The 230,686-nt window shown below is 64.1% G+C and carries 159 protein-coding genes and 1 pseudogene (2 of these 160 only partly in view); 90 read left to right on the top strand and 70 right to left on the bottom strand.

Features of this window, described 5'->3' with window-relative positions; genetic code table 11:
- Positions 1–1,902, top strand: the 3' portion of a protein-coding gene (locus IFSED24_RS17025) for a T9SS type A sorting domain-containing protein (RefSeq protein ID WP_491332679.1). 279 nt of this gene lie to the left of the window's left edge; only the last 1,902 of its 2,181 coding nucleotides appear in the window; the start codon falls outside the window, past its left edge; it ends in the stop codon at positions 1,900–1,902.
- A gap of 309 nt (positions 1,903–2,211) precedes the next feature.
- On the opposite strand, the gene IFSED24_RS17020 is transcribed toward IFSED24_RS17025, so the two are convergent.
- The 7 genes from IFSED24_RS17020 to IFSED24_RS16990 all read right to left on the bottom strand — a co-directional run bounded on the left by IFSED24_RS17020 (position 2,212) and on the right by IFSED24_RS16990 (position 7,630).
- Positions 2,212–2,487 (bottom strand): hypothetical protein, encoded by a 276-nt coding sequence (locus tag IFSED24_RS17020; protein WP_491332678.1) that lies wholly within the window; start codon positions 2,485–2,487, stop codon positions 2,212–2,214.
- A gap of 169 nt (positions 2,488–2,656) precedes the next feature.
- Positions 2,657–2,887 (bottom strand): hypothetical protein, encoded by a 231-nt coding sequence (locus tag IFSED24_RS17015; RefSeq protein ID WP_491332677.1) that lies wholly within the window; start codon positions 2,885–2,887, stop codon positions 2,657–2,659.
- A complete protein-coding gene (locus IFSED24_RS17010) occupies positions 2,872–4,443 on the bottom strand; it encodes a recombinase family protein (RefSeq protein ID WP_491332676.1) in 1,572 nt (523 codons plus the stop codon). The genes IFSED24_RS17015 and IFSED24_RS17010 overlap by 16 nt, the downstream gene beginning before the upstream one ends.
- Positions 4,443–4,937, bottom strand: coding sequence for a DUF2924 domain-containing protein (locus tag IFSED24_RS17005; protein WP_491332675.1), 495 nt, complete (start codon positions 4,935–4,937; stop codon positions 4,443–4,445). The genes IFSED24_RS17010 and IFSED24_RS17005 overlap by 1 nt, the downstream gene beginning before the upstream one ends.
- A 237-nt stretch (positions 4,938–5,174) precedes the next feature.
- Positions 5,175–5,489, bottom strand: coding sequence for a septation protein SpoVG family protein (locus tag IFSED24_RS17000; protein ID WP_491332674.1), 315 nt, complete (start codon positions 5,487–5,489; stop codon positions 5,175–5,177).
- A gap of 286 nt (positions 5,490–5,775) precedes the next feature.
- Complete coding sequence (locus tag IFSED24_RS16995; protein ID WP_491332673.1) at positions 5,776–6,867, bottom strand: AAA family ATPase; 1,092 nt, start codon at positions 6,865–6,867, stop codon at positions 5,776–5,778.
- A 142-nt stretch (positions 6,868–7,009) separates the two neighbouring features.
- Complete coding sequence (locus IFSED24_RS16990) at positions 7,010–7,630, bottom strand: hypothetical protein (RefSeq protein WP_491332672.1); 621 nt, start codon at positions 7,628–7,630, stop codon at positions 7,010–7,012.
- 189 nt (positions 7,631–7,819) lie between these two features.
- On the opposite strand from IFSED24_RS16990, the pseudogene IFSED24_RS16985 reads away from it, so the two are divergent.
- Positions 7,820–8,074 (top strand): annotated as a pseudogene (locus IFSED24_RS16985) (ParB N-terminal domain-containing protein); the annotation flags it as partial.
- 307 nt (positions 8,075–8,381) lie between these two features.
- Here the strand turns inward: IFSED24_RS16985 and IFSED24_RS16980 are convergent.
- Positions 8,382–8,675: a hypothetical protein gene (locus IFSED24_RS16980; RefSeq protein ID WP_491335075.1), complete on the bottom strand. Its 294-nt coding sequence runs from the start codon at positions 8,673–8,675 to the stop codon at positions 8,382–8,384.
- Between the two features lie 875 nt (positions 8,676–9,550).
- On the opposite strand from IFSED24_RS16980, the gene IFSED24_RS16975 reads away from it, so the two are divergent.
- The 3 genes from IFSED24_RS16975 (at position 9,551) to IFSED24_RS16965 (ending at position 14,025) form a co-directional block, all read left to right on the top strand.
- Positions 9,551–10,459, top strand: coding sequence for a hypothetical protein (locus IFSED24_RS16975; protein WP_491332671.1), 909 nt, complete (start codon positions 9,551–9,553; stop codon positions 10,457–10,459).
- 427 nt (positions 10,460–10,886) lie between these two features.
- Positions 10,887–11,318 (top strand): hypothetical protein, encoded by a 432-nt coding sequence (locus IFSED24_RS16970; protein WP_491332670.1) that lies wholly within the window; start codon positions 10,887–10,889, stop codon positions 11,316–11,318.
- 844 nt (positions 11,319–12,162) lie between these two features.
- Positions 12,163–14,025: a T9SS type A sorting domain-containing protein gene (locus IFSED24_RS16965; protein ID WP_491332669.1), complete on the top strand. Its 1,863-nt coding sequence runs from the start codon at positions 12,163–12,165 to the stop codon at positions 14,023–14,025.
- 323 nt (positions 14,026–14,348) lie between these two features.
- Here the strand turns inward: IFSED24_RS16965 and IFSED24_RS16960 are convergent, their stop codons facing one another.
- Positions 14,349–15,368, bottom strand: a complete 1,020-nt coding sequence (locus IFSED24_RS16960; RefSeq protein ID WP_491332668.1) for a transposase — start codon at positions 15,366–15,368, stop codon at positions 14,349–14,351.
- Between the two features lie 386 nt (positions 15,369–15,754).
- On the opposite strand from IFSED24_RS16960, the gene IFSED24_RS16955 reads away from it, so the two are divergent.
- Positions 15,755–16,360 carry a hypothetical protein gene (locus tag IFSED24_RS16955; RefSeq protein ID WP_491332667.1) on the top strand — a complete coding sequence of 202 codons (606 nt, stop codon included), beginning with the start codon at positions 15,755–15,757 and terminating at the stop codon, positions 16,358–16,360.
- A gap of 765 nt (positions 16,361–17,125) precedes the next feature.
- On the opposite strand, the gene IFSED24_RS16950 is transcribed toward IFSED24_RS16955, so the two are convergent.
- Complete coding sequence (locus IFSED24_RS16950) at positions 17,126–17,692, bottom strand: hypothetical protein (protein ID WP_491332666.1); 567 nt, start codon at positions 17,690–17,692, stop codon at positions 17,126–17,128.
- A gap of 314 nt (positions 17,693–18,006) precedes the next feature.
- On the opposite strand from IFSED24_RS16950, the gene IFSED24_RS16945 reads away from it, so the two are divergent.
- The 4 genes from IFSED24_RS16945 (at position 18,007) to IFSED24_RS16930 (ending at position 26,514) form a co-directional block, all read left to right on the top strand.
- Positions 18,007–19,245, top strand: coding sequence for a hypothetical protein (locus IFSED24_RS16945; protein WP_491332665.1), 1,239 nt, complete (start codon positions 18,007–18,009; stop codon positions 19,243–19,245).
- 1,326 nt (positions 19,246–20,571) lie between these two features.
- Positions 20,572–22,713, top strand: coding sequence for a T9SS type A sorting domain-containing protein (locus tag IFSED24_RS16940; protein ID WP_491332664.1), 2,142 nt, complete (start codon positions 20,572–20,574; stop codon positions 22,711–22,713).
- A 130-nt stretch (positions 22,714–22,843) separates the two neighbouring features.
- Positions 22,844–25,009 (top strand): FlgD immunoglobulin-like domain containing protein, encoded by a 2,166-nt coding sequence (locus tag IFSED24_RS16935; RefSeq protein WP_491332663.1) that lies wholly within the window; start codon positions 22,844–22,846, stop codon positions 25,007–25,009.
- 194 nt (positions 25,010–25,203) lie between these two features.
- On the top strand, positions 25,204–26,514 hold the full coding sequence (locus IFSED24_RS16930) for a DDE-type integrase/transposase/recombinase (protein ID WP_491332662.1): 1,311 nt from the start codon (positions 25,204–25,206) through the stop codon (positions 26,512–26,514).
- Between the two features lie 93 nt (positions 26,515–26,607).
- On the opposite strand, the gene IFSED24_RS16925 is transcribed toward IFSED24_RS16930, so the two are convergent.
- Positions 26,608–26,829 (bottom strand): hypothetical protein, encoded by a 222-nt coding sequence (locus tag IFSED24_RS16925; RefSeq protein WP_491332661.1) that lies wholly within the window; start codon positions 26,827–26,829, stop codon positions 26,608–26,610.
- Between the two features lie 116 nt (positions 26,830–26,945).
- Here IFSED24_RS16925 and IFSED24_RS16920 point away from each other — a divergent pair, with 116 nt between their 5' ends.
- The 8 genes from IFSED24_RS16920 (at position 26,946) to IFSED24_RS16885 (ending at position 43,966) form a co-directional block, all read left to right on the top strand.
- A complete protein-coding gene (locus IFSED24_RS16920) occupies positions 26,946–27,236 on the top strand; it encodes a nucleotidyltransferase family protein (RefSeq protein ID WP_491332660.1) in 291 nt (96 codons plus the stop codon).
- Positions 27,229–27,564, top strand: a complete 336-nt coding sequence (locus IFSED24_RS16915) for a HepT-like ribonuclease domain-containing protein (RefSeq protein WP_491332659.1) — start codon at positions 27,229–27,231, stop codon at positions 27,562–27,564. Before IFSED24_RS16920 ends, IFSED24_RS16915 begins: the two co-directional genes overlap by 8 nt.
- A 545-nt stretch (positions 27,565–28,109) precedes the next feature.
- The gene (locus tag IFSED24_RS16910) at positions 28,110–30,380 is read left to right on the top strand and encodes a T9SS type A sorting domain-containing protein (RefSeq protein ID WP_491332658.1); all 2,271 of its coding nucleotides are present in this window, start codon (positions 28,110–28,112) and stop codon (positions 30,378–30,380) included.
- 91 nt (positions 30,381–30,471) lie between these two features.
- Positions 30,472–32,961, top strand: coding sequence for a trypsin-like peptidase domain-containing protein (locus IFSED24_RS16905; RefSeq protein WP_491332657.1), 2,490 nt, complete (start codon positions 30,472–30,474; stop codon positions 32,959–32,961).
- 287 nt (positions 32,962–33,248) lie between these two features.
- The gene (locus IFSED24_RS16900; RefSeq protein ID WP_491332656.1) at positions 33,249–37,808 is read left to right on the top strand and encodes a FlgD immunoglobulin-like domain containing protein; all 4,560 of its coding nucleotides are present in this window, start codon (positions 33,249–33,251) and stop codon (positions 37,806–37,808) included.
- Between the two features lie 347 nt (positions 37,809–38,155).
- Complete coding sequence (locus IFSED24_RS16895) at positions 38,156–40,642, top strand: FlgD immunoglobulin-like domain containing protein (protein WP_491332655.1); 2,487 nt, start codon at positions 38,156–38,158, stop codon at positions 40,640–40,642.
- Between the two features lie 427 nt (positions 40,643–41,069).
- Complete coding sequence (locus tag IFSED24_RS16890; protein WP_491332654.1) at positions 41,070–42,497, top strand: FlgD immunoglobulin-like domain containing protein; 1,428 nt, start codon at positions 41,070–41,072, stop codon at positions 42,495–42,497.
- 65 nt (positions 42,498–42,562) lie between these two features.
- The gene (locus tag IFSED24_RS16885; protein WP_491332653.1) at positions 42,563–43,966 is read left to right on the top strand and encodes a FlgD immunoglobulin-like domain containing protein; all 1,404 of its coding nucleotides are present in this window, start codon (positions 42,563–42,565) and stop codon (positions 43,964–43,966) included.
- 62 nt (positions 43,967–44,028) lie between these two features.
- Here IFSED24_RS16885 and IFSED24_RS16880 read toward each other — a convergent pair whose 3' ends face one another.
- Both IFSED24_RS16880 and IFSED24_RS16875 read right to left on the bottom strand, forming a co-directional pair.
- Entirely contained in the window at positions 44,029–44,289 is a 261-nt protein-coding gene (locus IFSED24_RS16880) for a hypothetical protein (protein ID WP_491332652.1), read from the bottom strand.
- A 275-nt stretch (positions 44,290–44,564) separates the two neighbouring features.
- Positions 44,565–45,584 (bottom strand): integrase core domain-containing protein, encoded by a 1,020-nt coding sequence (locus IFSED24_RS16875; protein WP_491332651.1) that lies wholly within the window; start codon positions 45,582–45,584, stop codon positions 44,565–44,567.
- Between the two features lie 74 nt (positions 45,585–45,658).
- Between IFSED24_RS16875 and IFSED24_RS16870 the strand changes: the two genes are divergently transcribed.
- The 4 genes from IFSED24_RS16870 (at position 45,659) to lnt (ending at position 51,040) form a co-directional block, all read left to right on the top strand.
- Positions 45,659–46,147, top strand: coding sequence for a T9SS type A sorting domain-containing protein (locus tag IFSED24_RS16870; protein ID WP_491332650.1), 489 nt, complete (start codon positions 45,659–45,661; stop codon positions 46,145–46,147).
- Positions 46,148–46,543: 396 nt separating this feature from the next.
- Complete coding sequence (locus tag IFSED24_RS16865; protein ID WP_491332649.1) at positions 46,544–47,191, top strand: hypothetical protein; 648 nt, start codon at positions 46,544–46,546, stop codon at positions 47,189–47,191.
- 29 nt (positions 47,192–47,220) lie between these two features.
- On the top strand, positions 47,221–49,410 hold the full coding sequence (locus IFSED24_RS16860) for an LVIVD repeat-containing protein (RefSeq protein ID WP_491332648.1): 2,190 nt from the start codon (positions 47,221–47,223) through the stop codon (positions 49,408–49,410).
- 25 nt (positions 49,411–49,435) lie between these two features.
- On the top strand, positions 49,436–51,040 hold the full coding sequence (lnt, locus tag IFSED24_RS16855) for an apolipoprotein N-acyltransferase (RefSeq protein ID WP_491332647.1): 1,605 nt from the start codon (positions 49,436–49,438) through the stop codon (positions 51,038–51,040).
- Between the two features lie 152 nt (positions 51,041–51,192).
- Here lnt and IFSED24_RS16850 read toward each other — a convergent pair whose 3' ends face one another.
- Entirely contained in the window at positions 51,193–52,212 is a 1,020-nt protein-coding gene (locus IFSED24_RS16850; protein ID WP_491332646.1) for an integrase core domain-containing protein, read from the bottom strand.
- A 407-nt stretch (positions 52,213–52,619) separates the two neighbouring features.
- Between IFSED24_RS16850 and IFSED24_RS16845 the strand changes: the two genes are divergently transcribed.
- The 5 genes from IFSED24_RS16845 (at position 52,620) to IFSED24_RS16825 (ending at position 59,370) form a co-directional block, all read left to right on the top strand.
- Positions 52,620–53,156 carry a hypothetical protein gene (locus IFSED24_RS16845; RefSeq protein WP_491332645.1) on the top strand — a complete coding sequence of 179 codons (537 nt, stop codon included), beginning with the start codon at positions 52,620–52,622 and terminating at the stop codon, positions 53,154–53,156.
- Positions 53,157–53,391: 235 nt separating this feature from the next.
- The gene (locus tag IFSED24_RS16840; protein ID WP_491332644.1) at positions 53,392–55,257 is read left to right on the top strand and encodes a T9SS type A sorting domain-containing protein; all 1,866 of its coding nucleotides are present in this window, start codon (positions 53,392–53,394) and stop codon (positions 55,255–55,257) included.
- 510 nt (positions 55,258–55,767) lie between these two features.
- Positions 55,768–56,541 carry an SAM-dependent methyltransferase gene (locus tag IFSED24_RS16835; protein ID WP_491332643.1) on the top strand — a complete coding sequence of 258 codons (774 nt, stop codon included), beginning with the start codon at positions 55,768–55,770 and terminating at the stop codon, positions 56,539–56,541.
- Positions 56,542–57,106: 565 nt separating this feature from the next.
- Positions 57,107–58,354 carry an ATP-binding protein gene (locus IFSED24_RS16830; protein WP_491332642.1) on the top strand — a complete coding sequence of 416 codons (1,248 nt, stop codon included), beginning with the start codon at positions 57,107–57,109 and terminating at the stop codon, positions 58,352–58,354.
- Between the two features lie 158 nt (positions 58,355–58,512).
- Entirely contained in the window at positions 58,513–59,370 is an 858-nt protein-coding gene (locus tag IFSED24_RS16825; RefSeq protein WP_491332641.1) for a formylglycine-generating enzyme family protein, read from the top strand.
- 168 nt (positions 59,371–59,538) lie between these two features.
- On the opposite strand, the gene IFSED24_RS16820 is transcribed toward IFSED24_RS16825, so the two are convergent.
- A complete protein-coding gene (locus tag IFSED24_RS16820) occupies positions 59,539–62,391 on the bottom strand; it encodes a tetratricopeptide repeat protein (RefSeq protein WP_491332640.1) in 2,853 nt (950 codons plus the stop codon).
- A 522-nt stretch (positions 62,392–62,913) separates the two neighbouring features.
- Between IFSED24_RS16820 and IFSED24_RS16815 the strand changes: the two genes are divergently transcribed.
- From IFSED24_RS16815 to IFSED24_RS16785, 7 genes are all read left to right on the top strand, one after another.
- Complete coding sequence (locus tag IFSED24_RS16815; protein ID WP_491332639.1) at positions 62,914–65,604, top strand: protein kinase domain-containing protein; 2,691 nt, start codon at positions 62,914–62,916, stop codon at positions 65,602–65,604.
- Positions 65,605–66,549: 945 nt separating this feature from the next.
- Positions 66,550–69,240, top strand: a complete 2,691-nt coding sequence (locus IFSED24_RS16810; protein WP_491332638.1) for a protein kinase domain-containing protein — start codon at positions 66,550–66,552, stop codon at positions 69,238–69,240.
- 585 nt (positions 69,241–69,825) lie between these two features.
- Positions 69,826–70,791 (top strand): T9SS type A sorting domain-containing protein, encoded by a 966-nt coding sequence (locus IFSED24_RS16805; protein WP_491332637.1) that lies wholly within the window; start codon positions 69,826–69,828, stop codon positions 70,789–70,791.
- 381 nt (positions 70,792–71,172) lie between these two features.
- Positions 71,173–72,606 (top strand): hypothetical protein, encoded by a 1,434-nt coding sequence (locus IFSED24_RS16800; protein ID WP_491332636.1) that lies wholly within the window; start codon positions 71,173–71,175, stop codon positions 72,604–72,606.
- Positions 72,607–72,702: 96 nt separating this feature from the next.
- Entirely contained in the window at positions 72,703–74,145 is a 1,443-nt protein-coding gene (locus tag IFSED24_RS16795) for a hypothetical protein (RefSeq protein WP_491332635.1), read from the top strand.
- Between the two features lie 380 nt (positions 74,146–74,525).
- Entirely contained in the window at positions 74,526–75,410 is an 885-nt protein-coding gene (locus IFSED24_RS16790) for an SDR family oxidoreductase (RefSeq protein WP_491332634.1), read from the top strand.
- Between the two features lie 191 nt (positions 75,411–75,601).
- Positions 75,602–75,814 (top strand): TPR end-of-group domain-containing protein, encoded by a 213-nt coding sequence (locus tag IFSED24_RS16785; RefSeq protein ID WP_491332633.1) that lies wholly within the window; start codon positions 75,602–75,604, stop codon positions 75,812–75,814.
- A gap of 101 nt (positions 75,815–75,915) precedes the next feature.
- Here IFSED24_RS16785 and IFSED24_RS16780 read toward each other — a convergent pair whose 3' ends face one another.
- Positions 75,916–79,404 (bottom strand): reprolysin-like metallopeptidase, encoded by a 3,489-nt coding sequence (locus tag IFSED24_RS16780; RefSeq protein WP_491332632.1) that lies wholly within the window; start codon positions 79,402–79,404, stop codon positions 75,916–75,918.
- Between the two features lie 1,486 nt (positions 79,405–80,890).
- Here IFSED24_RS16780 and IFSED24_RS16775 point away from each other — a divergent pair.
- The 4 genes from IFSED24_RS16775 (at position 80,891) to IFSED24_RS16760 (ending at position 84,546) form a co-directional block, all read left to right on the top strand.
- Positions 80,891–82,360 (top strand): DUF1214 domain-containing protein, encoded by a 1,470-nt coding sequence (locus IFSED24_RS16775; RefSeq protein WP_491332631.1) that lies wholly within the window; start codon positions 80,891–80,893, stop codon positions 82,358–82,360.
- A 72-nt stretch (positions 82,361–82,432) separates the two neighbouring features.
- Positions 82,433–83,143 carry a DUF1254 domain-containing protein gene (locus tag IFSED24_RS16770; RefSeq protein ID WP_491335074.1) on the top strand — a complete coding sequence of 237 codons (711 nt, stop codon included), beginning with the start codon at positions 82,433–82,435 and terminating at the stop codon, positions 83,141–83,143.
- Positions 83,140–83,331, top strand: a complete 192-nt coding sequence (locus IFSED24_RS16765; RefSeq protein WP_491332630.1) for a hypothetical protein — start codon at positions 83,140–83,142, stop codon at positions 83,329–83,331. The genes IFSED24_RS16770 and IFSED24_RS16765 overlap by 4 nt, the downstream gene beginning before the upstream one ends.
- Positions 83,332–83,394: 63 nt before the next feature.
- Positions 83,395–84,546, top strand: a complete 1,152-nt coding sequence (locus IFSED24_RS16760; protein WP_491332629.1) for a DUF1214 domain-containing protein — start codon at positions 83,395–83,397, stop codon at positions 84,544–84,546.
- 305 nt (positions 84,547–84,851) lie between these two features.
- Here IFSED24_RS16760 and IFSED24_RS16755 read toward each other — a convergent pair whose 3' ends face one another.
- Positions 84,852–87,575, bottom strand: coding sequence for a protein kinase domain-containing protein (locus IFSED24_RS16755; protein WP_491332628.1), 2,724 nt, complete (start codon positions 87,573–87,575; stop codon positions 84,852–84,854).
- 291 nt (positions 87,576–87,866) lie between these two features.
- Here IFSED24_RS16755 and IFSED24_RS16750 point away from each other — a divergent pair, with 291 nt between their 5' ends.
- Positions 87,867–90,572, top strand: coding sequence for a serine/threonine protein kinase (locus tag IFSED24_RS16750; RefSeq protein ID WP_491332627.1), 2,706 nt, complete (start codon positions 87,867–87,869; stop codon positions 90,570–90,572).
- A gap of 78 nt (positions 90,573–90,650) precedes the next feature.
- On the opposite strand, the gene IFSED24_RS16745 is transcribed toward IFSED24_RS16750, so the two are convergent.
- Positions 90,651–91,757 carry a hypothetical protein gene (locus IFSED24_RS16745; protein WP_491332626.1) on the bottom strand — a complete coding sequence of 369 codons (1,107 nt, stop codon included), beginning with the start codon at positions 91,755–91,757 and terminating at the stop codon, positions 90,651–90,653.
- 118 nt (positions 91,758–91,875) lie between these two features.
- Between IFSED24_RS16745 and IFSED24_RS16740 the strand changes: the two genes are divergently transcribed.
- A complete protein-coding gene (locus tag IFSED24_RS16740) occupies positions 91,876–92,892 on the top strand; it encodes a FlgD immunoglobulin-like domain containing protein (RefSeq protein WP_491332625.1) in 1,017 nt (338 codons plus the stop codon).
- Between the two features lie 30 nt (positions 92,893–92,922).
- Here IFSED24_RS16740 and IFSED24_RS16735 read toward each other — a convergent pair whose 3' ends face one another.
- Positions 92,923–94,179: an NHL repeat-containing protein gene (locus IFSED24_RS16735; RefSeq protein WP_491332624.1), complete on the bottom strand. Its 1,257-nt coding sequence runs from the start codon at positions 94,177–94,179 to the stop codon at positions 92,923–92,925.
- A 411-nt stretch (positions 94,180–94,590) separates the two neighbouring features.
- Here IFSED24_RS16735 and IFSED24_RS16730 point away from each other — a divergent pair, with 411 nt between their 5' ends.
- The gene (locus IFSED24_RS16730) at positions 94,591–95,196 is read left to right on the top strand and encodes a nitroreductase family protein (RefSeq protein ID WP_491332623.1); all 606 of its coding nucleotides are present in this window, start codon (positions 94,591–94,593) and stop codon (positions 95,194–95,196) included.
- Positions 95,197–95,324: 128 nt separating this feature from the next.
- On the opposite strand, the gene IFSED24_RS16725 is transcribed toward IFSED24_RS16730, so the two are convergent.
- Positions 95,325–95,987, bottom strand: coding sequence for a hypothetical protein (locus IFSED24_RS16725; protein WP_491332622.1), 663 nt, complete (start codon positions 95,985–95,987; stop codon positions 95,325–95,327).
- A gap of 425 nt (positions 95,988–96,412) precedes the next feature.
- Between IFSED24_RS16725 and IFSED24_RS16720 the strand changes: the two genes are divergently transcribed.
- From IFSED24_RS16720 to IFSED24_RS16705, 4 genes are all read left to right on the top strand, one after another.
- Positions 96,413–97,549, top strand: coding sequence for a hypothetical protein (locus IFSED24_RS16720; RefSeq protein ID WP_491332621.1), 1,137 nt, complete (start codon positions 96,413–96,415; stop codon positions 97,547–97,549).
- Between the two features lie 193 nt (positions 97,550–97,742).
- On the top strand, positions 97,743–99,899 hold the full coding sequence (locus IFSED24_RS16715; RefSeq protein WP_491332620.1) for a FlgD immunoglobulin-like domain containing protein: 2,157 nt from the start codon (positions 97,743–97,745) through the stop codon (positions 99,897–99,899).
- Between the two features lie 172 nt (positions 99,900–100,071).
- The gene (locus IFSED24_RS16710) at positions 100,072–103,326 is read left to right on the top strand and encodes a two-component regulator propeller domain-containing protein (RefSeq protein ID WP_491332619.1); all 3,255 of its coding nucleotides are present in this window, start codon (positions 100,072–100,074) and stop codon (positions 103,324–103,326) included.
- Positions 103,327–103,657: 331 nt separating this feature from the next.
- Positions 103,658–104,641: a fibro-slime domain-containing protein gene (locus tag IFSED24_RS16705; RefSeq protein WP_491332618.1), complete on the top strand. Its 984-nt coding sequence runs from the start codon at positions 103,658–103,660 to the stop codon at positions 104,639–104,641.
- Positions 104,642–104,848: 207 nt separating this feature from the next.
- Here IFSED24_RS16705 and IFSED24_RS16700 read toward each other — a convergent pair whose 3' ends face one another.
- The 3 genes from IFSED24_RS16700 to IFSED24_RS16690 all read right to left on the bottom strand — a co-directional run bounded on the left by IFSED24_RS16700 (position 104,849) and on the right by IFSED24_RS16690 (position 107,086).
- Positions 104,849–106,054 (bottom strand): poly(ethylene terephthalate) hydrolase family protein, encoded by a 1,206-nt coding sequence (locus IFSED24_RS16700; protein WP_491332617.1) that lies wholly within the window; start codon positions 106,052–106,054, stop codon positions 104,849–104,851.
- A 145-nt stretch (positions 106,055–106,199) separates the two neighbouring features.
- A complete protein-coding gene (locus tag IFSED24_RS16695) occupies positions 106,200–106,628 on the bottom strand; it encodes a cupin domain-containing protein (protein ID WP_491332616.1) in 429 nt (142 codons plus the stop codon).
- Between the two features lie 74 nt (positions 106,629–106,702).
- Positions 106,703–107,086 carry a cupin domain-containing protein gene (locus tag IFSED24_RS16690; RefSeq protein WP_491332615.1) on the bottom strand — a complete coding sequence of 128 codons (384 nt, stop codon included), beginning with the start codon at positions 107,084–107,086 and terminating at the stop codon, positions 106,703–106,705.
- A gap of 196 nt (positions 107,087–107,282) precedes the next feature.
- On the opposite strand from IFSED24_RS16690, the gene IFSED24_RS16685 reads away from it, so the two are divergent.
- Together IFSED24_RS16685 and IFSED24_RS16680 are read left to right on the top strand one after the other, a co-directional pair.
- Positions 107,283–107,882 carry a hypothetical protein gene (locus IFSED24_RS16685; RefSeq protein WP_491332614.1) on the top strand — a complete coding sequence of 200 codons (600 nt, stop codon included), beginning with the start codon at positions 107,283–107,285 and terminating at the stop codon, positions 107,880–107,882.
- Between the two features lie 206 nt (positions 107,883–108,088).
- The gene (locus tag IFSED24_RS16680) at positions 108,089–108,544 is read left to right on the top strand and encodes a nuclear transport factor 2 family protein (RefSeq protein ID WP_491332613.1); all 456 of its coding nucleotides are present in this window, start codon (positions 108,089–108,091) and stop codon (positions 108,542–108,544) included.
- A 43-nt stretch (positions 108,545–108,587) separates the two neighbouring features.
- Here the strand turns inward: IFSED24_RS16680 and IFSED24_RS16675 are convergent, their stop codons facing one another.
- Positions 108,588–108,782, bottom strand: coding sequence for an aldo/keto reductase (locus tag IFSED24_RS16675; RefSeq protein ID WP_491335073.1), 195 nt, complete (start codon positions 108,780–108,782; stop codon positions 108,588–108,590).
- A gap of 106 nt (positions 108,783–108,888) precedes the next feature.
- A complete protein-coding gene (locus IFSED24_RS16670) occupies positions 108,889–111,852 on the bottom strand; it encodes a protein kinase domain-containing protein (RefSeq protein ID WP_491332612.1) in 2,964 nt (987 codons plus the stop codon).
- A gap of 258 nt (positions 111,853–112,110) precedes the next feature.
- Between IFSED24_RS16670 and IFSED24_RS16665 the strand changes: the two genes are divergently transcribed.
- On the top strand, positions 112,111–112,950 hold the full coding sequence (locus IFSED24_RS16665) for a sulfite exporter TauE/SafE family protein (RefSeq protein WP_491335072.1): 840 nt from the start codon (positions 112,111–112,113) through the stop codon (positions 112,948–112,950).
- 81 nt (positions 112,951–113,031) lie between these two features.
- On the top strand, positions 113,032–113,697 hold the full coding sequence (locus tag IFSED24_RS16660; RefSeq protein ID WP_491332611.1) for a T9SS type A sorting domain-containing protein: 666 nt from the start codon (positions 113,032–113,034) through the stop codon (positions 113,695–113,697).
- Between the two features lie 335 nt (positions 113,698–114,032).
- Here the strand turns inward: IFSED24_RS16660 and IFSED24_RS16655 are convergent, their stop codons facing one another.
- From IFSED24_RS16655 to IFSED24_RS16645, 3 genes are all read right to left on the bottom strand, one after another.
- Positions 114,033–117,071, bottom strand: a complete 3,039-nt coding sequence (locus IFSED24_RS16655; RefSeq protein ID WP_491332610.1) for a right-handed parallel beta-helix repeat-containing protein — start codon at positions 117,069–117,071, stop codon at positions 114,033–114,035.
- A 552-nt stretch (positions 117,072–117,623) separates the two neighbouring features.
- Complete coding sequence (locus tag IFSED24_RS16650; RefSeq protein WP_491332609.1) at positions 117,624–118,586, bottom strand: FlgD immunoglobulin-like domain containing protein; 963 nt, start codon at positions 118,584–118,586, stop codon at positions 117,624–117,626.
- A gap of 171 nt (positions 118,587–118,757) precedes the next feature.
- Positions 118,758–119,816, bottom strand: a complete 1,059-nt coding sequence (locus IFSED24_RS16645) for an NAD(P)-dependent alcohol dehydrogenase (RefSeq protein WP_491332608.1) — start codon at positions 119,814–119,816, stop codon at positions 118,758–118,760.
- A gap of 230 nt (positions 119,817–120,046) precedes the next feature.
- On the opposite strand from IFSED24_RS16645, the gene IFSED24_RS16640 reads away from it, so the two are divergent.
- The gene (locus IFSED24_RS16640) at positions 120,047–120,985 is read left to right on the top strand and encodes a hypothetical protein (protein WP_491332607.1); all 939 of its coding nucleotides are present in this window, start codon (positions 120,047–120,049) and stop codon (positions 120,983–120,985) included.
- A gap of 48 nt (positions 120,986–121,033) precedes the next feature.
- On the opposite strand, the gene IFSED24_RS16635 is transcribed toward IFSED24_RS16640, so the two are convergent.
- Complete coding sequence (locus tag IFSED24_RS16635; protein WP_491332606.1) at positions 121,034–123,679, bottom strand: protein kinase domain-containing protein; 2,646 nt, start codon at positions 123,677–123,679, stop codon at positions 121,034–121,036.
- 167 nt (positions 123,680–123,846) lie between these two features.
- Between IFSED24_RS16635 and IFSED24_RS16630 the strand changes: the two genes are divergently transcribed.
- The 5 genes from IFSED24_RS16630 (at position 123,847) to IFSED24_RS16610 (ending at position 128,581) form a co-directional block, all read left to right on the top strand.
- Positions 123,847–124,731: a FlgD immunoglobulin-like domain containing protein gene (locus IFSED24_RS16630; protein ID WP_491332605.1), complete on the top strand. Its 885-nt coding sequence runs from the start codon at positions 123,847–123,849 to the stop codon at positions 124,729–124,731.
- 236 nt (positions 124,732–124,967) lie between these two features.
- Positions 124,968–125,441, top strand: coding sequence for a Fur family transcriptional regulator (locus tag IFSED24_RS16625; RefSeq protein WP_491332604.1), 474 nt, complete (start codon positions 124,968–124,970; stop codon positions 125,439–125,441).
- Between the two features lie 34 nt (positions 125,442–125,475).
- Positions 125,476–127,650 carry a catalase/peroxidase HPI gene (gene katG, locus IFSED24_RS16620; protein ID WP_491332603.1) on the top strand — a complete coding sequence of 725 codons (2,175 nt, stop codon included), beginning with the start codon at positions 125,476–125,478 and terminating at the stop codon, positions 127,648–127,650.
- Positions 127,651–127,901: 251 nt separating this feature from the next.
- Entirely contained in the window at positions 127,902–128,273 is a 372-nt protein-coding gene (locus tag IFSED24_RS16615; RefSeq protein WP_491332602.1) for a hypothetical protein, read from the top strand.
- A gap of 173 nt (positions 128,274–128,446) precedes the next feature.
- Positions 128,447–128,581, top strand: a complete 135-nt coding sequence (locus tag IFSED24_RS16610) for a hypothetical protein (RefSeq protein ID WP_491332601.1) — start codon at positions 128,447–128,449, stop codon at positions 128,579–128,581.
- A gap of 72 nt (positions 128,582–128,653) precedes the next feature.
- Here IFSED24_RS16610 and IFSED24_RS16605 read toward each other — a convergent pair whose 3' ends face one another.
- Entirely contained in the window at positions 128,654–129,400 is a 747-nt protein-coding gene (locus IFSED24_RS16605) for a hypothetical protein (RefSeq protein WP_491332600.1), read from the bottom strand.
- Between the two features lie 121 nt (positions 129,401–129,521).
- Between IFSED24_RS16605 and IFSED24_RS16600 the strand changes: the two genes are divergently transcribed.
- Positions 129,522–130,037 (top strand): pyridoxamine 5'-phosphate oxidase family protein, encoded by a 516-nt coding sequence (locus tag IFSED24_RS16600; RefSeq protein WP_491332599.1) that lies wholly within the window; start codon positions 129,522–129,524, stop codon positions 130,035–130,037.
- The gene (locus IFSED24_RS16595; protein WP_491332598.1) at positions 130,016–132,280 is read left to right on the top strand and encodes a PEP/pyruvate-binding domain-containing protein; all 2,265 of its coding nucleotides are present in this window, start codon (positions 130,016–130,018) and stop codon (positions 132,278–132,280) included. The genes IFSED24_RS16600 and IFSED24_RS16595 overlap by 22 nt, the downstream gene beginning before the upstream one ends.
- Before the next feature lie 50 nt (positions 132,281–132,330).
- On the opposite strand, the gene IFSED24_RS16590 is transcribed toward IFSED24_RS16595, so the two are convergent.
- From IFSED24_RS16590 to IFSED24_RS16580, 3 genes are all read right to left on the bottom strand, one after another.
- The gene (locus tag IFSED24_RS16590) at positions 132,331–132,741 is read right to left on the bottom strand and encodes a DUF2177 family protein (protein ID WP_491332597.1); all 411 of its coding nucleotides are present in this window, start codon (positions 132,739–132,741) and stop codon (positions 132,331–132,333) included.
- A 3-nt stretch (positions 132,742–132,744) separates the two neighbouring features.
- Positions 132,745–132,933, bottom strand: a complete 189-nt coding sequence (locus IFSED24_RS16585; RefSeq protein ID WP_491335071.1) for a zinc ribbon domain-containing protein — start codon at positions 132,931–132,933, stop codon at positions 132,745–132,747.
- A 115-nt stretch (positions 132,934–133,048) separates the two neighbouring features.
- Entirely contained in the window at positions 133,049–135,628 is a 2,580-nt protein-coding gene (locus IFSED24_RS16580; RefSeq protein WP_491332596.1) for a tetratricopeptide repeat protein, read from the bottom strand.
- A 259-nt stretch (positions 135,629–135,887) separates the two neighbouring features.
- Between IFSED24_RS16580 and IFSED24_RS16575 the strand changes: the two genes are divergently transcribed.
- The 3 genes from IFSED24_RS16575 (at position 135,888) to IFSED24_RS16565 (ending at position 138,171) form a co-directional block, all read left to right on the top strand.
- Positions 135,888–136,253 (top strand): PadR family transcriptional regulator, encoded by a 366-nt coding sequence (locus tag IFSED24_RS16575; protein WP_491332595.1) that lies wholly within the window; start codon positions 135,888–135,890, stop codon positions 136,251–136,253.
- 3 nt (positions 136,254–136,256) lie between these two features.
- Positions 136,257–137,627: a permease prefix domain 1-containing protein gene (locus tag IFSED24_RS16570; protein WP_491332594.1), complete on the top strand. Its 1,371-nt coding sequence runs from the start codon at positions 136,257–136,259 to the stop codon at positions 137,625–137,627.
- A 115-nt stretch (positions 137,628–137,742) separates the two neighbouring features.
- Complete coding sequence (locus IFSED24_RS16565; protein ID WP_491332593.1) at positions 137,743–138,171, top strand: hypothetical protein; 429 nt, start codon at positions 137,743–137,745, stop codon at positions 138,169–138,171.
- Positions 138,172–138,246: 75 nt separating this feature from the next.
- On the opposite strand, the gene IFSED24_RS16560 is transcribed toward IFSED24_RS16565, so the two are convergent.
- The 4 genes from IFSED24_RS16560 to IFSED24_RS16545 all read right to left on the bottom strand — a co-directional run bounded on the left by IFSED24_RS16560 (position 138,247) and on the right by IFSED24_RS16545 (position 141,064).
- Entirely contained in the window at positions 138,247–139,032 is a 786-nt protein-coding gene (locus IFSED24_RS16560; protein WP_491332592.1) for a hypothetical protein, read from the bottom strand.
- Complete coding sequence (locus IFSED24_RS16555; protein WP_491332591.1) at positions 139,029–139,526, bottom strand: anti-sigma factor family protein; 498 nt, start codon at positions 139,524–139,526, stop codon at positions 139,029–139,031. The genes IFSED24_RS16560 and IFSED24_RS16555 overlap by 4 nt, the downstream gene beginning before the upstream one ends.
- Positions 139,516–140,028, bottom strand: coding sequence for an RNA polymerase sigma factor (locus IFSED24_RS16550; protein WP_491332590.1), 513 nt, complete (start codon positions 140,026–140,028; stop codon positions 139,516–139,518). The genes IFSED24_RS16555 and IFSED24_RS16550 overlap by 11 nt, the downstream gene beginning before the upstream one ends.
- Before the next feature lie 193 nt (positions 140,029–140,221).
- Entirely contained in the window at positions 140,222–141,064 is an 843-nt protein-coding gene (locus IFSED24_RS16545; protein ID WP_491332589.1) for an NAD(P)H-binding protein, read from the bottom strand.
- Positions 141,065–141,236: 172 nt separating this feature from the next.
- Between IFSED24_RS16545 and IFSED24_RS16540 the strand changes: the two genes are divergently transcribed.
- From IFSED24_RS16540 to IFSED24_RS16525, 4 genes are all read left to right on the top strand, one after another.
- Complete coding sequence (locus tag IFSED24_RS16540) at positions 141,237–142,232, top strand: AraC family transcriptional regulator (protein ID WP_491332588.1); 996 nt, start codon at positions 141,237–141,239, stop codon at positions 142,230–142,232.
- Positions 142,233–142,472: 240 nt separating this feature from the next.
- A complete protein-coding gene (locus IFSED24_RS16535; RefSeq protein ID WP_491332587.1) occupies positions 142,473–142,832 on the top strand; it encodes a hypothetical protein in 360 nt (119 codons plus the stop codon).
- Between the two features lie 225 nt (positions 142,833–143,057).
- On the top strand, positions 143,058–145,295 hold the full coding sequence (locus tag IFSED24_RS16530; RefSeq protein WP_491332586.1) for a patatin-like phospholipase family protein: 2,238 nt from the start codon (positions 143,058–143,060) through the stop codon (positions 145,293–145,295).
- 177 nt (positions 145,296–145,472) lie between these two features.
- Positions 145,473–147,797 (top strand): FlgD immunoglobulin-like domain containing protein, encoded by a 2,325-nt coding sequence (locus IFSED24_RS16525; protein ID WP_491332585.1) that lies wholly within the window; start codon positions 145,473–145,475, stop codon positions 147,795–147,797.
- Positions 147,798–147,812: 15 nt separating this feature from the next.
- Here IFSED24_RS16525 and IFSED24_RS16520 read toward each other — a convergent pair whose 3' ends face one another.
- Complete coding sequence (locus IFSED24_RS16520; protein ID WP_491332584.1) at positions 147,813–150,632, bottom strand: tetratricopeptide repeat protein; 2,820 nt, start codon at positions 150,630–150,632, stop codon at positions 147,813–147,815.
- Between the two features lie 247 nt (positions 150,633–150,879).
- On the opposite strand from IFSED24_RS16520, the gene IFSED24_RS16515 reads away from it, so the two are divergent.
- The 4 genes from IFSED24_RS16515 to IFSED24_RS16500 all read left to right on the top strand — a co-directional run bounded on the left by IFSED24_RS16515 (position 150,880) and on the right by IFSED24_RS16500 (position 160,862).
- Positions 150,880–153,540: a protein kinase domain-containing protein gene (locus IFSED24_RS16515; protein WP_491332583.1), complete on the top strand. Its 2,661-nt coding sequence runs from the start codon at positions 150,880–150,882 to the stop codon at positions 153,538–153,540.
- Between the two features lie 305 nt (positions 153,541–153,845).
- Positions 153,846–156,038 (top strand): FlgD immunoglobulin-like domain containing protein, encoded by a 2,193-nt coding sequence (locus IFSED24_RS16510; protein WP_491332582.1) that lies wholly within the window; start codon positions 153,846–153,848, stop codon positions 156,036–156,038.
- 271 nt (positions 156,039–156,309) lie between these two features.
- The gene (locus IFSED24_RS16505) at positions 156,310–160,044 is read left to right on the top strand and encodes a S8 family serine peptidase (RefSeq protein WP_491332581.1); all 3,735 of its coding nucleotides are present in this window, start codon (positions 156,310–156,312) and stop codon (positions 160,042–160,044) included.
- A 299-nt stretch (positions 160,045–160,343) separates the two neighbouring features.
- Positions 160,344–160,862 carry a hypothetical protein gene (locus tag IFSED24_RS16500; RefSeq protein ID WP_491332580.1) on the top strand — a complete coding sequence of 173 codons (519 nt, stop codon included), beginning with the start codon at positions 160,344–160,346 and terminating at the stop codon, positions 160,860–160,862.
- Between the two features lie 52 nt (positions 160,863–160,914).
- On the opposite strand, the gene IFSED24_RS16495 is transcribed toward IFSED24_RS16500, so the two are convergent.
- Positions 160,915–162,627, bottom strand: coding sequence for an aminotransferase class V-fold PLP-dependent enzyme (locus IFSED24_RS16495; RefSeq protein ID WP_491332579.1), 1,713 nt, complete (start codon positions 162,625–162,627; stop codon positions 160,915–160,917).
- Between the two features lie 159 nt (positions 162,628–162,786).
- Positions 162,787–164,583: a T9SS type A sorting domain-containing protein gene (locus tag IFSED24_RS16490; RefSeq protein ID WP_491332578.1), complete on the bottom strand. Its 1,797-nt coding sequence runs from the start codon at positions 164,581–164,583 to the stop codon at positions 162,787–162,789.
- 336 nt (positions 164,584–164,919) lie between these two features.
- On the opposite strand from IFSED24_RS16490, the gene IFSED24_RS16485 reads away from it, so the two are divergent.
- A complete protein-coding gene (locus tag IFSED24_RS16485; protein WP_491332577.1) occupies positions 164,920–165,477 on the top strand; it encodes a hypothetical protein in 558 nt (185 codons plus the stop codon).
- Between the two features lie 150 nt (positions 165,478–165,627).
- Positions 165,628–166,776, top strand: coding sequence for an adenine nucleotide alpha hydrolase family protein (locus IFSED24_RS16480; protein WP_491332576.1), 1,149 nt, complete (start codon positions 165,628–165,630; stop codon positions 166,774–166,776).
- An 80-nt stretch (positions 166,777–166,856) separates the two neighbouring features.
- Here IFSED24_RS16480 and IFSED24_RS16475 read toward each other — a convergent pair whose 3' ends face one another.
- The 9 genes from IFSED24_RS16475 to IFSED24_RS16435 form a co-directional block, all read right to left on the bottom strand.
- On the bottom strand, positions 166,857–168,227 hold the full coding sequence (locus IFSED24_RS16475) for a transglutaminase-like domain-containing protein (RefSeq protein ID WP_491332575.1): 1,371 nt from the start codon (positions 168,225–168,227) through the stop codon (positions 166,857–166,859).
- Between the two features lie 100 nt (positions 168,228–168,327).
- Positions 168,328–168,870, bottom strand: coding sequence for a fasciclin domain-containing protein (locus IFSED24_RS16470; protein WP_491335070.1), 543 nt, complete (start codon positions 168,868–168,870; stop codon positions 168,328–168,330).
- 226 nt (positions 168,871–169,096) lie between these two features.
- A complete protein-coding gene (locus tag IFSED24_RS16465; protein ID WP_491332574.1) occupies positions 169,097–169,306 on the bottom strand; it encodes a zinc ribbon domain-containing protein in 210 nt (69 codons plus the stop codon).
- Positions 169,307–169,391: 85 nt separating this feature from the next.
- The gene (locus IFSED24_RS16460) at positions 169,392–170,894 is read right to left on the bottom strand and encodes a T9SS type A sorting domain-containing protein (protein ID WP_491332573.1); all 1,503 of its coding nucleotides are present in this window, start codon (positions 170,892–170,894) and stop codon (positions 169,392–169,394) included.
- An 81-nt stretch (positions 170,895–170,975) separates the two neighbouring features.
- Complete coding sequence (locus tag IFSED24_RS16455; RefSeq protein ID WP_491332572.1) at positions 170,976–173,792, bottom strand: C13 family peptidase; 2,817 nt, start codon at positions 173,790–173,792, stop codon at positions 170,976–170,978.
- Positions 173,793–174,022: 230 nt separating this feature from the next.
- Positions 174,023–175,111, bottom strand: coding sequence for a hypothetical protein (locus tag IFSED24_RS16450; protein ID WP_491332571.1), 1,089 nt, complete (start codon positions 175,109–175,111; stop codon positions 174,023–174,025).
- 73 nt (positions 175,112–175,184) lie between these two features.
- Positions 175,185–176,549: a right-handed parallel beta-helix repeat-containing protein gene (locus IFSED24_RS16445; RefSeq protein ID WP_491332570.1), complete on the bottom strand. Its 1,365-nt coding sequence runs from the start codon at positions 176,547–176,549 to the stop codon at positions 175,185–175,187.
- 126 nt (positions 176,550–176,675) lie between these two features.
- The gene (locus tag IFSED24_RS16440; RefSeq protein WP_491332569.1) at positions 176,676–177,770 is read right to left on the bottom strand and encodes a hypothetical protein; all 1,095 of its coding nucleotides are present in this window, start codon (positions 177,768–177,770) and stop codon (positions 176,676–176,678) included.
- Positions 177,771–177,835: 65 nt separating this feature from the next.
- Positions 177,836–178,315 (bottom strand): hypothetical protein, encoded by a 480-nt coding sequence (locus IFSED24_RS16435; RefSeq protein WP_491332568.1) that lies wholly within the window; start codon positions 178,313–178,315, stop codon positions 177,836–177,838.
- A gap of 321 nt (positions 178,316–178,636) precedes the next feature.
- On the opposite strand from IFSED24_RS16435, the gene IFSED24_RS16430 reads away from it, so the two are divergent.
- From IFSED24_RS16430 to IFSED24_RS16420, 3 genes are all read left to right on the top strand, one after another.
- A complete protein-coding gene (locus IFSED24_RS16430; RefSeq protein WP_491332567.1) occupies positions 178,637–179,413 on the top strand; it encodes a carboxypeptidase-like regulatory domain-containing protein in 777 nt (258 codons plus the stop codon).
- A 181-nt stretch (positions 179,414–179,594) separates the two neighbouring features.
- Positions 179,595–180,122, top strand: coding sequence for a hypothetical protein (locus tag IFSED24_RS16425; protein ID WP_491332566.1), 528 nt, complete (start codon positions 179,595–179,597; stop codon positions 180,120–180,122).
- Positions 180,123–180,161: 39 nt separating this feature from the next.
- A complete protein-coding gene (locus IFSED24_RS16420) occupies positions 180,162–180,878 on the top strand; it encodes a T9SS type A sorting domain-containing protein (protein WP_491332565.1) in 717 nt (238 codons plus the stop codon).
- Between the two features lie 194 nt (positions 180,879–181,072).
- On the opposite strand, the gene IFSED24_RS16415 is transcribed toward IFSED24_RS16420, so the two are convergent.
- Positions 181,073–181,543 (bottom strand): TspO/MBR family protein, encoded by a 471-nt coding sequence (locus IFSED24_RS16415; protein ID WP_491332564.1) that lies wholly within the window; start codon positions 181,541–181,543, stop codon positions 181,073–181,075.
- Positions 181,544–181,911: 368 nt separating this feature from the next.
- On the opposite strand from IFSED24_RS16415, the gene IFSED24_RS16410 reads away from it, so the two are divergent.
- Entirely contained in the window at positions 181,912–183,402 is a 1,491-nt protein-coding gene (locus IFSED24_RS16410) for a serine hydrolase (RefSeq protein ID WP_491332563.1), read from the top strand.
- A 13-nt stretch (positions 183,403–183,415) separates the two neighbouring features.
- Here the strand turns inward: IFSED24_RS16410 and IFSED24_RS16405 are convergent, their stop codons facing one another.
- Both IFSED24_RS16405 and IFSED24_RS16400 read right to left on the bottom strand, forming a co-directional pair.
- A complete protein-coding gene (locus tag IFSED24_RS16405; protein ID WP_491332562.1) occupies positions 183,416–184,042 on the bottom strand; it encodes a metallophosphoesterase family protein in 627 nt (208 codons plus the stop codon).
- Positions 184,043–184,222: 180 nt separating this feature from the next.
- Positions 184,223–184,915 carry a hypothetical protein gene (locus IFSED24_RS16400; RefSeq protein WP_491332561.1) on the bottom strand — a complete coding sequence of 231 codons (693 nt, stop codon included), beginning with the start codon at positions 184,913–184,915 and terminating at the stop codon, positions 184,223–184,225.
- 496 nt (positions 184,916–185,411) lie between these two features.
- Here IFSED24_RS16400 and IFSED24_RS16395 point away from each other — a divergent pair, with 496 nt between their 5' ends.
- Positions 185,412–185,933 carry a group I truncated hemoglobin gene (locus tag IFSED24_RS16395; protein WP_491332560.1) on the top strand — a complete coding sequence of 174 codons (522 nt, stop codon included), beginning with the start codon at positions 185,412–185,414 and terminating at the stop codon, positions 185,931–185,933.
- A 111-nt stretch (positions 185,934–186,044) separates the two neighbouring features.
- Here IFSED24_RS16395 and IFSED24_RS16390 read toward each other — a convergent pair whose 3' ends face one another.
- From IFSED24_RS16390 to IFSED24_RS16375, 4 genes are all read right to left on the bottom strand, one after another.
- On the bottom strand, positions 186,045–187,007 hold the full coding sequence (locus tag IFSED24_RS16390) for a hypothetical protein (RefSeq protein WP_491332559.1): 963 nt from the start codon (positions 187,005–187,007) through the stop codon (positions 186,045–186,047).
- A 108-nt stretch (positions 187,008–187,115) separates the two neighbouring features.
- Entirely contained in the window at positions 187,116–187,802 is a 687-nt protein-coding gene (locus IFSED24_RS16385; RefSeq protein ID WP_491332558.1) for a FlgD immunoglobulin-like domain containing protein, read from the bottom strand.
- Positions 187,803–188,417, bottom strand: a complete 615-nt coding sequence (locus IFSED24_RS16380; RefSeq protein WP_491332557.1) for a right-handed parallel beta-helix repeat-containing protein — start codon at positions 188,415–188,417, stop codon at positions 187,803–187,805.
- A 158-nt stretch (positions 188,418–188,575) separates the two neighbouring features.
- Positions 188,576–190,141, bottom strand: coding sequence for a FlgD immunoglobulin-like domain containing protein (locus tag IFSED24_RS16375; RefSeq protein WP_491332556.1), 1,566 nt, complete (start codon positions 190,139–190,141; stop codon positions 188,576–188,578).
- A gap of 167 nt (positions 190,142–190,308) precedes the next feature.
- Between IFSED24_RS16375 and IFSED24_RS16370 the strand changes: the two genes are divergently transcribed.
- The 3 genes from IFSED24_RS16370 (at position 190,309) to IFSED24_RS16360 (ending at position 194,212) form a co-directional block, all read left to right on the top strand.
- Complete coding sequence (locus IFSED24_RS16370; RefSeq protein WP_491332555.1) at positions 190,309–192,993, top strand: protein kinase domain-containing protein; 2,685 nt, start codon at positions 190,309–190,311, stop codon at positions 192,991–192,993.
- A gap of 304 nt (positions 192,994–193,297) precedes the next feature.
- Complete coding sequence (locus IFSED24_RS16365; RefSeq protein ID WP_491332554.1) at positions 193,298–193,612, top strand: RNA recognition motif domain-containing protein; 315 nt, start codon at positions 193,298–193,300, stop codon at positions 193,610–193,612.
- A 177-nt stretch (positions 193,613–193,789) separates the two neighbouring features.
- The gene (locus IFSED24_RS16360; protein ID WP_491332553.1) at positions 193,790–194,212 is read left to right on the top strand and encodes an FKBP-type peptidyl-prolyl cis-trans isomerase; all 423 of its coding nucleotides are present in this window, start codon (positions 193,790–193,792) and stop codon (positions 194,210–194,212) included.
- A gap of 75 nt (positions 194,213–194,287) precedes the next feature.
- On the opposite strand, the gene IFSED24_RS16355 is transcribed toward IFSED24_RS16360, so the two are convergent.
- From IFSED24_RS16355 to IFSED24_RS16345, 3 genes are read right to left on the bottom strand one after another with little or no spacing between them, the layout of a single operon-like run.
- Positions 194,288–197,395: an efflux RND transporter permease subunit gene (locus IFSED24_RS16355; RefSeq protein WP_491332552.1), complete on the bottom strand. Its 3,108-nt coding sequence runs from the start codon at positions 197,393–197,395 to the stop codon at positions 194,288–194,290.
- The gene (locus IFSED24_RS16350) at positions 197,392–198,489 is read right to left on the bottom strand and encodes an efflux RND transporter periplasmic adaptor subunit (protein ID WP_491332551.1); all 1,098 of its coding nucleotides are present in this window, start codon (positions 198,487–198,489) and stop codon (positions 197,392–197,394) included. Before IFSED24_RS16350 ends, IFSED24_RS16355 begins: the two co-directional genes overlap by 4 nt.
- Positions 198,489–200,135 carry a TolC family protein gene (locus IFSED24_RS16345; protein WP_491332550.1) on the bottom strand — a complete coding sequence of 549 codons (1,647 nt, stop codon included), beginning with the start codon at positions 200,133–200,135 and terminating at the stop codon, positions 198,489–198,491. The genes IFSED24_RS16350 and IFSED24_RS16345 overlap by 1 nt, the downstream gene beginning before the upstream one ends.
- 216 nt (positions 200,136–200,351) lie before the next feature.
- Here IFSED24_RS16345 and IFSED24_RS16340 point away from each other — a divergent pair, with 216 nt between their 5' ends.
- From IFSED24_RS16340 to IFSED24_RS16330, 3 genes are all read left to right on the top strand, one after another.
- Positions 200,352–201,890 (top strand): AbgT family transporter, encoded by a 1,539-nt coding sequence (locus tag IFSED24_RS16340; protein ID WP_491332549.1) that lies wholly within the window; start codon positions 200,352–200,354, stop codon positions 201,888–201,890.
- A 20-nt stretch (positions 201,891–201,910) separates the two neighbouring features.
- Positions 201,911–202,939, top strand: coding sequence for an ADP-ribosylglycohydrolase family protein (locus tag IFSED24_RS16335; protein ID WP_491332548.1), 1,029 nt, complete (start codon positions 201,911–201,913; stop codon positions 202,937–202,939).
- Between the two features lie 101 nt (positions 202,940–203,040).
- Positions 203,041–203,730, top strand: coding sequence for a hypothetical protein (locus tag IFSED24_RS16330; RefSeq protein ID WP_491332547.1), 690 nt, complete (start codon positions 203,041–203,043; stop codon positions 203,728–203,730).
- A gap of 57 nt (positions 203,731–203,787) precedes the next feature.
- On the opposite strand, the gene IFSED24_RS16325 is transcribed toward IFSED24_RS16330, so the two are convergent.
- The 3 genes from IFSED24_RS16325 to IFSED24_RS16315 are packed head-to-tail and all read right to left on the bottom strand — an operon-like array spanning position 203,788 to position 209,273.
- On the bottom strand, positions 203,788–205,116 hold the full coding sequence (locus tag IFSED24_RS16325; protein WP_491332546.1) for an MFS transporter: 1,329 nt from the start codon (positions 205,114–205,116) through the stop codon (positions 203,788–203,790).
- Between the two features lie 58 nt (positions 205,117–205,174).
- Entirely contained in the window at positions 205,175–207,646 is a 2,472-nt protein-coding gene (locus IFSED24_RS16320) for a CotH kinase family protein (RefSeq protein WP_491332545.1), read from the bottom strand.
- A gap of 46 nt (positions 207,647–207,692) precedes the next feature.
- The gene (locus IFSED24_RS16315) at positions 207,693–209,273 is read right to left on the bottom strand and encodes an Lcl domain-containing protein (protein WP_491332544.1); all 1,581 of its coding nucleotides are present in this window, start codon (positions 209,271–209,273) and stop codon (positions 207,693–207,695) included.
- A 172-nt stretch (positions 209,274–209,445) separates the two neighbouring features.
- Here IFSED24_RS16315 and IFSED24_RS16310 point away from each other — a divergent pair, with 172 nt between their 5' ends.
- Genes IFSED24_RS16310 through IFSED24_RS16300 form a run of 3 tightly spaced genes read left to right on the top strand, consistent with a single transcriptional unit; the run spans position 209,446 to position 210,976 of the window.
- Positions 209,446–210,000 carry an RNA polymerase sigma factor gene (locus tag IFSED24_RS16310; protein WP_491332543.1) on the top strand — a complete coding sequence of 185 codons (555 nt, stop codon included), beginning with the start codon at positions 209,446–209,448 and terminating at the stop codon, positions 209,998–210,000.
- Positions 209,997–210,443, top strand: coding sequence for an anti-sigma factor family protein (locus tag IFSED24_RS16305; protein ID WP_491332542.1), 447 nt, complete (start codon positions 209,997–209,999; stop codon positions 210,441–210,443). Before IFSED24_RS16310 ends, IFSED24_RS16305 begins: the two co-directional genes overlap by 4 nt.
- Positions 210,443–210,976, top strand: a complete 534-nt coding sequence (locus IFSED24_RS16300; RefSeq protein ID WP_491332541.1) for a Spy/CpxP family protein refolding chaperone — start codon at positions 210,443–210,445, stop codon at positions 210,974–210,976. Before IFSED24_RS16305 ends, IFSED24_RS16300 begins: the two co-directional genes overlap by 1 nt.
- 52 nt (positions 210,977–211,028) lie before the next feature.
- On the opposite strand, the gene IFSED24_RS16295 is transcribed toward IFSED24_RS16300, so the two are convergent.
- The 3 genes from IFSED24_RS16295 to IFSED24_RS16285 all read right to left on the bottom strand — a co-directional run bounded on the left by IFSED24_RS16295 (position 211,029) and on the right by IFSED24_RS16285 (position 213,113).
- Positions 211,029–211,673, bottom strand: coding sequence for a hypothetical protein (locus tag IFSED24_RS16295; protein WP_491332540.1), 645 nt, complete (start codon positions 211,671–211,673; stop codon positions 211,029–211,031).
- A 208-nt stretch (positions 211,674–211,881) separates the two neighbouring features.
- The gene (locus IFSED24_RS16290; RefSeq protein ID WP_491332539.1) at positions 211,882–212,445 is read right to left on the bottom strand and encodes a LemA family protein; all 564 of its coding nucleotides are present in this window, start codon (positions 212,443–212,445) and stop codon (positions 211,882–211,884) included.
- A complete protein-coding gene (locus IFSED24_RS16285) occupies positions 212,442–213,113 on the bottom strand; it encodes a hypothetical protein (protein WP_491332538.1) in 672 nt (223 codons plus the stop codon). The genes IFSED24_RS16290 and IFSED24_RS16285 overlap by 4 nt, the downstream gene beginning before the upstream one ends.
- 266 nt (positions 213,114–213,379) lie before the next feature.
- On the opposite strand from IFSED24_RS16285, the gene IFSED24_RS16280 reads away from it, so the two are divergent.
- Entirely contained in the window at positions 213,380–216,913 is a 3,534-nt protein-coding gene (locus IFSED24_RS16280) for a C25 family cysteine peptidase (protein WP_491332537.1), read from the top strand.
- A gap of 374 nt (positions 216,914–217,287) precedes the next feature.
- On the top strand, positions 217,288–219,465 hold the full coding sequence (locus tag IFSED24_RS16275) for a FlgD immunoglobulin-like domain containing protein (protein WP_491332536.1): 2,178 nt from the start codon (positions 217,288–217,290) through the stop codon (positions 219,463–219,465).
- 66 nt (positions 219,466–219,531) lie between these two features.
- On the opposite strand, the gene IFSED24_RS16270 is transcribed toward IFSED24_RS16275, so the two are convergent.
- The 4 genes from IFSED24_RS16270 to IFSED24_RS16255 form a co-directional block, all read right to left on the bottom strand.
- Positions 219,532–221,118 carry a hypothetical protein gene (locus tag IFSED24_RS16270; RefSeq protein WP_491332535.1) on the bottom strand — a complete coding sequence of 529 codons (1,587 nt, stop codon included), beginning with the start codon at positions 221,116–221,118 and terminating at the stop codon, positions 219,532–219,534.
- Positions 221,119–221,194: 76 nt separating this feature from the next.
- On the bottom strand, positions 221,195–222,097 hold the full coding sequence (locus IFSED24_RS16265; RefSeq protein ID WP_491332534.1) for an ATP-binding protein: 903 nt from the start codon (positions 222,095–222,097) through the stop codon (positions 221,195–221,197).
- The gene (locus IFSED24_RS16260) at positions 222,094–222,945 is read right to left on the bottom strand and encodes an ATP-binding protein (RefSeq protein WP_491332533.1); all 852 of its coding nucleotides are present in this window, start codon (positions 222,943–222,945) and stop codon (positions 222,094–222,096) included. Before IFSED24_RS16260 ends, IFSED24_RS16265 begins: the two co-directional genes overlap by 4 nt.
- Positions 222,946–222,960: 15 nt before the next feature.
- Positions 222,961–223,320, bottom strand: a complete 360-nt coding sequence (locus IFSED24_RS16255; RefSeq protein ID WP_491332532.1) for a NifB/NifX family molybdenum-iron cluster-binding protein — start codon at positions 223,318–223,320, stop codon at positions 222,961–222,963.
- 86 nt (positions 223,321–223,406) lie between these two features.
- Here IFSED24_RS16255 and IFSED24_RS16250 point away from each other — a divergent pair, with 86 nt between their 5' ends.
- The 3 genes from IFSED24_RS16250 to IFSED24_RS16240 all read left to right on the top strand — a co-directional run bounded on the left by IFSED24_RS16250 (position 223,407) and on the right by IFSED24_RS16240 (position 227,679).
- Positions 223,407–223,772 carry a DUF134 domain-containing protein gene (locus IFSED24_RS16250; protein ID WP_491332531.1) on the top strand — a complete coding sequence of 122 codons (366 nt, stop codon included), beginning with the start codon at positions 223,407–223,409 and terminating at the stop codon, positions 223,770–223,772.
- 452 nt (positions 223,773–224,224) lie between these two features.
- A complete protein-coding gene (locus IFSED24_RS16245; RefSeq protein ID WP_491332530.1) occupies positions 224,225–226,465 on the top strand; it encodes a carbohydrate binding family 9 domain-containing protein in 2,241 nt (746 codons plus the stop codon).
- A 281-nt stretch (positions 226,466–226,746) separates the two neighbouring features.
- Positions 226,747–227,679 (top strand): hypothetical protein, encoded by a 933-nt coding sequence (locus IFSED24_RS16240; protein WP_491332529.1) that lies wholly within the window; start codon positions 226,747–226,749, stop codon positions 227,677–227,679.
- 100 nt (positions 227,680–227,779) lie between these two features.
- Here the strand turns inward: IFSED24_RS16240 and IFSED24_RS16235 are convergent, their stop codons facing one another.
- Complete coding sequence (locus IFSED24_RS16235; protein ID WP_491332528.1) at positions 227,780–229,852, bottom strand: prolyl oligopeptidase family serine peptidase; 2,073 nt, start codon at positions 229,850–229,852, stop codon at positions 227,780–227,782.
- A 219-nt stretch (positions 229,853–230,071) separates the two neighbouring features.
- On the opposite strand from IFSED24_RS16235, the gene IFSED24_RS16230 reads away from it, so the two are divergent.
- On the top strand, positions 230,072–230,686 hold the 5' end (the start) of the coding sequence (locus IFSED24_RS16230) for a FlgD immunoglobulin-like domain containing protein (RefSeq protein WP_491332527.1). It continues 1,050 nt past the right edge of the window; 615 of the gene's 1,665 nt are visible here — the first part of the coding sequence; the start codon lies at positions 230,072–230,074; the stop codon falls past the right edge of the window.

Below are 230,686 nucleotides of genomic sequence, written 5' to 3'. Positions count from 1 at the left end.
GTCGCGGCTCGGTATTCTGGTCTTCAGGTGATCGACATCACGAATCCCGGGAGTCCTCAGTTCATGGGAAGTGTGGACACGCCTTACTCTGCCACTGGTGTGGCGGTCGCTGGCAACTATGCTTACGTCACAGAATTGTATTCCAGTCTTCTTGTGATCGACCTCACGAATCCGGCGAATCCTCAGATCGTGGGCACTGTGGACATTCCGGGCAGTCTTCGGGGCGTTGCAATCTCGGGCACGCATGCTTACGTGGCGGCCTCTAGTTCCGGTCTTCAAGTTGTTGACATCTCCAATCCGGAGATTCCCCAGCTCGTGGGGAGCGTCGAAACACCGGGGCTTGCCCTGGGTGTCGCAGCATCCAGCACCCATGCCTACGTCGCGGATGGTGGGTCTGGTCTTCAGGTCGTCGACATATCCAATCCGGAGAGTCTTCTGATCGTGGGGAGTGTGGACACACCCGATGCCGCACAGGGCGTGACGATCTCCGGCAACCATGCCTACGTCGCTAACGGTGAATCCGGTCTCCAGGTGATTGACGTCACCGATCCGCAGAGTCCTCAAATTATGGGGAGCGTGGAATTTGGCGGTGACGCTTCGGACGTAGCCGTCACGGCCACTCATGCTTACGTCGCGACCGAATCGTTCGGCCTCCAAGTGATCGATATCACAAGTCTGGTGATTCCCCAAACAATAGGGAGTGTGGTCACGCCTGACGTCGCGCGTGACGTAGCGATCTCGGGCATCCATGCCTACGTCGCGGATTGGGAGTCCGGTCTCCAGGTGATTGACATCACCGATTCGCAAAGCCCTCATATTGTGGGGAGTGTGGATATGCCGGGCGGTGCCTTTGGCTTAGCGATCTCGGGCACTCATGCTTACGTCGCGACCGCAGGTTACGGACTCCACGTGATTGACGTTACCGATTCACAAAGTCCTCATATTGTGGGGAGTGTTGATACACCGGACTTTGCCTTGGTCGTAGCGATCTCAGGCACCCATGCCTACGTCGCGGATGGTGAGTCTGGTCTTCAAGTGATTGATATCACCGATCCCGAAGACCCCCAGATCGTGGGGAGTGTTGATACACCAGGCTATGCCGAAGACGTGGCGGTCTCGGGCGACTACGCCTACGTCGCAGATTGGATGTTCGGTCTTCAAGTGATCGACATCACGAATCCGGAAAATCCCCAGATCGCGGGGAGCGTGGACACGCCGAGCAGCGCGTTAGACGTGGCGGTCTCGGGTGCCCTAGCCTACGTCGCGGATTCCGGTCTCGGTCTTCTAGTAATCGACATCACAATTCCCGAGAATCCTCAGATTGTAGAGAGTGTCGAAACGCCGGGCTCTGCCTATGGCGTGGCGGTCTCGGGCAGTTACGCCTACGTCGCGGATTGGGCGTCCGGTCTTCAAGTGATCGATATTACAATCACCGGCCCGAGTAGCCACCCGATCATAGGCGGTGTAAACACTCCGGACTATGCCAGGAGAGTGGCGATCTCGGGCACCCATGTCTATGTCGCTGACGGCGAATCCGGCCTTCAGATCCTGCCGATCCAGTGCGAAGATATTGTTGCTTTAGAGGGTGATCCTGACGATCCCGACTCCGACGTGGACGTCCCGAACGCCGGTGTAAGGCTCGCAGTCCATCCGAACCCCTTCAATCCCCAGACGACGGTGTCGTTCTCGTTGCCTCGAGCGGGTTGGGCTGAAGTCAGTGTCTACGACCTCACGGGTCGGCAGGTGACCTCGCTTGCATCGAGGCAATTCGACGCTGGGCAGCACACGGTCAATTGGACCGGCCGCGATTCAGGTGACCGAGCCGTGCCTTCAGGGACGTACATCGTCCGGCTGGAGACGGATGAGCGGATCGAGTCGAAGAAGGTCATGCTGGTGAGGTGAGCGACCTAGTTGTTGATACCAAGCCCGCTGGCTCAGCTGCTGGCGGGCTTACTCTTTATACAGCGTCCTGTTCACCAGCTGGCTCACCCTCGCCCTAGACACGCCGCAGGTGCTGGAGATGTCGGCTAAGCCCGTGAAAGCACCCGTTTCGACACTGGCCTCGATGACCCGCGCCAGCGCGATTCGGCGCAGCAAGCGGTCTTCCCGGTCGCGGATTAGCTCCAAGATTTGGGCTAAGGTTGTAGCCGGCCTTAAAAAAGTAGGGAGACGACATCACTGCCGCCTCCCCGAACCGCCGCAGTATCCCGATTAAGCCTCTGGAATTACATCTTCGGCATAACCGGGAAAGTGCTCCATCACCACGTTTGCGAATCCGTGATCGAACAGAGTCTGGCAAAACTCGACCGAACTGGCGTCGGATTCATCGTCAATGAGCGCAGCGACAATCTCATCGTCACACCCGTCGCAAATGAACCAAGTTCCCGCCTTCGTCCTGCCGACCCAGCAATCGCGTTCGTCGTCGGCGATATACTTCGCCTGATCGAGATCGAACCGGTGATCACCAAACATCGTGACTCTAGACATGGGGATTCCTCCTCGGAACGGTTTCGTAGCTTTTCGTTACTGAACCCGTGCCATGCCATGCCTTGCCACGCCGTGCCGTGCCACGAAAACTGCGGCGGAATCGACGGCGAGCATAGTTCACCCGTTTATGGATGTCAACAGGCTCGGGTCACCGCGATTTCACAATCGGTCAGCCAACTACCTTGCTGACCCGTGCCCTCGACACGCCGCAGGTGCGTGCAACGTCGGCCAGGTCGGTGAAGTCGCCCGCTGCGATCTTGGCTTCCATGGTTCGGGCCAACGCGATCCTTCGTAGCCTGCGATCTTCTCTCGTGCGGCTCGGCTCCGCGGTCTTGGTCGGCGGGGTGGTCGGTCGTCTGTCATCCGGCGACTTCAGGTCGACATCTAGTTCGACACGCATGTGGTTTCCTTTGCTACGCCGATTTCTCCGGCCAGTGTCCGGATACCGGAGCAACCGAACTCGATCCCCAGCTTCCCTGTGCGACCATCATGGTCTATCCGATCGATCAGCAGGCGAATGATCCGTTCCCTCTCCATGGGAAACAGGACGTCCCATATGGGGTCGAATAAGGAGAGCGCCTTACGGAGGTCGGCCTCGTTGACGGTGTCACGGGCCAGGGCGGCAAGGTCCTTGGTGATCTCAGCCAACCGCCGCTCCAGTCCGCTGGCCACGTCTTCCAGCCGTGCGATCTCCTCGCCCACAGACGCCCCACCTTCGCCTGTGGCGAGCGCATCCAGTAGGCAGCGAATGTCGCCTCGGACCTTCTCCAGCCGCCGACGTAGGCGCTTCTGTTCGCCCAGTAGCACGGGACGTTTGGTTTCCCTATTGGACCTCGCCTGCGCCAGCGTCTCCCGCTGAAGGTCGCGATCCTGGCCGATGACTCGGATCTGGTCGACCACCACGTCCTCCAACTTCTTAGCAGGGATTGACGGGCACGGGCAGGTCCCATAGCCCTTCTTCATCGCACCGGTACACACGTAGTATCGGTACGACCGGGAGCCCTTCCTCGTGGTCGACGGCGACATGGCTGCATCGCAGGCAGAGCAACGGACCAGCCCCTTCAGCAGATACCCGTACCGGTTGTAGTTCGGCCCACCGCGACTCCTGCGGTTCTTGTCCAGCAGGTCTTGCGCCCGCGTCCACGTGACCTCGTCGACGATCGCCTCATGCTCGCCGTCGAAGACCTGGCCTTTGAGGCGGACCTTCCCAATGTAAACCGGGTTGGCAAGCAGGTGGGCAACGCTCGACTTCGAAAACGGCAGCCCCCCCATTCGACGACCGGCCTTGGTCACGTGCTCCTTGGTCACCCACCCGCGACAATTGATCTCCTCGACGACCTCAAGAATGGACTGGTCGGTCAGATAGAGGGAGAAGATCGCCCGGACCATATCGGCCTCGTCGGGATCGATCTCCAGCTTGCCGCCCTCTGGAGCTATCCGATAGCCGAGGACGGGAATGCCGCCCGTGAACTTCCCCCTACGGCGCGCCGCGTGGACTTTGTCCTTCGTTCTGGCAGCGATCGTCTCCCGCTCGAACTGGGCGAAGGTCGCCAGCAGTCCCATCGTCAGCCGACCAATTGAGGTTTCTGTGGAGAAGTTCTCGGTGACGGAGACGAAGGCAACGCCGGCAGCTGTGAACCGATCCATAAGCTTCATGAAGTCGGATAGGGACCGAGATAGTCGATCGAGCTTGTATGCCACAACCACATCTACCTTACCCGCCTCGATGGCCGCAAGCAGTCCCTGCAACGCTGGCCGCTCGACGGTGCTAGCAGAGTAGCCTAGGTCGTCGAAATCTTCGTCGACGGCGACCCAACTCTTGCCGGCCTGCGACTTAATATACGCCTCGGCCATCTCTCGCTGGTTGTCAATGGAGGTGAACTCACCGTGCGCCTGGTCGACGGTACTGACACGCGTGTAGACAGCACACCGGACCTGTTGGACCTTGCTGATCATCACGTGTGTCCGTCGAGCCCGAAGAACTTCCAGCCGTTCCAGCTGGTGCCGGTGACCTCGCGGGCCACGCCTGACAGCGATCTGAAGACCCGGTCCTCGAACTCGAAGCGTCCACCGTCGAGGACTTTCACGGCTACCTGGCGGCCCTTCCAGTCGCGGGTGAGCATGGAGCCGACCGGGGGCAGCCGCCGCTCTTGCGAGCCGCGAGCTGGCTTCTGAGGGGCCTTGGTGCGACGCCCACCCCCGGCGTTGGGGAACCACTTCTCCGGTGGCATGGCTTCGTACTCCCGCATGTACTCCTGGACCCGAGCCTCCTGGTCTGCAGTCAGTCTCGGCAGTTGGTCCTCCTGCAGCTTCCACGCGAGCCGCTTGATCAGATACCGGCGGTGCCGCTGCTTGGTCTCCTCGCCGAAAACCTCCTTCCACCGCTCACGCAGCTGCGCCACATTCATGTCTTCCAGGGCCCGAACCTGGGCTGCAATGCTCACGGACATACCTAGCTCGCATTCTGCTTCTGAGTTGAGCGTTCTGGGCTGTCCGATACATCCCTCTGGTGGCCGGACACATCAAGGCGGTCAATGCAGGCACTCTCAGAAAGACTAGGCATATCGTCGTCACGCTTGGCTTCTGCGTTGATTTGTGCGAGAAGACGTTGGTAACCCGCGGCCAAGATCGTCGCTACTTCGCTGAGGATGACTTCGTCTCCGATGTTTCGCCGAGCGATCATCTGGTCAGCAAATCCCGTTGTGTTGACGGGTACCGGATGTGAGATCCTCCAACCGCACCAGGATAACCCGCTCCACAGCTTCCGCAGCTTCCCGGCTGATCGGGTTGAAGTAGTGGTACTTCGCGCCCCCGGTCGTCTTCTTGGCCGGGTAGGTCAGGAAGAGTCGACCGTCCTGGCCCTGACGAATGGCGATGTTGTTCAGAAAGATGCTGCCGCCGACGACACAAGAGGCCCAGGCCAGCAGGCCGTCCTTCCCGCCTTCGGCAAAGCGGAGTTTGATGTCGGTGATGGCAAGGTCTTGCGATTGAAGGTTCATCATTGGCTCCTTCCGATGAACACAGAGTGGCGGCTGGAATCCGGAAATGAATCCGGAAGCCGGTAACGCGGATTTCGGCATTGGCGGACGAAAGCTGTTGAAATGAATGGGGTTGATGACAATCCGGAAATGCTTCCGGATTCGCGGATTTCCGGATTTCCGGATAGACTGGAAGGCGTTGAACTATAGGCAGTTGCGGCTATCCGGAAATCGGGAAGCCCCCATATACTCTCTAAGAGATATGGGTAGGATTGGGGGTGGGGATTCGGGATTGCGAGGAGGTGCCGGCTCATCCGTACCACCTCCACCTCACGCTGGGGCCATTGCCTTCTCTGGTAGCTAGCCCCTCAGCTTCGAGGGCATTCAGGTGGGTGGTGACCGTCCGCGACTCGACCCCAATCTCCGTGGCGATCTCCGACGTTTTGATCCAAGAACTGGAATGCTGCTCTAGATAGTGGCGCACCTTATCTTTGGTTGTGGGCGCAGGTGCCTCGAACTCAGCATCGTAGTCTGGGCATTCACGCGGCCATGCTCTCTGCCAATCGCCGGCCGGCTTGTAGCCGAGCTCGGGCGTAAACTGAAGCCGCACCTTGCTGCTCTGCTGAATCCAGAATGACCGGCGGGATTTGCGGTGGGTGAGTTCAATGCCGGGAATGCCATCAACCCTGGTCCGATGGATCATGATCTGGGCGTCAGCCTGGCCTTCTTGAAAGGACGTGCCGATCGGTCCGCCAGTGGGAGCGTCCTTTGACTTGGCGGTATGGGTCAGCATGATGCCGCTGATGCCATACTTCTGGCAGGCGGCTCGAAACGGCGCGTAGCCTCGCTGGACCCACGCGGCGGAGTTGATGTCCTCGGGCGCCCAGATGCGTGCGAGCGTGTCGCCGATGACTAGCTTGACGCCGTAGTAGTCAAGCGCCTCGACGAGATCCTCGGTGGCCTGCGACCATCGCGATGGGTCCTGGAGGCCGATGCGGTGTGGCTGGAGGTAGACGATCCGCGAATGGACGCTGGGCTGCATGAACCCCTCTCTGATCATCTTCTGTCGGAGCACCGACTGCCAACGGAAGCGATTATTCTCCGCGTCGATGATCGCAATGTTGGCGTCCTCTAGGCGCTCCAGGTCGAACTGCAGGAGACCTCCAAGCGCACGACCTTCGCGGTGCTCTGCCACGGCGCCGAGAATGAGATCCGCAGCCAGCCTGGTCTTGCCGCATCCGGGTGGACCGGAGAAATTCGCGAAGTCGCCCGGAGCAAGGAACGGGGACAAGAGAGCGGGCTCAACCTCGGAGGCATCCGCCAGGTCGATGCACTCGAACTCCTCGATCAGGTAGCTGATGTTGTGCTGTTGGCTGGAGGGTTCGGAACTGGTCTCGTACATGGGCCGCGTCCTTCAAAGGCTTGTCGAGCAGCGGGTTTCCAGTTTGGCGGTCCATCGCCGATCCGCTCTCGATCGCGTTTGAAGGGATTATCGCAGGCCTGTTAAGGACGCTATTTAGTCAGGAAGGATGAATAGCGTCCCCCTAGTCGTGGTCGGCCTTCACGAGCTTGACCGCATTCTTAATCAGGCGGGAGTAATCGAACTGGTCGTGGCCGAGATATCCGAACAGCTGCGTGATGAAGCTGGAGAAATTACTGTCTTCATGCGTTGGCGGGTACTTGCCAAATACGTTGTGGTAGGCGGCTACGATCCCGGCGATCAGCCCTGTTTCTCTCGGCTTTCCGGGGTTGCCGCGCTTAGGGTCAGGAAGTTTTGCTCTCGCGTGGACGAGAGCGAGTCGTATCTTCTGGAGATCTTCGGCAAGTCGATCCGTGAATCCGGCGGCATCTTCGACATGCAGTAGGTCGAGGCCCCACCACAGATAACTAGCCCACGTAGCTGGATCGATATCCTCCAATGCAGTTGCTGTGGCGGCGGCCAGCTGGTCCAACCGGTCCATCTCTTTGTATTGTTCTGCACGTGTCGCAGGCGGATCGGCTTCGAGCACATTGTGCAGATTAACATCCCAAATCACTTGGCGTTCAACAAGAGACCAGAACTTAACTTTTTCGTCGAAATCTCCCTCGATGTCCTTCAGCAGAAAATCACGTTGCTTCTTATTGAATGGCGATTCGTCTGAACCCCACCCGTCTCGCATACGCATTGCAGCCCCTCCGTATGATCGAGTTCTCGTTGACAAGAATGGAATAAAGTAATATTATTTGTCAGGCTGCAACCCGCCTTGGACTTCTCCCCGTGACACGTCTTTTACCTCTGCTGAAGCCGATCTGTTGTGCGTCCAGCCGCATGCGGACAAGGAGTAGCGTCCGCGGCAATCCACGGAGGTAAACTCATGCCATCAACTGATCTCATCATCCAACGCAGAGCCATCGTAGACCTCCTGCCCGCGCTCTACAACCCCCGCCAGATCACTGATGAAGCCTTGGCTGGTCTCTCAGCGAGCCTTGAACGCTTCGGCCTTGTCGAGCCCATCGTCTGGAACCGCCGCACCGGCCGCGTCGTGGGTGGCCATCAGCGCCTCAATGTCCTGCAGAATATGGGTGAGACCGAAACCCAGGTCGTGGTCGTCGACCTCGACGAAGCCGAGGAGAAGGCCCTCAACGTCGCCTTGAACAACCCGGCCATCGCCGGCGACTTCACCCCGGACCTGCATCTGCTCTTGGCCGAGATCAACGAGGCCATGCCCGAGCTCGCAGACCAGCTGCGCTTCGGCGACCTGGCCGATCAGACCAGGAAGCTGCTCGCCGAGCTCGAGCCCGACGCAGGCCTCACCGACTTGGACGACGTCCCCGAACCCCCTGATGATCCCATCACCCGCGAGGGCGACCTGATCATCTTAGGCCGGCACCGGCTGATCTGCGGCGATAGCAGCGATCCTGCGGTACTCGCCCGCCTCATGATCGGCAAGCAGGCCACCCTCTATGCGACCGACCCGCCCTACGGCGTGGGCTACGATGGCACCAATCACCCCCAGAACCAGCGCGACAAGGAGCGCGGCCGTGAGGCCGGCGCACAGCTCCTCTATCTGGAGGCTCTACCTCTCGAGGCTCCGGACAGTCCTTCGCTAGCCCCAGGTGAGTCCGGTCTCGATGGTAGTAGTCGAGGTACTCGCCGAGGACCCGTCGAAGGTGCCGCTCGTTGACGATGACCACGTGATCCAGGCACTCCCGCCGAATGGACCCGATCACCCGCTCGACGTATGGGTTTTGCCACGGAGAATGTTGGTGATGTCAGGACCTGCTCGATATCCAAGGCGGGGACTCTTCGAGTGAAGTCCTCCCCGTATTTCCCGTCTCGGTCTCGTAGCAGATACCTCGGTGCAGTGTCCCAGGGAAACGCTTCGACGATCTGCTGTCCGGTCCAAGCCGCAGTCGGTGACTCGGTCACGTTGAAGTGGATGATTCGTCGGCGGGCGTTGTCCAGGACGAAGAAGACATACAGCACCCGAAACGTCGCCGTCAGCACGGTAAAGAAGTCGATGGAGGCGATGTCCTTGGCATGGTTCGCCAGGAACGATCGCCAGGTCTGCGACGGCGGCCTCGTTGGCTTCACCATGTAGTTCGAGACCGTGTCCTGGTGAAGATCGATCCCGAGCTTGAGTAGCTCGCCATGAATCCGCGGCGCTCCCCAGGTTGGGTTGCCGAGTGACATCTCGCGTATCAGATCGCGGATCTCGCGGGAGATGCGTGGACGCCCCGGCCGTCGGGGCCTGCTCTTCCATCTCCAGTAGTAGCGGAATCCCTGGCGGTGCCAGCGGATGACGGTCTCGGGCTGGACGATGTAGAGCGATCGCTGCCAGTCCGGCCAGAGGCAGCTGAGGAGGTCCCAGAACGCGCGGTCTCGCCAGCGGAGGTCTGGTCTGATAGAATTTCGCGGTAGGACCTCGATCTGGTGACGGAGGGCGAGGTTTTCGGCGATCAGCGCATCACGGGATCGGAGGGCCGAAACGAGGGTCTGAAGCAGTAGTTTGAGCATGATCTGAGCTTATCGGCTGGATGCCGTAAGTCCTTGAATCGCAGGACGGACGAATATTCCGAAGCAACAAGGGAAAGGAAAGTGAGCCATGTTTCCAACCGAAAATCGTGCCCACCTGGCAGCACACGCAGTGAAATGGGCAACAACTCCCATGATACTGCTTACTCTTATTGCCTGCGGTACATCGAGATCAAACAATTATGAGATCGCCAGAATACCGGATACTCCACTTGAGACATTGGTATCTCTTTCCGGCTCCTCTTCCAAATATTGGCGCAGTTCCGTTTGCTATAATCCAGCGACTCCGGAGTCCATACTCGTCAAGCTCTCGAAGGACCCTGAATGGGATGTGGCGTTGGGTGTCGTGGGGAATCCCCATACTCCGAAACAGACCATCGATGCACTGATGCAAACGTTGGAACCTGCGTCTACAGTGCCGGCCTCTCGGGGTGGCCCTGTGAAAATGCAGCCTGCGGACGGAATAGTAACGACTATGGTATTTGACTATTCAGAAGATTGGCGAAGAATGCGAGAGTATGAGGGCTTTTTCCAGATCAGGGATGCGATCTTGCGAATAATGACGAAGGAGCCAGACTACTTCCTGTCGTTCAGTTACAGCGTGAGACTCGAATCCGTCTCATTTCCCCCATGGTACTACGAGGTCCCCTTGAATCCCCTAACGGTGCCGTGGAGCTGGCTGGAGGTGCATGTTTATCATCGGCGACCCGATGGGTATGACTATCTCGGTTGGCAGTCTTTCGGTGACATCCCATCGTTGGACAACGTTGGGACGGTCCAATGGGTGAAGGATGATCAGCAGTCGAGTAGTTCCGTCATGGATCTTTTTTACCTGTCAACTCCATTTATGTTCGACGTTAGTTGGGCAACAAGCGAGCTTGAGGCATTCATTGGGTTACTGGACCCAAAGGCTCAGCAGTTGCCGAAGCGAGGCGCGCTGCACCCGGGTGAATCCTGGGAGACCTCAACCGCCGAATGAACTTATGCCCTGTCCCTTCGGAATATTCCATCCGAGTGATTTCTTGAGCATCTGATGCCGGCGATCGGATAGCGGGAAGGACTGATAGCGGGTGGAGGCGGACGGTGGAGCCGCCGAAGCGGACTCTCCCTGTATCGGACGGCGCTTCCGAGCAGTCCCCACCCCCGGTAACTGACCCGACCCACCAGTCAGATTGCCCCTAAGCAGCGTCGCGGTAGTAGCGGTGATGCAGGCCGCCGAGGATCGGGCGGCTATGCTAACTCGTTAGTTTGCGGCGCGGACGGGATATTCCGGAGGCCCAGCAGATCCGTGCGTTGCTGCGGGTCCACGGAACTCGGTGGACCAATACACCTTAAGGCCTTAAAATCATAGGGCGGACGAATATTCCGAAGGGACAAGGGGAATTCCATGGAGAAGTGCCGGGTGCATGCAGAAGGAGAAGCCAATGGTTAAGATTAATCTTGTCGTATGTGCAGTCTCTTTATTGCTGGCTGGCTCGACAATGGCTATTCCGGTCAACCCGAATGCGTCTGATGGTATCGCCGCTATGCAAGGTGAGCGCATGCTCTTAACAGATGGACGCTTTGTAGAGTTGAGATGGGAGTACGAGAAATGGCGGTATGTGGATTACTTTACATCTTCTGGTTCATCAAGTTACGCGTCTCCGCCGAAGGCTCCTGTACCAGTAGCTGAAATTGCTGATGTATATCTTGGGACATCGTCTATTTCGATTACAACCGTTTCCGGAGAACATTGGATTTTTTACACATGTCCATTTCTGGTCGAGGGGACAGAATGTGAAACAACTTGGCATAAAATCGGGGAAGGCATTCCAACGCGCATGGACGCTCTGAGGTAGACTGACCTCAGCCAAGGAGTTGTTCCTTCGAAATACTCCTGTCCCTTCGGAATATCCCATCCGCCCGGTATCCTGAGGATTTTAGGCTGTTGCGGCCATTCTCAGAATCTTCCACATCTACGTCCAACCAGGCGAGCCAGTTCTTTTAGTAGCGGAAAACTGAGGTGGCACAGGCAGGCTTGACGGCCTGCTTTTTTGATGGCCATAAGTTGCTGGGACCAAACGGTTACGGGGATGGGTCCGCGTAGGCTGCTCTACTATCGAATCATTATTATTAACTCAGATAGACCGCAGACCCACGGCTATTCTCTGTGATTCTTAGTTTCTGTGCTCGCCTTCATTTTGGTTAACACAGACCTACCCCATTCTCCTCCTATTTGATGACATCTGTATTTCAGTATCTGATAGACTCCTGCCACAATAGACGACAAGGAAGTGATAACCATAACGGCATGATGCCAATGCAGATAGCAAGCCTATTAAGTGGAGGAGAGCACAGCCGCACGAGGGTCCCGCCGCGCGCCTCTCTCGTCCAACAACAAGAGGAGCCCCTATGTTCGCCCAAATGCTCGATACATGGACTCGAGGTTTCCTAGTGCTTGCCGCCGTATGTTGCCTTGCCCTGGGAGCCGCCGCCGAACAGTCGGTTTACTTCGCGGAAGACTGGGAAGATGGGATCGGGTTGTGGTCGGCCAGTAACGGGGTGTGGCAGGTAGGCAGCCCCGTCGGAAGTTGCGAAGCATATAGTGGAACCCAAGTGGCAGCAACCAACCTGACAGGCGACTACGCTCGGTACACGAACTCACGGTTCGAAAGCCCCGAAATCCAACTGCCCGAGTTCCCTATGGACGGGCAGCTCTGGCTTCAGTTCTGGCATTGGTTCGCCCTGCACCCGCAAGGTGATTACGGTCGTGTCGAAGTCTCGGTAGATGGAGGCGATTGGAATCCGGTCGGCGAAACGTTCTACAACTACGGTGGTAGCTGGTCGCCCTACTTGATCGACCTTTCCGAATACGCAGGTCACATGATACAGATCGGCTTCCACATGGTTGATTCCGTGCCAAGCATCCCATACGAACATCCAGGTTGGTATATCGACGACGTGGCTATCTTTGACGGTAGGTTCGAATGGTTGTCTCCTGAAACCTTCGATACCGATTGCCATGCTCCGGCCTACGGAGGTTGGTACGCGGATCGTGGAGTGTGGCAGATCGGAGCACCAAGTCACGGAATCACTGAGCCACGATCAGGCCTATTCTGCGCGGGAACCAGTCTTACGGCTGACTATCCACGGTATACAAACAGCCGCCTGATCAGCCCGTTGATCGAGATTCCGCCCGCACCGTTGGCGGGCCAGGTGTGGTTGAGCTTCATGCACTGGTACCAGCTCCACCCGCAAGGGGACTATGGTCGCGTGGAAATACTGGTTGATGGCGCCTGGGAGGTACTGTCGGCTAACTTGGATGATATATCCGGTACCTGGACGGAATGCATTATCGATCTGGCTCCATATATTGGACAGACAGTTCGAATCGGATTTCATATCGTCGATAGTGTTCCAAGCATTCCGTATGAATGGCCTGGATGGTTCATCGATGACGTTGCAATCGTTGAAGGTCCCATGATCTTCAACAATCCCGATAGCTTCGAGGGCGGATCGAGAGGTTGGTCTGCAACGAACGGTGTTTGGGAGGTCGGAGCTCCGACATCCGGACCGGGAGCCGCCTTCACAGGCGATCACTGCTGGGCCACCAGCTTGAGCGGGTATTATCCGCGGTACGCGAACTCCGAACTCCTCACTCCGTGGATTGACATCCCCAGTTCCCCTGATGGCCCGGTACAACTAAAGTTCCAACACTGGCGGCAATTCCATCCGCAAGGTGATTGGGGAGTTGTCAGGCTTCATACCTCTACGGGCGAAACCGTCGACATCTCTGAGATCTTTACCAACTCGAGCGACTGGTCACAGTACGTTTCGGATAATCTCGCGCCTGACTATGCCGGCCAGCAGGTCCGTTTCGGATTCTACTTCCAAGATCTGGTCCCCAGTATCCCATACGAGTGGCCGGGCTGGTTCCTCGACGACGTCGAGGTCCTCGGCCTTCCTCAGAGCACCCCGGAAACCTGGCCAGAAGCCGGCATCCAGTTTCCCACTGTAACCTACTCACCCGATCCACCGCTTCTCGAGTGGTTCTATCTCCCCTTCGACCCACAGTACGTGGCCGTATATGCAAGCCGAACCCCGGATTTCATTCCGAATCTTGGTAACCGCATAGCGCTGCTAGGCGACGATCCTGTCTCGTTCCTGGATGAGGATCGGCCGGGCTGGGGCTATTTCTACAAGGTTGCGCTCATCGATGATCTGTGGCACGAATCCCAGCCGGGTCCATCCGATCCTCCATACACTGCCGTCCCGGACGGGAGCGAAGTGCCGCTGGCCAACGTCGCCGAGCTGCAGCAAAATTTCCCGAATCCGTTCAATCCGAGTACCACCTTGCATTTCAAACTCGCGCGCGCGACGAGTGTCACCCTCGAGGTCTTCGATGTGGCTGGCCGCAAAGTGAGTACGTTACTACATGACAAGCCGCTTGAAGCGGGCATTCACGGTGTGTCGTTCGCGCCGCGAGACCTAGCCTCTGGCTTGTACCTGTGCCGTCTCGTAGCCGGCGGCGAGGTGCAAACGCGTAAGATGTTGCTGACCAAGTAATTACCACTCTCGTCATGCTAGCCCGCCGGCCTCCCCGCTGGCGGGCTTTTCGTATATGGCGATTTCGGTGCCTCTTGGACCGATTCACGGCCTATTTGAAAACACCACTCCATCTATGCTATGCTCCCCGCCCTTGTCCCTTCGGAATATTCCATCCGAGTGGTTTCTTGAGCATCTGATGCCGGCGATCGGATAGCGGGAAGGACTGATAGCGGGTGGAGGCGGACGGTGGAGCCGCCGAATCGGACCTTCCCCCTTTCGGACGGCGCCTCCGAGCAGTCCTCACCGCCCAAATCTGACCAGATAAGTCAGTCAGATAGCCCCTAAGCAGCGTCGCGGTAGTACCGATGATGCAGCCCGCCGAGGATCGCCCGCGACCTGATCGGCCCGGCCTCCAGCGGCTCGACATCCCGAGGCTCGGGGCAGTCCTTCTCAAGCCCAAGGTGAGTACGGTCTCGGTGGTAGTAGTCGAAGTACTCGTTCAGGACCCGCCGAAGGTGCTGCTCGTTCACGATGATCACACGATCCAGACACTCCCGCCGGATCGACCCGATCACCCGCTCGACGTACGGGTTCTGCCACGGTGAATGCGGAGACGTCAGCACCTGCTCGATGCCCAGAGCGGTGACTCGACGCGCGAAGTCCTCGCCGTACTTCCCGTCGCGGTCTCGTAGCAGATAACTCGGAGCGGTATCCCATGGAAACGCCTCGGCGATCTGCTGGCCCGTCCACGTTGCGGTCGGCGACTCGGTTACGTTGAAGTGCAAGATGCGCCGCCCCGCGTTGTCCAGAACGAGGAATACGTAGAGTACCCGAAACGTCGCGGTCGGCACCGTGAAGAAGTCGATTGAGGCGATGTCCTTGGCATGGTTTGCCAGGAACGTTCGCCAGGTCTGCGACGGAGGTTTCGATGGCTTCACCATGTAGTTCGAGACCGTGTCCTGGTGAAGATCGATCCCGAGCTTGAGTAACTCGCCATGAATCCGCGGCGCTCCCCAGGTCGGGTTGGCCAGGGACATCTCGCGTATCAGATCGCGGATCTCGCGGGAAATGCGTGGACGTCCCGTGCGTAGTGGCCTGCTTTTCCATCTCCAGTAGTGGCGGAAGCCCTGGCGATGCCAGCGGATGACGGTCTCCGGTTGGACGATGTACAGCGACCGTCGCCAGCCGGGCCAGAGGCAGCTGAGGAGATCCCAGAATGCGCGGTCGCGCCATCGGAGACGTGGGCGGCTGCCGCTTCGCTTCAGCACCTCGATCTGGTGACGGAGGGCGAGGTTTTCGGCGATCAGCGCATCACGGGATCGGAGGGCCGAAACGAGGGTCTGAAGCAGTAGTTTGAGCATGATCTAGGCTTATCGGCTGGGTGCCGTAAGTCCTTGAACGGCATAGCGGACGAATATTCCGAAGCAACAAGGGATATTCCGAAGGCACAGGTTAATATATATGTTGTTTTAAAAATGTCTTTTAGGCATTGACGCAGGCAATCCAGCCATGGTATGCTCCCCTGGCCCATGCGGAAGTTGCTCGTCGCTACATCAATCGGGCGCACGATGTCGGGACGAAGACAGGTACTTCAGTTACTGCGGTACTATCAGCATCGAGTCCACGGATTGGAGTTCCGTCAAGGGTCTGTTCCGTTGGTTAGGGGCAAACGAACCGATCCTGACTGATGGGATCCAAATTAACGACGGCGGTATCAAAAAGACACCCTGGATATGGAGGAAATCGCATGCGATCGAATCACAACCTTTTCATTGCTGCTGTGTGCACATTGGTCATCGTAAGCGCCGGAATTGCCTCGGCCGATACTTACGGGAACGTCGAACCGTTCGAGGCATACAGTTATATGACGCCGAATTTTTGCTATGGAGTTCAAGTAGAGATCCCGGTGACTCTACAGCTCCAGAGCTTCGGCCTGATGTATGGGAACGAGAACGGCGCGCCGGAACCCGCGCCTGCAAATGGCCGTTTTGGGCTGTACTCTAGTGGAACAGATGGTATGCCAGAGACTTTGGTGGCGCAGACTGATGGGATCTTCGTCGACGCTCAGGCGACCTACGACAATATCGCCTTCACGACGATGCCGGTCATCCCCGCCGGGACATACTGGATGACGGGGGTTTATGACGTCTTGGCCAACCCGCGAATGACCATAGAGGATAGCACCTCTCAGTATGTATTGTGGTCTGGGAACTTCGCTGACGGGATGCCCGAAGTGGTGCCAGGGTCCCTCTCTTCCTACTTCGGCCAGGACTTAAACTACTGGATCAACGGCGTATCCTCAGTGGCAGTAGAGCAATCCACCTTGAGCGGCGTCAAGTCGCTGTTCCGCTAAGGAATTAGCGAAACGATTCCACGTATCGAAGAGGCCACCGAATTCGTCGAGAGTTCGGTGGCCTTGCCTGTCCCTTCGGAATATTCCGTCCGCGTTGTCGACAAATGAGTTACGCGACCCGGTGAATTCGGCCAATCTCGTCGATCTCTGGCTATCAAGCGAGTTGGCGGCTGGATCGATGCGCTGAGATGAGCGCGTGGAGGATGATTTTGAGCATCATGGCCTGATATCGGCCGGATTAGCTAACTCGTTAGGATGCAGCACGGACGGGATATTCTGAAGGCACAGCCATCGGATGACGGTCGCGGGCTGGACGACGTAGAGAGCGCTACGCCAACCCGGCCAGATGCAGCTGAGGATGTCCCAGAAGGCGCGGTCTCGCCAGCGGAGGTCTGGTCTGATAGAATTTCTCTGTAGGACCTCGATCTGGTGACGGAGGGCAAGGTTTTCGGCGATCAGCGCATCACGGGATCGGAGGGCCGAAACGAGGGTCTGAAGCAGTAGTTTGAGAATGATCTGGGCTTATCGGCTGGATGCCGTAAGTCCTTGAATCATAGGGCGGACGAATATTCCGAAGGGACAGGTCTGAAGCAGTAGTTTGAGCATGATCTGAGCTTATCGGCTGGATGCCGTAAGTCCTTGAATCGCAGGACGGACGAATATTCCGAAGCAACAGGGGTTTTGAAATGAGTTCTAGTTGGGGGATTGATCACAAATGCGAGGATCGGAGCCTCCCCGGCCTAGCCGGGAAGGCTCCCGTTGACGTTAGTTTTTGAAGAGGGATTTGACCTCGCCCCAGCTCGTGTTCTCGGCTGCGACCGAACCATAGAACTCGGCGTGGAATCGAGTAAGCCAGCCATAGCCATAATATTGCCAAACACCATCCCATAACCATGCCACGTCGCCATCGGGGTAGCAGTCGTTGTTCTGCATCCAGTGGACGCTGTCACCGTCGTACCACTCTGAGTGGAAATAGACGATGGCGGCATAGACAACGCCTTCGGTCAAAACAACGTTGATGTTGTCGATGAGGACGTCGCCTCCGGCATCAGGCCAGTCTACCGTTACCGAGAAAAGCTCCGGGCCCATGGGCCGGTCGTTCCACTCAAAGATGCTAAAAGTAAGTTCGGTTATGGTGCCCTCCGGCGCAACGCTGAAGGTATAGTTGCTGAGTACGGGATTGCCCGCGGGCACAACAAAGACCTGAGCGATTTGTTCCCATCCATTGGTAACGGTGCCATCCCAGCACGGATAGGTGTCGATGACTTCATAGGCCATAGCGCCCGTTGCCAAAAAAACCAGAAGCACTGTGATTACTGTAGCGGGTTTCATCGTTGCTCCTTTGCGTTTGATGCTACTCGTGGTATCGCGACCGCTGAAGATCGATCACGATAGTGTGAGACCTATCGACTGAACCTCCCCGGGATTGACGGACTCATATGAAACTGTCTCCGGAATATCCTGGGCGATTCAACTTATGATTCCCTCATATTCTCAGTTAGAGTACCATTTTCGAGTACTTTGAGTCAATGACAAAGAGACGTCTTTAGGACATCTGCCGGACGGTGTCGAGCATTGCACACTCAGCTCATTCGTGCCATATTCTACCGTCAATAACGGACTCGAAGTCACATGAGCGGAAGAAAATGAACGACTACTTCCTCAATCCAACCGACACCGCCAAAGCTTTCAGTTTTCCGGAAGACATCTTGACCGTCCTGCTGGAGCTGCGATCATCGCTCAATGGGTTGCTTGTCGCCGCGGGCGTCGACCCCACCTTGACTCGCGCCACGGCCCGTGAGCTGAATCTCGACCGCAATCTCGTCTGGCGTATGACCCGTCTGGCCAGCACCCAAGACGTCCTTTCGGTCGCCCGGGACATCCCTTCCTCCAAACATTTCGCCATGCTGTGCGAGGTCTGTCGCGACCGCGGCGTGGAGCCCGAGGCTGTGGGCCTTCTCGAGGCCGCCGTCGCTCAGTTCGAGGAGATGATTGCCACGAGCCTGGGCGATCGCGAAACCCTGGAGGCCCTGGCCGCCAGCCTCGAGTACATGGATGTCACGCAACGCCAGGAATCAGGGCGCAAGCTTGCATTCTTGGGCAGCAGCTCCATCTGGGGAGTGCAGGCCCGCCTCAACTTCAAGACCTCCATTCTTGCCCCCTCGCTCAAGCGCGACGACAAACTCAGAACGGCCCGTCTCAACGGCCTGGTGCAGTTCCGACGTCTGCGACAGGTGGATTGGCCCATCATAACCACGCATTACTACAAAGATGATGGCTCGGTCGTCCCGCCCACGTATCATCCCCTGGAGACCAACATCGGGGTGGAGCATGATTTGCCTCTGCTCCCACAGTTCTGCTCGCACCCTTTACCAATAATCCGCACCACGAAGACCGATACCGGCTACCGCTACGAGATGCCTGCCGGCGCCATCGGCAACGCCGGGGCCTTGACCTGCGTTTTAGGTGATACCATCATCCCAGAGCTCAATCGATTCCGCACCGGGACCGATCATTATCTGGCCGCGATGATAGATCTGGTGACCCCGTCGGAGGCCGTAAACCTGGACCTGTTTCTGCACCGCGACCTGGAGTTTGCCACTTCGCCCGAGGCCCTCCTTCTGGACCGCCTTTCTGTCGATCGTGGCTTCCAGGTCGGATTCGACGAAAAACATATGCTTCCTTTATCGATCCGCCCCCAGCCCCTGGGCACCGGTTTGGCCGGTGCTTCCATCTCCGAATTTCCCGACTACGTCGATTTGCTGCAGCACGTGATAGGCAATCTTGACCACGATCCACGCGAGTTCCGTGGATACCGCCTGTATCTGAAGTATCCGCCCGTGCCTTCGGCGCTTGTGATGCGGATGATGATGCGGGAGGCTTAGTTTTGCGTGGCACGGGTTGCCGGCGTGTAGGAGACTCAAAGCGCCTCACCTGTCCCTTCGGAATATCCCATCCGCGTTGCTGCACTTGCAGTTACGTTGAAAGCGATGGCTGGATCGATCTGCCTCAGATTCTCAGAATCCTTCCGCTTCTTCGTCCAACCCGGGGAGCCAGATCTTATAGTAGCGGAAAACTGAGGTGGCATCGGCAGGCTTGAGGGCCTGCTTTTTTGATGGTCATAAGTTACTGGAATCAAACGGTTAGTGGATGGGTCCGCATAGGCTGCCCTACTATCGAATCATTTTGATTAACTCAGATAGACCGCTGACCCACGGCTATTCTCTGTGATTCTTAAGTTTCTGTGCTCGCCGTCATTTTGGTTAACACAGACCCACCCCATTTTCCTCCTATTTGATGACACCTTTATTCCAATTGGTGCTAGGCTACTTCGGCAGCCCACACCTCGCTCGTCTCCGTGGGCCGACACCTGCCTGACATCCTCGCGGCTGTGCCTACGCCGCACTTTACCTGACTCAAGATAGATCAACCGATTGATAGAAATCCGATCTCGCCTGTTCGAGGTTGGACGGTTCTGCGATTCCTACAGTGCAGGACGACTTGGCAGTTCTCCAGACACGATCTGAGCCTGCCGCATACGAGATGGAGGGAACACCATGTCGAAACGAATTGTCGCGGTCCGAGGGATCACTCTGATACTTGCGACACTGATAGCGGGAACGGTGGCGGCTGTCCCTTCGGTTTATTCCGTCCGCGTTGTCTTATAAGCAATTAGGGATTTGATCACGGTATTCAAAAAGAAGGGCCGATCACCTATATCTGGCACTCCACCTCGGATTCTCAGAATCTTTCCGCTTCTATCTCCAAGGCGGGGAGCCAGTTCTTTTAGTAGCGGAAAACTGAGGTGACACAGGCAGGCTTGACGGCCTGCTATTTTGATAGCCATAAGTTGCTGGAATCAAACGGTTACGGGGATGGGTCCGCGTAGGCTACTCTACTATCGAATCATTTTGGTTAACTCAGATAGACCGCAGACCCACGGCTATTCTCTGTGATTCTTAGTTTCTGTGCTCGCCGCCATTTTGGTTAACACAGACCTACCCTATTTCCCTCCAATTTGATGACATCTGTATTTCAACGCATGATAATGTCCAACTGGAAGTCCCTATTGATTAGGTATGTAGGTGCAATTCTGACTTCCCGGCGAATATCTAGACGACCAGATGATGAAATCGGGTCTGCCGGTTCGTTCCTGATATATGTCGACCTTATCGCGTCGTTCTACCAAACGGGATACAGGGAGGATCGCCATGAAGCAACTGATATCGCTACTGGTCGCGATGGCTGTGATTGCGCCGTCCGGATGGGGGCAGGACTGCATCGACTACAGTAACTACCTGCCAACGGTTGGGGGTGTGGAACTGGTATCCGCCTGGGATGTGTCGGTCTCAGGCACCCACGCCTACGTCGTCAGCCCAGTTTCGGGTCTGCAGGTAATCGACATCACGATTCCTACAAGCCCCCAGATTGTGGGTGGTGTGGACGCGCCGGGCTCCTACGGAGTAGCCATCTCAGGCAGCTACGCCTACGTAGCAGGCTCTGCCCAAGGTTTGCAGGTGATCGACATCACGAATCCAGAGGACCCACAGATCATCGGTAGTGTTTTCTCGCCAAATCTCCTTAGTGTTGCGGTCTCTGGTAACTACGCTTACGTCGTCGGCACAACTTCTAGTCTGCGGATAATCGATGTCACGAATCCCGCTAGCCCCCAGATTGTGGGCAGCGTGGATTTGCCGGACAGCGCTTGGGATGTAGCTGTCTCGGGTAACCACGCCTACGTCGCAAACAGGTATTCCGGTCTACAGGTGATCGACATTACGAATCCTGAGAATCCACAGATCGCTGGTTTCGTTAACACACAAGACTCTGCCTTAGGAGTGGCCACCTTGAGCGGCTACGCCTACGTTACAGACGCGTCTTCTGGTCTTCACGTAATCGACATAACGAATCCTGCGGACCCCCAGATCACCGGAAGCGTGGACACTCCAGGCAATTCCATAGGCGTGGTCGTCTCCGGTAGCTACGCATACGTAGCAGACTCATCGAGTCTGCAGGTGATAGACGTCACGAATTCTGCTGACCCCCAGATCACATGCAGCGCCGATACGCCGGGTAGCTTTAGTGTTGCTGTCTCGGGTAGCTACGCCTATGTAGCAGAAATAGGATCGGGTCTGCAGGTGATCGACATCACCAATTCTGAGGGTCCACAGATTATTGGCAGCGTGGATACGCCGGACGTTGCTTTAAATGTTGCTGCCTCGGGCAGCGTTGTTTACGTAGCCGACCGGAATTCCGGTCTGCAGGTTATTGATATTATGAATCCTGCAGATCCCCAGATCATTGGCAGCGTGGCCACGGGGAGCCAGGCCACAGATGTGGCCGTCTCTGCTAACCACGTCTACGTGGCGGCCCTAGAAGCCGGCCTGCGAGTTATCGACGTTTCCAATCCCGAGCAACCCTACATCGCAGGTAGCGTGTCTGATTTAGTACTAGCTGTTGGTGTTGCCGTCTCGGGCAACTACTCGTATGTCGCGGACCAGTTAGGGTTGAAAGTTATCGATATCGCGAATCCAGTTGCTCCCCAGATCTCGGGCAGCGTGTTCTCCTTTCTGTCCCGTGGTGTTGCGGTCTCTGGCGACTACGCCTACGTCGCCTGCGAAAATTTTGGTCTTCAGGTAATCGACATTATGAATCCTGCGAGCCCCCAGATTGTGGGCAGCTTGGAAACGCCAGAAAGTGCTTGGGATGTGGCGGTCTCGGGTAACCACGCCTACGTCGTAGACGAGTATTCTGGTTTGCTCGTAATCGACATCACGAATCCTGCTAGCCCAGTGATCGTCGGAAGCGTCGGTACGCCGAGTATCGAGCCCAGTGTTGCCGTATTCGGCGACTACGCCTACGTGACAGGGAACAGCGGTCTGCAGGTGATCGACATCACGAATCCTGAAAGCCCCCACGTAATCGCAGGCATGGACACGCCGGGCGGATCTAACGGCGTGGCGGTCTCCGGCACTCTAGTATATGTCGCGGACGGAAGTTTTGGGCTGCAGGTACTGCCGATACAGTGCAGTGATTTTGTCGCGGTAGAAGACGACCACGTCCATGAAACGCCAAGCGCAGGTCAGGTCTTAAGGGTTTATCCAAATCCATTCAATCCCCAGACAACGGTGTCGTTCTCGTTGCCTCGAGCCAGTTGGGTAGACGTCAGCGTCTATGACCTCACCGGACGCCAGACGATCTCGCTAGCATCGAGGCTATTCGACGCCGGACAGCACACGGTCAACTGGACTGGGCGCGACTCAGGTGGCCGTGCCGTGCCTTCAGGGACGTACATCGTTCGCCTGGATTCTGTGGAGAAAGTTGAGTCGAGGAAGGTGGTGCTGGTTCGTTGATCACCCCACACATTCCCTCCCTGCCTGCTGTTAGCTGAGGCGTGGGGTGGGGGTCAGGTAGCACGAGGGGAAGCACATCGAGCCGATCCCACCGCTTTAATTTGTTTTCCAGACCGGAGGGGAGCCTACCATGAATATTCCATCGCTCAGGCGTACACCAACTCTTCTGGTCGGCTTCACGATGCTAATCGCCGCCACGGTCCAGGCCCAGCCCGAGCGCGAAAACGTGACGTTACTCGGACGCATTGCGGATACAACGCCCAGTTGCCTCGAGCAATATCAGGGTTACGTCCTCGCCGCCCAGGACGATGTGCTGCGCGTCTACGTCGCCAACCCGAGCGGCACGCCCGAGGAAATATCCCAAATGGTGTTACCGCTGGCGGTGAGTCTTTCCATTCGTGACGGCGATCGACTTTACCTCCGGGGCGGTAGCGACATTCTAGAAGTCGACATCTCCGCCCTGCCCACACTGTCCGTTGTGGGCCAGTATTCCATTGCCCACGCGGGTTACATCCGATCCTGGAAGTCGGCCGCCGGAAAAATCTACGCTCTATTTAGTGACGGCTTGGCGGTCATTGACACCAATGAGCTGGGAGCGCCGGAGTCGTTTGTGACCTGCGAGTATTCGCTCGATTCAGGCATAGCCGTGCACGGCGATTATTTGTACATCGGTGGTGGTCCTGGATTCTTGGCTGCTCAGATCACGGCCGAAGGCACGCTGCAGGTGCACAGTCTGAACGAGATCGGTGGTTCTGTGACCGAGATGGCCATCCAGGACGACCACCTCTACTTCCAAGATCGCAACAGCCAATTCTGGGCCTGGAACTTGGATGATCCAGCAGCGCCGGTGGTTACGCATACCTTTAACTTCCCGCTCTATGCCGATGACCTGGACCTTGACGGCGGCTGGGCCGTGGCCATTGGCATCCATTCGAGTTTCGAGAACGGTTACTGGGTTATGGTGGTCGATCTCTCGACGCCAGGCCAGCCGAATCTGCTGACGGGCTACCGCCTCGCGGGGACCGGCAACCGTGCTGTGACTGACGGCGTCAGTTGGACTTACGTCATCCCGGCCCTCGGTCTGATTCGAGAGGTGCTCGCAGGCGACGGCCACGAGATCAGCGGTATCTTACCAACCAACGGAATGGGCAACTCCGTAGTCGCCGACGGCGGCCTGGCGGCCACGTCCCTTAGCTCGGTTCTAAAGCTCTTCGACGTCACCGATCCCGCCGCCCCCTTGACGGTAAGTTCAACGCCACTGGCTGGCTTTACGGCTGACTTCGATCTGGTGGGCGACCTAGCCGTCGTCACGAGTTGGGACTACCTGCATGTGCTCGAGATAGCGGACCCTGCGGCCCCAACGATCCTGGTAGAGATGATTGACCCCCGAGGCCGGAGCGTATTGCTGGACCCGCCGCACTTGTACCAGGGCGTTGGAAGTGGCACCGTCGAGGTGCTGGATATGAGCGACCCGGCCGTTCCCGTACTGCTCGGCTCGGTGTTCGCCGGCGGCTTTTTAAAGGAGCTGGCCCTAGATAAATCTAGGAACATCCTATACGCAGGGCGGCGGGGTGGCAGTCCTGGGGAGGGGTTGGTCGCGATCTCGTTGGCCGATCCTTCGGAGCCGGTGATTCTAAACGAACTGGACTGCGGCCCTGTACAACAGATTTCAGTGGACTCCCATCGTATAGCCATCACTCAAGAAGACGGCACGCTACTGCTATACGACTACCTCGATCCCGGCGCGCCTCAGCTACTATGGAGCCACATTGGACCACCGAATTGTCGGAGCGCCGTCTGGAGCGAGGAGTTCGTGATGGCGTCCTACGATGACGGAATGGTGCAGATCCTTCTGGTGGAAGACCCCACTGCACCCTTAGTAGTCGGTTACAGCCTGGCTCCAGGCGATCCGTATAGCAACCTCGCCTGGCACGAGAACGTGCTTTATGCCATCGCCCCTGGCAGCGGACTGGACCTGCTGCAGAACGACTTCGCGACGCCAACCATGGTGAGTTCGCTCAAGAGGACGCGGCTGCAGTGTCACCCCAACCCGTTCAATCCTCAAACGACGATCACGTACTCGTTGCCGAAGTCGGGTCACGTCTCACTGAAGGTCTTCGACCTTCGTGGTCGGTTGGTCAAGACTCTGGTGGAGGAGACCCTCGCTGCGGGCCACCACGAGGTCACCTGGAAAGGCCGCGACAGTCAGGGCCGCGAGGTTCCCAGCGGCGTCTACCTCTCCCGCCTTGAGGCCAACGGCCAGGTGGCATATGGGAGGATGACGCTGGTCAGGTAGACCGCCAACACGCTGAACACTTGCCCGCCGGCCTCCCCGCTGGCGGGCAACCTGTTTCCGGCCCTAATCGCGGCTTAAACCGCTCCTGTATTGGTCCACCGATTTTATATAGCTCCATCATCTTTATAATCCGTTGTCGAAAAACGTATTATAACCGACATGCTCCTCCCCCGCAGACATCTTAGGAGCAAGCCATGTCGTCCTATCCCCTTCCATCAGGCTGGCCCAAGTACGCCAAGACCGCGCTTCTGAATGCCATCGCGATGGCAAGCACGGCGCTTGCCGTAGCGCGCGGCCGAACTGCGACCCGCTGGCTTCAGATCGAGCTGGATCGCGCCATGCAAGAGATCTCACTCCTGCGGGAAGAACTCGACCTGAAGGACGCGCGCTGGATCAAGCTCTCACCGCGGCGGCGACCGCACTACTCGGCCGTCCAGCGGCTGCGCATCCTGCAGTTGAAGGCCGCCAGAGCGTGGTCCTGCGAGCAAGCTGCCGATGCCCTGATGATCGACGAGCAGACGCTCAAGTCGTGGCTGAGACGAGTTGACGAGAAGGGAGAGAGCGCCCTCGTCCAGACGGCAGAGCCCGTCAACCGCTTTCCGGACTTCGTCCGCTATCTCGTCCGCCAACTGAAGGTGCTGTGTCCGGAGATGGGGAAAGTCCGTATCGCTCAGGTCCTGGCTCGAGCAGGGCTGCACTTGGGCGCGACGACCGTGGGGAGAATGCTGAGGGAAACGCAGCGGCCCTCCGATGACGTGGCGTGTGCTGTGGCGACCAAGACGCGGCGGGTGACGGCCCGCTACCCCGGCGAGCTATGGCATCTCGACCTGACCGCTGTTCCCATCGGGGCCGGCTTCTGGGTTCCCTGGCTGCCATTCTCCCTGCCTCAGTCGTGGCCATTCTGCTGGTGGATCGCGGTCATCGTGGATCACGTCTCGCGTGCCGTGGTGGGTTTCTCCGTCCATTTCGGTCCGCCGACGAGTGAGCAGGTCCAGGCGACGATCAGCCGGGCGATCGAACGAAGCGGCGGTCTTCCACGGTCCATCGTCACGGACAAGGGTCCGCAGTTCTGGTGCCGATCCTACAGGCGATTCTGCCGGGACCTCGGCATCGGGCCGAGATTCGGGGCCGTCGGCAAGCAGGGCAGCATCGCTGTCGTCGAGCGTTTCATTCGGGGGATGAAGACAGAGTGTACCTCCCGGCTGCTTGTTCCCCTGAACATCGACACGATGCGACGCGAGGTAGGACTCTATGTGCTTTGGTACAATCTCCACCGCCCGAGTCAGGCACTTCGCGGAAGGACGCCGCAGGAGGTCTATGAGAGGAGGCAGCCGGCCAATGTCAGGCCACGTTATGAGCCACGTCGACGATGGCCGGCCGGCGCGCCGAGTGCGTTACCGAGGACGGACACCAAGGCAGATCCTGGGGCGCGCTTTTCGCTGGTCGTGAGCTACATGGGCGGAAGGAAGCACCTGCCGGTGGTCGAACTGCGGGAGGCTGCGTGACACCAAACGAAGAGCGATCGTAGAGTCTAGCCAAGCAGGGGGCGGTTTGCTTGGTATCTACTCGAGCTGACTGATCCACTAGCGCGCGCCGACTCATACGGCTACTGGAGCAGATCCGTGCGTTGCTGCGGGTCCACGGAACTCGGTGGACCAATACAGCAGGACCCAGAACAGTCGATCCCGGTATCGGAACACGGGGTTCGGTTTCTCCCGCTCGAGCACGAGGAGCTGCTGGCGCAGGGCCAGGTTCTCGAGGAGGAGGTCGCGACGGGGGCGGAGGAGGTCGCGCAGGGAAGCGAGTATGAGGTTGAGCATGAAGTCTCTATCGGCACGGCACCGACCGCAATGAGTCGCAATCCGTTGACAAGTAGCCGTTTACGATCTAGAGTCAGGAGTCGAGCGGGGTTTGTCTTGAACATGGAGTCCTGGTCGTGAGTCCCGACGGCATCAACACCGAGACCATCGTGCGCATCTGCCGGGCCAAAGGTGCGATCCGGGTCGCCATGTTCGGCTCGATGGCGCGAGGCGACGCAGGACCGGACAGCGATGTCGACTTGCTGGTGCGTTTCGGCAAACCCATCGGTCTGCTGGCCCTGGTGCGCCTGGAACGTGAGTTGTCCGAGGCCCTGGGGCGGGATGTCGACCTGCTCACCGAGGGAGCCGTCAGCCCCTACCTTCGCGAGCGCATCGAACGCGAACAACGGGTCCTGTACGATGCGTGAGGACACGGTCTACATCCACCACATGGTCGATGCCATCCACACCATCGCGCGATACCTCGACGGAGTGTCGGACGAGGAATTCCGGTCGGTCACCATGTTGCAGGACGCGGTGATCCGGCAGGTCCAGATCATCGGCGAGGCGGCGAAGCGGGTCCTGCCCGAGACTCGTGATGCACATCCTGGTATTCCATGGCGGGACATGGCCGGGATGCGCGATAAGCTGGTTCATGACTATCTCGGTGTGGATGTCGAGATGGTGTGGGCGACGGCCAGAGGAGATCTTCCTGCCTTGTTGCGGGAGTTGGAGGCGGTCTTGGCTGAGCGATGATCCGGTAGTGACAAGCCGGATTGATCTACCGTAGATTCTGAGATTCCTTTCGCTTCTTCGTCCAACCGGAGGAGCCAGTTCTTTTTGTAGCGGAAAACTGAGGTGGCATTGGCAGGCTTGAGGGCCTGCTTTTTTGACGGCCATAAGTTGCTGGAATCAAACGGTTACGGAGATGGGTCCGCGTAGGCTGCTCTACTATCGAATCATTATGGTTAACTCAGATAGACCGCTGACCCACGGCTATTCTCTGTGATTCTTAGTTTCTGTGCTTACCGCCATTTTAGTTAACACAGACCCACCCTATTTTTCCTCCTATTTGCAGACACCTGTACTCCTCTTTCTGCTACGCTCCCCCCGCAGCCCACACCCTGCTCCTCCCCGTGGGCGAACTCCTGCCTGGCATCTCCGCGGCTGTATCCGGGCCACCTCGAACGATGTTCCCTCATGATTTTCTATGTCCTCTTCGGCCTTCGGCCACGTTTTCAATTATGAGGGCGCGATGGGTCACCGCTGTTGCCCAGGTCCCGGAATGAGAGGAGAGAGAGATGAGAGGGAAAGCCATTCCTGCCATGGCAGTGGCCATATCCGCGCTATGGACGATTGGAGCTTGGGCCCAGGACTGCATCGAATACGAGGAGTATTTGCACTTCGCCGGTCAATGCTATGTGCCTGACAATGCGAATGGCATCGCACTGAACGGGGACCAGGTCTACGTCGCGTGCGATCTCTATCACCAGTCTCAGTTTGGCTCAATCCAGGTCATCGACATCTCGGAGCCGGAGGTCCCCAGCGTCATCGGCTCGGTGGATACGCCCGGCGCCGCGATGGATGTGGTTCTCTCTGGAAGCTACCTCTACGTGGCTAATGCCGATACTGGGCTTACGATTGTCGATGTATCAAACTCTGCCGCGCCCGTCATCGTTGGATCAGTAGACACCCCGGGATTGGCCGTGGGCGTCGCCGTCGTGGGTGCATACGCTTACGTTGCCGATACGGAAGCGGGACTCCAGATCATCGATACGTCGGATCCCCAATGGCCATCAATCGTCGGCACGGCAGTCATCCCGGACGCCGCGTTTGACGTCGTCGTGGAAGGCAACGTCGCCTTCGTGGCAGCCGGTTTGGCAGGTCTTCAGGTAATCGAAATCACGGATCCCAATGCACCGGTGATCATCGGAACGATCGACACGCCGGGTGTGGCGCTTGGCGTCACGATTGCGGAGGGTTACGCGTACGTGGCGGACGGGGAACAGGGTCTCCAGGTGATCGATATCACGAATCCCGTGGCTCCGTTCAGTATCGGATCAGCGGACACCCCAGGCGTTGCGCGTCGTGTGGCCCTGCAAGGAAATCTTGCCTGTATAGCAGACGGGCCATTGTCAGGTGTTCAGTTGGTCGACGTTACCGATCCCGCTGCCCCGGTATTGACGGGTTCCGTTCAAACCTCGCACTACGTCTCAGACGGTGCCTCCGACGTGGCAATACAGGGCGAGTACGCCTTCGTGGCAGAACGAAATGGGAGTCTGGAGGTGATCGATATATCGGCCCCATTCTTGCCCCCGTTACGTGGTTCATGGGCAGATCCACCGACGGCAGCAGACATAACCCTGTTCGGTGAATATGCCTATGTGAACTGTGCCGAGGGATTGGCTATTGTCGACATTACGGAGCCGCTTTCACCTCTCACTGTAGGATTGCTGGAAGACTTCCATTACACGGGGTTGGCAGTTTCTGGGGGGTATGCTTATGCGACAGTGCAGACATCTGTGTTACCTGACGACTGTCATTTCACCGTCATTGACGTCACGGACCCATCTACGCCGAGCATTGTCTACGATCAATACATGGGCGAGGGTCATGCAGGAGATGTTGTTGAATATGATGCGTGGGTCGTCGTAAGTGGCGGGGAGTTCGGTATCAAAATATTTGACGTCACCGATCCAGCAACGCCTGTAGAGATCAGTTCGCTGGGGACTGGAGGGGGTGATGTCGTTGTTTCGAATGGCTACCTATATGTGCTGAACGGGGGTAATCTCGATGTCGTCGATGTTTCTGATCCCTACAATCCATTCATCGCCGGATCAATGGAAAGCCCCGGGGGGATGGACTTGGCGGTGGTTGGCGACCTCGCTTACCTGCTGCGTGGAGTTTGCGCATTAGGGTTTCAGCTGGTGGTCGTCGACGTCTCGAATCCCGCCGCCCCCCTTACCTTGAACGAAATCGGTTTTCCGTGCTTGGAAGGAGGTGGTATGGACTTTTTGAGATCCATGGTCACTAACCTTGTTCAAGTTTCGTCTGAGCATGTCTACGTCGCCAATGGGGGGGGCTTGCAAGTATTCGACATCACGAATCCGTTCTCGCCATCGATCGTCGGCATGGTGCCAACTCAAGGAGATGCCCGAGCCTTGGCCGTGACGGACGACTGCGTGCTCGTTGCGGATGGTGGAGGCGGTGTTCAGGTCGCCTGGCCCCAGTGCGGAGGTCTTGTTGCCATTGAAGACGACCCCGAAGGAACAAGTCCGGATGAGGAGGTCCCAAGCGCCGGTATGCACCTTGCGGTCCACCCGAACCCCTTCAATCCCCAGACGGCGGTGTCGTTCTCGCTGCTTCAAGCGGGCTGGGCTGAAGTCAGTGTCTACGATCTCACAGGTTGGCAGGTGACTTCGCTTGCATCGAGGTTATTCGACGCCGGACAGCACACGGTTAACTGGAACGGGAGCGATTCTCGTGGCCGCGCGGTGCCGTCAGGGACGTATATCGTCCGGCTGGAGACGGATGAGCGAGTCGAGTCGAGAAAGGTGATGCTTATACGCTAGGCCGTCGAAACGCGTTGACATGCCTGAAGGATCGCCCCCCGCCATTCCATTACCTCAGGTATTTCCGACGATATAAAACGGGAGGTATAGTATGAAGTGGTCGCAATTATTCGCCGCCGTATCAATGGTCGCGCTCGCTGCCTCCGTTGCCGCATCTGATGTCGTGCCCACCGCCGAGATGAAAGGCGGCGCACCATTGACGACCGTCGAACGCCTGGAGTTGGCGGCAGTCGACCTCGCCGCCGCAGCCCTCGAAGACGCCGCTCGCGACGCCAATGGCCTCCCGCCCCGCTTCGCCGAGCCTGAAGACGTTACTTTGTCGCCGGAGGTGATCGGTACCTGGGAGACGGTGGCCGGCGGGAAACTCGTGCTCTGGCGGCTGCGGATTGTCGTCCCCGACGCTCTATCACTGAACCTTGGCTTCGATCATTATCGCTTACCCAGAGGCGGCCGCCTCGTTCTCCATCCGGCCGACGGCCGGCAGACGACGTGGGAGTTCACCGACCAAGACAACCGTGAATACGGCCAACTCTGGACCCCGGTCGTGCTGACGGACGATCTCGTGGTCGAGCTGACGCTGCCCGCAACAGCTCGCCACGATTACGCCCTTCACCTCGCGCGGATCGGCAAGGGATATCGCTTCTTCGGCGAGCCCGACCGCGAGAAGTCCGCGCCATGCAACAACGACGTGATTTGTCCAGAAGGTGACCCGTGGCGCACGGAAATCCGGTCGGTGGCGATGTTTCACGTTCAGGGTTCCTGGACCGGTTCCGGTGCGATGATCAACAACGTGGCGCAAGATGGCACGCCATACTTCCTGACCGCCCGCCACGCCGTCCCCTATCCTGTGGACGCCCCCACGATGGTCCTCTACTGGAACTACGAGAGTCCGACCTGTGATCAGCACGGCGGCGGTTCCTACGCCGACCACCAGGTCGGCGCAACCCTGCTCGCAAAATATCTGGACACCGACTTCGGTCTGGTCGAGCTCTGGGACATGCCCGATCCCGCGTGGAAGGTCGCCTACGCCGGCTGGGACCGCAGCGGCGACGACGCACAGTGGGCGGTCGGCATCCACCATCCCTGGGCCCACGAGAAATCCATCACCTTCGAGAACGACCCTACCACGGTCACCAGTCACTGGGGCGACGAGGTGCCGGGCGATGGCACGCACGTCCGCGTCGCTGACTGGGATGATGGCATCGTCGAGCCCGGCAGCAGCGGTTCGCCTCTCTTCAACGAGAATCATCATATCATCGGCCAGTGTCATGGCACCTATGTAGACACAAACTGCGAGACCGATCCTTTCCCGACCTGGTACGGAAGATTCGCGATGAGCTGGACCGGTGGCGGGACGCCAGAAACCCGCTTGGCCGATTGGCTGGGAGATCCTCTGGGGCCGAATCCGATGACGCTGGATGCTTACGATCCGTATTTCGCCGAACTGGAGGTCGTGCCGGATCTTGGGCTGGAATCGCGGGGCCCCACGGGCGGACCCTTCATGCCCTCGAGTCAGAGCTACTCGCTGGAGAATCGCGGCGGTTCGTCGTTCAGCTACCAGATCGTCGCCGACGTCTCGTGGCTGGAGCTTGCCGGCAGTACGAGCGGTAGCCTGGAGCCGGGCGGGAGTGTCACGGTCGACGTCAGCATCGGTGCCGGGGCCAACGACCTTCCGATCGGCATCTACGACGGCCAGGTCGGCTTCGAGAACCTGACCACCGGCAGCGGTGACACGACGCGGCCGATTCGTCTGGTAGTCGGTATGTCGGAATCCGAGTACAGCTGGAACATGGACGTCGATCCCGGCTGGTCTCGCGAGGGCCAATGGGAGTGGGGCGAGCCTCTCGGCCAGGGCGGCGACGATGCACCTTACGGCTATCCGGATCCCGACGCTGCCCACACCGGCACGAACGTGCTCGGATACAACCTGGACGGCAACTACGAGAACAACATGCCCGAATGGCACCTGACGACGGACGCCATCGATTGCTCTGACTTGATCGGCGTGTCGCTTCGTTTCAGCCGCTGGCTGAACGTCGAGACGTTCCCCTACGATCGCGCGGCGATCTCGGTCAGTTCCGACAGTCTGGACTGGACTGCGGTGTGGGACCACTATTGGTCCGTGAATGATAGTACCTGGCAGATCGTCGAGTACGATATCAGCGAGATCGCCGACGATCAGGAAACCGTCTACATCCGGTGGACCATGGGGCCCACGGACTATGGCTTTACGTTCAGTGGCTGGAACATCGACGATGTCGAGATTCTGAGCCTGATCACGTCCGTCGGTGAGACCGCGCCTCGGCGAACGGTCATCGGGAATGCCGTGCCGAACCCCTTCAATCCGCGCACCGAGATCCGCTTCGAACTGGCGCAGGCCGGACCCACTCGGCTGCGAATCTTCGATCTTCGAGGGCGATTGATTTCGGTGCTCGTGGATGAATCGATGCAGGCCGGTCAACACGAAGTCACCTGGAGCGGTCGTAACGATTTAGGACAAGACATGCCCAGCGGCGTCTACCTCTCCCGCCTCGAGTCCAACGGCCAGGTGGCGCATGGGAGGATGACGCTGGTTAGATAGGACGCAGTCACGCTGAACACTTGCCCGCCGGCCTCCCCGCTGGCGAGAGGTGAGCGGGGTAGGGCTGGAGATTTGTCCCTATCCGACTTCGGCGAACCCGACCTCGGTGCGCAGTCGAATAGGAGTGAAATTGACTACCAGGTTCCCGCTATTTGCGGACACCTGTACTCCCCTATCTGCTAAGCTCCCCCCGCAGCCCACACCCTGATCCTCCCCGTGGGCCCACCCCTGCCTGGCATCCTCGCGGCTGTGTTCGTCGCTCGACGCGCTCAAAGAAGGAGGATGCCATGAAAGTGATACCAAGCCATACCTTGACGTTGGCTCAAGCGATTCTCGTCACTATTATTCCGATTCTTATAAGCGTTATTCTAATCACGTACGCAGTCACAACCTATGCCCAATGTACATCCCCCCAGGTCATGGTACCCGGATCTCCTTATTCTATGTATTACCAGAATGGAGATGAACGTTATTTTTCTTTCGAACAACAATCGGAATCATGGGCAGTCATTGGACTGAAATCCGATTATGGATGGAACATGAATGTGTATGCCGACGGTGCCGGAGGTACATGGCCTGCATGTTTCGACAATCTGCTTGTTTCTGCCTCTATTGGTGCACAGGGCCTCAGTTTTGTAGTTGGCGATTTTCATAACAACCCTCTAGGGCAGTACTATGCGCATATTTCACCTCTCGATAGTTGGAATCCCTCCTTTCTGCAATGGGAAACGTCATCAGGAGTTTTGGAAACTGATGGGAGTATCTCGACGATCACAATTCCTTATGGAAATCTACTAGATGTCTGGGACATTTACTTCGAGAGCGGTCAGACATATTACTTTAGCGCAACACTCCCTATGTGGATCTTCCACAATGCCGACGCTTCAGATTACTGGGGTGATGGTCAAGTCGATGGGGTTCGTATTGAGTGGCCGACATACAGCTACACTGCACCAACATCGGGGTGGTACGGCATTGTAGTACAAACCGAACCGAGCTCATTTTCGTATTATAAAATTGGCGTCAGTGCAGAAGGATGCACGCCGCCGGTAACGTTGTCACCAGGTGTCGCTGATGTCTCTGCACCTCCTGCCTACAGTTATTACAAATTCAACAAGAGTAGCGATACATATATGGCGGTAGGGATAGATGGTGCTTCCCGGTACAATACTTGGGTCAGTATATTCGATAGAAACAACAACGTATGGTGGCCTGAGTGCTTTTATGGCTACCCACTAGAATATGGAAGTGTTGTTGTTGGTGACTTTCACAACATTACACCCGGAACCTACTATGTGAGTACTGGAAGCAATGACTCTGAGGGTGCGAAATTGGAGTATGAACCTGGAAGCGGAGTTGTTGATGTTGGTGGCATGCCTATCGAAAATACCATGGACGACGGCAATCTCTTCGATGTCTACGATGTTTATCTGGAAGGAGGAAGGCAATACGAATTCACATTTGATTATGGTGGGAACGCAAATTCACAGCTTAGTTTGTACCATAGTTCTGGAGAGTTTTCGTCGACACCAGAATGGGTGACAACTCTTCAGTCAACGTTGTACACCGCGCCAACTGACGATTGGTTTGGGCTACTTGTCTGGAAGTTGGACGATGGGTATTGCAGTTACAGTGTCGACGTAACGCTATATGACTGTGGAAGTATTCCATTGAACGGCTGCGCTGAAGTATTAGTGCCGAGGCTGCCATGGTATACCGACCAATGGAAGCACTATAGTGCTGAACAAACAGAAAGTACGTGGGTAGCATTTGCTATACGAGATTCAGCCTGGGCACAGCCGGCTCCACCGCTGCGAACAGAAAATTGGGACATACAGGTATTCGGTGAATTAGATGATCCATTGAACCCACCAAGCTGTTTTGGCCCTCTACTTGCAAGCTCGACAGAAGATTTCGGGGTGGACATTGTAGTCGGGGATTACCACCATATCCCATTAGGAACAGACTATATTAAGGTGTACCCGGTAGCATTGCCCCCGCAGTGGCCAGGGCACTACGGAGCATATCTTCAGTGGGATAACGCCGGGGAACATCTGACAGTGGGAGACCCGGCAACAGAGGTGTCGCTATCTCCGGGCGACGTTGTGAATGTTTGGAACATTGAGCTGCAGGCAGGTTACGAGTATGAAATATACTTCAATCGGTGGGGTGGGGTTGCCACCAATATTGAACTGCTAATGTATCGGAGTCAGACCGGGGCTTATTGGTTCAATAAAAGTCAAACGCTGGTCGAGACGTCCGGGTACCCGACAACGACATTCTCCTATACTGCGCCGGCTACAGACACATACGCGTTAGTAATAGTTAAAAACAGCGAGGTGCCGGGGGGCTATGCAATCGGTGTAAACCGATTGCCAGCGATGAGCCCTATTTCCGTCACAAGTGATCTTGTATTGGAATCAGACATGTTGTTTGAGGGTGACGGGTTAATAGTGCAGGTCGATGACATCTCTATAGACGGTAACGGTTTTAGGATCACCGGTAGTGGAGCAGGCTATGGAATAACCGCTGGCTCCGTCAGCGGCGTGACAATCAAGAATCTCTACATCACCGGATTCAGCAACGGGATTCGTGTGGATGGTGGCGGTAGTGCGCTGATCTTCGACAACGTGATCCACGCGAACACTGTTGGTATCGGGCTACACGGAGACAGCCAGAACCTCGTCACCCGCAATCTTGTCAGAGATAATGGCGTTGGTATGTCGTTGGGGATGACCAACAGCTGGATTTACAACAATGTGATCCTGGACATTTGCCTCGAAATGGAACAGACCAACATCTGGGTGAACACCGACGAGGGTGTCGGCAACTACTGGATCGACTACTGGGGCCAGGACGATGGCAGCGGTGATGGTACGGCCGGGGATTTCATTGGAGACACCGATATTCCGTATGACGGGAAAGACGATCTACCCCTCCTTGCGCCTGAACTGCCGGCCATGCCCGGTGGGTATATCCGTGACGGGTGGTGGATACAAAATCCATACCTCATGTGGCGCGGAGGCTGGTCCCCCGTCGAGATCCAGGTAACGGACAATCAGGGGCGGGTTCTCTCCGCCACAACCAATGAAATGGGCCTGGGTGGCTACTTCAAGGAGAACGAGACAGTCGAGCCTGGCTCGAAGCTGGTTCAAGCGATAGTGATTCCCAGCCCGGAGCAGGGCGCAGAGAACGGTATCTATACCTTCGAAATGACGGCCATTGAGGACCTGGACTACTGGATGGAGTGGTACGTAGTCTCTCCCGATGGGGTGGTCATGTACCAGAACGCCGTCGAGATACCGCTCGCGGCTGGAGAGACACGACGTGTCGCCACCGACTTTGAGGTGGTCCTAGATCCGGAAACGGGCGACTACATCACGACCATTGCCCGGCGAGTCGTAGCCCTTGACGTACTGCCTGGCACCTGTCCGAACGCTCTTGATCCGTTCATTCCGGATGTGCTGCCTGTGGCAATCCTGGGAACGCCGGATTTCGATCCGAGTCTAATTGACCAGCTCACGATCAACCTGCTGGGCGAGACTCCGCTGGCCGTTAGTCTCGCAGATGTCGGCAAGCCGGCGAACGAGCCTCAGGATATGTGTGACTGCACGACCGGCACTGACGGTGTATTGGATCTCTCTCTGGAGTTTGACCGACAGGCCATTGCGGACGCGATGGTCGGACTCGTCAGCGGCGGCCAGATAATCCTGGAGCTAAACGCGGACCTGACAGACGGCACCAAGATCGTCGGCTGGGACTGCCTGCTGATCCCGCAAACTGGCTCGATTGTCGGAAGTGTGCTGGCGGACTGCCCCGCACCGGGAACCGCACTCAACGGTGTAGTCGTCGACGCCTATGACTCGGTGACGGGTGACTTGGCGGCAAGCAACGAGACCGACGACTCGGGCAGCTACTCTATTCCGGATCTACTCATCGGCGACTACGTCGTTTCGGCGATGACGCCGTTGGGTTACGCCGCAACGGTGCAGGACATTCCCGCGACAGTCTTTGGCACCCACGTTGCGTCAGCAGACTTTGTCTTGACCTGCACCGAGCCAACGGGCAACCCACGCGGAACGGGATTCTGGAAGCACCAGGTCGGCGTGGCGACCGTAAGCAACGGGAACGCGCAGCTATCCGGCGGTGAACTCTGCGCACTCCTGGATAACATCGAGGCCCACTTCAACAGCAACTCGGTCAACCAGGTTGTCGTGTACGAACCGCCTGATTCCGACGAGTGCGCGGACAAGCTCGAGGTCGCCAAAAGCCTCCTGAACCTGCGCGGCCAACAAGAGCCGATCGCGCGGGCGCGGCAGCATTTCATGGCATTGCTGCTGAACGCTTCCGCCGGATACCTGTCGTTGCCGGCTGAAGTGAGTGAGGACGGCGCGACACTGTCACAGGCCATCACGTACTGCGATCTGATCATCGACGATTCGGGCGGTGACTATGAGCTGGCCAAGGACATTGCCGAGACGATAAATCGAGGTCAGTTGGTGGATGGCGACGTAATCCCGCTGGATATTGAGCAGATCGCGTACCGGAGGCCCGAGGGGGCAGTGCCGAACGCCTATGCGCTCGAGCAGAATGCGCCCAATCCATTCAATCCGGCGACGCGGATAGCATTCGCTGTACCTCAGGAATGTCGGGTGCAGATCTGTGTCTATGACGTCTCTGGGAGGCGCGTGGCGGTGCTCGTGGATGAGTTCAAGCCTGCCGGTAGACATGAAGTTTTATGGAATGGGACGGACGGCTCAGGTAGGCGAATGGCTTCTGGAGCGTACTTCTGCCGGATGCAGGCGAGTGGGTACGTCGAGACGACGAGGATGACGTTGGTGAAGTAGGAATTGCTGCAACTCAACACTTGCCCGCCGGCCTCCCCGCTGGCGGGAGGTGAGTGGGGTAGGGCTGGAGATTTGTCCCTATCCGACTTCGGCGAACCCGACCTCGGTGCGAAGTCGAATAGGAGTGAAATTGACTACCAGGTTCCCGTTATTTGCGGACACCTGTACTCCCCTATCTGCTAAGCTCCTCCCGCAGCCCACCCCCTGCTCCTCCCCGTGGGCGTACACCTGCCTGACATCGCAGCGGCTGTCTGGTTCGACTCTACTTACGTAGGCCGGTGCGCCTGCTGACGTCCTTCGGTTTTGCTCTGCGACCACAAGCTGAATCCGTGCAGGAGGTTGTTCCGATGTTTAGCCGGTACTACCTACCCATTTTGACGATTCTCGTATTCGCTGTCCCCTTTGCCCGAGCTGATGTCGTACCCACCGCCGATCGCATGAATGCCGCCCCGCTGAAGACGGTCGAGCGCCTGGAGTTAGCGCCGGTCGACCTGGCTGCGGCCGCGCTCGAGGACTCCGCCCGCGATGAGGAGGGGCTGCCGCCCCGGTTCGCCGAGCCTGAGGATGTCTCCCTGTCGCCGGAGATGATGGGCACCTGGGAGACCCTACCCGGCGGACAGCTGGTATTGTGGCGTCTGCGTATCGTCGTTCCCGGCGTGCGGTCGCTGAACCTCGGCTTCGATCGCTACCGTCTACCCAGAGGCGGGCGCCTCGTCCTCCACCCGGCCGAGGGCCGTCAAACCACCCGGGAGTTCACCGAGCGAGATAATCAGCCCCACGGCCAGCTCTGGACCCCCGTGGTGTTGACCGACGACCTCATCGTCGAGTTGACGCTGCCCGCGGACGTGAGGAACGACTACGAATTGCGCCTGATGCAGGTTGGCAAGGGCTACCGGTTCTTTGGCGAGACGGTACGTGACGACCAACCGATCTGGTGCATGAACGACGTGGTCTGTCCGGAGGGCGATCCCTGGCGGGACGAGATCAACTCGGTGGCCGTCTACATGATCTGGGGGACCTGGGTAGGCTCCGGCGTCATGGTCAACAACACCGCTGAGGACGGCACGCCCTACTTCCTGACCGCCTACCATTGCGGCATCAATCTCAACAACGACGAATCGATGGTCGTCTACTGGAACTTCCAGAGTCCGGTTTGCGGTCAGCGAGGTGGGGGTTCGCTCGACAACTACCAGATCGGCGCCATCTATCGAGCGAGCTACTATCCGAGCGATTTCTGCCTCATCGAGCTGGAAGAGTTGCCCAACCCCTCCTGGAACGTGACCTACTCCGGCTGGAACCGCAGCGATGACGATGCGCTCTGGGCTGTCGGGATCCACCATCCCTGGGCTCAAGAGAAGGCCATCAGCTTCGAGGACCATCCGACGACGACCACGAGCAATCTCGGTTACGAGGTGCCCGGCGACGGGACGCACATACGCGTGGCCGACTGGGACAGCGGCGCCACGTGGTTCGGCAGCAGCGGCTCGCCGCTCTACGATCACAACCACCAAATCATCGGTCAGCTCCACAGCGGTTACTCAGCCTGCGGCAACGACGAGAGCGACTGGTACGGCCGCTTCTCGGTAAGCTGGGAGGGAGACGGTATTCCGTCCCATCAGCTGCGCTATTGGCTCGATCCCCTGGGCCTGAATCCGATGACTCTGGATCTCTATGCTCCGAACGTCTCGGATTTGTACGTCACACCGTATGCCGGGCTGGAGTCTCAGGGAGAACTGGGCGGCCCCTTCACGCCTGGCGAGCGGATCTACACGCTGGCGAACCACGGAGTCTCGACGATCGACTACCTGGTCGAGACCGATGAACTCTGGCTGGAGCTCGCCGGTGATACAGGGGGCACTCTCCTGTCCGGAGCCACGGCCACGGTCACCGTCACGATCGGGACCGCCGCGGACGACTCCACCTTCGGCCGCTACGAAGGCACGGTCAGTTTCCTGAATCTGACCAGCGGAAGTGGCGACACTCAGCGGCCAGTACGTCTGTGGGTGGGCGGTCCGGTCGTCGCCTACAGATGGGACCTAGACACCGATCCGGGCTGGACCGGCGAAGGCGAGTGGGAACATGGCCAGCCGCTAGGGGCGGGTGGCCTGGAGGGCGGGTATCAGGACCCCAGTAGCGGGCATACCGGTGACAACGTGCTGGGATACAATCTGGGGGGAGACTATCCCGACAACTTGCCGCCGATGCATCTGACGACCGACGCAATAGACTGCTCGGCCCTGCAGGTCGTCACGCTTCGCTTCTGGCGCTGGCTGAATGTGGGGACCAACCCCTACGACCAGGCTTTGATCCACGTCAGCAATGACAGTGTCAACTGGACCAACATCTGGGCCAACAGCGTTGATCTCAATGACGTCCTCTGGGAGCCGGTCGAGTACGATCTCAGCGCAATCGCCGATGGGCAGTCCACCGTCTACGTGCGCTGGACCATGGGGCCGACTAACGGGATCTGGACCTTCAGCGGCTGGAACATCGATGACATTGAGATTCTCGGCCTGCCGATCGACGATGTGTCGGCAGTCGACAACCGCGCACCGGACCTGACCACGCTCGGCCGACCGGTACCCAACCCATTCAATCCGCGGACGACGATCTCCTTTTCGATCGCGGATGCTGGCCAAGCGACTCTTAAGGTCTTCGATCTTCGGGGTCGGCTGGTCGCGACCCTGGTCGATGGGATGGTCCCCGCCGGGCGACACGAAGCGGTGTGGAAGGGGCGCGACTCGTCGGGAACCGAGATGCCCAGCGGCGTCTACCTCTCCCGCCTGGAGGCCAACGGCCAGGTGGCGCATGGGAGGATGACGCTGGTCAGGTAAGTCGTCTCTACCCGACTACGAGCCCGCCGGCCTCCCCGCTGGCGGGCAATCTGTTGGGGGAGGGACATGAGTACGGGCTACGCTTTCTCCCTATTGGACCTCGAGGAACCGAACGCGGTGCGAGGTCGAATAGGAGGGAAACCGACTACCAGATCCTACTAGTTTGCAGACACCTGTACTCCCCTTTCTGCTACGCTCCCCCCGCAGCCCACACCCTGTTCCTCCCCGTGGGCCGACACCTGCCTGGCATCTCTGCGGCTGTGCCTACGCCGCTCTGAACTCAATTCTGGATAGATGGCCCGACTGATAGAGATCCAAGCTCGCCTGTTCGAGGTTGGACGGTTCTGCGTCTTCCAAGAGTGCAGGACTGGTTGGGAGATCTCCTCTCGAGTGAGGAGTCCGCAATCGACGAGTGGGAGGGATAGCCATGTGGAAACGAATCGCGGCGGTCGGAGCGATTGCTACGTTGCTCGCCATGATGTTTGTAGGAGCTACCATAGCCCAGGATATGGACTGCTGGCACTATGAAGTCGGCGATGGGCCAATTGTTGGCAACGAGGAAACGCCGGGTGAAGCTCAAGGCGTGGCGGTCTCGGATAGCTGCGCCTATGTCGCTGACGGGGAATCCGGACTGCAGGTGATAGTTGTATCCGATCCGGAGAATCCCTGGACAATCGGCAGCGTGGATACGCCCGGCGACGCAAAAAATGTTGCCATTTCAGGTCACTATGCCTTCGTCGCAGATGGGGACTCGGGACTGCGAATCATTGACATATCCGATCCAACCAGTCCTCAGCTCGGCACCGGTGTGAATACGGGCAATACACGGGATGTGGCTGTCGTAGGAGATTATGCCTACGTCACGGGCTATGGCCCAGATCTGCAGGTGGTTGACATATCTGATCCTCAGAATCCCTGGATCGCTGCGGAGGCAGACTCGGATGCTCCTGAATGGTGCGATGGAGTGGCTGTCTCGGGCGGTTTTGCTTACGTGGCAGGCACGAGTGACAATACTGGACCCGCACACGGGCCGGGCTTTCTGGTGGTATTTAAAGTCACCGACCCACTTAGCCCTCAGTTAGCAAGTGTTGTGGAGGTTTTTAGTGATGTAATGACTGGTTCTGCTTCGGATATAGCGATATCGGGCGACTACGCCTATGTCACTGGATTTGCAGAACATGAATACTGGCCCATCCATTATGACTACGATTACTTGGGAGTGGTAAACATTACGAACCCCGAAAACCCGGTGTTCGTCGGTGGCTTGACTCACTCGACAGTCGGTTGGAGAGGCCGTGGCATAGCGGTCGCAGGGGACTACGCCTATCTATCGGTGTGGAAACTTGGTTCGAGTCTGAGAAGTATGCAGGTCGTGGATATTTCCACGCCATCATACCCTTCCATTTTTGGTTCCCTTGATTTTAGCGCCTATGGCACCCCTAGCGGTGTCGCTGCCCGAAATAACTTCGTGTATCTAACTGATGTCGTCGGCCTTCAAATCGCTTGGCAGCAATGCGAAATCCCCGTAGCCATCGAAGTCGATCCCGAAGAAATCAATCCAGATGATGAAGTCCCAAGCGCCGGTTTGCACCTCGCAGTCCACCCAAACCCATTCAACCCCCAAACGACAATCACCTTCTCATTGGCGCGCGACGTACGGGCAGAGATCGGCGTGTACGACCTGACTGGGCGGCTGGTGAACGTCTTGGCAGGCCAAACCTATATCGCAGGCGACCACTCGGTTGTTTGGAATGGCAGGGACACGGCTGGTCGAGAAGTGCCCTCGGGTAGCTACATCGTTCGTTTGGAGACCGAGGCTAGCGTGAAGTCGGGTAAGGTGATGCTGATTCGGTAGTAGCCCGCCTAGTAGTGTTGTTACCTCGACTTCCGATGGAGGCGTGTTCTATGAGGGAGAGATTCTTGAAACGCTCAATTACTTCACTCGCACTCTTCTCGTTATTCGTTTTCAACCCAGCATCGACTGCTGCACAAGATGTGGATTGCTGGCGATATGAAGTTAGCGATGGGCCAATTGTTGGTAGCGAGGAAACGCCGGGTGCGGCTCAAGGCGTGGCGGTCTCGGATAGCTGCGCCTATGTCGCTGACGGGGAATCCGGCTTGCAGGTGATCGACATTACCGATCCCCGTAATCCCGGACTAGTCGGTAGCGTAGACACGCCCGGTGACGCCAAGAAAGTCGCGATTTCCGGAGACTATGCCTTCGTCGCAGATGGGGCCTCGGGATTGCAAGTCATCGACATCTCAGAACCGACCAATCCTCATCTCGTCGATGCTGTGGACACCGGTGATGCGCAGGATGTCGCCGTCTCGGGCTCCTATGCCTATGTAGCGGTCGGTATTGAAACCCCCCTTAATGATGGCCGGCTGGTGGTAGTTGAGATTTCCAATCCTCAGAATCCCACGATCGTTGGTAGCGTGAACACACCTCCGATTCCCCCAAACGCAATCGCCGTCTCAGGTAGCCATGCCTATGTATCAGGCAATCAGACCGGTGTTGGTGGCAGCTCGGGCTGGCTGGTGGTATTCGACATTTCCAACCCACAGAGTCCCCAAATCTCGGCCAGCTTGCAGTATGAGGGGGGAGCATGGGGTGTGTCTAATGCCTATGATGTGGCGATCTCGGGCGACCATGCATACGTCGCTGGCCGTGGTTTGGAAGACATCGGCGGATTCCCCCACCCTATTTGGATTTCTCACATCTTACTGGAGGTAGATATATCGGATCCTGAGAATTCTGTAGTTGGCGGTTCATTGTCTGTGGAAGAATATGGCCGTGGTTATTCCGTCTTAGTCGCAGGGGACTACAGATACTTGACCACTAATTATTGGGGTCTATGCGTTGTCAGAGGTACGGGTATTATCGGCGAAATCGAAAACTCGGGCTACATGGAAGCTGGCGCTTTCGACGAGAGCTTCGTGTATATAACGAACGGTGCAGGACTCCATATCGCTTGGCGCCAGTGTGAAGATATCGTCGCTATCGATGATGATCCCGAAGAGACAACTCCAGATGAGGAAGTTCCGAGCGCGGGCGTGCAACTTGCGGTCCACCCCAACCCCTTCAACCCGCAAACGACGATTTCGTTTGCGTTGGAGCGCGATGGATGGGCGTCGGTAGGCATCTACGAATTGACGGGGAAGCGGGTGGCGGTCCTGACCAATCGGACCTTCGATGCTGGCGCGCACTCACTCTCATGGAGTGGGCGTGATGCGCAGGGCCGCGCCATGCCCAGCGGCACCTACATCGTCCGCTTGGAAATGGACTCGGGCGTGGAGGCGAGGAAGGTGATGCTGCTGAGGTGACGAACCAACCAACTCCCTTGCAACGCCCGGCTTCACAGGAGGCTGGGCGTTGGCCATGTATCCTAGCAGGGACGGGGCGTCGTTTGTTCAATCAAGCCCATCAGCTGGCTCACCCTCGCCCTCGACACGCCGCATGTGCGGGCAATGTCGGCCAGGTCGGTGAAGTCACCCGCTGCGATCTTGGCTTCGATGATTCGGGCCAACGCAATGCTTCGTAGCACGCGATCTTCCCTCGTGCGTCTTGGCTGCGCGGTCTCGGTCGGCGGGGTGGTCGGTCGTCGGTCATCCGGCGACTTCAGGTCGACATCTAGTTCGACACGCATGTGGTTTCCTTCGCTACGTCGATCTCTCCGGCCAGTGTCCGGATACCGGAGCAGGCGAACTCGATCCCCAGTTTCCCGGTTCGCCCTGTCCCTTCGGAATATTCCATCCGGCCGGATTATTGAGGATCTGATAACGGCGATCGGATAGCGGGAGCGAGTGATTGCATTCGGAGACTGACGGTAAAGCCGCCGAAACGGACTCCCTCCCTATCCGACGACGCTCCCAGACAGACTTCGCCGCCCAAGGCTGACCCAACTCACCAGTCAGATAGCCCCTAAGCAGCGTCGCGGGAGTACCGGTGATGCAGGCCGCCGAGGATCGCCCGCGACCTGATCGGCCCGATCTCCGGCGGCTCGATATCCCGGGGCTCGGGGCAGTCCTTCCCGAGCCCGAGGTGCGTCCGATCCCGGTGGTAGTAGTCGATGTACTCCCGCAGGATGCGGCGCAGATGCCGCTCGCCGAAGACAATCACATGATCGAGGCATTCCCGCCGGATCGACCCGATCACCCGCTCGACGTAGGGGTTCTGCCACGGGGAATGTGGAGACGTCAGCACCTGCTCGATGTCCAGAGCGGTGACACGCCGCGCGAAGTCCTCACCGTATTTGCCGTCCCGGTCGCGCAGCAGATATCGCGGAGCGGTTTCCCACGGGAATGCTTCGACTATCTGCTGTCCCGTCCAAGCCGCAGTCGGTGACTCCGTCACGTTGAAGTGGATGATCCGACGCCTGGCGTTGTCCAGAACGAGGAAGACGTACAGCACCCGAAACGTGGCCGAAGGCACGGTGAAGAAGTCGATCGAGGCGATATCTTTGGCGTGGTTTGCCAAAAAGGTGCGCCACGTCTGAGACGACGGTCGCGGCGGCCGCACCATGTAGGTCGAGATTGTCGACTGATGGATGTCGATCCCGAGCTTGAGCAGCTCGCCGTGAATGCGGGGTGCGCCCCAAGTCGGATTCGTTGACGACATTTGGCGGATTAGATCGCGGACCTCGCTGGTGACTCGCGGCCTACCTGGCCGTCGGGGACGGCTCTTCCATCTCCAGTAGTAGCGGAATCCCTGGCGGTGCCAGCGGATGACGGTTTCGGGCTGGACGATATAGAGAGCGCTTCGCCAGCCCGGCCAGAGGCAGCTGTGGATGTCCCAGAAGGCGCGGTCTCGCCAGCGGAAGTCTGGTCTGGTGCAATTGCGCTGGAGAACCGCGATCTGGTGACGGAGGGCGAGGTTTTCGGCGATCAGCGCATCACGGAATCGGAGGGCCGAAACGAGGGTCTGAAGCAGTAGTTTGAGCATGATCTGAGCTTATCGGCTGGATGCCGTAAGTCCTTGAATCGCAGGACGGACGAATATTCCGAAGCAACAGGGGCTTGCAAGTATTCGACATCACGAATCCGTTCTCACCATCGATCGTCGGCATGGTGCCAACTCAAGGAGATGCCCGAGCCTTGGCCGTGACGGACGACTGCGTGCTCGTTGCGGATGGTGGAGGCGGTGTTCAGGTCGCCTGGCCCCAGTGCGGAGGTCTTGTTGCCATTGAAGACGACCCCGAAGGAACAAGTCCGGATGAGGAGGTCCCAAGCGCCGGTATGCACCTTGCGGTCCACCCGAACCCCTTCAATCCCCAGACGGCGGTGTCGTTCTCGCTGCTTCAAGCGGGCTGGGCTGAAGTCAGTGTCTACGATCTCACAGGTTGGCAGGTGACTTCGCTTGCATCGAGGTTATTCGACGCCGGACAGCACACGGTTAACTGGAACGGGAGCGATTCTCGTGGCCGCGCGGTGCCGTCAGGGACGTATATCGTCCGGCTGGAGACGGATGAGCGAGTCGAGTCGAGAAAGGTCATGCTGGTGAGGTGATTGCCGCACCGCTCCCCTCCCCGCCCGCCGGCCTCCCCGCTGGCGGGCAATTTCTTGGCGGCGAGAGGTGAGTGGGGGCGGGAGATGCTTCCCTATCCGATCTCGAGGAACCCAACTCGGTGTGAAGTCTAGTAGGAGGGAAACCGAGAAGCATATTTGCCATCTTCCGCTCTATTTGCAGACACCTGTACTCCTCTTTCTGCTACGCTCCCCCCGCAGCCCACACCCTGCTCCTTCCCGTGGGCGGACTCCTGCCTAATATCATGTTGGCTGCGTACGTGTCGATTGCGTCCGTTATCCGAGCCACCTCATGTCCGATTTGATCGAACCCAGCGTTGTAGAATATGGAGTAGGAACCGTGCCCAACCGTCTCCTTACGCAAACGAGGGTCGCGAAATGAAGCCGTTTTTGACCGCAATGCTGCTGGCCCTGATGCCCGCCGGGACAGCGCAGGCCTTCATCACCGTCTACTACGACTGGGAGGACGACGGCACCGTGCTGGGCGTCTATCCCGATCCCGAACTGCCGAGCCTCTACGCAACCAACGTCCCGGCGTCTGCAAGCGATCCGGTCTTTGCGGGAGCCCAAAGTCTCCGTCTCGAGCAGAACGATCCGGGCGGGGTGGCGATCGCCTATCTGGCGTACCTCTGGAACCTGCACGACGGAGACCTGATCACTGCCGGCTTCTACCGCTTCGACGACACGCCGGGCGCGCCCCCGTACGTGCGGATCGCGGCCCACTGGAACGACACTCTGCCCGACGACCCGGACGCTCACCACGGGACCGCCGGTGGAAACGAGGACTACGGACCCGGTCAGGGCTGGGACTTCACCGAGCACTTCTGGACCGTGACCGGTGGTCACACGGGTCTGGTTATCGAGGCCCGGGTGGATGGCGAAATCGGCGATCGTGTTTGGCTGGATCAGATGAGCATCCAGGTGCCCGGCGAAGAGGAGACTCACGTCTACGTCGTCGTGCCCGGCGCGGGGCTCGTCGCTACGAAGCGAAGCACCTGGAGCGACATAAAGGCACTGTATCGATGAACGGTCGGACCAGCCGGGGAGCATCTATCATGAAAACAATCATACCGCTGCTGCTCGTCGCCGCGGTGGCTCTCGTTCCGTCCGTACGCGCCCAGGATTGCCTCGACTATGCGGATTATCTCCACATCGTGACTAGCGAACCGACCTCGACGTTCGCCAGATATCTCGTCGTTGTGGACGACCTCGCCTACATCGTACGCGATGACGACGGTCTTCAGATCGTCAACATCGCGAACCCGGAAGACCCGCAGGTCACCGGTGGTCTGGCGACGCGAGAAGACGCTCGCGGCGTGGCGATCGCCGGCGCGTACGCCTACGTCGCGGACGGTTTCTCCGGTCTGACGATCGTCGATGTCGTGGATCCGGAGAATCCCCAGATCACGGGCTTCGTGGACACGCCGGACTACGCCCGGCGGGTCGCCGTGGCCGGCGATCACGCGGTCGTCGCGGATCGGGCGGGGGTCCAGGTGATCAACGTCGCGGACCCCGCGAATCCCTGGATCGTGGGCAGCGTAGTCACGCCCGGCGTCGCAGCTGATGTCGTGAACTCCGGTGTGTTCGCCTTCGTGGCGGATTGGAGCTCCGGACTCCAGGTGATCAACATTGCCGATCCGGCCCATCCCGTGATCGTGGGCGGCGTCAACTTCGGGGGGACCTCGGCGGTGGGCCTGGCGCTCGAGGACGATTTCCTGTACCTGGCGACCTTCGACGGTCTGCGTGTCGTTGACATTTCCGACCCCCTGAATCCCTTCGTCGTCGGCAGCGCGAGCGCGGCCCTACACGTCAAGGGCGTTCTTGTCGAGGGCACCTACGCGTACCTGGCGATCGGGGAGAACGGACTCCAGGTTTTCGATGTCTCCGATCCGGAAAATCCGGAGCTGTTGGGCAGCGTCGACACGCCGGGATTCGCCCAGGGGATCGGGATATCGGGCGACCATGCTATCGTGGCCGACGGGGAAACCGGACTGCTGGTGATCGACATCTCGCGTCCTCAGGGCCCCCCGCCGCTCACGGGCAGCGTGGTCACGCCAGGAGTCGTGGAGAGGCTGGCGGTTGGCAGCGAATACGTCTACGCGCTCGGCTATGGCGATCTATTCGTAATCGATGCCTCCGAGATCACCGCCCCGATCGTTCGAGGCACCCTGGGGCCGCCGGACTACGGCGACTATAGAGATCTTGCAATCAGCGGCAACAACGTGTGTCTGACCCAGGGCTGGCCCAGTACGGTGCTCGTCGTCAGTACGGCGTCGCCGGATTCGCCTCTGGTCGTCGGCGAACTGGTGCTGCCGGGAGAAGCCCACGGCATCGCGGCTCAAGGTGATCTCGTTTACGTCGCGGGGGGATCGGCCGGAGTGCAAGTCGTCGACGTCGGGGTCCCCGAAGAGCCGACTCCATTGAGCTCGTTCGAGACCATGGCGGCAGCGCGACAGATCGCGATCGCCGGTGACTTCGCGTACGCGGCGCTCGGAGACGGATACGGGGACAGCGGACTGGAGGTGATCGATCTTTCCGATCCGCTCATGCCGGTGCACCTCGGCTACGCACCGACACCCGGTGTGACCGGCGATATCGCCGTCGCCGGAAATCATGTCTACACGGTCCAGGGAGAACATGGTCTGCGCATCGTCGACGTCTCCGATCCGACCGAGCCAGTGATCGTCGGCACGGTCGAGACGGCAAGCGAGGCGACCGGCGTCACGGTCCTTGGCAGTCACGCATACGTGAGCATGACGACGGGTTTCGCCGTGATCGACATCTCGGTTCCTTCCGCACCGGGGATGGTGGCGTGTTACAGCCTGTCGCCATTTCAGGCAGACATCGTGGTGGGAATCGAGTGCGACGGCGACTGGTTCTATCTGGCGCGACGTGGGGGATTGCAGATTGCACCGCTGCAATGCGACGAAGTTGTTTCTGCCGGCGACCACCGCGTCACGGACGCCGGCTGGTCGTCGTCGCTCGCGGTCCATCCCAATCCCTTCAATCCATTGACCACGATCAGCTTCGAGCTGCCAGTTGCGACACTGGCACGGATCGAGGTCCTCGAGTTGACCGGTCGGCGCGTGGCAGTCCTTGCCGACCGATTCATCGCCGCGGGCGTCCACTCGTTCTCCTGGACCGGCCGCGACGATCACGGCCGCGCCCTGGCGTCCGGCCCCTACTTCGTCCGCCTGCAGACGAAGTTTGGAGCGGTGGTGAAGAAGGTCATGCTCTTGCGCTAGCGCCCGCCCTTCGCAGGAGGTATCCGTGAGCAACCGCTCCGTATCGGCCTCACCTCGTGCGACCCGGCACGTCCCGCCGGGCGCAACGACCTGGCTCTGGTGGCCGCTCGGCGGTGTCGTGCTTGCCGCGAGTTTCACTTTCGACGGATTGTGGCCGCTGGCGATTTTTGGGGTTATGGCGTGGCTGCACGGCCTCGAGATCGCGCCCGGAAATCTCTTTCTGCGGGGCTACCTGGGCGGCTTCTGCTTCGTGTTCGGATCGCTAACTTGGCTGTGGATCCTCAGCCCGGTCATCCACGCACTCACAGCGCTCGTGTTCGGGGCCTACTTCGGCGTCTTCGCGCTGGTCACGCACCGGATCCGGAGGCGGTTCGCCGCACCGCTCTGGCTCGTCGCGCCCGCCGGCATCGTCCTCACCGAGACGCTGGTCGAGGTCGTCACCATTTTCCCGGTCACGTGGCTGCATCTCGGCTATCTGCTATGGGAGCATCCGCGCGTCATGCAGCTTTCGGAAGTCGGGGGCGTCCAGATCCTCTCAGCCCTGCTTGTGCTGGTGGCTGCGGCGGTCTACGGCGCGTTGTGGACGGTCTCACATGATAGCCGACGTGCACTTCAGCGCGGTTCGTTCTGGCTCCCCATCGTCGTGGCGACGATCGCGGTCCTGACCGCAATCGCTTACGGCACGATCAGGCTGCAGCATCTCGACCTGCAGCCGTCGTTAGGAGTCGCTCTGATACAGGCCAACATTCCCCAGGCCCAGCGCAGTCAGGATGCAGATTCGGGGCCGACGATCATCAAGCACGCCACCATGAGCCTCGAGGTACAGGACCACGAGGTGGATCTGGTCGTGTGGCCCGAGAGCGCCGTGCGCAACTTCATCGAGACCAGTATGACGATCCCGCCGTACCTGGCGGAACTCACGCAGGCCATCGACGCTCCGATTTTGTTCGGCTCGATCGGACTTAATCCGGCGCCGGCGCCACCATCGAACTCGGCCTTCGTTGTCGCCGCCTCGGGTGAAATCGTCGACCGAGCAGACAAACACGTACTGGTACCCTTCGCGGAGACCTTGCCGGTTATACGTCTTATCCCGTTTCTGCGCCGCCAGGTCACTGACCTTCTCACTCGGACGTTTCACTTCCGGCCTCACCTGGCTCCGGCATCCGAGCCTGGTCTAGTACGTGTGGGCGGTCACGAGATAGGCGTCTTGATATGCTACGACGACGCGGTAGTTGATCCCGCGGCGGACCTGCTAAAGGCGGGTGCGGAGGCGCTCGTCACGATCTCGAACGAAGCTTACTTCGCAGACAGGGAGCTTTGGCAACATGTGGCGATGGCTACCGCCCGCTGCATCGAGACGCGCGTGCCGATGGCGCGAACTACCCATACCGGACAAACCTGTATCATCGATCCCGCCGGCCGGATCACGGCGCGGTTGACGCATAATCAAGAAGGAATCCTCTATGGAACCCTTCAAGTGGCAAATACTGGTAGAGTGTCGGCGAGTGTCCGCAGAGCGATCTCGATCGTCGTTAGTGTCGTCACGCTTGTGTTGTATTTACTCTCATTCTCGGAGCGAGCCGTGGCACGGGTTGTCCCTTCGGAATATTCCATCCGAGTGATTTCTTGAGCATCTGATGCCGGCGATCGGATAGCGGGAAGGACTGATAGCGGGTGGAGGCGGACGGTGGAGCCGCCGAATCAGACCTTCCCCCTATCGGACGGCGCTCCCGAACAGTCCTCACCCCCGGTAACTGACCCGACCCACCAGTCAGATAGCCCCTAAGCAGCGTCGCGGAAGTACCGGTGATGCAGGCCGCCGAGGATCGCCCGCGACCTGATCGGCCCGATCTCCGGCGGCTCGATATCCCGGGGCTCGGGGCAGTCCTTCCCGAGCCCGAGGTGCGTCCGATCCCGGTGGTAGTAGTCGATGTATTCCCGCAGGATGCGGCGCAGATGCCGCTCGTCGAAGACAATCACATGATCGAGGCATTCCCGCCGGATCGACCCGATCACCCGCTCGACGTAGGGGTTCTGCCACGGGGAATGTGGAGACGTCAGCACCTGCTCGATGTCCAGAGCGGTGACACGCCGCGCGAAGTCCTCACCGTACTTGCCGTCCCGGTCGTGCAGCAGATATCGCGGAGCGGTTTCCCACGGGAATGCTTCGACTATCTGCTGGCCCGTCCAAGCCGCAGTCGGTGACTCCGTCACGTTGAAGTGGATGATCCGACGCCTGGCGTTGTCCAGAACGAGGAAGACGTACAGCACCCGAAACGTGGCCGAAGGCACGGTGAAGAAGTCGATCGAGGCGATATCTTTGGCGTGGTTTGCCAAAAAGGTGCGCCACGTCTGAGACGACGGTCGCGGCGGCCGCACCATGTAGGTCGAGATTGTCGACTGATGGATGTCGATCCCGAGCTTGAGCAGCTCGCCGTGAATGCGGGGTGCGCCCCAAGTCGGATTCGTTGACGACATTTGGCGGATTAGATCGCGGACCTCGCTGGTGACTCGCGGCCTACCTGGCCGTCGGGGACGGCTCTTCCATCTCCAGTAGTAGCGGAATCCCTGGCGGTGCCAGCGGATGACGGTTTCGGGCTGGACGATATAGAGAGCGCTTCGCCAGCCCGGCCAGAGGCAGCTGAGGATGTCCCAGAAGGCGCGGTCTCGCCAGCGTAGGTCTGGTCTGATAGAATTTCGCTGTAGGACCTCGATCTGGTGACGGAGGGCGAGGTTTTCGGCGATCAGCGCATCACGGAATCGGAGGGCCGAAACGAGGGTCTGAAGCAGTAGTTTGAGCATGATCTGAGCTTATCGGCTGGATGCCGTAAGTCCTTGAATCGCAGGACGGACGAATATTCCGAAGCAACAGCGGTTTGCTTGGTATCTGCTCGAACTGACTGATCCACTAGCGCGCGCCGACTCACACGGCTACTGGAGTAGATCCGTGCGTTGCTGCGGGTCCACGGAACTCGGTGGACCAATACATAGAATGGCATGGCGGACGAATATTCCGAAGGCACACCGGGCTAAACGGGCACAAGATCCCTCGCCGGATCGCTTCACGCAGATCGAATTCCACAATTTCAGGATAATAGCACGATCGACGTCGCGGGCCCATTGGACCAAGGTCCAATGGACCAGGGGTTATCAGTACTCTAGGGTCCGTCCTCCAATCATGCGTGGACATTCAATCCATGAGGTGTGCTATGAAGACCTTGTCAAGGCTACTCGTCGCTTGCTTCCTACTGACCGGGCTTGCCTCCGTCGCCATGGCGGAGACGGTTGTCGTGGACTTCGACGACTACATCGGGCCATTGGCACCTATTCCCCCTGGCTACGCGGGCTTTACCAACTGGGGCAACTGGGCCTACTCGTCCATTGTGAGTAGTGGCTATTTCCCCCTGTCGGGAACGACCTATACCGTTCCCGTCGGTGCGCCGGCACCCATCGTGTTCCCCGTGCCCTACGTCTTTCTGGGTGCCTGGTTCCAGGCTACCGCTCCGGTTCAGATTGCTTACGAGTTGTACGTCGGCGGTGCCGTGGTGCACACCAGCGATACATTTACCATGACGCCCGACGAGTACACCTACTATGCCGCGGACTACGCCGGCGCGGTGGAATCCGTGAAGGTGTTATACATCTCCTTGGGCAATGCCTTCAGCATGGACGACTTCACCTACGATGACGGCACGGTGGCTGCCGAGGCCATGACCCTGTCTGACGTTAAGCAACTCTATCGCTGATTGACGTTCGACTCTCGCGCCGACCGTACAATACGCCAGTGCCTATCGTACGGTCGGCGCTTGTTATTCGATGAACTCGGGGAGGCTGACCATGAGATCCTTGGCGCTGTTGATGGCCGCGTGCGTCCTGCTGGGCACCACGGCGTCGGTTGCTCAGGTCCCGCGCACTGTCCTGGCCGAGCTTGGTTCAGCGACCTGGTGAACCTACTGCTTCGTCGCCGAGGCGGGCCTCGCCGTGTGCGAGAATACTTATGAGCCGAACCAGTTCGGCTTCGTGGTCTACATGGATGACTCGGGCGAATTCGGCAACCCCGATGCAGGCGCCCGGCTGGACTACTATGGGATCAGCAACCTCCCCGACCTGTACTTCGACGGCAGCACCCGCGTGTCAGGTGTCGGTCCGGACTACGAGGATGGCCACGCCTACGTCCCCATCATCGAAGATCACTTCAACGATGTCACGCCGGTCGCCGTGCGCGTGGTGTCTTACAACTACGTGTCGGGCAATGCCGAGGTCACGGTGGAGGTTGAGATCATAGGTGACGACCTGGCCAGCATCGACGATACCTACCTCCGCGTGGCGGTGATGGAGGACGGCCTCCAGCATTGGAGCTACACCTTCGACCACGTGGTTCGCACCATGATTCCCGACGCGCAGGGCACGCCGCTCATGGTCCAGCACGACGGCGAGGTGCAGCGGGTCACCCTACCCTTTGCGCTCGCGGACATGGATCCTGACGAGTTGCATGTGGTGGCCTGGGTGCAACGCGACACCGACCGCTACGTGTACAACAGCGCCAACACCCGTGACTTCCCTTACTCGGCCCGCCTCACGGTCACCGGTCAGCGCCAGGTACTGACCGCCGGCGGGACCGTGGCCTTCGGCGTGACCACAATTACCAACAGCGGCCTCGAGGACGATGTCTTCGACCTCGAGCTGGACACGGCAGGGCTTCCGGCGAGTTGGAACGCGTACTTCGTGCACGACGGCATCGAAGGTACTAGTACCACGGTCACGCTCGCCAGCCTGGAGGAAACCCAGCTGGATGTGATCATGGAGGTCGCGAGTGCAGACCATGGCCGCGTGACGTTGACCGTGTATAGCCAGGCGGCGGGCGTCGAGGTCGGGGCCGTGGATTTCGTGGCGTTGCCGACAGGTCGGGCCGTCCTTCTGGTGGCCGACGACGGTATCGACGACGAGATCGGCGATCTGCTGGGCGCGGCCATCTCCGCTTCGGGCCGAACCATGGCGACATGGGACCGCGAAGTGTCGGCCATAGACGCCGTGACCTTGGGCGACTTCGACGGCGTTGTCTGGGCCTGCGGCAATACCAACCCCGGCTTGGCCGAGATCGACCGCACCGCGCTCGACGCCTATCTCGAAGACGGCGGCAGGCTCCTGGTCTCGGGCCAGGACGTGGCCGAGGACCTCGTCGCGCAGGGTCCCTCAGGGGATCTCTGGTTGCTGATGCGATCACGGTGCGATCTCGCGGCGGATAGTACCAACGAGCGCACGCTCGCCGGAGTCGCAGGGGATCCCGTGGGCGACGGACTCTCCTTTGTCCTCAACGGCGGGGACGGCGCTGATAACCAGACCGATCCTGACATCCTCGAAGCGGCCACGGCCGACGCGATCCCGGCACTCCAGTATGGTGATGGTTCGCTGGCTGGTGTACATGTCGAAGTGTCGAATTGGAAGGTTGTGTTCCTGGCCTTCGGCATCGAGGGGATTGCGGATGCCGCCGACCGGAACGAGGTGATGGATCGGTGCTTGGACTGGTTGATCGGTGAAGGCACGACCGCTGTCGGTGAGGCACCTCCCCGCGCCGCCACGATGACTCCGAACTGTCCCAACCCCTTCAATCCCTCCACTACCCTCGAATACGAGGTGTCCACTCCGGGACCGATTCGCCTGCAGGTTTACGATCTCCGTGGCCGACTCGTCGCCACCCTCGTGGACGGTCACGTGACCGCGGGCAGGCACGCGGCGAGATGGAACGGACGCGACGGCAATGGACGGGATGTGCCGAGTGGGGTCTACGTTGCTCGCTTGTTGTCGGGAGAGCGGATCGCGCGGCAGAGCATGGTGCTGGCCAGGTAATTGGGCTGTCCCTTCGGTTTATTCCGTCCGCGTTGTCGACAAACGAGTTACGCGACCCGGTGAATTCGACCAATCTCGTCGACCTCTGGCTATCAAGCGAGTTGGCGGCTGGATCGATGCGCAGAGATGAGCGCGTGGAGGATGATTTTGAGCATCATGGCCTGGTATCGGCCAGATGAGCTAACTCGTTAGGTTGCAGCGCGGACGGAATATTCCGAAGCACACTGGGTGTCCACCCCCGTTGACGGCCCCACCAGTTGATGGCCCTATTTGCACCTGGCCCCACTTGCCCTGGGCCTTCTGACCGAGTATCTTTGTCCGCGCATGACGACTGTATTCTAGGCAACCGCACGTCCCGACCTTGATCGGGTTTGCGCTCTCCAGGGAGCGTCCTTCCACGTGCCGTTGCTCCTCCCCGTGACATGAAATCGATTCGAGAAACGTGCCGCGAGCGTGGTGATTCTCCGTGTCTCCATGCCGGCCTACTTGTGCAACGGGAGAGAACCCACCATGAACCACGACAAGATGATGAACGCCATTCACGAGATCTTCGACCCCGCGCTGCCGCGCCTGGCCCCCGGCGATGACGCCGTCACCCGCCGCGCCCTGGACCTGCTCTTCAACGGCGGCCTGGGGCGCCTGTCCAGCGACTTCCGCGTGCTGGACGTGGGCTGCGGCAACGGCTCCCAGACCCTGTGTCTGGCGCGGGAACTGGGTTGCCGGGTGACGGCGCTGGACAACCACCAGCCCTACCTGGACGAACTGCAACGACGCGCCCAGGCTGCGGAGCTGAGTCACCTGATTCAGCTCCTCTGCGCCGATATGAACACCTTGGGCGACGGCGAGGGTGAGTATGACCTGGTCTGGGCCGAGGGCTCGGCCTTCGTCATGGGCATTTCCCAGGCCTTGCGCGCCTGGCGGACGCAGCTGGTCCCCGGTGGCGCCCTGGGCTTCACCGACCTGGTCTGGCTGCAGGACGATGCACCCGCCGCGTGCCGCGACTTCTTCGCGGGCATCTGCCCGGACATGCCCCACGCCGACGCGGTGAAGCAGACCGTGGCCGACTGCGGGTACGAGCTGGTGGATACCTTCACCCTGCCCGGACACGCCTGGTGGGAGAACTTCTACGTGCACCTGAAGGAACGCCTGGTGGGGTTCCAGCCGGCCGAAGACTGCGAAGAGTCGCGCGCCATGCTGGAGATGGCCCACGGCGAGATCGAAAACTACCGCAAGCACTCGGACTGGTTCGGCTACGTCTTCTACCTGATGCGCAGGACGGACTGATCGAGTCATCATCTTCAATAGAAGCGCCGGGACCTGCGGTGGTCCCGGCGCTTCCTTCAATCATCAATCCTTTCGAACTTGTCGGTGTAGGTTGGTCTCCAATTTGCCGACAAATCTCGGGTTGTCCCTCCTCAAAACCCCTGTCCCGTCGGAATATTTCATTCGAGTGATTTCTTGAGCATCTGATGCCGGCGATCAGGTTGTGGGGAGAGCCGACAGCGGCCCGAGTAGGAGAGTGAGGATTGGAAGGCCGCCAGTAGTGCGCGCAGGAAGAGTTTGAGCATCATGGCCTGATATCGGCCGGGTGAGCCAACTCGTTAGGGTGCAGCGCGGACGGGATATTCCGAAGGCACAGCAACCCAAGTTGACTCTACTTGCATGAATAACAACAAGAAAGATCGTTTACGGTCTTCGTGACGCCGAAGGCGAAAGCGGCAAAACCTTTCAATTGGCGCCAAGTAAACTTTCAAATGGACGAAACAAAATCTTGCAAATAGCCGATACCTAACCCTACAATCAGTCGACAACAACCATTCAGTCGGCCGCGATTCTCCGTGGAGCTACAATGGGCGCACACGGCTACATTTCTCGCTTCGTTCAGGATCGGTTCGAAGCTGCTCTCGCCGACTCTCCGGTCGTCTTGATCCATGGACCTCGCCAGAGTGGAAAGACGACTCTGGCCCGCCATGTCGGAGATGAGAGGGGATACCGCTACTACAGCTTCGATGATGAGGCCGTGCGGTCGGCCGCCGAGGACGATCCAGCCGGATTCGTGGCCGGGCTGCCCGATCGGGTCATCCTCGACGAAGTGCAACTGGTCCCACGACTCTTTTCCGCAATCAAGCTGTCCGTCGACCGTGATCGAGGCGCCGGACGTTTCATCATGACTGGTTCGGCGAATGTCCTGCTGGTCCCGAGGGTTTCCGACTCCTTGGCGGGACGGATTGAGATCATCCGACTGCATCCGCTCTCACGCTGCGAAATACTCGGACAGAAGGCGGACTTCATCGACGCCCTTTTTTCGGCGACCAGCTTGACGTGCCAGGCCGAGCGGCTAGGCGACGAGATCGCCGATCTGGTCGTTGCTGGTGGCTATCCTGCGGCGCTTGCGCGTTCGAGTGCAGCCCGACGTTCAGGCTGGTACCGGAACTACGTCGAGACCATTGCCAAGCGGGATATCAGGGAACTCGCGCGCATCCGCGAGGTCGAGGCTCTGCCTCAGCTCATGGAACTGGCTGCCGGACAAACGGCCCAGTTGTTCAACCTCTCCGATCTTGCCGGACCGTTTCGGCTCAGCAGACCGACGATCGGCGACTATGTGACCTTGCTGGAGAACGTGTTCCTGATCTACCGCATGCCGCCGTGGCATAGCAATCGGCTCAGCCGACTGATCAAGACACCCAAGATTCATGTCGGTGACTCGGGGGTTGCCAGCGCGGTTCTTGGCCACACGGCGAATTCACTGCGAGAAGATCGTACGACCCTCGGGCATCTTCTTGAGACCTATGTCGTCCAGGAGCTTCGCCGTCAGGCGAGCTGGAGCGATCATCACGTGCGATTTCATCACTTCCGCGACAAGGATCGAGCCGAGATTGACGTCGTCATGGAAGGAGCCGGACGCAAGATCGCCGGTGTCGAGGTCAAACTATCGGGGACCGTGACGCCCAGGGATTTTCGTGGTCTCAGAAAACTGCGCGAGGCCGTTGGCGATCGTTTTACTGGCGGGGTCGTGCTATACGACGGCGAGATGACCGTTCCATTCGGCGACGGCCTAGCCGCCGTGCCCTTGAGTCGCTTGTGGACTCCTGGGTGAGGGTTTGATCGATGGTGGGAGTGTGAGGTTCCCGGCTAGCACGAGGTCACGGGCAACACGATCGGGAGATCGAATCGATGCGATCCCCATGCGCATGGTCTGGAAAGGTTGAGGCTTCGTGTCGGTCAGCCGACGGTCACACTCGAAGGAATTCCGCTATGATCCACATCGTATGGTGTTTGATTCTCGTCGTGTTCGTGCTGCTTGACGAACCGGCGGCCCATGCGGACGAGGCGGAAAGAGCCATTCCCATGGTCACCATCGAAGCCGGTACGTTCTTCATGGGCAGCCCCACCCACGAACCGGAACGCCATCGCGACGAGACCCGGCACCGCGTCAAGCTCACCACCCGTTTCGAAATCGCCCCGACCGAAGTGACACAGGCGCTTTACGAACAGATCATCGGCGCGAACCCCAGCCGTTTTGTCGATCCGTCACGGCCGGTGGAGAATGTGAGTTGGTTTGATTGCGTCCATTTCTGCAACCTGCTCAGCGAAGCGCAGGGTCTGAGACCGGCCTATACGATCACCGAACAGGTCGTCGAGTGGGATCGCAGCGCTGACGGTTACCGCCTACCCACCGAGGCGGAGTGGGAGTTCGCCTGCCGCGCCGGAACGACGACGGCTTATAATTTCGGTGACGATCCAGCGGAACTCCACCGCTTCGCCAACTATTGCGACCGGAGCTGCGAACGCGCCTGGAGCGACCCGATCCACATCGACAACTTCGCCTGGACGGCCCCTGTGGGCAGCTTCGAGCCCAACGCGTGGGGCCTGTACGACATGCATGGCAACGTCTGGGAGTGGTGCTGGGACTGGTACGAGCCGTTCGACGCGTCTTCGGTGGTCGATCCCACAGGAGCGGCAGCGGGCACCGTCAAGGCGGAACGCGGCGGGTGCTGGGAATGCGGGCCCGGAATGTGTCGGCAGGCATACCGGCACTACGTGGAGCCGGATCAGAAGCGGAGTTATCTGGGAATGCGGGTGGTGCGGTCGGTCGGTGTGAACTGGCGGTGAGACACCCGGCCACTGAAAATATCCAAGGATGCCCACTTCCGGAGCATGAAGCGGCTGTCCCTGTCCCTTCTGAATATTCCATCCGAGTGGTTTCTTGAGCATCTGATGCCGGGGATCCGGTCGACGGATATTCCGAAGGGACAGGTTTCGCCTGGCTCGCTGGTCTCATCACGGACGTGGACGGACGGCCTCGAGCTCGGCCCGGGTGTTGTTCAGGCTGACCAGGACCTGGTCCGGCACCTCCTTGAGTCCTGAGATGGCGGCCTGGGCCCTGTCCAGTGTGTCCTCAGATTCGGTAAGACGACCCAGCCCCAGCTGAGCCCGCGCCAGAAAGAGCAGGGCAGAATGGCGTCGGTAGTTGTCCTCGGGCAGATTCTCGGTGCGCCAGGCGACGATCAGCTGGGCCTGCTCCTCGGCCTCGGCCCACTTGCCCTGCTTGGTGAGGTTTTCGAAGTAGCGGGTGCGGGCGTCGGTCTGGCCGGGGCCCTGAGGGCCCTCCAGGTCGCCCGCCAGGGCGATGTATTCCCGATGCAGGGGTTCGGCTTCGGCAAAACGTCCGGCATCGTCCAGCAGGAAGGCGGCGTTGCCCACGGCCTGCAACAGGCCCCGGCCCTGCACTTCCATATCCCGGAACATGTCCAGCGCCTGGACCAGGAAGTCCGCGGCCTCGCTCTTGCGACCCTGACGGAAAAGGGACCCACCCACGTTGCCCAGGCTGTAGGCGATTTTCATGTGAGGGGGTGTGAAATGGGTGGAGGTCCATTCCAGTTCGCGCCGGAAGTGCACCTCGGCCTCTTCATGCTGTCCCAGCCCCTGGTAGCACATGGCAACGAAGAAGGCGTTGTTGGCCGGCATGCTCCCGGTGGCTTCGGGAATCTGGTCCAGCAGCTCCTCGGCCTGGCGGTAATAGACCAGGGCCGCTTCGAAATCCTTGCGGGCCCTTTCCATGTTCCCGAGGTCATGCAGGGTGGCCGCCACCGATGAATGCACCTCACCAAAGATCTCCCGTCTCATTTCCAGGGCCTCGAGAAAATACTCCTCGGCCTGTTCCATCTGCCCTCGATCTTGAGCAAGGCTACCCAGGGAAACCAGGACCAGAGCGATATCCCGGTGCACCGGACCCAATACCAGACGCCGGATGCGCAGCGCCTCGTTATAGGATTCCTCGGCTCCATCCAGATCCCGAACACCGCGCTGGGCATCCCCCATGCGCCACAGGACGTCGGCCCGGGTGATATGGTCCGGGGCAAACACCGAGTCGGCGATGGCCATGGCCTGCTGGTGGTACTCCAGAGCCGCGGGCAAGAGCCCGAGCCCCTTGGCGATGTCGCCCTGCTTGTTGCGCAGCTTGATCAGGCGGGGATCGGACGGGCCGTATTCCTCGAGGTAGATGGCCATGGCGCGGTTGGTCAGGGCCTCGGCCCGCGTGTAGTCGTTGCCCTGTTCGGCCAGGAAGGCCCGGTCGATCAGGATGGAGGCCAGGCGCAGGGAATCATCGGGGGCCTGCCTGAGGACCATGGCCTGAAGGGTGGCATGGATGCTGTCGGCCTCGGCCCAGTGGCCCTGGGTGTAGCGGATGTCCGCCAGTCTGACCAGGGCATCTCCAGCCAGTTCGCTTTCCGGGAGCGCGGCAGCTCGCACCTGTTGCACCAGATCTTCACCGCGGGTGATGTCACCCCGCTGGACGATGGTGGTGGCCAGGTCGAGCATCAGCCTCAAGCGCGCCGGATCATCCGGTGCCAGAACCGAATCGGCCAGAGCCAGCCCACGGGTCAGCTGCTTCTCGCTTTCCTCGAGTTCGGCCAGGCTGCGGAAGGTGGTCCCCAGGGTGTGGCGCAGGGCCGACTCGACCGCCGGCTGGTCCGCGAGGGAACCGTCATCCAGGTCCTCGGCGGCCCGGTCCAGTACCTCGCGCACGGTCACCTCATGGCCCCTGGCCTCGAAGGGTTGGACCGAGGCCAGCATGTCCTGCAGGAACTCGGTGACGGTTTCAGCCTGGGCCAGACGATTCTCGGCCAGTCCTTCGGCGCGGGTGGCGCGCACGGCCTGCCAGGTGCTGCCCACCACACCGAGGATCAGGGCGGCGGCCACTCCGGCGGCCGCGATGACCAGGGGTCGGTGCCGCCGGGCGAACTTGCGCACCAGGTACATGGTGCCCGGAGGACGGGCCGCAATCGGCTGATCGTCCAGGTGGCGCCTGAGATCCATGGCCAGCCCGTTGGCCGAGGGGTAACGCTGGTTGCGGTCCTTGGCCATGGCCGTGGCGGCGATGATGGTCAGATCGCCTTCCAGACGGGAATCATGCCGGGACAGGGGTGGGGGTTCCTCCTCGCGAATGGCCCGCAGCGCCTCTTCGAGGGGGCGGCCAACCAGCTCCAGCGGAGGCTTGCCAGCGAGCATCTGGTACAGGATCACGCCCAGGGCGAACACATCGCTGCGGGTGTCCAGATCGTCGGGATCGCCGGCCAGCTGTTCGGGGCTCATGTAGGCCACGGTGCCCACCAGCTGTCCGTGGGTGGTCAGCAGGGTCGACATGAAATCGGTGTCTGCGGGCCGGGCCACGCCGAAGTCCAGCACCTTGGGACGATCGTCCCTGGTGACCAGCACGTTGCCGGGCTTCAGATCGCGGTGGATGATGCCGCGCTGGTGCGCATGCTGCACGGCGTCACACAGCTTGATCATCAGTTCCAGGCGCGCCTTCAAATCGGACGCGTGGTCCTGGACCCAGTAGTGAAGCGGTTGACCTTCCACCAGCTCCATGGCCATGAAGGGCAACGGGCCCTGAGGAGTCTCGGCGGTGCCGGCCTCGTAAACCTGGGCGATACCCGGATGCTGCAGACGGCCCAGGAAGTCCGACTCGTGGGCAAAGCGGCGGCGCAGGGCCTCGGTGGCCATCTCGGGCCGGATCACCTTCAAGGCCACCCGGCGGCGGGGCTTTTCCTGCTCGGCTTCGTACACCACGCCCATGCCGCCCTGGCCGATGATGCGCAGGGGACGGTAGTGCCCCACGTGGTCAGGCAAGGAGGAAGCCGTCGGTGCTTGATCACTGGGGTCGGCAGAGATGGTCGCGTCAGGATCTGTGGGTAAAGTGTGCTCGGAGTCGGGACGTGTTTGGTCGGAATCGGACATCGAAACCCCCCGGTTATATCCGAGCAGAATAGTGTGAGCTGGCCTCGACAGCAAGTCCGGTCGCCCCGGGAAAGTTGTCCCTTCGGACTATTCCATCCGGGTGATGTCTTGAGCATCTGACGCCGGCGCTCCGGTAGCGGGTGGGACCGGCTGCGGCCCGAGTAGGCGGGTGAGGATTGGAAGACCGCCAGCAGTGCGCGCTGGAAGATTTTGAGCTTCATGGCCTGATACCGGCCGGATGAGCTAACTCGTTAGATTGCAGCACGGACGGAATTTTCCGAAGGCACACGTTTGCTCAGTGACCTGCCCCCGGTCTACGTACCCCACCGAAAACGCTGTCTGATCCAGGATAACCATGGTATGAGATATCGATATTCTGAATCCTCGGACCATGCCTGACCCCACGGAGCAACGATGGAACCTGGTCAAACACTGAAAAACTACACGATTGTCGAAAAGATCGGTGTCGGTGGCATGGGCGAAGTCTACCGCGCCCGCGACAATACGCTGGGCCGCGAAGTCGCCCTGAAGATATTGCCCAGGGCCTTTACGGCCGATGCCGACCGTGTGGCCCGCTTCCAGCGCGAGGCCAAGCTGCTCGCCTCGCTGAATCATCCGCACATCGCGGCCATCCACTCCGTGGTCCAGGACGGCGACGTTATGGGCCTGGCGCTGGAACTGGTGGATGGCGACGATCTGAAGGTCCATCTGGAAAACGGTACCTTGTCCCTGGACCGAGCCTTGACCTATGCCGAACAGATTGCCGCCGCGGTCGAGGCCGCCCACGAACAAGGCGTGGTGCACCGCGACCTGAAGCCGGCCAACATCAAGATCGCGCACGACGGCGCGGTCAAGGTGCTCGACTTCGGCCTGGCCAAGGCCACGGATGCGGCCGGCGACTCGGCCAGCGGTCTGCATACCACCGTTTCGCCCTCGCTGGCCAGCGCGCCGCTCACGCTCGATGGCGTCATTCTGGGCACGGCGGCCTACATGTCGCCCGAACAGGCCCGCGGTTCGAAGCTCGATCGGCGCACGGACATCTTTTCGTTCGGGGTGATCCTGTTTGAAATGCTGGTTGGGCAGCGTCCGTTCGGCGGGCCGACGGTCTCGGACATGATGGCCTCCATTCTCAAGGAAGATCCCGACCTCGATACGCTGCCGGCCGATACGCCGCCGGCGATCCGATTGCTTCTGAATCGCTGCCTGGCCAAGGACCCCAGGCAAAGACTGCGCGACATGGGCGAGGCCCGCCTGATCATCGCGGCCGTACGCGCGGGCGACCCCACGGCCTCGACGGTGCTCGGGGTACAAAAATCAGTCTCCGTCGGGCGGCGCCCGGCCAAACGGGAAATCGTAGCCTGGGCCTTGGCCGTGGTCGCCATCGTCGCCCTTGGCGTGACGGCCTGGACTTCCACCACGCGAGGCATGATGACGGCGAAGGCCCCGGAGATTCGCGCGACGATCAACGCCCCCGAAGGATATGACTTCGAGGTCAACGGCAACCATTCAGGCGCACTCTCCTTGTCGCCCGATGGAACCAAGATGACCTTCACGGCCTCGATAGGATCAGGCCGCCCATCGTTGTACCTGCGTTCACTTGGCTCCTCGACGGCCCAGAAACTCGCGAACACCGAGGGCGCGACGTATCCATTCTGGTCTCCCGATAGCAAGCAGATCGCGTTCTTTGCCGATGGTAAGCTGAAGAAACTCGATCTCAACGGCGGTGCGCCGATGACGGTGACCAGCGCCCTCGATGGTCGGGGCGGGACCTGGAACGCCGACGGGACGATCCTGTTCGCCCCTGAAACGCAAGCCGCGATCCAACGCGTTTCGACCGGTGGGGTGCTCGGCGATCCGGTGACCACGATCGACAATGCGCGCATGTCCGAGACCACACACCGCTTCCCGCACTTCCTGCCGGACGGACGGCACTTCCTCTACTTGCGCGGTAGTCACGCCGCGAACAACCAGGATGCCGTGAACTCGATCTGGATCGGCGACCTGGAATCGGACGAGACGTTCGAGTTGATGCAGTCGGGTACGCATGCGTGCTACGCCCAAGGGCATATTTTCTGGGTCCAGGACCAGTTCCTGATGGCACGTCCGTTTTCGGTCCGGGACCTCGAGTTCACTGGCGAAGCGTTCGCGGTTGGGGAGGGCGTCGTCGTCCAACTCGGCACCTGGCGTGCCGCCTATTCTGTCTCGGAGGCCGGCCCACTCGCTTTTCAGGGTGGGTTGGCCGCTGAGAAAATCCTGACCCTGTTCGATCGAGAGGGTAAGGAGCTCGGCACGATCGGCGAAGCCGCGATGTACAGTGAGATCCGACTTTCTCGCGACAATCGTTACCTGGCGGCCGGGATCGACGCTGAAGGTGGGGGTCAATCGGACATCTGGGTCTACGATCTTTCGCGCAACGTCGGGAGCCGACTGACGTTTGACGATGCGCGGGACACCAAACCCGTCTGGTCTCCCGATGGGAAACGAATCGCGTTCACGTCGAATCGGACCGGGAAGTCCGGTGTCTTCGTTCGAAGCGCCGACGGCCGAGGGGAAGCCGATTCTCTGTTTATCGTCGGTGGCCAATGTGAGGTGCAGGACTGGTCGCTTGACGGACGGTACCTCGCGATCGACTCCGGTGTCGGCAAGAACGACCTCTGGATCCTGAACCTCGAAGATGGAGAATCGTTCGCACTGGTTTCGACCGACTTCGACGAGGGCTACTCTCGGTTTTCTCCCGACGGCAACTGGATCGGTTACATCTCGAACGAAGCCGGGAGATACGAGCTCTACCTGACCCGCTTCCCCAGCGGCGAGGGCAAATGGCAGCTTTCAAAAGACGGCGCCGACTGGTTGCTGGGCTGGAACGACGCCGGCACCGAGTTGTACTACCTGGACCTCGAAGGCAACCTCACCTACGTGAAGGTCGAATTCGACGACCAGGTCGTCGCAGACCTGCCCATCGTGCTGTATCCCACACGCGCCGGTAGCACCTGGGACAACAAGTCCGACGGCAGCACCTTCGTTCTCGGCGTCCCGGACGACGCCGGAAACGATTTCCCGATCACGCTGATCGTCAACTGGGACGGCGGGGAGCAGACGAACTGACGCCGTAGCGTGCTGTGCCCTGTTGTCCCTTCAGTCTATTCCGTCCGCTTTGTTGATATTGCAGCTACGTGGATGGCGAGAGGCGGTGCGACCCGCCTCGGATTCTCAGAATCATTCCGCTGCTGCGTCCAACCGGAGGAGCCAGTTGTTTTTGTAGGGAAATCCAGGGCAAAATCAAGATCATTTCTTTCTAAGTGTTAGAGGCTCCCAATACGTTGTCCCTTCGGAATATTCCATCCGAATGATTTCTTGAGCATCTGGTGTCGGCAATCAGGTAGTGGGGAGTGTCGACCGCAGCCCAAGGCGGACGACGACATTGCCGAAACCGACTTCCGCCCTATCCGACGACGCTTCCAGACAGACCTCGCCGCCCCAAACGGCCCCGACACGCCGGTCAGATTGCCCCTAAGCAGCGGCACGGTAGTACCGGTGATGCAGACCGCCGAGGATCGGGCAGCTATGCTAACTCGTTAGATTGCAGCGCGGACGGGATACTCCGAAGGCACACCCTTCTATCTATTCATCCACCCTGTTTTATAAGCACTTAGCAAGTTGCACAATTCTGGCAAGACTTCTCGATTTGCATCCCTCAATGAGATATGGGGAGCCAGTATCAACGACTCAAGACGCCTGAGGGCTTGCTAGCAGGCTAACTGGCCCGATCATGTAAATTCTTTGATTTCAGGGTGAACGAATTAATCCAAAGCACAATGGCAGCCGTCCCAGCCACTGATCCGTCCGCACTGTCGGACGGACACATGGCAAGGTGCGTGGGCCTGGCCAGATTTCTCGACATGCAGACACCACCTCTATTCGTTACCATATTGATCTAATTAATCTGATATGGTTCATTACAGGGCTCGGACCGCGAATGCCCATCGGAGACCATCCCCCTGGCAACGTCTGGCCATCTGGGCCTTGACCTTGGAATTCGAAGAGGAAGCAATGGCGGATCAAAGGCGTGAAGACCAGAACCGTCCGATCGACCGCTCGGACGAGGACGCGACGATGAACGTATCGCCTCCCCCAGACGATGTGCCCGAAGGAATCGCTCCCCTCCGCGAGGGACCCGGCACGAAGATCGGCCCTTATGAGATCGTCGAGTTGATCGGCGAAGGCGGATTCGGTTCGGTCTTCATGGCCGAACAGACCGAACCGGTGAAGCGGAGAGTCGCCCTTAAGATCATCAAGCTGGGCATGGATACCCGCCAGGTCGTGGCACGCTTCGAACAGGAGCGCCAGGCGCTGGCAATGATGGACCACCCCAACATCGCACGGGTTCTCGACGCCGGTTCCACCGAGACCGGCCGACCATTCTTCGTGATGGAACTGGTCAAGGGCGACACGATCCTCCACTTCTGCGACCAGCACAACCTCTGCATCGCGGATCGGCTCGACCTGTTCGCCGACGTATGCACAGCCGTCCAGCACGCGCACACCAAGGGAATCATTCATCGCGACATCAAGCCGTCCAACGTCCTGGTCAGCATGCAGGACGGACGACCCCACGCCAAGGTGATCGACTTCGGCATCGCCAAGGCGACCAGCGCGGAGCTGACCGAGAAGACACTGTTCACGGCGCAAGGTCAGCTCATCGGCACGCCGGCGTACATGAGCCCAGAGCAAGCCGAAGGTTCGCTCGACATCGACGCGCGGACGGACGTGTACTCGCTGGGGGTGCTGCTCTACGAGTTACTGACCGGCTCGACCCCCTTCGACTCGACGAGCCTGCACTCGGCTGCTTACGCCGAGATCCAGCGGATCATTCGCGAGGTGGATCCACCGCGTCCGAGCACGCGCATCTCCGATAGCACCGACACGATCGTCACCGTGGCAGCGCACCGCCGCACCGAACCCCGCAAGCTGGGCACGGACGTCCGCGGCGAGCTGGACTGGATCGTGATGAAGGCCCTGGAGAAGGACCGCCAGCGCCGCTACGAGACCGCCAATGGGCTGGCGATGGATATCCGCCGATATCTGTCGGGCGAGGTGATCGTCGCCGCCCCGCCGAGCAAGATCTACCGCGCGCGGAAGTTCGTCCGCCGCAACCGGACCAGCGTGGTCACGGCCAGCCTGCTCGCGGCGGCCTTGGTCCTGGGACTCGCCGGCACCGGCATCGGCCTGGTGAAGGCCGAGCGCGCGCGCGACGAGGAAATGAAGCAGCGGGCCATCGCGGAACAAAAGGAGCAAGCCGCGGTCAAGCAGGCCAATCTGGCGCTGACCACGATGCAGTTCGTCATCACGGACATCGATAAGACCCTGCGCGACCAGCCCGGGACCACCGACCTGAGGATCGACATCCTGGAGTCGGTCTCCGCGAAGTGGGACGAGCTCGACGTCGAGATGACCGGCGGTGTTCGCGGTGAAGCGATCCCGACCCTGATGGCGTTGCGTGCCTTGATCGCGTCATCGTTCTATCAGCTGGATAGTCTGGAAGAAGCCGATCGGGAGTACGAGAAACTTTACCGGATGGGTCAGGAGCGGATCGAGATCAATGGCCGTACGGATTCTGCCCGTTCCAACCTGGCCAAGATCTGCACCGCCTGGGCCCCCATCAGGGGCCGCCTGACTGGAGATCCCGCGACGACCGAGGAGTTGCTGAACACGTCCATCGGCCTCGTCCGCGAGATCATCAACGACCCGCACCCCCAACCCGGCAGCCCCTCGTCCCTCGACATCAAGGAACTGCTGGCCGCAAACCTCCAGAATCTGGGAGTGCAGCACCTGAAACAGGGACGGATTGCGGAAGCAGAAGCGGTCTTCCAGGAAGGCCTCGATCTCATGGCCGGAGTCCTGGCGGAAATCCGCAGCGAACCGGGATTCGAGGAACTGGACGATGATCAGAAGGATACGAAGACCGCCGGACGGCAGATCTCTCACGACAAGGCGGCCGTGGCGCTCGCCTACGTCGCGTTACGGCTCGGGAAGACCGATGAATCGCTGGCCCTGTACAATCGCGCCATCCAGGGTCGACGCGAGATCTTCGAACGCCGCCCTACCATGCCGATCTTCAAGCGCGAACTCGCCGGTTACCTCACCAACTACGGCAACTCGTTGCTGTGGATCGATCGACTCGACGAGGCGGCCCCTGCGCTCCGTGAATCGATCGTGCTGAACGAAGAGCTCGTGGCCGCCGACCCCCAGAACGTCTACGACAAGAGGCAACTGGCGCTGGCCTATTACCGCACCGGGACGCTTCGAGACGTGCAAGGCGATCCGCAAGAGGCCAGGCGGTTCTTCGAAAGATCGCGAGAGATCACGGAACGGCTGCACGCGGCGTCGCCGGATCAGAAGAACAAGATCAGCCTGATGCTGGTTGAAGCACGAATCGGCAATCGTCCGGCAACGCTCGATCTGATCGACGAACTCGGCGCGACCGAGGTGATCAGCGGCGAAGTACATCTGGATCGAGCTCGCGCCCTGGCCCAGTTGTCGCGGAACGCCGCCGGTAGCCAGCAATCCAGGCTGCGAGAGGGCGCACTGGTAGCTCTAGATCGTGCGATCCGTGAAGGCTATAGTGATCCGTTTCTTTTGAGTCATGAGCAGGATCTCGTTCCACTGCGTGGGACGGCCCGGTTCAGCGAACTCGTGACGGATCTCGAATCCGCACATGGCGGCAGCGGGAGCGGGAGATAGCGGCTCGAACGCAACGACTTCCCGTTGTCCCTCCTGATCCTTCCATTCATTCGTCCGCCCTGTCGAATAATCAGTTAGCAGATTCCGAAATTCTGGCAGCGATATTCAGGAAGGTCCTCGCGACAAGACACTGCGAGTCAGATTTAGTAATATCACGAGCCAGGAGACGTGGATGGTGGCAAGTTTGCCCGATCATGTAAGTTACCGGGCTGCAAGGCAGACGAGATTTTTGAAGGCTCAGGACTACTGATCAGGAATCCGATTAGCAAACCTTACTTTCCCCTTCCCAATTTGCGGACACCTGTACTCCCCTTTCTGCTACGCTCCCCCCGCAGCCCACACCCTGCTCCTCCCCGTGGGCGTACTCCTGCCTGCCATCGCAGCGGCTGTGTCCGTCATGTTCTACGAAAGACCCTCGCATCCGGCGACAACTCCGACCGGTCGAGTCACGATACACGCAGAGCGATCCGCTGACGAAAATCCGGGACCCTTACCGGTATCGCGACTGCCCGCTGCCTGTTCGGGGAAAGGTTCTGTGCTGGTTAGACTGCTTTGGCCTGGCCGTCATCGCGAAGGGAGATACCCATGTCGCACCACTACCTGATCCTGCTGCTCGCCCTGTGCATCCCTGCCACGGTACACGCAGAAACCATCGTATACGATCATTTCGGCGACGGCGTGCTCGACCCAGCCTGGGAAGTGACATTCAACGAATTCGCCTGCGGCTGGACTTACGCCGAGGAAGTGAGCGACTTACATGTCACCGAAATCTGCCACGATGGCAACGCTGGCGACTGGGCGATCGTATCCCTTTCCCAACCATGTCCGGCTCCGTCAGATTATTATGTGGCCTGGAGGTTTGCTTGGCTCTCACCTTACGGCCAACCGGATACCAGGCAATGCGTTTATTTGATGTTGCTTGACGAAGCCGACGCCGCGATCGCCTATGTTGGCCACAGTGACGCATGGGTTGCCTATAGCGGTGCAAAGGTCGCTTGGGTGCGCGGCGCCGAGGCATATGTTTCGGGTCAAGGCACTCTACCGTATATAGGTTCGGCAACAGTGATTATGAACCGAGTCGGGGGCGTCATCACTTTCAAGTGGGATGACGAAGTAATATTCGAGGCGCCTGAATCGACACCGGTCGCCTCGATCGAAATACGTTTCTACTATATGGTACATAGTTCTACCATTACCACTATAGACGAATCCGTCGACTTCATTAGGGTGGCCGATTCGATAGTAATCGGCGCCCCTGACGCCACACCTTACCCTGGCCCTATGCTGGCTGGAATCCACCCCAATCCCTTCAACCCCCTGACGACCGTGTCGTTCTCATTACCACAGCCGGGGTGGACGAACGTCGGCGTCTACGATCTCACTGGTCGCCAGGTGACCACGCTTGCTTCGAGATCGTTTAGTGCCGGACTTCATACGCTCAACTGGAGCGGACGCGACTCCGGTGATCGGGCGGTGCCTTCAGGGACGTACATCGTCCGGCTAGAGACCGAAGAGCGAGTAGAGTCTCGGAAAGTGATGCTCGTCAGGTAGGAGCCCGCGGGAGAGGATGCGGTGGCGGCCGCGTCCTCTCCCCTCTTGCCCCTTCGGAATATTCCATCCGAGTGATTTCTTGAGCATCTGATGCCGGCGATCCGGTAGCGGGTAGGTCCGGCTGCGGCCCGAGTAGGAGGGTGAGGACTGGAAGGCCGCCAGCAGTGCGCGCAGCAAGAATTTGAGCTTCATGGCCTGATATCGGCCGGATGAGCTAACTCGTTAGGATGCAGCACGGACGGAGTTTCCCGAAGGCACAGGCTCTCGGATTCCCCCGCCTGATTCAGGATTCCGCTTCACATTCTGGTCTCCGACGTCGCTTCAAGGGGTGAGGGAGCCTGGGTGCCCCATTGCTCTGTCTCGTCCGAATGGAGGTCTGTTATGTCCACCCGTGTCCTAATTACATTCCTCTTGGCGCTGAGCTTTCTGGTGGTCGGCTGCCAGCACGATCCTGTGGCGGAGCCGGAGATCCCCACCACTTCGGCCCTCGCGCCGACCGGAGTCGACGCCGAGTTGCTCGCCGGCGCGATTGCACAGGCCAGCGGCTGGGAATTCGATCCCGAAGTCGAGCTCCCGGCGCAACTGGCCGCGCTCGGAGACAAGTCGTCTCGCTACTGCGGCTTGCTCGATTTCGAGCGCGAGGTCCTCACCGACGATATCGTACACTACAGTTTCCGGATCCAGGTGGGACCCGAGCCTTACGGCGTGATCGGATTGCACCGCGTCGTCAAGGAGTCCCGACCGAATCGTCCCATCCGGGCCCGCAACTCGCTCTTCATGCTCCACGGCAGCGGTATGGGTTTCGTCAACTCGTTCATGGCGAGCACACAGATCGACTACATGCCTCTTGAGAACAACCTACCGATCTTCCTCGCACAGAACGATGTGGACGTCTGGGGCATCGACATGGCCTGGACCTTCATCCCCAGCGAGGAAGAGGACTTCTCCTTCGCCATCGACTGGGGGCTTCAGCGCGAGATCGATGATCTGCATGCCGGCATCGCGGTCGCACGCTTCGTGCGATTGTTCACCGGTAATGGCTCGCGCAAGCTGGACCTCCTGGGCTGGAGCCTGGGCGAGGGCAAGGGCTACGCCTATCTCAACGAGGAATCGCAGCGGCCGCCTGGCCATCGCCACATCAAAGGATTCATTCCGGTCGACTACGCCCTCCGGACAGGCACCCCCGAAGGGATCGAGGCGGCCTGCAGCGGATACCAGGCGGTTGAGGACGCCCGAGCTGACGGCATCTACGTCAACACCGATGGTGCGTTGGCGAACTTCGCCGCCTACCTGGCCGCCAGCGATCCAGACGGTGATTCACCGATCTTCCCCGGCTTCACCAACCTGCAGGTCGTTCTCGGGGCGTTGACCCAGACGAACCTCCTGCTCGGCGGCTATCCGCCGACCTTCCACCTGGTGGCGGGCCAGTTCGACGAGAATTTCATGCCCGTCGGCTACCAGTTCGTGGATCTCCAGTTCGGGATCGACTTCTACGCGAGCTGGGAGCCGTACCAGCCCAACCTGATCTTCCAGGAACTCGACGGGATGGGCTGCGACGACCACGATGTCGCCTTCGACGACCACTTCGACGACATCACCGTCCCGGTTCTCTACGTCGCGCCAGGTGGCGGTTCCGGCACCCTGGGAGAATACATGGCGTCGCAGATCGGCAGTACCGACTTCCAGTCGCTCATCATCTCGACGAATGCCGAACCCCTGCTCGATATCGGCCATGTCGACATCTTCGCGGGATACATCGGTATCGATCTGCCGAGCCTCGTCTGGCAACCCATCCTGAATTGGATCCTGGAATAGCGTCACCACGCAACCAATCTGCTTCGTCGAAATATCGATCACGCAAGCCTAACTCGATGTCTGATTGAATAACTGTATTTGCAAAGGAGCCTGCTCATGAAAGCACACGTGGTCTGGATTGCCTGCCTCCTCCTTCTCTTGCCGCTCATGGCCTGTCAAGAAGAGACGCCGAACTCACCGCCGAGCGTACAGTCGAGCGCCGCGGTCAACGATGTCGATGTCGAGCAGATCGCCCTGGCGATCATGGAACGCACTGGCTGGCCGGCAGTCGATGAGGATGGCGATCCCGTTGACCCTGCTGGCGGACAGATCTCCGGCGCCGACAAGTGTGAGGTGATCTCCGCTGACCGGCAGATGCTCACCAACGACATCGCTCATTATACGTTTCTGGTCCAGGTGGGAGTTGGTCAATACGATCACATCGGAATTCACCGGGTCGTGAGGGAAAGGGCACCGTTCCGGCCAATCAGAACCAAGAAAGCGGTGTTCATGCAACACGGGGCGTCGACTGATTTCACGTATTGTTTCCTTCCGGGGCTATATTCCGATTCCACGCCAGACGACTTCGGAATCGCGCTATTCCTGGCGGCGAACAACGTCGACGTTTGGGGTATAGATCAACGCTGGACCCTGGTTCCCCCCGAGGAGACGAACTTTGATTTCATGGCGACCTGGGACATGCAGATGCACATCGACGACATCGGCGTGGGCGTTGACCTGGCTCGGGTCATGCGGCGCATGACCGGCAACGGCTGGGATCAGATGCACCTGCTCGGCTTCAGCGCGGGTGCCGAGTTCAGCTTCGGTCTCGTCGACGGCGATTCGCAGTTGCCGCCGGGCCGACGACGGATCAAGGGTTTCATTCCGGTAGACATGGTGATCCAGGTACCGGAGGACTCGCCTTGGCGCGAGTTGATGTGCTCGTTCATCCCCTATTTCGAGGAACAGATCGCCAACGGGGTCTACGGCGAAGGTGCGGCCTTCAGGACCGTAGGCATTTTGGCCCGAGACGATGCGGATGGCGATTCACCCGTCTTCCCCGGCATGACGAATTACGAGGCCGCCATCGCCTTCGGAACCACGCTCATCTACGGAGTGCCGCCCTTCCATCTGCTCTCGGGAGTATTCGATGGCGAGATGCCCGTCGGCATGCAGTTCATCTCCAACGAGGCGTGGATCGAATACCTCTGCACGATGTCAGCGGTGGAATCGAACGTGGCTGGCCTGGGTCAAGCTCATGAAATCTGTGGCAACGATGTGCCGTGGAACCAGCACTGGGGCGACATCCGAGTCCCAGTGTTCTTCGTGACCGGGGCCGGCGGGTTCGGTGAGGCCGGCCTTTGGCAGCTGGATCTTCTCGGGAGCGATGACGTTTCGTCGCTGGTCGTCAGCACGGATCCCAATGAGCTGCTCGACTATGGACATCTCGATCTCTTCCTTGCTAACAACGCGGAGACGCTGGTGTGGCAGCCTATTCTCGAGTGGATTGTTGATCACTCGCAGGGTGGACACGGCCGTGAAGATCGGGGGCTTTTCTAGCGGCCTGACCCTGGTAATTTTTCAGATCGACTCCGGCCCGCCGGCCTCCACGCTGGCGGGCTAACTGTTGGGGGCGGGAGTTGCGTGGGGGCCGGGGTCTCTCCGTAATCGATCTCGGGGAATCCGAATTCAGTGTGGAGTCGTTTAGGCGCGAACCGACTACCAAATAGACCGAATTCCGCCTGTTTGATGACATCTGTATTTCGACTTCTGCTACGCTCATTTGGCAGCCCACTCCTCGCTCCTCTCCCTGGGCCGACACCTGCCTGACATCTCGGCGGCTGTGCCGACGCCGCATTTTGGATCAGCCTGAAATAGACTGCCCGACCTTCAACGAGCCAATCGCGCCTGTTCGAGGTTGGGCGAATGAAGGAGGAAGCATGAAGGTACTGATCGCGGGTGCCACGGGAATGGTCGGCGGGGAGGCGGCTCGGATCTTATCAAGCGGGGGCGACGCCGTACGTGCCCTGGTCCGGTCTACATCCAACGCCGAAAAGATCGCCGCACTGAAGGACGCCGGTATCGAGGTGGTCGAGGGAGATCTCCGAGATCGCGCTTCTCTTGACGCAGCGTGCGACGGAGTCGATGCGGTGATCAGCACGGTCTCGGCGATGCCGTTTAGTTGGCAGGAGGGAAACACAATCGGAGACGTAGACCGGATCGGGACCATAGGCCTCATTGACGCCGCAACTGCGGCTGGCGCCAAGAGGTTCGTCTACACGTCGTTTCCGCATCCTCCCGAGCCTGGTTTCGCATTGGGCGACGCCAAAGCCGCGGTGGAGAATCATCTCAGGTCCAGCGGCATCGAGTACGCCATTCTGGCGGCGAATTTCTTCATGGAAGTGTGGCTCAGCCCCGCATTCGGGTTCGACTACCTGAACGACTCGGCGACCATCTACGGGGACGGTACCAACCGCATGAGCTGGGTCAGTCACAAGGATGTGGCCCGCACGGCAGCCGAGGCAGTTTCGAATCCGAAGGCAAAGAACGCCGTCCTGCCTGTTGGCGGGCCTTCGATCCACACGCCGCTCGAAGTTGTCAGGATTTTCGAAAGGACCAGTGGAAAGACGTGGAGCGTCACCCACGTATCGGTGGAAACGCTCCAGGAACAGAAGTCCGCAGCAGCGGACGAGGTGCAGGAGGCCGTGGCAGCGCTGCAACTGGGCTACGCGATTGCACCCGGGTGGGACATGAACCCAGCGGACTACCTGGTCTCCTCGAACCTCCGGAGCGTGGAGCAGTACGCCCAAGAAGTCATGAAGTAGACTAGCACGACGGCATTCGAACCGGCTGGCGACGACCCGCTGTGTGGGACCCGGAAATCTTGTCAAGAAGACGAGCTTTAGCATCATGGCCTGATATCGGCCAGACGAGCTAACTCGTCAGGGCACAGCCCGGACGGGATATTCCGAAGGCACAGCGGGATCTCCGTCTCCAGGCGCACGGGCACGCAGACATGCGAAGACTCAAGACCCAGGTCAGGCTGGCCGCACTGACGGACCTGCGCGGAGACCGTGACGAGGCGGTGGACCTTCTCGAACAGGCGTTGGCGAACAGGTACTGGAAGAAGAGCCATCTGGAGACGGACGATGGTTTCGTGGGTCTGCGGACCGACCCGCGGCTTCACGCCATCCTGGCGAGAGCGGAAGCCAACCGACCGATACGTTGAGGGGTGCCCCTGTCCCTCAGACCGGTGCCGACAGATGACCGACGGCCCCGGGCTCCGTGCCCGGGGCCGTCCCATGCGTTGGCCGACCGCGCCGGGTCGGATCACTTGATCAGGGTCATCCGCTTCGTCTCGACCAGCGACCCCGCGGTCAGCTGGTAGAAATAGACGCCGGTGGACACCCTGCCGCCGCTGGTGTTGGTGCCGCGCCACTGGACCGCATGCTCGCCGGCCTCGACCGTTCCGCTGAGCAGGCGGTTGACCAGCCGGCCTCTCAGGTCGAAGACGGCCAGCTCGACGTGCCGCGAATCGGGCAGGTAGAACGAGATCATCGTGCTCGGGTTGAATGGGTTCGGCGCGGCGCCGATCAATCCGGCTTTCCGAGCGATAATCGGTTCGTCGGCCTGGGCCTGATCATCAGCGCCGGCGCGGTCTCCGTCACCATCGCCGGCCTTGTTCAGCGCCAGTTCCTGGCTTGTCGCGGCTTCCTGCAGGCGGGCGATGATCACGTCGACGTCAACACCGCTGATCTTAATGTCAGTCATCGGAAGGATGCGGAAGGCGCCGCCACCCATGTCCAGCACCATCACCGGGTTGCCGTCCTCCTCGATGGAGGCCTCGGCCAGGTCTGCGAGCGCACTGCTGTCGAATGACATCAGTGCGTCCGGAATCTGATCGTCGTCGACATCATCGAGGAAGAAGGCGTCCGGCGATACCCAGCCGGCCGTGTTGCCGATGACCGCCGAGCTGGGGCAAATGGCCAACAGCATGTCCCCTTCGAGTGTGACCGGGATCTCCCGGTCCCAGAGCGAGGCCCCGGTGACCAGATAATAGACCAGCTCGCGCGCGAGGCTCTGATCTCCGTCCTCGACCATGATCTCGCCAATCATGCTCGGGCTGTGCGGCACGTATACGTTGGCCATGGCCTGGGCGCTGTTACCCGAGCAGTCGGTCGCCTCGAAGGTCGCCGTGTAGACGCGACCATCGCCCAGGCCCGAACGCTCGGCCCGCAGCCTGATCGAGGTGTCCGGGGTGCCGAACTCGGCGTCCTGGATGTCGTTCGGCATGTCGCCGTCGCCCAGGCCGTTGTCCAGCTCGTTGCTCACCACGTCGAGCAGCACCCAGGTCACGGCGTCATCGCAGACATCGCTGACGGTCACCGTGAACTCCACCGGGACCAGCTTGTGGTTGGGTGGCCATAACACCTGCGGGGCGACGGTGGCCGCGATCTCGGGCGGAGTCGTGTCGACGACCGTGACCGTGGCCGAGCACTGGGCGGCATTGCCCGAGGCGTCGGTGGCGGTCCAGGTCACCAGGGTCACGCCGCCGGTGGCGTCGCAGGGGCCGGCAAAGATGGCAGGAGCGTCATGGGCGATCTCGGGATCGGGATCGCAGTTGTCTTCGGCCATGAAGGCGGCGAAGAAGGGCACGAGCTGTGAGTCGTCGGCGGGTACGCCCCCGGCGATCGAGCACTCGACGACGATGTCGGCCGGGCAGGTCACCACCGGCGGTGTCGTGTCAGACACATCCACCTCCGCCTGCTCCGACGCCATGGAGCCGCAGGCATCCACCGCGTCGACCTCTACGCGCACCGTCGCCGGGGAGCCGGTCAGGTTGGACACCAGAACGCTGCCGGTCACCGTGACCGTGCTGGCGTCCGTCTGGACCGTGTTGATCGTCGGTGTGCCCAGGTTGGCGTTGCCTGTGGTCAGGGAGACGGTCACGTCGACATCATCGGCTGCGACGTCACCGTCATCGGTCACCGTCGCGTCGAACTCCACCAGGTACTCGCAGGCGTCGTCCACTACGCCACCGGTGGCGTTGACTGCGATCACGGGCGGGACGTCGGCCACGACGAAGGTCAGGTCCGAGATATCGAAGAAGATGTTGCCGACCGCCTCGATCATGATCCGACCCTGGCCGGTGTTGTCACAGGGCAGCACGACCTGGTGGCTCCCGTCGTTGGTGACGGCGCTGGCCAGGGTGATCCAGTTCGTGCCGCCGTCGGTCGCGTAGAGAATGTTCACCGTCGGCGCCACCGAGCCGCCGCCCACCGTCCACGTCACGTCCACTGGCGCCCCGGCGCCCACCGTCTCGCCGCCGTTGGGGAAGGTCACGGCGAAGGGAGCGCCCGACACCGTGACGAACATCTGGGCGTCGGCGGTGCCGCCGCCACCGAGGCGACCGTCGCGCGCGCTCGTGCGGAAGGTCAGCGTCCGCTCGGTGCTCGGGAGCTGCTCGCCCAGCTTGTTGGGGAAGAGGTTGGCCGGGCCGGCGAGCAGGTCTGCGTAGGCGGGGAAGGTCCGCACCGGGTCGCTCGACGGCGGGAAGGAGCGGAACAGCGGGATCAGACCATCGTCGACCGCATTCAGCGGTGCGGAGGCGTCGGTCTGGTCGAACTGCTCCCAGGTGTAGGTGAGCGCGTCGCCATCGGGGTCGCTGCCGACCGCGGTCAGCCGAAAGGCGGTACCCTGCGGGATCGTCCAGTCCGGGCCGGCGTCCACCGTGGGCGCAGAGTTGCCCGTGCTCGACGTGGTCGCGCAGGTCCCGCCGCCCAACTGGGTGTAGTCCGTGATCTGGTCGCGGCTGCCGACGTGGAAGTAGAGATCGCCGACCTGGTTGCCGATCACGTTGTCCACGCCGCAAATGCTCGAATACGACATAATCGTGGTGCCGCTGCCCGGCTCCCAGGAGCTGCTAGCGGTGTACTGGCCGGCGCTGCAACTCGAGCCGTTGAACGTGTGGGTGGCACCGTACTGGTGGCCCATCTCGTGGGAGACCACGAAGAGGTAGTTGCCGTTCGTCGGGTCGGGACCCTGGCTCCAGGCGCTGCCCTTGCTGCCAGTAGTGCAGACGCAGCCAATGCAGCCTGCGTTCCCGGAGATACTTGCCCCCTCGCAATGGAAGAGGTGGCCGATGTCGTAGTTCGCGTCGCCGATCTCTGCGTCGATGGCGGCCTGGACCTCGGCGTTCTTGTTAGCGAGCGGGAAGGGGTCGGTGGCGGGATCGTCGTACACGATGTCGGCGTTGTCGCCGATGAGGATCATGCGCACGGCGAGCTCGGCCTCGTAAATGAGGTTCAGCTGGTTGACCGTGGTCACGATGTTGGCCAGCGCTGCGTCCGCGTCCGTGAAGAACTGGGTGTATTCGCCAGTGGCCGCGACCGCCAGCCGGTATTGCCGGAGCGTGTCGCCCGTGGGCAGGGCCGTGATGACCGACCCGCCGGCCACGAATTCGCCATCGAGCACCCCGCACTCGAAGGCGACTTCCTGGTACCGGGTCGACCAGTAGCTCTCGTACTCCACGGTGACACCGAGCGCGACCGGCCGTACGAAGGCCGCTCCTGCCGGCGTCAGGATGATGGCGTGGAAACCGAGCTGAGTCCGATCGAGTCGCGTGCGAATGGTTGGGTCGTCCACGGCGATGCCGTGGAAGGTCTGGACGCCGGGAAGCGCGTCGGCCAACTTCGGCTCCATGACCGGCGATTCCTCGATCGCGAAAGTCCGGTACGAGCCGTCGGGCATGGGGATGGTGAGCGTCACCTCGGCGCCGGGCGGCAGCCGGTCGCCCTCCATGGGCGTGCGTGCGATCACAGCCTCGAGGGAGGCCATATCGAGGCTGAAGCGGTGCGACTCATCGCTTGGCCCGCCGACACCTCCAGGGGATGTCATTCCTGGCCCAAGATCCAGCCAGAGTCCATCCTGGGAGACCTCGCCCGCCGCCGCTCTGGCGGTCGGGATCGCTCCCGGTGCGATCACGATGGTGATGAGGAGAAATAAGGCAGTAAGTGTGCGATACATCGATGGACCTCCCAGGGCGAAGAAGATGGAGGTTTAACGCCTTCGGGGATGATAGAGGCTGAGATTATCTCATTTCCGAACGAATAATCAAGATTATTCCTATCATTTTGGAAGTATATGCGATGAATCGGGAGTTCATGCGGTTGCTGCCGGTTTCGTACGCGCTTCAATGCGCGATGACCCTGTCCCTTCCATTCATTCCGTCCGCATTGAATCTTTGTGCTTCTGCATATGACCGGAGGAGCCAGTTTTTCTAGTAGGGTAATTCTGGGGTGGCCTTGACAGGCGTGAGGGCCTGCTTTTTTGATGCCTATAAGTTGCTGGTTTATAAAAGTTAGCGCGGTCGGTCGATACTGTTAACCGGAGCCTGAAACTGCTCCCGCTACCGTCCAACCCGCTCCCCGATCTGAGAACCTCTGAAAGCCTGGGACTCTGTGCTGCCGGGGCAAAGAAGTGAACAGCCGAAACTGGCTGTGGCTGCCGCGCTCGCGGCTTCGTCTCCAGGATGGCTCGGCAGCAGAGACCAGGCGGGTGGATGTAACGCGTTATCGTATTCCCTCACCAGGATCACAGGGTGGGGATAACCGGCTGACGGAACTAACGACATTTGGGCTTCCTGCTTGCAGCCCCAAATGGGCGGACACCCTGAAACGGCTATTCGGGCACGTAAGCGCTGACCAGAAGCTTCATGTTCGCGACCATTGACTCGCCCTTATTGGCGTCGACTTCCTTCATGTTCACCCGTCCGGTATTGATCCCGAGGCGGGCGCTCTGTTCGATGAAGTAGACCTTGCCGGCCTCCACCTGGAGAGCGACGGTGGCCGATGCTTCGCCGGTGATGGAATAGAAGGTGTAGGTATCCGGCTTGAGCTCCCACCGAAAGAAGGTGCTCGGACCAGTGCCACCGGCGGCCTGACCGTTGACTTTGACCTCGATGGTGCCAGCCGCTGTGCCTTCTATATATTCGCTCGTGCTGATATTTATCGACTTACGCGGTCAGACAAATGTACCTGCCTCAACGTCCCCGGGCTCTCGGTTTTCCAATATTGAATCGCAATATCTGGTCGCGATTGAGTTATGGAACGGCCCCAGCAGAATCATGAAGCCTGCTAACTGCTTATTCGACAGCGCGGACGAATACAAGGAAGGGACAGGGTTGAAAAAGTACATTCCCAGCAGTTAGATGATCAAGTGACATGCACGTAGGAAACCCGAACGCATTTGAGTCAACGGAAGATCCCAGCTGAAATCATAATCGACTGGAATAGGAGATGATACCATGTCCATGAAAACAACCCTGATCCTTGCGGCATCATTCGTCGCAGTCCTTCTCTCGCCGCCGCCGGCAACGGGCGCCGATGAGGAACTCACGCCCACCGAGGCGAAGGAAATCGGCAAGGAATCGTTTCTGTGGGGCATGCATCCGGTGGCCATCTACCACCTGCGCTTCAACTTCGCACAGAATGAACTGAACCCGCGCGCTGCGGGCATCAACCGCTTGCACTGGGACCGCACACCGCTGAAAGCTTTGCCGCGCGTCGCGACGACACCCAATGCCACCACGCTCTATGGCGTTGGCATGTTTGATCTGTCACAGGAACCTGCGGTCATCGTGGTCCCCGAGATCGAGGATCACTACTGGAGTATCCAGCTTTACGACAACTACGCGCGCTGGTGGCACATGATCGGCAGCCAGTTCAATGCGCCCGGCTCCGTCCGGCGGTTGTTGATCGGCCCGAACTGGAGCGGCGAGCTCCCCGACGGGTTCGTCGGGGCCGACATCGTGCAGTCCCAGTCCGACTTTGCCGGGGTACTGGCACGCGTCGCTCTCACCGACAATACGGAGGAAGAGGTCCGGACCGTCAACGCCATTCAGGACCGCATCACGGCCATGTCCCTCAGCCAGTGGATTGCGGCTGGACGCAAGGAGGTGAGGGCCGAGGATGTGCCGCTGACCAAAGCCGATTATCCCACCTATCCTGGCATGGAAACGGTCCGTGAACCGGGCAAGCTCACCGGCGTGGACTTCCTGCGCTGGGTCAGCCTGGTGCTGAACGATCCCAGTTTCACCAAACAGTCCGACAGCCATCGTGAAGTCACCGCCTTTGCGCGTTTCGAGCGCCTTGGACTCAAGGCCGGCACGCCCTTCGATCCCGCCGGATTGACCCCCGAGATCGCGGCTGCGGTGGAGGCGGGAATCGAGGAGGGAAAGACAGAAGTGCTGGAGGGGATGACCGCGAACTTTACCGAAGGCCAAAACGGCTGGAAGTTCGACACCGATCTCGGCTACAAGGACACCAACTGGCAATGGCGCGCATGGTCCGGGTTGCAGGCTGTTCTCGCCCCCGTTCCCTCCCGGTCGCATACGGCCGCGAACTGCTGGGACGATTCGGATGGCCGGCCGCTCTCGGGCGAGCACCGCTACACGATCACCTTCGACCTGGACGACATGCCGCCGGTCACCGAGTTCTGGGAAATGCCGCTCTACGATTCCGAGGGCTATTTCTACGACAACCCGATCGACCGCTACTCGCTCAACAGCTTCATGCTCGAGCGCGGCAAGCTGCACACCGAGGACGGCAAGCTGGTGATCTACGTCCAGCACGATGAGCCGACCGACCCGAAACAGCGCCAGAACTGGCTGCCCGCACCAAAGGACGGCTTCCGCTTCACCGCGCGTTTCTACGGCGCCGCCACACCTCTGATCGACGCCCGCTACGACATGCCCGGCGTGGAGCGCGTGGATTGAGACGACAAGGACTCTTGCTTGTGGTGCAGAGGAGCCCCGAACACCCACGAGCCCGATAACCAGGTGAGCAAGATGCGAATCCCAAAGACTCTGGCCGTCACAGCACTGATCGCCGCAATGGGCATCGTTCCCAGTTTGCCTGTCCTGTCCATCGCTCTGGCTTCGAACGAATCGGCCGAAGCAGAACCCGTGATCGTCAACGTGGAAAACTTCGTCAGGGCGGAAACCGCCGCCCAGTTCGACCGGATCGTGGCGAACGCCGGCGGGGTCAACCAGTTTTTCCACCTGCGCGAACCGGCGCCGCTGGACCAGCAGACCGTCATCTGCATGAACCGGGATACGATCTACAGCTCGGCGCTGGTGGACATCAGCAAAGGTGCGACCCTCACCGTTCCTGATGCGGGAGACCGCTACATGTCGATCATGGTGGTCAACGAGGACCACTACCTGAACAAAGTCATCCACGAACCGGGCGAGCATGAGCTGACTGTCGAGGAGTTCGATACGCCCTACGTGTGCCTGGCCGTTCGCACCCTGGTCGACGAGTCCGATCCCGCCGACATCCAGGAGGCGAACGCCTTGCAGGACCAGTTGAAGATCGAAGCGGCGTCCGCGAAGCCCTATACCCACCCGGACTGCGACCAGGAAAGCTACAAGACCACCTACGACGCCCTGCTTGTTCTGAGTCGCGGCAACATAGACATAGGTTCCACCTTTGGGCGCAAGGAGGATGTCGATCCGGTTCGCCATCTGCTCGCAACGACCAGGATGCTTACAGCGTGAACAGCCTGATCGGGACGCCCAACGACGACGGGTCCTATACCATCCACTTCGGTGGAGAGCCCGGCAGCGTGAACCATTTGCCGATTGCCGAGGGCTGGAACTACATGGTGCGCTTTTACCAGCCGCGAGAAGAAATTCTCGATGGAACCTGGAAGTTCCCCGAGGTGAAACCAGTGGCATCAAAGTAACAGATCATCGGGTGAAAACGACAGAACCGGAAAATGAAGATTTGGAGGATCAAGATGCCAACAATGAAGAACCTCTACCGAGCCCTCGTGATGACGACTTGCTGCATCATGATCACCGCCTGTTCCCCGGGAAATTCCACCTCGAACAGTGACTTCGAGAAACAGGTGGAAGACTACATTCAAAAGTTTCCCTACCAGGACACTTTTGAATACGCCATGCGGCTCACGGGAGGAGATCCCGGAAAGCTGAATCAATGGGGCCAGGCGTCACGGGACCTGCTCAAGGCCGGTGAGGACAAGGTCGTCCGGAGCAACAACGACACCCTCTACAAGACGGCGTTCGTCTACCTCGGGGACGGGCCTGTGGTGCTGCGCTCGGATGCACCCTCGCAGGAGCGATTCAGCTCGTTTCAGCTGCAGGATGACCGGAACGCGAATTACCGCAACATCATCGGTCCGGCCGGCAGCTATACGCTCTACCATGGCGAGAAGCCCGAGACCATCACAGGTGAGGCTGTTGAAGTGCCGTCGCTCCTGTCCGCGGTCGTCACGCGGATCGAAGTGAAGGATCCGAAGGACCCTGCCGACATGGCGGGCGCCCAAGCCGTTTTCGATGGCATCACCATCGAGGGACCGACCATCCGCGAGATGCCCAAAGTCGATCTCCTGGGTGGTTTCGACGAGCAGGTGGCGCAGGAAGCCCAAAAGCGCATGGATGAGACGGCGAGGTCCGTGCCGTTCAGCGAGATGATCGTCGGGCCAGGCCAGGAACCCGGCAAGGATGTTCCCTATCTCTACCACTCTGCCGGCACCAAGGTGGGTTGGGGTGGACCAGCAACCACTCACAGTGCCTACGAGTCGATGTATACCGACGCGTCCGGTGAGACCCTTGAAGGCTCGAAGGGCGAATACGTGCTGGTGACGGAGGCGCCACCGGTCAACGCCTTCTGGTCGATCACCGTTTACGACTCCACCACCGGTCGCCTCCACCCCAACGATGCCAACCGCTACCACTTCAACGATACGACAGCCGTCATGAATGAGGACGGCACCTACACCTTCCGCTTCAAGGTCAAGTGCGAGGATGGCGACGTGAACTGCCTGGAAGTCCCCGCCGGGCCGTTCGACGTGGCCGCACGCTACTACCTTCCGGAGCCGGAGATCATGAATGGCGAGTGGACGATTCCGAGGCCTGCCAAGGTCGCGAACGATTGACAGGAGCCAATATCAGCGCTCTCAGGTGCTGGCGATCGTTGACGAGTCCGCGGTCCAACCGCCCACGTAGATCGTTGACATCCACCGAGACACGCGTCGCCTCGCGAATCGTGTGCTCGATGAGTGTCGTCGGGTCGGATATTTGAAAGATATGGAGTCCATGGTCGGCAGTTCCCACGTACAGACATGGTCCGGCGATGTCGAACGAGTGCGCACGGGCTGACTGAATGGTGGATTCGTCGAGCTTCAGGCCTCTTTGGCGTTCCGGCACCGCGATCTGATGGCGAAAAGCCATGTCCACGGTCTCAGGGCCGCGCTTCGGTCCGGTCGGCGATCCGCGTCCACCCCTGGATCAGCCGCACCGGCCGGCTGTCGTCCGAACCCCCGGCATCGCTCACGAGGAAGCGCTGCCCGTCCGGGGTGACGGCGATGTCGTGCAGCGCGGTCAGCGGCGTCGGGAAGTCGTCGAAATGCACCTGCGTGTTGCCGATGCGCGGGGTGGCCCCGGTGAGGTCCACGGCGATGGCCAGCAGTTCGCTGCCCGCCCACTGGAAATACAGCTCGTGACCGTCGGGGTGCCAGGCGAACCAGAAGGCGTCGCGATCGGTGAGCTGCCACTTGCGGTCGGTGACCGGGAAGGTCTTCAGGTAGATCGACCAGCCGCCGGCCTCACGCAACGCGTAGGCGATCCAGCGGCCGTCGGGGGAGAACTTCGGACGCATGGTGATGCCGGCCGTCTCGTCGATGTAGGTCGGCTCCGAGGATCCGTCGACCGGCATGACCACGGATCGGTCCACGTTCGAGACCGAATCGCGGAGCATGAAGGCGAGGGTCTGACCGTCGGGCGAGATGTCCGAGAGGAGCAGCTCGGCATTGCCTTGATAGATCGGCTGGCCCGGTTCCCGGCTATCGGGCTGGAAGGCGATGATCTCGTTGTGGCTCGCATCGGTGCGCACGTAGTACAGGGTCTTCCCATCGGGCGCCCACACCGGATACGACTCGTCCGCGGTCTCGAACGTCACTCGCGTCCGCACGTCCGGCTCGAGGTCGTGGATCCAGATGTCGCCGTCGCCGAGCCGGTTGTCGTACGTCGTGAAGGCGACCCGCTGGCCGTCCGGGGAGATGGAGAAGAGTCCGTAGCCCGCCGATTCGCCCAGCTCGCCGAGGCGCTGGCCGTCGGTGTCGTACCAGGCGAGCCGGATGGTCATGGTCTCCCGGTGGCCCGGGTGGTAGACGAGCTGGCCCGTCCTCGAGGCCGAGAACAGGGCCAGGGCGGCTCCCGGCACCGAACCGACATCGTCGGCCAAGAGCACGGGCGATCCGCTGAACTCCAGCCGGTCCGGATCGAAGGGCCGGGCGTAGAGGCTGCTGCCGGTGAGGTAGAGCAGATGGCCGGCCGCGAACTGGGCCTGCCCATCGGCATGCAGCAGGAGCCGCGGCGGTTCACCGGCGAGGTTGCCGACCATGACCGCCACCGGCTCCTCGGTGCCTCGCTGGGTGGCGCGCGCGGCGTACAGGAAATGCGTCCCACCGGGCAAGGAGGCGGGCAGGCGGTGCGAGTTCGAACGCGGCTCGGCTTGCAGATCGGTGACCTGCACCGGCGCGGCGCTGCCATCGGCTCTGACCCGAAAGAGCTCGCCCGTGGCGCTCGGCGTGAAGATGATCTGGCCATCCGGCAGCCAGCAGCCGCCCTTGCCGTCGGGCGCGGGAGCCACCGTGCGGTTGGTGCGGGCGAGAAGGTCGACCACGCGCAGCGAGCCATCGGCGAAGTACGCCACCGCGTTGCCGTCGGCCGACCAGAACGGGTACTGGGCGTTGTCGGTGCCGGTGATGGGCTCGGCTTGCGGCAGGGACAGATCCTGCAGCCAGAGCTGGTGCGTCCCGTGATCGTCGCGCGCGCCGTAGACGACCCGGGTGCCGTCGGGAGAGATCACCATCGAGGCCGGGTTGGCGCCGGTGAGGTGGTAGCCCGTGCCGGGTGGCGATTCGAGGGAGCTGCGCACCACACGCGTCGCGGTCGGGCGACCACCGGTGCCGCGGTCGGCCTGCGTCCACGCCAGCAAGCAGACCAGACACGCCACGACCAGCAGCGCCCACGGCAACACGATGCGCCAGCGACCACCGCGCTCCACGACCGGTGCCGCACCGGAGACCGCGCTGGGGGCGATGAGGATCGAGCTCGCGTCGGGATCCTGCAGGTGGATGCGGGCCTCACCGATGTCGCGCAACCGGAGGCGTGGATCGCGCTCGAGACAGCGGCCGAGCAACACACGGATCGACGGCGGCAGGTCGTCCGGCAGCTGATCCCAGTCGACGGGCTCCTTGAGCACCGCGGCCATGGCCTCGGAGATCGTCTCGGCCCCGAAGAGGCTCCGGCCGGTGAGCATCTCGAACATCACCACGCCGAAGGCCCAGATGTCGGTGCGGCGGTCCACCGGATGGCCCTTGGCCTGCTCGGGACTCATGTAAGCCGCGCTGCCGAGGATGACCCCAGCCTGGGTCAGGCCCGCGGTGATGGTCGGCGACATGGCGGGATCGCCCTCGCTGGCGGTCTCGCCGAGGTACGCGCGCGCCAGGCCGAAGTCGAGGATCTTGACCTGGCCGTCGGGCGCCACCATGACGTTGGCCGGCTTGAGGTCGCGGTGCATGATCCCCTTCTCGTGCGCCTCCTCGAGGCCCGCGGTGATCTGAGCGGCGATGGCCAGGGCCTCCTCGAGCGGGATCGGGCCGGCGGCGAGTCGCCGCGACAGGTCCTGCCCTTCGGCCAGTTCCATGACCAGGAAGCTCCGGCCGTCCGCCTCGTGCAGGCCGTGGATCCCGGCGATGTTGGCATGGTTGAGCGAGGCCAGGACCTTGGCCTCACGGCGAAACCGGGCCAGCCGATCGGCGTCGGCGGCCAGCTCGGCCGGCAGCACCTTGATGGCAACGTCGCGATCGAGGGTGGTATCGTGAGCGCGGTAGACCTCGCCCATGCCACCCTTGCCGAGCATGGCGGTGATCTCATAGTGGGCGAGGCGCTGGCCGATCATGGGTGGGCTTTCGCCGGAGAATGGAGGTCAGGACGCGCGTCAAGCTGATAAATCAAAGTGTTTTTCTCGGATTCCGCCGCTGCCGGGTCTGGACTCGACCACGTGGCCGGCCAGACGCCACGGTCATCGGTCCTGCCACCCCCCCAGGGCGATGGCGAGCCGCACCGGTTCCGTCTAACATGGCCCGATGGACTGACGACCCGGTTCCGTTTGAAATGCAAGTGATCACGACCTTCCCGGCACCAGACCTGAAACGCCGCGGGCCCGGACCGGCAGCGTGGGGGATTCTCCATGAACGAACAGATCGGCCCCTATCAGATCATGCGGGAAGTCGGCCGCGGCGCCATGGGCATCGTGCACCTGGCCCGCGACACGCGGCTGGACCGCGACGTGGCGATCAAGGAGCTGCCCGAGCACTTCGCTCTGGACCCCTCCCGCCTGGAGCGCTTCGAGCGCGAGGCGAAGGCGCTCGCTGCGCTCAGTCATGTCAACCTGGCCGGCATCTACGGAGTCGAAGAGAAGGACGGGGCCAAGTATCTGGTTCTGGAATACGTCGAGGGCGAGACCCTCGCCGACCGGCTCGACCGAGGTCCTCTGCCGCTGGACGAAGCGCTGGAGCTGGCGGTTCAGATCGCCGCCGGCGTCGAGGCTGCCCACGAAGCGGGTATCATCCATCGCGACCTCAAGCCCGCCAACATCAAGCTCACACCCGAGGGCAAGGCGAAGGTCCTCGATTTCGGTCTGGCCCGCGTCGACGAGGGCGCGACCTCCTCGAGCAGCATCGGCCTGGACAGCGCGACGATGACCGCGGCCAGGCAGTCACCGACCATCGAGGGCACCATCCTGGGCACGGCCGCCTACATGAGCCCGGAACAGGCCCGCGGGCGCCGCGTGGACAAGCGCACCGACATCTGGTCGTACGGCGTGGTGCTTTACGAGATGCTGGTCGGCGCGAGCCCGTTCCACGGCGAGACCGCCTCGGACTCCATCGGGGCCGTGCTGCACAAGGAAATCGACCTGAACCTGCTCCCGGCGGGAACACCGCCCATGGTGCGGCACGTCCTCGTGCGCTGCCTCGAGCGGAACCGGGACAACCGGTATCGCGACATCGGCGACGTGCGCATCGAGCTGGACCGGGCGCGCACCGAGCCGCCACCCAGCGCCGGCGTGGCCGGCCGGCGGCTGCCGCCGGCGGTGATCGCGGCGGTCGCGCTGGTCATGGCCGTGCTCGGGGTCGGCGCCGGCTGGCTGCTCCGGCCCCAACCGACCCGGACGCCGCTACACGTGGCGGTGCCGCTGATGGACCGGTTCGAGACCGTCGAGAGGTTCCGTCTCTCGCCCGACGGCGAGACGCTGGCGATCATCGCGCGCGAGCGGGTCCCGGAGAACCAATCGGTGGACAGCGCCATCTATGTACGCAGGTGGTCCGAGTCGGCTTTTCGCAAGCTGCCCGGTACCGACCGCGCGCACCGTCGCTTGCTCATGTTCTCGCCGAGCGGGGACCAGATCCTGTTCCGGGTGAGGGACGAGTTCCGCCCGGCCTGGGAGATGCGGACGGCGCCCCTGGCCGGCGGCCCGGGCACCAGGCTCTATTCGATCGAGCAGAATGGGCTGCTGGGCCCGCGGATCGGGTATCGCTCGGAGGGCGAACTTGTCGCCTTGTCGAACGACGACGAGAATCTCTACCGGGTTCCGGCGGACGGCGGCACGCCGGAATTGATCGCACCGCTGACCGGGCAGGGCGACCGCTACATGTTCCAGTTCCAGATGCCGCGCCCCGACGGACGTTTCCTGGTAGCGTCGTCCTGGAGTCCTTCGACGATGTCATCAGCGGTGTACCGCATCGATCTCGAGAGCGGCGAGGCCTCTGTGGTGCTGGAAAACGCGGGTGGGCCACATTTCCTGCCTGGCGGTTCCATGGCCTTCGTGCGTGACCAGTCGTTGTGGGTGGTGCCCTTCGATGCGGAATCCGCCCAGGTCACGGGGACCGCCGTCGGTTACCTGTCGGACGTGGGGGGCATATCCCTGGATCGGAATGGAGAGCGTGCCGTCTACACGACGCAGAACAATACCCGGGATCGCTCCGAGATCGTCATCGTCGATGAAGTCGGTCGCGTCCTCGAGACGTTGCTGACAGTGCCCGGGGAGTTTCAGAGCAACGCGACCCTCTCACCCGACGGCAGCCGTCTGGCCTATGTGTACCAGCGGAATCAAGGTCGCAGTCTCTGGGTGCTGGACATCGCTTCGGGACTCACGCGTCAGGTGTCGACCAACGGTGAATTCGTCTACGATCCGCAGTGGCTGCAGGATGGTCGCCTGGCCTATCTGTCCTTGCAGGGAGCGGACTTCTCCGAACCCATGGTTGTCGAGGCGGCGCCCGGCATGACCCCGCAACCGCTCCTGCCCCGGACCGGTGACACGCCGTTCCAGGCCAATGAACTGGCGATCAGCCCGGATGGCCGCCATGCCCTGCTCAGCTGCAATCCCTCCGATGGGCGAGAGCCCGGGGTGTATCTGTTCGACGTGGGCAATGGCGACAGCGGGCGCGCGTTCTACGCCTCGGAGCGGAATGAAGGGGCGGCGAGCTTCCGGCCCGACGGCCAATGGGTCGTGTACATGACCAACGGCACCGGGCGCGAAGAAATCTATTTGCGGCCCTTCGTGGCCGACAACCCGGAGAGCGCCCCTATCTATCCGGTGACGCGTCTTGGCGGCACCAACCCGTTGTGGTCGCCGGACGGCCGCACGCTCTATTATCAGGGCGTCGGGGCGGAGGCAGGCCAGATCTTCGCCGTCACCGTCGCGACGGAACCGGAGCTCGAGATCTCCGAACGACGCACCGTTTTCAGCAATACCGATGGCGTGGACGGGATCGTGCCCATGACGGAGGGACGAGTGATCAAGCTGCAGGCCACGTCGCAGGATACGGGCGACCTGCCGGACATGCGCTTGATCCTGGACTGGGACCTGCCCGGGCTGGTCGCGGCGCAGCGATGAAGGCTGAGTTATTCCGCGAAGAATGAGTTATTCCGCGAAGAATGTTTCCACCCCCCAAGTGCATCCACATCAGCCACTTCACACCGCGTACGTCAAGTCATGCCGTCGGTTGATCTTCAGCGCCCGCGTCACCACCTCCTGCCAGTAGTACTGCCGCCATCGCCCCGGCAACCCCGCCTGATCCACAAATAACCGCCGACCCAACACCTCCCCCACCGTCAACCGACGACGACACACACCCAGCAGCTGCGCTGGCGTTTGCCCACAACCCCGCACCCGCTTCGTCTTCACGTAGTTCTTCACCACCAGGAAGATCGCCAGCTTGTAAGCCGCACTGTTCCGACGCTTCGTGTAAGCGATCGTCTCCCGCTTGTGCTCCGCCTCACCATGGCGGATCAGCAGATCCAGCAGGTTGATCTCGAACAGCTTGTTGATCCGGTTGCGGACCTCCTTCGAACTGGTCACGATATGGCGGATCCGGCAGCTAAGAGCCCGCAACGCCCTGGGATATGCCTTGTGCTCGTCGCTGTGGATGGTCATCGCACTCGCGCCCTCGGTCAGGTATTCCAGCAGCTCCTGCATGTCCTTACGCACGGCCTGCGGGTCTGGCCTGCCGCGGACCTGCTCGTAGACGGCGCGCCGCTCCTTCTGCTTCGGGGTCATCGTGCCCGACCGGCGTACCTCGCTGTCGGTGAAGTAGGGGAAGAAGGCGGTCTCCCTGTCCACGGCGACGTGGAAATGGAACGGGTGGAACTGGCTGTGCTCGAAGGAAACGAAGCCGTCGATGGCCAGGTCCTTGAAGACAGGCCTGTTCTGCATCATCCGGGTGTGGAAGAGCAGGGCATGCCGACCGAGACGGTAGATCTGGCGGTCGATGGTCGAGGGCGCAACGCCGAGGTCGAAGGCGATCTGGCTGTTGCAGGCGCCGCCGGTGACCTTGGTGGGCAGTTGGTCGAGGATGTCGGGCCGCTTGAGCCAGTAGGTGGTGCTGAAGGTCTGTGAACTGAAGGTGACGCCGCAGGCTTTGCAGCGGAACCTGCGGATACGGTTTGGGGGCACCTTTCGCCGGTAGTAGCCGGAGCGTTTCCAGCGCCATCCTTTGTTCAAGGGGTTGTGGAAGTGGCACTTGCGCGAGGGGCAGTGGGGTGGGACCCACGCGGGATTGTACAGATCGTGATTTTCCATGCAGAGGAAACTGCAAGGATGGGGCCGGCAACATTCTAAGCGGAATAACTCAACTTCTGCTAGGCTGTCCGAACAGCTCGCGATCGCGCGTCGCCATAGGCTATTCGGGAGGTGGATCATGAGTCGTCTGCAGATCGTGTTCCTTGCTCTGTGCTGCCTGGCAATGCTTCCGGTGGCGGCACACGCAGACCTACGGATCGGGACCTTCGACGTTGGTCGTGGCGGCATCGGCAGCCTGATGTCCGACGACCGGGATTGGGTGCGGGCAGCCGTGGACACCAGCTTCGCGGACGTGACCATCGCCGCTGCGCCGATCTTGACCGAGGCCTTCATCGACACCCTGGACCTCCTCTGGCTGGACGCCGTCGCCGCCAGCGAGGAGGCCATCGCGCCGCTGTCGACCGCCGAGCAGACGCTCCTGGAGCAATTCGTCACGTCCGGCGGAGGCGTGATCATCTTCACCGATACGGACTATTTCGCCGCCGCCAACCAGAGCCTGCTGGCGCCGTTCGGTCTGATCGCCGCGGGCGGCCTCTCCGGCGACCGCCACGTCACGGTGACCGACGCCCACGCCACGCCCGTGACCGACTCGTTCTTCGGACTGGTCGAGGGCTACTGGACGGGCTGGCCGGGCTGGTATGCCGACCTCGGGGATCACGCGGTGGGCCTGGCAACCCTGGACGACAACGGTCAGACCCATCTGGCGTTCATCGACCGGGAGGTGCTGAGTCCCGCGGCCGGCGGCGCGGTCTTCATGGCCGACCATCGGACGCAGAGCCTCGTGCTGATGCTCAATTCCATCCTGGCGGTGACCCCCGCCGCCATGCCAGCCGCCGTCGGTGTCGCGGACGTACCGGCCACCGGGCGCTTGACGGGCATCTACCCCAATCCCTTCAATCCCCGGACGACCGTGTCGTTCTCGTTGCCTCGAGCAGGATGGGCTGATGTCAGCGTCTACGAAATCACGGGGCGTCAGGTGACCTCGCTTGCGTCCCGGCAGTTCGCCGCCGGCCGTCATTCGCTCAGCTGGACCGGGCGCGATTCCGAGGGCCGTGCCGTGCCTTCAGGGACGTACATCGTGAGACTCGAGACAAAGGAGCGAGGAGATTCGAAGAAGTTGATGCTGTTGCGCTGAAAATTCGCCACCTCCCCTGTCCCCCCTGTTCTACGGGATCTTGTAGCACACGACCTCCAGGTTCGCGTCGGCGGCCTCCTCGTCGACCTCCACGTCGGGCGCCATGGCTGCGTACATGGCCGGGATCGACCCCTTGATCAGCACCACCATGTCGTCGCGCACGCGGAACAGCTCGTCGTTCACCGGATCGCCGTCGCAGACGAAGGCCACCTGGCGGGTGAACTTGCCGCTGGGGTCGTAGATGTCATAGGTGAGCATGGCCGCGTCGGGCCCTGACTCGGCGCTGCGGCTGTGTTCGACCCAGAGCTGGTTCGCGTCGTCCACGTACAGGTCGGTGATCGTGGGTGCGCAGTCGTAGATCTCCGTGGGCATCTGCTGGTTGCCGCGGCGGCCCCAGGTGGCGAACACGGCCTCGATGCGGTGACTCTCGAGCTCGGTACGCGGGCGCTTGGTGAATTCGCGCTCGATGATGTGGTCCAGGGTGCCGTCGGGCCGGTAGACGTTGATGGCGTAGCGATCGTAGTCGGTGCCCACGTAGATGCAGCCGTCCGGGGCGATGGTCGAGCCGAACACGGCCACGTCCAGCACCGACGACTCGCGTATCACCGGGTTGGTGAAGTCGATCACCGTGGACCGGGCGAAGCAGCGCGCCAGCTCGGTGCCGTCCACGTCGTAACGCGCCACCTCGATGGTGCGGGTGGAGCTGGACTCCTCGCGGGTGGCCCGCTGGATGACGAACATCAGCTCCTCGCCGCGGCAGCGGCCGGTGTACAGGGCCGTGAAGCCGCCCTCGGTCGCCACGCTGAAGATGATGTCGCCCAGGGGGTTGCCGTCGCGATCGATCCGCACGACCTTGCCGGGAAAGCGCTGCAGGATGCCGACCGACCCGTCCGGCAAGAGCAGCATGTCAACCGGTTCGCGGGTCTCGCCGGGGCCTTCGCCTTCGCGGCTGAGGGTCTTGATGCGCTCGCCGTCCGGCGAGAAGACCGCCACCTCGCTCAGCTGGGTGTCGACCAGGTAGACGTTGCCATTCTCGTCCGCGTCGGCCCGGAAGATCTTGCCGAAGATCTCGTCGCCGTCCTCGCCGCCGGCGCGCCACATCTCTTCCAGGTGCACGACCTCGACACCCCCCGCAGGGACGGCGGCGTTGTGGATCACCGGAACGTCGGGATCGCTGGCCTGGTCGGCCGTCGCGGGCAAGGCCGCGGCCGAGACCAGCAGAGGGACGAGCAGGGCGAGGATGGATCGGCGTCGAAACACGCGGGCGGCGAATCGCGGCTGGATCATGATGTCCTCCGGGGAATGGGGTTTCAGGGACTACGGAAACAGCCGGGAACGGTTGCGCCGGCTCCCGGCGCGTCAGAGAGGCCTGGCGCACCGTCCAGACCGGCGTAGCCAGCCAGGGCGCGATGACCACGACCACACGCGGATCTGACCCCCGCCTACGCCACCCGACCATTCCCGAGCACGAACATATCCCAGGGCTGGCGGACCTCGCCAGGGCCATCGCCTTCCCGGAACAGGGTGTGGGAAAGCTCGCCGTCCAATGAGAAGACGAGAACCTGGCTCAGCTAGGAGTCCAGCACCTGGACCTGGGTGGTTGACCAGGGCGGATCCCATGTAAAACGATAGATTGTCAGCACTCGCGAGAAACCTGCGCCGGCATGCGGAGCGCCACCGTCACAGCAAGGAAAGACCATGGATACACTCGATGCCATCCGTACCCGTCGGGCCGTGAAGGCCTATGATCCCGACCACCGTCTCACGGCCGAGGAAGAGACGCAGCTGCTCGAGGCCACCATCCAGGCGCCCACCAGCTTCAACATCCAGCACTGGCGCTTCGTGGTCGTGCGGGATCCGGACCTGCGGCAACGCATCCGCACCGAATTCGGCAACGACCAGGCCCAGATGACCGACGCATCGCTGCTGGTGATCTTCACCGCCGACCTGAAGGCCTGGCAGAAGAACCCCGAGCGCTACTGGCAGAACGCACCCAAGGAAGTGGCTGACCTGCTGGTCGGCTGGATGGGTCCGTTCCACGAGGGCCGGGAATGGCTGCAGCGCGACGAGGCCCAGCGCTCCATCGGCCTTGCGATGCAGACCCTGATGCTCGCCGCCACCGCTATGGGCTACCAGTCGTGCCCCATGATCGGCTTCGACATCGAAGGCGTGGCCAAGCTCATCAACCTGCCCGAAGACCACGTCATGGGCCCCATGGTGGCCATCGGCAAGGGCGTGAAGGATACCTGGCCCAAGCCGGGGCAGCTGCCCCTGAGCGAGGTGGTTTTCGAGAACGGATTCTAGCCGGTGAAGATGACCCTGCCGATGATTCGTGCGCTGTGTCGAAGAATCAGTTCGCCGATTCCGAGATACTGGCAGCGATGTTCAATACGGGCACAGGAGCCGGCGCCTTCGGTCGCTGTCGCCGGACCCTAGTCTTCGCCGCAGGGGCTCGATTCATCGTCGTCGTCACCGAGCGAACACAGCGTCAGATCGTCGAAGTAGACGCCCTGCATGGTGTTCTTCCCGGAGTAGTCGACGTAGAGCGTGAAGGCCTGCACGCTGACAGCACCTTCGGGAGCAGTCGCGATGCCCGTATCCAGGCGGATCCACTCGCCGACGGGCGATCGGCCATTCACCTCGTTCGAGGTCTTGGCCGGGATCGCGAGGCTGGCCGTCTCGACGGTGCCGATATCATCGCCTTCTGCGTCGAAGAACGTCAGCTGGAGGATACCGAAAGCGGGATTCCCCTCGAGCGCCCTGGGCGTCAGGCCATAGCCGGTCAGTCGCCAACGCGAGCCCGGGTTCGCGGGGAACTCCTGGAAGGCACCGGACGCATGGCCGATGAAATACGGGGGATGCGCCACGCTCCGACTGAAGCCCCCATGGAAGATCGAATGAGTGCCGCTCCGCGCGTGATTCTTCGAGAATTGGCTGATCTCGAAGAGGTCCCAGCCGCCCTCATCGGCAGGGAGCTGGAGCTCGAAGCTCGGGTCCTTGAGCAAGGCGTGCTCGTCCGCGCTTGCAGCCCCCCAGGCCCAGAGCAGCGAGAGCAAGGCCAGCGCGGCGCTGAGGATTATTGACCTATTCCTCATCGGAAGACCCCCTTTCTCCGTGACTCTACCACTGCTCGACCACTCCGATCCACCACTTCACGTCACCATCCCTTCTCATGTCCGCCCGTACTGTCGAACCAGTCACAAGCAGACTCCAATATTCTGGCAGAGGTTTTCAAGGACGTGATCGCGACAGGACCCTGCGAGGCCGACGAGTTTTTTGAAGGCATCGGACTATTGATCAGGAATCCGATTAACAAACCTTACTTTCCCCTCCCTGATTTGCGGACACCTGTACTCCGGTTTCTGCTAGGCTTTTTCCACAGCCCGCCCCCTGCCCCGCTCCGTGGGCGTACTCCGGCCTGACATCGCAGCGGCTGTACCGACGCCTCACCGAACTCGGGCTTTTCGATCGGCCATCGCGGATCGTCAAGCGCGGTCTGTTCGAGCAAAGGGGTGACCCCATGAATACCTTTTCATCCAGAGCTGTCCTCGTTGCAACCATTCTGGCCAGTGGCGTCGTCCCCTTAGCTGCGGCGGGGAGCGAGCCGCTGGTCGAAGGTTTTCCCGAAGCGTCGCTGACCGTCTACCCGATGACCTACGCCCTCACCGGCCCCAAGGAGAAGCACCGCGACTTCTACGACCAGATGATGGGACCGGCCGGACAGAAGGTTTTCGACGTGATCGGGATTCTCGATGGCCTGCTCGCCGAACAGGGCTATGACAGGTGCCACGTCACGGATGTCTCGTTCCGCTTCCCCGAGGGGCAAGACGGGCGCAAGGACCGCGCGGCGACCTTCGGGGCGTTCGTCGGTGAGCAGGGTATCACGACGGACTACGCACTCTGTGTCGACGTGATCTGTCATCTGGAGGAGAGCTGGCAGGAGGTCTATGCGGCCATGGTCGACGCCAGAGGCGGTGTTGTCTGGCAGGACACCCAGCGGCCCGGCGATGCCGCCTTCGACAGGCACATGACGGGGGGACCGGACAAGGCGTGCGCCCTCGTGTGTGAGCTCCTGACACCAGTCATCGGCCTGGACCAGCTCACGCCCCAGGAGCTCTCCCCGGAGAAGGAGCTAGCTCTCGCGCAGATGCGCGCGGAAACGCCGCCGAGCCGAGAGGAACTCGAGGCCATGGACGAACGCCTGACCGCCATGAAGCAAGCCGGCGAGGCCGCCACGGTCACCATCTATCCTCCCCGCGTGCAGGGCGAACGGACGGACAAGGGCAGCGCCGCGAGTATCGCCGAGGCGTTGAACGAGGCCAGGCTCTGCTCGGCGACCGCCGCGGCCGAGGGACCTCTCTTGCCTGGCGCCGGCTGGCCCAGCGAACCCAAGGTCCTCTGGCTCTACGCCAACGCCGCGAAGGACTACTTGCACGAGCACCCGGTGGCCAGCGACTACGTCCTCTTCGCCGACTACTGGATGGCGCCGTCGGGCGAGGTGTGGGCCGTCCACGTCGTTGTCCTCGACCGCGGCGGCGAGTGGATACTCGTCGACCTGCAGAACAACCATCACCCCGATTTCCAGCGCATCGCGCATACTACCATTCAAGAGTGCAACGAGCTTGTCGCGACGAGGATGGAGGCAAGGCTCCGCTAGAGGAGCGTGTGAGGATCTCGTAGCGTGCGTCGCCCCTGGCCAGCACGTGGGCCTAGGCCAAGGGGCCCCCTGCGGACCGGACCCCCGGATCGGAGAGCATGGCGGCGGTCGCGGCTCCGGCGGTCCATCTTGAAATCTGGACCTTGATGGTATATGATCAGCATCCTCTTCCCAAGAAGAAGGAGGCCACGCCATGAACGGCTCCGCCTTGGAACCGGGCGGCGTTCGCTCGGTTTCCCTGCCCGGATTCCTCCTGCTCGCCGGTCTGTCCATCCTGCTCAACACGCATCCCGCCACCTCATGGGCCGATCCGGTCGTCGTCGACAGCGACTGGACGCTGCTGCGGACCATCGAGTTCAACAACCCCATGAGCGCCGGTTACAACCCGGTCGATGGCTACATCTATGTAGGCCAGCGCGGAACCACGGACGGACTGTACCGGATCAATGCCTATGGTTTCGCGACACAGGTATCCGGTGGTAGCAATACGGCCGCCATCTGCGTCCACCCCGACTCGGGTAGTGTCTTCCAATCCGAGGACTATGGCGGTGTCATCTATCGCACGGCCGCAGGCGCCTCTGGCCGGGAGGCGTGGGTCAGCGGGTTTCACGTTGGCGACGATGACCCGGTGGGGATGGCCATCGCTCCGGCGGACTATAGCGGCGACGTGCTCGCACCAGGACAGGCCCTGGTCGTCGATCGCGGCAACAACAATCCCGACGAGATCTGGATCTGGTCACCCGATGAACCCGAGGGTGAAGTCCTGCTCCACGCTGACATCGGCCTGCTGGTCGACCCCGTGGACGTGGCCGTCGATGCCACGGGCGTCTACGTGGTCGACTCCGGTCTCGCTAGCGATGGGGTGATCTATGAGGTCGGAGCCGGCGGCGTCCTTTCCGCACTGACCACCAGCGAGCCGATCGCTGATCCGGCCGGCATCACGTTCGACCCGTGGACCGACGACCTGCTCGTGTTCGACCACGGCGGGGGTCGCCTCGTGCGTATCGACCGCGACACCGGACAGGTGGACGATGTGATCATCGGATTCGCGACGACCATCGGCTGGGCGGCGGTGGATATCGCGCTCGATGGTCGCACGATGCTCGTCACTGACCACACCAGTGATCGGATCTACGAGTTCGGCCGCTGCGACCCCGGCCCCGGGTTCGACGACTGTGACGGAAATGGAGTGCACGACGGGTGCGACATCGCCCTGGGCACGTATCCGGATTGCAATGCGAACGGCGCGCCCGATCCGTGCGACCTGGCCGACGGCACCAGCGATGACTGCAACCTCGACGGCATCCCGGACGAGTGTCCGGTCTGCCCGCCGGTGGAGGTCATCTTCATCATGGATACCTCGACTTCCATGAACGACGAGGCGGCCGCCCTCTGCGGGAGCATGAACGCCGTGATCGTCGAACTGGAGGCCGCCGGGCTGCAGGTCGATCCACTGCTGCTGGGAATCTGCAATCTACCCGGCGGCGCCTACGACTGCCTCGAAGATCATATCATCAACCTGCTGGGGACGGAGGTCCCGGGCAATCCGCCCGCAGGCCTCGAAACCCTGGGGGACTGCCCGGGCGGCAACGAGGTCTGCCAGGAGGATTGGGGGCGCGCCATCGCCGTGGTGGCCGGGCTCTATCCCTGGCAGCCGGAGGGTGAATCCCTGCGCCTGATCATACCGCTGTCCGACGAGGGGCCATGGTGCGGTGATCCCGTGACGACCTTGGACGAGGCGTCCATCGAGCACGCCATCACGGTGGCGCGAGCCGCCGACGTGGTCATCTCGCCCGTCACGGGTACGGGCTCCAGCGGTGGCGTCATCGCTCTCGCGCAGCTGATCGCCGATGCCACCGGCGGCCAGCGCTTCAGCTCCACGGATCCCTCCCAGGATATCGCGGCCGGGGTCGTACAACTCGTCCTGGACGCCTGTATCGCGGCTAGCGACTGCAACGATAACGGTCAACTGGACGTATGCGACATAGCCGATGGGACCAGCGAGGATGTCAACGGCAATGGTATACCCGACGAATGCGAAGCCATTGGAGTGGCGGACGGGACGCCGCGTTCGCTGGTGCTCCTGCACGGCTGTCGGCCCAATCCGTTCAACCCGCGCACGACGATCACATATGAGATCGGAACGCCGGGACCGGTCCTGCTCCAGGTGTTCGACCTCAAGGGCCGGTTGATCACGACCCTGGTCGAGGCCTCTGTTTCCGCCGGCGTGCATGAGGTTGTCTGGTCGGGTGACGATTCAAGCGGGCACGAGCTTGCCAGCGGGATCTATCTCTCCAGGCTCGAAGCCGCGGGCCGCGTGGTGCATGGAAGAATGGTGCTCATCCGGTAACTTCATCGGAAAGGCAGGATTCCACAGCCCGCTGACCGTGATGCTGGCAGGAGGACTGCAAGGCTGAACCCGGACCGGGCAGGGTGATTGCGAGCAGCCAGATATGCTAGAATCCGAGCGCTGTCGTGACAATGTTGACAGCATGATCGGATAGAACGGTAGGTTCGGACTCATGCGCCACTTGCCGCACCCAGGGAGCAGCCCGGCAAGAATCGTTGTGCTGGTTCACCTGTTCCTCGTCTTTGCTGCTTTCCGATCGCCCGCCCAGGACGATCACATCATCTTCTCGGAGATCTCCATCGAAGAGGGGCTTTCCCAGAGCATCGTGAGTTGCGTGATCCAGGACAGCACTGGATTCATGTGGTTCGGCACGGAGGACGGCCTCAACCGTTACGACGGCTACCGAATCACGGTCATGCGGCATGATCCCCGCAACACCAACAGCCTCGGCTATAACGAGATCCTCTCGATCATAGAAGACCAATCCGGAATCCTGTGGATCGGCACCTTCCATGGGGGCCTGGATCGATACGATCCGGTTGCAAAGCGGTTTACACATTACCGCAACGACCCCGACGACCCGCACAGCATCAGCCACAACATCGTCAGAACCATCTGCGAGGACAGTGCCGGCATGCTCTGGATCGGCACTGACCGTGGCTTGAACAGGCTGGACCCCGAAACCGGGACGTTCACGCGCTACCTGCACGATCCGAACCTCCCGGCAAGTCTGAGCAATGACGCTGTCCTGACCGTCTTCGAGGACGAATCGCGCGCAATCTGGATCGGAACCGACGGTGGCGGACTCGAGAGATACGATCCCCAGCAAGATGCTTTCATTCACTACGGAGCCGACGACGACCATTCCGATAGCCTGGCGCACGATACCGTCAGATCGGTCTGCGAGGATAGGGATGGCGTCCTGTGGGTCGGTACCGATCGTGGATTGGTGCGACTGGATGCGGAGAGGAGCACTCTCACACGCCATGTCAATGATCCGGACGACCCCCGCAGCTTGAGCCATGATCAGATCTACGCCATATACGAGAGTAGATTCGGAGTTCTCTGGATCGGCACCAACGGTGGTGGTCTGAACAGGCTCGACCGGACCCGCGGCGAGTTCATCCGGTATATCAACGATCCCAACGATGACACCAGCATCACCTACAATCAGATCCGGGCGATCTACGAGGATCGGGCCGGCGTGATGTGGATCGGGACCTACGGCGGCGGGGTCAACAAGTTCGACAGCAAACAGAAGAAGTTTCTGCTCTTCAAGCCAAAAGTGAACGAGATCAACAGCTTGAGCCACGACATCATCTGGGCGATCTACGAAGACGACGCAGGGTACCTCTGGATCGGAACGCATGGCGGTGGTCTGGACCGGCTTGATCGACGCACGAATCAATATGCGCACTTCCGTCACGACCCGACCGACCCCAGCAGTCTGAGCCACGACATCGTCAGGGTCATTTGCGAGGATCGATCCGGCTTGATCTGGCTTGGGACCCACGGCGGTGGTATCTGCAGCTTTGATCGCGCAACCGAGAAGTTCACCACCTATCGCCACGATCCCCTCGATCCGGGCAGCCTGAGTCACGACGAGATACGATCGATCTACGAGGACCGTTCGGGCACCCTCTGGGTAGGCACCAACGGTGGCGGACTCAACCGTTTCGACCGGGAGTCACAAAGCTTCCAGCATTTCCGACACGATCCGCGTGATCCGCACAGCCTGAGCAATGACTTCGTCAGGGTCATCTACGAGGACTCCAGAGGTATCTTCTGGCTAGGAACCCAGGGTGGCGGTCTGAATAGATTCGATCGGGAACAAGAGAGGTTTACCAGTTTCCGGATCGATACCAAAGATCCGAACAGTATCAGCAACGACTTCATTTTCTCGATTCACGAAGACAAATCGGGGGCCTTGTGGCTGGGGACCTGGGGCGGTGGCCTCAATCGATTTGCGGTCGAGCAAGGGACCTTCAGGTGCTACACGACCAAGGACGGTCTGGCCAGCGACGCGATCTATGGGATCCTCGAAGATGAGCGCGGCCGCCTCTGGATGAGCACGAACAACGGTCTGTCGAGATACGACCCTCATACGCAGTCTTTCAGGAATTACAGCGAGGAAGATGGACTGCAGAGCAACGAGTTCAACGGTGGCTCTTTCTTCCAGAGCAAGAGCGGCGAGATGTTCTTCGGCGGCATTCACGGTTTCAATGCCTTCCACGCCGAGAACCTCCAGGATAATCCTTACATTCCACAGATTGTGATCATCTCGTATCTGAAGCTGAACAAGGAAGTGGAGCTCGACAAGCCCATTTCCAAGCTAAAAGAGCTCACCTTGTCGCACCGCGATTACACCTTCTCCTTCGAGTTCGCAGCGCTCGATTACACGGTGCCCAGCAAGAACATGTACGCCTACAAGATGGTTGGTCTGCACGATGATTGGATCATGACCGGATCGGACAGGCGATCCGCGACATTCACGACTCTGGCGCCCGGCCAGTACACCTTCATGGTCAAGGGTTCGAACAATGATGGCGTCTGGAACGAGGAGGGCACCGCCATTGTCATCACCATCACTCCGCCGTTCTGGAAGACGTGGTGGTTCCGGACTCTATCGATCGTCGTCGCGGCCTGCCTGGTGCTGCTGCTGTACCGATGGCGGTTGAAGTCGGTTCGCCTGGCGGCCGAGCTCGAGAGCGCGCACGACGCGCAGATGTCGATCATGCCGCAGGCCGATCCGCAGATCGATGACTACGACATCTCGGGGATCTGCATCCCGACCAACGAGGTCGGCGGCGATTTCTACGATGTGTTCTGGCAAGACAAGGCAAGGACCAGGCTGGGGATTTTTGTCGGTGATGTCTCGGGCAAGGCGATGCAAGCCGCCATGATCGCCGTCATGTCGAGCGGGATGGTCTATTCGAGAGCAGACGAAAACACCTCCCCGGGCAGCATCTTGACCTGCCTCAACGGACCGCTGCACAAGAAGACGAGCGACACGATGTTCACGGCGCTCTGTTTCGCCTCGATCAATATCGCGACCAGAGAGTTCACCTACGCACTGGCCGGCATCAGCGAACCGTTGTTGAAATCCGGCCAGGATACCGGTGGTGTCGCCACGGCCAAGCTGGGCTTGCCACTGGGGACATGCGATGGCAGCAGTTACGACGAAGACACGATTCGCCTGAAGGCGGGCGATGTGATCTTGTTGTTCACGGACGGCATCATCGAGGCGCAGAACAACGCCGGCGAGTTCTATGACGAATACCGCCTGGAGCGGCTGGTCGCGCGCTTGCCGACCGCAGATCTGTCGGCCAGCGAGATCAAGGATCGGATCCTGGACGACGTGCAGGAGTTCATCGGTAGTGCCGTCCAGCAGGACGACATTACGCTGGTCGTCATCAAGGCTCTCTAGATCCGGTGTCAGGATGCGGGGATGGCGAAAGTCCAAGTTGCCAGCGTCTGATTCTGAGGATTGTTACCAAACCACCGTCCAATCGGAGTCGGTGCTCCAAGCCATCCTGGGCGACACGAAACCATCCCAATTTGCCCCTATTTGATGACACCTGTATTGCGTATGGTGCTACGCTCCCCCTGCAGCCCACATCTCGCTCTCCTCCGTGGGCGGACACCTGCCAGGTATCTTCGCGACCTTGCCAGCGCTGCACTATCCGGGATTCTCGATGGATGGATCGATCACGAGAGTTTCCATTCGCGCATTCTATCAGTAGAAACGAGGTGAAATCATGAAACAGCGCGCCCGCTCGCTCTCGCTGGTCACCGGCCTCCTGCTGGTGATCCTGTTCTCCGCGGCAGCTGTCGCTCAGGATGCCACCATCATCGGTACGATCCGCGACTTCAACGACACGCATCCCGACTTCGAAGACGGCATGGGCGTCGACCCCGGCATCGTGTTGCCCGAGCTCGGCGACGATCTGCTGCCGGTGTATGCCGGGCAGGACGGCAACCCCACGACCCACGGCCAGGAAGCCTTCGATCAGTGGTATCGCGATACGCCCGATGTGAACATGCCGATGCAATACAGCATCACCCTCACGCCCACAGGCACGCCGGGCGAAGTGGGATACGCCAACGGCTCGTTCTTTCCCATCGATGATCAGCTGTTCGGCAACCAGGGTCGCGTCCACAACTACCACTTCACGTTCGAGGCTCACGCCACCTTCGCCTACAACGGTGGCGAGTCTTTCACGTTCACCGGCGACGACGACCTGTGGATCTTCCTCAATGGCCACCTGGCGATCGATCTCGGCGGTGTCCACGGTGCGATGTCGGAAACGATCAACGTGGACGATTTCGCCATCGAATTCGGCCTGGAGCCCGGCAACTCGTATCCCTTCGATCTCTTCTTCGCCGAGCGACACACGTCTGCCTCGTCGTTCCAGATCGAAACAACGCTTGCTCTTCAGCAGCCGCCCGTATGCGACGCGGGCGGTCCATACGAAGGAAATGCGGGTGACCCGATCCAGTTCGACGGCAGTGGTTCGTATGATCCCGATGGTACGATCGTGGCCTACGTCTGGGACTTCGGCGACGGCACGACCTCGACCGAGATGAACCCAACGCACGTTTTCGAGGAAGACGGCATCTACGTCGTCGTCCTGTGCGTCACCGACGACGACGACCTCTCGTCGTGCTGCAATACCGATCCGGAGGGGACGGTACGATCCGAGGCGATCACCTGGAGCGATCTGAAGGTGCTCTACGACTAGTCCATCGCGCACCTGTTTCGCTGGGTCCGTCTCAGCGCCGCTGTCTGATGCCAGAGAACCGGTGCAGGGCACACTGGTGCGAGCACCATCATGGCTTAGCGACCAGATGCCGTAAGTCCTTGAACGGCAGGGGCGACGAATATATGGAAAAGGTCTCTACTCTTGCAGGGAGCTTCGAGTCGGAACAACACGGTGTTCCTGCGCGGTTCACCGGACCAACGATATCTTCTTCGTTGCCACGCCGGAGTCGATCGACAGGCGAACGAGGTAGGTGCCGGAAGGCAGGGCTCGGCCCCCGGTATCCCGACCGTTCCACGACACGACGTGCGCGCCGGCTTCCTGCACACCAGCGATCACCTCGGCCACCCGCCTGCCGCCGAGATCGTAAATCGACAGTCCAACCCTCCCCGTGACCGCGAGTTCGAAGCGGATCTCCGTCCATGGATTGAAGGGATTGGGGACCGTTTCGAGATGCGTTCGGATCCGGGGAGTGTGGACAGACACGGATGTCACATTGCCCTGCTGCTCGTATGTGAATTCCGGCGTCGTGTCCAGCAGCGTCTGGAACTCCTGCGCGGCGCCGGATTCGAGGAACAGCACGGCACGGATCCAGGGTTCCATGAGGAGCCAGACCAGGTCTTGCTGTTCCTGCCTCGAGATGTCCGCCGAACAGGGCTCGCCCAGTTCACAGACGAAGCTGTACGCGTTGAACTGGCAATGGCTGGCGCCGGCAATGGTCACGTGCGTTCGCCAGCCGCCGGCCAGGCCCTCGAACATGGGGATCTGATGATCGGCGGGCGGCGTGACGCAGTCATTGGTTCCGGAGAAGATCGCGACGTCACAATCGATCAGGCCGCAAGCAGCGATGGCCGACGGATCCGTTTCTGCGGCCGCGAAGTTCGCGACCGCCGTGATGGAAGGGTCGCTCGCCGCCGCGAGGAAGCTGCAGCCGCCGCCCATGCTGTGGCCCATGACGAGGTTTCGCGGCCCCATGCGGCCGAAGAAGGGCGAGGTGGCATCCGCGCCCGCATCCCGGAGATGACGCGCCAGGAAGGCCAGATCGTCGCCGAACTCCGCGTGATCCGGAAAGAGTTCGCCCCCGGTTCGCGGCAGAGCAACGACGCAACCTGCGGCGGCCAGGCTCTCTGCGATCCAGGAGTAGCGATCCGTCGGGAGTAGATACCCATGGCCGAAGGACACGGACGCGAATCCCCCGGGAGGCGGATCGGCAACGGGTTGGTCCCAGCCGGCAGCCTCGGCGGGGTAGTAGAGGTCCACCGGCACCGACCGATCGCGATCGGGATCCAGGTAGACCACGTCGGCGGTCCCGACCGGGTAGGATGCCGAGGCGGTCGCGGCCATCAGCCAGACCATCGACAGCAGGCCCAGGATTAAACGCGAACGCAGCGGCATGATCCGACCTCTCGCCCGTGACCCGTTGCATCCTTTCTGCGCGAGCACGGATCATTCTATCACACGGCCGTCCCTCGGTGGACTCCATCCGGCTGACTGTTGGCGAGGCGGACGATATTCAGCAGGTACAGGGTCTTTCTGCGGATCACTCCACCGGCACCCGCTCCGGCTTTCCAGCCTCATGCACCCGGAACACCAGGATGGTCGCGCCTTCGTCCCCGGTCACGGCGGTGTGCACCTGCTCGAGGGGCACGGCGAGAACGTCGCCCGTCTCGCCGAGGATGTCCTCCTTGCCCTCCTGCCACAGGTAGCAGGACCCCTCCAGGACGTAGGCGAACTCCTCGCCGGGGTGCCAGTGCTTGGGCAGGGAGCTGTGGGGCGGGATGGTCACGCGGCTGACGATGACCTCGCCGCCCTCGAATCCGGCGAGCTGGGCTTTCAGGAGGTTCTCCAGCTTCAGCCCCGGCGGCGCCTCGGCCGCGTGCTTCCCGTCGTGGTCGCCGGCGACGGAGACGGCGGTCAGGGAAGAGACGAGCAGCAGGGCCATCGAGGCGATGGCGCGCATGGTCCGCATCACGGATCCTCCATTCTGGTCCGAGCTGGTGTGGACCCGGTCAACAGGCGTCGTCTGTGGGACGACCGGCGCTCCTAGCCGAGCTTGCCCTGGATGTGCGCGATGACCGCGTCGTGTTCCTTCTCGGGGCTGAACATGACGATGTTGGCATCCGCGTCCGCCTTCACCGTGTGGCCCGGCGGCCAGTAGAAGAGGTCGCCCTCGCTGACCGATTCCTGGACGCCGGCGGCGTCGGTGGTGGTCAGCTTGCCGTTCAGCACGTAGCCCCAGTGCGGGCACTGGCAGAGATCCCCCTCGAGTCCGTGGAGCAGCTCGGTGATGTCGGTGCCGGCGCCGAAGGAGAAGAATTCGGCGCCGATCCGGCCGTAGCCGGTCACGTCGCCGAAGTTCTTCTGCTGTCGCGCCGTGGCTCCCGGCACGTCGATCCGGACGGGGATATCATTCTTGGCGATTCTCATCAGGCACCTTCCAGGTCGATGGTTAATAAGGATTATTATTATCTCATTTTATGGCCGCCAGGTCAATGGGAATATTCAACCAGGCACCTTACCTCTTCTTCGTTCGTGTTTTAGAATAGGTCAGAGAGCGAGTTGCACAGCTCCGGCGAGTATGTTCAGGGCCGACCTGCGTACAGAAACATGGAGGCCGTGCAAGATGATCCGTACTGCATTGCTGGGTTCATGCCTCATCCTGACCACGGCGCCCGGCGGCGCCGCCGGACTCGTGACGGTGCCGCTCGATCTCGGCGGCGAGACGCTCTTTCTCCTGCCCTTCGAGGTGCAGGACCTGGCGTTCGACGCCGGGCGTGAGCTACCCGACATCACCGACGTGCGCCTCCATGTCACGGGGACCTACGGCAACGCACGGTCCATCTGCTGGAATTTCGGCGATTACGGGGGCGGAACCTGGACCTACACCGAGGACCACGGACTGGTCCTCGGCTTCGTCGATGGCCCGGATCCCTGCTGCCTCACCCCGCAGGTCCTGCTGCCCGCGATGGCCGAGGTCGTGCCCTATGAGCGGACCCTCGACTTCGACTGCGGCGCCGACCCCGTGGACTGGACGCACCTGGCGGACGGAGCCGGCGTCGTCCGCCTGTCCGGACTGGAATGCGAGCATCACCCCTCGTATCCCGAGGTCTGCCTCTGCGAGCATTCCGCCACGGTGACCTCCGCCACGCTGCTGATCACGCTCGGGACCGGCGTCGCCGTCGAGCGAAGCGACTGGTCGTCGATCAAGGGGCTCTATCGCTAGACGCCCGGGCCGGAGGCGAGCGCCTGCTCGAGCAGCTGCCCGTGGTCACGCGGCGCGCCCCGATCGGATTGGCCGGAGACATCTCGTCACGTACGTGGGGAAAGCAGCCCGGACTCATGGCGGTCCCGGGGATTCTGGGTTATGGATTCCAGATCATTTTTGGGTTCATTGGACGATGATGGTCGGAACCGAAAGGACGCTGGAACATGATGCGGACCACCCTGAGGACCTTGCTGATCGTGGCGACGATGACCATGGCCGTGACGGGATTCGCCCTGGCCGGAAGCGATGCCGACGAGAAGGGTATCGAGCAGGCGGTGCAGGACTACGTGAGCTCGCTCTACGACCTGAAGCCCGCGCTGCTGGACCGGAGCGTCAGCCCGCAGGTCCAGAAGGTGGGCTACATGCCCGCGCAGGACGGTTCGGGGCTCCAGGAGAGCTGGATGACCTTCGACGAGCTCAAGGAGCTGGCCGGGCACCTGAACAAGGACGGCATGTTCGACCCCGAGACGTCCCTCCGCAAGGTGACCATCCTCGACCGTACCGACATGATCGCCAACGTGAAGCTGGAAGCGGCCTGGGGGATCGATTACATCCACCTGACGAAGTTCAGCGGCGAATGGATGATCATGAACGTCCTCTGGGAGATGGGTTCGCACTGAGCGCCACCCAGCCCGCGCCACGACGGAACACCGGGTGGGCTCTTCACCACGGCAGCAGCCGCCGGCCTCCGTCGGTGACCTCGTCCCAGAAGTCCTCCAGACGCTTCCGTTCGTCCGCCGGCAGCGACCGCCCCGAAGCCTGCAGGTTCTGTGCGAGCTGTTCGGGCGTGCGGACGCCCGGGATCACGCAGCTGATCTCGGGATAGGAGAGGATGTAGGCCAGGGCGACCTCGGGCAGAGGCTCGTCGCCCAGGAGCCGCTCGCTGTGGGAATCGGCGTAGTTCGGCGCCGTGTCGAAGAGATTGACGCCCGCGTCGAGGGCCGCTCCAGCGCAGATGTCGCGATCACTGCACCGCGCCCAGGTAGCGATCGAGCCAGGACAGGGTCTCCTTGACGAGTTCCGTCCGGGGGAACGAATGCCCTGCCTCGTGCACCACGAGCCGCTTGTCTGCGGCCGGTGTCTTCAGCAACTCGAAATAGGGCAACTGCGACGTCTCGTACGGGAAGAAGAAATCATACTTCCCGTTGAGCATCAGCAGGGGAATCTCCACCCGCTGCAGGTAATGGAGCTGGTCCACCTCCGGCAACGCCTTCTGGAAATTGAGCCCCGCGACCACGACCACGCCGGCCTTGAATCGCGGTTCGATGGCCATCATGATGGGCCCCATCGCGGCGCCCCAGCTGATCCCCATGAAGGCCAGGCGGTCCGGGTCGACATCCTCGCGCGTTTCCAGGTAGTCGATGGATCGCTTCAGATCCTTCCCCCACATGATGACGTGTTCCTTCCAGTTGTTCGTCTCGTCGGGGTAGTCCGACACGAGGCCGTCACCTCGCTCGTAGGTGCTCTTGTAGACGGGGAAGAGAAGGGCGCGCCCGCTCTTGGGAATGTAGTCGGTCCGCCGCAGCGACAGGCTCTCGCTGGATCGGCTGTGAATCGCTCCGGACCCGGGGAAGTAGACGACGGTCTGGTATGGCGGTTCAGCATTCCGGGGCAAGAACAGGTAGGCCATCATGGACTCGCCGCCGTAGGCCGCGTCGAACACGATCTTCTCCCGGATGTAGAATTCCTCCTCGATCGTCTCCTCCACGACGGCGTTCAACGGCGTGGGGTCGTAACGGAACTGATTGAGGAAGAGTCCGAACGTTTCCTCGGAAACCCTGGGCTCCCTGGCGAAGTCGCGGAAAGGCAGCTCGATCTCGGCGGCGAGGGTTTCGTCCCGCACGCTCGTCTCGACGTACCGGATGCAGCGGACACCGTTGGACTCCGACCGGTCCCAGGGCGATTGGGCGAAGGCGTCGTTGAACGCGTAGGGAGGATCGCTCCAGCCTCCGCCGAGGATGAAGCGCCCGGAGCGGTTGTCCGGGTTGAGGCACCATTCGCGGACGTTGCCGCCCAGATCGTAGGCCCCGTAACGATTCCTCGCCCGGGTCCCGCCGGTGGGCTGGACCGCGGTCCCCGCGATGTTGCTGAAGGGGACGATTTCCGAGCTGGCCCAGGTCAGCGCCACGCGGTCCCAGTGGTAGATCGTGGGCAGGCTCTTGCCCGCGAACTCGGCGTAGGCCATCGCCTCGAACCAGCTGATTCCGGAAACGGGAAAACCCCCCTGGTCGACAGGAAAGCTGCCGACCTCCCAGGACGCCGGTCCTGCCCGGCCCGTGCGGTCACGGAAACGGGCCATCGCCTCGCTCCAGTCCAGCTCCCGGTCCCCGTCGCGGAACGGCTGCTTCCAGAATCCGGGGTCGGCGTATCCTCCGGCAGCGACGAACTCCTGGTACTGGCGGTTGGTGACCTCGTACCGGTCGATCAGGAAGTCTCCCAGCCGCTGCGGGGCCAGATGCTCGATGCCCGGCAGGTGGATGCCGGCCGGAGCGGCTCCCACGTAGAGCTGCGGTCCCGAATCCGAGACCCAGACCATCTCCTCGGGGAGCTGGTCCTCTTCCCGGAGCACGTAGCCCCGGTCGCCGGTGTGGAAGTACCGGTTCCAGATGACGTCCTGGGTCTCGCGGTAGCCCGCCATCTCGAGCTTCAGGTTGATCACCCCCGCGACATAGGGGAGCGTGTCGATGGGCGTCGTGCCCAGATATTCCCAGGGGACATCCATACCGGCGTAGGGCCTGGCGTAGACCCGGGCGCCCGGCGGATCCGAATAGACGGTCAAGGGCTGGCTGTAGCGGCCGCGGAGCCTCGCCCACCGGGGATCGTCGGGAACGTACTTGCTGGCCTGCTGGTCGAGAAGAAACGCCTTCTGGTTGCCGACGCTCGAGTCGGACGCATGACCATCGAGGATCTCCTCGATGGCGGGCAGGGCTTCCTCCCGCGCCCAGCTGACCTTCTGCGCCCGCTGGACCCACCAGGCTCCCATGCTCGCCACGGCCAGCATCGCCACCGCGAGGGGAACCAGGATCCGGGGCCGGCGCAGCGTGGAACCCAGGGATGCCGGCGCCGCGGCGGAGATTCCGGATATCGCCGTCCGCTGCACGTCCTTCAGGCTGTCCCGCAGGTCGGCCGCCGACTGGTATCGTCGATCCGGGTCCTTGGCCAGGCAGCGTTCGATGATGCTGGCGAGCGTGCCCGGCAAGGCCTGATTCCGGTCCACGACGGGCGGGGGCGTATCTTTGAGGATGGCCGACAGGGTGGAGACGAACGTCGGCCCCCGGAAGGGCTGGGTCCCGGTGGCCATCTGGTAGAACACGATGCCCAGCGAGAAGATGTCGGAACGGTGATCGATGGCCAGGCCCTCGGCCTGCTCGGGCGACATGTAGGCTGGCGTGCCGAGCATCTGGCCGGCCACGGTCCTGCCGTCCGCGGCGAGCGTGGCATCGTCCTCACCGACGACCTCGATCAGCTTGGCCAGGCCGAAATCCAGGACCTTCGCCCTGCCGTCGGCGTCGAACATGATGTTGGCCGGCTTGAGGTCGCGGTGCACGATGCCCTGGCCGTGGGCGCTGGCCAGCGCGTCGGCCAGGGGAATGGCCACCTCCAGGAACTCCTCCAGCGAAAGGCCGGCCGCCGGGATGGTCTCCGAGAGGGTCTGGCCTTCCACCAGTTCCATGGTGATGAAAGGAATGCCGTCGTCTTCCTCCACCGAATAGATGGTCACGATGTTGGGGTGCTTGAGCGCCGCGATGACCGAGGCCTCGCGCTTGAAGCGCGCCTGACGCTCGGGGCTGCGGGCCATCTCGGCGGGCAGGACCTTGATCGCCACCTCCCGCTTAAGCCTGGTGTCGCGGGCGCGGAAGACCTCGCCCATGCCGCCTGCGCCCAGCTTTCCCGTGACCTCGTAGTGGGCGATCTTCTTGCCGATCAATTCAGAGCCTCTGGCCAGAGTGATAGGTGACGCGATCCGTCCATCTTAATTCAAGCCCGGAAGACATGCTATCGATGCCCGTAGCGGCCCCTGCCCCAGCCCACGCCCACCACGAACCGACCTGGCGCAGGAACTCCCGGCTGTCGCGATGGCGACCTCATTCGAGAGGAAAGCATCGACACAGCCGCGAACGGATGGAGTACAATATCAGCCTGGGCATGTGGTGGATCGGGAGGTGAGGAAAATGCCATGCTAGCAGTGCGCTTGAGCCGCAAGAAAGTGGCCTGGTTGATCCTGGTGGCGGGCCTGTTCCTGGGGCTCTCCCTGCTCAGAGGCGAGGGGTTGAACGCGACCGCATGCGGCCTGATCGCCCTCTGCTTCTTCTGCGAATTGCTGGACAGCTCGCTGGGGATGGGCTACGGAACGACCCTCACCCCGGTGCTGCTCGCTTGCGGCTATCACCCTCTACAGCTCGTCCCCTCGATTCTCTTCTCCGAGTTCGTGAGCGGGTTCGCCTCCTCCTATTTCCACCACGAATCGGGCAACGTGGATTTCTCCCGCCGCACCCGCGATAGCCGGATCGCCCTGCTGCTGGCGCTGGGCAGCGTCGTGGGCGTCTCGGTAGGCGTTTCGATCGCCGTCCAGATCCCGACCATGCTCTTGAAGCTGATCATCGGCCTGATCATCACGGCGGCCGGGGTCACGATCTGGGTGCTGCACAACCATACCTTCACCTACAAGACCTGGAAGATGTTCCTGCTGGCTTCCGTGGCCTCGTTCAACAAGGCCCTCAGCGGCGGTGGCTACGGGCCGCTGATGACCAGCGGGCAGGTGCTCAGCGGTGTCCGCGGCCGGGCCACCGTGGGCATCACGTCCTTCGCCGAGGGCTTCACGTGCCTGGTCGGGGTGATCCTGTTCCTCGGTCGAGGCCAGGGTTTCGATCTCGAGCTGATGATTCCCATGGTGGCGGGGGCGACGCTCTCGGTCCCGTTCTCCACCGAATTCGTGAGGCACATCAACGAGAACACGCTCAAGCGGTTGATCGCCGGCTTCACGGTTCTGCTGGGGTTGTTCACCATCCTCAAGGTGGTGGTCTAGTTCGCGACTTGATGTCTCGTGGTGTCGCGAATGAAACCCTCCCCGGCCACGACTCCGACAGCAAGAGCGTCCACCGGCGCAATGAAACGCCGAACCGTCGCCACTCCTTGGCGATCAAGCTCCTGCCCATGGGAGGCTGATAGATCCGCCGGTCTGTGTTCCATCGATGTCACGGCTCCCGGGGCCTCCCTGGTCATCGGCGGCTTGGACCTGCCGGCCGATGCTCTCGACTTGATTGTCATGGGCGAGTGCGCGTACGTCGCCTGCGATTGGGCCGGCCTGCAGGTCATCGATCTCACGATTCCAGCGCAACCTCGGATCATTGGCTTCGTCGATACGCCGGGCGAGGCGCAGGGACTCGCCGCTGATGGGTCCGTCGTCTGCATCGCGGATGGCAGCGGGGGCCTCGCGCTGGCCTGGCCGCAGTGTAGTCCCACCCCTGTCGAGGAACCCGTCGGCGAAACTCCCGGTCTAGCAGTTTCGCTCACGAGCCATCCCAACCCATTCAATCCTCAGACCATATTCACCTTCGCCCTACCGACGCCTCGCCACGTCGAGATTGCCATCTATGATCTGACTGGCAAGCAAGTCGATGTGGTGGCCCGCGGCGCCTACGGCTCTGGAACCCACCAGATCGTCTGGCAAGCCGCCGACGAGTCGGGCCGGGCGATTCCCTCTGGTGTGTACGTGGTCCGGATGGATGGGGGCGATATGACGACGGCGACGAAGGTGACCTTGGTGAGGTGATCCCTTTAAGATGCAACTCGTAGCCGGCTAGCCATCCCGCTGGCCGGCTATTTCTTGGAGTAGGGCGAATCCCCAGACTGAAATGTGCTGAAATCCTGCGATTCTATGCCTCGGACCAATAATGTTAACAGCAGAGCGAAACCGAATTTAACCCGCAGCTCACAGGTATAAATAGGCCTTAGGACCTAGCAGGCGGAGTTTTGAGGAGGGACAGCCGCGTGACTGCCTGTTTACCAGCCAGATGGAGCTTTGAGTAGGAACACCCCCCTCGTCCCCGACCGCAAGCGATCGGAGACGAGGGATCGGATCATCTCCACTGCTCTGGCCGCGCCATGTCACCTGAGGATCACCACCCGGCCCGAGTCGCTGAAATGCCCTGCCTGGAGCCGGTAGAAGTAGATCCCAGAAGCGAGGGAACCGGTCGAACTGTTGACGCGGCCATTCCACGGTACCACATGGGTGCCGACCGGCATTTCCGCACTGACCAGGGTCGCGACCCTGCGGCCGGCCATGTCGTACACGGAGAGGTCCACCTTGCTGGCCCAGGGCAGATCGAAGGAGAAGGTGACACTGCCGTTGGTGGGGTTCGGCCAGGCCGGATACAAGGCAAAACGCGTGGGTCGCACCAGCCCATCGTCCACTTCGGTCATTTCCGAGGCCACCACAGCCGCCTCGCCTACGTTGCCGGAGAAATCGGTGGCCGTCAGCAGGTAGAAGGGATGGGACACACCCGACAAGTCCAGGTATAGCGAAACGGTCGTACCCAGCAGGACAGCGGTGTCGTCCAGCACGTCGCTCTCCGAACCATAGGCGGTGAAGTAGTCGAAGTCCGGGTCCGGAACCTCATCCCATGCGAGCAGGTCCGGGGTCTCGAGACGCAGGTTGCCGGGCACGCTCGGGGCCAGGTTATCCACCGAGTAGCCGCTCGCCGGCGCCGAGTCGAAGAAGATGGTCGGCGCGGCGGTCTCGGCGCTGACGAAGAAGGTGGAATAGTGCATGCCGTCGGCCACGGTCGAGTCGGCCAGCGTCTCGCACAGAACGTTGTATTGGACTTCGCCGCGAGCGGGCACCGTGGTCAGGTAGTCCCATTCACCGGGCGGGAACCTGTTCATACGGGCGGCCCGGTCGGCCGGAGGCAGCAGGGCCTTGCGCTCCGGATCGTCGATGAGCCGCCACATGCTGTAGCCGGTGATGGGGTAGATCGCTTCCGGGACGTCCTGTTCCGAACCGTTCCAGCTCACGCGCACCCGGCGGCCCTGGTCGTTGGGAACGTCGGTCACCGCGGTGATCGATCCCCGGTAGTCGCAGCCCTCGTCCAGGGCGCCGATCAGCCCGCAGGTGGGGTTGTCCGGCGATCCGGCCAGGCAGGGAGAGGTCGCCTCGGGAGCGTAGTCGCCGCCGGCCCGATCGCAGAACTTGGGGAACAGGGACATGTTGCCGGGAGCGTCAGCCTGGTCGGCGATCTCGTCGATCCAGTCGCCGGTGTCGTTGCCGAACACGTTGCAGCACTGGAGCGTGAAGGTAGGATAGATCCCGTTGATGTAGAACCAGTCGACGTCATGGTTGTAGGCCACGAGGCTATTTTCAAAAACGACCGGGTTGGTTCCGCTACCCGTCAGGTACAACACGCTGCCCAAGTAGGCGGCGGAGTTGTCGGCGAAAGTGCAGTTGCTGAAGACCGGGGCGAAGCCGTTTATCGATACGGCACACCATACGGCACCGCCATAGTAGGCCTGGTTATCCACGAAGGTGCAATTGGTCAGCTGGGGATTTCCCTGCAAGGTGAGGAAGTGCGCTGCTCCACCCTGGGAATCCGTGCCCGAGGGATCGTCCGATCCGTTGTCGATGAACTGGCAATCGCTCACGACGATACTGCCATTGTAGACTGAAATTCCCGCCCCTCTGCCGTAGTAGCCGGGGATCCGATTGTGACTGAATTCGCAGTTCGTGACGACAGGCTCACCGGACTCGGCATAGACAGCGCCGTACTCACTGTGATTGTAGGAGAAGATGCAGCCGTCGATGGTCGGGCTGCTTCCGATGACCGAAACCGCGCCGCCCAGATGGTTCCAGCCCCCCACGATCTTGATTCCCTGGAGAACCGAGTCGCTGCCCTCGCCCTGGAAGAATCCAAATCCAAAGTGCGGGTTACCTTCGGAACCATAGCAGTTGATGATGCAGGTCCTGGGATCACCTCCGGCCGACCGAACCGTGATGGCCTTGCCGAGGAAGTCGACGTCCCGGTACCCCGCTCCGTAATAGGTTCCGTCCAGGAGTTCGATGGTGTCCCAGCCGCTGACGGCCTGGTTGATCGCCTCCTGGATGCTGGGATAGTCCCCCAGCCCCTCGGGAGCCAGGGTGATGACCCGCGGAACCGCCACGGCCCAGGCGCCGATCTGACCGCAGGCCGGATTGTTCTCCACAGCGCAGGGCGAGCCAGCTTGCAGGCGTAGATCACCTCCCGCCGGATTGAACAGCAGGGGATCGGCATGGAGGTTGTCGTTCAGGTTTTCCTGGCCGGTCAGGATGTCCACCCAGTCGCCGGCGGTATTGTTCCAGACGGCACAGCAACTCAACTGGGCCTGGCCGTTGCTGGAACCGCGCACCGCGCGGTTGTTGTTCGAGGCCAGGATGCTCGTCTCCATGGTCAGGACACTGTTGGCGCCGACAAGGATGGCGCCGCCGCTGGATCCGTAGGCGTCGTTGCCGTAGAACGTGCTGCCACGGACCACCGGTGTCGAACTCAGGCTGGAGAACAGGGCGCTGCCCTGGTCGGCCGAGTTCCCGTAGAAGGTGCAGTCCTCGATGGTCGGGGAGCTCCCTTCCACGGCATAGATGGCGCCGCCCTCGCCATAGTAGTCGGCGGTGTTGTTGCGGAAGATGCAGTCCCGGATCACGGGTGAGCACGCCTCGGGCGCGTAGATGGCGCCGCCGCGGATATAGGCGTAGTTGTCCGCGAAGATGCAGTTCTCAATGGTGGGCGAGGCCGTTTCCAGGCGGATGGCGCCGCCGTTGGGATCGCTGTAGCCGTTGGCGATGGTGATCCCGCGCAGCAAGGCGGCGGGGCCCTGGTCCAGGTAGGTCAAACCGAAGTGGGACGTGCCGGGCGAACCCTGACAGTCGATCACGCACAGCGTCGGATCATCGCTCAGGGAGACGAGCGCGAACGTCTTCTGGTCCGTGTCCAGGTCACAGTTTTGCGGGCCCCGGTAGATACCGTTACCGAGCTGGATGACGTCGCCGTCGCTCGCGGCATTGATGGCGGACTGGATGGTGGTATAGTCGCCGCTGCCGTCCAATTGAACCGTGTAGGTAACGGCTTGAACCGAGCAGGCCACGGCCAGGACGGCCAGGACAATCACGAATGAGCGCATGGGAGTACACCTTTCGCAGGGCGATCACCACAATTGACGTGTTGACAAGTTCATTTACGCCGGGTCCATGACAGCTCAGGTCGTCGAACCAGGGCCATACATCGATCCACTACTCAGAAAATCTGCCTTGCCAACGCGATATGAATGCAGCCCCCTGCGTCCACTCTCGAGAATGACTATACCATATCGTCTTCCTTGGTGTTTATTTATTTGACGATTCGAAACCTTTGTCGATGCTTACCCATTCAAAAGCCCAATCCGTGAGACTTCTTGCAGTATAGGGGTCTAGCCCCCCCACAAATTCCGTCCGTGTTGTCGAATAAGCACTTAGCAAGTTGCGCAATTCTGGCAAGATTTCTCATTCTTATCCCTCAATGCGATATGGGGAGTAAGTATCAACACCCATGGAACCAAAGGACTTGCTGGCATGCTGGTTGGCTCGATCACGCAAGGCCTTGGATATCAGCGGAGGAGTAAATAGAAGTCGCAGGCTTAAAAGATAGGGCCTGGGCGCTGGCCCAGGCCCGGGGCCCTATCTCCTTGGTACAACCATCATTTCAAGATGGTCAACTTCCGAGCCCGGCTCTCCCCCCCCGCAGTGAACCGATAGAAGTAGGTCCCCGAAGCCACCGCCTGCCCGAGATCGTCCCGCCCGTCCCAGACCTGCTCGTGGCTCCCGGCCGGCAAGCGAGTCGATGCCAGCAGGTTCCTAACCAGCCGCCCGTGCAGATCATACACGGCGAGGGACACGTCGGTGGCCCGAGGCAGACCGAAGGAAATGGTGGTGTGAGGATTGAAGGGATTCGGATACGCCGTCACGGCGACCTGCCCGGCCTCAGGTCCCTGGTCCACCGCCGTGATCCCGTCGTTGACGGGGTCCCAGTTGACCGGGGAACCTGGTTCGAAGTCATCGAAGGTGACGAGCTCCCCATCGATATAGACGGACAGATCGTCGAGCTGGCAGGCACCATGGCTGGGGTTGAGGCAGTCCTCATCGTCCCAGCCGTCATCGGAGGTCCAGACGCGCCAGACCCATCTCACCTCGTCGCTCCCGGGGCCAGAGAACTCCTCAGGGGAAAGGACCGTGGTGTAATCGAGGGTGACGGTGCCGTCTGAGCTCCCGGTCCAGGATTCCAGGATGTCCAGTTCGTCGCCCCGCTGGATGGACAGCTCGAGGAAGTCCCAACCAGCGTCGGGAAGATCGTAAATCATCAGTCCGGTCAGTCGGAGCGTCGCGGGCCGGCGGGGGTTGGTGACACTGGACCGCCATTCCACATCATCGAGCCAGCTGGGGCCCACGCCGCCCATCGTGTCCGGGGGATCGCAGGCAGGGATCGTTTCGTCGCCGCAGTAGAGGGCGTGGTTGCCTGTCCCGTGGCCCGCGATGTATTCGGCCCAGTAGGTCGATACGTGCCAGTGGTTGTCCCTGCTGGCGACGGGAAGACCATCGCTGGCCTGGGCGGACTGGGCGACAATCAGGATCAGAGCGGTGACGAGAATGCCCGGATGTCTCATGACGCCTCCCGTCGGTGAGTTGGGTCACGGCAAATCATTCATTCTACGACAAAAGAAGTCGTTTTTACAACCCGGGGAGTCGTCGTGCCAGGGACGAACCGGTGCCGTCGCTGCTGAACAGCTCATACTTCCGCTACGAAGAGGTCGGTATTCCGCGGTGCGGAATCGCCGCTATTCGGCCTTCAGCGAAGCCATGTCGATGGAGAAGCGGTACTTCACGTCCGACTTCAGCATCCGCTCGTACGCCTCGTTGATCTGCTGGATGGGGATCACTTCCACGTCGGCGGTGATGCCGTGCTCGCCGCAGAAGTCGAGCATCTCCTGGGTCTCCGCGATCCCGCCGATCAAGGAGCCGGACAGGCTGCGGCGGCCGAACAGCAGGGCGAACGCCGACACCGGCAACGGCTCGCTCGGCGCGCCCACCAGGGTCAGGTTGCCGTCCAGGGTCAGCAGGTTGAGGTAGGCGTTGATGTCGTGCTGCGCGGACACGGTGTCGAGGATGAAGTCGAAGGTGCCCGCGTGGGCGGCCATGGCGTCGGCATCGCGGGAGTCGACCACCTCGTGGGCCCCCAGCCGCAGCGCATCCTCGGCCTTGGCCGGCGAGGTCGTGAACACCACGACGTGGGCGCCGAACGCGTTCGCGAACTTCACCCCCATGTGGCCCAGTCCGCCGAGGCCGACCACGCCGACCTTCTGGCCCTCACGGACCTTCCAGTGGCGCATGGGCGAGTAGGTGGTGATCCCCGCGCACAGCAGCGGCGCCACTCCGGCCAGGTCCAGGTTATCGGGCACCCGCAGGACGAAGCGCTCGTCGACGACGATGCTCTCGGAGTAGCCCCCGTAGGTGACCCCGCCGAGGTGCTTGTCCGGCGCGTTGTAGGTGAACACGCCGCCGGGGCAGAACTGCTCCTTGTCCGCCTGGCAGGCCGGGCAGGTGTGGTCCGAGTCCACGAGGCAGCCGACGCCCACCATGTCGCCGGGCTGGTACCTGGTGACCGCCGACCCCACCGCCGTCACCTTGCCCACGATCTCGTGACCCGGCACTACCGGATAGACCGTCGGCATGAAGCTGGCCCAGTCGTTCCGCACCGTGTGCAGGTCGGAATGGCAGACGCCGCAGAAGAGGATCTCGATCTGCACGTCGGTGTCGGTGGCCGCGCGGCGCTTGATGGAGTCGGACTCCAGCGGGGACGTGGCGCTGGCGGCGGAATAGGCCCTGGCTTGGTACATGGTCGGCTCTCCTGTCGGTCGCGAATCGGGAGCGGTCAACCGGCTCGAGGAACCGGCAGGGATTGCTTGAGCCGAACAATAAAGAGCAATATGGTCGGTATTGCTACGTTGGGACCGGCGACGGAGGGGATCACGACACGCCCTGCAACCGGCAACCAGCGCAGGCAACGATCTTGACGGGCAGCTCCGTTGACGGGACACTCACCTCAACCCGAACAAGGAGCTGCCGCATGAATCGAGTCTGCCTGATCCCGATCCTGGTACTGATCGCCATGTCATCGACCGGTTCGGCAGCGGCCGCGGCCGAGCCCACCCGGGTTCTCAACGGCCACGAATTCATGCCCTCCGAGGTGATCCCTTCGCCCTTCGCCGTCAGCCGTTTCGCGACACTCACCGGCGGCGGCCTGGCCTTCAACGTGAAGACGCCGTTCCTCGACCTCGAGGGCGAGACCATCGGCACCCTGGAGGGCGATGTCGCGTTCATGGCCCTGGGCTTCGAGTACCAGCAGCGCTTCGGCAACTGGTTCGCCGCACGCGTCATATTCGGCGGGGGTGCCCGCATCGGCATCGACGAGCAATCGGTCCTGGCCCAGGGTGTCAACGGGACCTACGCGCTGTCGTTCGGCGGCATCGGCAGGATCCTGCAGACCGAGAAGGTCATCCTCTCGGGCTCCCTGGATTTCAAGCGGACCAACGTGGTGGGGCTCGACCCGTATGGATTCGCCCGCCGCATCGTCGAGGGCGGCTTGCAAGAGGACAACAACCTGGTGAATTCGGAAGGCCTGAACAGTAGCAGTGTGGGCGTGCTGGCCGGCTGGGCCCCCCGCAGCTGGCTCGGCATCAACGGCTACGTCGACCTCGGTCGCGGCAAGTTCGCCGAGGGCGAGACCAAGAACCAGGTGGGCGGCGGCCTCGCCATCGGCGGCGACCTCAAGAATCTGGATCTGATTCCCCTCGGCCTCCAGCTGCTGCTGCGCACATCCGCCGTGAACAGTGGCGGCGCCGACCTCGCCGATCGGTCGTGGACCTACGGATTCGGGGTGTTCTATACCGGCTGGGAGAATTTCTCCATCAGCGTCGAGACCACCATGAACACCTACGATCGCCGGACCGCCGGCGACGACTTCGAATCCTTCGTCGGCACGATCAACCTGTGCTACTGGCCCTGATCCTCGATCGCGGCCCCTGAGTTCCGGCGCCGCTTCGCGTGCCCGGGGTCAGTCCTCTTCGGCGAACTCGGCGTACCAGTTCTGGACGATGGTGATGGTCAAGTGCTCCTGGTCGTCCCTGTCCTGGTTCCGGAACATCAGGAAGCGTTCGCCGTCGGCCGTGACGGCATAGCCGTCGGCCCAGACGGGCGACCAGTTGGTGGTCGGCCGGTCGAAGAGCTTGCGCGGACGCCCCAGCGACAGCCCCTGACGATCGTCCACCGATACCGCGTAGATGGCGTCGTGGGTGGTGTAGAAGATCTCCCGCCCGTCGCCGCGCCAGCGAGACCAGGAGCCGCCGCCGCGGCTCACCTGCCAGCGAGCCGAGAGGTCGGGATAGGTGGTCAGGTAGACCTCGTCGCGGCCGGATTCGTCCGAGGTGTAGCTGAGATACTTGCCGCCGGGCGAAGGCGCCGGCGCCCACTCGATGGCCGGGGTGGACACGAGTTCGCGGCCGTCGGCCATGTTCTCATCGATGCCGCAGACGTAGAGATCGAAATCGAAGCCCTTGGCCAGCTGGGGTTTGCTGTAGAAGATCTCGCTGCCGTCGCCCGAGACCGTGGCCATGATGCCCGGCCCCAGCGATCGGGGCGGCGAGGAACCGTCGAGCGAGAACAGCACGGTCTCGTAGTCGGGCTCGAGGTAGGCGAGGAACCGGTCCCCGTCCGGATGCCAGAACGCCATGCCCCACGCCTTGCCCTCGAAGGTCAGCTGGCGCTCCGTGGCGGTGGGCATCTCATGCAGCCAGATCTCGCGGCCGGCGTCGGCGTCGGCCGCCACCAGGAACTCGGTGCCGCTGGGCGAGAGCTCAGGGAACGGCCGGCTGGTCCGCAACTCCGCCGCCGTCTCGAGCACCTGGCCCTGCCGGTCGACCCACACCGCCTCCACGATCCGTTCCTGGAAGCCCGCGGTGTAGGCCAGCGTGCCGTCCGCGGCGACCGAGGGATTCGACCCGCCGGCCGCCACCAGGAACGGCTCCCCGGTGGCCGACAGATCGTCGAGGGAGAACGGCACGGCCCAGATCCCCTCCGCCACGCCCGAACGGTGGAAGACGAGGTGTCCGGACGGCGACCAGACCGGATCGCTGAAGTTGTCGCTGTCGATGGTCAACACGTCCTTGCGGCCGCCGTCGGGGGTCAACACGCTGAGCGTGCCGTAGCTGCGCTCGGTGTGCACCACCAGCAACCAGCCCCGTCCCTCGGGCAGCCGGTTGATCTGGTGGAAATCGACCTCGCCGGCCTGTGTGGGGTGATGCATGGTCACGCTGCCGCCACGGTCGGAGATCCGCAACACGCCGGTGCTGCCGGTGGTGTAGAAGATGCTGCCGTCGGCATTCCAGGTGCCGCTGCCGCCGGAACCGATGTTCTCCGCACCCGACACGTTGGTCAGGATCGTGGGTTGGCCGCCGTTGCGGGCGACCTTCATCATGGTGTTGGCGGTGCCGTAGCCGATCCAGGCCGCGTCCGGCGACCAGAACGGCTCGCGCGCGCCCTCGGTGCCCGGGATCGGTCGCGGATCCAGCGTGGCCAGGTCGCGGACCCAGAGCTGGTCGTGGCTACGGTAGACCAGATGGCGGCCGTCGGGCGAGATCTCGGGGCTGAAGGCCGAGTTGATGGCCGGATCGTCGCGATCCATGACGATCTCGGACTTGCGCAGGGGCAGGATCGTCTCGTCGCCGGGCCGCAGGTAGGCGGCCACGGCGGCGGCCGCGGCCAGCAGCGCCACCAGCACGGCGGCGCGCGCCGGCCAGGGATTGCGCGCCCGTCCACCGGCCGGCTGGTCGACCGCGTCCTGGTCGACGCCGTCGATCACGTCCTGCAACACGAGGCGCGCGTCGCCGATGTCGCGCAGCCGCTGGCGGGGATCGCGCTGGAGGCAACGCCGCAGCAACCGGGTCACGGCCGGCGGCAGGTCCCGGGGCAGGGCGGCGAGGTCGATGTCCGACTTGAGCACCGACGCCAGGGTGTCGCTCACGGTCTCGCCCGCGAACAGCTTGCGGCCGCCCAGCAGCTCCACCAGCACCACGCCGAAGGCCCAGATGTCGGTGCGCTTGTCCACATCGGTGCCGCGGGCCTGCTCGGGGCTCATGTAGGCGGCCGTACCGAGTATGACGTTGCCCAGGGTCATGTTCGCCGTGAGGGTGGGCGACATCTCCGAGTCGTAGTCGCTGGACGTGGGGTCCGGCGCCAGGGCCTTGGCCAGGCCGAAATCCAGCACCTTCACCTTGCCCGCGGCGGTGAGCTTGATGTTGGCCGGCTTGAGGTCGCGATGGACGATGCCCTTCTCGTGGGCGGCCTCCATGGCCTCGGCTAGCTGCACGGCGATGTCGAGCACCTCGGCCACCGGCAGCGGGCCGTCCTTCAGGCGTTCGGCGAGGTCGGGACCGGGCACCAGTTCCATGGCCAGCGCGTGCTGATCGCCCTCCGATTCGAGGCCGTAGATGGACGCGATGCCCGGGTGGTTGAGCGCGGCGAGCACCTGCGCCTCGCGCTGGAAGCGGGCCAGGCGCTCGGGATTTGCGGCCAGCGCCTCGGGCAGCATCTTGAGGGCGATCTCGCGACCGAGCTTGCTGTCGGTGGCGCGGTAAACCTCGCCCATGCCACCCTTGCCGATCAGCTCGGTGATGTCGTAATGAGCCAGGCGCTTGCCGATCACGCGGTCCTCCTCGAACCAGAACAGACATAAAGGATGGACCTTATCGTATATCGCAAAGGCTCGATCAGCAATGGGCCGGGGGAAGAATCGGTTGGCAAAAAAGCCCGCAAAAAATGATACAATTCTTCCCTTCTTACCTCATTCAGGGCATTCAGGAGGTCCACGACATGAAGAAACTCATCGGAATGACCGCATTGTTGACCAGCCTGCTGATCCTGCTGCTGCCCCTGATGGCCAGTGCCGAGAGCGATTCCAGTCGCATCAACCGGGAACGCAAGGTGATCGGCCGCGCACTCGTCGAGGTTCAATCCGGGAACTGGCCGTCCATCCTGCCGTACTACGCCCCCGACATCGAGTACCACGATCCCATCGTCACCATCGAGGGGATCGAGACGATGGCGGAGTTCCTCGCCATGCTGTTCACCAGCTCTCCCGATCTCGTCACCACGGTCGAGGACGAGATCTGCATCAACGGCATGTACACGGCGGCCTGGAACATGGCCGGCTTTTTCAACGGCGTGCCTTATACCGCCAAGGGCATGTCGATCATGAAGTTCCGCCCCGGAGAGACGCAGGTCTACTACCAGAGGGACTACTACACCGAGGGCGACATCATGATCAACATCCCGGGCCTGGACGAGGCGGCCATGGCGTTCCGCACCTATTACCGGTGTTTCGTGGATCCCACGTTCGATTGCCCGCTGGGTAAGGCCGGAGGCGACGCCGGGCACGATGAGCTCGAGTCCGGTGCGGAGACCCCCAAGGCTCCCGATAACTTCGAACTGCAACAGAACGCCCCCAATCCCTTCAATCCATTCACGTCCATCTCGTTCGTGGTGCCCGACGGTGGCGCGCAGATCAAGCTGCAGATCTACGACGTCTCCGGCCGGCTGGTGAGGACCCTGGTCGATGGCTACGAGCCCGCGGGCAAGCGGACGGTGACCTGGAACGGCAAGAACGACCAGGGCCAGCCGGTGGCCAGCGGGATCTACTACTACCGGATGACGGCACCCGATTTCTCGCAGGAGAAGAGGATGGTGCTGCTCAAGTGATTTGGAGCGGTTAGTCGAGTGGCGACAAACCGGTTCCCGCGCCCCGGCCGCCTGCGGTCGGGGCGTTCTCTTTGCCCCCGATGATCGGAGGGAAGAGGCACGGTCGCCGCGACATCCACCCGACACTCCGACCCCGCCGGGAAACCCGCCTTGTAAGCAAGACCGGATAAGGCCAGTCGCAGCAAGTTGGACCGCCATCTATTGACACAATCCAAAATTAGATCTTGTATGTAACCATGCGCAACGATCCAGCCACTCTCCTACGCCAGCAAGGCCTGCAGGTCACGCCGCAGCGCCTGGCCGTCCTGCGGGTGGTGTCGAACCACCCCCACATCACCGCCGACCGCGTCGCGGAGATCGCCAGGACCGAGATCGGCGCCATCTCGCGCCAGTCCGTGTACAACGCCCTCGGCATCCTGGCCGACAAGGGCCTGCTCCGGCGCATCCAGCCCGTCGGATCCCCGGCGTTGTTCGAGGATCGGGTCGGCGACAACCACCACCACCTGATCTGTCGCGACTGTGGCCGGGTGGTGGATGTCGACTGCGCGGTCGGCTACGCACCCTGTCTGACGGCGACGGACGACATGGGCTACGAGATCGACGAGGCCGAGGTGGTCTACTGGGGACACTGTCCCGCGTGCCTCGGCGAGGCCGGATCACGGGACGCAACGAATCCAGACGACAAGGACCACGAGAATCCTGATGATTGACGGGGAGACCGAAGACCAGAGGAGGTCGCGAGACATGGAAAACCAGAGCAGATGTCCCTTCACGGGCAGTAGCCCGAAAGTCACGAACCGGGACTGGTGGCCCGACCAGCTCGACCTGAAGATCCTGCACCAGAACCCGCCGCCGGCCGATCCCATGGGTGAAGATTTCGATTACGCCGCGGAGTTCAAGACGCTCGACCTCGCGGCCGTCAAGAAGGACATCTTCGAGCTGATGACCACGTCGCAGGACTGGTGGCCGGCCGACTACGGGCATTACGGCGGACTCTTCATCCGGATGGCGTGGCACAGCGCGGGCACCTACCGCATCCAGGACGGCCGTGGCGGCGCCTCCGCCGGCACGCTTCGCTTCGCGCCGCTCAACAGCTGGCCCGACAACGCCAACCTCGACAAGGCGCGCCGCCTGCTCTGGCCGATCAAGAAGAAGTACGGCCGCAAGATCTCCTGGGCCGACCTGATGGTCCTCACCGGCAACTGCGCGCTGGAGTCGATGGGGTTCAAGACCTTCGGCTTCGGCGGCGGCCGCGAGGACGTCTGGGAGCCCGAGGGCGACACCAACTGGGGACCCGAGACCGAATGGCTGGGCGACAAGCGCTACAGTGGCGACCGGGAGCTCGCCGATCCGCTCGCCGCCGTTCAGATGGGTCTGATCTACGTGAACCCCGAGGGACCGAACGGCAATCCGGACCCGGTCGCCTCGGCCAAGGACGTCCGCGAGACGTTCGCGCGCATGGCGATGAACGACGAGGAGACCGTGGCGCTCGTCGCCGGCGGCCACACGTTCGGCAAGTGCCATGGCGCGGCCGATCCACAGAAGTATGTCGGACGCGAGCCCGAGGCCGCGGGCCTGGCGGAGCAAGGCCTGGGCTGGAAGAACACCTACGGCAGCGGCAACGCCGGCGACACGATCACCAGCGGGATCGAGGGCGCCTGGACCACCAACCCGGTGCAGTGGGACGACAACTACTTCGAGAACCTGTTCGGCTACGAATGGGAACTGGTGAAGAGTCCGGCCGGCGCGCACCAGTGGGTCGCCAAGGGTGGCGAGGGCACCGTGCCCGACGCCCACGACCCTTCCAAGAAGCACGCCCCGATGATGACCACGGCCGACCTCGCCCTGAAGTTCGACCCCGCCTACGAGAAGATCTCGCGGCGGTTCTACGAGAACCCGGACGAGTTCGCCGACGCCTTCGCCCGCGCCTGGTTCAAGCTGACGCACCGCGACATGGGTCCGGTCTCCCGGTACCTCGGTCCGGAAGTCCCGCAGGAACAGCTCCTGTGGCAGGACCCCGTCCCCGCGGTCGATCACGAGCTGGTCGACGCGAAGGACACGGCCGCGCTCAAGGCCGAGATCATGGCGTCCGGTCTGTCCGTTTCCGAGCTGGTGGCGACGGCCTGGGCGTCGGCGTCGACGTTCCGCAACAGCGACAAGCGCGGTGGCGCCAACGGGGCGCGCCTGCGCCTCGAGCCGCAGAAGAACTGGGCCGTGAACCAGCCGGATCAGCTGGACAAGGTCCTGAGCGCCCTGACGAAGATCCAGCAGGACTTCAACGGCGCGAAGTCCGGCGGCAAGAAGATCTCGCTCGCCGACCTGATCGTGCTGGCTGGATGCGCCGCCGTGGAACAGGCCGCGAAGAAGGCCGGCGTCGACGTGACGGTCCCCTTCGCGCCTGGACGCACCGACGCGTCGCAGCAGCAGACCGACGTGGACGCCTTCGCGGTTCTCGAACCCACCGCCGACGGCTTCCGCAACTACCTGCGGGACGAGCACACCACGCCGGCCGAGGAGCTGCTCCTCGACCGGGCGCAGCTACTCTCGTTGAGCGCGCCCGAGATGGCCGTGCTCGTGGGCGGCCTGCGCGCCCTGAACGCGAACTTCGAGCAGTCCGCGCTCGGCGTTTTCACCGAACGGCCCGGAACGTTGAGCAACGACTTCTTCGTGAACCTGCTCGACATGGGTACGGAATGGAAGCCGACGTCGAAGGCCGAGAAGACCTTCGAGGGTCACGACCGCGCGACGGGTACGGTCCGGTGGACCGGCAGTCGCGTCGATCTCGTGTTCGGCTCGAACTCCCAGTTGCGGGCCATCACCGAGGTCTACGCGAGCGACGACGCGCAGGAGAAGTTCGTGCGCGACTTCGTGGCGGCGTGGGACAAGGTGATGAATCTCGATCGCTTCGACCTCGCCTGAGGACCGGGGAGGGATCTCGGACCTCTGGCACGGTGAACCGCGACGCCCAGGCCGATCGGCCTGGGCGTCCTCCTCATGAAGGAGCCCGCGACCATGTACTGGCCTGCGTGCGCGAGGGGACTCCAGACGGGGTCCCCGCGAATTTGATGACCTCTTTAATTCAGTTTCTGGTCTAATGACGGCCTGCTCGAACGATCACCTCGCCGGCGAGCGGGAGGGGATGGCCGGCGGTTAACGAGGACGGGTGCGAGATGTCGGCAGATCGCCCTTCCCCCAGGTGGCCGCTACGGGTCACCCTGTCGGTCCTCCTGGTCATCGAGGTCCTGTTCATCATCAAGATCATCGGCGAAGGAATTTCAGGGGGGAGCGCCGTGTTGCTCGTGGCATCCCTCGGCATCGTGCTGTCCTGCGTGCTGGCCTGGCGGGGAACATCCTGGGCCTGCTGGTCCATCGTCGCCTTCATCGTGTTACGCCTCGCACACATCGGGGTGAGCATGGCCGCGCACTTCTCACCAGATGACCATCGTCTTCCGGGCACGCTGATCCTGGTCGCGTTCTACGTGGCGGCCGGGGCCGTGGTCGCCTCACCGCTCGGCAGGCCGGCGGCGGGTGCCGCCAGGTAACGAGCTGCCGGCCGGCCCTTGGCCCGGCGCGTCGATGGCCTCCTCGGCTCGGGCTTCCACACGACGACCTGGCACGGTCGCGACGATGCCCGACACGAGGAGTCACGCGGCGAATGCTAGCGCCCCGCCAGGGGTACATCCCTCGTTGTCGATCTCTCTACAAGGAGGCGGTCATGGGCACCAGCATCATCGTCATTCTCCTGGTCCCGTTGCTCTTCCAGGTGTTCATCCTGCGCCATGAACAGAAGAAGCGTCACCTGGAGGTCCAGGAGCGCCTGGCGCGGATCGAGGCGAAGCTGGGCTCGTAGGTCGAGCGCCTCCGCCCGAACCGCCACTTCGGCCGGGGGGAATCCCGGACCGGGTTTGGAACGCGGGCGCCGCTAGAACCGCCAGGTGGCCGACACCACGCCGAAGTGCAGCCAGGCGAAGTTGTAGACCTCCTCGACGTCGGCCCCACCCTCGACCATCCGGTAGCCCGCCGCGAGCGACCAGCGCGGCGACATCTCGCGCGAGAACTTCAAGGACACGTCCTCGGCCCGACCCGGGCCGCCGGCCAGCGCCTCGATGTCCAGCAGGAGGAACCAGCGCCCCGTGAAGCGCCAGTCGGTGCTCACGTGGAGCAGCGGCACGAAGCCGAGGTCGGTCTTCTTGCTGGTGGTCTCGCCCTGCTTCAACTCGATCTTCGCGTCGCGGATCTTGGCGGTGAACCCCAGGCGCCAGGTCCAGCGATCGCCGCCGCCGCCGAAGGTGTAGCGGTAGCCGAGCCGCCAGGAGTTGAACTTGTAGGTGGCCTCGGCGGGCGTCCCGGCGACGTAGTCGGCGCCTGCGAAGCGGATCGGTTCGGTGGGCGTCCCGGTCTCGCTGACCGTGAGCGGCGCGGCCAGGGCCCGCAGGCCATGCCGGTCGTTGATGTTCCAGGTGAGGTAGGCCCGTCCGGCGAACCAGGGTCCGCTGCCGGCGAGATCCTTGAGCGAGAAACGGGTGGCCGTCCCGTCGTTCGGGATCTCGACATCGTTGTAGCTCTGCCAGACCGGACCGGCCTCGAGCTCGAGGGCGAATTTCGCGGGCTGGGCAGTGGCGGAGAAGGCGATGAGCACCAGGACGAGGGCGATCCAGGAACGTGCCATTGGTATACCTCTGTCTCGGGTTGGCGGATCTCTTCAGATGATAACTCCACCATGCTGAAGGACAACCCGTGATGTGGTAGCCTGTCCTGGCCACAGGAACCCACACGAAGTGGAGAAGATCGTGAGAAGAGAAGACGAACCAGTGCTCGGGCCGGACCATGGATTCGAACCATCGCGATCGGACACGGCGCCCGGCCTCATCGACAGCATCCGACGGCTCGTGACCACGCAGCCCTACGGCGTGCTGAGCACGCATGGCGAGGGCCATGCCTACGGCTCGCTGGTGGCCTTCGCCTTCGCGGACGACCTGCGCTCGGTCGTGTTCACCACACCCAAGGCGACCCGCAAGTACCGTCTCCTGATTCACCACGATCGCGTCGCCCTGGTGGTGGACGACCGTCCCGAGCATCCACAGGCGATGATGGAGGTCACGGCGGTCACCGTGACCGGCCGCGCCCACGAGGTGCGGGATGCCGCGCAGCGGCAGATCCTGGCGGCGCAGCTCGTGGGCCGTCACCCCCAGCTCCGCTCCTTCGTGGCGGCCGAATCCTGCGCCCTCTTCCGTATCGAGGTCTTCCGTTTCTTCCACGTGTCCCGCTTCCAGGAGGTCCAGCAATGGGTGCCGGACCGGAGTTGATCGTTCCCCTCTTTGAGGCGGGGGACCTTGCCGACCGCGTGGTCGGGGGCAAGGCGCGCGGCCTGGGCCGCCTCCTGTCCGCGGGCTATCGCGTGCCGGCGGGGTTCTGCATCGGGGTGGCCGCCTACGAGCAGTTCGTCGCCGCATCCGGCCTGGAAGCGATGATCGGCATGGAACTGGGGCGCAAGCCGCTGGAATCCATGCGCTGGGAAGAGATCTGGGACGCCGCCCTGCGCATCCGCTCGGCCTTCCTGTCCGCGCCGGTACCGACCGGACTCGCCGACGCCATCGTCGGCGCCTACGAGCGCCTGGCCCCCGGTCCGGTGGCCGTGCGGTCCTCGGCTCCGGGCGAGGACGCCGCGGGACGCTCCTTCGCCGGGCTGCACGAGTCGGTGGCCGACGTGGCCGACACGAGCGGTCTGCTCGACGCCGTGCGCATCGTCTGGTCCTCCCTCTGGTCGGACGCCGCCCTGCTGTACCGTCGCGAGCTGGGTCTGGACGTATCGAACAGCCGCATGGCGGTGGTGGTGCAGGAGTTCGTCAGCGCCCCCGTTTCCGGCGTGGCGTTCGGGCGCGACCCGCGCGCCCCCCGCGAGGACAACCAGATCATCGAAGCGGTGCCGGGCTCATGCGAGGGCCTGGTGAGCGGGATGGTGGACCCGGACCGCTGGATCCTCGCACGGTCCACGGGTGCGCTGGTCGCCTGGACACGTGGCGACCGGGGCCAGACCGACCCCGAGCCGCTCCTGGCCAGGGACGACCTGGAGGCCCTGCACCGGACCTTGCGCGGCGTCGAATCCCTGCTCGGGTGCCCGCCGGACGTGGAATGGACCGGCCACGCACGGGAGTTGACGCTGCTGCAGGCGCGTCCGATCACCCGGGCGCCGTCCCCGGGCGCGGATGACGAACGCTCCTGGTACCTCACCCTTCGCCCTGGCGCCGACGAGCTGGCCGACCTCTGCGAACGGGTCACCCGGGATCTCATCCCCGCCCTGGCCGAAGCCGGTGAGCGCTTCGCCGCCGAGGATCTGGCCGCCATGTCCGACGCCGCCCTCGCCGACGCCATCGTCGCCCGCCTCGAGGCCCACGAGCACTGGAAGAAGATCTACAAGGAGCAGTTCATCCCCTTCGCGCACGGTGTCCGGCGGTTCGGCCAGTACTACAACGATATCCTGCAGCCCGCCGACCCCTACGCCTTCGTGGCCCTCCTGGAACATCAGCCCATGATCGCGACGGCCCGCAACGCCGCGCTGGCTCGGCTGGCGGACATCGTGAGGCGTCAACCCGTGCTGGCGTCCTGGCTGGCGCAACCGGACATCATGGAAAGGGCCGGCAGCCGCCATGGCTGGGACGCGCTGGCCGCCACCTTGAGCGGCACCCCCGGCGGCGATGTGTTCCGGCTGGAGTTCGACCGGTTCCTCGATCAGTACATGAACTTGACCTATGACGACGAGTCTCTCGACGAGCGGCCGGACCTGGTACTGGACATCGTGCGTCAGCTAGCCGACGCCGACGCCCCTCCCCCGCCAGTGACCACCGCCGATACCGCCCGCATCCGTGAGGAGCAGTTCCTCGAAGCGGTCGGACCGGATCGCCGTGACATGGCCCGGGAGGTCCTGCGCGTGGCCCGCCTGAGCTGGCAGCTGCGGGACGATGACAACGTGCTCATGGGACGGTTGCGGAATCAGCTGCAGCACGCCCTGACCCAGGCCGTCCAGAGGCTGCGCGACGCGGGCCGCCTGGCGGCCGGTCCAGCGGCCGGCAGCGGGGATGTCGACGCCCTGGTCGCGGGTTTGCGCAGCCCCGCCGGCGGTCCGGTGACCCTGCCGCCGCGGGCACCCGCGCCGACCGAGGCGGCCCGTCCGCTCCCCGGTGCCACACCCCGCCAGTTGATCGGTCAACCCGCATCCGGCGGCCTGGCCACGGGCAGGGTCCGCGTGGTGCGCAAGGCGGAGGATTTTCGCGCCTTCCGCCGGGGCGAGGTCATGGTCTGCGACGCGATCCAGCCCACCATGACCCACCTCGTGCCGCTGGCCTGCGCCATCGTCGAGCGGCGCGGCGGCATGCTGATCCACGGCGCCATCATCGCCCGTGAGCTGGGCGTGCCCTGCGTCAACGGGGTTGCCGACGCCACCCTCCTGCTGGGCGACGGCGATCTGGTGACCGTGGACGGAAATCTGGGCATCGTCACGGTGGGTGAGCCGGAATTCGAACTGGAGCAGGCCGACGGTCGACCCGACTGAAAGCCGACGAGCGGGAGTGCGACCGGGCCGGTCCGGGTTGCGCCCAGCCGTCAGCCGGCGCGCAGTCGCCGACCCACCAGGAACCCCACCAGGCTCACGATCGTGCAGAGCACCGCACCCCAGGCCAGATCGACGACGGTGACCAGCAGCGGCCAGTCGCGGACCGTGGCCAGGTTGGTCAGGTCGTAGGTTGCATAGGTCACGAGACCGAAGAACGCGGCGCGGCGCAGGGTCCAGCCGATGGCCTGGCGCTCGAGACCCGGCCCCACCACGAAAACCTGGATGCCGGCGATGAACAGGAGGTAGAAGACGCCGGCGGCGAGCCAGTTCACCTCGGCGGCGAGCAGGTATCCGAGCTGATCACGGTAGAAACCCGGCGCCACGAGTCCCAGCCAGACCGCATCGACGGCCAGGAACACCGCCAGCAGCGTGAGGTACAGCTTGGTGCGGAATACGATCATGTTTCAATCCCGCCCTTCCTGGTGGATCTCCAGGTCGAAGCTGCCGGTATCCGGGTTCCAGCGTGCGGTGATCACCATGGGGCGGCAACAGATGGCGCAATCCTCCACGAACTGCTGGCGGTCAGCAATGCCCCGCTCGATGAACACCTCGTTCTCCTCACCACAGCACGCACAACGATATGTCAGATTCATGGCGGTCCGATCGGTGGCCAAGGTGGACGCATCGTGAAAACATGATACGAACGAAACGACGATGGCGGCCTGTCCCCTCTCCGACTCCTACCGCATACCCCCCACTCCCCCTGGCTCACTGCCTCGTTCCGTACGCTCGATACCGTTCCGCCTCCTCGAGCCGGCCCAGACTCGTGTAGATCCGCACCAGGGTGCTTGCCGTCGTGGTGACCCGGACGTCCGTGGGCTGCAGCTCTCTCTCGAACACGGTCAGGGCCCGGCGGGCAAAGGGCTCGGCCTCGGCCGGGCGGTCCTGGTCGAGCAGCAGCAGGGCCTGGTCGTGGTCCAGGCGGGCCAGGATCTCCTTGCCGTCGGGATTCACCGCGTTGAAGGCCGCACGCGAACGATCGTAGGCCTCCTGCGCCTCCGCGAAGCGGCCAGCCTGGTGGTAGGAGATGCCCAGATTGCGCAGGGTGGTAGCCACATCCACGCTCGCTTCCCCGTTGAGAGCGATCAGGTGGGGTAGCACCGCCTCGTAGATGGCGATGGCCCGGTCCTGGTTGCCCATGCCGTTGGCCACGGTGGCCATGTTCAGCTGAGTGCGCATGACCAGAGGATGGTCCTCGCCCAGCTTGGCGGCCCGGATGGCCCGGACCCGGTCGAGGTTGGCCAGACATTCCTCGTACTCGCCCTGCCGGTAGGCGATGCCGCCCAGGTTCTCCAGGACCAGGGCGTATTCGGGATGGTCGGTGCCGAACCGCTCGCCGGTCAGATCCAGCGATTCCTGGTAGGTGGCCCGGGCAGCGGCGTAGTCGCCCCGGATCATCTGGTTGACGGCCAGGTTGTTCAGGTACACCGACAGCAACGGGGACGAGGGCTGGCACTCCTTCAGGAGGTTCACCGACTCCAGGTACAAGGAATCGGCCGCGGCCAGGTCCTGGCCCCGCGATTGGGTCACCCAGGCGCGCAGGTTCAGCAAGGTGGCAGTCTGGAGCCGCAGATCGCCCCGCCCGGTATTGATGAGGCCCTCCACCAGGTCGAGCACCGAGTCCGCCGCGGCGTACCGGCCGCCGGCCGTGTACACCTCGGCCAGGCTGTTGTACCCGTCCAGGATCTCGGGTGACCGTGCCGGCAGGTTCAGGATGCGCAGTCGCACCACCTCGCCGGCGGCCCGGATGGCCTCGGGATGGTTGGAGTTCAGGCGCTGGATCTTGGCCAGGGCGAGCCAGCTGTCGGCCAGGTCGGGATGGTCCGGTCCCAGCAGCGAGGTGCGCAACTCCAGCCCGCGCCGAACCTCCTGTTCCGCCTCGGCCAGCTTCTCGAGCCCCAGGTAGGTCTGGCCCATGGTGGCGTGCATCTCAGCCGCCACCAGGGGCTGGTCGGCGAAGATGGAATCCACGTTGGCCCGGGCGGCGTCCATGGCCTCGACCACGGTCAGGTCGTGCTCGCCGCTGGCCCAGGGGTCGACACCGACCAGCATGCCGCGAAGGAAATCGTTGATGGCCGTGGCCTTGGCCGTCTCCAGCTCGGCCCGATCCCGCTCCGTGGCGATCACCCGGTTCTGCAGGGACGTGGTCAGGGCGAAGGCCAGCAGGACCAGCAAGGCCATGGCGCCGACCGTCACGCCGCGCCGGTGGCGGCGCACGAACTTGCGCGCCTGGTAGGCCGCGCTGGGCGGGCTGGCCAGGACCGTCTCGTCGTTCAGATAGCGCCGCAGGTCCATGGCCAGGGCATTGGCCGTGGCGTAGCGGCGGCCGCGATCCTTGTCCAGCGCCGTGAGCAGGATCCAGTCCAGGTCGCCCTTGAGCGTGCGGGCCAGCCGGCCCGGTTCGGTGCCCTGGCGGGCGGCGACCTCGGCGGTGGTGGCGGGATCCTGCTGCAGGCGTGCGCTCGGGCGCAGGGGTTCCTGCTCCCGCACGAACTTCATGATGGCCTCGTAACCGGCCGAGTGGACCGAGGCGGCGTCGAAGGGCGTCTTGCCCACCAGCAGCTCGTAGAGCACCACGCCCAGCGAGTAGATATCCGTGCGCGTGTCGATGTCGGTGTTGTTGGGATCGGTCTGCTCGGGGCTCATGTAGGCCGGGGTGCCGATCACGTGGCCCAGCTGGGTGAACATGGAGCGCTCGACCTCGCGCTGCTCGGTGGCCCGGGCGATGCCGAAGTCGATGATCTTGGGCACGGGCCTGCCGTCCACCTCGGTGACCAGGATGTTTCCGGGCTTCAGGTCACGGTGGATGATGGCCTTCTGGTGGGCGTGCTGCACGCCGGCGCAGACCTCGATCACCAGGGCGAGCCGCTGCCGCAGATCGAGGCGACGCGCGTCGCAGTACTGGGTGATGGGAACCCCGTCGACATACTCCATGACGAAGTAAGGCCGCCCGCCCGCCGTCTGCCCGGCATCGAAGACGCGGGCGATGCCGGGGTGGTCCATCATGGCCAGGGTCTGGCGCTCCAGCTCGAACCGCATCACGACCGCGCGCGTGTCCATGCCGGGCTTGATGACCTTCAGGGCGACGACCCGCTTGATGGGCTCGGTCTGCTCGGCCAGGAACACTTCGCCCATGCCGCCTTCGCCGAGACGGCGGACCAGGCGGTAGGGTCCGATGGACTCACCCAGACCCTCCCGGGGTCCGCCCATGCCGGCCGCCGCATCGGCGGCGAGGGTACGGTCCGGATCGTCGGGTTGGTTGGGATCGCGGCCGGTGTGATCGCTCATCGCAGTCCCTTCGACTGTTAGGAATGGCGAGACCCTGGGAGACTAGGGAAATTGACGATCAATATACCCGTACTTTGAATGCCTGGCATCGTAAGGAACCGGACGGATTCTGCCACCAGACCGACACCCGCCATCGCCACGCGGATCGACCGAGTCCCCCCGACAACGCCCCCTGGCTTGACATACATAGCTGCTCAATGTATAGTGCTGCAAGGTAACCAGGGCCCGGGACCATCCACACCGCACGAGACAGGGAATCATGGAGATCAACAAGGACCTGATGGCCGCGTCCTCCACGCCGATCGTCCTGGCGATCCTGGCCGAAGGCGACAGCTACGGCTACGCCATCATCAAGCGGGTCCGCGAGCTGTCCGGAGGACACGTGGAGTGGACGGACGGGATGCTGTACCCCGTTCTGCATCGGCTCGAACGGCTCGGCTTCGTCGAGGCGCGGTGGGAGACCGCCGAGAGCGGCCGCCGCCGCAAGTACTACCGGATCACCTCCCAGGGTCACGCTCAGCTCGCCGAAGAACGCCGTCAATGGCAAGCGGTGGACGCCACGCTGCGGGACATCTGGGGGTTGCTCTCCATGCCCATCCCGACCACGAATACCCAGGGGGCTTGAAGGATGTCGACTCCGGGACACGCAGCCTCGCTCGAGGATCAGATCGACCGATGGCGCAGCTACCTCCACCGCCGGCAGGCGATCCACCCGGTCGACGTGGCGGAGCTGGAAGACCACCTGCGCGAGCAGATCGCCATCCTGGCCGACGCGGGTCTCGCCGACGACGAGGCCTTCCTGGTGGCGGTCAAGCGCATGGGCAACCTCGACGCCCTCTCGCGGGAATTCGCGCGCGAGCACTCGGACCGCCTCTGGAAGCAGCTCGTCGTCAACCCCACCGATTCCGGAGATTCGCGCGTGCATGCCCGCCGGGATGCCGTCGTCGCCTTCTGCCTCGCGGTCGCCGTCGCCGTGGCCATCAAGGCGCCGGCGCTCTTCGGGATCCAGTGGGACCAGGACGCCGGCTTCTACGGCCGCAACCTGAGCCTCTTCGTGCTGCCGTTCCTGACCGGCTATTTCGCCTGGAAGCGGCAGCTTCACCCCAGGACTCTCCGCTGGCTGGCCGCGGCGTTCCTGGCGGCAGGCGTGATCGTCAACGCCTATCCATTCGCCCCGGACGGCTCCACCGGAGTGCTGGCGGCGCTGCACCTGCCCATCGCGCTCTGGCTCGTGGTGGGCATCGCCTATGCGGGCGGCCGGTGGGGCCAGGTGGCCGGGCGCATGGACTTCATCCGGTTCTCGGGCGAACTCTTCATCTACTACGTGCTGATCGCCCTCGGCGGCGGCGTCCTCACGGCGTTCATGGTCATGATCTTCGAATCCATCGGCGTCGACGTCGAGCCCATCTTCGAATCGTGGCTGCTGCCGTGCGGCGCCACCGGAGCCGTCCTGATCGGCTCCTGGCTCGTGGAGGCCAAGCAGAGCGTGATCGAGAACATGGCGCCGGTGCTGACGCGCCTCTTCACGCCTCTCTTCACCGCCGTGCTGGTGGCGTTCCTCGCGACCCTGCTGTGGACCGGGCGCGGCGTCCTGATCGAGCGGGAGGTGCTCATCGCCTTCGACCTGCTCCTGGCGGTGGTCCTGGGCCTCCTGCTCTATTCCGTATCCGCCCGCGACCACGGGTCGCCCACCGGCGTCTTCGACGTGCTCCAGGTCGTGCTGCTGGTCGGCGCGCTGCTGGCCGACGCGGTGGCGCTGTGGGCCATCGCCGCGCGCATCTCGGAGTTCGGCTTCAGCCCCAACCGCGTGGCCGCGCTGGGCGAGAACGTGATCCTGCTCGTCAACCTCGCCTGGTCGACCGTGCTCTACGTGCGGTTCCTGCGCGGGCGAGGCACGTTCGCACGCCTCGAACGCTGGCAGACCGACTACCTGCCGGTCTATGCCGTGTGGGCGGCCATCGTCGTGATCGTCTTCCCGCCGCTGTTCGGGTACGCCTGACCGCGATCGCATCGTGACAGGACGAACGCCGGCCGCCCCGAGTCCTTTTCTCGGCGCCCGTCCCTATGGTATCATTAGGTTCCACCCGCTGTTGGATCCGAGGAGGGAGACCGACATGCTTCGTATCTTCACGTTCATCGCGATCCTGATCGCGCTTCCCGGCCTGGCCGCCGCGCTCACCGTGACCCTCGACCAGGAAGTTTACGTCGTCGGCGACGTGATCGAGATCACCTTCGACAATTCTGGTGGCGATACCATCGAGTTCCCGTCGGAGCCGCCCTTCGCCATCGTCCGCCTCGACGGCGACTACCCGGGCATGACCGGCCTGCCGGTCATCGTCGAGCTGGCCGCCGGCGGGATCATGGTGCAGCACTGGGACACCGGCATGCTCCCCGATCCTGCCGGCCAGTACGAGGTCGCGGTGACCTGGTGGTTCCAGCAGAACCCCGACGCGGTCTTCGAGCTCGCCGTGCCCTACACGCTCGAGGAGTCCGTCGACGCGGAACCGACGACGTGGAGCGCCGTACGCCGGTTGTTCCGCTGAGTCCGGCCCGGTCGGTCCTCGACGGAATCAGGCGCGACCCGTGAGAGCGGGCCGCGCCTGGTGTGTTCTGCCCGGTCAATCCTGCGCCGGCTCGTACTCCACCACGAGAGGGAAACCGGTTCCCGCGGGATAATACCGCCGCCAGACGACCACCGTCTGGCCCAGGTGCTCGAACTGGAGGTTGGGTTCGGGATCCACCTTCAGCACCTTCGCCCCCACCGGCAATTCCACCCGCCGCGTGAGCAGCCGGTCCTCAGGGAAGTCGCCCCAGAACCGGTTCGCGCACTTGCCGTCCGCACAGTCGATCTGGCCGGGGAATTCGTAGCGCAGCGAGCCGCGCATGGTCTCGCCCGGCAAGATGGGTACGACGAAGTCCACGAACACGTTGTAGAGGTCGGTCCCCGCCCGCGGTTCGATGCGGACGTTCAGCCGGTTCCCGAACTGGTCGTAGGCCTGCATGGTGCGCATGAAGGGCAGCTCGCGCTCCTTGGCCCCGAACATGGCGTAGGTCAGGATCTGGTCGTGGTCGTTGGTGATCTCCTCGGCCGTCCACATCTCGACGATGCCGTCGGCGCGCAGCTGGACTCGTTGCAGATCGGTGAACAGGGGCTTCTGGGCGCTCTGCGGTGGCACGCCGGGCTGGCCGCCCACCGAGGCGATCTCCTCGGCCGAGAGTTCGTACAGTTCCTGGTCGGTCTGCACCAGGTAGAGGCTGGTGCGGATCTGCCTGATGACCCCGTGCAGGATCTTGCCGTCGCGCAACTCGATCTCCTGGGACGCCGGCTCACCGGCCCGGGCGGTCAGGGTGGATCCCAGCACCAGCAGCACCAGCACCGCGAGCATGGCCTTCTTCGTGTTCATGACGATCTCCTTTGCGAGGGCCCACCCAGATCGATACCGCCGAACGTGACGGGCGTGGCCTGCCCGGACTGCTCCCCGTACCGGGGCACCACCACGCGTGCGGGCGTGGTGAAGGGCGCGGCGAGGCCTTCTCTGGTCTCCCGTTCCCCCTGGCGGGGCAGCATCACCACGAAGGCCAGCGAGGCCGCGGCGGCCAGGGCCAGCGGCCAGCGGGCGCGACGCCACCAGCGGGGATCCGGGCTCCCCGCCACACGTCCTGTCCGCTCGCCGTTCTGATCCGTCGCGGCGGTCGCGAGGATGCGCTCCTGCAAGTCCGGAGGCGCCGTCGCTCGTGACCGTTCCCTGAAGACCCGGCGCAGTTCGTGCCGACTCTCCAGTTCCCGACGGCAGGCGGGACACTCCTCCAGATGAGTTTCCAGGGTCACGATCTCCTCGGCGGGCAACTCCCCGTCGATGTAAGCATCCAGCCGGGTTTCGAATCGATCACAGCGCATGGCCGGACCTCTGCAGATGTTCGCGGAGCCTGCGCACCGCGAGGTGTTTGCGCGAGGCGACGGTGCCCGCCGGGCAGCCGACCACCTCGGCGATCTGTTCGTAGCGGAGCCCTTCCACTTCCGAGAGGTGGAACACGGAACGCAGCTCTTCCGGCAGATCGGCCTGGGCCGCGTCCAGGGCGGCGCCCAGTTCCCGGCGCTCGACTTCACGGTCGGGTGCCGGGACCCGGGATCGCGCCCCGCGAGGAGCCAGTTCCTCGGGCGGAACCACGTCCAGGTGGCGCCGCTCCAGATTCCGCCGCCTCAACCAGGAGATGGCCGTGTTGCGGGCGGTGGCCAGGACGTAGGCCTCGCTCGGCGGACCGCCGGTCGACCCGGACCGCTGCAGGCGCAGGAAGGTCTCCTGGGCCAGGTCGGCGGCGGCCTCGCGATCGCGGACCATGGAGAGCAGGAAACGGAACACGGCATCCAGGTGCTGGTCGGTCATCTGCCGGATGGTCATGCTCCACCTCCTTCCCATTGCAGCCCGCTTCTTCGGACTCCTGCTCGGGTAGACGCACGGGGTCGGAATTCCTTCACGGTTTTTTCATTTCTCGGGATTATGGGCGGGCTGTCCCGCTTCGGGAAGGATCAACCGTGGCGACCTCGAGCGGCCGGCCCCCCAGGAAGCGGGGCCGGCCGGACTCGAGACCTGATCACCGCACGACCTCCCCGGACCACGCCTCCGTCGCCAGCGTCGCCTCGATGTAGTCGCTCAGGTCCCGCGGTTCGCGGCCGAGCGCCTCGCGAACGCCGGTGGCCAGCGACGCGTTGCGACCGTCGAGGACCTCTCGGAACAGGTAGTCGAGCAATCCGACGTAATCGGCGGGCACGCCGGCCTCGCGCATCGAGGCCAGGAAATCCTCGTGCGCGATGTCGACGAACGTGATCTCGCGCCCGGTGGCGGCGGCGATCTCGGCGATGGCGTCGGCGAAGGTCAACAGGCGGGGACCGGTCACCTCGACCACGCGGTTGTCCAGGCCGGTCCCCGTGAGCGCGGCCACGGCGACGTCGGCGATGTCCTCGGCGTCGACGAACGGCTCGGGCACCCGCCCGGCCGGCAGCGCCACGGTGCCGCCGACGATCAGGTCGCGCAGGAAGCCCTCGCTGAAGTTCTGGAGGAACCAGCTCGCGCGGACCACGGTCCACGTCAGGCCCGAATCCGCGACGATCCCTTCGCAGCGCCGGGCCTCGGCCTCGCCCCGGCCCGAGAGCAGCACCAGGCGCTGGACCCCGGCCGCGACGGCCAGGCGCGCGAACTCCGCGATCGCCTCGGGCGCGCCGGGCACCGCCAGGTCGGGATGGAAGGCCACGTACGCCGCCTTCACGCCCGCGAGAGCCGGCGCCCACGTGGCGTGATCGTCCCAGTCGAAGGGGATCGACGCCTGGCGCGAACCGTGGCGCACCGCCGCGCCCAGGGCCTCGAGCCGCGCCGTGACACGCCGCCCGGTCTTCCCCGTGCTGCCGACCACCAGGATGAGGTTCTCGTTGGATCGCATCTCGCAGCTTGTCATGATTCCAGTCCTTTCGAGCAATGATTTGGCCTGCGGAATTGCATTACGTCCACGATAGGTTCACCAATCAGATGCACAATGACTGTTGATCCGCTATTTATGCTCATTCGTCCAAACCGTCTTGCCATCTGGACCGGAATCAGCGAGACTGGCCGCCATGGACACGCCGCTCATTCCCACCGTCCCGGATCGAAGCTTCTGGGCCTCGGGCGATCCGCTCGGCGAGGTGCTGCACCTCATGCGCATGAGCGGCACGTTCTACGCGCTCTCGGAGCTGACCGCGCCCTGGGGCATGGACCTGCCGGCGATCCCGGACACCATGATGTTCCACTTCGTGACCGAGGGGCGGTGCTGGCTCGAGGTCGACGGCCTCGACCCGCGCGTGCTGGAGCCGGGCACGCTCGCGCTGGTGCCGCATGGCCGCGGCCATCGCCTCGTGAGCGAGGCGGGCGGCCCGGCCGTCGACCTGTTCGCCATCCCGCGCGAGGAGCTGAGCGAACGTTACGAGCTCATCCGCCACGGCGGCGGCGGGGCCCTGACCCGGCTCGTGTGCGGCGCCGTCCACTTCGACAATCCCGCCGCTCGGCAGCTCGTCGAATTCCTGCCGCGCCTGGTCTGCGTCGACACCTGGAACGCCACGCAGGTGGAATGGCTGCACGGGACGCTGCGGTTCATGGCGAGCGAGGCCCGCCAGCTCCGGCCCGGCGGCGAGACCGTCATCACCCGGCTTGCCGACGTCCTGGTGATCCAGACCCTGCGGAGCTGGCTGGCCGACGAGGCTGCGTACGGGGCGGACTGCGAGGGGAGCTGGCTCCGGGCCATCCAGGATCCACAGATCGGCAGAGCGATCGTGCTCGTGCATCGCGATCCGGCGGCCCCTTGGTCGGTGCAGACGCTGGCCACCATGGTCGGCATGTCACGCTCGGGATTCGCCGCCCGCTTCAAGGAGGTGGCCGGCGTGACGCCGTTGCAGTACCTGACGCGCTGGCGCATGCTGCTCGCGGCCTCGCAACTGCAGGAGGGGGATGCGACGCTCGCCGAGCTTTCCGACCAGTTCGGCTACCGCTCCGAGGCGGCGTTCAGCCGCGCCTTCAAGCGGGCCATGGGAACTTCGCCGGGACGAATGCGCCGGCAACTGCGGAATGGGCCATGAATCTGACGATCGACAGGGAGCGGAATCTGAGGAGGCCGCCCAGATCAGAGGTTCCGGACTCCTCGCCGAACCAGAACTGAGCGGTTAATGATCCTGGATTGCATTCCCAGTTTATGTCATGTAAGTGTTTTGTTTACATTGACATGCACGATTTGGCCGTAGTATGGTCCGGCAACCTCGGAAGTCTCCACACCAGGCTCGTACGATGATGTCGCACCGACTCGAATGAAGGAGGACCTCATGCGGATCAGGCGATTGATTGTCGTTGCTTGCCTCATTCTCACGATCGGGCTGCTCTGGAGCCTGCAAGCCGGTGCCTACCAGCTCTTCTCGGCGGACAACGGGAGATGCAGCCAGTGCCACACCGACTGGCCGGGAACGACCCACAGCCTCCATACGGGATTCGATTGCTCTGCCTGCCACTTCGAGTCGAATCCCGTGGCCGTGAACTCCTGCACCGCGTGCCACGGAGGTGCCGAGGGCATCCTCGGGGCGCACGCTGACACCGAAGCCCCCAATGGCGAGTACTGTGGCTACTGCCACGTAGGTGTCGGAGTCGAGAACTGGTCGATGACGGACCTGAAGGAACTCTTCAAGTAAGAGCTGCCGGAATCGACGGCGACGACGAGAGCCCGGTCCTCGGATCGGGCTCTCGTCTGTGATTACGTCAGCGAACATCTGGAAACGCCTGACCGGGTGGAACGGTCATCGACGCACAGCACCGATCCCTGCGACCGATCTCGCTGGAGCCTTGGCACGACCGCCGGTCCCAGCTATGGTCAATCACGTCGACCCGTCCGCCCCTACCCCCAGGAGCCGACCGCCGTGTGCCGCCGCCTTTCCTTCGTCCTGCTGTCGATCGCCGCCTGCCTCCTCCCGCCCTCGGCCTGGTCGCAACAGACCGCCGCCACTCCCGACACGTCCCGGACCCGCCCCACCATCGGCATCGCCCTCGGCGGTGGCGGCGCCCGCGGCCTCGCGCACATCGGCGTGCTCGAACGCCTCGACGAGCTGCGCATCCCCATCGACCGTGTCGCCGGCACCAGCATGGGCGCCGCGGTGGGCGTGCTCTTCAGCCTGGGCTTCACGCCCCAGGAGATCGACCAGGACATTCTCGGCCTCGACTGGCGGCGCCTCATGACCGACCGGCCCGACCGGCGGCGGCTCGCGTACCGCCGCAAATCCGATGACCTGAAGAACATCTGGCCCTTCGAGTTCGGCATCACCAGCCGCGGACTCACCATGCAGCGCGGCCTGATCTACGGCCAGAAATTCAACTTCACACTGCGCGCTCCCGATCTCTACACCGCCGGCTACGACGGCTTCGATCGCCTCCCGATCCCCTTCCGCGCCGTGGCGACCGACCTGGTGACCGGCGACATCGTGGTGCCCGACCGCGGCAACCTCATGCGGGCGGTGCGCGCGAGCATGGCGGCGCCCGGGGCGTTCCCACCCGTGGAGATGGGCGACCGCACCCTCATCGACGGTTATCTGCGCGTCATGCTCCCCACCGACGTGGTGCGCGACATGGGCGCCGACGTGGTCATCGCCGTGCATCCGGGCTGGGCGCCGGGACAGACCCCCGCGGACGCCACCTGGGACCTGCCGAGCATCTTCCTGCAGAGCAATTACCTCCTGACCTGGGCCAACACCTATCCCGACCTCCTGGCCGCCGACATCCCCATCATCGTGCCGCTGCCGGACATCCAGCTCTACGAGCTGACCCGCGCCGCCACGGCCGTCGCGGCGGGACGGCGGGCCGTGGACGAGCATCTCGACGAGCTGCTGCCCCTGGCACTGTCCGACAAGGAGTACGCCGCCTGGCGGGCCTCGGTCGGACGACGGCACGTGCCGGCACCCGTGATCAGCAAGGTCGCGCTGGAGAACCCGTCCCGGGTGCACGACCGCACCATCCTCAGAAGCATCACCCAGGCGCCGGGCGACACCCTGGATCTCGATCGCCTCGCCCGTGATCTGGGCAACGTCTTCGCGCTGGGCGTGTTCGAGACGGTGGACTACAGCCTGCGCGAAAACGAGACCGGCACCGAGCTCGTCATCCAGCCCGTCGAGAAACCCTACCTGCCCTGGCTGCTGCATTTCGGTGCCGCCTGGCAGGTCTTTTTCCAGGACCAGCCGCAATTCCAGTTCTTGACCCGCATCGACCGTCTCGAGCTGAATCGGCTCGGTGGCGAGCTGCGCGGCGAGATCGCGGTGGGCAAGGTCTTCGGCGCGGCCGGCGAGTGGTATCAGCCTCTCGAATACTCGCGGTCACTGTTCGTGGCGCCTGGCCTCTACGGGGACTCGCGGCGCCATGCCGTCTACGACGGCACCTACCGCCTCGGTACCTACGAGACCATCGAATGGGGTGGCCGGCTGGCCGTGGGAGCGAGCCTCGGCCGGATCGGCGAGATCCGGGCCGCGTGGTGGCGGGGCCGGGCGGAGACCGATCGCTACGCCGGCGATCCCGACGTCCCCTACCAGTTCGACGACGTGGGCTCCATACGCTTCCGGCTGGGCTTCGACTTGCTGGACGACCACGCCGTGCCGCACCGGGGCGTCGCCGGTCAGTTCCACGCCTGGCTGGCGAACCCGGACCTCGGCGACTCGCACGACTACGACCGCTACTGGGGCTCGCTCGAAGGCGCCGCCACTGCCGACCAGTGGACCATCCAGTTCCGGGCCCAGGCTGGCGGCAGCGAGGGCGCGATGCCGTACTACCGCGCCTATCGCCTGGGCGGCCTGCGCAACCTCACCGGCTTCGTCGACGGCGCGCTCGACGGCGGCGCCTTCGGCATGGCGGGCGCCGGTCTCCTCTACCACGTGGCGGGCATGGCGTTGCCGTACACGACCCAGTGGTACGTCGGCGGCTGGGTCGACGCCGGCAACGTCTGGGCCCGCCCCCGGGACATGCGGCTGGACGAATCCGAGGTCGGCGGAGCGTTGACGCTGCTGCTGGAAACGGCGCTGGGACCGCTGGAAGTGGGATACGGATACAACTCCGCCAGGCAGGGCACGATCTACCTGCAGGGTGGCGTGCACTTCTCGCAGCCCTTCGACCGCTGAGAATCGCGGTCACAGGGCTTGCCGATCTCGACGGTCGCCCCCGAATTGAGACCGAAACGCCAGATATGCTTTACTCTCTCTCGAGCAGGATCGCTGCCCGGAGGTTGGGAGTCCGGCAGCGGAATAAAGACCGAAGCGGGGATTTGATCGATACCACAACCACGAAAGATTGCCACCATGCGCTCGCCTGATCGTCGCGCCGCGTTCCTGACGTTTCCGATGCTGGTGGCCCTGCTGGCCGCGACCGCGGCCACGGCGCTGCCGTGCCACGATTACGCGAACGACCTGCGCCACATCGCCACCTTCACCGTCGAGCGCACCCAGGACGCCACCGTCGGCTATTCCCAGCTCCAGACCAAGGGGCTCAAGGCCTACGCCTGGGAGTACTCGTCCTACGCCTACGTCAGCGGCGCCCTGCAGATCTTCGACATCGCCGATCCCGCCGACCCGGTGGCGCGGGGCCGCGTGGAATACGGCTCTGGCGTCGTGGCCATGGGCCTGGCCTGCCTCGACCACTACGTGCTGCTGGCCACGGGCGAGCTGCGCGTGATCGACGTCGACGACCACGATGCGCCGCTGCAGGTCCTGACGCTCGATCCGGGCGCCGAGACCAACGACGTCGTCGTCCGCCAGCGCCTGGCCTACCTCGGCCTCGCGGGCGACGCAGCGGCGGTCGGCGTGTGGGACTTCGATGATCCGCTCCAACCGTTCGAGCTGACGACAGTGCCCATGGCCGGCCCCGTGCACAGCCTGAGCCTCCACGGCGACCTGCTCCTGGTGGGCGGCGCCGGGTTCCTGGAAGTGCTCGATCTCGCCAACCCCGCGACGCCCGTCTCGCTGGGTTCGCTGGCGCTCGCCGGCGAGGTCACGGACATCGCGCCCGACGGCGACCTGGCCATGGTCGAGCACGGCGGCGAAGCCAGCCTGGTCGACCTCGCCGAACCTGCCACGCCGGCGCTGCTGGCCGACTTCCCCGCGGATGAGGATTTCACGGTGACCTCGATCGCCCTGCGCGACGAGGTGGCCTGGGTGGGCAACCAGCATTACTACCAGGAGAGCGGCGATTTGCGCTGGTTCGACCTGGCCGAGCCCGCGGCGCCCGTCGCGATCGGCAGTTACGTATTGCCCGCCTGGCCGGCCGCCCTAGCCTTCACCGGTGACGAGGTCTTCGTCGGTTGCGTCGACGTGTCGGGCGCCGGCCCCACCTACGGACGCCTCGAGATCTTCCGCGACGGCGACGTCGCGAGCCCCCGCGCCGGCCTCCTCGACCTCGCAGCCAACGACATGAACTTCGAGGACGGCGTGTTGGTCGGCGACCGGCTCTACGTCCTTGGCGAAATCGATCTGGGTGTCGTCTCGGTCGCGGATGTCGCTACTCCGACCTTCGCGGGCTCGCAATCGATCATCCCCTACTTCGGCCAGGAAATCGCCAGGGCGGGCGAATGGCTCGTGGTCTCCCTCCGCCACATCACCAGCTATCCGCATCAATACGTGCTGCGAACCTACGACCTCACCGACCCCGAAGACCCACAGGCCCGGGGCACGGTGGATTTCGGCAACGACCAGTTCAGATGCACCACCCACGGCGACCTGATCTACGTGGGCTGGCTCGACAGCGCCTCCGGAGGAGGCATCCGGGTCTACACCATCGACGCGACGGGCGAGTTCTCGCTGCTGGGCACCATCTGGCCCGGCGAGTCCGCCGGTGTCCTCTGCTTCGACGCAGACGGGCGCGGCGTGATCTACCACGGCGGCGAACTGCAGCTCGTCGAGTTCACCGATCCGCTGTCCCCGGTCATCGTCGGCTCGCTCCCTTACGACCCGGCCGATCCCGCCGTCCCCGTGACCTGGGTCGGCGACCGCATCTATTCGCGGCGCAACGGGAACTGGCCCCTGACGAGCTGGCAGGTCGTGGACGTCAGCGACCCCGCAGCGCCCGCCGTCCTGGCGGAGCTCCCCTTGCTACCGTACGAGAATGTGGAGGACATCTCGGTGCAGGACGACGTGGTGTACGTGGCCGGGTCCCACAACATCAGCATCTACGACACGGCCGATGCCCAGGCGCCGGCCCTCGTCGGCACGATTTCGCACGTCAGCATCTATACCGGCGCCGTGTTGCACCAGCATGCAGGAGCATTGATCGCCGCGAGCAACGGCGGCATCGCAACCTGGCCCTACCACTGCCAGACGACCGCGGTCGAGGACGACGACACCGTCCCCCGGACCATGGGCTTGCAACTCGCCGCGGCGCCTAACCCCTTCAACCCGCAGACGACCATCATCTTCTCGCTGCCGCGCGCCCAGCGCGTCGACATCGACGTCCACGATCTGCGGGGCCGGCGAGTGCGGAGGCTCGCGGCCGGCGAATACGCCCAGGGCGAGCATCGGTTGTCCTGGGACGGGCGCGACGATCACGGCCTCGAGATGCCGTCGGGCGCCTACCTGGTCCGCCTGGCGACCCGGGAGCGGGCGGCGTCGCGGAAGGTGCTGCTGGTGCGGTGAGATGTTCGCCGTGGCTCAACGCCCGGCGGCCGCCCCTGCCTCCGGGTCCCGGAGACGGGACCGCCATGCGGCGGCCTGCTCGGCGTGTCCACCGTCAGGCGCCGCCTCGTGCCAGGCGTCGTACAGATCGGCGATCGCACCTGCCACCGCGATCGTCCGCGCGTGATCGGCGCCGAACGCGGCGTCCTGGATGCCGTGGGCTTCCAGCAACGCGGCCTCGGCCTCGTCGTATCGGCCGAGCCCGGTCAGCGTGACCCCGTAGCTGTACAGGAAGGCGGCCGTGGTCGGGTGTTCCGCCGGCAAGGATCTCCGCGCCCAGGCCACGGCCCGAGCTCCGGATTCCGCGGCCTCCTCGAACCGGCCGAGATCCCGCTGCAGCTTGCCCAGGTTGTGGACCGCGATGATGGTGCTCTGGTGGTCGTCGCCGAGAGTGCGGCGATTCCCCTCGAGCGCCTCGCGATAGTAGGGCTCGGCCTCCTCCAGGCGTCCCATCCGCTTGAGCACGACGCCCATGTACGCCAGGGCGATCAGGGTGTGCGGGTGGTCCTCGCCCAGCGAGTGCCGCCAGCCCGCCAGGGCCTCGGCGAAATGGGCGCGGGCCTCCTCGAGTTCGCCCTGCGACAGGAGCAGCACGCCCAGGTTGTTGATCGAGGCCAGCGTCTCGGGGTGCTCGTCGCCCAGGGTCCGCCGGCGGCCAGCCAGCGCCTCGCGGTGCAGGCGCAGGGCTTCCTCGGTATCGCCCATTCTCTTGAGCAGGTTCGCCAGGTTGTTCATGGCGATGAGCGTCTCGGGATGATCGTCGCCGAGGACCTTGCGGTAGCCGTCCAGGGCCTCCTGGTAGTGGGACCTCGCCTCCTCGAAACGCCCCATTTCCTCGAGCAGTGTCCCCATGTTGTTGAGCGAGTTCAGGGTGTCGCGGTGGCGGTCGCCCAGGCTGCGGCGACGGCCGTCGAGCGCCGTCCGGTAGAGTTCGAAAGCCTCCTCGTTCCGATCCATCCGGGACAGCAACAGGCCCAGGTTGTTGTACGCCGCGAGGGTGACCGGATGGTCGTCGCCGAACACGCGGCGACGACCCTCCAGCGCCTCGGTGTAGCAGACGTATGCCTCCTCGAAACGGCCCAGGGATTCGTACAGGACGCCCTGGCTGTTCACCGACTCCAGGGTCCGAGGATCATCGTCGCCCAGCTCGGCCCGGCGTGTCTGCAGCGCGGCCTCCTGGAGGGGCAGCGCCGGCTGATAGCGACCGAGCCGGGCGTAGGTGTCGGCGACCGTCTGCTGCAAGGCCGACCGGACCACCGGCTGGTCGGCGAATTCCGCCTCGATGGCCACCGCCGCCCGCTGGAGCACCTGGGTGTCCACCAGTTCCAGGGCGACGTCGGTGGCGTTGGCGCGTTCCAGCAGGTCGTCGAACGCGGCGACCGAGGTCGCGACCTCCTCGGCAGGCATTTCTTCCGCCTCCAGCGCCCGGCGCACGCGGGTCCGCAGATCGGCGTACAGCGCCTGGCCCATCAGCTCGGCATCGATCTCACCGAGCATGGATTGCTGGAACTCGGTCACGATCTCCAGCTCGGCCGCGCGGGCCTGCGCTTCGGCCTGCGCGGCGGTGGCCACCGCGCGGGCGCGGCTCTGGTTGCGGTACATGATCGACAGCCAGAGGGTCGAGCCGGCCAGCACGAGCACCAGCGCCGCCACCATGCCCACGACGAATCGATAGCGCCGCAGCGATTTGCGGAGCACGTACCAGGTGCTGTCCCGCTTGGCGTCCAGCGGCTCGCCGGCCAGGTAACGACCGATGTCCCGGGCCAGGGCCTCCGCCGACTGATAGCGGCGTTGTTTCTCCTTGGCGAGGGCGTGCAGCACGATGGTCTCGACCTCGCCGTCGATGTCACGGCGGAGCGACGACGGCCTTGCTGGTTCCGCGTGGGCAATGTTCTCGAGGACCTCGGCCACGGAGCCCGTCACCGGATAGGGGGGCTTCCCGGTGAGCATCTCGAAGAGGATCACGCCGAGCGAGTACACGTCGGCCCGGATGTCGATGGAACGGGGATCGCCGCTGGTGTGCTCGGGCGATGCGTAGGCCAGCGTGCCCATGAACTCGCCGGTCATCGTCACGGGCACGCCGTCCTGCAGATCCGGTCCGGCCGCCTTGGCCAGTCCGAAGTCCAGCACGTGCGGTTCACCGTCCGCGTCGACGCAGATGTTGCCCGGCTTGAGATCGCGGTGGATGACCCCGCGCTGGTGCGCCGAGTTCACCGCGGAACAGATGTTCTGGAACAGCCGCAGCGTGGCCTCGATGCCGAGCTGCGCGCGGGACAGGTAGATGTCCAGCGGCTGGCCGTGGATGTACTCCATGGCGAAGTAGTAGCGCCCCTGCGCCATGCCGCTGTCGTAGACCGTGACGATGTTCGGATGCTGGATGCTGGCGATGAGGTCGACCTCGCGCTCGAAGCGATGCAGCTGCCTCGCCGAGGCGTGGGGCCCCTGCAGCAGCACCTTCAGGGCGACCGTCCGCTTCGTCGCCAGCTGCACCGCCTTGTACACCACGCCCTGACCGCCACGGTGGATCTCGTGCAGGATCTCGTAGCCGGCGATGAGGTTCTTCGCACTGGATCGTCTGCCTGGGGGGTCGCTGAGCGCGGTGGCGCCGGAATCCGCGTCCTCGCAGGTGTCCCGACCTCCCTGCCCTGCCGACACGGTAGCCTGGTCCTGGCCGTCGACGTCGTTGCGGCACCGGGAGCACGTGGCGACATGCGCCGCGACACGTGGCGCGTCATCGGACGACAGGTCTCCGGCGCGGAACGCCTGGAGCTCATCCGGGGTCGGGCAGCCAGTCACCTGGCACCTCCAAGGGGTGCGTCGCCGACCTGGTATCCCGCGGGGCGAGTGGGCTGGAGTGTAGCGGATTCCGACGCTGCCCGTCAATTCGACCGATTGCAAGCACCGGTGTCATGCCGATGACCGTCCCTCTCGGCACGGCCATGATTCGGATTACAGGATTGCGACTATCTTGTTTATTCGGTGGTCGTGTGATCCAAGTCCTGCGGCCACCGGTGCCCACACCGACTCCACCCGAGAGGCCCCCATGATCGGTCGCACCCTCGCCCACTACGACGTCACCGCCCTCCTCGGCCGCGGCGGCATGGGCGAGGTCTACCGCGCCCGCGACACCAAGCTGGACCGCGACGTCGCCCTCAAGACGCTGACCCACCAGATGAGTGCCGACGCAGAACGAATCGCCCGGTTCCAGCGCGAGGCGCGCACTCTGGCCACCGTGCAACACGCCAACGTCGCCTCGATCTACGGCCTCGAGGAGAGCGACGAGGCCCGCTTTCTGGTGATGGAATTGGTGGAAGGCGAGGACCTGGCGAAGCGGCTCGAGCGCGGCCCCCTGGTGCTGGACGAGGCCCTGGACATCACCGTCCAGATCGCCGAGGGGCTCGCGGCCGCTCACGAGAAGGGCATCGTGCACCGCGACCTCAAGCCCGCCAACATCATGCTCACACCCGGCGGCACGGTGAAGATCCTCGACTTCGGTCTGGCCCGGGCCTGGGCCGGCGACCCTGTCGACGAAGCCGACCCATCCACGTCGCCCACCATCACGGCGGCCATGACCCAGGCCGGCACCATCCTGGGCACTGCGGCCTACATGAGTCCCGAGCAGGCACGCGGCCAGCAGGCCGACCGCCGGGCCGACATCTGGGCCCTGGGCGTGATCCTGCACGAGATGCTCACCGGCCGGCGCCTCTTCGCCGGCGATACGGTGAGCGATACCCTGGCCGCCGTGCTCACCCGCGATCCCGACCTCGACGCGCTGCCCGCCGCCACGCCGCCGCGGGTGCGTCGGGCGCTGAAGCGCTGCCTCGTGCGCGATCAGCGCAACCGCCTGCACGACGCCGCCGATCTGCGGCTGGAACTGCTCGCCGACGATGATGAGATCGCGAGCGGTCTGCCGGCCGCCGGCCGCTCCCGACGCTTGCCGCTGGCGGCCGGTGGTGTGGTCATCGCGCTGCTCGCGATTACGATTGGCCTCGTCGCCGGCCGGAACACGGCGCCAGTCCCGGCACAGGAGGTGTTCCGCTTCACCATCCCGGATGCCGGCTTCAACATCTGGTCCACCACCACCATCTCGCCCGACGGACAGCAGATTGCCTGGGTGCCGGTTAGCATGGGCGGCGAACGACCGCTGCAGATCCGCCGGCTGAGCGGTTTCGAGGCACGGGCGCTGCCCGAGGCCGAGGATGTCGGCAACCCGTTCTTCTCGCCCGACGGCACCTGGATCGGCTTCATCAGCAACGGACAGAACGTCCTCTACAAGGTGCCCGTCGCCGGCGGCAACCCGCAGCGGTTGACCGCCCTCTCGCAGGTCCGGGTCAACGCCGTGTGGGCCGATGACGGATTCATCTACTTCTCCGGCGCGGGTGGGACGAGCAGCATCCGGGGCATCAACCGCATTCCCGCCGACGGCGGTGAGGTCGAGACCGTGACCGCGCTCGTCGAGGGCGACGAGCAGCACCTGCATCCCTGCCGCGTGCCCGGCAGCGACTGGTTGCTCTTCACCGCGGAGAAGATCGACGGCTATTCCGTGGACGCGGTCTCCCTGGCCACCGGGATCCGGGTCACCCTGGTGCCCAGCGCCGCCACGCCGCGCTTCCTGCCACCCGACATCGTGGTCGTCCACCGGTCAGAGGCAGCGGAACTCGCCGCGGTGCGGGTCGACCCAGGTACCATGGCGCTCCTCGGCGAACCTGTCTCGGTACAGAAAGAGGTCATCACCGGACCGATGCTCCGTGGCAGCTTCGAGCTCTCCGGCGACGGGAGCCTCGTCTACACCCACGGCTCGCGGGGTGGGCTGATGAGCAGCCGCCGCCATATCGTCGCGGCGCACACCGACGGGGCGATCGAGACCGTCTTCGCCGAGGCCTCCAGCTGGGCCCAGCCACGCCTCTCGCCCGATGGCCGCAACCTCGTGGCGCGTCAGGTCCAGACTCCCGATTGCGTGCTCTGGAACATCGATCTCGAGCGTGGCACCCGCACCAGGATCACCTTCGACCAGGACGCCCACTCGCCGGTCTGGAATCCCGCCAACGGGAACATCGTCTACCGCTACGACGCCGAGACGCAGTTCTTCGTGGCCGAGCGCGCCGCTGACGGCACCGGCGAGACCAGGGTGCTCCTTGCCGTCGACGACTTCGAGGCCGCGCCGCGGTCGTTCTCGGCCGACGGCCGCTGGCTCGTTCTGGACGCGCAGCAGCACAACGGAGACATCTGGCTCCTCGACATGCAGGACGGCGGCGACCCCGTTGAATTCGTCTCGTCGCCATACCTCGAGCGCCAGGGCGTGATCTCCCCCGATGGCCGCTGGGTCGCTTACGTCTCCAACGAATCGGGGCGTGACGAGGTTTACGTGCGAGCCTGGCCGGCGGGCAACCCACGCTACGTCATGTCGGTGGCCGGGGGCGAGAGCCCGCTCTTCTCCCGCGACGGCAAGACCCTCTACTTCGTCGACCGCGACCGCATCATGGCGGTGGACCTGCAGCCGGGCGACCGCCTCGCACCCGGCCAGCCGCGCGTGTTCCAGCAGGGCGGCTTCGAGACCGCCGGCTACACCCTCAACTACGACGTCGACGCGTCCGACGAGCGCATCTTCATGATCGGCGTGGCGGACGACGGCGATGTGGATGCCGACCTGCGCGTCGTGCTGGGCTGGGGAGCTGAGGTGCGTCGCCAGCTGGGTGGAGGGTAACGCGAATCATCCTGTCATTGCTCGAGACTCCGCCTTGCTTGGTTTCGGCACGCATAGACAGGTCCTTATTACTCCTATTTGAGGACATCTGTATTTCTATTCGTGCTAGACTCTATGCGCAGCCCACCCCCTGCTCCTTCCCGTGGGCGATCTCCTGCCTGACATCTCCGCGGCTGTATTCGCTCCGACCTGAAGTCACTTCGTTGCAGTTGCACGATTGATCGAACCGCGGGACACCTGCCCGCCCATCCCCACGCTCGACTCCTGCCGCAGGCGGTCCTGTTCGCAAGTCAGGAGGTGGAGTGATGAGATCCGTTCTGATTTTCGTGGCGCTCACCATGTGGCAGCCCGCGACGTCGTGGGCTCAGGAATGCATCGACTACGCGGACAACCCGCATTGGGTAGGGCACGTGGAACTGCCGGTTGGCAGTATCGAGAACATGGCGGTTCGCGGCGACTATGCCTACGTCACGGAGACCCCGGCCCGTCTTCGCGTGATCGAAATTTCCGATCCGGAACATCCGTGGCCGCAAGGCAGTGTCGACCTGCCGGGCGCCGCGTACGGTGTCGCCGTCACGGCATCCCACGCCTTCGTGGCCTGCGGCCTGGAGGGTCTGCTGGTCGTCGACATCACCGATCCGTTCAATCCCTGGATCGTCGGGAACTGGGACGAGTTCGGCTACGCGCTCGGTGTCGCGGTCGATGTCCTGGGCCCGGACCCCCACGTTTATGTCGCGGGATTCTCGGCCGGCCTCCTGGTGCTCGAGGCCACGAATCCCAGATACCCCCATCTCGTCGGTCACGTGAACACGCCGGGCGAAGCGCGCGGCATCGTCGTGGCTGAGTGCCACGCATTCTTGGCTGACGGCTCCGCCGGCCTCCAGATCGTTGACATCGCGGAGCCGGCGGAACCAAGGATCGTTGGCGGTGTGGACACGCCGGGCGTGGCCGATCGGGTCGTCGTGTCCAACGGCTTCGCCTACGTCGCGGACCAAGATGCCGACCTCCACGTCATCGACGTCACGGACCCGACGAATCCGCAGACCTTGAGCAGCGCCGAGATTCCTGGCGGCGCCCGCGACGTCGCCGTGGCCAGCGACTTCGCTTTCGTCTCGAACGGCGACTGTGGTCTGTTACTGATCGACATCACCGATCCGGCGGCCCCCATCATGCATGGCAGGGTGAGACAGCCCGCCTGTGCCAGCCGCGCCGTGTCGATCCAGGGCGGTCTCGCATACGTGGCTGTCGGTCGGGAGGAGAACGACTGCGGATTCCATGTGATCGAGATCAACGAGCCGCGGAACATCCAGATGGTCAGTCGGTTGGACACGCCGGGTGAAGCCGTGGCCGTGGTGATCTCGGGTAACTACGCCTACGTCGCCGATTATGAGGCGGGCCTCCAGGTGATCGATATCGTCGATCCGACGAATCCGGTGCTGGCGGGTAATGTGGACACGCCGGGCGATGCATGCGACGTGGCAGTGTCCAGTGACTACGCATTCGTGGCGGACGGCGAAGCGGGGCTACAGGTGATCGACGTCACGAATCCAGGCGCTCCCGAGATCGTGGCCAGCACGGGCGCGAATATCGGTCGGGTGGCAGTCAGCGGCAGCTTCGCCTACGTCGCGGCCGGCTGGGACCTCCTCATCATCGATGTTTCCGAACCTGTCAATCCTCAGGTTCGGGGTTCTTTGACTTGGGCAGATAACTTTTATGGGCCACGCATCGAGGATGTGGCTGTCGCGGGTGACTACGCCTACGTCACCATGGGTTCCGATTGGTCGGCGACCGAGCTTGCGATTGCCGACGTGTCGAACCCGGACGAGCCCCAGAAGATGGGCACGGCCGGTCTGAATGATTCGGGCCCGGTCGTCATTGCCGGGCGCTATGCCTACGTCAGCTATGCGAGCGGAACCGACGTCTTCGACATCGCGGATCCCGACGATCCGCAGCGGTTGGTCGTCTCCGCTCCCATGAGTATCCATGCCCTGTCGGGCAACTACGCTTATGGAGGATCCGGCTTCGGTCTCGATGTCAGTTTCGTCGTGGCCCCCACGAGCCCCTCACTCGTGGGTGCCATGTGCATTCCGGATGCTGTCACGGACGTGGCCGTCAGCGAATCCTATGTCTTCGTTGTGACCGGACAGGCTGGCCTGTGCGTTGCCTGGCAGCAGTGTGCGACCGCCGTCGGTGTCATCGATGAAACCGCCCATGTTCCCGCGACCGCACCGAGACTGGCTGCCAGTCCCAACCCCTTCAATCCGCGCACGACGATCACGTTCTCTCTGACGCGCGCACAACATGTCGCCGTCGACGTTTACGACCTGCAAGGGAGACGAGTGAGAAGGCTCGCGGTCGAACAATATGCGCAAGGTGATCATCAGCTGTCCTGGAACGGACACGACGATCACGGTCTCGAAATGCCTTCGGGTGCCTATTTTATCCGATTAGCGACCCAGGAGCGGGTGGAGTCGAGGAAGGTGATGCTCGTCCGATAAGCGACGTTGCGGTTCGTCTTCGAGCCCGCTGGCCGCGATGCCGGCGGGCCGTTGGTCAAGATGATGAGAATCAAATCGACGCGCAATCATCCCATTTGATGACACCTGTATTTCGGCTTCTGCTACGCTACCGATTCAGCCCACACCTCGCTCCTCTGCGTGGGCGTACTCCTGCCTGACATCCTCGCGGCTGTGCCCGCATCGGTCTGAAATCGAGATGGTGACACCCGCCTGCGAAGTGCCCAGAGGGATACAGGATGACCCGGGCCGATTGCCAACCATCCGAACCGGGCACGCGGTGTCATTTGATTTCAACGTCGTCAGGAGGTCCGACATGCGAATCCTGGAACGGGCTTTGTCCATCGTCCTTGTCGTGGTCGCTGTGACGAGCGTCGGGCGTACCGAGGCTCGCCAGCCGAATGCTGACGCTCAAGGGCGTCCGCTCTACTTCGAGGGCATGCTGACGATCATGCTCGAGGAGGGTTTCGCCCCTGTGCCGGCTCAGGAGGGAGCAGTGGCGCTGGGGACCGCGTCGCTCGACGCACTCGTCGCCCACTATGGTATCGATTCGGTTCACGAACGATTCAAGCACCGCCCGATCCCCGCGGACTCGGACCTGCCCGACCTCTCCCGGATCTATCGACTCATGTTCCCGGAAGACCGTGACGTCTGGGATGTCGTCGCGGCATTCGCCAAGGACCCGGGAGTGGTATTCGCCGAGCCGATCCCCATCGCCTACCTCGAGGATAATCCCGACGACACCCTCTACGATCAACTCCAGCACCTGCCACAGATCGAGGCCGCCGCGGCCTGGGATGTGCATCACGGGGAGGACGGTGCACCGGTCGTGATCGGCATCGTGGACTCCGGAGTCGACTACAACCACCCGGATCTGACGGACAACGTCTGGCAGAATCTCGCCGAGGATGCCGATGGCGACGGACACACGCTCGAGTTCAGCCTGGCTCATACGCGGTGGGAACTGGACCCGGGCGATCTCGACGGCCTGGACGACGATGACAACGGCTATATCGACGATCTGATCGGCTGGGATTTCTATGACCTGGCCACCGGCCAGGACAACGACCCGGTCGACCTCTACGGGCATGGCACCCATTGCTCTGGCATTGCCGCCGGGGTGACGAACAATGGCCTCGGGATCGCCAGCATCAGCTGGAATGTCCGCGTCATGAACGTCAAGGGATTCGACTGGGATAATGGAGAGTCAGGCTATGACACCTACAGCGCCATGGTCTACGCCGCGGAGAACGGCGCCGATATCATCAGCAATAGCTGGGCCGTGCAATTGTATTCTCAGGCTGATCAGATGGCTGTCGAGTACAGCGCGGCCCTGGGCAGCATCATCGTGGCGGCGGCGGCCAACTACGAAACCGATGAGCTCTACTTCCCCTCCGCCTATCCGCACGTCCTCTCGGTGGCTGCGGTCGCCGTCACCGATGCAAAGTCCTGGTACTCCAACTTCGGGATCGCCATCGACGTCTCTGCGCCTGGCGGGGATAGTGCCATCGACGGGGGCATCATCAGCACTGTCATGGGAGGTGGCTACGAGGGCTGGAATGGCACCTCGATGGCCTCGCCGATGGTGGCCGGACTGCTGGGTCTGGTCAAGTCCTACCACCCCGACTGGACGAACGAGGAACTCACCGTCCAGGTCCTCGGCACGGCGGACGATATCGACGACATGAATCCCGGCTATGAGCACATGCTCGGCATCGGTCGGATCAATGCGGCCCAGGCGATGACCGCGACGGACGTGACGATCCCGCAACAATTACGCGTCAACCTGGTCGAGACTCGTGTCACGGATGCCGGCGGCGACGGACTGCTCGATCCCGGCGAGGTGGTCGATCTCGATTTCACCCTGCGCAACTTCGCGCACTTCGTCGGCACCGAGAACGGGGCGTTGACCCTGATCACCGACGATCCCGACGTGATCATCCTGGCGGGCGAGCACACCTGTGCGATTCCCGCCGACGACACCCTCGACATCGACGGCGTGTTCCAGATCCAGATCGCCGCGGATGCTGGGCCGCACCAGGCGGACTTCACTCTTCGAGTCGATGCCGATCTGGAGGTCCTGTTCGGCAACGAGCTGGAGTTCACGCTGTTCGTGGCCCCGAGCGGGATCCTCGTCTACGAAGGAATAGCCGGCGGCATCGACTACAGCGGGCAGTATCTACGCGACATGCTCCAAGGATTTGGCCTGCCCGTCCTCTACAGTGACCACATCCCACCGAATCTCGACGTCTTCGACGCGGTGTTCCTGTCCTGTGGCAACTGGGGTCAGCTATTGACCTCCGGCACGTATCCGGAGGACGAGGAGACGGCGGCGATCATCGACTACCTGCAGAACGGCGGCCGCGTGTGCGCGGAAGGCGGGTCCTTCATCAGTGCCTACGAGTACTTCGATCACCCGGATCTGGAATTGATCAAGGAGCTCTTCGGGGTGGATACCCACTCCTGGTTGACCACCGACTTCATAGACAACCTCGTCGGCCAGGCCGGAACCCTGGGCGAGGGTATGAACTTCACCGAGTCCGACCAGGAGCGCTGCTGGTATATCAACGGATACACCCCCGATCCCGGCGCGGCGGCCGTGTTCACGGAGAGCGGTGCGCAGCAGGTCGGGATCCAGAACGTCGGCGCCCACGGTCAGCGGACGTTCCTCTTCTCGTACACGCTCTCCGATCTCGTCGACGTCGATCCGGTGAGCTGTCGCAGTCACCTGGTGCTCCGCATACTCGAGTTCCTGGGGCTCGAGATGCCCGACGACTACCTGGTGGCGGACTTCATGGGGAGCGTCCCTGACGGGCCGCCACCGCTCACGATCGATTTTACGGATCTCTCGCACGCCGACCCGGTGGCGCCGGTCACGTCCTGGGAATGGGACTTCGGCAACGACGGCACCATCGATGCCACTGGTCCGACCCCGCAGTGGACCATCACGGAGCCCGGCTACCATCCGGTGCGCTTGGTGGTCGGCAACGGGACCGCGGCCAGCACGCTCGTTCGTGACGATGCCGTCCTGGTCAACGATGGCGTCCTCGTCTGGGAAGCCGTGCCCGGTGGTCGCGACTTCAGCGGCAATTTCATCCGGGACGAGTTGACCACGCGGGGCTCCCCGTCGAGCTATGCTCCGGTCATCTACGCCTCCTGCTTCCCACGCTCGCTCCTCGGCTTCGACGCCGTCTTCCTCTCCTTCGGGAACCGTTTCACCGACAAGGGCTTCCTCAACGATGCCCGCAGCGTCGTGCTGCTGGAGTATCTGCAACAGGGCGGCAAGGTCTACCTCGAGGGTGGCGATCCACTGGGCTACGATCAGGCCACCAACGTGGAGTTGCATGCAGCCTTCGGATTGGCTGCCGTCGCCGACGGCAGCAGTCTCACCTCCGTCGAGCTCATCGGTCAGGAAGGATCGCTGGCCGACGGCATCCTCTTCTTCGGAACGAATCAGGAGGGCCTGAACAGCATCGATTTCTTCACTCCCGGGGCGTCTGCCCTGCCCGTCTTCGACGAGACCGGCTATCACACCGTCGCCGTGCAGAACGACGTCACGGGAGCCCAGAAGACGGTCTGTTTCTCCCATGCGATCGCCGAGCTGGCCGACGGCGACACGCCGAGCACGCGCCAGGATCTACTTTGGCGGATCATGACATTCTTCGACATCCTGACGCCAGTAGCAAACGATGGAGACGGCGATACACCGGCCGTGTTCAAGCTGGTCGGCTGTTATCCAAGTCCGTTCAACCCGCAGACGACGATTGCATTTGAATTGCCGACCACAGAACGAGCCCAGCTGCAGATATTCGACATCCGTGGACGGCTGGTAACGACACTGGTGGAGAGAACCATGCCAGCGGGTCAGCATGAAATCATCTGGAACGGCCGCGACGGAGAGGGGCGTGCCATGTCGTCTGGTGCGTACGTCGTTCGACTCGAGTCCGGAGCCGAGGTTGCGACAAGGAAAGTGATGCTGGTCCGCTAAAGACGGCCGATTCCGATCCGGAGCCACGACCGTGATGCCGGCGGGCTGGGTTGTACCCATCCGACACGGACTCGTTTTGATCCGCCACCTCCATTTGTGCTACACTGCGCCCCATGCCGGCACTCTTGACGGGAGTGCAGCCAGGTCCGCGATTCTATCTGTTCTCGCCATCACGATCCGGTCGGCGGCTGGGCTTGGACCGCTCCATCGGCCCCAGCACCACCTCTCCGACTTATCTGGGAGAACCGGACCTGTCTGTCCTCGATGACACGGGTTGTGAACCGAAATGGATGAAGGCCATGATTATCTACCGAGGTGACGACAGGAAGCCGTCGGAGATCGCCAAGGATGGATTCCGGCCCAAGAACTACCCGCGCACGGGCACGGAGATCTGGGCACGGCAGGCCATCAAGGCGCTCTATGCCCGGAATCCCATGGAGATCGAGGGGCACGTCCGCTTCAATCCCGGCGACTGCGTGTCGACCGACCTGGACGTCAACGGACAGGCCAACGAGCGGGGCAAGTACGTCTACAAGATCGAATTCCCCGTGCTGCCGAGCAGCGCCGACTACGCCCGGCTCGGCATCGAGCTGCCCAAGGGCAAGCTGAATCCCCAGACAGGCAAGGTCTTCCAGATCAGGCCCAACGCGCTGTGGCCCATCCTCTACCTGAACCGCCCGGTCCTGGATCTGGCGACCGTCATCGCCCTGCAGGTCCGCCGGATGGCCACCGAGGTGACGTTCTTCACGTCCATCCCGAAGGAGTTCGTCGTCGCCTACAGGCAGAGCCCCAGGGAAGCCTGGAAATCACTGGTCTGACGCGCGGAGCCGATCGACCCGCAAGGGATCCATAGCCGCGGGCGCTCGAGGTTCAGACCACCTCGCCCGGCAGCGGGAACCAGCGCAACCGCTCCTCGTCCGCACCCTCCAGATGGCACTCCTCGCCATGGTCCGCCCCCCGGCGGTCGGCCGCGGCCGCGAAGATGCGACGCGCTTCCTCCAGGTATTCGGCCAGCGCACCCACCGGTGCCGTCGGATGGCCCTTGCAGTGTCCCGGCCGACCGTCGTCGTAGCGGAGGCTGTCGAGGCCGTGGGGCGGGGTCAGCCGGTGGTCGCGATGGCGCCAGAGGCCGGTGTCCGGTTCGAAGACGTAGTCGGGCAGGAGTCGCCATCCTTCACGCGCGATCTGGTGCACCGCGTCGATGATGTAATCGCAGGTGAACTCGTCGATGAAGTAGTTGAAGTTCACCCGCACCCAGCCCGGCTTGATCCCCTCGTGACCGCTCTGGATGGCTTCGCGGAAGCGTTCGGACCGCATCAGGTCGATGCCGAGCAGACGGTGTCCGTAGGGCCCGGCGCAGGAGCAGCCTCCCCGCGACTGGATGCCGAAGAGGTCGTTGAGCAGCGCGACCACGAAGTTGTGGTGCAGCATCCGGTCGCCGTGACGGACGACGAAGGAGACGATGGACAGCCGCTGAGCCGTCAGGTTGCCGAGGATCTCCAGGTTCGGATTCGACGACCAGGAGGCGATGGCCCTGGAGACGAAGTCGTGCTCGAGCTGCTCGATGGTCTCGCTGCCGATCTGCTCCTTGAGCCGGAAGACCAGCCCCGCGCGGATGGCCTCGACGATCGCCGGCGTACCGCCCTCTTCCCGGTGGACCGGATCGGCCAGGTATTCGTGGCGCGACTCGCTGACGTAGCTCACCGTGCCGCCGCCGGGCACCGTCGGCACCCGGTTGCTCAGCAGCGCACGCTTGGCCACGAGCACGCCGGGCGTGCCCGGCCCGCCGATGAACTTGTGCGGCGACAGGAAGATCGCGTCCTTGTAGCTCAACGGGTCGCGGCCGACCTCGTTGCCGGCCGTGAGCTGCGGGTTCATCTCGATCTTCACGTAGGGCGCCGCGGCCGCGAAGTCCCAAAACGCGAGGGCGCCATGGCGGTGTAGCTGGACCGACAGGGCGTACGTGTTCGAGACGACACCCGTGACGTTGGAGGCCGCCGAGAAGCTCCCGATCTTGAGCGGTCGGTCGCGATAGCGCTCCAGCTCGCGCTCGAGATGGTCCTGGTCGATGCGGCCGTCCGGATCCTCGGAGATCACCACCACGTCCGCGATGGACTCGCGCCACGGCAGCTCGTTGGAGTGGTGCTCGTAGGGCCCGATGAAGACCACTGGCCGCTGCGCGGTCGGGATCTGGTCGGAGAAACCGTAACGGGCGTCGAGGTCGGCGGGCAGGCGCAGGTTCATGGCGTCGATGAGCTTGTTGATCGCGCCGGTGGCGCCCGAACCGCAGAAGATCACGACATCGTCGGGGCTCCCGCCGCAGGCCTCGTGGATGGCCTGGCGCGCTTCCTCCCGGAATCGCGTGGTCTGCAGACCGGTGCGCGAGGTCTCGGTATGAGTGTTGGCGTACAGCGGCAACACCTCGTCGCGGATGAAATCCTCGATGAAGCCGAGGGCGCGACCGCTGGCCGTGTAATCGGCGTAGGTCAGCCGCCGCGGTCCATACGGGCCCTCGATGACGCGGTCGTCACCGATGATGTTCTCGCGGATGCTGGCGAGCAATTGCACGGTGTGGTCGTTCAAGGAGCCTCGCTTCCAGTCGGCGGCGGAGCCGCGGCGTCATCGAACCGTGCGCGAGCACCCGCCACGTGGGTGGAGAAGATCGACCTCGGCGGGGTCACGGGGATGGGGTTTGACCGCCAATGTAGAGCCAAAACCGGCAACACGCAGCGATGGCCGGCTCTACTTCACCAGCACCATCGTCCGGGTCGCCGAGCCAGCCTCGGTGACCAGGCGGTAGTGGTAGACCCCCGAGCCCATGCTGGCACCGCGGTCGTCGCGGCCCGCCCAGTGGACCGTGTTGATCCCGGCCGCACCGATCCCCCGGAAGCTCTTGATCCGACGCCCGGCCAGGTCGTAGATCGCGAGGTCGTAGGTCCCCGCCACGGGCAGCTCGAAGCGGATCTCGGTCATGGCGTTGAAGGGATTGGGGGCGTTGGCCAGAAGCGGCCGGATCCGGTCCGCCGCGACCGCGCCGTCGTCGACGCCGGTGGTGGCGCCGCTCTCCCAGAAGATGTCGTCCAGGGCGAACTCGCAGGGCGTGCCCTGCTCCTCGAGGATGACGAAGGCGTAGCTCAGCATGCGCAGGTCGATGAGCAATCCGCGCAGGTCGCTGACCGGGATCGCCGCTTGCCCCCACTGACCGTCACGCACCAGCCCGTAGGTCGTCTGATGCGCCGGGAACGCGACGTAGCTCTGGTTCCCCCAGGAGTCGATGATCCCGATCTTGAAGGTGACGTGCGCGGGGATCTGGATCTGGAACTTGAGATGCCCCTCGCCGAAATCGAACAAGTTCAGCGGCTCGATGGCCATGATGCCGGCGCCGAACCAGCCCAGGCCCGCCGTCTGCCACGACAGCACGTTCGCGCCCTCGTACGGCGGGATGTCGCCCTCGACCAGGGTCCCTTCCCACACGTAGATCTCGGACGAGATCCCCGGAACCAGCGCGCCATTGGTGGGCGTCTCGTCGGTGAAGATGCCGAAGGTGCCGCTCTCGGCGGTCGGCGGACCGAGGTGGACCGTGCCCTGGTCGTTCCACTCGTAGACCCGGATGTAGTCGATCAGCATCTCGGCGGGCAGCGGCATGGAGACCGGCTCGCCGCTGTCGGGGTCACCGAGGTTGTAGGCGTCGGTGAAGGCCCCGCCGATGGCCAGGTTCGCGATGAGGTAGAACGGTCGGTTGAATTCGGCGGAGACCTCATCGATGGCGAACGGTTCCTCGTACAGGTCGCGCTCCATGCCGTCGTCGACGACGGTCATGCGCAGGCTCTCCTCGTCCCAGTAGAGCCGGTAGATCAGGAAGCGCTCGCTGAGCTGGTCGACGTAGTCGTAGTAGGGGCGGCAATACTGGTCGTCCGGGTCCCAGGAGAGGCTGGCCGCGCCCGAGGGATTCTCCGGGGAAACCGCGCTGGCGGCATAGAAGATGGCGTTGGCGCCCACGGCCTGGTTGACCGTGGCGTCGTCCTGCCCGTTGCCGCCGTTGTGCTCGTCGTGCAGGTCGCGGAACGACTGGTGATGACCCATCTCCATCATGTCGATCTCGCCGTTGCGCGGCCAGCCGTAGTTGGCGTTGCCGAGCAACCACACGGCGGGCCAGCCGCCGAGATCCAGGTCGGGGACCCGCACCCGCGCCTCGATCATGCCGTACTCGATGGTGACCAGCGACCGGGACATCACCTTGCCCGAGGTGTAGTGCAGCGGGTTGCCCCACTGGTCGACGATGCCCGGGCCGGACTCCTCGCGCGCCGTGATGCGCAGCGCCGTGTTGCCCGCCTCGCCGGGGACCTCCGCGATGTCGACGTTGTCCTCGGCGTAGAATTCCAGCTCACCGTTGCCCCAGCCCCAGTAGCCGTTGCCGGTCAGGATGATCCAGTTGTCGAGGTCGTCGAAATCGTCCTCCCAGATCAGGTCGCCGACCTGGGCCTGGGCGATGCTGGCGCTGAAGATCAGTGCTACGATCACGAACATCACGTTTTTCATCGTGGAGTCTCCGGGGTTGCGACAAGCTGGCAGCGAGGAGAGACCGTCCCTCGACTCGGGGTACCGGTCGCATGGATTATACACTTTGTACGGTTGCCGTACAAGCTGGTCCGCATCGCGGCGTCCGTGCTCATCGTCAGTTTCGGAATCTGCAGCGTCCACGCCCTCATAATTCTTTACCCCTGGGCATGATCCATCCAATTGACTGGCAAGATTTTGATGGCCCAAATTTATGCTCCCCCGACGAGGCCTGGGCAGCGTGGGGTGCCCAGCGCCGCCCCGGATCCGGATCCCGGACCCGGGGTGAGGTCGACTTTTCAGAGGGAGGTGTTCGCGATGAAGACCTGGCGCACGATCTCCGTCTGCGCCGTGAGCATCATGCTCATCGCCACGGGCGCCGCGGCTCAGTTCGTGAACGGCGATTTCGAGGACGGATCGACGGGGTGGTCCTGGAATCTGCCGGAGGGCTGGCAGATCGACTTCCCCGCCGATGGCGGCAATCCCGGCGGCCATGCCTGGATCATGTCGCCCTTCGGCGATTCCGAGGGCCAGGGCGCTCTCAGCCAGGAATTCGCCTGCGGCGACGAGAGCGGTCAGGAATGCGTGGTCAGCTTCGACTACAAGCTGGAGAACGTCGATGCCTCATCGGACACCGGACGGGTCCTGGTTATGATCGACGGCGAGTTGATCTTCGGCTCACCGTTTGCCGATTTCATCGACTGGACGACCGAATCCCTGAACATGTCCTGCGGTACCCACATCATCACGGTCCAGCTGGACGTCGATGCGGGGAACAACGGCTGGCGCGCCAGCTTCGACAACTTCACGGCGACCTGCGAACCCGTCTCGGTCGAGACGAGGACCTGGGAGGACATCAAGGCGCTCTACAGGTAAAGCCTCGCCGTCGTGATCGCTGGCCTACGCGCGCCCGCCTGCCGGGCGCGCGTTTTCCTCGGGGATTTAATAGACAATCACTATGTGTTAAGCTCGTGGTCCAGAAACGGTCCCGAAACCCAAGGCCTTCAGCAGAACAGGGTCACCGAGATGGACGAGATCATCAGATGCAACCGCTGCATCGTCCCCGCGAGCCTGCCCAGCGTCACCCTGGACCAGGACGGCATCTGCAATTTCTGCCGGCGATTCGAGGAGCTGGATGGCCGCATGAACGCCAGCTACTTCGACGACAAGAAGGCCGAATTCGAGGCGATGGTCCGGCGGGTGAAGCAGCTGAACAAGGTCTACGACTGCCTGATCCCGCTCAGCGGCGGCAAGGACAGCACTTACGCGCTGTATCTCTGCGCCAAGGAATACGGCCTCAAGTGTGTCTGCGTGACCCTCGACAACGGATACCTCTCCGATCACGCGCGGCAGAACATCGCCAGGGCGACCAAGGCTGCCGGTGCCGATCATTTCTATTTCAGTCCGAACCAGAACAAGATGATCGACATGTACGGCGAGTTCATGCGCAAGAGCGGGACGTTCTGCCCGGTGTGCATGCGCGGCATCCAGGCCTGTGTCCAGATGATCTTCGACCAGTTCAAGCCTCCCCTGGTCATCACCGGCACCGGCAGGAGAGTCACCTATCTGGGCCATGTGCCCGAGGTCTTCCAGGGTGGCGACCTGAGCTTCTACAAGAACGTCGTCAAGGACGAGCCCTACTGTCACGACCTGAAGAGCCTGCACTACGCGCCGACGTCACGGCAGATCAACAAGCTGAAGGAACTGGCCTGCCGGCTCCTCGGCCTGCACCCGCGATTGCTCGGTTTCTATAGCTACTACATCGCCCTCTACGACTACTTCCAGGCGGACTTCGCCGAGATCAGGGCGACCCTGGAATCCGAGATGGACTGGACGAGTCCGGAGGGTCAGTTCGAGCACATGGATTGCCTCCTGCACGGCATTCCCAGCTATATCCACACCCTGCGGTTCCCCGAACTCACGGAGTCGACCCTGTACGACAGCAACCTCATCCGGCTGGGCCTGCTGACCAGGGAGGAAGCCCTGGAGAACGAACGCCGCAACCGGGCCACCCGGCGGGAACCACAGATCCTGGATTCCTTCCTGCAGCAGACGGGGACCTCGAAGGAGGAGTTCACCGCCTCGGTGAGCGACTGGAAGAGGACGGACGGGTTCCGCAACAAGTTCGACGAGGGCCTCCGGCGCCGTTACAACAGGATGCTGGGTAAACGATAGTCGCCTGGCGGATCGGCGATGCGATCCGCCAGGCGTTCCCCTCGGTCCGAGCGACGGTGGCGTGACAGCACCCGCCTCTCTCAGCTCTCCCGATCCACCGCCGTCCGCCGGAACAGGAACAGCGACTTCACCATCTGCGGCCGGCCCTCGATCTCCAGCAACGGATAGGCCAGGAAGTTGATCGGGCCGGACGCGGGTCCCGGATCGAGGATCAGGTCGCGGCCGTGAGAGAACTCGAAGCGGTTGGCCGGGTGGTGGCCGAAGAAGTACATGCTCAACGCGCTGAACTTGTCGGCCTCGCTGATGTCCACCGGCCACCACTTGCCCTCGGCATAGAACTCGGCCCAGCAGTGATAGCCGTCGGTGCCGCCCTCGTTCCGCTCGGACGGGATCGAGGCGCCGATGGCGAACCGCGCCGGGATGCCCACCGACCGCGCCAGGCCGATGAAGTAGGCGTGGTAATCGGTGCAGTTGCCGTAGAGGGTGCTGCAGGCGAACACGGCATCGCCCTGCCCCCAGCCCTCGCCGAACTTCTTGTACTGCATCTGGTCCATCACGTGGTCGTACAGGGCCCGCGCCCGCATCAGCTCGCTCTCGCGGCCCGCCACCGCCTTCTCGGCCTCCGCCTTGATGGTGGCGTCCGAGGGAACCATGCGTTCGGGCTGCAGGTGCTTCGCGGCCTCCGCCGGATCGCCTTCATACGCGCTCTTCTCGCGGCGCACCACGTCGTAGACGATCTCGAGCGACCGGCCGCTGTCCTCGGGGCCGAGTTCCAGGCAGAGCACCCGGTTGCCGTGGGCGCTGTCGGTGAGCACCCGCTGGTCGCCCGGGACGTCGATGGACTTCACGGTCACGGTCTGGAAGGCGTCCGAATCGGCCAACGGCAGCCAGCAGCGGGCAGGGCCGGTGATCTCGGGCAGCGTCGACTGGTAACGGAACTCGAAGGTGTCGGTGCCCGACAGGACGCCGAGCAGCTCGTTCGAGGCGTTGTCCACGGGCGTGCGCACCCAGTGCTCGTCCTCGTTCTGTTCCCAGAGGTAGTACGGCCGACCGTTGAGCTTGTGGACCGTCGTCTCGGTCACGGTCATAGCGCCGGGATCGCCGGCGAGGAAGAAGTCGATGTCGTAGAACTGGCCGTCGGCGCTCGCCATGTCCACGCAGGCGAAGTGGCGCTGCGGCGCCAGCGAGGCGAGGTACTCCACGTGGACGCGCACCAGGTTGAGCTTCAGTTCCTGGCCCTCGAACATCACCCTGAAGTAGCCATCACCCTTCGCGACCTGCTCGGCGATATGCTTCTCGATGCCGGCCTTGATGTCGCCGGTCACGATGGGTGGAGCGGTGGTGTCCGCCGCCTCTTCCTGAGCAGCGAGCGCGGTCGGCGTCGAGCCGACCCAGAGCGCGAGGATGGCCATCCCCAGAAACGTGCCGATCCGGTAACGGGCGTGCAGCATGTCCAACTCCTCCATTGGGCTCTCGTGATCAATCGACGAAAGGAGCGGCAACCGCAGGGGCTGCCGCTCCGGAAGTCCGGCCATGGAACGGGCGGCCGCCTCAGTGGGCAGGATGGTCCTTGGGCTTCTCGGCTGCCGCGGGTTTCGCCGACTCGCCGGGGATGATCACCGTGTCGATGGCATGAATGACGCCGTTGGTCGCCATCACGTCGGCCTGGACCACCTTGGCACCATCCACCGTGACGACGCCGTCCTTGACCTTGATGTCGAGATCCTGGCCGCTGACGTTGGTGGCCTTCATCGTCTTGACATCGGCCGCCATGATCTTGCCGGGCACGACGTGGCAGGCGAGGATGCCGGCCAGCTTGGCCTTGTTGGCGGGCTTCAGCAGGTCTTCCACCGTTCCCTTGGGCAGCTTCGCGAAGGCCTCGTCGGTGGGGGCGAAGACCGTGAACGGTCCCTTGCCCTGGAGCTTGCTGGTCAGACCGGCCGCCTCGATGGCGGCCACGAGGGTCGTGAAGTTGCCGGCACTGGACGCCACCGACACGATGTCGCCCGAACTCGCCGGTTGCTCCGCCTTCGCCGGATGCTCCGCCTTCTTCGCGTGCTCCGTCGTGGTCGGGTGCTCCTGCGCCTGGACCATGTGGAACGTGACGAGGGAGACCGACAGGACGGCCAGCGTGAGGAATCTATTGAGCTTCATATCACCCTCCAGGTCATGGATCCCGAGATGCTGCCAGCCTATTCCAAGCAGCACGCCCACGAGTATCATAGTGGATACCAAGAATCTGCTTTAGGCCCTCAGGGTAGCTGCAACCGGGGATCGTCGCCATGGCCCGGGGTGTCGGCGCCCAGCGGAGAGACGCGGATCAGCGCTCCACGAAGAAGTCGAAGATGTTGCCGAGCATGCTGCTGTCCGCCTTGAAGATCTCGGTGTACTTGCACCGCGTGCAGGTCACAGTGGTGAACCGCTTCGTCTGGATGTCGAACAGCTTGGTCAGGAACCCTCCCGTGGCCCGGAATTCGTCGGTCTCGAAGGCATTGTTCCGGCATTTGGGACAGGTGTAGTTCAAGGACATGGCACGATCCCTCGGGCTAAGTGTGATCGGATGGCGGATTCCATGAGAATATTCCCCCGGGCCCGGCCATCTATTCGCGCCATGGTCACCGCACCAGCACCAACCGCCAGTGCGCCACCCGGTTCGCGGCCTGCAGCCGGGCCACGTAGACGCCGGAGGCCAGGTCGTCCGGCTGCCAGCCGATCCGATGGGCCCCCGCAGCGTGGAAACCATCCAGGAGCCGGGCGACACGGCGGCCTTTCAGATCATGGACATCGAGGCGCGCGTGGCCGTCATGCGGCAGGTCGAAGGCCAGCGTGGTCGTGGGATTGAAGGGATTGGGGTAGGCGGCGAGCCGGATCAGCGACGACGTCGGCAACGGCGCCGCCGTGAGGTTGTCGGCGAGGAGATCGCGAACGGCGCCGGCCAGGGAATCCGCGAACGCGAGGATGGTGCTCTCCGGTGGCGGCTCGAGGCGCCAGCGGGCCAGCCGCTCGTCGGTGGCGTTCACCGCCGCAGCCTCGGCCGGCAGCAGGATCGACCAGAGCCCGCCCCCGTTTCCGTCGTCAAGGGCGAAGGAGTCCACGATCCGGGGCTGGTTCGGCACGGGGAAGACCACGTGGTGGCGCAGCATGTTGGCCAGGTCGCAGAGCGGGGCGGTGCCCGGTCCGTCGGCCACGGCGGGCGGCGGTCCCACCGGCCAGTACGGCGAGGCGACGGTGCAGGCCGGCTGGCCGAGCTGCACCCAGAGCGTGGTGAGCCAGGCCGGCTCCATGGCGGGCGGCGGAGCCACGCCCTGGATCACCGCGGCCGACACCGTGCCGCCGGCGCAGATGCTGAAGAAGGTATCGAAGCAGCCGTAGAGGCTGTCCGGCGCGCCGCAACCGTAGCAGGGCACGGGGATGGGCTGGCTGGACCAGCCGGAGAAGTCGCGGGCGAGCTGGCCGGCCAGGTTCGCCACGGTCAGGTCGCCCGTGTCGACCCATCCGGTCACCAGATCGGTGGAGCGCACGAACCGCTCGGCGCCAGGCAGGCCGTCGATGCCCGTGCCGGCGGTGTCGACGCAGGCGAAGTTGGTGCGGATGATGAAGCCCTGTTCGGTGTCCGCGGTGTCGTAGGTCCAGAACTGGTGGCGGGAGGCCTCGATGATGAGCGCGGCGCCGGTGCTGTCGATGACGCCGAAGTTGCCGTGGGTGTCGCGGATGCCGTCGGTGGCCGCGAGCAGGTCCACGAACTCGCGCACCGAACGGCAGCTGCCGAGCGCGGCCCTCATGAACTCGCCGTTGGCCCGGGCGCTCAGGTCGCCGGCGTTGGCGTTGACCAGCGCGAAGCCGTGCACGTTGGTGCCCATCCAGGCGGGGGAGTCGGGCCCGCCGTCGGCGCTCACCACGGCGAGGAAGGGCAGGCTGAGCGAGGTGTTGTAGTAGACCTCGTTGTTGGGGACGGCGGCGTTGTCGCGGACCTTCCAGAGCAGGGGCCGGCCGTCGGGGGTGGCCCGGCCGCTCGCCACACCGATGGTGCACGCCGGAGCCGGGCCGCTGCCCGGAAACACGAGGATGGCGGCCGTCAGACCGATGTGGAACAGGCGGCGCAGCGACAGGATGGGCAAGCGGGGCAACCTCCAGGACTCGGGTCAGGTCCACGGTCACCCCGATTCTAGCATATCTGCCCCCGTCGGGACGTCACTGCCTCACCGGATGACCGTCACCTGGCGGACCTGCGTCGCCTGCGGCGTCTGCAGGCGCACGAAATAGATCCCGGCCGCCAGCCGCCGCCGGTGGTCGTCCACCGCGTCGAAGCTCAAGCGGTGGGCGCCCTGGGCGAGCGTCCCCGCGTGCAGCGTCCGCACCTTCCGTCCCCGGAGGTCGTACAGCTCGATCTTCGCCGTGGTCTGCGTCGCCAGCCGGAAGCTGAGCGTGGCGGCCGAGCTGAGCGGATTCGGTTCGCAAGGCTCCAGGATCGTCAGCGCGGTGGCCTGTTGCTCCGGCGTGGCCGTGGTGGGCGAACGCACGATCGAGACCATGATGTCGTCGACCGCGGCCTCGACCAGCGAGCCGTCCCCCGCGTCCTCGGCGACGAAGCGGAACTGGACCGTGCCGTCGAGGGTGACGTACTGACCCAGATCGAAGCTCATCTCGGTCCAGTTGTTCGCGCTCGCCTGCGTGTCCTCCAGCGGGATCCAGGTCACGCCGTCGGTGGTCACAGCGACGCGCCAGTGATCCTCGCCCGGGCTGTTGCCCAGGTCGTTGGTGTACCAGCGCCAGTAGCTGAGGTTGGCCGAGACGGCGTCCGCCACCGTGAAGACCGGCGACAGCAGCGTGGTGGAGCCGCCGTCCACATCGGCCTCGCCGGCCGAACCGCCGGCCGAACCGTTGCCTGTCACGAAGCAGAGCGCCCCCGGATCGGGAGTGTGGTCGTACTCCGGCTGCACCTGCTGCGAGTTGTAGACCGTGCCGAGTGGATCGACCCGCGCCCACTGGCCGCTGGTGGCGCCGTCGCCGGCCACGCCGAGGGTCCAGCCCATGTCCTGCTCCACCGTGTCGAACCAGGGGCCGATCATCAGGAACAGCTCGGCCGGCACCAGGTAGCCGTCGGCGGCCAGCAGGTCGACCGCCATGGGCTCGACCTGGATCTCGGGGCAGTCCGGCGAGACCTGCACCACGAAGCCCGACACCCGGACATTCTCGCCCGCCGGCACCACGCCGAAGAGCCGCGGCAGCTCGTCGGACTGGCAGTTCGCCGAACCCCGCAGGATCACCTCGAGTGCCGGCGAGGCGCAGCCGCCGCTGTTGGCCACCTCGAGCGTGAGCGAGACGGCCTCGCCCGGCTCGGCCAGGCCGTCGGCGTCGCCGCCGCTGGCGTCGTTGATCGCGGCCACGGTCACGGTGTAGGCCGGGGCTGTGGCGGTCAGCGGCAAGCCCAGCGAGCTCGGGGTCTCGTTGGTGCCCAGGGCCAGCTCGAGGTCGGCGAGGTCGGGCACATCGGCCGCCACGGTGAAGACCAGGGGCTCCAGCGCGGTCACGGTGCCGCCGCCGGGGATCAGACCGAAGGAGGTGGCGGCCACGCCCAGGTCCACGTGAGGCGAGGTCGAGGTCAGGGTGCCGACCACGTTGGGCGCGTCGGCGGCGCCCATGTTGTAGAGGACGACGCTCAGCTCGATGGTCTCGCCGAAATCGATGATGCCGTCGCCGTCGCCGCTGGAGGCGCCCTCCTGGTCGTCGTCGATGATCAGGTCGTCGACCACGAGGTACACGCCCTCGAGATTGCCGAAGAGGTTGAGCGCATCGCCCAGGATGTCGGGCGTGCTGCTGTACTGCGGCGTCTCGTCGTCGTTGTCGTGGGTCTCGGCGTAGAGGAAGGCCTCGTGCATGGAGCAGATGCCGTCGTCGTTGATGTCGGCGTCGACGGGCGTGCCGTCGGGCCTGGCGAAGCCCACCGCGCTGGTCCAGTGGTAGACGAAGGTGTCGTAGACGTAGTCGGGGCCCATGGCCCACGAGACCTCGCTCCAGTGCGCCGCGGTGGCGATCACGCGGCCCTCGCCCTCGATGTCGTCGATCATGCCGCCGCTGAAGCACTGCTCGAAGGTGCAGATCACGGTCTCGCAGGGCAGGGCATCGATGTACGCCGCGAGCTGGTCGTCGCGCAGGACCTGGTTGTTCCAGAGGTTCAGGTAGCAGTCCTGGCCCGATTCCTGGCCGCCGTGGTCGGTGGTGTAGATGAAGAGCTGGTCGGTGGCCGTGAGCGCGACCGAGAGCTCGCTGAAGACCTGCGCGATGTAGGTCAGCGTGGCCGGGTACTCGATGTCCGGATCGCCGTCGCCGTCGAGGTCGGCCGGCGAGTTGGTGTAGTCCGAGCGGTCCGCGGCCGGGTCGAGGCCGTCGGAGATGCAGACGCGGATCTGGTCATCCGCGTAGCCATAGTAGTCCACCAGCGTGCGGTAGATGAACGAGCAGTCGTTCCAGTAGCGAATGTGGTTGTTGCTCGAGTTGGCGCCGCCGCTGATGATCAGCGCCCAGGCCTGGCCGCGCGAGGTCCCCGGCTTGGGCAGGCGGCGCAGCCGCTCGCTGTAACGCTCCAGCATCTCCTCCGACATTCCCGGCGGCGGATTGTCCCGGCCGTTGGTGACCTCGTCCAGGTCGCGGAGCTTGTCCGGCGGCGTGGTGGCATCGTGGCGTTCGAGACGGCCGGTGGCCCGGTCGACGAAGTAGTACCAGCAGGGATGCTCCCAGTTCGCCCCGGGGAGGCGGTCCACGAACACGAGCCAGCCCTGGGCGGCGGCGGTGAAGACGTCCCCGTGCCAGGTGGCGACGGTCTGGCCGGCCGCCAGCGGCGAGGGATCGACCCAGAGACGGACGCCGTCGAGCGAACCGCCCAGGTCCTGCGTGACCAGGGAGACCGCCGTGTCGCGATCGCCGGCGTGGTTCTGGGCCGACGCGGACGAGGCCAGGAAGGCGGCGCACAGCAGGGACAGGAGGATCACCGGCCAGGTCAGGGCATGGTTTTTCATGGGACGGCTTTCGATCGTGGGGACGGCAGCGGCACCGGGCGCGAGGCTTGACGTCGGCATCGCCGGGTAGCTGGACGAGCCTTCTCATTATACAGCATCGGGTGGGGGGAGTTGAACCGGATGATTCGGAAATAGCTGTCCTGGTGAACCCCTACACCCTACCGATCATCGCCAGCAGAGGATGCCGCCTCCGGCAGCGAAGGCGGCCCTGGAAGGACGATCGCTCCCAGCTAGCGGAAGAGGGCCTTGACACTGCTCCAATCGCGTCGCTCCACGGCCACCGGACCGCTCTGCAGGCCGGAGATCTGCAGCAGGTAGTCGTAGATGAATGGCGCGGGGTCGCAGGTAGGCGGCAAGATCCACAGGGGGCCGACATACAGCCAGACCAGATCGCCCGGTGTTCCTGAGATGGACAGGCTCCACGGGTCACAGGCACCGAAGATCACGCTCTGAACGATCTCCATGTCGTCGCAATCGAGCGGCGCCATCACCCACAGGCCCGTCTCGACCTCGGCGTCGGCCTCGATCGTGATCACACCGGTCGGTCCGATCGTGGCCTCGAACCAGTCCCAGTCCTTGCGGGGGCCTTCGTCGTCCCGGGCGAAGCCAGATAGACCGTGAAAGACCAGCTGGCCCTCGGCATCGCCCACGAGGGTCTGCCAGGGTGCCGGGTCGCAGGACGCCAGGAAAGGACACCCGCCATTGAAGCAGTCGAGCCAATCCCCCGTGGGAGGCCACGGCTCACCCTCGTCGACCGCATCCGCCGGGATGACCAGGTCGCAACGCGAGCAATACGAATAGATATCCAGGACATAGTCCCCGTAGGCACCGCCATAGCCGTCGATGACGATGAAGCAGGTCATCCCGGCCGGCGCACAGAACTCGAGCCGGGACGTGTAGTCGGCGTAGAAATCATCATTGCAGCCCAGCAAGTCCAGAGCCTCGTCGTAGACGTAGACCTTGGTGTCGTAGGCCGATCCCCAGAGATCGAGGAACAGCCAGGTGTCCGTGTCGCACACGATGGAGTAGACGACATCGGGCGAGGTCGAGCCCTCGTAGGGGCACGCCTCGTCATAGTCGTCGGCATAGCCGGCCGTGGTGCCCGTATACACGCTGAATGGCGTGATCGCCACCGCATCGAGGATGGTCTCGCCGCCTTGCCGGATGACCGGGTTCGCCAGGTTCTCCTTTGCCGTGGGCCACGCTCGCGAACCGTGCTGGCCAGGCACGGGTTTCTGAGCCCACGTGGCGGTGGCGCTGCCAAGGATCAGGGCGACCAGCACCATCCTCAAGCCAGCAACTCCGCGATTCGTGGACATGATCTTCGCTCCCCGTCGGTTCAAGTCGCCAGCCTGCGACCTTGGTTTCCATGCTGGTGTCACCACGCCGGGATCAGCGCACCAGCACCATGGTGCGGGATACCACATGGTCTCCTGCGCGCAATCGATAGAGATAGGTGCCCGAGGGCTGGGGTCGATCGCCATCGTCGCACCCCTGCCAGATCTCCTGGTGGCTCCCGGCCTCGCACCAGCCCCGGCGCAACACCGAGACCCGGCGGCCGGCCAGGTCGTGCACCACGAGTTCCACCATCGTGGCCGTGGCCAGTTCGAACCCGATGGTGGTGGCCGGATTGAACGGGTTGGGATGGTTCGGGGCCAGGCGCACGGCCGCCGGCGCGAGATCGGGCACGAGGGTGATCTCACAGCCCTGGGTATGCGCCCCCATGAGCACGCTGCACTCGTTGTTCTCCGGCAAGCATAGCGAGACGTTGGCCAGGCTGAGATCGCCGCCTTCAAGGTCGCAGAACACCGGATCGGCAGCGATGTTGCCGTCGATGCCGGTCTGGTCGTCGAGGTAGCCCGAGTAGCCGCCGTCCTCGTTGCCGTACACGTCGTTGCAGGTCAGGGTGATGGCGGATTGCTGGTCGTGGAGCTCGATCCCGGCGCCCTCGTGATTGAACGCGATGATGCAGGCGTCGATGGTGGGCAGGGAACGGTCGGCGACCATGATGCCGCCGCCGAGATAGGCTGTGTTCCCCACCAGGGTGCAATGGCGGATGGTGGGCGCGGATTGGGTCACGCAGAAGATGGCGCCGCCGAAGAACTGGCCCTCGTTGCCGAGGAAGGTGCAGAAGTTCAGATCCAGGGACGTCTGCGACAGGAACAGTGCCGCCCCGTCGACGCCCACGTTGCCCTCGAAGCGGCAGACCAGGAGCTCGCCGTCGACCTCCGAGAGACGCGCCGCGCCCCCGCCACCCATGCCGGCCACGTTCTCGGCGAATACGGTGCTGGAGAAGATCAGGGTGGCGCGCCGGGCGAAGAGGCCGCCGCCCGAGTAGCCGGACTCGTTGCCGCGCACCACACACTGAGCCATGTTCAGCGCGGCGTCCTGGCAATGGATGCCGCCGCCGTAGTCATCGCTGGCCGGCATGAGGCCGCCAGTGATGGTGAGGCCCAGGAGCACCGCGGGCTGGGCCAGGTCCTCCGCCAGGAACACGCGCCCCTGCTGCTGGGCGTCGATGGTGACGCAGCCGGCCACGCCGTCCTCGCTGCGCACCACGACGCCGGCCTTCAGCACGAGGTCGTGCTCGTAGTAGATGCCGCAGGCGATCTCGATCACGTCGCCGGAGTTGGCGAGGTCGAGAGCCGTGGCGATGTTGGGCGCTTCGCCGGGAACAAGCCAGGTGCGGGCGAGCGCCGGAGTCAGGGCGAGCAGGAGCAAGGCCGCGAGCAGGATGGCGATCCGGAGGGTTATCATGATATCCCCCAATCCGTGCTGGTGATCGGCCAGGGCATGGAGATTGTAGCACATCGCGAGACCGGCGGTTGATTCACCTTCGCGAACAGGACGCCGCAGAACCCGGCTCCAGGATCGGGAGCGGCCCTAGAACCGCCACTCCACCCCCGCCGAGGCCATGAGCCCCGACCAGGTATAGCCAGGCATGTTCGACGCCTGGTCCCGCCAGGACACCTGCGCCCGCAGGATCGCCCCCTTGCCATGCTTGAGCAGGCGGCGTTCGAGCGACGCGAACACGTCGATGATGGTGTCGGAACGCACGGAGCCGCCGCCCAGTCCATCGGCGAAGAGGATCGCGCCGTAATCGTCTTCCGTCCAGCCTGCGCCGACCTCGAACCAGGCCAGCAGCGGCGTCAGCCACTTGAGCGCCGCCAGGGCCGAGGGACCGCTTCGCGCATAACGGTCCAGTAGCGGGCTGTCGTAGAGGTCGTCGGCGACGTAATAGGGAAAGTCCCGCAAGCCCAGACGCAGTTGCATGGCGGCCCGCACGCCCAACCGGTCCGAGAGTCCGCGGGCGGCGTTGACGGCCAGAGCAAGCTGTGAGGTGACGGGGGTGCCGGCCGTGTCCCAGACCTGCGGCGCCACCGGATCGTGGAACCACTTGCCGCCCAGGCGCAGGGTGGCGCCCAGAGTGGACCGATCGTCGCCGAATCGCTTGGCCTCGAGAACGAAGTGCGGCTCGAGATAGCTCTCCTCCGGAAGATCCCGGTAAGAACGCAGACGCAGCCCCGCCCACCCTCGCACCATGAGCCGCGGATAGGGGTAGGTCTTGAAGGCCAGATAGCTGTAGGCCTCGTCATTGTCGTAGATGCGGTAATCGTCGGTCTGGCGGCGCAGACCGGCCTGGAGTCCGGCGCTGAAGGTCCAGGCGTCGCGAGCTCGGGGCCGGATCCATTCGACACCGACCGCATGGCGCGTGTCGTCCAGCGGCACGTCGGGATCGAACAGCGTGGCCGAACCCTCGTAGGTCAGACTCCATCGCGTGGTCGTTCCCAGGATCAGTTGCAAACCGAGTTCACCAGCGAGGTAGGGCGACGACGGTTCGCTTGCGATGCCAAGCGGGTGCTGCAGGAAGCCGCCATCCAGGGAGACCTGGCCGGAGAATGCATCTGCGGCCGGGGCGAATCCGGGGTTGGCGACACTCAGGATGATGCATATCGCGGCGACACGGAAGATGGTCACGACGGACTCCCGAGAAAGCGGGGGCCGCTGGGCCGGCCCCCGAGCATGATCGCGCGTCGAATCGGCTAGCGGCGACCGGACCGCTTGCCGTTGACACCACCCGCACCGGAGCCGTCGCAGTCGCCGGTGCCGTCGCCGGGACCGAAGCCCGTGCCGTCGGCCGGACCCACACCGTCGCCGGTACCGTCACCAGGACCGTAAGCGTGGCTATGACCACCGCCCTGGCCCGGGCCTTCGCCCTTGTAGGCGTTCATCTTGGCGAACGCCTGGCCGAAACCCTCGGCCAGTCCCGCCGGATCGCCCAGCTTGCCGTGCTGGTACTGCAGCTGACGGCCGGTGCCGTCCTCGGGCCTGACGTAGTCCGGGTCCAGGCCATTGGGGATGCCGTCGCCATCCGCATCAGGGGCCAGGTCGTTGAACCCGTCGCCGTCCTCGTCGATGAACTGGCACTCACCGGTGCCGTCGCCAGGCCCGAAGCCCTGGGCACCGGCGACACCCGCCATCAGCACGACGCAAAGAGCGGACAGGATGAGGTTCCTGCTCATGATGATCTCCAATCGTTCGAGGTGGATGATTCAGGGGTCCGGATATGGATGAGAAGCATACGAGGGACCAGGAACTAGAAATTTCTCAAATTGTTTTTTAGCAACAAGTTATATACACACAAAAACTGGATCGATGAAGTCGCATGAACCTCGGAGCTCCAGACATGTACGCTGAGGTACGCTTGAACGCCGGAGCTTTGATCACTGGAGCCCCCAGGCCTCCAGTTCATCGACCGCGCCAATCCAGAAGAAAAAATCCGACCAACATGCTAGACTGGTCTTCTCGCCACCGGCCTGGCTCCACATCGGAAGGATGCTGCCATGTCCCGTCTGACCAGCGCTCTCTGCCTGCTCGTCGCAACATCGCTGTTCCTGGCTTCCTGCGCCTCGGTTCCCGCCGGCAATCCGGACACCGGGTACACCATCCACGGCTTCGTGGGCAAGGATTCCCAGACCGCCGCCGCGGGCACCTCCGTGCTTTTGATCGATGGCGAAAGCGGCCAGGTCCTGGCCAGCGATCAGACCGACTTCTTCGGCAAGTTCGGCTTCCCCGGCCTCCAGCCCGGGCACTACCAGCTGAAGGTCGGGGAGATCGTCCAGGACATCGTGGTCGCAGCCGAGAACGTGCGCCGGGACATCGACCTGAGCGATCCGACCGGCTCCATGAACTACGCCGCCGCCGGCACCAAGGAGCTGACCGATCAGCTGACCGCCGCCGCCACCGGCAAGCCTGCCCCGGCCGGGCCCAACGACGCAGAGCTGGCCAGCCAGATCGCCGGCACCTGGTGGGGATACTCGGGATCCACCGAGACCAAGATCGGACTGTGCCCCGACGGCAGCTACGCCGACTTCAGCGAGTCCGGCTACTCGGGAACGATGAGCGACGCCGGCGGCAACCAGACCGGCGCCTGGGGCGCCGCCAACCAGAGCGGCGGCCAGGGTGTCTGGACCATCCAGGGAACCACGGAGTCCGGCACCATCTCGGTGCGTTACAGCAGCGGTCAGACCGCGACCATCCAGTACCAGCAGTGCGGAGAACCGGGCTGCTTGCTGTTCGATGGACGCAAGCTGTGCCGGACCTCGGCCAGTTGCGAGTGAGAAGCTCGGCACCACCGGCAAGGATGTCCGCCACCGGATCAGAGCCGAATCCTCCTTCTCCACAACTTAAAGAAATCCCCCTGGTTACAAATTAGGATAAATCTTCTATTCTTTCAGGGCATCTCCAGTGGCCGGCTATGCAGCCAGCCACCCATCGCTCATGTTCCAGGGAGGTATTACAGTGCTCACCATGAGATTGAAGGCCCTGACCGTCCTCATCATCCTGCTCGCTATCGCCGCCGTTCCCGCCCTTGCCGACGTCGAGATCCCCGAGGAATGGGTCGGCATCTGGGAACTCGAGATCGCGGTCTACGAGTGCGAGACCAACACCCTGCTCTTCGCGACCACCGACCTCGACACCATCTGCCCGGGATCCGTGTTCGAGGACCCCGATCCCGAAGAGATGCCCCTCGAGTGCACGGGCTCGGCCGATGCCGATTCCTACACGACGCACTGCGAGGGCTCGCTCGAGATCATACCCGGTTGCACCATGAACTTCGTCTACGACGTCACCGGGACGCGGGACGGCGACACCTATACCTCGGTCGCCACCACCGACATCACCTACTCCGGCGACTGCCCCGACGTTCCGGACACCTGCCAGCGCACCGAGATCACGGGCACGCGCATCGGCGGGGCCCCGAATCCATGCGACGGCACGCCGGTCGAGGGCCGGTCCTGGGGCACGGTCAAGTCGCTCTACCGCTAGGAACTGATCATCACTCGATTTCCAGGAGAGGATGGCCCCATGAAGCCATGGATTCTCGCCGCCCTGATGCTGATCGTGGCGCAGGGACCGGCAACCGCCCAGGAATTCTCGTTCGACGAGTTCGTCGGCACGTGGGAAGGCTCGATCGCCAGCGAGAACAACAACTACGACATCCCCATGACCCTGGTCGTGGAGCCCAGCGGCTTCTACACTGATTCGTCGGGCTCCTTGATGCCGACCATCTACCCCAATACGCAGATGTGCGAGTACGAGGCCGAGACCAACCGGGTCCACTTCTGGTACCTGCAGACCGTCTATGCCGGCATGCGCTTCTACCAGCACTTCTACTACGAGGTGGTCTCCTACACCGGGGACACCCTGGAGATGCATTACAACTTCTGGGACGATCCCGAGCCGCATCCCGAGGTCCAGACCATCACGCTGGTTCGGGCCGGAACCACCGGGGTCGGTGATGTCGACCACGCCATGCCCGCGCGGTTCGAGCAGTTCCGCAACTATCCCAATCCGTTCAACCCGCGCACGACCATCGAGTTCGCCATCGCCCACGACGCACACGTCACCCTGAAGATCTACAACCTGCGCGGCCAGGAGGTGGCGACGCTGGCCGAGGGTCCGTTGCCGGCCGGCCGCCACGAGTACGACTGGAACGCGGCGGGCCTGCCCGGTGGGGTCTACATGGGTGTGCTCTCCGCCGGGGAACTGACGGAGATGCGCCGGCTGACGCTGATCAAGTGACTCCGGGGCACCCCGCGCCCCCCCTGCCCGCAAGGCTATCCGATGAGACTGCGGATATCATCCCCCGGGGGTTCGCGCAGGGCCGGCGGAGATCTGGAAGCTAGCCGCCAACAAGACGACAGGGGTCGCCTCGGTTCGGGGCGGCCCCTTCTTCGACATGTCGGCCGGCAGCACGGACGCCGCGGAGCCCGGCGCTAGCGATTCAGCACCCACAGCGACCCGTTGAGCACCATCGCGAATGCGACCCAGGCCGCATACGGCAGCAGGAGCATCCCCGCCACGCTGGTCACGCGCCAGAAGACCATCACCGTGGCCAGGATCGACAGCCACAGCAGGATGATCTCGACGAACGCCAGGCCCGGCGACTGCATGCCGAAGAACAGGATCGACCACAGTCCGTTGAGGATCAGCTGCCAGGCGAACAGGGCGAGCGCCAGCCGGACCGCCCGGACACTCCAGCCCTGCTGCCACACCAGGAAGGCCGCCACGCCCATCATCACGTACAGCAGCGTCCACATGGGACCGAAGATCCAGGCGGGCGGGTTGAAGGCCGGCTTGACCAGCGAGGGGTACCATTCCCGGACGCCCCGCGCGGTGGCGATGCCCGAAAGACCACCCACCAGCAGCGGCACCGCGATGGAGATCAGGAACCTGAGAATGGTCATCTTGGTGGATCCTCCCGCTCGTGGTCCGGTGGCACGCGGCTCGAGAAACACCCCGCGACCGGACCCGCCGCCAGCAGCATCGGGGGCCAAGGTGCGGGCAGTGCACGCCAGCCGGGACACCATGAATCTTTATACTAACAGATGATCTACCCAATTGCGGGCAGGAATCCCGATCGATCATGATGTAGCCGGTACGACCATCCGGGAGTCGCTGTGGCGGCAGTCATCCTGGCCCGGGTTCAGTCGGACACCTGCGACGTGCGATCGACGGATCGGTCGAACGGCATCCTCCCGCCTCTTGATATTCGCCGCATGCCAGACCTCCGGCACCGTTCACCCACACCATGGATCTGACCGGAGGTATGCTCATGCCACGCGAACTCGCTCCCATCGTCCTGGTCTGCCTGCTGGTGCTGGTCTTGACGGGCGCCGGCGACGGTGACCAGGCTCGATCCCCGGACATGGCCGGTGCCATGACCCGTTCCGGCTCGGGCCGGCCGCCGACCAGCAGCGCACAGCTCGATTCCACCGTCCTGGCCATCATGGCCGAGAACCACACGCCCGGCTGCGCCCTGTCCGTCTTCTGCACCGCGGGTTTCTATTACACCGGCACCTACGGCTACGCGCAACTCGAGGACAGCATCCCGGTCACCGATCACACGATCTTCGGCACCCTGTCCGTTTCCAAGGCGATCGCGGGCACCGTGCTGATGACCGCGTGGGATGATGTGGGCTTCGATCTAGACGGGGACGTCAATGCGTATCTCGACTTCTCGATCGTACACCCCGCCTATCCCGACACGGCGGTGACGCCCCGCATGATCATGACCCACACCTCCGGCATGCCGCAAGAGCCGTGGGGCAGCGCGCAAGAAGATCCTCTTTGCCCGACCCTCGCCGAGATCCTCGATCCCGACGGCTCGCTCTACGACCCCGTCGACTGGGAGGACTACTGTCCGGGGACCGGTTACCACTACGGAGCAACCGGCCCCTGCGTGGCTGCCTGTCTGGCCGAGCAGATCAGCGGCCAGCCGTTCCCCGAATATTCGCGGGCCCAGATCTTCGAGCCGCTGGGCATGGTGGGCAGCGCCTGGCTCGGAGACGAACTCGATCCCGAACTCGTGGCGCACGCCTACCAGTGGAACCCGGAGATCGAGGCCTACGTCCAGACCAGCGAGAACGGCCCCAACGATTTCCGGTATCCCGCGGTCGGCTTCCGTACTTCCATCCACGACCTCTCCCGCTTCGCCTTCGCCATGATGAACGGGGGCGAGCTGGGGGGCGTCCGCATCCTGGAAGCGACCACGGTCGATTCCATGTTCACGCCGCAGTATGACAGGGTCGCCGGCACCATGGGCCTCATGTGGTTCTACTACGATTTCCCCTCCGGACGGTACTGGAGCCACTTCGGCGGCGGTGCGACCTATACCGCGGCGATGGTGATCCATGAATCACGCGAGTATGGAGTGGTTCTTCTCAAGAACGGCGGCGGCGGAATGGAAGAGATCCTGATCGAGGCGATGTACTACATGATCGACAACCTCGCGGACTGCCTGCCCCTGGAGGCATCGCCGTCGTCCCGGACGGCGAGCCGCCTGGCGGTCCAGCCCAACCCCTTCAACCCGCGGACTGCCATCAGCTACGAGGTCGCCCTGGCCGGCCCCATCCGCCTGCAGGTGTTCGACCTGCGCGGCCGGCCGCTGCGCCTGCTGGTGGATGGGACGCAGGCCATCGGTCGTCATGAGGTCTACTGGGACGGCCGCGACGATGCCGGCCGGGCGCTGCCCTCGGGGACCTATGTCGTCAGGATGCAGTCGGCGACCGGCGCGCAGGCCAGCAAGCTGACGTTGATCCGGTGATGGTCGCCGCGCCTCACAGCTCGATCAACGTGATCCCGTAGGCATTGACCACCCGGACCCCCTCGGCGGTCACGTACTCGCGCCTCGTGTCCGACCGGTAGAGATGCACGTGACCGTGGACGTGAAGGCGCGGCCGCCACCACCGGTGCAATCGATTGAAGGCGGCCACACCCCGGTGCGGCGGGTCCGGCCCCTCGTGCGGCCCCCGCGGCGCGGCATGGGTGAGCAGCACGTCGAGGGCGCGGCCGTGGCGCCAGCGGTGCCAGGCCAACCGCGGTGCGAGCCACACGGCGAACGCTTCCATCTCACGCTCGCTGTACTGATGTGGACCGGGCCGATAGCGCAGGCTGCCCTCGATGCCCGCGATCAGCAACCCCTCATGTTCGATCACCCGGCCATGGACGTTGATGCAGCCGGCCACGGAGACGGGCGTGCCGTCATGCGGATCGCGCAGGTAGCCGAGGGCATGGTTGCCGAGGACGTAGACCGGGGGGACCGCGCTCTTGTTCGCGACGTAGTCGAGGACGTGGCCAGGCACGTCGCCGGCCGCGAGGACCAGGTCGAAGGGCGGCAAGTTGGCCGGGAAATCGGCGGCGTCGAGGGAGGGGGCGGCGGTGTCGGCGATGGCGAGGATTCTCAAGGGCGAGCCCTTCGCAGGGGACTGGATCGGTGGCAAGGTCGTTTTCTGGATCCCGCCCCGCCAGGATACCACCTCCCGGTCGTCATCGTCCTCCTTCCTCGTGGCCCATCGATGACGTCGGCTGAAAAGTAGGGCCGCCTCGCGATGAGGCGGCCCGCGGTGAGCGAGAATCCCGGTTGATTACCGGAACAGGTTCTTGACCGAGCTGAAGCTCTTCGCCTCCACCGACACCGTGGCCGGCGACAGCGACATCTCGTCGTAGTACACCGGGCTGGCGCCGTTGGCGTAGAGGTCGATGCACCCGATGTCGAGCGCACCGCCACCGGAGACACCCTGGGTCCAGCTCGTCTGGTAGAGCATGGTATCGCCGTAGAAGAAGGTCTGCATGTCGGTATCGAGGTCGATGACCAGCTTCAGTTCCACCCACTCGCCGGCGATCCAGGGCATGGACTCGCCGCCGGCGCTGTCGGTGATGACGATGCCATTGCTGAAGCGCACCTGAACCGACCAGTTCTGGCTGCCGTTGGGCTCGTAGGTGTTGAGGGCCAGGAAGTAGGTCTCACCGGTGAAGTCGGTGGGGATGTACATCCAGGCGGTGATGTGCCAGATACCGGCGGTGTAGCCGCTGAACTGTTGCACGAGATCCGCGGGGCCGGAGATGGCCAGCGACTGCATGCCCGTGTAGGCATACAGATCCGTGATCACGCCGTCGAACGCGGGATCGTCGTTCCAGCCCATCCAGCCGCCCATGCCGTGGATGCCGCCGCCGGCAGGGTAGCTCTCGAAGCCGTCGAACCAATCGGCCTGGGCCGCAACCGGTCCCAGTGCCACGAGTGTGATGAGGGCGATGATGATGCGTGAGCGATGCTGCATGGTGGTCCCCCTTGAAGGAAAGGGTGAGGAGGGCGGCGGCGCGTCGGAAACGGCCACCGCAGCGTGCGATCGACCGGCAGAATCGCCAGGCGGAGCACACCATGGGCTGACATCGAAATGGAATGTGTCGAATGATTGCGACTGCGGTGTGCAGCAATTCCGCGTCATGGTGGGGCGCGGAGATGTCGGGCTGGCAGCATTGTGCCACAAAAGATCATGGGGTGTCAAGATTTCGCGAGAATCTGGGCGAGAATGAGGGGGTCTGAGCGGGCGGATCGAGGCCGATCATTTATAAAGATAAATTTTCTCCTGTTTTTATCCCCGGCATCTGCTAAGCTGTGCCTTCGAATTTGTGTCTGGGCTTCCGAGTGCACCCAGAACAGCACCATCGATGTCGCCCACATTCATAGATATCAAAATTCTCCACCGAAATTAATCACGAAGCATGCCGGACACATTCTCCCTGGCACAAGGGATGTTTCCGAAGGAGACCAAGATGAAGAGAACGCCCCTTAATCCCCCATGTCTCTCGATCCTGCTCCTCCTGCTCCTGGCCACCCCCCTCCTCGCCGCCGAGAAGGCGCCGACCGCCGCGGAGCAGATGACCGCGCTGCAGTCCATGTGCGACAGTTCCCAGGATGCCCGCGCCGAGCGGCATGCCACCGAATCGCTCTACGACCGGCTGGGCGGATATGACCGCATCCTCGCACTGACCCACGAGATCGTCCGCCGCCACCAGGTGAACCCCGACATCAAGAACATGTTCGAGCATGTGGATGGCGATCAGCTGGCCCGGCACGTGGCCGATTTCATGGCGGCCGGCACCGGCGGCACCGCCCAGTACACCGGCCGCGACCTGCCGTCGTCGCACGCGCACCTGCGCCTGACCGATGCCGACTTCCTGTCGGCCGGGGGCGACATCATCGGTTCCATGAAGTCCATGAACTATGGTCAGGAGGAGATCGACGAGGTCGTCTGCATCCTGATGTCCCTGAAGGATCAGGTCGTGTTCGAATAGCCGGCGAAGATGGATGGGGACGCCCCCGCGCGCTGACCTTGCGCGAACTCGCCGAAATCGAGAGGGCCCGGGCCGGCGCCCGGGCCCTGAATCATTCTCCCGAGGATCCGCCTACTGGCCGACCTTCTCGCAGGGGATCGGCACCGGGTCCCCCACGCCGTCGAACCGGGTCGCCTGGAACGCGTCGCCCACGTAGTCCTGCTGGAAGGTGACGAGCTGCCACAGGGTGCAGCTCCCGTCGCCGTTCTTCACCGCGATGCCGGCCCGGATGTAGCGGTGCAGGATGGCGCCCGAGACCTGGTGGCGGCGGATCATCCAGTCGGGGTCGATGATCACCACCCGCAACACCTCCCCCTTGATCCGGTCCTTGTAGGTCTGCGACGCCATGAAGGCGGCCTTCATCTCGGCTTCGAGCTTCGCGTCGGACATGGCGGCCTTGGGCATGGCCGTGTCCCTGGTCTTCAGACCCGCCGCGGCATCGTTGATGGCCTGCGACTTGGCACCGAGCGCGGCGAAATCATCGCCCTGCAGGGTGAAGCGGCCCTCCGCCACGAAATTGTAGTTGCAGTTCACCTTCACGATGATGGTGTGCTCGCCGCCTTCCAGCTGGCCCAGGCGCTCGGCGAACTTCACCGGCCCGGCGAACTTGGGGCCGAACTTCTTGTACGTCAGATCAGGGGTGCCGTAGGCGGTCATCTGGCCCGGGGCGGGAACGATGTCCACCGCGAGGTACTCGTTCTGGAGCGCGGCTCCGGAGATGGTGAGGGAGGCCGTTTCGAGCTGCATCTCGCTGGGCTGCTGGTAGTCGTAGAGCGGCGCCTTCAGCTCGTAGAGGAAGATCTCCACGATGACCTTGGTCGCCGTGCTCTTGTTCACCAGGCCGAGGACGCTCTTGTCGAAGTAGGCCATGGCATAGATGTCGTCGTCGGCCTTGAATTCATCCGTCAGACCGGCTGGGCTGGCGGGGTCGATCATGGCTGTGGAGAAGACGATCTCGCCGCTCTTCTGGGCTGCGGCATCGAGGGAGATCAGACAGATGAGCAGGGCGAGGATCGATAAGGATCTTGCTTTCATGTCGGTTCCCCTTTCCAGCGATATGGTCGGCGGTTGTCCGTTCATGGCATCCGGATGGTGGAAGACGAATTGTTTCGGGTGCATTCCTTTCCGATTCTGGAGCCTGGATCAACGGAGCAGCACCAGGCTCCGGGTGTGCTGCTCTCCCGCGGCCTCGAGCACCGCCAGGTACGTCCCCGACGGCATGTTCCGTCCGCTGGCGTCGCAGCCGCGCCAGGTCGCCTCGTGGCGACCGGCCGGTCGCGATCCCGACACCAGCACCGCCACCAGTCGACCGTCGAGGCCATGGATCGCCAGTCTCACCGATCCGGCCGCCGGGATCGTGTAGGTCAGCTTGGTGGCGGGGTTGAAGGGATTGGGAATGCTGGGCGCCAGGACGACGAGGCCGTGCGGTGTGGCGGGAGGGCGCACGGCGGTGATGCCCGCGCAGCCCACCGGCCAGGCGCCGATCTGGCCGCAGCCGCCGCTGTGCTCGGGGGCGCACGGCGAGGAAGCGGCCACGGTGTAGTCGCCACCGGCGGCGTCGCAGAACTGGGGGTCGGCCGAGATGTTGCCGTCCAGGCCGAGCTGGTCGGCGAAGGGTGCGACCCAGTCGCCGGCATCGTTGCCCCAGATGTCGGTGCAGGTGAAGACGCCGCTGCTGCCGCCGTTGACATAGACGCCGGAACCGCCGACCCCGCCGGTGACGAGGCAGCGATCGAGCGAGACATGGCCGTCGCAATCCGCGGAGATGTTGCTGCCGTTGGGAGCCGAGTTGCCGACGAACGTGCACTGGACCAGTGCGGCGGCGGACATTCAGCAGCGGAAGGCGCCGCCGTAGATGCCGGCGGTGTTGTCGACGAAGGTGCAGCGGGTGAAGGTGGGCGCCCAGCCCCAGGTCATGGCGGCCGAAGCGCCGCCGCCGTGGTGCGAGGAATGGTTGCCCTCGAACCAGCAGTCCTCGACGGTGGCCGCGTCCTTGACGCAGAGGCCGCCGCCCTCGGTGCCCTGGTTGGCCAGGAAGCGGCAGCGGCGGATGGTCGGCGTGCAGTAGGTCTCGCTGTAGATGCCGCCGGACCAGGCGTGGTAGCCGTTGCGGATGGTGATCCCCTCGACCACGGAGTCGGGGCCTTCCTCGCTGGTGAAGTGGATGCCGCGGTGGTTGTGGGCGTCGGACCCCTCGCAGTCGATGATGCAAGCGGTCGGGTCCCCGCTCGCCGAGCGCAGGGTGATGGCCTTGCCGTCGAAGTCGAGGTCCCGGTTGCCGTCGCCGGTATAGATGCCGTCGGCCAGCTCGACGACGTCGCCGGACAGGGCGGCATCGATGGCGGCCTGGATGGTCAGGGGTCCGTCGGGGGAGACCGGGATGGTGTCGGCGGCGGCGGTGGCGAGCATGGCGGCGAGGAGCACGATGGGCGTGAGTCGGAACATGGCTGATCCCCCTCTCGGATCGTTCCGGATCGTGTTCGGCCTCGATGCTGGCTTGATAATGATCTTACGAGGTCGGAATTCTAGCATATTCTACCAGAACGGAGGGAGAGTATCTGGACACCGTTTCTCGTCGCATCCGGCCGGCGGGGTCAGCAGCGTCAGTGCACTACCGTGAGACGGCCATGCGCCGCGCCCAGCCTCCTTCCTCGGGCCATCAGATCCGCCCGAACGAGGTAGATCCCCGCGGGCACCGGCGCACCCGCCGCACGCCGATCCCAGACCACCTCCAGGGGGCCCGCGTCACGGTCGCCGGCGACGAGCGTGGCCAGCAGGCGTCCGTCGACCGAGTAGACCCCCACCACGAGATGTCCCGGCTCGGGCAGATCGAACCGGAGCGTGGTCGACCCGGCAGTGGGATTGGGCGTCGCGGCGACGAGCCGGAAGGCCGACGGCGGCGAGTCCTCGCCGGCCACCACGGTCGGCACCTGGGGGCGCTCGGCCACGGCGAGGTAGGTGTGACGTCGCGCCGGCTGGGTCGCGTCGTGTCCCGCGTTGTAGGCGAGGATGTAACGGTGGAACTGCTCGTCGATGAGCAGGGTGGGCGTGCGCTGGAATCCCGCGGCAGGGACTCCATCGGCGTCCTCGCCGGCGACGATGATCGGATTGCGCGGGTGGCCGTACCAGGTGTCGCCCCAGTCGGGCGACCAGTAATAGGCGATCCGGCCACCCCGGGCGAAGTTCTGATTCGAGACGGTCAGCACCATGTGCACGCCCCCGGCGATGGTGTCGCCGGTGCAATGGGCCTGCCAGGCGCCGCGGAAGCCGAAACCGTCGGGGGGCGGCAGAGTCCAGCGGTGGGCGGGGTTGTCGGGGTCGGCGGGGTCGAAGGTGGGTACGGGGTTCTTCACCCAGCCGGTCTTGCCGTCTTCGCTGTCGGCGTACGAGATGCGCCAGTTCCAGTACGAGCCCGGCGAGCCGTTGAGACCGCGGTAGAAGAGGCGCACCATGCCCTGGGTGCCCAGATGGGGGACCCAGACCGCGGTGGGTTCGGAGAGTCCGCCCTTGATGACGCCATCGTTGACCCAGCCGCGTTCCCACGGATATTCCGCCACCAGCATGTTCTCGTAGTCCTGGGCGAAGGGTTGACCGATGAGCGGTACGGCCGAGCTGGTCGCGACCTGGATCGCGCTCTCGTATCCCGGCAGGCCCTCCCACTCGGGGTGCAGGTAGGCCGTGCCGGGACGCACGGTGTTGTAGAGGAGGTGCTCGCCGGTGAGCGGGTGATGGAGGTAGGCCGGGGTGTCGGTGTGCTGCCAGGCCGGACCGGGGACGGGACCGCCGGGTCGCACTAGGGGCGTGTGCTTGATCTTGGTTACCGGGTCGTAGCCCAGCGCCCAGTCCTCCAGGATTTCCCCCTGGTGGGCGTGGTAGGTGAGGTAGGTCTCGTGGTAGCTGTGGTAGAGCAGCTTGATGCGCTGGTCCTGCAGGAAGATGAATTCCTCGCCGACGATGCCGCCCCAGTCTCCGTAGAGGTAGGTCTGCTGCGAGGGATCGTCGGGGTGGGGCGCGGTGATGAAGCCGATGGGGTCGAAGTTGGGCCACTCGCCCAGGGGACCCGCCGCTCCGCCATCATCGGCGAACCCCGGACCGGCCAGGCTGAACGTGGCGACCAGGCAGAGCAGGGTCGGCAGCAGCGGGGCTGGTCGAACGGGTGGTCTGGTCAAGAGGACTCTTCCTGCGCGGATGTTCACGGAACCGGGCTCGGCAGTATCATACCATATCTTATCGGCCCGCTGGCCGACGGACCCGCCATGCAAGAGCAATATTATCCAATTATGGCTATCATGGCGTATCCAGCGCCCCCTGAACTCGCCCTCAGCCCGGAGACGCCATGAATCCAGGCGACCGTCTGGCCCACTACGAGATCCTCGCGGCCATCGGCAAGGGTGGCATGGGCGAGGTCTACCAGGCCCGCGACACGGTTCTCGACCGTGACGTGGCGCTGAAGATCCTCCCCGGCGATTTCGCCGCCGACAGCGACCGCCTGGCCCGCTTCCGTCGCGAGGCCAAGCTGCTCGCGGCCCTCAACCATCCCAACGTCGCCGCCATCCACGGACTGGAAGAGGAAGCCGGCAGGATCTGCCTGGCCATGGAGCTGGCCCCAGGCGAGACCCTGGCCGCCGCCATCGAGCGCGGCGCCATGCCCATCGACGAGGTGCTGGCCGCGGCGATACAGATCGCCGCCGGGCTGGAAGCGGCCCACGAGAAGAACATCGTCCACCGGGACCTCAAGCCCGCCAACGTGAAGCTGGCTCCCGACGGTCGTATCAAGATCCTCGACTTCGGCCTGGCCCGGGCCTACCTGGGCGACGAGGAACCGAGCGGCGACCCCAGCAACTCGCCCACCATGACCGCGGCCATGACCCAGGCCGGCGTCATCCTCGGCACGGCGGCCTACATGAGCCCCGAGCAGGCGCGCGGCCAGGCCGTGGATTCGCGCACCGACATCTGGGCCTTCGGGGTGATCCTCTGGGAAATGCTGGCCGGCCGCCGCCTCTTCGCCGGCGAGACCGTGAGCGACACCCTGGCCATGGTCCTGCGCGGCGATCCGGACTGGTCGGCGCTGCCCGCCGACCTGCCCCCCAGCCTCCGCCGTCTGCTGAAGCGCTGCCTGCAACGCGACCGGCGCCAGCGCCTGCACCACATCGCCGACGCGCGCATCGTCCTCGAGGAGATCCAGCGCGACGGGACCTCGTTCCACGAGCCCCTGGCGAGCGACGAGGCCACCGCGCCCCTGACGCCCCGGCGCGGCGCGCGGGCAGGCTGGTTCGTGGCCGCCGCCCTGGCGTTGGCCGTGGCGGTGCTCGGCTGGCGCAGCCGCGATCCCGGAATCCAGCCGCCCGCACCCATATGCTTCGACCTCATCCTGCCGGCCACGACCTGGATCGCGGACGAGCGGCAGAGCCTGGCCCTGTCGCCCACGGGCGAGGCGCTGGTCGTGTCCCTGAACTCGCCGCAGGGGCAGCAGCTCTACTGGCGCAGCCTGGACGATCCCGCCATGGTGCCCATCCCCGGCACCGAATCCGCCGCGACTCCGTTCTTCTCCCCCGACGGCCGCTGGATCGCCTTCACCCAGGACGGACGCCTGCGCAAGCTGCCCACGGCCGGCGGCTCGCCCGTGGACCTCTGCGAGACCGAATGGGGCGGCGGCGCCTGGACCTCCGACGGCCGCATCATCATCACCCGCAGCTACGCCGGCGGCCTCGACGTGGTCGCCGCCTCGGGCGGTCAACCGGGGCAGCTGACCGTGCCCGACCTGACGCAGGGCGAACTGGGACACTGGTGGCCGCAGCTGCTCCCCGGAGAGCAGTGGCTCGTCTACACCAGCTGGTCGACCCCCATCGACAAGGCGCGCATCATGGCGTATTCGCTGGCGACCGGCGAGCACCGGATGCTCGTCGAGGGCGGGACCCACGGCCGCTATTCACCCACCGGACACCTGCTCTACGCCCGCGGGGGCAAGCTGCTGGCAGCGCCCTTCGACCTCGACAAGATGACGGTGATCGGCGCCGCCGAGCCGGTCCTCGAGGACGTCTACCTCAACCCCAACGACGGCTACACCAACCTGGATTTCGGCGCCAACGGAACCCTGGTCTTCGCACCCGCCTCGGTGCTGGAATCGCCCCGGGAACTGGTCTGGGTGGATCGCGAGGGCGCGCTGACGCCCCTGGAAGCCCCCGCTCGCCGCTACCAGACCGCGCGGCTCTCGCCGGATGGCCGGCGTCTCGCCGTCACCATCGGCGAGGGTCAGAACAACGACATCTGGCTGCACGACCTGGAACGAGGCACCTGGTCGCGGTTCACCTTTTCCCCGTCCAGCGACTTCAACCCGGTCTGGACGCCCGATGGCCGGTCCGTGATCTACAACGGCGAAGAGCCCCAGTTCACCATCTACCAGCGACCGGCCGACGGCGCGACCGAACCTCGGCTCCTGCTGAAAGAACCCATCGACACCATGCCCTCGAGCGTCTCGCCCGGCGGTCACCTGCTCGTCTGCACCTTTTCCGATCCCCAGACCGACAGCGACATCTGGCTGGTTCCGCTGGACGGCACCGACGCGCCCCGCCCTTTCCTGCGCACGCGCTTCGCCGAGAACATGGGCATGGTCTCGCCGGACGGCCGCTGGCTGGCCTACGTCAGCAACGAGAGCGGTCGTAGCGAGGTGTACGCCATGGCGTTCCCCGACGGGGGTTCACGGTTGCAGATCTCCATCGCGGGAGGCCGCGAACCCGTCTGGTCGCCACGCGGCGACGAGATCTTCTTCCGCACCCGGTCCGGCATCATGACCGCCGCCATCGACCGCGACCGCACCACGGCGTCCGAACTGGTGGTGGGACGCCCCGAGATGCTGTTCAGCGGCCCCTTCGAATCCGATTGGCTCGGCCACACGATCAGCCCGACCGCGGACGCCCAGCGCTTCCTGACGGTCCACGCCCCGCCCGAGACCGCGCCCCGCACCCTGCGCGTGGTTGTGAACTGGTTCACGGATTTGCAGCAACGGATCGCCACGCCCTAGCGACAAACGCCCCCGTCGACAAGAGCATCCCGAGAGTCCTCGGACCGCCCTGGCGGCGGGCCAGTGAAAAAAAAGCGGCAAGAATCTTGACAGCGCATATCTTAATATTGTTTGCTCTTGGCGAACGAACCTGACACCTTATAGCTCCCGGCCTCGGCTGGGCGCCTTGAATTCCCCCGGCTGTCGGGGGATGCGGTCCGACCTGCGGTCGGGCCTGTCTAAAGCCTGGAGGCTCGCCGGACCGATCCGGCCATCCCGAGGGCTTTGTGTTAAGCCGGACATCCGGCACCTGGAGTGTAGAACTGTGAAGAAACTGTACGTGGGCAACCTGCCCTTCACCGCCACCGAAGACGAGATCTCCCAGCTGTTCGGCCAGCACGGCACCGTGCACTCGGTCGCTCTGATCAACGACCGTGAGACCGGCCGCCCCCGCGGCTTCGGTTTCGTGGAAGTCGAGGACGGAGATCTCCAGAACATGATCCAGGCTCTGGACGGTAAGGAGCTGGGCGGTCGCGCTCTGCGCGTGAACGAGGCCCAGGACAAGCCTCGTGGCGGCGGCGGCGGTGGCCGTGGCGGCTACGGCGGCGGCGGCGGCGGTGGCAACCGCGGCGGCTGGTAGTTCGTCCTGCCCGCTAGTTGGATTGGGGCCCTGCTTCCGCAACGAAGCAGGGCCTTCTGCTGAACTTCGTTCCCCTCGCTGGCGGCCCTGCCCGGTGCCGTTCGCCATGGCATCCCAGGATGCAGGCGCTAAGTTGACGGGGATCCATTGCTTTCTTTTCTCCGCGAGAGGTTTTCCATGATCGAAGCAGGCAAGACCGTCAAGGTCCATTACAAGGGCACCCTGGAAGACGGCACCGTGTTCGACAGTTCGGAGGGTCGCGACCCCATCGAGTTCGAGATCGGTGGCGGGTCCGTCATCCCGGGCTTCGAGGCCGCCGTGGCGGAGATGGCCGTCGACGAGACCAAGAGCGTGACCATTCCCTGCGCGGAAGCCTACGGCGACGTGAACGACGACATGGTGGGCCAGGTCCCGCTTTCCAACCTTCCCGACGAGATCCAGCCCGAGGTGGGCATGGTCCTCTCGATGCAGTCGCCCGAGGGCGAACTGCCCGTGCGGATCATCGGTCTGGACGACGAGTTCATGACCCTCGACGCCAACCATCCGCTGGCGGGCAAGGACCTGATGTTCGAGCTGACGCTGGTTGCGGTCAGCGAGTAGCCGGACGGAACTCCGGGCCGCCGAGCCTGGTCGGAATCAGCCCGGTGGCCGCGAGTCGGCCGCCGGGCTGTTCCTTCAGGGGGTGCCCGCCGCCGGGACCTCGGCCTGCTCCACGTCCGCGAAGTCCTTCCCCTGACGAGCAGGCGTGAACCCCGCCAGCAACGAGTAGACCACCGGCACCAGCAGCAGCGTCAGGAACGTGGAGAAGAGGATGCCGCCCACGATGGCGATACCCAGGGGCTGGCGCGATTCGGCCCCGGCGCCCAGACCCACGGCGATGGGCAGGATGCCGAAGACGGTCGACAGCGAGGTCATGAGGATGGGGCGCAGGCGGATCCGCGACGCCTCGTGCACCGCCTCGCGGACCGACTGGCCGCGAGCCCGGAGCTGGTTGCTGAACTCCACGATGAGGATGGCGTTCTTGGTGACCAGGCCGATGAGCATCACGAGGCCGATCTGCGAGTAGATGTTCATGCTCTGCCCCAGCAGGAAGAGCGAGAACAGCGCGCCCACCACCGCCAGCGGTACCGAGAGCAGGATCACCAGCGGGTGGATGAAGCTCTCGAACTGCGCCGCCAGCACCAGGAAGATGAACACCAGCGCCAGCCCGAACATGAACGTGAGCGACCCGCTCGATTCACGATACTCGCGCGACTGTCCCGCCAGTTCGCTCTGGATCCCCGCCGGCAGTGCGTCGCGGGCGATGGCGTCGAGGGCGTCGAGGGCGCTGCCCAGGTCCACCCCTGGCGCCAGGTTGGCCGAGACGGTGGCCGACCGCACCCGGTTGTAGTGATTCAGTTCCTTGGGCGCCACCGATTCGGTGACCTGGACCAGGTTGGCCAGCTGGACCAGCTCGCCGCTGCCCGACCGCAGATGGATCTCGCGGATGACGTCGGGAGTGGCCCGGTTCGAAGGTCGTAGCTGGGCGATGACGTCGTACTTCTTCGTGCCCCGCTTGAACTCGCCCATGACGCGGCCGCCGAGGAAGGTCTCCAGCGTGGAGCCGATGTCGGTGACCGAGACGCCGAGCGCCGCCGCCCGGTCGCGGTCGATGGTGACCTCGAGCTGCGGCTTGTTGAGGCGCAGGTCGCTGTCCAGGTTGACCAGGTAGCCCAGCTCGCCGGCCCGCGCCATGAACACCTGCACGGCGGCGTCGAGCTGCTCGTAGTCCTCGGCCTTGAGCACGTACTCGATGGGCGTGCTGCTGAAGCGGCCGCCCAGGCTCGGCGGATTGACCACGAAGCCCAGCACCCCGGGGATCGCCATCAGGCGCGGGAACAGCGAGGCCACGATCTCCTGCTGCGACCGGTCGCGCTCGTCGCGCGGCTTCAGGTTGAGGAACATGAAGCCGTTGGTCACCCGGCCCGGACCGCCGAAACCGAGGCCGATGGCGCTGAACAGGCCCCGGCGTTCGGGCAGTCCCAGGAGGATCTCCTCGATCTGGCTCTGGTAGCGGTCGGTGTACTCGAGCGTGGCGCCCTCGGGCGCGATGATGATGCCGAAGCCGACGCCGCGGTCCTCGGTGGGCACCAGCTCGCGGGGCAGCTGGCCGTAGATCCAGCCCGTGCTGCCCACGAGCAGCGCGGCGATCAGCAGCACCAGCCAGCGATGGTTGAGCGCGAAGTCGAGCGAGGCGCCGTAGGCGCGATCGAGCAGCGCGAAGAAGGCGGCGAACGAGCGGTCGGCCCGGCTCTGGGCGTGGCCGGCGGCCCGGCGCAGGATCAGCGAGCAGAGGGTAGGGGTCAGGGTCAGCGCCACGAACGACGAGATCAGCACCGCCACCGAGAGGGTGATGCCGAATTCGCGGAACAGGCGGCCAACCGACCCGGTCAGGAACGCCACCGGGATGAACACCGCCACCAGCGCCATGGTGGTGGCGATCACCGCGAAGGCGATCTCGTTCACGCCGTCGCGGGCGGCGAGCAGCCGGTGCTTGCCCATTTCCAGGTGCCGGAAGCAGTTCTCGAGCACCACGATGGCGTCGTCCACCACCAGACCGATGGCCAGCACCAGCGCCAGCAGGGTGATGATGTTCACCGTGAAGCCCAAGGCGAAGGCGATGGTGAAGGCGCCCACGATGGCGATGGGAATGGCGATGATGGGAATCACCGTGGCGCGGAAGCTCTTCAGGAACACCAGCACCACCAGCACCACCAGGCCGGTGGCCAGCAGCAGCGTCTTGGCCACCTCGTCGAGCGAATCCTCGATGAACGCGGCCGAGTCGTAGGCCACGTCGATGGTCGTGGCCGCCGGCACCGCGGCCTGCAGGTCCGGCAGGGCCGCGCGTACCGCCTGGGCCACCGCCACCGTGCTGGCCTGCTTCTGCTTGACGATGCCCAGACCGATGGCGGGGCGGCCGTTGAAGCGGGTGACCGTGCGCTCGTCCTCGGGGCCCACCTCGACGGTGGCCACGTCGCCGAGGCGCACCAGGTCGTTGCCGCGCTGGGCGACGATGATCGCCGCGAACTCGTCCGGGGTCTCCAGCTCGCCGCGGGTGCGGACGGCGAACTCGCGCTCGCTGCCCTCGATGCGACCCGCGGGGATCTCGGCGTTCTCGGCGCGCAGGGCGAGCTCGACGTCAACCGTGGTCAGCCCGTGCGCCGCCAGGCGCTGGGCATCGAGCCAGACGCGCATGCTGTAGCGTCGCTCGCCGCCGATGAATACCGAGCCCACGCCCGGCAGTCGTTGCAACCGTTCCTTGAGGATGCGGTCGGCCACGTCGGAGAGCTCGAGCGTGGAGTAGGTCTCGCTGCTGAAGGCCAGCCACATGATGGGCTGGGCGTTGACGTCGACCTTGGCGACGATGGGGTCGTCGGCCTCGCGCGGCAGCTGCCCGCTCACGCGCGAGACGCGGTCACGCACATCGTTGGCCGCCACATCGACGTCGCGGTTGAGCTCGAACTCGATGGTGATCACCGAGCCCTGTTCGCGACTCGAGCTGGTGATGGCCTTGACGCCCTCGATGGTGGAGAACTGCTCCTCGAGCACATCGGTGATCTCGGTCTCCACCACGTTCGGGCTGGCGCCGCGGTAGAGCGTGGACACCGACACCACCGGCGGTTCCACATCGGGATACTCGCGCACCGGCAGGCGCAGAAAGCTGATCACGCCGAGCAGCAGGAGCGCCAGGCTCATCACCGTGGCGAAGACCGGCCGGCGGATGCTCAGCTCGCTGATCCTCATCGGCCCGCCTCCGACCCTGCCGCCGGCGCCTGTCCCAGCGGCACGACCCGGGCGCCCGGGTAGATCTTCTGGTGGCCCGCGCGCACCACCGACTGGTCCGCGGTGAGTCCCGCGACCACCTCCACCGTCTCGACCTGGCGCAGCCCCAGGGTCACCGGACGCGGTGCCACGGTGCTGTCGGCCTGCACCACGTACACCATGGTCTGGCCGTTCTGCACGAATACAGCCTCGCTGGGCACGGTCAGGGCACGTTCGCGCGTGGCGAGCACCACCGACACCTCGGCCGACATGCCCGGCCGCAACTGACCGTCGGGGTTGTCGATCCGGGCCACGATGCGGGCGCTGCGCGTGGCGGCGTCGAGCACCGGCGCCACCACGTCGATGGTGCCCTCGACCGTGAGGTCGGCGAAGGCGCTGGTGGTCACCTGGACCTTGGCGCCCACAGCCATCCGCGCCAGCAGCCGCTCGGGCGCGGTGAAGTTCACCCGCAGCTCGTCGATGCGGGCCAGCTCCGTGATGGGTGTTCCGGCGCGCAGGAACGCTCCGGGACTCACCAGCCGCACGCCGGTGATGCCGGCGAACGGCGCCTTGATCTGGGTCTTGGCCAGCCGGGCCTGCGCCAGATCCAGTTCCGCTTCCGCCACCTTCAGCGCCGCGGCGGCATCGTCGAGGTCCTGGGGCGCGCCCGCCCGCTGCTCGACCACATCGCGAGTCCGCTGGTAGGTGGCCTGCTGCTGGTCCCGGACCGCCGCGGCACGGGCGACCTGCGCCGCCAGCTCCGCATCGACGAGCTGGGCGATCAGCCCTCCGGCGGCGATGGCCCGACCCTCGGCGAACGGCAGTCGCGCCACGGCGCCGTCGATCTCCGCCACCACCATGATCGATTCGCTGGCCTCGAGCGACCCCACCGCCGAGAACCGGTCGACCACCTGGCCGGTCGTGACCGGCGCCACTTCCACCGGCATGGGCGGCATGCTGAAACCGCCGCCGCCCTGCTGGCCATCGCCGCAGCCGGACAGGACCAGCGCCAGCATGGCTGCCGCGACCTGCACCGGCTTGTGCAGGCCGACGGAACGGGAAATTCGTCGCGACATCACGGTGTCGACTCCTTCACAGGTGACGGATCGGTCAACGGACCGGGGAAGGCGCCCGCCGTCAGGCGCCGCAGGGTGGCGGCCGCCCGGGCGGTCCGCACGAGGGCCAACGAATAGCGCCGCTGGGCGTCGGCGAGATCAGCACCCAGCCGGACGACCTCGAACGCGGTGGTCCGACCGCTGCGGAATTGCAACGAACCGATGCGGACCTGCTCGAGCGAAGCCTCGATCCCGTCCTCGGCGAATTCCAGCCGACGCTGGCTGCGGTCCAGTTCGCGGAACTGGGCGCGCACCTCCTCGCCGAGAGCCCGGCGCAGCGCTTCGAGCTGCTGTTCGGCACGGACCACCTCGGCGCTCAGGCGGTCGCGCTCGCCGGCGGTCGTCCCGCCGCCGATGGGCACGCTGAACCGCATGCCCACGCTCCAGGTGGGGAAGTCGCGCTTGAAGACCTGCTCCAGCCCCTGGCCGAGGCCAGTGTCCAGATCGTTGCGGATGGTGTCGGGGTCGCCGCCGCCGAAATCGAGGATGAGATCGCGGCCGGTGCCCGCCAGTCCGCGGCCGCCGAGGCGGCCCACGAGATCGAGCTGGGGTCGCGCGTTGTACCGCGCGCCGGTGGCCCGGGCCCTGACCGCGGCCAGTTGCTGCTCGGCCGCGGCCATCTGCAAGTTGCGTTCGTATACCAGCGCCAGGAGCGCGTCGAGATCGAGGTGCGGGAAGGTGTCCGCCGGAACGTCCAGCGGCCGGAAGCGCGGGTCGGCGCCTCGCGGCCGGCGGCCCATGAAGGTGGCCAGCCGGTCGGACAGGCTGTCGAGGACCTCCTCGCCGTCGAGGACCGCCTGCTCCTGCTGTGCCAGGAAGACCCGTGCGTTGGCCTCCTCGGCCGGCCCGACCAGACCCGAGCGGGCCCGCTGCCGCACCTCGTCGAGGAAGCTGGCCGCCTGGTCGCGGATCAGCTGCTGCACCGCGAGATCACGCTCGGCGGCGTAGATCGCCCAGTAGACCGTCTCGACCTCGGCCTGGATCGCGAGCCGGGTGTCGTCGTAGTTGGCCGCCGCCCCCTCGCGTTCGCTGGCGGCGGCGTCGCGCTCGCTGCGCGTGCCGGGGCCGAAGCCCTGCAGGAGCGGCTGCACCAGTTCGAGCTGCCCGTAGGTGTCGTACTGGGGCGAGAGCGTGGCGAAGGAGGAGTTGCTGGTCACGCGCTGCGAGTTGAGCGATGCCGACAGCTCGGTGCCCAGGGGCAGCAGCATCCGGGCTCCCGCGCCGAGACGCGTGCTCTCGGTCTCGAGGACATCCGCACCGGAGAAGAACGAGGCGGTGGGCTGGCTGTCCCCGAGCCGCTCGGCCTCGCCGTATAGCTCGGGATTGAAGATGCCGCCCTCGCGCCGCTCGGCGCCCACGGCCGCCTCGAGCTCGGCCCGGGCCACGGCCACCGCGGTATCGCGGGCAAGCGCCTCGGCCACCGCGGCCTCGAGGGTGATCATCTCGCCCGGCAGGGCGTCGACCACGCTGACGAGCGCACTGTCGGGATCGGTGCCGCTGAAGGCGGGCACCGGAGGATCCGCCGCCAGCGCCAGGCCGGCCGCCAGAAGCAGGGCGAACGTGCTGACTGCCAGCAGCAGCCTCGGAATCGGACGGGTCGGCAACATGGTCGGCGGACTCCAGTCTCGGGTCGGGATCGGGGCATGCCCCGCGATGCTTCCGCATACGGTGACAAGGCGTCAAAGTAGTCTCGTTCACCTCATGACGCATATCCCCGACCAGGAACACGAAGCCGGGCACTCGCCGCTCCCATATTATTACTTATTTTGTCTTGATTAATTCCTCGCTCCTCCGTTCCGCCAGCACTGGAGACCGTGACCAGCATGACCGCGACCGCTCCCAACGCTTCCCGCCAATCACGCCTCCTGGCCAGCTTCCTCGGCAGTATCGAGCGCGTGGGCAACGCCTTGCCCCACCCCGCCACCCTCTTCGCGGGTCTCGGCCTGCTGGTGGTCCTGCTCTCGGCGCTCTTCGCCTCGCTGGACATCGAGGCGGTGCACCCCGGCACCGGCGAAGTGATCGTGCCGGTGAGCCTGCTCAGCCTCCACGGCCTGCACCGCATCCTCACCGAGATGGTGACCAACTTCACCTCCTTCGCCCCGCTGGGCACGGTGCTGGTCTCCATGCTGGGCATCGGCATCGCCGAGCGGAGCGGCCTGATCGGCGCGGCGCTGCGCCTGCTGGTCCTGTCGGCACCGCGCAGTCTGCTCACCTTCCTGATCGTCTTCGCCGGCATCCTCTCCAACACCGCCAGCGAGGTGGGCTACGTGCTGCTAGTCCCGCTGGGCGCCATCATCTTCCAGACCGTCGGCCGCCATCCCCTGGCCGGCATGGCCGCCGCCTTCGCCGGGGTCTCGGGGGGCTACAGTGCCAACCTGCTGCTGGGCACGGTGGATCCGCTGCTCGCGGGGCTGTCCGAGGAGGCGGCCCGGATCATCGACCCCGGCTACCTGGTCAACCCCGCCTGCAACTGGTACTTCATGATCGTCTCCACCTTCTTCATCACCGCGGCGGGCACCTGGGTGACCGAGAAGATCGTGGTCCCGCGGCTGGGCGCCTACGGCGGCAACGACGGGGACGAGCAACTGTCGCGACTGACCGGTGAAGAGAAGCGTGGACTGCGGTTCGCCGGCGTGGCGGGCCTCATGTTCGTGGCCTTCCTGCTCGCCGGCACCGTGCCCGCGGGCGGTTATCTGCGCGATCCCGCCACCGGCGACCTCCTCCGCTCGCCCTTCACCTCGGGCATCGTGGCCTTCATCTTCGGCGGCGCGGCGATCCTGGGCATCGCCTACGGCTTGGGCGCGCGGACCTTCAAGAACGACAGCGACGTGATCGAGGGCATGGGCAAGAGCATGGAGACCCTCGGGGTCTACATCGTGCTCTGCTTCTTCGCGGCGCAGTTCGTGGCCTACTTCAAGTGGACCAACCTGGGACTCATCCTGGCGGTCAAGGGCGCCGGCGCGCTGCAATCGGCCGGCCTGGGCGACGTGCCCCTGATGATCTCCTTCGTCATGCTCTCGGCCATGATCAACCTGGTCATGGGCAGTGCCTCGGCCAAGTGGGCCATCATGGCGCCGGTGTTCATCCCCATGTTCATGCTGCTGGGCTACTCGCCCGAGCTGGTGCAGGCCACCTACCGCGTGGGCGACAGCGTGACCAACGTGATCTCGCCGCTCATGTCCTACTTCCCGCTCATCGTCGCGTTCATGAAGCGATACGAGGACCGCGCCGGCATCGGGACCGTGGTGGCGACCATGCTGCCCTACTCGGTGGCGTTCTTCCTGGTCTGGAGCCTGCTGCTGATCGCCTGGTTCCTGCTGGGTCTGCCCGTGGGTCCGGGCGCCCCGCTCAAGCTCGGGTAAGTGACCCTGGAGGTCCGGAGTTGAACGAGATCACCGCGCCGCGCCAGCGGGCCGAAGGCGCGCTCTGGGGATTGTTCCTCGGCGACGCCCTGGCCATGCCCGTGCACTGGTACTACGACCGCCAGGCGCTGCGCCGCGATTACGGCGAGGTGCGCGACCTGGTCGCGCCGCGCAATCCGCACCCGGACAGCATCCTCCATCGCTCGCACTACGCGCCGCGGAACCCCGAGGCCGACATCCTGCACGATCAGGCGCAGTACTGGGGTCGGCCGGGAGTCCATTACCACCAGCACCTGGCCGCAGGCGAGAACACGCTCAACCTCAAACTCGTCGAGGTGCTGCTCTCCACCCTGGCCGAACACGGCCGGTACGATCCCGACCTCTACCTGGAACGCATGATCGCGTTCCTGCGCGACCCCGCCAGCCACCGCGACACCTACGCCGAGGAATGGCTGCGCGGCTTCTTCGACCGCCGGGCCAGAGGGATCGCCCTGCGGGACTGCGGGATCACCGAGAAGCACATCGGCGGCCTGGCCGGCCCGGTGGCCCTGCTGATCTACCATCATGACGATCCCGACCTGGCCCGTGCCGCCGCCCACGAACACCGCGAGCTGACCCACCGGGGGACGACCATGGCCGGGGCTCTCGACGCGGTGGCCGACGTGCTGCTGCCCGTGCTGGCCGGCGCGCCGCTCCCGGACACCATCGACCAGGCCGGCCGCCATGACCCCAATCCGCTCCTGGCGAACGACTACGATCGCTGGGCCCGCCGCGACGACCTCGAGGTCATCGGCCGTCTCGTGTCGTCCGCCTGCTACGTCGAGGACGCGGTGCCGGCGGTGCTGCACATGGCCCGCAAGTACGCCAGCCGGCCGGAGGACGGACTCGTTGCCAACACCATGGTGGGGGGAGACAATTGCCACCGCGGTGCGGTGCTCGGCGCCTTGCTGGGAGCCGCCTGCGGCGCGGCGGGCTGGCCCGAACGCTGGCGTCGGGGGCTCCGCTACCGGCCGACGCTGCCGGACCGCGGGAATCAGGCGAGCACCTGACCGGAATTCATCCCAAAAACGTGACAATGTGCTATGATCGGGCCAATTCAGGATGGGCTCTCCATCCCGCTCGAAGCACCCTCACACCAGGAGAGTGTATCATGCGTCTCTTGATCACGGCCCTGCTCTGCCTGCTCACTGTCGGCATCGCCCTGGCAGACAAGCCAGTGTACGACACCCAGCAGCCGCTGCGCGTCCCCTGCAACCTCGTCAACGTCATCCACGACTGGGATTTCGCCAATGGCCCGCAGGACTTCACAACCGGCGCCTGCGACGACCAGGGCGCGCCCATCTGGGAGCACGGCGCGACCACGTACGTCCCCGACGCTCCCGGCAACGTCTGGGGCACCGTCCTCGAGGGTGACTACCCCACCGACGCGGGCGAGGCCCTGTTGACCCCGCCGTTCACCGTGGACGCCGAATCCTATCTCATGGAGATCTTCCACTACTACGACGCCGAGAACCTCTGGGACGGCGGCAACGTGAAGGTCAATGGCGACATCATCACGCCCCTCGTCGGGTATCCGGGCGTGATCAACGTCCCGGGCGACTGGTACGCCTGGTGCGTCGACTTCCAGTCCGGGTTCACCGGCCTGAACGTGGGCTGGCTCGCCTCGTGCTTCGACCTGAGCGCGTACATCGGCCAGACCATCCAGGTGTCGTTCGAGTTCGGGAGCGACGATGCGTTCGTGGAGGCAGGCTGGTACCTCGCCTCGGTGAAGATCGGCAACGACAACCCCGTGGCCACCGAGCGCCGGACCTGGGACACGGTCAAGAGCCTCTATCGCTGACCCTCGGCAGCGCTGGCCGCCTGCCGATCGCGGGAGGCGGCCAGCCGACTCACGGGTTCACTGGACCTCCGGCAGCGTGACCGCCATCAGCGCGCCGCCGAACCCCAGCAGCGAGAGGCCCAGGATCAACTCCTCCGGCGCCAGGAACGACATCAGGCTCGTGAGCCCTCCCACCGCCAGCAGCACCAGACCGATGAGCGTGTTGCTCACCGACACGTAGTCGGTGCGCTTGACGCCGCCGGCCAGGTCCACCAGGTAGGTCTTCCGGCCGGCGCGCACCCCGGCATGGGCCACGCCGAGGGCGAAGAAGAACGCGGGGAAGAGCCACGAGGTGGCGGCCAGGCCCGGTTGCCAGCGCATGAGCACGAACACGCCGATCCCCAGGCTCGCGGTCAGGAGCGCGGCGGCGATCATCACGCGGCGGCTCGAGCGGTCGGCCATGGTGCCCCACACCGGTGCCGACAAGCTGGAGGCCAGGCCCCCGGCCACCAGGAACGTCCCCAGCAGCGAGGCGCCACCGCCACCGTGCTGGCGCGCCAGCACCACGTAGAACGGCGCGGTGAGCGCGGAGCAGAGCAAGAGCGACCGGGTGACGACGAAGCGTCGGAACGCCGGGTCGGTCTGCAGGAGGCCGAGCCGGCTCCAGGCCTCGCGCCAGCCGTTGGCACCTCCCGCGGTCTCGCCGGGGTCCTCGCGCAACGCCAGGAACACCGCGGCCGCGAGCAGCCAGAGCAGGCCCGCGCCGGCCAGCAGCAAGGCGTAGAACAGCGGGCTGTCCTCGCCCCGCTCGCGCACGGCGAACCACACCCCGACCGCGAGGGTGAGCACCCCCGAGATGCTGGCGGCGAACCCACCCAGGCGACCGCGCCGCCCCTTGGGGATGGTCTTGCCCAGGATGTCCTTGCTGGCGATGGAATTCAGCGACCTGGCGAGGGAGAAGACGACCACGCAGCCGAGGATGACCGCCCCCGCCGCCGGGCCCGTGAGCCAGGCGGCCGCCGCGGCGCAGCCCAGCACGGCCACGGCCTGCAGCACGCTGCCCAGCAGCCAGATCGGCTTGCGCAGCGGCTGGCGCCGGACCACGCCGCCGAGAATCAGCTGTGGCAGCATGGATCCCGACTCGCGGATGGGAACCAGCATGGCCACCATGGCGGTGGGCGCCCCCACCGCGGCCATCACCCAGGCCAGCACGGTCTTGGGACTCGCCAGCGCGTCGCCGAGCTTGGTCAGCGTGTTGCTCACGAGCAGGACGAAGAAGTTTCGCGGCACCCAGTGACAGGCGCTGTCGTCGAGGTCGCGACAGCTCCGCACGTCCTCGTCCTCGGCGACCAGATCGTAGAGGGTTTCGAGTCGGTCGTCGATCTCGCGCACGGGAATCAGCGGCACGGGGCACCTGTCCTGCTGAAGTGTGGTCCAAAAGGACCGCGGTCCGGCTCCCGCGACCTCACCGCACGAGGGTCAGGCGCCCCGAGATCACCGTGCCGTCGTAGGACAGCCGTGACAGGTAGACACCCGAGGCCAGCGCGCCTCCCCGGCGGTCGCGTCCGTCCCATACTACCTCGTGGTGACCAGCCGGCAAGGATCCGTCCTGCAGTCGCGCCACCAGCCGTCCCCTGGCGTCGAAGATCTCCAGGCGCACCCGTCCGGCGCTCGGGATCTCGAAACACAGGCGTGTCTGCGGGTTGAAGGGGTTCGGATACGCCGGCAACAGGCGGAGCCGGAGAATCTCGGCGTCGGGCACGGCCACCGAATCGCCGTTGCTTGCGCCCGGGGTCGGCGTCGCGAAGGCGACCCATTGCGCAGCCCCATCGGTCTGGCGTCCCTCGCTCGTGTCGTCGACCTGGACCCCGAATACGTGGCTGTCGATCTCCTCGTTCCCCGCCGCCAGGCGGCCGAACAGGCCGATCTCCTCGCCATCGCCGCTGAGCTTGAAGGTCGCGTGCAGCGGTCCGTCCTCCGGGTCGTTGTCGCACCAGACCAGGAGGAAATCACCGGCGGCCAGGGTGGTGTCGGGGAACGACCACTGGGTCGTTTCCGCGAGGTCGTCGGTCAGGAACAACCCGCCCATGGCCACCGCCTCGGGACCGGGGTTGTAGATCTCGAGCCAGTCCTCGTGCTCGCCCGCCTCGTCGGTGATCCCACTGGTGTTGAGGGCCAGGAACTCGTTGATGAACAGGTCGATGGTCTCCGGTTCAGTGGGGTTCTCGTTGGCCGCCCCGGGCGTGGCGGCGCTCAGTAGTTGCCAGTCGCCCGTCGCGTCCGGCCAGCGGCCCCAGCTCACATCCGAGCCCAGCCCGGGGAAGGTGACCTGGTCGATGATGACGGCCCCGTCGGTCAGGTAGACGTCCTCGCCGTCGGCGTCGAGCTTGAAGGGCAGGTGGAGGTCGCCCTCGGTCGGTTCCTCGTCGGCCCAGACCAGCACGTGCTCTCCGGGGGCGAGGGTCAGGTCGGGAAAGACGAAGTCGGGAGGACCCTCGAGGTGATCGGTCAAGCCGAGGCCGCCGAGCGCGACGGCGACCGGGCCCGCGTTGGTCACCTCGATCCAGTCGTCGTAATCGCCGTGCTCATCGGCGACGGTGCCGTCGTTGCTGGCCATCAATTCGTTGAGGACCAGCCCGTCCGGCGCCGTCCAGGTGCCGAGCAGGCTCTCGAGATAGCTGCTCCGGTCGCGGATGAACGGCTCGAGTCCCGGGATGAGCCGGCCCGGCGGCGGGCCGCCGGCGGCATAGATGTTCGCCGTCATGGCCGCCTCGAACTGGGCCACCGTGAACATCATGTTGGGATCGGCCTCGACCCAGGGCCGGATGAGATCGCGCAGCTCCTCCATGCGGGCGAGCAGCGTGTTCGGCTCGGCCGCGCCGGCGAGCAGCCGCTGCAGGTGGCCGCGGTATAGCGCGTCGTAGTCGCCGATTTGCCAGAGGCGCGTGGCGAGTGGCCGCTGCTCACCCGGCTGGGGGTTGACCCAGTAGGGATCGAGCTGCTTCAGCTGGGCCAGCGAGAGGTTCCACATGTTGAACACGCCCCACGCCTCGTTCTGGTCCCACTTGGCGAACACGAAACGTCCGTCCAGGTCACGGTGGTAGAAGTAGTAGTTCACACAACGGCCGATGTAGCTGTCCAGGTTCACGGTAAGGTTCTCGACGGCCAGCATGGCCACCGCCGAGTTGACGTCCACGAGGTTGTGCAGGCTGTCGGGCAGGGTGGCCAGCGGCGTGTTGTTCAGCTTGTCGGTCAATGTCACCAGGCCCGACCAGTCGTTGACCTCCTCGTTGGTCTTGAGCTCGTAATCGGCGTAGTAGGCGCTCTGGTCGGGTCCCAGGTATTCCAGCGTGCCGTGGGGCTCGCCCTTCCAGAGGTTGCCCTCCTCGCCGTCGCCGAAGCGGCTCTCGATGAACTCCTGGTCGAACTGCTCCACCAGGAGGTAGAGCCCCCAGTAGTCGCCGTTGATGTGGAGCGCCACGTAGTTGGTGCGTTCGGTGGGCAGGCCCGAGGCTGCGCAGAGCTCGTAGGCCGCCTTCTCGCGGACGAAGCTGGGATCCAGGTAGCAGTTGTTGAGGTTGAGCTTGTCCAGCCCGGCGATCTCCTGCCCCGCGGTGAACGCGTCGATGTCCAGCTTGAAGGACTTCTTCAGGCCCTGGTAGCCCATGTAGCTGCTGTTGCCCTTGAAGCGCACGCCGATGGTCTCGAGATGGGTCGCGTCCCAGTCGAAGCCGGCCTCGAGATAGGGCGGATCGTCGTACTCCTCGAAGTTCTCGGTGAGCTGCTCCCACCAGTCCGGCTGGGCGAAGGTGAGGTGGATCTCGTGCACCGCATCGCCGTCGAAAAGCGGATGGGACGCCGGGACGAGAGCCGCCCAGGCCAGGCCGGGCAGCAGGGCCGCAAGGACCAGAGCGTGCGCGATGGTTGCCGGTTTCATGATGTTCCTCCTGGTGTCGACGAGGTCTGGCCGTGGCCGATTCGGTTCATCTGGTCAGCATCAGTTTCAGGGTGCGGGTCCCGGACACGCTGGCGAGCCGCGCCAGGTAGAGGCCGCTGGGCTGGCCGCGGCCGTCCTCGCCGGTGCCGTCCCAGCGCACCCGGTGCTCACCGGCAGCGAGGTGCTCCCGGACCAGGGAGCGTATCCGGGCGCCCTTCAGGTCGTGGATCGCCAGCTCGACCGGGCCCGCAGCGGGCACCGTGTAGAAGATCTCGGTGGTCGGGTTGAAGGGATTGGGTGCACTCTCGATCCGCAGCCCCGGGTCTGCGTCCGGGACCTCGTCCTCCACGGCGGAGACGGCCGCCGCATCGCGCACACAGCGCACGAAGTTGTCGATCCGGATCACGTCGCCCTGGGGGCCGTGGCCATGGGGCCAGTCGCCGGCGTCGCCCTGCTTGGGGTCGCTCCGCTGGGCGCCGGCGCCGTGCACGTCCAGAAGGGTATAGTCGTAGGGCGGAAACGGGGACTGCATCCAGCCCAGCGCCGAGCCGAACGCCACGTAGACGCCCATGGCTCCGGGCTGGAGGGTCCAGTTCTCGTGGGTGGTGCCGGTCCAGTAGAACGGGAAGTCGGTGGCGCCGCCCTCGTCGAGGATGGCGGTGCACTGGAAGACCGGGTCGATGGCCGCGGTGCCGTGGGTGGCCGGGGAGCGGCTGTAATCCACGATGCTCTGCAGTTCCTTGGCATTGGGCAGGCGCCAGTCGACGTGGTCGGCCAAGGTCAGGTCCTCCGCGTAGGCCAGCGCCGCCTGCCAGTCCATCCCGACCCCGCTGTCGGCCTGCATCCACATCAGGCCGGTGGCCAGGTCGGTCACCGTGCCGTCGCCGTTGTCGTGCAGATCGTTGACGCCGTAGTCGGTGTTGCCGCGCACGCAGAGCACGAAGGCCGTCTTGTCCACCCCGTGCAGGGAGGTGCCGTAGCCCTTGATGCGACCGTCGGCGAAGTTCACGCCGAACACCGTGTGGTCGCCGTTCATGGTGGTGCTGACGTACTCGGTGGCGGACCAGTACTGCGAGTCGATGATCCGCTCGCCCAGGCTCTCGTCGCCGTAGATGAACGTGAAGACCGTGGTGTCGAGGAACGGGACGAGGCCGTCCGTGTCGCCCTCGTAGCCGCTGGGATCGACGCCGCGGAAGTCGATGAGCGAGTAGAGCTCCTTGATGCCTGGCAGTCGCCAGTCGTCGTAACCGCCGAAGGCCACGGCGTTGAGCACCGCCGGCTGGTCCAGCGCCGCCCACCAGGAGAGCTTGTCGTCGGGCTCGAGGTCGCCGTCGAGGTCGGTGTCCGGCATGTGCTGCCAGGTCAGGCCGGTCTGGTGGTCCAGGACGGTCAGGCCGTCGCCGCCGAGGGCGAGGGTCGGCTGGTATCCGTCGTGCTGGGCATCCTGGCCGTGGAAGGGCTCTCCGGCGGCCGGCGCCGCGATCGGGACCGCGGCATCGAAGCACGTCTGCTGACCGGTATCGACCACGGGGTAGGGCACCGGGCTGTCGGCACGGCCGGGGCTGATCGACAGCAGCAGGATCAGGGCCGTGAAGACCGGAACGGGGATGCGGACGCCTGCTCTCATGGTTCCACGCTTCCTGATCGAGAGGATCGATTGACAATCCAGGGGATTCCGTGCGGTTCTTGAAGGGCTGAACGAGTGAGCCGCGAGACCCTTTCGCTTTTTCTGGCCGGTCCGGTGCGAGATCGCGCGAAACGATCCCCGACGTCGCGCGTTGGGTTCGAAGGAAAGCCGCTTGCAGACATCCGACGATCAACTGATGACGCGCGGGGCCGGTGGCGACGAGGCCGCGTTCCGCCTCCTCGTCGAACGCTGGCAGACCCCGGTCTTCGCGTTCCTCGTCAGGATGCTCGGATCGCGAGAGGACGCCCAGGATCTCTGTCAGGAGACCTTCTTGCGCATGATTCGCTCGGCCGACAATTACGTGCCGTCGGGCCAGTTCCAGAGCTGGCTCTTCCGGATCGCGGGCAACCTGGCGCGCAGCAGGCTGCGCCGGCGCAAGATCATCCGCTGGCTATCCTTCGATCAGCATCGTCCGGACCCGCCCGCGGGCGCCCCCGATGCCCAGCAGGAACTGGAACGACGAGAGGTGCGGGACGAGGTGCGCGAGGCCATCGCCAGGCTACCGGAGCGCCAGCGTCAGGCGCTTTTGCTGAAGCAGTACCAGGGCCTCAAGTACGCCGAGATCGCCACGGCCATGGACTTGACGCCCGCCGCCGTGCAGATGCTCCTGCACCGGGCGATGCTGACCCTGCGCCAGGATTTCTCACGCCGAGGGAGGACGCGATGAGAGGCTTGGAACACCCCCAGGAGCCCGTTTTGCAGGCGTATTTCGATGCGGAACTATCGGAGGACGAATCCGCGCGGGTGCGCGACCACTGCCGGGGCTGCGCCACCTGCCGTGGCGTGCTCGCCGAGCTGGAGGCCGTCCGGTACGCCATGGCCCAGGATGAGCAGACCTCCGGACCCGAGCCGGTCTGGCCACTGCTCCAGGAACAGCTCGAGGGACGGAATGACCGCCGTCTCAGTCCGCTCTTCGCCGCCGGAACGGCCGCCGCCTGCCTCGCCGGCATCGTCCTGGGACTGCTGCTGGGCGCCCCCGCGACCAGTGATCTGACGGAGCAGGATCCGGTCACCCGGGGCATCATCGACCAGATCTGGCCCGCCACGACGGACGCCTCGCTGCTGGACATCTACACCGGGGCCCTCGCCCAGGAAAGGTCGGGAGGATGATGAAGAGAGCGCTGTGGATCCTGCTCGCACTATCGCTCGGCCTGAATGCGGGCTTGTTCTACGTCCGGCTCGCCGACCGTCCCGGCCTGCCTCCCGGCAGTCATCCCGGCGAACCAGGCCCTCACGATCCTCCGCCAGGAGAGCACGGCGCGCCGCAGCCGGCCCCCGAGGTCCTCATCCGGAACCACCTGGCGAGCATGAGCCGGCACCTGGACCTGAGCGTGGAGCAGCAGCAGTCCATCGAGGAGATCCTGCGGGACCATCTGCCCGAGATGGCCGAGCTCCGGCAGCGGGCGGAAGCGGCCAACCACCGGGTCTCGGTGGCGTTCGCAGATCCCCAGCTCAATACCGGGCGCTTCACCGCGCTGGTCCGCGAGGCGAGCCAGGCCCGGGCCCGGATCGACTCGCTCTCCGCCGTGATGCTGCTGGCAGAAGCCGGCGTCCTGTCGCCGGCGCAGCGGGCGAGGTTCGCCGAGGTGGCGCCCACCGTGTACGCCAATCCACGGCGGAATCCGCCGCCGCGACGCCCATAGGGAAGGGCCGCCTCCCGCGCGGAGACGGCCCCCGGTCCACCATTCGGCGGGACTATTCGAACAGAGCCTTGACCTCGGTCCAGGTCGTGTTTTCCACGGCCACCGATTCCACCGAGATGACGGTCTGGGTGTAGATCAGGCCCATGGCGTCGGCCCAGGCGTCGGCGATGGTGGTGTAGAAGCTGGTCAGGCCGGTGTAGTCGTAGGTGCCCACCGCATCGAGGATGTCGCGCGAGGCGAGCACATCGCCCTCGTAGCCCACTTCCCAGTGGAAGCCGAAGTAGGGATCGATCTGGGCGGGGACGTCGAGAGCCGGGTTGACGTACGGCCATTCCGGGTCATTGGCCACGAAGAAGCCGTCGGCCGCCGGGTCGTCGTTGCGCAGCACGAAGTAGCTGGTCTGGCCATCGGGCTGGGGATCGACCAGGGGGATCGGACCGACCGTGCCCATGGTCAGCGCGAAGGACGCGAGGTCGATGGGGAACGAGCGCACGCCGTAGGTGTCGCTGTCGACGAAGTTGTCCGAGTCCACCGTGAAGGTGGCCAGCACCAGATCGCCGCTGTTCACATCGGCGAAGGGGCCGCTGTTGATCTGATTGTACTCGACCTCGCCGTGGAACTCGATCGTGACCGTCTCGGCCATGGCGGCCCCAGCGATCATAAGCAGAGCGCAAGCAATGATACCAAACTTCATCATGGTGTCCTCCGGATCGTGCATCGTCGCCTTGGTTGGCGGTGTCTGGATCTCGCAAGCGACATCCATCACCTGATCGCGGAGAATCTTAGCCCGGCAGCAGCCCTGGTCGCTAACACCAGCGTCGCAAAGACTGTCACCCGTGTCTCGGCGAGGTCGAATTCGCCGTCCCGGAAGCTCGTCGTGCGCCATTCTAGGGCCCGACGGCCGATCACCCCTCGAACGACACGTCGACCACCTGCCGGATCGTGGCCGTCTCCACCTCGAAGAACTCCTCGCGGGTGAACCCGAACATGGCCGCCACCAGGTTCGACGGGAACACCTCCACGCGCGTGTTCAGTTCGCGCACGTTGGCGTTGAAGTACCGCCGCGCCCGCTGGATGCGGTCCTCGGTGGTGGCCAGTTCCTGCTGCAGCGCCAGGAAGTTCTCGCTGGCCTTGAGCTCGGGATACCCCTCGGCCACGGCCAGCAGCCGGCGCATGCCCTCGACCAGCGGCTTCTCGTCGGCGGCCTGGCTGCCGGGGCTGCCGTGGGAGGCGGCGGCGCGGGCGCGGTCGGCTGTGACCCTGGCGAAGAGCTCGCGCTCGTGGGCCGCGTAGCCCTGGACGGTCTCCACCAGGTTGGGCACCAGGTCGTAGCGCCGCTTCAGCTCGGTGTCGATGTCCGACCACGACTCGCGCACGTGCTGTCGCGTCCGGACCAGCGCGTTGTAGTTGAGCACGATCCACAAGAGGACCGCCCCCGCCACGATGCCGACGATGATCAGGGGATTCACCGATGGTCTCCTTTGAGCTGGGCCAGCACGTCGTCCGGCACGAGGTCGAGCATCCGGCGCGCCACCTTCAGGCCCTGGTGGCAGTGGCCGGGCGTGAGCGCACCGTTGCTGATCACGGCGATTTCGGCGAAGCCGAACTCGATGGTCACCGCCGGCGCCTCGAGCAGGTAGTCCATGGTGCGCTGGTGGATCACGTCGTACGCCCACTTGCGGTCGGCGGCCGAGACGTGGAAGCGGCGGCTGAACTCGGCCGACTCGAAATCCAGGTCGTCGTGGCCGAAGAACTCGCCCACGCGGTCGAAGACGTGCTCGGGCCGGATGCAGAGCGGGATCACCGGCGTGCCCGTGTCCAGGATGACCATGGCCCGGCGATGGGTCTGGCGGTTCTTGCCCGAACCCGTGGTGAAGCGGTAGTCGAGGCAGCGCACCCGGCGGCCGTCGACCTCGCCCTCGATGTGCAACGTCGTGTGTCGGGAGTGGCCGCGCTCGAGGATCCGGTACGCCGCGTACTCCCGCTCCCAGCCGCGCTGTTTCTCCGCGACCAGCCTCATGCCCTGGCTGCGCGCCCAGGCGCGCAGCAGCCGCCGGCGTTTCTGATCCTGTCGCCAGGCCACCGTGGCCAGCGCCGCCAGGACGAGGATGATCACGAAGATGAGCCACGGTTGCACGGGCGCTCCCTTCCACCGCTGCCGGCCTTCCGCAGACAGGCGATCCTACCCGGGCCAGCCGGGGTTTCTTTGGCTCGATCATAGCGTGGATCGCGGGTGAGGCCAGGAGAGATCGTCCGGGACGGTGGACGGGCGGGGCGGTGGCACTCCGGGAGGAAACCCCACGCAAATCCAGCCTGAAATGTTATAATCGACCCCTGAGACCATTGCTCGCGGTCCCCGGAGACCGGTTCGCCCACTCGCCAGCAGCCAGGATGGAGGCCGCCATGCGCACTTGGCAACGCCCAAACCTCGCCCGTTCGTCCTTCCTGGGCCTCATCGCCCTGCTCGCCCTGCTCGTGCCCCTGACGGCCTCCGCCGAGTGGATCGACCTCGGCGGCGACGTGCCCCTGGAAGTCCAGCTCCTCTCGAGCAACGCGACGAGCAGCGTCTACGCCATCACCGTCGGCGGCTTCGAGGCCACGCCGGTGAAGGTGGACGACGACACCTGGTACGAGATCACCCTGCCCGGCGCCCCGCAGGCGCTGGTGTTCGGCTTCCCCTCGCTGCCCATGGTGCGCCGCGCGCTGGCCATTCCCGACGACCGCGCCGTGGTCGCCAACATCATCGAGTCCGAGCACGTCGACCTGCCCGACCTGCCGGTGGCCCCCAGCAAGGGCAACCTCCTGCGCTCGGTGGACCCCGCCACGGTGGCCTACCAGTTCGACGCCTTCTATCAGACCAGCGGCCTCTGGCCCGAGCGCGTGGTCGAGGCCGACGCGCCGCACATCGTGCGCGACCTGCGCGGCGTGGTGGTCCAGGCCAACCCGTTCCAGTACCTGCCGGGCAGCGACGTGCTGCGCGTGCACACGCGCATCGTGGTCGAGGTCCGCGACGCCGGCCCGGGCCAGATCAACGTGCTCGAGCGCCAGCGCCCCTTCACCGCGGTCGACCCCCAGTTCGCCCGCCTCTACGAGAACCACTTCCTCAACCACGACGCGCTGCGCTACGACACGGTCGAGGAGACCGGCGGTCTTTTGATCATCAGCGACGACGCCTTCGCCGGCGCCATGCAGCCGCTGGTGGAGTGGAAGCTGCAGAAGGGCCTGGACACCCGCCTGGTCACCCTCACCGACACCGGCAGTTCGTTCAGCCAGATCAAGAGCTACATCGCCGGCGAGCTGGCCGACTGGGCGCCGGCCTACGTCCTGCTCGTGGGCGACATCGCCCAGATCCCCATCGGCAGCGACTCGGATCCCGAGTACAGCACGCTCCTGGGCAGCGACAGCTATCCCGACCTCTTCGTCGGCCGCTTCTCCGCCGAGAACGCCAACCACGTGGCCACCCAGGTCCTGCGCACCATCACCTACGAGCGCGACATCACGGCCGGCCCCGACTGGATGCAGTACGGCGTGGGCATCGCCTCGGCCGAGGGACCCGGCGACGACGGCGAGTACGACAACGTGCACGAGGACGTGATCCGCACCAAGCTGCTCGACTACGGCTACCTCGGCGTGGACCGGATCTACGATCCCGGCGCCAGCGCCTCCGCGGTGACCACCGCCCTGAACGCGGGCCGCGGCATCGTCAACTACACCGGCCACGGCAGCTCCACCGCCTGGTCCACCACCGGCTTCAGCAACACCTCGGTCAACGCGCTGGTCAACGGCGACCAGCTGCCGTTCATCTGCAGCGTGGCCTGCAACAACGGCACCTTCACCGGCACCTGCTTCGCCGAGGCCTGGCTGCGCGCCACCGACGGCGGCACGCCCACCGGCGCCGTGGCCACCTACATGTCCTACATCAGCCAGTCGTGGAACCCGCCCATGTGCGGCCAGGACGCCGCCATCGACCTGCTGGTGGCCGACGAGATGCGCACCATCGGCGGCCTCTGGTTCAACGGCTCGTGCCAGATGATGGACGAGTACGGTGCGGCGGGCGCCAACGAGTTCCTCAACTGGACCATCTTCGGCGATCCCTCGCTGGCGGTGCGCACCAAGGCCGCCGCGCCGCTGATGGCCGACCACGACGGCGCCATGCTCATCGGCATGACCCAGTACACCGTGAGCTGCGACGCCCCCGGCGCCCGCTGCGCGCTCTACGCCGACGGCGTGCTCTACGGCACGGCCCTGGCCGACGCCGGCGGTCTGGCCGTCATCGACCTGATGGAACCGCTCGCTGAGCCGACGACCCTCACCCTCACCGTGACGGCCTACAACCGGACCACGGTGCAGGCCGAGGTGACCGTGGTGCCGCCCGACGGCCCCTATCTGGTCTTCAACGCCACCTCCGTCCTCGACGACGACGGCGACCAGGACGGCGTGCTGGACATCGGCGAGACCGTGGGTCTGGACGTGCTGCTGGAGAACGTGGGCGTGGCCAGCGCCGCGGGCCTGACCGCGACCCTCGCCTCCGACGACCCCTACCTCGAGGTCGTCGAGCCCACCGCCAGCTACCCGGACATCCCCGCGGGCGAGACCGGCGCGGGCAGCACCCCGTTCGCCGTCACCGTCCTCGGCGGCGCGCCCGACGGCTACCAGGCGCCGCTCACCCTCACGGTCACCGGCCCCGGCGACCAGTGGGACATGGCGTTCAGCCTGCCCATCCAGGCGCCGCAGCTCGGCGTGACGGTCGACGCGGTCCAGGACATCCCCGGCGACTACAGCGGCACCGCCGATCCCGGCGAGACGTGCTCCCTGACCCTGATGCTCGCCAACACCGGCGCCGCCGACGCCGCCGACCTCGCCGCGGTCCTCGACAGCGCCAGTCCCCATGTCTCCATCCTCATGGGCTCCGCCACCTGCGCCCAGGTCGGCGCGGGCGGTCAGGCCACGCTGAGTCCGCTCCAGGTCGAGGTGCTCGAGAGCTGCCCCTCGCCCTCGCTGCTCGTCTTCGACCTCACCGTGACCTCGGCCGAGGGCCACGTGGCCGAGTTGCAGTTCGAGCTCGCCGTGGGTGGCTGGTTCGACGACCTCGAGAGCGACCGCGGCTGGACCATCGGCGCGGCCGACGACGACGCCTCGGCCGGCGTCTGGCTCCGCGCCGATCCCGTGGGCACCTCGTACGACGGCGCCGTGGTCCAGATGGAGGACGACCACACCGTCGACCCCGGCGTCCAGTGCTTCGTCACCGGCAACGCCACGCCGGGCCAGTCCGCCGGCACGGCCGACGTCGACGGCGGCAAGACCACGCTGTTGACCCCGGTCTTCGCGCTCGCGGACGCCACCGCCGCCACGGTCCACTACTGGCGCTGGTACACCAACGACCTCGGCAACAGCCCGGGCGAGGACTGGTGGGAGGTGAGCGTCACCAGCAACGGGGTCGACTGGATCCAGCTGGAGTACACGCAGGAGTCCAGCGCGAACTGGCAGCAGTTCACCTTCGACCTGCTCGACCACATCGCCCTCACCGACCAGGTCCAGCTGCGCTTCGTGGCCAGCGACGAGGGCAGCGGCTCGCTGGTGGAGGCCGGCGTGGACGACTTCCACCTGGAGGTCCGCTTCGACCTGACGACGGCGGTGGACGACCGCCCCGACCTGCCCACCGCTCTGGCGCTCGAGGGCTGCTATCCCAACCCGTTCAACCCCGCCACGCGCATCGTCTTCTCGCTGCCGCAGGATCGCGAGGTGGACCTGGCGGTCTACGACGTCTCCGGACGCCGGGTGGCCACCCTGGTCCACGGCGCGCTCCTGGCTGGACGCCACGAGGTGCTCTGGCAGGGCCGCGACGACCGCGGCGGGCTGGTGGCCAGCGGCGTGTACTTCAGCCGGCTGGTCAGCGAGGGCGAAATGCAGACGCGGAAGATGCTGCTCTTGAAGTGATCCTCCGGCAGGGATCTGCCTCCTGGGGCCCCGGTGCAAGCCGGGGCCTCGCTTGATCTTGTCGATCTTGCGGCCCAGGGGTCGACCCCTCGCCTATTCGATCGCAACTATAATAATCAAAGGCGTTTACAGCTTTCATCAGCCCGCTTCAAGATCAGTCCAATTGACATACTATCCTGATTGTGTCCATTTTCTTCCCGATCTCCCTGGCCCCCACATGACTCCTGTTCGCGTAGTTCGCCCCGGACCGGTGAGACCACCAGATCCGGCACCGTGCCCGCCAACCTGCCTTCCGCACACCCCGCGTCTCACCGGCCCGCTCGCCCGGCCAGGTCGTGCCTATTTCCCGGCACTCCAAGCGGAAGGATTTGCTCATGAAACTCATCCACCTCCTCGCGCTGGTCGCGATCCTCGCCACCGGCGCCGCCATGGCCCAGGAGCAGTTCTGCTACGACTATGACCGCCACCTCGGCGCCACCCCCACCGCCGACCGCGCCTGGTGGGTCACGGTCGACGGCAACCACGCCTTCGTGGGCGTCATGCAATCCGGCCTGCAGATCTTCGACATCACCAACCCCGCGGCGCCCATCTCCGTGGCCTTGCTCGACACCCCCGGCATGGCCCGCCACACCCAGATCGTGGGCAACCTCGCCTATATCGCCGACGGCGACGAGGGCTTCCAGGTGATCGACATCGCCGAGATCACCGCGCCGCAGATCATCGGCCAGCGCGATACGCCGGGCCACGTCTTCTCCATCCAGTGCCTGGGGACGCACGCCTACCTGGGCGACAGCATGGATGGGTTGATGGTGTTCGACATCTCCAATCCTTCGGCTCCCGTGCACCTGGCCAGCCTCGCCGTGGAGGGGCAGTTGCTGCACCCCTGGCCTCACGATGATTACGTCTTCGCCACCAACTGGCTGGGCCTGGTCATCATCGACGTCAGCGATCCCATGACTCCCGTCCTGGCCCAATCCGTCGTGCTCCAGGGCCAGTCCCGCACGCTCCAATACGAGGATGGGCTCGCCTACGTCGCGGTCGGCGACGCGGGCCTGCAGATCGTCGACCTCAGCGATCCCCTGGCTCCCCTGGTCATCGGATCCACCGCCGTCTTCGGCACCGCCATCGGGGTCCAGGTCCGCGACGGCCGCGCCTTCCTCGCCTGTGACGACGGTGGCATCCAGGTGGTCGACGTCAGCGATCCCACGCGGCCGATTCCCGTGGCCAGCATGGCGACCACCATGCCCATCAACGGCATCGCCCTGGCCGGGGACTACGCCCTCGTCGGCGGCGACCCGGGCGAGGGCACCGAGGGCGACCTGCAGACGGTGGACATCAGCGAACCCCTGAACGCCCTGGTCAGCGTCACCGCGACACCGGGCCTGGCCTACGGCATCGACATCCTCGATGGCCTGGCTGCGGTGGCCAGCTTCCAGGAGGGCCTGCAGCTGGTCCAGATCGACGACCCCGCAGCGCCGCTCCTGCTGGGCCACCTGGACCTGCCAGGCTTCGCCAGTGCCGTGGACTTGGCCGGCGACCATGCCTATGTCGCTGCCGCCAGCGAGGGCCTGCAGGTCGTGGACATCACCGACCCCGAGGCCCCGCAACTCGTCGGTGCGTTGGACACGCCCGGTGTGGCCCGGGCCGTCGTGGTGGACGGCACCCTGGCCTTCGTCGCCGACGGCGCGGAAGGCCTGCAGGTGATCGACGTCGCCGACCCCACGCTGCCGCAGCTCATCGGCAACGTCGATACGCCCGACATGGCCCGCGGCCTGGCCGTGGCCGGTGACCTGGTCTACGTCGCCGACGGCAACGCCGGCCTGCAGATCATCGACGCGAGCAACCCCCACGCTCCGGTCATCCTGGGCGCCTTCGACACGCCGGGCAGCGCCGCCCACGTGCTCCTGCGCGACGACATCGCCTACGTGGCCGACGGGTACTCCGGCGTGCAGGTGATCGACATCGCCGATCCTGCCGCACCGCAGCTGATCGTCGGCGCCGCGGTCGCCGGCTGCACCGACTACCTGGCCCGGGCGGACGGCATGGCCGACTATCTCTACGCCGCTTGCTCGAACCAGGGTCTGCGCCTCCTGGATATCTCCACGCCCGAGGCGCCGGTGGCGTGCGACGGTCTGACGTCGCTCCACCGCACCCACGCCGTGGCCGTCTGCGGCAACTGCGTCTTCACGGCCGACGATAGAGGCGGCCTCAAGATCGCCTACCGCGCCTGTGCCGAGGTGGTCAACGTGGAGAATCCGGATCATGCGGTTCCGGACCTGGTCTCGAACCTGGTGGTCCACCCCAATCCGTTCAACCCCCAGACCACCGTCACCTTCGCCCTGACACGGGCGCAGTGGGCCGAGCTCGGGGTGTACGACCTGGCTGGCCGCCATCTCCAGCGCCTGGCGAGCCGCCAGTTCGATCCCGGGACCCACACGCTCACCTGGCACGGCCGCGACGATGCCGGCCGGTCCCTGCCGTCGGGCACCTACATCATCCGGCTGGAGACCGAGGAACGGGTCGAGGCGAGGAAGGTGATGCTGGTGCGGTGATGCTGTTCGTGCTGGCAGAGGGTGTGGAGGTCCCTCTCACCGCGGCGGCGGCGCGTCCCGCAGGACTCAGCGCGGACGCGCCGCCGCCGGCAACTTGTCCCGGGACCAGAGTTCGTACCCGACCCAGGGCACGAACCGGGCCTCGAGCGAATCCAGTTCGCCCGGCCGGTAGTAGAGGTAGCCGGTGCCGGGCTTCTCCAGCAGCACCACGACCTCGTCGAGGATATACCGCGAAAGCCGACCCTCCCGGGCCGCCACGAAGGCCGCGTTGTTGACCCGACCGTCGAGGTTGATCACGGTGATGGCGCCGAACCGGGGTGCCACGTAGCCGACCAGCCCGGCGTTGAACGCCCCCGCGCGCACGTCCCCGGGATAGGCGGCGGCCAGAGCCGTCAGCCGGGCTCGATTCTGGCGTTCGCCCAGCGCCGGGCCGCCATCGAGGCCGGTGAAGAAGCGGGCGAACAGGATGAGGCCGAACACCACGGCCACCACCACCGGAACCATCAGCCGCCCGGACCGCACAGCCGGTGCCGCCACCACCGCCAGCACCAGCGCGAAGAGCGCCAGCGACGGCAGCGCGTACCAGTTGATGTACGCGCGCCATACCACGCTCATCAGGATCACGTGGCCCGCCAGGAACGCGGCCACCGCCCAGAGGACCGCACCCGCCGGGGTCGCCCGGAACCGGCGGGACAGCTCGCGACGGCACCGCCACCACGGGACGGCCACCGCGGCGATCAGGCCCGCGGTCGCCACGTGGGTGAAGCGCGCCGTGGCGAACTCCTCCAGGCTCGCGAAGCGGGCGGCGTGGAAGAGCGGCGCCACGGTGGCGTCGGTCAGGAAGCGGGCGACGCCACGGAGCGAGCGCCAGTCGGTGTCGAGGCTGCCGTAGATGGGGAAATGCGTCTTCACCTGGCCCGAGACCGGGACGAGCGAGCCGAAGCTGGCCAGGTTCCACCAGAACCAGGGCAGCACCGTCAGGGCAGCGGTGGCGGCGACGAGCGACAGCCAGCGCCAGGAGGCTGGCCGGGGCCAGCGTGGCGTCGACCGGTCCAGGGCCACGAGGAAGATCACGGTCGCGAGCCCCAGGACCACGAGGTTGTCCACGCGCGCCAGGCCCGCCAGGCCGAGCAGCAGGCCGGTCGCCACCGCCTGGCCCGGACCGGGTGGCCGCGGCGCCAGCGCCAGCACGGTCAGCCGCCAGAACACCAGGACCACCAGCAGCGCGCTCAGCGACGCCTCCATGCCGCGCAAGCCCACGAGCACGGTGAGCGGCGAGAGGAACCAGAACAAGGCCGCGAGCCAGGCGCGCGTGCCGGCGCCCAGGAGGCGCAGGATCGCCAGGAGCAGCAGGCCGGTGGCCATGTCGCAGAACGTGGCCAGGGTGAGCGCCAGCTTCACCGGCAGCCAGAGCGCGTCGCCGGTCACCGCGAAGATGGGCACCAGCGACCAGAGCCAGAGCGGGTGGTAGCCGTTGGTGGGCGCCAGGCCGTCGAAGGTGGGGCCGGCGCCCGCGGCGAGGTTGGCGGCGATCTTGAAGTAGTAGTAGGCGTCGTCGGCGATGAGCGGACCCTCGGCCCAGCCCGACCAGACGATCAGCAGGCGCGCCAGAAGCCCGGCCAGCACCAGGGCCAGGACGCGTCGCGATGGCATGGGACGGGCTCCTTCCTCGCCGAACGTTTCCTGCAGAAGAGCGAAGCCAGCATACCGTCCGGAAGCCCCGGCGTCATCAACGAGGGCGCCCCACACCGGCCAGGGCATCCTCCACCTCGCGCCAGACGTTGGCCATGGCCCTGGCCGCGGCGCTCCGCGGAGCGTATTCCACCAGGCTCCGTCCGGCGAGCTGGGCGTCGGCGACCAGGGGCTCGAAGGGGATCAGGCCCACCACGGGAACACGGCGCTCGGCGCAGAGGTCGGTCACCCGCCGGGTCAGACGCCGGTTCAGGTCGTACTTGTTGATGCACACCAGGGCCGGCACGGCGAAGTGGTCGGCGAGGTCGAGCACGCGGCACAGGTCGTGCATGCCCGAGAGGCTGGGTTCGGTGACGAGCAGGGTGAGGTCGGCGCCGGTGAGCGACGCGGTCACCGGACAGCCGATGCCGGGCGGTCCGTCGACCAGGATCAGGTCATGCCCGCGTCGGGTCGCGACCTCGCGGGCCTGCTCGCGCACCAGGCTGACCAGCTTGCCCGAGTTCTCGGCGCCCACGTCGAGGTCGGCGTGGACCAGCGGTCCGAAGCGGGTGCGCGAGAGGTGCCACGCGCCGCAGCGACGCTCGGGGAAGTCGATGGCGTCCAGCGGACAGAAGTGGACGCACACGCCGCAGCCCTCGCAGGCCAGGGGATCCACCGCGTAGCCCGGTTCGGACTCGCCGACCGTGCGGACGATGGCCTCGTACTGGCAGTACTCGGCGCAGAGGCCGCATCGCTCGCACTCGTCCTGGCGGATGACGGCCAGATGTCCCGCCAGGAACGGGGTCGACCGTTCGAGCGCGGGCTCGAGGACCAGGTGCAGGTTGGCGGCGTCGACGTCGCAGTCGGCCAGGACGAGGTTGCGGGCCAGCGCCGCCAGGCTCGCCACCACGCTGGTCTTGCCGGTCCCGCCCTTGCCGCTGCAGACCACCAGCTCGATCATGCCGTCACCTCCCGGGCCTGCAACGCCTGGAAGAGGTCGACCAGCGCCGTGGCCACCTCCTGATCCGCATCCACGGCCAGCGCACCCTCGGCGCAGGCCTCGGCCACCGTGCGGCGGAACGGGATCCGCGCCAGGATCGCCACCCCGTGCTCGGCGCAGTATGCATCGATCAGGTCACGGCCCGGCAGTGCGCGGTTGACCACCACGCCGCAGGGCAGCGCCAGCTTGCGGGCCAGCGAGACCGCCAGGTCCAGGTCGTGCAGGCCGAAGGGCGTGGGCTCGGTGACCAGGACCACGAAGTCCGTGCCGCGCATGGTCTCCACCACCGGACAGGTGGTGCCCGGCGGCGCATCCAGGATGACCCAGGGCGACCCGACCGTGGCCTGCTTCACCGCCTGGATCAACGGCGGCACCACCGTCTCGCCCACGCGCAGCCGGCCCTGGGTGAAGCGCATTCCCTCGGCCGTGCCGCTGACCAGCTCGCCCAGTTCGCGCCGGCCCGGGACGATGGCCTCGTCGGGGCAGACCAGCCAGCAACCGGCGCAGCCGTGGCAGAGGTCGGGAAAGACCATGGTCTGGTCCGGCAGGCTGGCGATGGCGTTGAACTGGCAGATCTCCGCGCACAGGCCGCAATGCCGGCACCGGTCCTGATCGACCACGGGGATGGGCATGGACACCTCCCGGCGCTCGCTGATCTCCGGTCGCAGGAAGAGGTGGGTGTTGGGCTCCTCCACATCGCAGTCGCCCAGGTGCACCTCACGGCCGAGGCGGGCCGCAGTGAGCGCCAGGTTCACCGCCACGGTGGTCTTGCCCGTCCCCCCCTTGCCGCTGGCGATGGCGATGCGCATGGCAGCATCCTTTCCTCAGTGATGGGGAGCGGCGTCGGGATGCGTGAGTTCCACGAGACCCCCGGCGCGCCAGGCCGCCACCGCGTCGACCACGGTGCCCGCCACGCCCGAGAAGACCTTGACCCCGGCGCTGCCCAGCACGGCGAAGGCCTTGGGCCCGCAGTGGCCCGTGAGCAGGATGCGCGCCCCGCAGGACACCAGGTTCTGCGCCGACTGCACGCCGGCGCCCTGGGACGCGGCCATCTGCCTGGTGTTGTCGAGCGCGGAGTACTCGCCGGTCTCGCTGTCGAGGATCACGTGGTAGGGCGCGCGGCCGAAGCGCTGGTCCACGGCGTCTTGGGGACTGGGGCCCTGGGCGGTGATGGCGATGATCATGGGCAACCTCCCGCTGGGGATTTGACGTCCGGATGTTTTGAGCATATACTCATAACTGTCGAAAGTCAAATACAGGAGTATCGACCATGTCCAGACCCCCGAAACCCCGCGCCGTCCGCCATGCCCCGACCGTCGTGCACTTCAAGCCGGCCGGCGTGCCCCTGCGGGCGCTCGAGGAGGTCTCGCTGGGGCTGGACGAACTGGAAGCCCTACGTCTGGCCGACCTGGAGAACCTGTCCCACGAGGAGGTCGGCGAGCTGATGAACGTCTCGCGGGCCACCGCCGGCCGCATCCTGGCCGAGGCGCGCCGCAAGACCGCCGAGGCGCTGGTCCACGGCTGGGCCATCCGTGTCGAGGGCGGCGCGGTCGAGGCCGCACCCCCGGAACGAGGGCGGTGCGGAGCCGGTCGGGGTCGCGGACGGGGACGGGGACGGGGTCGCCGGCAGGGCTAGGATCGCGCGGTCACGAGGGCCGCGCCGAGCAAGGAAAGGTTCATCATGCCTGGATTCGATCGCAAAGGTCCCCTGAGCGAGGGGCCCCGCACCGGGCGGGGACTCGGCCGCTGCGGGACGAACGAACCCGTGACCGACACCGAACGCAACGACGATCCGTCGAACCTGCCGCCCGGGCGCGGCCTGGGTCCGGGGCGCGGCCGTGGGGCCGGCGCCGGGCGCGGGCCGGGTCGGGGTTTCGGCCGGGGCCGTGGTTTCGGCCGGGGCCCTGGTCGCTGGTAGGAGCCGAGCCATCGCGAGCATCCCCGCGGGTGCGGCTGCCCGCAGCACCCGCAAACAGGACTTCATGAGTCCTCAAAAGGTTTCGCGGCAATAAGTTGCAACCTTCGCCCCTGGTGTCTCCGTCTAACGGGAAACGATCCGACCGATCCCATCCCGAGACGGAGACTCCCATGCGGATATGCGCTGGCCTGCTCCTGGCCCTGATCCTGACCACGACCAGCCCCGCCCACGCCTGGCAGCCCACCTACCTCCCCGAACTCGCCATCGCCCGCGCCACCGGGACCCTCGCCATCGACGGACGGCTCGACGACCCCGGCTGGCGCGACGCCGCCCGGGCCACCGACTTCGCCGAGCATCAGCCCGGCGACCAGGTCCAGCCGCCCTTCGCCACCACGGTCTTCGTCTGCTACGACGACCAGAACCTGTACGTCGGCTTCCACTGCCAGGACGACCATCCCGAGCAGATCCGCGCCTCGTTTTGTCGCCGCGACCAGATCTTCTCCGACGACAACGTGATCGTGGCCATCGACACCTTCGGCGACGCTACCCGCGGCTACGAGCTGTGCGTGAACCCCTACGGTATCCAGGGCGACCTGCTCTACTCGGCGAACAACGGCGAGGACAGCAGCTACGACCTGATCTACACCACGGCGGCGCGCATCACCGACGACGGCTGGGAAGCCGAGTTCGCCATCCCCTTCAGCAGCCTGCGCTTCCCCGACCAACCGGTCCAGACCTGGCGCGTGGACTTCTGGCGCAACCAGCCCCGCGACGTACGCTACCAGGCGTCGTGGGCCGCCTACGACCGCGACGAGCAGTGCTGGCCATGCCAGTGGGGCACGGTCACCGGCATCGCAGACGTGGCCCCCGGCGGCAGCCTCGACCTCATCCCCGCCTTCACCGCCGCCCAGGCCGGCGAGCGCCAGGACGGCGGCGCGTTCGACAACGGCGACGTCACCGGCGAGCTCTCGCTCACCGCCAAGTACGACATCACCTCGGACCTGAGCGCCGAGGCCACCCTCAACCCCGACTTCAGCCAGGTCGAGTCGGACGCCGCACAGATCGACGTCAACAGCAACTTCGCACTCTTCTATCCCGAGAAGCGACCCTTCTTCCAGGAAGGCGCCGATCTCTGGACCACCTGGTTCAACGCCATCTACACGCGTCAGATCAACGATCCCTCGGTGGCCGGCAAGTTGCTGGGCCGCAGCGGCAACACCTTCTACGGGGTGCTCGCGGCGCACGACGAGCATTCGCCCATCATCGTGCCCTTCGAGGAGCGCAGCCTGGTGGTCCAGAATGGGCAGAGCTTCAACACCATCGGCCGTGTCCGGACCGACCTCGGCGAGCAGACCCATCTCGGCTTCGTGGGCACCGACCGGCGCTACGACAGCGGCGGCAACGGCTCGCTGGTCGGGGTCGACAGCCGCCTCCGCCTCGACCGCAACCACCAGCTCGAGGTCCAGTACCTGCACAGCTTCACCACCGAACCGGACGACACCTCGCTGACCACGGACGTCAACGGCGAGACCTTCGACGACGGCCGCTACACCGCCGACTTCGATGGCGAGACCTTCGACGGCTCGGCGCTCTACGCCAGTCTCGAGCGTAACGGGCGCCGCTGGTCCTTCGACCTGGACTACTGGGACCGCAGCCCCACCTTCCGCGCCGAGAACGGGTTCGAGGGGCGCAACAGCTACCGCCGGGGCATCGTGACCACCGACTACTTGGTGCGTTTCGAGAACAGTTCCGTCATCGAGTGGTTGAACCCGGGGTTGACCTTCGGACGCTCCTGGAACGACCAGGATGTGCGCAAGGAGGAGCAGGCCCAGGTCAATCTCAGCGGTCGCCTGCGCAAGGCCCAGACCAACTTCCACGTGCAGTACACCACCGAGGCCGAGCGGTACCGGGACCGGGAATATGACGGCCTCTACCTCTGGCACGTCTGTGGCAACGCCCGGCCCAGCGACCTCCTCGTCTTCGGCGGCTCGGTCAACTATGGCCGGCAGGTTTACTACAGCGGCGAGACCATCGGTCTGCAGCAGGACTACTCGCTCTGGTTCGACCTCAAGCCCTGGGACCGGCTGCTCCTGGAGACCAGCATCGCCTGGTCGAAGAGCAAGGACCCCGACACCAGCGAGACCTTCTTCGACGGCCATGTCCTGCGTTCGAAGCTGTCTTTGCAGGTCACCCGGGAACTATCGATGCGCCTGATCCTGCAGTACAACGACTTCCGGGAGCTGTGGGAAGCCGATCCCTTGCTACAGTACCAGATCAATCCGTTCTCCATCTTCTACATCGGATCGACGCGGGACTACCAGCTCGTCACACCCACCGGACAGGATCACGACAGCTGGAAACTGACCGACCGACAGTACTTCCTGAAGCTCCAGTACCTGTTCCGGGTCTAGAATCGGCGGGCGCGGACCTCCGTAACGAATTTCATTCTCACGCCGCAACTCCCACGAATATAATGGGTTGCGAGGCTTTTTCTCTGCAACTTTCTTGAGTGTCTGGAGTACTAAGGTCGTTTTCGTCCCCTAAAGTCGAGTCCCGCGCGCCGCAGAAAGGAGGTCCGGCACCCAGCCCCGGATATGAAATCCAGGCAGCCAATCATCTGGCGCCGACGCGATTCAGCATGAATCCCCTCAGTCACCCTTGCCGCGCGGCGCCTTCTACGAGGGGAGAGGCCATGCGAAACAAGCCATTTCTTGCCCTGCTAATGCTCACCGTCTTCTTGATCCTCTTCAGCGCCAGCAGCCAGGCCCGGACCTGGTATGTCCCCGGAGACACTTACGACGTCACCGAGGCTCTCAGCCAGGCCCAGCCCGGCGACGTGGTCCAGATCGCCATGGGCCACTACAAGGTCGTGGGGCGCCCGCACTGGATCAGCTCCGGGATCACCGTCCGCGGAGAATCGACACTCCCCGGCAGCGTGGTGCTCGAGGAGATCTGCTGCTTCTGCGGCGACTGGCGCGACGAACCGGTCTTCGTGATCAACGGCCAGGGCCAACCGACCCGATTCGAGAACATCACCTTCCGCAACTTCAACCTCAGCTGCGGGCCCTACCAGTACATCAGCAATCCCATCTTCCACATCACCCATTCCAGCGTGGCGTTCCAGAACTGCCACTGGGATGATTTCTACAAGAATGCGCTGTACATCGAGGAAGGACGCGTCAGCCTCGCCGACTGCGTTTTCAGCAACGGACGCGGCTGCCCCTCGGCCGTCTATCTCGCCAGCGGCAAGCTGGACATCGACGGCTGCACCTTCCACCACAACACGTGGATCGAGGATTGCGACGAGCTGCGCGGCAGCATCATCGGCCTGATGGGCGGTACGACGGCCATCACCAACAGCACATTCTGTGAGAACGGTCCCCTGATCAGCCTGCTCACCGTGGGACCCGGCGCCCTGCTGAACGCCGACTGCATGTGCATGCAGCAGTGCGCGTCCATGTGGCTGGGCCAGGTGGAAGGCATCGTCAACCTGCGCAGCTGCCAGGTCGACCAGGGCCTCTGGCAGGTGATCAACGGTGGCCAGCTGCACTACCTCGACAGCCCGGACAAGGCCCTGAACGTGGAGAGCCGGAGCTGGAGCCAGGTGAAGCAACTGTTCGACTGACGCTCGCAGCGTGACGGACACCGGCTGAAGGGTCGAGCCGCCCGGTTCGGCGAGGAACCGGGCGGCTCGTCGGGTCAGCAGCGCGGCCGTGGGGACCGGTTCACCGCAGCATCTTCCACAGATACGCGTAGGTCAGCGCCCACATGTAGGCGCGCTGGTTCAGATTGGCGGCGACGCCGTGGCCGCCCTCGGTGTTCTCGTAGTAGTACACCGGCTTGCCCATGTCGGTCATCTTGGCCACCATCTTGCGGGCGTGGCCGGGATGGACGCGGTCGTCGCGGGTGCTGGTGTAGAAGAAGACCTTGGGGTAGTCCTTGCTCTCGTCCAGGTTGTGGTACGGCGACCAGGTCTTGATGTACTCCCAGTCGTCGGTGTCGGGGTTGCCGTATTCGGCCATCCAGCTCGCTCCGGCCAGCAGCTTGTTGTAGCGCTGCATGTCGAGCAGCGGCACCTGGCAAACCACGGCGCCGAACAGCTCGGGCCGCTGCACGAAGCAGGCGCCCACGAGCAGGCCGCCGTTGGAGCCGCCCACGATGCCGAGGTGCGCGGGGCTGGTGACCTTGCGCGCCATGAGATCCTCGGCCACGGCGATGAAGTCGTCGAAGGCGTTCTGGTGGTTCTCCTGCACCGCGCCCTGGTGCCACCTGGGGCCGAACTCGCCGCCGCCGCGGATGTTGGCCAGCACGTAGACCCCGCCGCGCTCCACCCAGGCGAGGCCCGTGGTGGCCGAGTACGTGGGGTTCATGGTGACCTCGAAGCCGCCGTAGCCGTAGAGCATGGTGGGGTTCTGCCCGTCGGCCTGGAACCCGCGCGGCTTGACGATGAAGTAGGGGATCATGGTGCCGTCGGCCGACCTAGCCTCGTATTGCTCCACCGTCATGCCGGCGGGGTCGAAGTACTCGGGCGTGCTCTTGACCTTCACCGGCGCCTCGCCGTCGCGAACGAGGTAGAGGCTCGACGGGGTGAGGAAGTCGGTGTAGGTGAAGAAGAACGTGTTGTCGACCTCGCTGGCGCTGCCCACGCTCACGGTGCCGAGGCCGGGCAGGGGGATCTCCTCGCGCTGCCAGCCCTCGTCGGTCAAGGTCAGCCGGTAGAGGCGGCCGCGCACGTTGTCCAGCGTGGTCAGCAGCAGGTCGTCGCGCGTGTTGGACACGCCGCCGAGCGAGACCCGCGCCTCGGGCTCGAAGAGCACGTGGAAGACGCGGCTGCCGGCGAGGAACGCGTCGAGATCGATGGCCAGGAGCGAATCCTGGAGGTAGATGGCATCGCCGACGTTCCAGTCGATGCGCAGCGAGACGAGGAGCTGATCCTTGAAGATGCCCTGCATGTCGGCATCCTCGGGGATGTCCAGCTTCACCAGGCGGCCGTCGAGGACCAGGTAGCTGGTGCCGCGATAGAACTCGGGCGTCTGGTAGACCACGTGGTAGTCGCCCTCGGGCTGGTGGCTGGTGTAGGCGCCCACCGAGACGTCGGTGGGCAGGCCCTCGAAGACGGTGACGGCCTCGTCTAGCGGCGTGCCGCGACGCCACTCCTTGACGATGCGCGGGTAGCCCGACTCGGTGAGCGAGCCCTCGCCGAAGTCGGTGCCCACCCAGAGCGTGTTCCCATCTTTCCAGGAGACCCGCGCCTTGGCCTCGGGCACCACGAAACCGTCCTCGACGAAGGCCTTGGCCACGGTGTCGAACTCGCGGCGGACCGCGGAGTCGCCGCCGCCGCGCGAGAGCGTCACCATGCAGCGGCGGTATTCGGGCGGCAGGCAGCTGGCCCCCTTCCAGACCCAGTTCTCGCCCTCGGCCTCGGCCAGCGCGTCCACGTCGAGCACCGTCTCCCAGACCGGTTCGTCGGTGACGTAGGAGTCGAGGAACGTGCGCCGCCAGACGCCGCGCACGTGGTCGGCGTCCTGCCAGAAGTTGTAGACCCAGGCGCCGCGGATCCCGACGTAGGGGATGCGGTCGCTGGAGTTGTAGACCTCGAGCAGCTTCTCGTGCAGTTCGGCGAACTCGGGCACCGCCTCGAGCTCGGCGGTGTCCTGTGCGCTGCGCTCGGTGACCCAGGCGAGGGCCTTCTCGCCCTCGACCTCCTCGAGCCAGAGGTAGGGGTCGTCGGCGGCGGCCGCGATGGTGGCGGTGGCCAGTAGCGTGATCACCAGAGTGGCGAATCTTCCAGATCGCATCGGAAACTCCTTCCGGGGCAGGGAAAGGCGGATTGACGGAGAATGACGGTGATGGCTACCGGACATGGTCCGAACATACGCCCGTGACCGACAAAAGATCCAATACCAATGAGACGACGGCCCGACCCGGTGGCGCCGATTCTCCACTCATTTACCCTTGGATATGCTAGTCTTGCTCCGACCTGATCACCGAGTCCCGATCGCCGGGAGGCCGACGCCATGTTCCGTACGCTCGCCATCACCCTGACCGTCCTGCTACTCCTGCCGGCGCTCGCGTCGGCCATCGACTGTCCGGTCCCGCTCTTGCCGCGCCCCGGCGAGGACCACGCCACCATCCGGGCCCGCCTCGAGGCCCAGGGGCTCTGGAAGCCCTCGGACGACCCCGCGCTCTCGCCGCCGCCCGACCCCCAGGTCGGTGATTCCTGGCTCTGGTACGTCTGGGACCTGGGCGGCTTCCCGGTGGCCAACCTCAAGCCCTGCACCGTCCGCGGCATGGGCGACCACTGCTACGTGGTGGTCGACGACGAGGAATGGCTGGTCTCCATGGACCAGGACGACGTCGACCGCATCGTGACGCATTTTGACGACATGTCGGTGGGCATGTTCCCCGACCAGGGCATCTGGGACCTGAACACCAGCCACTTCGGCGAACCGCCCAACCCCCTCGACGGCCTCGACCGCATCTTCCTCTTCTACTACCGCTTCGACATCTCGGCCGACGGGTTCTTCTGGGTCTACGACCAGTTCCCCGACGGCTCCCAGCCCTTCGCCAGCAACGAGTGCGAGGTGATCTACCTCGCCACCGACTCGAACCAGCCCGCCAGCGACTACATG

The organism is Candidatus Latescibacter sp. IFSED24 (genome assembly GCF_058273205.1).
The sequence above is the reverse complement of the archived record's forward strand: the minus strand, read 5'-3'. Positions and strand labels throughout refer to the sequence as shown.

What these genes read in the sequence shown, in the direction of transcription:
- IFSED24_RS16390 (WP_491332559.1), bottom strand. Translation starts at nt 187,007, where the DNA reads ATGAAAGCAAGATCCTTATCGATCCTCGCCCTGCTCATCTGTCTGATC.
- IFSED24_RS16835 (WP_491332643.1), top strand. Translation starts at nt 55,768, where the DNA reads ATGAACCACGACAAGATGATGAACGCCATTCACGAGATCTTCGACCCC.
- IFSED24_RS16960 (WP_491332668.1), bottom strand. Translation starts at nt 15,368, where the DNA reads ATGCTCAAACTACTGCTTCAGACCCTCGTTTCGGCCCTCCGATCCCGT.
- IFSED24_RS16970 (WP_491332670.1), top strand. Translation starts at nt 10,887, where the DNA reads ATGCAGAAGGAGAAGCCAATGGTTAAGATTAATCTTGTCGTATGTGCA.
- IFSED24_RS16700 (WP_491332617.1), bottom strand. Translation starts at nt 106,054, where the DNA reads ATGCCGCTGCGTTCGCGTTTAATCCTGGGCCTGCTGTCGATGGTCTGG.
- IFSED24_RS16560 (WP_491332592.1), bottom strand. Translation starts at nt 139,032, where the DNA reads ATGAACACGAAGAAGGCCATGCTCGCGGTGCTGGTGCTGCTGGTGCTG.
- IFSED24_RS16480 (WP_491332576.1), top strand. Translation starts at nt 165,628, where the DNA reads ATGGACGAGATCATCAGATGCAACCGCTGCATCGTCCCCGCGAGCCTG.
- IFSED24_RS16485 (WP_491332577.1), top strand. Translation starts at nt 164,920, where the DNA reads ATGAAGACCTGGCGCACGATCTCCGTCTGCGCCGTGAGCATCATGCTC.
- IFSED24_RS16610 (WP_491332601.1), top strand. Translation starts at nt 128,447, where the DNA reads ATGGGCACCAGCATCATCGTCATTCTCCTGGTCCCGTTGCTCTTCCAG.
- IFSED24_RS16880 (WP_491332652.1), bottom strand. Translation starts at nt 44,289, where the DNA reads ATGCGTGTCGAACTAGATGTCGACCTGAAGTCGCCGGATGACCGACGA.
- IFSED24_RS16585 (WP_491335071.1), bottom strand. Translation starts at nt 132,933, where the DNA reads ATGAATCTGACATATCGTTGTGCGTGCTGTGGTGAGGAGAACGAGGTG.
- IFSED24_RS16590 (WP_491332597.1), bottom strand. Translation starts at nt 132,741, where the DNA reads ATGATCGTATTCCGCACCAAGCTGTACCTCACGCTGCTGGCGGTGTTC.
- IFSED24_RS16535 (WP_491332587.1), top strand. Translation starts at nt 142,473, where the DNA reads ATGCGGATCAGGCGATTGATTGTCGTTGCTTGCCTCATTCTCACGATC.
- IFSED24_RS16490 (WP_491332578.1), bottom strand. Translation starts at nt 164,583, where the DNA reads ATGAAAAACGTGATGTTCGTGATCGTAGCACTGATCTTCAGCGCCAGC.
- IFSED24_RS16690 (WP_491332615.1), bottom strand. Translation starts at nt 107,086, where the DNA reads ATGAGAATCGCCAAGAATGATATCCCCGTCCGGATCGACGTGCCGGGA.
- IFSED24_RS16695 (WP_491332616.1), bottom strand. Translation starts at nt 106,628, where the DNA reads ATGCGGACCATGCGCGCCATCGCCTCGATGGCCCTGCTGCTCGTCTCT.
- IFSED24_RS16685 (WP_491332614.1), top strand. Translation starts at nt 107,283, where the DNA reads ATGATCCGTACTGCATTGCTGGGTTCATGCCTCATCCTGACCACGGCG.
- IFSED24_RS16315 (WP_491332544.1), bottom strand. Translation starts at nt 209,273, where the DNA reads ATGAGAGCAGGCGTCCGCATCCCCGTTCCGGTCTTCACGGCCCTGATC.
- IFSED24_RS16890 (WP_491332654.1), top strand. Translation starts at nt 41,070, where the DNA reads ATGTGGAAACGAATCGCGGCGGTCGGAGCGATTGCTACGTTGCTCGCC.
- IFSED24_RS16735 (WP_491332624.1), bottom strand. Translation starts at nt 94,179, where the DNA reads ATGATCCAGCCGCGATTCGCCGCCCGCGTGTTTCGACGCCGATCCATC.
- IFSED24_RS16770 (WP_491335074.1), top strand. Translation starts at nt 82,433, where the DNA reads ATGCGAATCCCAAAGACTCTGGCCGTCACAGCACTGATCGCCGCAATG.
- IFSED24_RS16525 (WP_491332585.1), top strand. Translation starts at nt 145,473, where the DNA reads ATGCGCTCGCCTGATCGTCGCGCCGCGTTCCTGACGTTTCCGATGCTG.
- IFSED24_RS16575 (WP_491332595.1), top strand. Translation starts at nt 135,888, where the DNA reads ATGGAGATCAACAAGGACCTGATGGCCGCGTCCTCCACGCCGATCGTC.
- IFSED24_RS16760 (WP_491332629.1), top strand. Translation starts at nt 83,395, where the DNA reads ATGAAGAACCTCTACCGAGCCCTCGTGATGACGACTTGCTGCATCATG.
- IFSED24_RS16260 (WP_491332533.1), bottom strand. Translation starts at nt 222,945, where the DNA reads ATGCGCATCGCCATCGCCAGCGGCAAGGGGGGGACGGGCAAGACCACC.
- IFSED24_RS16895 (WP_491332655.1), top strand. Translation starts at nt 38,156, where the DNA reads ATGTTTAGCCGGTACTACCTACCCATTTTGACGATTCTCGTATTCGCT.
- IFSED24_RS16875 (WP_491332651.1), bottom strand. Translation starts at nt 45,584, where the DNA reads ATGCTCAAACTACTGCTTCAGACCCTCGTTTCGGCCCTCCGATTCCGT.
- IFSED24_RS16790 (WP_491332634.1), top strand. Translation starts at nt 74,526, where the DNA reads ATGAAGGTACTGATCGCGGGTGCCACGGGAATGGTCGGCGGGGAGGCG.
- IFSED24_RS17015 (WP_491332677.1), bottom strand. Translation starts at nt 2,887, where the DNA reads ATGCGTGTCGAACTAGATGTCGACCTGAAGTCGCCGGATGACAGACGA.
- IFSED24_RS16625 (WP_491332604.1), top strand. Translation starts at nt 124,968, where the DNA reads ATGCGCAACGATCCAGCCACTCTCCTACGCCAGCAAGGCCTGCAGGTC.
- IFSED24_RS16740 (WP_491332625.1), top strand. Translation starts at nt 91,876, where the DNA reads ATGAGTCGTCTGCAGATCGTGTTCCTTGCTCTGTGCTGCCTGGCAATG.
- IFSED24_RS16630 (WP_491332605.1), top strand. Translation starts at nt 123,847, where the DNA reads ATGAAGAAACTCATCGGAATGACCGCATTGTTGACCAGCCTGCTGATC.
- IFSED24_RS16470 (WP_491335070.1), bottom strand. Translation starts at nt 168,870, where the DNA reads ATGGTCCAGGCGCAGGAGCACCCGACCACGACGGAGCACGCGAAGAAG.
- IFSED24_RS16475 (WP_491332575.1), bottom strand. Translation starts at nt 168,227, where the DNA reads ATGCTGCACGCCCGTTACCGGATCGGCACGTTTCTGGGGATGGCCATC.
- IFSED24_RS16930 (WP_491332662.1), top strand. Translation starts at nt 25,204, where the DNA reads ATGTCGTCCTATCCCCTTCCATCAGGCTGGCCCAAGTACGCCAAGACC.
- IFSED24_RS16725 (WP_491332622.1), bottom strand. Translation starts at nt 95,987, where the DNA reads ATGAGGAATAGGTCAATAATCCTCAGCGCCGCGCTGGCCTTGCTCTCG.
- IFSED24_RS17000 (WP_491332674.1), bottom strand. Translation starts at nt 5,489, where the DNA reads ATGATGAACCTTCAATCGCAAGACCTTGCCATCACCGACATCAAACTC.
- IFSED24_RS16465 (WP_491332574.1), bottom strand. Translation starts at nt 169,306, where the DNA reads ATGTCCTTGAACTACACCTGTCCCAAATGCCGGAACAATGCCTTCGAG.
- IFSED24_RS16950 (WP_491332666.1), bottom strand. Translation starts at nt 17,692, where the DNA reads ATGAAACCCGCTACAGTAATCACAGTGCTTCTGGTTTTTTTGGCAACG.
- IFSED24_RS16645 (WP_491332608.1), bottom strand. Translation starts at nt 119,816, where the DNA reads ATGTACCAAGCCAGGGCCTATTCCGCCGCCAGCGCCACGTCCCCGCTG.
- IFSED24_RS16660 (WP_491332611.1), top strand. Translation starts at nt 113,032, where the DNA reads ATGAAACGCCGAACCGTCGCCACTCCTTGGCGATCAAGCTCCTGCCCA.
- IFSED24_RS16305 (WP_491332542.1), top strand. Translation starts at nt 209,997, where the DNA reads ATGAGAGGCTTGGAACACCCCCAGGAGCCCGTTTTGCAGGCGTATTTC.
- IFSED24_RS16940 (WP_491332664.1), top strand. Translation starts at nt 20,572, where the DNA reads ATGAAGCAACTGATATCGCTACTGGTCGCGATGGCTGTGATTGCGCCG.
- IFSED24_RS16810 (WP_491332638.1), top strand. Translation starts at nt 66,550, where the DNA reads ATGGCGGATCAAAGGCGTGAAGACCAGAACCGTCCGATCGACCGCTCG.
- IFSED24_RS16655 (WP_491332610.1), bottom strand. Translation starts at nt 117,071, where the DNA reads ATGCGCTCATTCGTGATTGTCCTGGCCGTCCTGGCCGTGGCCTGCTCG.
- IFSED24_RS16240 (WP_491332529.1), top strand. Translation starts at nt 226,747, where the DNA reads ATGCGAAACAAGCCATTTCTTGCCCTGCTAATGCTCACCGTCTTCTTG.
- IFSED24_RS16510 (WP_491332582.1), top strand. Translation starts at nt 153,846, where the DNA reads ATGAGATCCGTTCTGATTTTCGTGGCGCTCACCATGTGGCAGCCCGCG.
- IFSED24_RS16830 (WP_491332642.1), top strand. Translation starts at nt 57,107, where the DNA reads ATGGGCGCACACGGCTACATTTCTCGCTTCGTTCAGGATCGGTTCGAA.
- IFSED24_RS16250 (WP_491332531.1), top strand. Translation starts at nt 223,407, where the DNA reads ATGTCCAGACCCCCGAAACCCCGCGCCGTCCGCCATGCCCCGACCGTC.
- IFSED24_RS16330 (WP_491332547.1), top strand. Translation starts at nt 203,041, where the DNA reads ATGCGTCTCTTGATCACGGCCCTGCTCTGCCTGCTCACTGTCGGCATC.
- IFSED24_RS16515 (WP_491332583.1), top strand. Translation starts at nt 150,880, where the DNA reads ATGATCGGTCGCACCCTCGCCCACTACGACGTCACCGCCCTCCTCGGC.
- IFSED24_RS17020 (WP_491332678.1), bottom strand. Translation starts at nt 2,487, where the DNA reads ATGTCTAGAGTCACGATGTTTGGTGATCACCGGTTCGATCTCGATCAG.
- IFSED24_RS16795 (WP_491332635.1), top strand. Translation starts at nt 72,703, where the DNA reads ATGAAAGCACACGTGGTCTGGATTGCCTGCCTCCTCCTTCTCTTGCCG.
- IFSED24_RS16500 (WP_491332580.1), top strand. Translation starts at nt 160,344, where the DNA reads ATGATTATCTACCGAGGTGACGACAGGAAGCCGTCGGAGATCGCCAAG.
- IFSED24_RS16350 (WP_491332551.1), bottom strand. Translation starts at nt 198,489, where the DNA reads ATGTCGCGACGAATTTCCCGTTCCGTCGGCCTGCACAAGCCGGTGCAG.
- IFSED24_RS16860 (WP_491332648.1), top strand. Translation starts at nt 47,221, where the DNA reads ATGAAAACAATCATACCGCTGCTGCTCGTCGCCGCGGTGGCTCTCGTT.
- IFSED24_RS16300 (WP_491332541.1), top strand. Translation starts at nt 210,443, where the DNA reads ATGAAGAGAGCGCTGTGGATCCTGCTCGCACTATCGCTCGGCCTGAAT.
- IFSED24_RS16720 (WP_491332621.1), top strand. Translation starts at nt 96,413, where the DNA reads ATGAATACCTTTTCATCCAGAGCTGTCCTCGTTGCAACCATTCTGGCC.
- IFSED24_RS16545 (WP_491332589.1), bottom strand. Translation starts at nt 141,064, where the DNA reads ATGCGATCCAACGAGAACCTCATCCTGGTGGTCGGCAGCACGGGGAAG.
- IFSED24_RS16990 (WP_491332672.1), bottom strand. Translation starts at nt 7,630, where the DNA reads ATGCGTATGCGAGACGGGTGGGGTTCAGACGAATCGCCATTCAATAAG.
- IFSED24_RS16380 (WP_491332557.1), bottom strand. Translation starts at nt 188,417, where the DNA reads ATGTTCCGACTCACGCCCATCGTGCTCCTCGCCGCCATGCTCGCCACC.
- IFSED24_RS16275 (WP_491332536.1), top strand. Translation starts at nt 217,288, where the DNA reads ATGAAACTCATCCACCTCCTCGCGCTGGTCGCGATCCTCGCCACCGGC.
- IFSED24_RS16845 (WP_491332645.1), top strand. Translation starts at nt 52,620, where the DNA reads ATGAAGACCTTGTCAAGGCTACTCGTCGCTTGCTTCCTACTGACCGGG.
- IFSED24_RS16410 (WP_491332563.1), top strand. Translation starts at nt 181,912, where the DNA reads ATGCCACGCGAACTCGCTCCCATCGTCCTGGTCTGCCTGCTGGTGCTG.
- IFSED24_RS16955 (WP_491332667.1), top strand. Translation starts at nt 15,755, where the DNA reads ATGCGATCGAATCACAACCTTTTCATTGCTGCTGTGTGCACATTGGTC.
- IFSED24_RS16280 (WP_491332537.1), top strand. Translation starts at nt 213,380, where the DNA reads ATGCGCACTTGGCAACGCCCAAACCTCGCCCGTTCGTCCTTCCTGGGC.
- IFSED24_RS16850 (WP_491332646.1), bottom strand. Translation starts at nt 52,212, where the DNA reads ATGCTCAAACTACTGCTTCAGACCCTCGTTTCGGCCCTCCGATTCCGT.
- IFSED24_RS16705 (WP_491332618.1), top strand. Translation starts at nt 103,658, where the DNA reads ATGAAACAGCGCGCCCGCTCGCTCTCGCTGGTCACCGGCCTCCTGCTG.
- IFSED24_RS16815 (WP_491332639.1), top strand. Translation starts at nt 62,914, where the DNA reads ATGGAACCTGGTCAAACACTGAAAAACTACACGATTGTCGAAAAGATC.
- IFSED24_RS16650 (WP_491332609.1), bottom strand. Translation starts at nt 118,586, where the DNA reads ATGAGACATCCGGGCATTCTCGTCACCGCTCTGATCCTGATTGTCGCC.
- IFSED24_RS16730 (WP_491332623.1), top strand. Translation starts at nt 94,591, where the DNA reads ATGGATACACTCGATGCCATCCGTACCCGTCGGGCCGTGAAGGCCTAT.
- IFSED24_RS16640 (WP_491332607.1), top strand. Translation starts at nt 120,047, where the DNA reads ATGAATCGAGTCTGCCTGATCCCGATCCTGGTACTGATCGCCATGTCA.
- IFSED24_RS16400 (WP_491332561.1), bottom strand. Translation starts at nt 184,915, where the DNA reads ATGCAGCATCGCTCACGCATCATCATCGCCCTCATCACACTCGTGGCA.
- IFSED24_RS16745 (WP_491332626.1), bottom strand. Translation starts at nt 91,757, where the DNA reads ATGGAAAATCACGATCTGTACAATCCCGCGTGGGTCCCACCCCACTGC.
- IFSED24_RS16750 (WP_491332627.1), top strand. Translation starts at nt 87,867, where the DNA reads ATGAACGAACAGATCGGCCCCTATCAGATCATGCGGGAAGTCGGCCGC.
- IFSED24_RS16605 (WP_491332600.1), bottom strand. Translation starts at nt 129,400, where the DNA reads ATGGCACGTTCCTGGATCGCCCTCGTCCTGGTGCTCATCGCCTTCTCC.
- IFSED24_RS16900 (WP_491332656.1), top strand. Translation starts at nt 33,249, where the DNA reads ATGAAAGTGATACCAAGCCATACCTTGACGTTGGCTCAAGCGATTCTC.
- IFSED24_RS16945 (WP_491332665.1), top strand. Translation starts at nt 18,007, where the DNA reads ATGAACGACTACTTCCTCAATCCAACCGACACCGCCAAAGCTTTCAGT.
- IFSED24_RS16935 (WP_491332663.1), top strand. Translation starts at nt 22,844, where the DNA reads ATGAATATTCCATCGCTCAGGCGTACACCAACTCTTCTGGTCGGCTTC.
- IFSED24_RS16965 (WP_491332669.1), top strand. Translation starts at nt 12,163, where the DNA reads ATGGACGGGCAGCTCTGGCTTCAGTTCTGGCATTGGTTCGCCCTGCAC.
- IFSED24_RS17005 (WP_491332675.1), bottom strand. Translation starts at nt 4,937, where the DNA reads ATGTCCGTGAGCATTGCAGCCCAGGTTCGGGCCCTGGAAGACATGAAT.
- IFSED24_RS16570 (WP_491332594.1), top strand. Translation starts at nt 136,257, where the DNA reads ATGTCGACTCCGGGACACGCAGCCTCGCTCGAGGATCAGATCGACCGA.
- IFSED24_RS16710 (WP_491332619.1), top strand. Translation starts at nt 100,072, where the DNA reads ATGCGCCACTTGCCGCACCCAGGGAGCAGCCCGGCAAGAATCGTTGTG.
- IFSED24_RS16450 (WP_491332571.1), bottom strand. Translation starts at nt 175,111, where the DNA reads ATGTCCACGAATCGCGGAGTTGCTGGCTTGAGGATGGTGCTGGTCGCC.
- IFSED24_RS16320 (WP_491332545.1), bottom strand. Translation starts at nt 207,646, where the DNA reads ATGAAACCGGCAACCATCGCGCACGCTCTGGTCCTTGCGGCCCTGCTG.
- IFSED24_RS16445 (WP_491332570.1), bottom strand. Translation starts at nt 176,549, where the DNA reads ATGATAACCCTCCGGATCGCCATCCTGCTCGCGGCCTTGCTCCTGCTC.
- IFSED24_RS16420 (WP_491332565.1), top strand. Translation starts at nt 180,162, where the DNA reads ATGAAGCCATGGATTCTCGCCGCCCTGATGCTGATCGTGGCGCAGGGA.
- IFSED24_RS16385 (WP_491332558.1), bottom strand. Translation starts at nt 187,802, where the DNA reads ATGTCCGCCGCCGCACTGGTCCAGTGCACGTTCGTCGGCAACTCGGCT.
- IFSED24_RS16915 (WP_491332659.1), top strand. Translation starts at nt 27,229, where the DNA reads ATGCGTGAGGACACGGTCTACATCCACCACATGGTCGATGCCATCCAC.
- IFSED24_RS16295 (WP_491332540.1), bottom strand. Translation starts at nt 211,673, where the DNA reads ATGATGAAGTTTGGTATCATTGCTTGCGCTCTGCTTATGATCGCTGGG.
- IFSED24_RS16805 (WP_491332637.1), top strand. Translation starts at nt 69,826, where the DNA reads ATGTCGCACCACTACCTGATCCTGCTGCTCGCCCTGTGCATCCCTGCC.
- IFSED24_RS16785 (WP_491332633.1), top strand. Translation starts at nt 75,602, where the DNA reads ATGCGAAGACTCAAGACCCAGGTCAGGCTGGCCGCACTGACGGACCTG.
- IFSED24_RS16755 (WP_491332628.1), bottom strand. Translation starts at nt 87,575, where the DNA reads ATGATCGGCCAGCGCCTCGCCCACTATGAGATCACCGCCATGCTCGGC.
- IFSED24_RS16255 (WP_491332532.1), bottom strand. Translation starts at nt 223,320, where the DNA reads ATGATCATCGCCATCACCGCCCAGGGCCCCAGTCCCCAAGACGCCGTG.
- IFSED24_RS16580 (WP_491332596.1), bottom strand. Translation starts at nt 135,628, where the DNA reads ATGAGCGATCACACCGGCCGCGATCCCAACCAACCCGACGATCCGGAC.
- IFSED24_RS16995 (WP_491332673.1), bottom strand. Translation starts at nt 6,867, where the DNA reads ATGTACGAGACCAGTTCCGAACCCTCCAGCCAACAGCACAACATCAGC.
- IFSED24_RS16455 (WP_491332572.1), bottom strand. Translation starts at nt 173,792, where the DNA reads ATGAAAAACCATGCCCTGACCTGGCCGGTGATCCTCCTGTCCCTGCTG.
- katG (WP_491332603.1), top strand. Translation starts at nt 125,476, where the DNA reads ATGGAAAACCAGAGCAGATGTCCCTTCACGGGCAGTAGCCCGAAAGTC.
- IFSED24_RS16265 (WP_491332534.1), bottom strand. Translation starts at nt 222,097, where the DNA reads ATGATCGAGCTGGTGGTCTGCAGCGGCAAGGGCGGGACCGGCAAGACC.
- IFSED24_RS16615 (WP_491332602.1), top strand. Translation starts at nt 127,902, where the DNA reads ATGTCGGCAGATCGCCCTTCCCCCAGGTGGCCGCTACGGGTCACCCTG.
- IFSED24_RS16825 (WP_491332641.1), top strand. Translation starts at nt 58,513, where the DNA reads ATGATCCACATCGTATGGTGTTTGATTCTCGTCGTGTTCGTGCTGCTT.
- IFSED24_RS16345 (WP_491332550.1), bottom strand. Translation starts at nt 200,135, where the DNA reads ATGTTGCCGACCCGTCCGATTCCGAGGCTGCTGCTGGCAGTCAGCACG.
- IFSED24_RS16435 (WP_491332568.1), bottom strand. Translation starts at nt 178,315, where the DNA reads ATGAGCAGGAACCTCATCCTGTCCGCTCTTTGCGTCGTGCTGATGGCG.
- IFSED24_RS16550 (WP_491332590.1), bottom strand. Translation starts at nt 140,028, where the DNA reads ATGACCATCCGGCAGATGACCGACCAGCACCTGGATGCCGTGTTCCGT.
- IFSED24_RS16565 (WP_491332593.1), top strand. Translation starts at nt 137,743, where the DNA reads ATGCTTCGTATCTTCACGTTCATCGCGATCCTGATCGCGCTTCCCGGC.
- IFSED24_RS16680 (WP_491332613.1), top strand. Translation starts at nt 108,089, where the DNA reads ATGATGCGGACCACCCTGAGGACCTTGCTGATCGTGGCGACGATGACC.
- IFSED24_RS16415 (WP_491332564.1), bottom strand. Translation starts at nt 181,543, where the DNA reads ATGACCATTCTCAGGTTCCTGATCTCCATCGCGGTGCCGCTGCTGGTG.
- IFSED24_RS16925 (WP_491332661.1), bottom strand. Translation starts at nt 26,829, where the DNA reads ATGCTCAACCTCATACTCGCTTCCCTGCGCGACCTCCTCCGCCCCCGT.
- IFSED24_RS16910 (WP_491332658.1), top strand. Translation starts at nt 28,110, where the DNA reads ATGAGAGGGAAAGCCATTCCTGCCATGGCAGTGGCCATATCCGCGCTA.
- IFSED24_RS16540 (WP_491332588.1), top strand. Translation starts at nt 141,237, where the DNA reads ATGGACACGCCGCTCATTCCCACCGTCCCGGATCGAAGCTTCTGGGCC.
- IFSED24_RS16555 (WP_491332591.1), bottom strand. Translation starts at nt 139,526, where the DNA reads ATGCGCTGTGATCGATTCGAAACCCGGCTGGATGCTTACATCGACGGG.
- IFSED24_RS16370 (WP_491332555.1), top strand. Translation starts at nt 190,309, where the DNA reads ATGAATCCAGGCGACCGTCTGGCCCACTACGAGATCCTCGCGGCCATC.
- IFSED24_RS16595 (WP_491332598.1), top strand. Translation starts at nt 130,016, where the DNA reads ATGGGTGCCGGACCGGAGTTGATCGTTCCCCTCTTTGAGGCGGGGGAC.
- IFSED24_RS16800 (WP_491332636.1), top strand. Translation starts at nt 71,173, where the DNA reads ATGTCCACCCGTGTCCTAATTACATTCCTCTTGGCGCTGAGCTTTCTG.
- IFSED24_RS16355 (WP_491332552.1), bottom strand. Translation starts at nt 197,395, where the DNA reads ATGAGGATCAGCGAGCTGAGCATCCGCCGGCCGGTCTTCGCCACGGTG.
- IFSED24_RS16360 (WP_491332553.1), top strand. Translation starts at nt 193,790, where the DNA reads ATGATCGAAGCAGGCAAGACCGTCAAGGTCCATTACAAGGGCACCCTG.
- IFSED24_RS16975 (WP_491332671.1), top strand. Translation starts at nt 9,551, where the DNA reads ATGTTTCCAACCGAAAATCGTGCCCACCTGGCAGCACACGCAGTGAAA.
- IFSED24_RS16905 (WP_491332657.1), top strand. Translation starts at nt 30,472, where the DNA reads ATGAAGTGGTCGCAATTATTCGCCGCCGTATCAATGGTCGCGCTCGCT.
- IFSED24_RS16245 (WP_491332530.1), top strand. Translation starts at nt 224,225, where the DNA reads ATGCGGATATGCGCTGGCCTGCTCCTGGCCCTGATCCTGACCACGACC.
- IFSED24_RS16775 (WP_491332631.1), top strand. Translation starts at nt 80,891, where the DNA reads ATGTCCATGAAAACAACCCTGATCCTTGCGGCATCATTCGTCGCAGTC.
- IFSED24_RS16340 (WP_491332549.1), top strand. Translation starts at nt 200,352, where the DNA reads ATGACCGCGACCGCTCCCAACGCTTCCCGCCAATCACGCCTCCTGGCC.
- IFSED24_RS16395 (WP_491332560.1), top strand. Translation starts at nt 185,412, where the DNA reads ATGAAGAGAACGCCCCTTAATCCCCCATGTCTCTCGATCCTGCTCCTC.
- IFSED24_RS17010 (WP_491332676.1), bottom strand. Translation starts at nt 4,443, where the DNA reads ATGATCAGCAAGGTCCAACAGGTCCGGTGTGCTGTCTACACGCGTGTC.
- IFSED24_RS16235 (WP_491332528.1), bottom strand. Translation starts at nt 229,852, where the DNA reads ATGCGATCTGGAAGATTCGCCACTCTGGTGATCACGCTACTGGCCACC.
- IFSED24_RS16430 (WP_491332567.1), top strand. Translation starts at nt 178,637, where the DNA reads ATGTCCCGTCTGACCAGCGCTCTCTGCCTGCTCGTCGCAACATCGCTG.
- IFSED24_RS16715 (WP_491332620.1), top strand. Translation starts at nt 97,743, where the DNA reads ATGAACGGCTCCGCCTTGGAACCGGGCGGCGTTCGCTCGGTTTCCCTG.
- IFSED24_RS16270 (WP_491332535.1), bottom strand. Translation starts at nt 221,118, where the DNA reads ATGCCATCGCGACGCGTCCTGGCCCTGGTGCTGGCCGGGCTTCTGGCG.
- IFSED24_RS16865 (WP_491332649.1), top strand. Translation starts at nt 46,544, where the DNA reads ATGAAGCCGTTTTTGACCGCAATGCTGCTGGCCCTGATGCCCGCCGGG.